The 230,686-nt window shown below is 38.6% G+C and carries 203 protein-coding genes and 2 pseudogenes (1 of these 205 only partly in view); 81 read left to right on the plus strand and 124 right to left on the minus strand.

Annotated features, from left to right (window positions below):
- Nucleotides 1–24 precede the first annotated feature (24 nt).
- The 6 genes from PYV58_RS17800 to PYV58_RS17825 all read left to right on the plus strand — a co-directional run bounded on the left by PYV58_RS17800 (nucleotide 25) and on the right by PYV58_RS17825 (nucleotide 4,555).
- Nucleotides 25–942, plus strand: coding sequence for an acyltransferase (locus PYV58_RS17800; RefSeq protein ID WP_004722754.1), 918 nt, complete (start codon nucleotides 25–27; stop codon nucleotides 940–942).
- An 87-nt stretch (nucleotides 943–1,029) separates the two neighbouring features.
- Nucleotides 1,030–2,031, plus strand: a complete 1,002-nt coding sequence (locus PYV58_RS17805; protein WP_227504210.1) for a preprotein translocase subunit SecA — start codon at nucleotides 1,030–1,032, stop codon at nucleotides 2,029–2,031.
- A gap of 140 nt (nucleotides 2,032–2,171) precedes the next feature.
- Nucleotides 2,172–2,891 (plus strand): septum site-determining protein MinC, encoded by a 720-nt coding sequence (gene minC, locus PYV58_RS17810; RefSeq protein WP_004819387.1) that lies wholly within the window; start codon nucleotides 2,172–2,174, stop codon nucleotides 2,889–2,891.
- Nucleotides 2,892–2,957: 66 nt separating this feature from the next.
- A complete protein-coding gene (minD, locus tag PYV58_RS17815) occupies nucleotides 2,958–3,770 on the plus strand; it encodes a septum site-determining protein MinD (RefSeq protein ID WP_004722761.1) in 813 nt (270 codons plus the stop codon).
- 2 nt (nucleotides 3,771–3,772) lie between these two features.
- Nucleotides 3,773–4,045 (plus strand): cell division topological specificity factor MinE, encoded by a 273-nt coding sequence (gene minE, locus PYV58_RS17820; protein ID WP_004722763.1) that lies wholly within the window; start codon nucleotides 3,773–3,775, stop codon nucleotides 4,043–4,045.
- A 222-nt stretch (nucleotides 4,046–4,267) separates the two neighbouring features.
- Nucleotides 4,268–4,555 carry a PA4642 family protein gene (locus PYV58_RS17825; protein WP_004722766.1) on the plus strand — a complete coding sequence of 96 codons (288 nt, stop codon included), beginning with the start codon at nucleotides 4,268–4,270 and terminating at the stop codon, nucleotides 4,553–4,555.
- Between the two features lie 357 nt (nucleotides 4,556–4,912).
- On the opposite strand, the gene PYV58_RS17830 is transcribed toward PYV58_RS17825, so the two are convergent.
- Nucleotides 4,913–6,517, minus strand: a complete 1,605-nt coding sequence (locus tag PYV58_RS17830) for an isocitrate lyase (RefSeq protein WP_004722767.1) — start codon at nucleotides 6,515–6,517, stop codon at nucleotides 4,913–4,915.
- Between the two features lie 625 nt (nucleotides 6,518–7,142).
- On the opposite strand from PYV58_RS17830, the gene PYV58_RS17835 reads away from it, so the two are divergent.
- From PYV58_RS17835 to PYV58_RS17845, 3 genes are all read left to right on the plus strand, one after another.
- Nucleotides 7,143–8,132 carry a LysR family transcriptional regulator gene (locus PYV58_RS17835; RefSeq protein WP_004722769.1) on the plus strand — a complete coding sequence of 330 codons (990 nt, stop codon included), beginning with the start codon at nucleotides 7,143–7,145 and terminating at the stop codon, nucleotides 8,130–8,132.
- A 128-nt stretch (nucleotides 8,133–8,260) separates the two neighbouring features.
- Nucleotides 8,261–9,589, plus strand: a complete 1,329-nt coding sequence (locus PYV58_RS17840) for a hemolysin family protein (RefSeq protein WP_034610998.1) — start codon at nucleotides 8,261–8,263, stop codon at nucleotides 9,587–9,589.
- Between the two features lie 396 nt (nucleotides 9,590–9,985).
- Nucleotides 9,986–11,326, plus strand: a complete 1,341-nt coding sequence (locus tag PYV58_RS17845; RefSeq protein WP_275059638.1) for a CitMHS family transporter — start codon at nucleotides 9,986–9,988, stop codon at nucleotides 11,324–11,326.
- 101 nt (nucleotides 11,327–11,427) lie between these two features.
- Here PYV58_RS17845 and PYV58_RS17850 read toward each other — a convergent pair whose 3' ends face one another.
- On the minus strand, nucleotides 11,428–11,928 hold the full coding sequence (locus PYV58_RS17850; protein ID WP_004819381.1) for a hypothetical protein: 501 nt from the start codon (nucleotides 11,926–11,928) through the stop codon (nucleotides 11,428–11,430).
- Between the two features lie 127 nt (nucleotides 11,929–12,055).
- On the opposite strand from PYV58_RS17850, the gene PYV58_RS17855 reads away from it, so the two are divergent.
- Nucleotides 12,056–12,331, plus strand: coding sequence for a hypothetical protein (locus PYV58_RS17855; protein ID WP_034611005.1), 276 nt, complete (start codon nucleotides 12,056–12,058; stop codon nucleotides 12,329–12,331).
- Nucleotides 12,332–12,438: 107 nt separating this feature from the next.
- Entirely contained in the window at nucleotides 12,439–13,449 is a 1,011-nt protein-coding gene (locus tag PYV58_RS17860; protein ID WP_034611008.1) for a zinc-binding alcohol dehydrogenase family protein, read from the plus strand.
- Between the two features lie 106 nt (nucleotides 13,450–13,555).
- On the opposite strand, the gene PYV58_RS17865 is transcribed toward PYV58_RS17860, so the two are convergent.
- Complete coding sequence (locus PYV58_RS17865) at nucleotides 13,556–14,548, minus strand: NAD(P)H-quinone oxidoreductase (RefSeq protein WP_034611011.1); 993 nt, start codon at nucleotides 14,546–14,548, stop codon at nucleotides 13,556–13,558.
- 436 nt (nucleotides 14,549–14,984) lie between these two features.
- Here PYV58_RS17865 and PYV58_RS17870 point away from each other — a divergent pair, with 436 nt between their 5' ends.
- Nucleotides 14,985–15,533 (plus strand): DUF2239 family protein, encoded by a 549-nt coding sequence (locus tag PYV58_RS17870; RefSeq protein WP_034611015.1) that lies wholly within the window; start codon nucleotides 14,985–14,987, stop codon nucleotides 15,531–15,533.
- A gap of 93 nt (nucleotides 15,534–15,626) precedes the next feature.
- Here PYV58_RS17870 and PYV58_RS17875 read toward each other — a convergent pair whose 3' ends face one another.
- From PYV58_RS17875 to cysD, 3 genes are all read right to left on the minus strand, one after another.
- A complete protein-coding gene (locus PYV58_RS17875; RefSeq protein WP_034611020.1) occupies nucleotides 15,627–15,809 on the minus strand; it encodes a hypothetical protein in 183 nt (60 codons plus the stop codon).
- A gap of 372 nt (nucleotides 15,810–16,181) precedes the next feature.
- Complete coding sequence (gene cysN, locus PYV58_RS17880; RefSeq protein ID WP_034611024.1) at nucleotides 16,182–17,795, minus strand: sulfate adenylyltransferase subunit CysN; 1,614 nt, start codon at nucleotides 17,793–17,795, stop codon at nucleotides 16,182–16,184.
- Between the two features lie 132 nt (nucleotides 17,796–17,927).
- The gene (gene cysD, locus PYV58_RS17885) at nucleotides 17,928–18,836 is read right to left on the minus strand and encodes a sulfate adenylyltransferase subunit CysD (RefSeq protein WP_171066897.1); all 909 of its coding nucleotides are present in this window, start codon (nucleotides 18,834–18,836) and stop codon (nucleotides 17,928–17,930) included.
- 147 nt (nucleotides 18,837–18,983) lie between these two features.
- Between cysD and PYV58_RS17890 the strand changes: the two genes are divergently transcribed.
- Nucleotides 18,984–19,430, plus strand: coding sequence for a GNAT family N-acetyltransferase (locus tag PYV58_RS17890; RefSeq protein WP_034611028.1), 447 nt, complete (start codon nucleotides 18,984–18,986; stop codon nucleotides 19,428–19,430).
- A 182-nt stretch (nucleotides 19,431–19,612) separates the two neighbouring features.
- On the opposite strand, the gene PYV58_RS17895 is transcribed toward PYV58_RS17890, so the two are convergent.
- From PYV58_RS17895 to PYV58_RS17920, 6 genes are all read right to left on the minus strand, one after another.
- Entirely contained in the window at nucleotides 19,613–21,085 is a 1,473-nt protein-coding gene (locus PYV58_RS17895; protein WP_275059639.1) for a capsule assembly Wzi family protein, read from the minus strand.
- A gap of 201 nt (nucleotides 21,086–21,286) precedes the next feature.
- Nucleotides 21,287–22,909 carry an inorganic phosphate transporter gene (locus PYV58_RS17900; RefSeq protein ID WP_034611035.1) on the minus strand — a complete coding sequence of 541 codons (1,623 nt, stop codon included), beginning with the start codon at nucleotides 22,907–22,909 and terminating at the stop codon, nucleotides 21,287–21,289.
- Nucleotides 22,910–23,237: 328 nt separating this feature from the next.
- Entirely contained in the window at nucleotides 23,238–23,498 is a 261-nt protein-coding gene (locus tag PYV58_RS17905) for a hypothetical protein (protein WP_034611039.1), read from the minus strand.
- Nucleotides 23,499–23,547: 49 nt separating this feature from the next.
- Nucleotides 23,548–25,329: a YadA-like family protein gene (locus PYV58_RS17910; protein ID WP_275059640.1), complete on the minus strand. Its 1,782-nt coding sequence runs from the start codon at nucleotides 25,327–25,329 to the stop codon at nucleotides 23,548–23,550.
- A 172-nt stretch (nucleotides 25,330–25,501) separates the two neighbouring features.
- Nucleotides 25,502–26,667 (minus strand): IS3-like element ISAba21 family transposase gene (locus PYV58_RS17915; protein ID WP_085947552.1). Its coding sequence is split into 2 segments (ribosomal slippage): nucleotides 25,502–26,409 and nucleotides 26,409–26,667, totalling 1,167 coding nucleotides; the frame shifts between segments, so codons are not numbered across the junction.
- A 53-nt stretch (nucleotides 26,668–26,720) separates the two neighbouring features.
- Nucleotides 26,721–28,271 carry an ESPR-type extended signal peptide-containing protein gene (locus tag PYV58_RS17920; protein WP_275059641.1) on the minus strand — a complete coding sequence of 517 codons (1,551 nt, stop codon included), beginning with the start codon at nucleotides 28,269–28,271 and terminating at the stop codon, nucleotides 26,721–26,723.
- Between the two features lie 259 nt (nucleotides 28,272–28,530).
- On the opposite strand from PYV58_RS17920, the gene metH reads away from it, so the two are divergent.
- Nucleotides 28,531–32,220 carry a methionine synthase gene (gene metH, locus PYV58_RS17925; RefSeq protein WP_034611049.1) on the plus strand — a complete coding sequence of 1,230 codons (3,690 nt, stop codon included), beginning with the start codon at nucleotides 28,531–28,533 and terminating at the stop codon, nucleotides 32,218–32,220.
- 191 nt (nucleotides 32,221–32,411) lie between these two features.
- Here metH and PYV58_RS17930 read toward each other — a convergent pair whose 3' ends face one another.
- From PYV58_RS17930 to PYV58_RS17950, 5 genes are all read right to left on the minus strand, one after another.
- Nucleotides 32,412–32,780 carry an endonuclease domain-containing protein gene (locus PYV58_RS17930; RefSeq protein ID WP_034611054.1) on the minus strand — a complete coding sequence of 123 codons (369 nt, stop codon included), beginning with the start codon at nucleotides 32,778–32,780 and terminating at the stop codon, nucleotides 32,412–32,414.
- Nucleotides 32,781–33,050: 270 nt separating this feature from the next.
- Nucleotides 33,051–33,344, minus strand: coding sequence for a cold shock domain-containing protein (locus PYV58_RS17935; protein WP_034611059.1), 294 nt, complete (start codon nucleotides 33,342–33,344; stop codon nucleotides 33,051–33,053).
- 143 nt (nucleotides 33,345–33,487) lie between these two features.
- On the minus strand, nucleotides 33,488–35,014 hold the full coding sequence (locus PYV58_RS17940; RefSeq protein WP_004819350.1) for a DHA2 family efflux MFS transporter permease subunit: 1,527 nt from the start codon (nucleotides 35,012–35,014) through the stop codon (nucleotides 33,488–33,490).
- Between the two features lie 6 nt (nucleotides 35,015–35,020).
- Nucleotides 35,021–36,178, minus strand: coding sequence for an HlyD family efflux transporter periplasmic adaptor subunit (locus PYV58_RS17945; protein ID WP_004819348.1), 1,158 nt, complete (start codon nucleotides 36,176–36,178; stop codon nucleotides 35,021–35,023).
- Nucleotides 36,179–36,504: 326 nt separating this feature from the next.
- On the minus strand, nucleotides 36,505–37,038 hold the full coding sequence (locus tag PYV58_RS17950; RefSeq protein ID WP_004722808.1) for a thioesterase family protein: 534 nt from the start codon (nucleotides 37,036–37,038) through the stop codon (nucleotides 36,505–36,507).
- Between the two features lie 99 nt (nucleotides 37,039–37,137).
- On the opposite strand from PYV58_RS17950, the gene hemB reads away from it, so the two are divergent.
- Complete coding sequence (hemB, locus tag PYV58_RS17955; RefSeq protein ID WP_016539219.1) at nucleotides 37,138–38,151, plus strand: porphobilinogen synthase; 1,014 nt, start codon at nucleotides 37,138–37,140, stop codon at nucleotides 38,149–38,151.
- 158 nt (nucleotides 38,152–38,309) lie between these two features.
- Entirely contained in the window at nucleotides 38,310–39,446 is a 1,137-nt protein-coding gene (thiO, locus tag PYV58_RS17960) for a glycine oxidase ThiO (protein ID WP_034611065.1), read from the plus strand.
- Between the two features lie 99 nt (nucleotides 39,447–39,545).
- Here the strand turns inward: thiO and PYV58_RS17965 are convergent, their stop codons facing one another.
- On the minus strand, nucleotides 39,546–40,307 hold the full coding sequence (locus PYV58_RS17965) for a ferredoxin--NADP reductase (protein ID WP_034611069.1): 762 nt from the start codon (nucleotides 40,305–40,307) through the stop codon (nucleotides 39,546–39,548).
- A gap of 82 nt (nucleotides 40,308–40,389) precedes the next feature.
- Here PYV58_RS17965 and gigC point away from each other — a divergent pair, with 82 nt between their 5' ends.
- On the plus strand, nucleotides 40,390–41,271 hold the full coding sequence (gene gigC / locus PYV58_RS17970) for a LysR family transcriptional regulator GigC (protein WP_004722815.1): 882 nt from the start codon (nucleotides 40,390–40,392) through the stop codon (nucleotides 41,269–41,271).
- Nucleotides 41,272–41,319: 48 nt separating this feature from the next.
- Here the strand turns inward: gigC and PYV58_RS17975 are convergent, their stop codons facing one another.
- From PYV58_RS17975 to PYV58_RS18050, 16 genes are all read right to left on the minus strand, one after another.
- Nucleotides 41,320–42,060: an excalibur calcium-binding domain-containing protein gene (locus PYV58_RS17975; protein WP_034611073.1), complete on the minus strand. Its 741-nt coding sequence runs from the start codon at nucleotides 42,058–42,060 to the stop codon at nucleotides 41,320–41,322.
- Between the two features lie 59 nt (nucleotides 42,061–42,119).
- The gene (locus PYV58_RS17980) at nucleotides 42,120–43,187 is read right to left on the minus strand and encodes a hypothetical protein (protein ID WP_034611077.1); all 1,068 of its coding nucleotides are present in this window, start codon (nucleotides 43,185–43,187) and stop codon (nucleotides 42,120–42,122) included.
- Between the two features lie 62 nt (nucleotides 43,188–43,249).
- On the minus strand, nucleotides 43,250–43,885 hold the full coding sequence (upp, locus tag PYV58_RS17985; RefSeq protein ID WP_004722821.1) for a uracil phosphoribosyltransferase: 636 nt from the start codon (nucleotides 43,883–43,885) through the stop codon (nucleotides 43,250–43,252).
- Between the two features lie 121 nt (nucleotides 43,886–44,006).
- Complete coding sequence (gene nuoN / locus PYV58_RS17990; protein WP_004819337.1) at nucleotides 44,007–45,563, minus strand: NADH-quinone oxidoreductase subunit NuoN; 1,557 nt, start codon at nucleotides 45,561–45,563, stop codon at nucleotides 44,007–44,009.
- A 2-nt stretch (nucleotides 45,564–45,565) separates the two neighbouring features.
- Nucleotides 45,566–47,170: an NADH-quinone oxidoreductase subunit M gene (nuoM, locus tag PYV58_RS17995; protein WP_171066895.1), complete on the minus strand. Its 1,605-nt coding sequence runs from the start codon at nucleotides 47,168–47,170 to the stop codon at nucleotides 45,566–45,568.
- Nucleotides 47,171–47,177: 7 nt separating this feature from the next.
- A complete protein-coding gene (nuoL, locus tag PYV58_RS18000) occupies nucleotides 47,178–49,067 on the minus strand; it encodes an NADH-quinone oxidoreductase subunit L (RefSeq protein WP_275059642.1) in 1,890 nt (629 codons plus the stop codon).
- Nucleotides 49,064–49,372, minus strand: coding sequence for an NADH-quinone oxidoreductase subunit NuoK (gene nuoK / locus PYV58_RS18005; RefSeq protein ID WP_004722831.1), 309 nt, complete (start codon nucleotides 49,370–49,372; stop codon nucleotides 49,064–49,066). Before nuoK ends, nuoL begins: the two co-directional genes overlap by 4 nt.
- Nucleotides 49,372–49,890, minus strand: a complete 519-nt coding sequence (nuoJ, locus tag PYV58_RS18010; RefSeq protein ID WP_171066894.1) for an NADH-quinone oxidoreductase subunit J — start codon at nucleotides 49,888–49,890, stop codon at nucleotides 49,372–49,374. Before nuoJ ends, nuoK begins: the two co-directional genes overlap by 1 nt.
- Nucleotides 49,890–50,432 carry an NADH-quinone oxidoreductase subunit NuoI gene (gene nuoI, locus PYV58_RS18015; RefSeq protein WP_004722835.1) on the minus strand — a complete coding sequence of 181 codons (543 nt, stop codon included), beginning with the start codon at nucleotides 50,430–50,432 and terminating at the stop codon, nucleotides 49,890–49,892. Before nuoI ends, nuoJ begins: the two co-directional genes overlap by 1 nt.
- A gap of 18 nt (nucleotides 50,433–50,450) precedes the next feature.
- Complete coding sequence (gene nuoH, locus PYV58_RS18020) at nucleotides 50,451–51,464, minus strand: NADH-quinone oxidoreductase subunit NuoH (RefSeq protein ID WP_034611083.1); 1,014 nt, start codon at nucleotides 51,462–51,464, stop codon at nucleotides 50,451–50,453.
- 2 nt (nucleotides 51,465–51,466) lie between these two features.
- Nucleotides 51,467–54,151, minus strand: coding sequence for an NADH-quinone oxidoreductase subunit NuoG (nuoG, locus tag PYV58_RS18025; RefSeq protein WP_034611086.1), 2,685 nt, complete (start codon nucleotides 54,149–54,151; stop codon nucleotides 51,467–51,469).
- Between the two features lie 11 nt (nucleotides 54,152–54,162).
- On the minus strand, nucleotides 54,163–55,494 hold the full coding sequence (gene nuoF, locus PYV58_RS18030) for an NADH-quinone oxidoreductase subunit NuoF (RefSeq protein ID WP_034611088.1): 1,332 nt from the start codon (nucleotides 55,492–55,494) through the stop codon (nucleotides 54,163–54,165).
- Nucleotides 55,491–56,000, minus strand: coding sequence for an NADH-quinone oxidoreductase subunit NuoE (gene nuoE / locus PYV58_RS18035; protein ID WP_004722839.1), 510 nt, complete (start codon nucleotides 55,998–56,000; stop codon nucleotides 55,491–55,493). Before nuoE ends, nuoF begins: the two co-directional genes overlap by 4 nt.
- A 14-nt stretch (nucleotides 56,001–56,014) precedes the next feature.
- On the minus strand, nucleotides 56,015–57,802 hold the full coding sequence (gene nuoC, locus PYV58_RS18040; protein ID WP_004722840.1) for an NADH-quinone oxidoreductase subunit C/D: 1,788 nt from the start codon (nucleotides 57,800–57,802) through the stop codon (nucleotides 56,015–56,017).
- A gap of 86 nt (nucleotides 57,803–57,888) precedes the next feature.
- Nucleotides 57,889–58,566, minus strand: a complete 678-nt coding sequence (locus PYV58_RS18045) for an NADH-quinone oxidoreductase subunit B (protein WP_004722842.1) — start codon at nucleotides 58,564–58,566, stop codon at nucleotides 57,889–57,891.
- A gap of 7 nt (nucleotides 58,567–58,573) precedes the next feature.
- On the minus strand, nucleotides 58,574–59,122 hold the full coding sequence (locus tag PYV58_RS18050) for an NADH-quinone oxidoreductase subunit A (RefSeq protein ID WP_034611093.1): 549 nt from the start codon (nucleotides 59,120–59,122) through the stop codon (nucleotides 58,574–58,576).
- 896 nt (nucleotides 59,123–60,018) lie between these two features.
- On the opposite strand from PYV58_RS18050, the gene PYV58_RS18055 reads away from it, so the two are divergent.
- A complete protein-coding gene (locus tag PYV58_RS18055; RefSeq protein ID WP_004722847.1) occupies nucleotides 60,019–60,369 on the plus strand; it encodes a hypothetical protein in 351 nt (116 codons plus the stop codon).
- A gap of 326 nt (nucleotides 60,370–60,695) precedes the next feature.
- Here the strand turns inward: PYV58_RS18055 and PYV58_RS18060 are convergent, their stop codons facing one another.
- The 4 genes from PYV58_RS18060 to bfmR all read right to left on the minus strand — a co-directional run bounded on the left by PYV58_RS18060 (nucleotide 60,696) and on the right by bfmR (nucleotide 64,163).
- A complete protein-coding gene (locus PYV58_RS18060; RefSeq protein WP_034611101.1) occupies nucleotides 60,696–61,025 on the minus strand; it encodes a hypothetical protein in 330 nt (109 codons plus the stop codon).
- A gap of 123 nt (nucleotides 61,026–61,148) precedes the next feature.
- Nucleotides 61,149–61,523, minus strand: coding sequence for a hypothetical protein (locus PYV58_RS18065; protein ID WP_034611104.1), 375 nt, complete (start codon nucleotides 61,521–61,523; stop codon nucleotides 61,149–61,151).
- A 233-nt stretch (nucleotides 61,524–61,756) separates the two neighbouring features.
- Nucleotides 61,757–63,385: a sensor histidine kinase BfmS gene (gene bfmS / locus PYV58_RS18070; RefSeq protein ID WP_004722852.1), complete on the minus strand. Its 1,629-nt coding sequence runs from the start codon at nucleotides 63,383–63,385 to the stop codon at nucleotides 61,757–61,759.
- 64 nt (nucleotides 63,386–63,449) lie between these two features.
- Complete coding sequence (bfmR, locus tag PYV58_RS18075; protein WP_004722855.1) at nucleotides 63,450–64,163, minus strand: response regulator transcription factor BfmR; 714 nt, start codon at nucleotides 64,161–64,163, stop codon at nucleotides 63,450–63,452.
- A gap of 555 nt (nucleotides 64,164–64,718) precedes the next feature.
- On the opposite strand from bfmR, the gene PYV58_RS18080 reads away from it, so the two are divergent.
- The 3 genes from PYV58_RS18080 (at nucleotide 64,719) to PYV58_RS18090 (ending at nucleotide 69,245) form a co-directional block, all read left to right on the plus strand.
- Nucleotides 64,719–67,589, plus strand: a complete 2,871-nt coding sequence (locus PYV58_RS18080; protein WP_081407422.1) for a ribonucleoside-diphosphate reductase subunit alpha — start codon at nucleotides 64,719–64,721, stop codon at nucleotides 67,587–67,589.
- A gap of 99 nt (nucleotides 67,590–67,688) precedes the next feature.
- Nucleotides 67,689–67,820, plus strand: a complete 132-nt coding sequence (locus tag PYV58_RS18085; RefSeq protein WP_004722859.1) for a preprotein translocase subunit YajC — start codon at nucleotides 67,689–67,691, stop codon at nucleotides 67,818–67,820.
- 141 nt (nucleotides 67,821–67,961) lie between these two features.
- The gene (locus PYV58_RS18090) at nucleotides 67,962–69,245 is read left to right on the plus strand and encodes a ribonucleotide-diphosphate reductase subunit beta (protein ID WP_004722861.1); all 1,284 of its coding nucleotides are present in this window, start codon (nucleotides 67,962–67,964) and stop codon (nucleotides 69,243–69,245) included.
- Nucleotides 69,246–69,328: 83 nt separating this feature from the next.
- Here the strand turns inward: PYV58_RS18090 and PYV58_RS18095 are convergent, their stop codons facing one another.
- The 7 genes from PYV58_RS18095 to PYV58_RS18125 form a co-directional block, all read right to left on the minus strand.
- Nucleotides 69,329–74,551: a calcium-binding protein gene (locus tag PYV58_RS18095; RefSeq protein WP_275059643.1), complete on the minus strand. Its 5,223-nt coding sequence runs from the start codon at nucleotides 74,549–74,551 to the stop codon at nucleotides 69,329–69,331.
- 50 nt (nucleotides 74,552–74,601) lie between these two features.
- Complete coding sequence (locus PYV58_RS18100; RefSeq protein WP_275059644.1) at nucleotides 74,602–75,264, minus strand: AHH domain-containing protein; 663 nt, start codon at nucleotides 75,262–75,264, stop codon at nucleotides 74,602–74,604.
- A gap of 36 nt (nucleotides 75,265–75,300) precedes the next feature.
- A complete protein-coding gene (locus PYV58_RS18105; RefSeq protein ID WP_034610138.1) occupies nucleotides 75,301–76,002 on the minus strand; it encodes a hypothetical protein in 702 nt (233 codons plus the stop codon).
- 211 nt (nucleotides 76,003–76,213) lie between these two features.
- Nucleotides 76,214–76,768, minus strand: coding sequence for a TetR/AcrR family transcriptional regulator (locus PYV58_RS18110; RefSeq protein WP_034610096.1), 555 nt, complete (start codon nucleotides 76,766–76,768; stop codon nucleotides 76,214–76,216).
- A 635-nt stretch (nucleotides 76,769–77,403) separates the two neighbouring features.
- The gene (locus PYV58_RS18115; RefSeq protein WP_034610094.1) at nucleotides 77,404–77,895 is read right to left on the minus strand and encodes a flavin reductase; all 492 of its coding nucleotides are present in this window, start codon (nucleotides 77,893–77,895) and stop codon (nucleotides 77,404–77,406) included.
- A 195-nt stretch (nucleotides 77,896–78,090) separates the two neighbouring features.
- The gene (locus tag PYV58_RS18120; protein ID WP_004819267.1) at nucleotides 78,091–79,119 is read right to left on the minus strand and encodes a methionine synthase; all 1,029 of its coding nucleotides are present in this window, start codon (nucleotides 79,117–79,119) and stop codon (nucleotides 78,091–78,093) included.
- A gap of 28 nt (nucleotides 79,120–79,147) precedes the next feature.
- Entirely contained in the window at nucleotides 79,148–80,125 is a 978-nt protein-coding gene (locus PYV58_RS18125; RefSeq protein WP_034610135.1) for a DUF1852 domain-containing protein, read from the minus strand.
- A 1,076-nt stretch (nucleotides 80,126–81,201) separates the two neighbouring features.
- Between PYV58_RS18125 and PYV58_RS18130 the strand changes: the two genes are divergently transcribed.
- From PYV58_RS18130 to rluB, 3 genes and pseudogenes are all read left to right on the plus strand, one after another.
- On the plus strand, nucleotides 81,202–81,993 hold the full coding sequence (locus PYV58_RS18130) for a ScpA family protein (RefSeq protein ID WP_004819259.1): 792 nt from the start codon (nucleotides 81,202–81,204) through the stop codon (nucleotides 81,991–81,993).
- A complete protein-coding gene (gene scpB, locus PYV58_RS18135) occupies nucleotides 81,990–82,580 on the plus strand; it encodes an SMC-Scp complex subunit ScpB (protein ID WP_004722881.1) in 591 nt (196 codons plus the stop codon). Before PYV58_RS18130 ends, scpB begins: the two co-directional genes overlap by 4 nt.
- Nucleotides 82,581–82,621: 41 nt before the next feature.
- A pseudogene (gene rluB, locus PYV58_RS18140) lies at nucleotides 82,622–83,467 on the plus strand (23S rRNA pseudouridine(2605) synthase RluB); the annotation flags it as partial.
- 1,200 nt (nucleotides 83,468–84,667) lie between these two features.
- On the opposite strand, the gene PYV58_RS18145 reads toward rluB, so the two are convergent.
- From PYV58_RS18145 to PYV58_RS18170, 6 genes are all read right to left on the minus strand, one after another.
- Nucleotides 84,668–86,404, minus strand: coding sequence for an ABC transporter ATP-binding protein (locus tag PYV58_RS18145; RefSeq protein WP_034610090.1), 1,737 nt, complete (start codon nucleotides 86,402–86,404; stop codon nucleotides 84,668–84,670).
- Between the two features lie 11 nt (nucleotides 86,405–86,415).
- Entirely contained in the window at nucleotides 86,416–87,555 is a 1,140-nt protein-coding gene (locus PYV58_RS18150; protein WP_034610088.1) for an ABC transporter permease, read from the minus strand.
- 8 nt (nucleotides 87,556–87,563) lie between these two features.
- Complete coding sequence (locus PYV58_RS18155; RefSeq protein ID WP_004722891.1) at nucleotides 87,564–88,502, minus strand: ABC transporter permease; 939 nt, start codon at nucleotides 88,500–88,502, stop codon at nucleotides 87,564–87,566.
- 14 nt (nucleotides 88,503–88,516) lie between these two features.
- Complete coding sequence (locus PYV58_RS18160; protein ID WP_034610087.1) at nucleotides 88,517–90,526, minus strand: M3 family metallopeptidase; 2,010 nt, start codon at nucleotides 90,524–90,526, stop codon at nucleotides 88,517–88,519.
- 67 nt (nucleotides 90,527–90,593) lie between these two features.
- On the minus strand, nucleotides 90,594–92,399 hold the full coding sequence (locus PYV58_RS18165) for an ABC transporter substrate-binding protein (RefSeq protein WP_034610130.1): 1,806 nt from the start codon (nucleotides 92,397–92,399) through the stop codon (nucleotides 90,594–90,596).
- A 22-nt stretch (nucleotides 92,400–92,421) separates the two neighbouring features.
- Entirely contained in the window at nucleotides 92,422–94,212 is a 1,791-nt protein-coding gene (locus PYV58_RS18170) for an ABC transporter substrate-binding protein (RefSeq protein ID WP_171077741.1), read from the minus strand.
- 723 nt (nucleotides 94,213–94,935) lie between these two features.
- On the opposite strand from PYV58_RS18170, the gene PYV58_RS18175 reads away from it, so the two are divergent.
- The 5 genes from PYV58_RS18175 (at nucleotide 94,936) to PYV58_RS18195 (ending at nucleotide 100,227) form a co-directional block, all read left to right on the plus strand.
- Nucleotides 94,936–97,611, plus strand: coding sequence for a TonB-dependent receptor (locus tag PYV58_RS18175; protein ID WP_205622313.1), 2,676 nt, complete (start codon nucleotides 94,936–94,938; stop codon nucleotides 97,609–97,611).
- 151 nt (nucleotides 97,612–97,762) lie between these two features.
- Nucleotides 97,763–98,458 carry an energy transducer TonB gene (locus PYV58_RS18180; RefSeq protein ID WP_034610081.1) on the plus strand — a complete coding sequence of 232 codons (696 nt, stop codon included), beginning with the start codon at nucleotides 97,763–97,765 and terminating at the stop codon, nucleotides 98,456–98,458.
- A 26-nt stretch (nucleotides 98,459–98,484) separates the two neighbouring features.
- Entirely contained in the window at nucleotides 98,485–99,351 is an 867-nt protein-coding gene (locus tag PYV58_RS18185; protein ID WP_034610079.1) for a MotA/TolQ/ExbB proton channel family protein, read from the plus strand.
- Nucleotides 99,352–99,365: 14 nt separating this feature from the next.
- Nucleotides 99,366–99,791 (plus strand): biopolymer transporter ExbD, encoded by a 426-nt coding sequence (locus PYV58_RS18190; RefSeq protein ID WP_034610077.1) that lies wholly within the window; start codon nucleotides 99,366–99,368, stop codon nucleotides 99,789–99,791.
- Nucleotides 99,792–99,810: 19 nt separating this feature from the next.
- The gene (locus tag PYV58_RS18195) at nucleotides 99,811–100,227 is read left to right on the plus strand and encodes a biopolymer transporter ExbD (RefSeq protein ID WP_034610075.1); all 417 of its coding nucleotides are present in this window, start codon (nucleotides 99,811–99,813) and stop codon (nucleotides 100,225–100,227) included.
- Nucleotides 100,228–100,412: 185 nt separating this feature from the next.
- Here the strand turns inward: PYV58_RS18195 and PYV58_RS18200 are convergent, their stop codons facing one another.
- Both PYV58_RS18200 and PYV58_RS18205 read right to left on the minus strand, forming a co-directional pair.
- The gene (locus PYV58_RS18200; protein ID WP_004722906.1) at nucleotides 100,413–101,915 is read right to left on the minus strand and encodes a CoA-acylating methylmalonate-semialdehyde dehydrogenase; all 1,503 of its coding nucleotides are present in this window, start codon (nucleotides 101,913–101,915) and stop codon (nucleotides 100,413–100,415) included.
- A 189-nt stretch (nucleotides 101,916–102,104) separates the two neighbouring features.
- Nucleotides 102,105–103,445 (minus strand): MFS transporter, encoded by a 1,341-nt coding sequence (locus PYV58_RS18205; RefSeq protein WP_034610073.1) that lies wholly within the window; start codon nucleotides 103,443–103,445, stop codon nucleotides 102,105–102,107.
- A 474-nt stretch (nucleotides 103,446–103,919) separates the two neighbouring features.
- Here PYV58_RS18205 and PYV58_RS18210 point away from each other — a divergent pair, with 474 nt between their 5' ends.
- Complete coding sequence (locus PYV58_RS18210; protein WP_004722910.1) at nucleotides 103,920–104,471, plus strand: LuxR C-terminal-related transcriptional regulator; 552 nt, start codon at nucleotides 103,920–103,922, stop codon at nucleotides 104,469–104,471.
- Between the two features lie 60 nt (nucleotides 104,472–104,531).
- Here PYV58_RS18210 and PYV58_RS18215 read toward each other — a convergent pair whose 3' ends face one another.
- The 4 genes from PYV58_RS18215 to PYV58_RS18230 all read right to left on the minus strand — a co-directional run bounded on the left by PYV58_RS18215 (nucleotide 104,532) and on the right by PYV58_RS18230 (nucleotide 106,552).
- A complete protein-coding gene (locus PYV58_RS18215) occupies nucleotides 104,532–104,876 on the minus strand; it encodes a zinc ribbon domain-containing protein YjdM (RefSeq protein ID WP_034610071.1) in 345 nt (114 codons plus the stop codon).
- A 112-nt stretch (nucleotides 104,877–104,988) separates the two neighbouring features.
- Nucleotides 104,989–105,342 carry a DUF488 family protein gene (locus PYV58_RS18220; protein ID WP_034610068.1) on the minus strand — a complete coding sequence of 118 codons (354 nt, stop codon included), beginning with the start codon at nucleotides 105,340–105,342 and terminating at the stop codon, nucleotides 104,989–104,991.
- A 246-nt stretch (nucleotides 105,343–105,588) separates the two neighbouring features.
- A complete protein-coding gene (locus PYV58_RS18225) occupies nucleotides 105,589–106,035 on the minus strand; it encodes an SRPBCC family protein (RefSeq protein ID WP_004722915.1) in 447 nt (148 codons plus the stop codon).
- Between the two features lie 148 nt (nucleotides 106,036–106,183).
- The gene (locus PYV58_RS18230; protein ID WP_004722917.1) at nucleotides 106,184–106,552 is read right to left on the minus strand and encodes a ribonuclease E inhibitor RraB; all 369 of its coding nucleotides are present in this window, start codon (nucleotides 106,550–106,552) and stop codon (nucleotides 106,184–106,186) included.
- 211 nt (nucleotides 106,553–106,763) lie between these two features.
- Here PYV58_RS18230 and PYV58_RS18235 point away from each other — a divergent pair, with 211 nt between their 5' ends.
- Both PYV58_RS18235 and PYV58_RS18240 read left to right on the plus strand, forming a co-directional pair.
- Entirely contained in the window at nucleotides 106,764–107,522 is a 759-nt protein-coding gene (locus PYV58_RS18235; RefSeq protein WP_227504202.1) for a ribosomal protein L7/L12, read from the plus strand.
- A 141-nt stretch (nucleotides 107,523–107,663) separates the two neighbouring features.
- A complete protein-coding gene (locus tag PYV58_RS18240; RefSeq protein ID WP_034610064.1) occupies nucleotides 107,664–108,245 on the plus strand; it encodes a hypothetical protein in 582 nt (193 codons plus the stop codon).
- Nucleotides 108,246–108,261: 16 nt separating this feature from the next.
- Here PYV58_RS18240 and PYV58_RS18245 read toward each other — a convergent pair whose 3' ends face one another.
- Nucleotides 108,262–109,272 (minus strand): metallophosphoesterase, encoded by a 1,011-nt coding sequence (locus PYV58_RS18245; protein WP_034610062.1) that lies wholly within the window; start codon nucleotides 109,270–109,272, stop codon nucleotides 108,262–108,264.
- Nucleotides 109,273–109,434: 162 nt separating this feature from the next.
- Between PYV58_RS18245 and PYV58_RS18250 the strand changes: the two genes are divergently transcribed.
- Nucleotides 109,435–111,063: a phospholipase D family protein gene (locus PYV58_RS18250; RefSeq protein ID WP_034610061.1), complete on the plus strand. Its 1,629-nt coding sequence runs from the start codon at nucleotides 109,435–109,437 to the stop codon at nucleotides 111,061–111,063.
- Between the two features lie 624 nt (nucleotides 111,064–111,687).
- Here PYV58_RS18250 and PYV58_RS18255 read toward each other — a convergent pair.
- Nucleotides 111,688–112,500 (minus strand): lysophospholipid acyltransferase family protein, encoded by an 813-nt coding sequence (locus PYV58_RS18255; RefSeq protein WP_034610060.1) that lies wholly within the window; start codon nucleotides 112,498–112,500, stop codon nucleotides 111,688–111,690.
- A 349-nt stretch (nucleotides 112,501–112,849) separates the two neighbouring features.
- Here PYV58_RS18255 and hflX point away from each other — a divergent pair, with 349 nt between their 5' ends.
- The 5 genes from hflX (at nucleotide 112,850) to PYV58_RS18280 (ending at nucleotide 116,311) form a co-directional block, all read left to right on the plus strand.
- Nucleotides 112,850–114,181 (plus strand): ribosome rescue GTPase HflX, encoded by a 1,332-nt coding sequence (hflX, locus tag PYV58_RS18260; protein ID WP_034610059.1) that lies wholly within the window; start codon nucleotides 112,850–112,852, stop codon nucleotides 114,179–114,181.
- 43 nt (nucleotides 114,182–114,224) lie between these two features.
- Nucleotides 114,225–114,596, plus strand: coding sequence for a hypothetical protein (locus PYV58_RS18265; protein ID WP_034610058.1), 372 nt, complete (start codon nucleotides 114,225–114,227; stop codon nucleotides 114,594–114,596).
- Nucleotides 114,597–114,605: 9 nt separating this feature from the next.
- The gene (locus tag PYV58_RS18270; RefSeq protein WP_004722933.1) at nucleotides 114,606–115,274 is read left to right on the plus strand and encodes an LrgB family protein; all 669 of its coding nucleotides are present in this window, start codon (nucleotides 114,606–114,608) and stop codon (nucleotides 115,272–115,274) included.
- A 94-nt stretch (nucleotides 115,275–115,368) separates the two neighbouring features.
- Nucleotides 115,369–115,812: a DUF2147 domain-containing protein gene (locus PYV58_RS18275; protein ID WP_004819221.1), complete on the plus strand. Its 444-nt coding sequence runs from the start codon at nucleotides 115,369–115,371 to the stop codon at nucleotides 115,810–115,812.
- Between the two features lie 52 nt (nucleotides 115,813–115,864).
- Nucleotides 115,865–116,311, plus strand: a complete 447-nt coding sequence (locus PYV58_RS18280; RefSeq protein WP_034610057.1) for a DUF2147 domain-containing protein — start codon at nucleotides 115,865–115,867, stop codon at nucleotides 116,309–116,311.
- Nucleotides 116,312–116,441: 130 nt separating this feature from the next.
- Here the strand turns inward: PYV58_RS18280 and PYV58_RS18285 are convergent, their stop codons facing one another.
- The 5 genes from PYV58_RS18285 to PYV58_RS18305 form a co-directional block, all read right to left on the minus strand.
- Nucleotides 116,442–117,290: a symmetrical bis(5'-nucleosyl)-tetraphosphatase gene (locus PYV58_RS18285; RefSeq protein WP_034610056.1), complete on the minus strand. Its 849-nt coding sequence runs from the start codon at nucleotides 117,288–117,290 to the stop codon at nucleotides 116,442–116,444.
- Complete coding sequence (rsmA, locus tag PYV58_RS18290) at nucleotides 117,291–118,103, minus strand: 16S rRNA (adenine(1518)-N(6)/adenine(1519)-N(6))-dimethyltransferase RsmA (protein ID WP_034610053.1); 813 nt, start codon at nucleotides 118,101–118,103, stop codon at nucleotides 117,291–117,293.
- A gap of 27 nt (nucleotides 118,104–118,130) precedes the next feature.
- The gene (locus tag PYV58_RS18295) at nucleotides 118,131–118,985 is read right to left on the minus strand and encodes a hypothetical protein (protein ID WP_034610050.1); all 855 of its coding nucleotides are present in this window, start codon (nucleotides 118,983–118,985) and stop codon (nucleotides 118,131–118,133) included.
- A gap of 49 nt (nucleotides 118,986–119,034) precedes the next feature.
- Entirely contained in the window at nucleotides 119,035–120,006 is a 972-nt protein-coding gene (pdxA, locus tag PYV58_RS18300) for a 4-hydroxythreonine-4-phosphate dehydrogenase PdxA (RefSeq protein WP_034610047.1), read from the minus strand.
- Nucleotides 120,007–120,429: 423 nt separating this feature from the next.
- Nucleotides 120,430–121,017: a hypothetical protein gene (locus tag PYV58_RS18305; protein WP_034610044.1), complete on the minus strand. Its 588-nt coding sequence runs from the start codon at nucleotides 121,015–121,017 to the stop codon at nucleotides 120,430–120,432.
- Nucleotides 121,018–121,268: 251 nt separating this feature from the next.
- Here PYV58_RS18305 and rplM point away from each other — a divergent pair, with 251 nt between their 5' ends.
- Complete coding sequence (gene rplM, locus PYV58_RS18310) at nucleotides 121,269–121,697, plus strand: 50S ribosomal protein L13 (RefSeq protein WP_004722943.1); 429 nt, start codon at nucleotides 121,269–121,271, stop codon at nucleotides 121,695–121,697.
- Nucleotides 121,698–121,709: 12 nt separating this feature from the next.
- On the plus strand, nucleotides 121,710–122,096 hold the full coding sequence (gene rpsI, locus PYV58_RS18315) for a 30S ribosomal protein S9 (RefSeq protein WP_004647927.1): 387 nt from the start codon (nucleotides 121,710–121,712) through the stop codon (nucleotides 122,094–122,096).
- Between the two features lie 177 nt (nucleotides 122,097–122,273).
- Here rpsI and PYV58_RS18320 read toward each other — a convergent pair.
- Nucleotides 122,274–122,582, minus strand: a pseudogene (locus PYV58_RS18320) (hypothetical protein); the annotation flags it as partial.
- Between the two features lie 170 nt (nucleotides 122,583–122,752).
- Here PYV58_RS18320 and PYV58_RS18325 point away from each other — a divergent pair.
- The 5 genes from PYV58_RS18325 (at nucleotide 122,753) to PYV58_RS18345 (ending at nucleotide 126,525) form a co-directional block, all read left to right on the plus strand.
- Nucleotides 122,753–123,406 (plus strand): glutathione S-transferase N-terminal domain-containing protein, encoded by a 654-nt coding sequence (locus PYV58_RS18325; protein WP_004722947.1) that lies wholly within the window; start codon nucleotides 122,753–122,755, stop codon nucleotides 123,404–123,406.
- Between the two features lie 26 nt (nucleotides 123,407–123,432).
- A complete protein-coding gene (locus PYV58_RS18330) occupies nucleotides 123,433–123,873 on the plus strand; it encodes a ClpXP protease specificity-enhancing factor (protein WP_004722950.1) in 441 nt (146 codons plus the stop codon).
- Between the two features lie 15 nt (nucleotides 123,874–123,888).
- The gene (locus tag PYV58_RS18335; protein WP_275059645.1) at nucleotides 123,889–124,548 is read left to right on the plus strand and encodes a hypothetical protein; all 660 of its coding nucleotides are present in this window, start codon (nucleotides 123,889–123,891) and stop codon (nucleotides 124,546–124,548) included.
- A gap of 457 nt (nucleotides 124,549–125,005) precedes the next feature.
- Nucleotides 125,006–125,977 (plus strand): hypothetical protein, encoded by a 972-nt coding sequence (locus PYV58_RS18340; protein ID WP_034610036.1) that lies wholly within the window; start codon nucleotides 125,006–125,008, stop codon nucleotides 125,975–125,977.
- 14 nt (nucleotides 125,978–125,991) lie between these two features.
- On the plus strand, nucleotides 125,992–126,525 hold the full coding sequence (locus tag PYV58_RS18345; RefSeq protein WP_004722957.1) for a hypothetical protein: 534 nt from the start codon (nucleotides 125,992–125,994) through the stop codon (nucleotides 126,523–126,525).
- A gap of 352 nt (nucleotides 126,526–126,877) precedes the next feature.
- Here the strand turns inward: PYV58_RS18345 and PYV58_RS18350 are convergent, their stop codons facing one another.
- From PYV58_RS18350 to acnD, 11 genes are all read right to left on the minus strand, one after another.
- Entirely contained in the window at nucleotides 126,878–127,003 is a 126-nt protein-coding gene (locus PYV58_RS18350) for a hypothetical protein (RefSeq protein WP_004819203.1), read from the minus strand.
- A gap of 743 nt (nucleotides 127,004–127,746) precedes the next feature.
- Nucleotides 127,747–128,463: a DUF1003 domain-containing protein gene (locus PYV58_RS18355; RefSeq protein WP_034610033.1), complete on the minus strand. Its 717-nt coding sequence runs from the start codon at nucleotides 128,461–128,463 to the stop codon at nucleotides 127,747–127,749.
- A gap of 602 nt (nucleotides 128,464–129,065) precedes the next feature.
- The gene (locus PYV58_RS18360) at nucleotides 129,066–129,533 is read right to left on the minus strand and encodes a hypothetical protein (protein ID WP_034610031.1); all 468 of its coding nucleotides are present in this window, start codon (nucleotides 129,531–129,533) and stop codon (nucleotides 129,066–129,068) included.
- Nucleotides 129,534–129,781: 248 nt separating this feature from the next.
- On the minus strand, nucleotides 129,782–130,231 hold the full coding sequence (locus tag PYV58_RS18365; RefSeq protein ID WP_004819197.1) for a hypothetical protein: 450 nt from the start codon (nucleotides 130,229–130,231) through the stop codon (nucleotides 129,782–129,784).
- Nucleotides 130,232–130,620: 389 nt separating this feature from the next.
- The gene (locus PYV58_RS18370) at nucleotides 130,621–130,824 is read right to left on the minus strand and encodes a hypothetical protein (protein ID WP_081407350.1); all 204 of its coding nucleotides are present in this window, start codon (nucleotides 130,822–130,824) and stop codon (nucleotides 130,621–130,623) included.
- A 290-nt stretch (nucleotides 130,825–131,114) separates the two neighbouring features.
- Nucleotides 131,115–131,690, minus strand: coding sequence for a DUF4126 domain-containing protein (locus PYV58_RS18375; protein ID WP_034610027.1), 576 nt, complete (start codon nucleotides 131,688–131,690; stop codon nucleotides 131,115–131,117).
- 126 nt (nucleotides 131,691–131,816) lie between these two features.
- On the minus strand, nucleotides 131,817–131,951 hold the full coding sequence (locus PYV58_RS18380; RefSeq protein ID WP_004722968.1) for a hypothetical protein: 135 nt from the start codon (nucleotides 131,949–131,951) through the stop codon (nucleotides 131,817–131,819).
- A gap of 170 nt (nucleotides 131,952–132,121) precedes the next feature.
- Complete coding sequence (locus PYV58_RS18385; RefSeq protein ID WP_171077740.1) at nucleotides 132,122–132,283, minus strand: hypothetical protein; 162 nt, start codon at nucleotides 132,281–132,283, stop codon at nucleotides 132,122–132,124.
- A gap of 65 nt (nucleotides 132,284–132,348) precedes the next feature.
- A complete protein-coding gene (locus PYV58_RS18390; RefSeq protein ID WP_034610025.1) occupies nucleotides 132,349–132,915 on the minus strand; it encodes an SLATT domain-containing protein in 567 nt (188 codons plus the stop codon).
- A complete protein-coding gene (locus PYV58_RS18395) occupies nucleotides 132,893–133,774 on the minus strand; it encodes a nucleotidyltransferase (protein WP_034610024.1) in 882 nt (293 codons plus the stop codon). The genes PYV58_RS18390 and PYV58_RS18395 overlap by 23 nt, the downstream gene beginning before the upstream one ends.
- Before the next feature lie 86 nt (nucleotides 133,775–133,860).
- Nucleotides 133,861–136,467 (minus strand): Fe/S-dependent 2-methylisocitrate dehydratase AcnD, encoded by a 2,607-nt coding sequence (gene acnD, locus PYV58_RS18400; protein ID WP_034610022.1) that lies wholly within the window; start codon nucleotides 136,465–136,467, stop codon nucleotides 133,861–133,863.
- A gap of 238 nt (nucleotides 136,468–136,705) precedes the next feature.
- On the opposite strand from acnD, the gene PYV58_RS18405 reads away from it, so the two are divergent.
- Nucleotides 136,706–137,428: an aminomethyltransferase gene (locus PYV58_RS18405; protein ID WP_034610020.1), complete on the plus strand. Its 723-nt coding sequence runs from the start codon at nucleotides 136,706–136,708 to the stop codon at nucleotides 137,426–137,428.
- A 249-nt stretch (nucleotides 137,429–137,677) separates the two neighbouring features.
- Here PYV58_RS18405 and PYV58_RS18410 read toward each other — a convergent pair whose 3' ends face one another.
- Nucleotides 137,678–138,862: a hypothetical protein gene (locus PYV58_RS18410; protein WP_004819183.1), complete on the minus strand. Its 1,185-nt coding sequence runs from the start codon at nucleotides 138,860–138,862 to the stop codon at nucleotides 137,678–137,680.
- Nucleotides 138,863–139,225: 363 nt separating this feature from the next.
- Nucleotides 139,226–139,471: a hypothetical protein gene (locus PYV58_RS18415; protein WP_034610017.1), complete on the minus strand. Its 246-nt coding sequence runs from the start codon at nucleotides 139,469–139,471 to the stop codon at nucleotides 139,226–139,228.
- A 175-nt stretch (nucleotides 139,472–139,646) separates the two neighbouring features.
- On the opposite strand from PYV58_RS18415, the gene PYV58_RS18420 reads away from it, so the two are divergent.
- The 5 genes from PYV58_RS18420 to PYV58_RS18440 all read left to right on the plus strand — a co-directional run bounded on the left by PYV58_RS18420 (nucleotide 139,647) and on the right by PYV58_RS18440 (nucleotide 143,916).
- Complete coding sequence (locus PYV58_RS18420) at nucleotides 139,647–139,904, plus strand: hypothetical protein (RefSeq protein WP_004722985.1); 258 nt, start codon at nucleotides 139,647–139,649, stop codon at nucleotides 139,902–139,904.
- A complete protein-coding gene (locus PYV58_RS18425; protein ID WP_004819178.1) occupies nucleotides 139,901–140,221 on the plus strand; it encodes a hypothetical protein in 321 nt (106 codons plus the stop codon). Before PYV58_RS18420 ends, PYV58_RS18425 begins: the two co-directional genes overlap by 4 nt.
- Before the next feature lie 110 nt (nucleotides 140,222–140,331).
- On the plus strand, nucleotides 140,332–142,071 hold the full coding sequence (locus tag PYV58_RS18430) for a DKNYY domain-containing protein (protein WP_034610014.1): 1,740 nt from the start codon (nucleotides 140,332–140,334) through the stop codon (nucleotides 142,069–142,071).
- A 102-nt stretch (nucleotides 142,072–142,173) separates the two neighbouring features.
- Entirely contained in the window at nucleotides 142,174–142,881 is a 708-nt protein-coding gene (locus tag PYV58_RS18435; protein WP_034610011.1) for a DsbC family protein, read from the plus strand.
- A 222-nt stretch (nucleotides 142,882–143,103) separates the two neighbouring features.
- Nucleotides 143,104–143,916, plus strand: a complete 813-nt coding sequence (locus tag PYV58_RS18440; RefSeq protein ID WP_034610009.1) for a tetratricopeptide repeat protein — start codon at nucleotides 143,104–143,106, stop codon at nucleotides 143,914–143,916.
- Nucleotides 143,917–143,955: 39 nt separating this feature from the next.
- Here PYV58_RS18440 and PYV58_RS18445 read toward each other — a convergent pair whose 3' ends face one another.
- The 4 genes from PYV58_RS18445 to PYV58_RS18460 all read right to left on the minus strand — a co-directional run bounded on the left by PYV58_RS18445 (nucleotide 143,956) and on the right by PYV58_RS18460 (nucleotide 149,636).
- Nucleotides 143,956–144,879, minus strand: coding sequence for an AEC family transporter (locus PYV58_RS18445; RefSeq protein WP_034610007.1), 924 nt, complete (start codon nucleotides 144,877–144,879; stop codon nucleotides 143,956–143,958).
- A 110-nt stretch (nucleotides 144,880–144,989) separates the two neighbouring features.
- Nucleotides 144,990–146,117, minus strand: a complete 1,128-nt coding sequence (locus PYV58_RS18450; protein ID WP_034610005.1) for an NADH:flavin oxidoreductase/NADH oxidase — start codon at nucleotides 146,115–146,117, stop codon at nucleotides 144,990–144,992.
- A gap of 19 nt (nucleotides 146,118–146,136) precedes the next feature.
- Entirely contained in the window at nucleotides 146,137–148,317 is a 2,181-nt protein-coding gene (locus PYV58_RS18455) for a TonB-dependent receptor (protein ID WP_034610003.1), read from the minus strand.
- A gap of 20 nt (nucleotides 148,318–148,337) precedes the next feature.
- Nucleotides 148,338–149,636, minus strand: a complete 1,299-nt coding sequence (locus tag PYV58_RS18460) for a carbohydrate porin (RefSeq protein WP_034610001.1) — start codon at nucleotides 149,634–149,636, stop codon at nucleotides 148,338–148,340.
- Nucleotides 149,637–150,025: 389 nt separating this feature from the next.
- On the opposite strand from PYV58_RS18460, the gene mutM reads away from it, so the two are divergent.
- A complete protein-coding gene (gene mutM / locus PYV58_RS18465) occupies nucleotides 150,026–150,877 on the plus strand; it encodes a bifunctional DNA-formamidopyrimidine glycosylase/DNA-(apurinic or apyrimidinic site) lyase (protein ID WP_004722995.1) in 852 nt (283 codons plus the stop codon).
- Complete coding sequence (locus PYV58_RS18470; protein ID WP_034609999.1) at nucleotides 150,874–151,158, plus strand: peptidylprolyl isomerase; 285 nt, start codon at nucleotides 150,874–150,876, stop codon at nucleotides 151,156–151,158. Before mutM ends, PYV58_RS18470 begins: the two co-directional genes overlap by 4 nt.
- A gap of 256 nt (nucleotides 151,159–151,414) precedes the next feature.
- Here the strand turns inward: PYV58_RS18470 and PYV58_RS18475 are convergent, their stop codons facing one another.
- The 3 genes from PYV58_RS18475 to typA form a co-directional block, all read right to left on the minus strand.
- Nucleotides 151,415–152,053 carry a hypothetical protein gene (locus tag PYV58_RS18475; RefSeq protein WP_004819158.1) on the minus strand — a complete coding sequence of 213 codons (639 nt, stop codon included), beginning with the start codon at nucleotides 152,051–152,053 and terminating at the stop codon, nucleotides 151,415–151,417.
- A 141-nt stretch (nucleotides 152,054–152,194) separates the two neighbouring features.
- Nucleotides 152,195–152,626 carry a large conductance mechanosensitive channel protein MscL gene (gene mscL, locus PYV58_RS18480; RefSeq protein WP_004723003.1) on the minus strand — a complete coding sequence of 144 codons (432 nt, stop codon included), beginning with the start codon at nucleotides 152,624–152,626 and terminating at the stop codon, nucleotides 152,195–152,197.
- Between the two features lie 192 nt (nucleotides 152,627–152,818).
- Complete coding sequence (typA, locus tag PYV58_RS18485) at nucleotides 152,819–154,654, minus strand: translational GTPase TypA (protein ID WP_004723004.1); 1,836 nt, start codon at nucleotides 154,652–154,654, stop codon at nucleotides 152,819–152,821.
- A gap of 174 nt (nucleotides 154,655–154,828) precedes the next feature.
- Between typA and PYV58_RS18490 the strand changes: the two genes are divergently transcribed.
- The 4 genes from PYV58_RS18490 to PYV58_RS18505 all read left to right on the plus strand — a co-directional run bounded on the left by PYV58_RS18490 (nucleotide 154,829) and on the right by PYV58_RS18505 (nucleotide 160,372).
- Nucleotides 154,829–156,202 (plus strand): uracil-xanthine permease family protein, encoded by a 1,374-nt coding sequence (locus tag PYV58_RS18490; protein ID WP_004819155.1) that lies wholly within the window; start codon nucleotides 154,829–154,831, stop codon nucleotides 156,200–156,202.
- A 69-nt stretch (nucleotides 156,203–156,271) separates the two neighbouring features.
- Nucleotides 156,272–157,303 carry a class I SAM-dependent methyltransferase gene (locus PYV58_RS18495; protein ID WP_004819153.1) on the plus strand — a complete coding sequence of 344 codons (1,032 nt, stop codon included), beginning with the start codon at nucleotides 156,272–156,274 and terminating at the stop codon, nucleotides 157,301–157,303.
- A gap of 2 nt (nucleotides 157,304–157,305) precedes the next feature.
- Nucleotides 157,306–158,769, plus strand: coding sequence for an amino acid permease (locus PYV58_RS18500; protein WP_004723010.1), 1,464 nt, complete (start codon nucleotides 157,306–157,308; stop codon nucleotides 158,767–158,769).
- Nucleotides 158,770–159,166: 397 nt separating this feature from the next.
- Nucleotides 159,167–160,372 carry an RtcB family protein gene (locus tag PYV58_RS18505; RefSeq protein ID WP_034609996.1) on the plus strand — a complete coding sequence of 402 codons (1,206 nt, stop codon included), beginning with the start codon at nucleotides 159,167–159,169 and terminating at the stop codon, nucleotides 160,370–160,372.
- Between the two features lie 75 nt (nucleotides 160,373–160,447).
- Here the strand turns inward: PYV58_RS18505 and PYV58_RS18510 are convergent, their stop codons facing one another.
- The 3 genes from PYV58_RS18510 to omp38 all read right to left on the minus strand — a co-directional run bounded on the left by PYV58_RS18510 (nucleotide 160,448) and on the right by omp38 (nucleotide 162,658).
- Nucleotides 160,448–160,978 (minus strand): cysteine peptidase family C39 domain-containing protein, encoded by a 531-nt coding sequence (locus PYV58_RS18510; RefSeq protein WP_034609993.1) that lies wholly within the window; start codon nucleotides 160,976–160,978, stop codon nucleotides 160,448–160,450.
- 75 nt (nucleotides 160,979–161,053) lie between these two features.
- Nucleotides 161,054–161,509, minus strand: a complete 456-nt coding sequence (locus PYV58_RS18515; protein WP_004819146.1) for an OmpA family protein — start codon at nucleotides 161,507–161,509, stop codon at nucleotides 161,054–161,056.
- 117 nt (nucleotides 161,510–161,626) lie between these two features.
- Nucleotides 161,627–162,658 (minus strand): outer membrane protein Omp38, encoded by a 1,032-nt coding sequence (gene omp38, locus PYV58_RS18520; RefSeq protein WP_034609990.1) that lies wholly within the window; start codon nucleotides 162,656–162,658, stop codon nucleotides 161,627–161,629.
- Nucleotides 162,659–163,142: 484 nt separating this feature from the next.
- On the opposite strand from omp38, the gene PYV58_RS18525 reads away from it, so the two are divergent.
- Both PYV58_RS18525 and PYV58_RS18530 read left to right on the plus strand, forming a co-directional pair.
- Nucleotides 163,143–163,565, plus strand: a complete 423-nt coding sequence (locus tag PYV58_RS18525) for a GspH/FimT family protein (RefSeq protein ID WP_227504201.1) — start codon at nucleotides 163,143–163,145, stop codon at nucleotides 163,563–163,565.
- 117 nt (nucleotides 163,566–163,682) lie between these two features.
- Complete coding sequence (locus tag PYV58_RS18530; RefSeq protein WP_034609984.1) at nucleotides 163,683–164,858, plus strand: thiolase family protein; 1,176 nt, start codon at nucleotides 163,683–163,685, stop codon at nucleotides 164,856–164,858.
- 101 nt (nucleotides 164,859–164,959) lie between these two features.
- On the opposite strand, the gene PYV58_RS18535 is transcribed toward PYV58_RS18530, so the two are convergent.
- The gene (locus tag PYV58_RS18535; RefSeq protein ID WP_034609982.1) at nucleotides 164,960–167,677 is read right to left on the minus strand and encodes a DUF2339 domain-containing protein; all 2,718 of its coding nucleotides are present in this window, start codon (nucleotides 167,675–167,677) and stop codon (nucleotides 164,960–164,962) included.
- 162 nt (nucleotides 167,678–167,839) lie between these two features.
- On the opposite strand from PYV58_RS18535, the gene polA reads away from it, so the two are divergent.
- The gene (polA, locus tag PYV58_RS18540; protein ID WP_034609980.1) at nucleotides 167,840–170,602 is read left to right on the plus strand and encodes a DNA polymerase I; all 2,763 of its coding nucleotides are present in this window, start codon (nucleotides 167,840–167,842) and stop codon (nucleotides 170,600–170,602) included.
- A 137-nt stretch (nucleotides 170,603–170,739) separates the two neighbouring features.
- Here the strand turns inward: polA and PYV58_RS18545 are convergent, their stop codons facing one another.
- From PYV58_RS18545 to ppx, 5 genes are all read right to left on the minus strand, one after another.
- Nucleotides 170,740–171,309 carry a YggT family protein gene (locus tag PYV58_RS18545; RefSeq protein WP_004723028.1) on the minus strand — a complete coding sequence of 190 codons (570 nt, stop codon included), beginning with the start codon at nucleotides 171,307–171,309 and terminating at the stop codon, nucleotides 170,740–170,742.
- Between the two features lie 26 nt (nucleotides 171,310–171,335).
- Entirely contained in the window at nucleotides 171,336–172,166 is an 831-nt protein-coding gene (proC, locus tag PYV58_RS18550; protein WP_004819135.1) for a pyrroline-5-carboxylate reductase, read from the minus strand.
- Nucleotides 172,163–173,542 (minus strand): tRNA lysidine(34) synthetase TilS, encoded by a 1,380-nt coding sequence (tilS, locus tag PYV58_RS18555; RefSeq protein ID WP_081407349.1) that lies wholly within the window; start codon nucleotides 173,540–173,542, stop codon nucleotides 172,163–172,165. Before tilS ends, proC begins: the two co-directional genes overlap by 4 nt.
- Entirely contained in the window at nucleotides 173,479–174,303 is an 825-nt protein-coding gene (locus tag PYV58_RS18560; RefSeq protein WP_004819131.1) for an acetyl-CoA carboxylase carboxyltransferase subunit alpha, read from the minus strand. Before PYV58_RS18560 ends, tilS begins: the two co-directional genes overlap by 64 nt.
- Nucleotides 174,304–174,405: 102 nt before the next feature.
- Nucleotides 174,406–175,926: an exopolyphosphatase gene (ppx, locus tag PYV58_RS18565; RefSeq protein WP_004819129.1), complete on the minus strand. Its 1,521-nt coding sequence runs from the start codon at nucleotides 175,924–175,926 to the stop codon at nucleotides 174,406–174,408.
- 292 nt (nucleotides 175,927–176,218) lie between these two features.
- Between ppx and trxA the strand changes: the two genes are divergently transcribed.
- From trxA to PYV58_RS18580, 3 genes are all read left to right on the plus strand, one after another.
- Nucleotides 176,219–176,545 (plus strand): thioredoxin, encoded by a 327-nt coding sequence (trxA, locus tag PYV58_RS18570; protein WP_004723035.1) that lies wholly within the window; start codon nucleotides 176,219–176,221, stop codon nucleotides 176,543–176,545.
- A 344-nt stretch (nucleotides 176,546–176,889) separates the two neighbouring features.
- The gene (rho, locus tag PYV58_RS18575; protein ID WP_004723038.1) at nucleotides 176,890–178,158 is read left to right on the plus strand and encodes a transcription termination factor Rho; all 1,269 of its coding nucleotides are present in this window, start codon (nucleotides 176,890–176,892) and stop codon (nucleotides 178,156–178,158) included.
- A gap of 380 nt (nucleotides 178,159–178,538) precedes the next feature.
- The gene (locus tag PYV58_RS18580) at nucleotides 178,539–178,799 is read left to right on the plus strand and encodes a hypothetical protein (protein ID WP_034609976.1); all 261 of its coding nucleotides are present in this window, start codon (nucleotides 178,539–178,541) and stop codon (nucleotides 178,797–178,799) included.
- Nucleotides 178,800–179,357: 558 nt separating this feature from the next.
- On the opposite strand, the gene PYV58_RS18585 is transcribed toward PYV58_RS18580, so the two are convergent.
- From PYV58_RS18585 to pheS, 3 genes are all read right to left on the minus strand, one after another.
- The gene (locus PYV58_RS18585) at nucleotides 179,358–179,654 is read right to left on the minus strand and encodes an integration host factor subunit alpha (RefSeq protein WP_004723042.1); all 297 of its coding nucleotides are present in this window, start codon (nucleotides 179,652–179,654) and stop codon (nucleotides 179,358–179,360) included.
- Nucleotides 179,651–182,032, minus strand: coding sequence for a phenylalanine--tRNA ligase subunit beta (pheT, locus tag PYV58_RS18590; RefSeq protein ID WP_034609974.1), 2,382 nt, complete (start codon nucleotides 182,030–182,032; stop codon nucleotides 179,651–179,653). Before pheT ends, PYV58_RS18585 begins: the two co-directional genes overlap by 4 nt.
- Before the next feature lie 130 nt (nucleotides 182,033–182,162).
- Nucleotides 182,163–183,143, minus strand: coding sequence for a phenylalanine--tRNA ligase subunit alpha (gene pheS, locus PYV58_RS18595; protein ID WP_004723046.1), 981 nt, complete (start codon nucleotides 183,141–183,143; stop codon nucleotides 182,163–182,165).
- A gap of 217 nt (nucleotides 183,144–183,360) precedes the next feature.
- Between pheS and PYV58_RS18600 the strand changes: the two genes are divergently transcribed.
- The gene (locus PYV58_RS18600) at nucleotides 183,361–184,389 is read left to right on the plus strand and encodes a hypothetical protein (RefSeq protein WP_034609972.1); all 1,029 of its coding nucleotides are present in this window, start codon (nucleotides 183,361–183,363) and stop codon (nucleotides 184,387–184,389) included.
- 44 nt (nucleotides 184,390–184,433) lie between these two features.
- Here the strand turns inward: PYV58_RS18600 and PYV58_RS18605 are convergent, their stop codons facing one another.
- The 7 genes from PYV58_RS18605 to rpmI form a co-directional block, all read right to left on the minus strand.
- Nucleotides 184,434–184,982: an NADAR family protein gene (locus PYV58_RS18605; RefSeq protein ID WP_034609971.1), complete on the minus strand. Its 549-nt coding sequence runs from the start codon at nucleotides 184,980–184,982 to the stop codon at nucleotides 184,434–184,436.
- Nucleotides 184,979–185,479 carry a GNAT family N-acetyltransferase gene (locus PYV58_RS18610; protein WP_034609970.1) on the minus strand — a complete coding sequence of 167 codons (501 nt, stop codon included), beginning with the start codon at nucleotides 185,477–185,479 and terminating at the stop codon, nucleotides 184,979–184,981. The genes PYV58_RS18605 and PYV58_RS18610 overlap by 4 nt, the downstream gene beginning before the upstream one ends.
- 288 nt (nucleotides 185,480–185,767) lie before the next feature.
- Complete coding sequence (locus tag PYV58_RS18615) at nucleotides 185,768–186,298, minus strand: adenylate kinase (RefSeq protein ID WP_034609968.1); 531 nt, start codon at nucleotides 186,296–186,298, stop codon at nucleotides 185,768–185,770.
- Nucleotides 186,299–186,395: 97 nt separating this feature from the next.
- A complete protein-coding gene (locus PYV58_RS18620; RefSeq protein ID WP_004723056.1) occupies nucleotides 186,396–186,593 on the minus strand; it encodes a hypothetical protein in 198 nt (65 codons plus the stop codon).
- A gap of 135 nt (nucleotides 186,594–186,728) precedes the next feature.
- Nucleotides 186,729–187,106, minus strand: a complete 378-nt coding sequence (locus tag PYV58_RS18625; protein WP_034609966.1) for a hypothetical protein — start codon at nucleotides 187,104–187,106, stop codon at nucleotides 186,729–186,731.
- 226 nt (nucleotides 187,107–187,332) lie between these two features.
- Nucleotides 187,333–187,692, minus strand: coding sequence for a 50S ribosomal protein L20 (rplT, locus tag PYV58_RS18630; RefSeq protein WP_004723060.1), 360 nt, complete (start codon nucleotides 187,690–187,692; stop codon nucleotides 187,333–187,335).
- Between the two features lie 11 nt (nucleotides 187,693–187,703).
- A complete protein-coding gene (gene rpmI, locus PYV58_RS18635; protein ID WP_002054552.1) occupies nucleotides 187,704–187,898 on the minus strand; it encodes a 50S ribosomal protein L35 in 195 nt (64 codons plus the stop codon).
- Nucleotides 187,899–188,122: 224 nt separating this feature from the next.
- Between rpmI and PYV58_RS18640 the strand changes: the two genes are divergently transcribed.
- On the plus strand, nucleotides 188,123–189,373 hold the full coding sequence (locus PYV58_RS18640) for an MFS transporter (protein WP_004819112.1): 1,251 nt from the start codon (nucleotides 188,123–188,125) through the stop codon (nucleotides 189,371–189,373).
- 137 nt (nucleotides 189,374–189,510) lie between these two features.
- The gene (locus PYV58_RS18645) at nucleotides 189,511–190,266 is read left to right on the plus strand and encodes an energy transducer TonB (protein WP_034609964.1); all 756 of its coding nucleotides are present in this window, start codon (nucleotides 189,511–189,513) and stop codon (nucleotides 190,264–190,266) included.
- A 57-nt stretch (nucleotides 190,267–190,323) separates the two neighbouring features.
- On the opposite strand, the gene PYV58_RS18650 is transcribed toward PYV58_RS18645, so the two are convergent.
- From PYV58_RS18650 to PYV58_RS18690, 9 genes are all read right to left on the minus strand, one after another.
- On the minus strand, nucleotides 190,324–190,749 hold the full coding sequence (locus tag PYV58_RS18650) for a YqaA family protein (protein WP_004819108.1): 426 nt from the start codon (nucleotides 190,747–190,749) through the stop codon (nucleotides 190,324–190,326).
- 121 nt (nucleotides 190,750–190,870) lie between these two features.
- Nucleotides 190,871–191,161, minus strand: coding sequence for a hypothetical protein (locus tag PYV58_RS18655; protein ID WP_034609961.1), 291 nt, complete (start codon nucleotides 191,159–191,161; stop codon nucleotides 190,871–190,873).
- Between the two features lie 89 nt (nucleotides 191,162–191,250).
- Nucleotides 191,251–191,868, minus strand: coding sequence for a glutathione S-transferase N-terminal domain-containing protein (locus PYV58_RS18660; RefSeq protein WP_004819104.1), 618 nt, complete (start codon nucleotides 191,866–191,868; stop codon nucleotides 191,251–191,253).
- A 180-nt stretch (nucleotides 191,869–192,048) separates the two neighbouring features.
- Nucleotides 192,049–192,381 (minus strand): hypothetical protein, encoded by a 333-nt coding sequence (locus PYV58_RS18665; RefSeq protein WP_034609960.1) that lies wholly within the window; start codon nucleotides 192,379–192,381, stop codon nucleotides 192,049–192,051.
- Nucleotides 192,382–192,469: 88 nt separating this feature from the next.
- Nucleotides 192,470–193,021: a translation initiation factor IF-3 gene (gene infC, locus PYV58_RS18670; protein ID WP_081401514.1), complete on the minus strand. Its 552-nt coding sequence runs from the start codon at nucleotides 193,019–193,021 to the stop codon at nucleotides 192,470–192,472.
- A gap of 5 nt (nucleotides 193,022–193,026) precedes the next feature.
- Entirely contained in the window at nucleotides 193,027–194,949 is a 1,923-nt protein-coding gene (thrS, locus tag PYV58_RS18675; RefSeq protein WP_004723075.1) for a threonine--tRNA ligase, read from the minus strand.
- Nucleotides 194,950–195,168: 219 nt separating this feature from the next.
- Nucleotides 195,169–196,329 carry an alanine racemase gene (locus PYV58_RS18680; RefSeq protein WP_034609959.1) on the minus strand — a complete coding sequence of 387 codons (1,161 nt, stop codon included), beginning with the start codon at nucleotides 196,327–196,329 and terminating at the stop codon, nucleotides 195,169–195,171.
- A 52-nt stretch (nucleotides 196,330–196,381) separates the two neighbouring features.
- Nucleotides 196,382–197,695 carry a D-arabinono-1,4-lactone oxidase gene (locus PYV58_RS18685; RefSeq protein ID WP_051670957.1) on the minus strand — a complete coding sequence of 438 codons (1,314 nt, stop codon included), beginning with the start codon at nucleotides 197,693–197,695 and terminating at the stop codon, nucleotides 196,382–196,384.
- A 12-nt stretch (nucleotides 197,696–197,707) separates the two neighbouring features.
- Nucleotides 197,708–199,462: a neutral/alkaline non-lysosomal ceramidase N-terminal domain-containing protein gene (locus tag PYV58_RS18690; protein ID WP_034609957.1), complete on the minus strand. Its 1,755-nt coding sequence runs from the start codon at nucleotides 199,460–199,462 to the stop codon at nucleotides 197,708–197,710.
- Between the two features lie 136 nt (nucleotides 199,463–199,598).
- Between PYV58_RS18690 and PYV58_RS18695 the strand changes: the two genes are divergently transcribed.
- The 5 genes from PYV58_RS18695 to PYV58_RS18715 all read left to right on the plus strand — a co-directional run bounded on the left by PYV58_RS18695 (nucleotide 199,599) and on the right by PYV58_RS18715 (nucleotide 207,562).
- The gene (locus PYV58_RS18695) at nucleotides 199,599–200,654 is read left to right on the plus strand and encodes an AraC family transcriptional regulator (protein WP_034610117.1); all 1,056 of its coding nucleotides are present in this window, start codon (nucleotides 199,599–199,601) and stop codon (nucleotides 200,652–200,654) included.
- Between the two features lie 235 nt (nucleotides 200,655–200,889).
- Complete coding sequence (locus tag PYV58_RS18700) at nucleotides 200,890–202,536, plus strand: acyl-CoA synthetase (RefSeq protein WP_275059646.1); 1,647 nt, start codon at nucleotides 200,890–200,892, stop codon at nucleotides 202,534–202,536.
- Between the two features lie 259 nt (nucleotides 202,537–202,795).
- Nucleotides 202,796–203,314, plus strand: a complete 519-nt coding sequence (locus PYV58_RS18705) for a hypothetical protein (RefSeq protein ID WP_034609956.1) — start codon at nucleotides 202,796–202,798, stop codon at nucleotides 203,312–203,314.
- A gap of 471 nt (nucleotides 203,315–203,785) precedes the next feature.
- Nucleotides 203,786–205,588 carry an acyl-CoA dehydrogenase C-terminal domain-containing protein gene (locus PYV58_RS18710; RefSeq protein WP_034610112.1) on the plus strand — a complete coding sequence of 601 codons (1,803 nt, stop codon included), beginning with the start codon at nucleotides 203,786–203,788 and terminating at the stop codon, nucleotides 205,586–205,588.
- A gap of 192 nt (nucleotides 205,589–205,780) precedes the next feature.
- Complete coding sequence (locus PYV58_RS18715; RefSeq protein WP_004723090.1) at nucleotides 205,781–207,562, plus strand: acyl-CoA dehydrogenase C-terminal domain-containing protein; 1,782 nt, start codon at nucleotides 205,781–205,783, stop codon at nucleotides 207,560–207,562.
- 220 nt (nucleotides 207,563–207,782) lie between these two features.
- Here the strand turns inward: PYV58_RS18715 and PYV58_RS18720 are convergent, their stop codons facing one another.
- The 3 genes from PYV58_RS18720 to PYV58_RS18730 form a co-directional block, all read right to left on the minus strand.
- On the minus strand, nucleotides 207,783–208,409 hold the full coding sequence (locus PYV58_RS18720) for an FMN-binding negative transcriptional regulator (protein WP_034609955.1): 627 nt from the start codon (nucleotides 208,407–208,409) through the stop codon (nucleotides 207,783–207,785).
- Nucleotides 208,410–208,419: 10 nt separating this feature from the next.
- Nucleotides 208,420–208,833: a hypothetical protein gene (locus PYV58_RS18725; RefSeq protein WP_034609953.1), complete on the minus strand. Its 414-nt coding sequence runs from the start codon at nucleotides 208,831–208,833 to the stop codon at nucleotides 208,420–208,422.
- A 566-nt stretch (nucleotides 208,834–209,399) separates the two neighbouring features.
- On the minus strand, nucleotides 209,400–209,993 hold the full coding sequence (locus PYV58_RS18730; protein WP_034609951.1) for a TetR/AcrR family transcriptional regulator: 594 nt from the start codon (nucleotides 209,991–209,993) through the stop codon (nucleotides 209,400–209,402).
- A gap of 84 nt (nucleotides 209,994–210,077) precedes the next feature.
- On the opposite strand from PYV58_RS18730, the gene PYV58_RS18735 reads away from it, so the two are divergent.
- Both PYV58_RS18735 and PYV58_RS18740 read left to right on the plus strand, forming a co-directional pair.
- Nucleotides 210,078–210,821: an HD domain-containing protein gene (locus PYV58_RS18735; RefSeq protein WP_034609949.1), complete on the plus strand. Its 744-nt coding sequence runs from the start codon at nucleotides 210,078–210,080 to the stop codon at nucleotides 210,819–210,821.
- A gap of 95 nt (nucleotides 210,822–210,916) precedes the next feature.
- On the plus strand, nucleotides 210,917–211,411 hold the full coding sequence (locus tag PYV58_RS18740; protein ID WP_004723097.1) for a phosphate-starvation-inducible PsiE family protein: 495 nt from the start codon (nucleotides 210,917–210,919) through the stop codon (nucleotides 211,409–211,411).
- A 153-nt stretch (nucleotides 211,412–211,564) separates the two neighbouring features.
- Here the strand turns inward: PYV58_RS18740 and PYV58_RS18745 are convergent, their stop codons facing one another.
- Nucleotides 211,565–212,062 carry an RcnB family protein gene (locus tag PYV58_RS18745; protein ID WP_034609948.1) on the minus strand — a complete coding sequence of 166 codons (498 nt, stop codon included), beginning with the start codon at nucleotides 212,060–212,062 and terminating at the stop codon, nucleotides 211,565–211,567.
- Between the two features lie 169 nt (nucleotides 212,063–212,231).
- On the opposite strand from PYV58_RS18745, the gene PYV58_RS18750 reads away from it, so the two are divergent.
- Nucleotides 212,232–212,684 carry a hypothetical protein gene (locus PYV58_RS18750; protein ID WP_004723101.1) on the plus strand — a complete coding sequence of 151 codons (453 nt, stop codon included), beginning with the start codon at nucleotides 212,232–212,234 and terminating at the stop codon, nucleotides 212,682–212,684.
- A gap of 135 nt (nucleotides 212,685–212,819) precedes the next feature.
- Here PYV58_RS18750 and PYV58_RS18755 read toward each other — a convergent pair whose 3' ends face one another.
- The 4 genes from PYV58_RS18755 to PYV58_RS18770 form a co-directional block, all read right to left on the minus strand.
- Nucleotides 212,820–214,214 (minus strand): tetratricopeptide repeat protein, encoded by a 1,395-nt coding sequence (locus PYV58_RS18755; RefSeq protein WP_034609946.1) that lies wholly within the window; start codon nucleotides 214,212–214,214, stop codon nucleotides 212,820–212,822.
- A gap of 91 nt (nucleotides 214,215–214,305) precedes the next feature.
- Nucleotides 214,306–215,769, minus strand: coding sequence for a phospholipase D family protein (locus PYV58_RS18760; RefSeq protein ID WP_034609943.1), 1,464 nt, complete (start codon nucleotides 215,767–215,769; stop codon nucleotides 214,306–214,308).
- 397 nt (nucleotides 215,770–216,166) lie between these two features.
- The gene (znuD, locus tag PYV58_RS18765) at nucleotides 216,167–218,260 is read right to left on the minus strand and encodes a zinc piracy TonB-dependent receptor ZnuD (protein ID WP_034609942.1); all 2,094 of its coding nucleotides are present in this window, start codon (nucleotides 218,258–218,260) and stop codon (nucleotides 216,167–216,169) included.
- A 113-nt stretch (nucleotides 218,261–218,373) separates the two neighbouring features.
- Nucleotides 218,374–219,633, minus strand: a complete 1,260-nt coding sequence (locus PYV58_RS18770; RefSeq protein WP_034609941.1) for an O-antigen ligase family protein — start codon at nucleotides 219,631–219,633, stop codon at nucleotides 218,374–218,376.
- A gap of 121 nt (nucleotides 219,634–219,754) precedes the next feature.
- On the opposite strand from PYV58_RS18770, the gene PYV58_RS18775 reads away from it, so the two are divergent.
- From PYV58_RS18775 to PYV58_RS18790, 4 genes are all read left to right on the plus strand, one after another.
- Nucleotides 219,755–220,519, plus strand: coding sequence for a DUF4184 family protein (locus PYV58_RS18775; protein WP_034609940.1), 765 nt, complete (start codon nucleotides 219,755–219,757; stop codon nucleotides 220,517–220,519).
- 190 nt (nucleotides 220,520–220,709) lie between these two features.
- Complete coding sequence (gene aspS / locus PYV58_RS18780) at nucleotides 220,710–222,494, plus strand: aspartate--tRNA ligase (RefSeq protein ID WP_034609939.1); 1,785 nt, start codon at nucleotides 220,710–220,712, stop codon at nucleotides 222,492–222,494.
- Nucleotides 222,495–222,632: 138 nt separating this feature from the next.
- Entirely contained in the window at nucleotides 222,633–222,851 is a 219-nt protein-coding gene (locus PYV58_RS18785) for a hypothetical protein (protein ID WP_004723114.1), read from the plus strand.
- A gap of 10 nt (nucleotides 222,852–222,861) precedes the next feature.
- Nucleotides 222,862–223,725: a lysophospholipid acyltransferase family protein gene (locus tag PYV58_RS18790; protein WP_034609938.1), complete on the plus strand. Its 864-nt coding sequence runs from the start codon at nucleotides 222,862–222,864 to the stop codon at nucleotides 223,723–223,725.
- A gap of 51 nt (nucleotides 223,726–223,776) precedes the next feature.
- Here PYV58_RS18790 and PYV58_RS18795 read toward each other — a convergent pair whose 3' ends face one another.
- On the minus strand, nucleotides 223,777–224,583 hold the full coding sequence (locus PYV58_RS18795; RefSeq protein WP_034609937.1) for a glycosyltransferase family 25 protein: 807 nt from the start codon (nucleotides 224,581–224,583) through the stop codon (nucleotides 223,777–223,779).
- A gap of 142 nt (nucleotides 224,584–224,725) precedes the next feature.
- On the opposite strand from PYV58_RS18795, the gene PYV58_RS18800 reads away from it, so the two are divergent.
- The 3 genes from PYV58_RS18800 to PYV58_RS18810 all read left to right on the plus strand — a co-directional run bounded on the left by PYV58_RS18800 (nucleotide 224,726) and on the right by PYV58_RS18810 (nucleotide 228,573).
- Nucleotides 224,726–225,631 carry a glycosyltransferase gene (locus tag PYV58_RS18800; protein ID WP_004819062.1) on the plus strand — a complete coding sequence of 302 codons (906 nt, stop codon included), beginning with the start codon at nucleotides 224,726–224,728 and terminating at the stop codon, nucleotides 225,629–225,631.
- 256 nt (nucleotides 225,632–225,887) lie between these two features.
- On the plus strand, nucleotides 225,888–226,598 hold the full coding sequence (locus PYV58_RS18805; RefSeq protein WP_227504199.1) for a lipopolysaccharide biosynthesis protein: 711 nt from the start codon (nucleotides 225,888–225,890) through the stop codon (nucleotides 226,596–226,598).
- A 37-nt stretch (nucleotides 226,599–226,635) separates the two neighbouring features.
- On the plus strand, nucleotides 226,636–228,573 hold the full coding sequence (locus PYV58_RS18810) for an acyltransferase family protein (RefSeq protein WP_034609935.1): 1,938 nt from the start codon (nucleotides 226,636–226,638) through the stop codon (nucleotides 228,571–228,573).
- A gap of 536 nt (nucleotides 228,574–229,109) precedes the next feature.
- On the opposite strand, the gene PYV58_RS18815 is transcribed toward PYV58_RS18810, so the two are convergent.
- The gene (locus PYV58_RS18815) at nucleotides 229,110–229,904 is read right to left on the minus strand and encodes a glycosyltransferase family 25 protein (protein ID WP_034609932.1); all 795 of its coding nucleotides are present in this window, start codon (nucleotides 229,902–229,904) and stop codon (nucleotides 229,110–229,112) included.
- A 93-nt stretch (nucleotides 229,905–229,997) separates the two neighbouring features.
- Nucleotides 229,998–230,686, minus strand: partial view of a glycosyltransferase family 25 protein gene (locus PYV58_RS18820; RefSeq protein ID WP_034609930.1) — the 3' portion only. 85 nt of this gene lie beyond the right edge of the window; only the last 689 of its 774 coding nucleotides appear in the window; the start codon falls outside the window, past its right edge — the gene reads right to left on this strand; the stop codon is at nucleotides 229,998–230,000.

Genomic DNA, 230,686 nt, shown 5'->3' on the forward strand with positions numbered 1-230,686 from the left:
ACAATAAATCATTAGGACTGTTCTATGTCATCTCAACAGCAGAAGCAACCTATTTTAAAAAAAATTACGAAAGGTTTAACCGTTGGCTCAGTGATTACTGGTAGTACTTTTTTTCACGGCCCGCCTGTTTTAGCTTTAGGCTTGACCAAATTATTTAAAAAGTCAAAAAAAGTGGATGAAACCAATATCAACATCACCAATAGTTGGTTAAGCGTCAATAATTGGCTGATTGATCATGTTCTTCCAGAAACACAATGGGACATTACCGTTGATGAAAACTTGGATTTAAATATGCAAGGTCGTTATTTGATGACCTGTAATCATCAAAGTTGGGTCGATACCACCGTAAACCAATATTTTGGTCTAACACGCATGCCACTCACCCGCTTTTTCACCAAATGGGAACTGATCTTTATACCGTTTGTCGGGCAAGCCTTTAAGATTCTGGGCTTTCCGATGATGAAACGCCATACAAAAGAGCAGATTGCAAAAAATCCTGAACTGAAAACACGTGATATGGAAGAAGCACGTAAAGCCTGTGAGCAGTTATTAAGCCAGCCTTTTACGCTACTCAACTATCTTGAAGGAACACGCTTTACCCCAGAAAAACATGCTCAACAACAATCACCTTTTACCAATTTACTTAAACCTAAGGCTGGTGGACTCGCACTCGCTTTAAGTATCTTAGGTGATAAGATTGATGCACTGGTGGATATGACCATTGTGTATCCAGATGGTGCACCTGGTTATGGCGAGTTTTGGTTAGGCGAAGTCCCTCGAATTGCAGTCAATATGCGTAAAATTGAGATTCCTGAATGGGTACTGGGCGGCAATTATGAAGATGATGCAGAATATCGCGAACGCTTTCAAAACTGGGTTGATGATTTATGGACTGAAAAAGATCAACTGATTAGCACCATAAAACAAAAATATAACCACTAACTTTCAATTGAAGAAAAACCACAGAATAGGATGGATATGACAGAGCAAGTTCCACCACTCGAAAATAGTACAGAAACGAAAAACGATATGTCACGAGGATGGTGGATCGCTTTTGGTTATGACATCTTTATGATGTTTATTATCATCTTTAACTTATTCTGTTTATGTGCCAATGCTTTTTTAATGAGTAATTTTGGTGATTGGCTTTTCAATGAAATTCATTTACTGCAAGTTTTACAGTATTACAAAACCGATCTGCACCCTTGGGTGATTAAAACCGAAAGCTGGTTTATTACCTTTTTGATTGTTGAATTGGGCATTCGCTGGCTCATCGCAATCATCAACAAACACCATGCGCGTTGGTTTTTCTTTCCATTTATTCACTGGTATGAAATTTTAGCAATTATTCCTTATTTACGTTTTTTACGTTTAATTCGGGTCGGTATTATTGCTTACCATTTTCATGAGTTAGGTTATAAGGTCATTCCCGACAACATTCTAAAACGTGTGCTGTTTTATTATCGGGTGGTAATGGAAGAATTGTCTGACCGCGTGGTTATTACAGTCATTGACGGAATCAAACATGAATTAGACACCAGCTCAAGTCATAAGAAAATCATTCATGATTTAATTGATCATCATAGAGATCGTTTTGCACAAACTTTAGCTGAAGTCTTACAAGAGTCTTTAGCCACTGAATTAAAAGCACAAAGTCATGTGATTAGCCATAATGTTGGACAGATTGTACGTCAAGCCATTGAAGACACTCCGCAATTGACTCAATTATTGCGCATGATCCCCATTGCAGGCAGTATGATTGAAAATCAGATTCAAAATATTGGGCAACAGTTAGGTGAGAATATTACCCAAGGATTGGTGGAACCTTTCACTGAAGGCAATTTATACAATCCAAACGCGACCTATCAACTAATTTCAACCAAATTAAGCCAGTTAAATATTGAAAATCAGAAGCTTGAAGAACTAGTTGAATCTGTAGTCTATGAAAGTTTAGAATCGTTAAGGAAACAAGTGAAAGTAAAACAATGGCAGCTTGAATTAGAAAAAAATGATCAAGTAAAAGATGAGTGATTCAAAGAATAAGCAATTCATTGAAAATATTTGTATCTTTGCTAGAGAAATCATTCAATATGTTCTAGCATTTGCCCTATTTCACAATTTTTGACGCTTAGATAGAAAAATTTAGGTCACACGCCTTTTAAGGAATAATTATGGCTGATATACGGATTACAGGCAGAATGGTTAATTTTACCCGATTAACCTTCGATACTAATGATCATGATGCCATCCGCCAGCAATTAACTTCAATGATGAGTGAAACCTCTTATCAAGGGGCTTTGGTCATTATTGATACCACAGTTGAACAAGAGCTTATTGCCCTGATTCAACTCATTATCAGTCTAGATTTACAGCCTATGGCTGTGATTGATGGTTTATTGGGTGATCAAGCACGTGCAATTCAATTCCCAGTCTTGCCTGCCGATCGTCCTTTGCAACGGATTAAACCGACGAAAGAACAAGTGGTTGAAACACCAGTAAAAGCACCCGCTGTAGCAACACCAAATGCAAGCGTAGATGCGCCTAAAACATTGAGTCATGTAACCTCATATCATGATGAAATTTTAAGAACTGGACAATGTCTGGTTCAAGATCATGGGGACATCATACTGAATGCTGGTATTAACAGTGGTTCGGAAGTGATTGCTTCAGGAAATATACATATCTATGGCAGTGTTCGTGGTAGAGTCATTGCAGGTGCAGGTGGTAACACCATTGCAAGAATTTTTTGTCATTCACTAGAAGCCGAATTGGTTTCTATTGCAGGAACATATTGTGTGGCAGATGACATTCCTCAAGATGTCATTAAAAAGGCTGTACATATTTACTTGAATGACCAGCAAGAGCTAGTGTTTGAAGCTTTGCAATTTTAAGGTATAAATTAACACCATATAAAACTCGTTTAATCGGGTAAAATGACCATAACAGGAGTGGATTCGGTGGCCAAAATTGTTGTCGTTACATCAGGCAAAGGTGGCGTAGGTAAAACTACGACGAGTGCATCTTTTGCAACAGGATTAGCCCTACGTGGTCATAAAACTGTTGTGATTGATTTCGATGTGGGTTTGCGTAATTTAGATTTGATCATGGGCTGTGAACGCCGCGTGGTGTATGATTTTGTTAATGTCATTAATAACGAAGCACGCTTACAACAAGCCTTGATTCGTGATAAAGATATTGAAAATCTTTATATTTTACCTGCATCACAAACCCGTGATAAAGATGCGTTGAGCGATGATGGTGTTGCTCGTGTAATCGATGAGCTTTCGCAAGAGTTCGATTATATTATTTGTGACTCACCTGCGGGGATTGAGCGTGGCGCGATTTTAGCCATGTATCATGCAGATGAAGCAATTATTGTAACAAACCCAGAAATCTCTTCTGTTCGAGATTCAGACCGTATTATTGGTATGCTCGACAGCAAGACGAAAAAAGTAGAAAACAACGAAGGGCGTGTTCGTAAGCATTTATGTATTACGCGTTTTAACCCTGAACGTGCCGATAAACAAGAAATGTTGACCATTGATGATATCTCAAAAGATATCTTACGTGTACCAACTTTAGGCGTCATTCCAGAGTGCCCTAGCGTACTTCAGGCATCGAATGAAGGTAAACCTGTCATTCTTTACCAAGAAGCATCTGCTGGGCAAGCATATGATGATTTAGTTGCGCGTTTCTTGGGTGAGGAACGTCCTTATCGACATATTACAGTGAAACCTAAGGGTTGGTTAGCACGGTTATTTGGAGCGTAGAAATGGCAGGATTTTGGAGTAAACTTTTTAGCAATGATGACAAACCATCTAGCGCCCAAACTGCTAAAGACCGCTTAAAAGTTATTGTTGCTTCTGAAAACGGTTTGGGCAAACGTTTAAGCCAAGACAAGATTGACCAAATGAAGAAAGAAATCATGCAAGTGGTTAATCGTTATGTCCGTGGTGTGGATGAACAGCATATTCAAATGCAAGTTCGTTCTGAAGCCAACATTGAAATGTTGGAAATGAATATCAATTTACCTGAAGAACGATAATTTCATTATTGATTAGTCAAGTGAATTGATTCAGGGCAAAATATAGGGCAGAGTCAAAAAGCATTGCTTTTACTCATGCAATATATTTTGCCCTTTTTATTTTAGATTTTTTTCAGCTAAATATTGTATTTATCCTTATTAAACAAAAGCTCAATAAGGTTTATATAATGCTGCAAATCAATCATTTGATTTAGAATTATTTTATTTTGAGGAGATGCTGTTATGGCACTTTCACAGCCAGCAACGTTCAATGAAGAATGGTCAGACGAGCGTGTATTTGCCTACTTAGATCAACTTCCTCCTGAAGGTACCAATACAGATTTTCATGTACTTTACCACGCATTTAAACATATGCGCCCATTTGACTATGAGCGTTTGTTGACCAAGTTTGTTGCTGATGGCCGAGACATCAATGCAACCAATCCTGAAGGTCAACGTATTCATGATGTGATCGCAGAATATCCGCGTCAAAAAGAAGGTTTCTTAGACGTATTGGCAAAGTTTGCTTAACGACTAAAATACGCGAATAACACGATACAACTCAATATTGTTAATCAGTAAATGCCTGATGAATTTCATTGGGCATTTTTATTTTATATAACCCTCTTTTTCTCAATGTATATCTCAAGGCTCTCTAACGTAGAGTCATCACTATTGAATACAATGGTTTAAATACTTATACACATCAACATGAATAAACTTTTCTAAAATCCGCTATGTGATTCAGTCTTTAACGATGTTTTAACATCATCCAATCTCGATTTAATTCAAACAACAATATGCTGTGTAAACTAAATCCTACAGTTAACTTATCAACTGCCATAAAAAAACCCAGCTTACGCTGGGTTCTTCGAATCAAGTCAGTGCTTAGTGAGCAGCGAATTGGTTCATTGTGTTTTTAGCATCATCATGCGCTTTAAGTGCATTGTCACCAGAGAAGATTTCTTTGTGATCATCACCGATGTCAGAACCCGCCATTGCTTGGTGTTTAACACAAGCGATACCACCACGGATTTCTTTACGTTGTACGCCAGCAACATAAGCCAACATACCTTCAGTACCGAAGTAACCTTGTGCAAGCTCATGAGTAGAAAGCGCAGCAGTATGGTAAGTCGGAAGTGTAATCAAGTGATGGAATACACCAGCTTCACGAGAAGCATCTGCTTGGAATGTACGGATTTTCGAGTCAGCATCAGCAGCCAATTCAGAAGCATCGTACTCAGCGCTCATTAATTTAGCACGGTCATAAGCAGAAACGTCTTTACCTTCAGCAACCCAACGATCGTAAGCTTGTTGACGGAAGTTTAAAGTCCAGTTGAATGATGGGCTGTTGTTATAAACAAGCTTCGCATTTGGAACTGTTTCACGTACACGGTTAACCATGTGTGCAATTTCTTCAACGTTTGGAGTCGCAGTTTCGATCCAAAGAAGATCTGCACCGTTTTGTAAGCTAGACACGCAGTCAAGTACAACACGGTCAATTTGAGTACCTTCACGGAACTGATATAAGCCAGAAGCTAAACGCTTAGGACGGTGTAATTTACCATCACGTTTAATCAAGATTTCATCTTCTTGAGCATCAGCAATATCAATTTCAGTTGTGTCTAAGTAGCTGATATATTGAGAAGCAATATCACCTGGCTCTTTAACCACTGGGATTTTTTGAGTCAAGTCAGCGCCTTCAGAGTCAGTACGTGCAACGATGATACCGTCATCAAGACCCATTTCTAAGAATGCATAACGTAATGCATGGATTTTAGAGATAAAGTCTTCATGTGGAACTGTTACTTTACCAGCTTGGTGACCACATTGTTTAGCATCAGATACTTGGTTTTCGATTTGTAGTGCACAAGCACCAGCTTCGATCATCTTACGTGCAAGTAAATAAGTCGCTTCTTCGTTACCGAAACCAGCATCGATGTCCGCAATAATTGGCACAACGTGAGTTTGGAAACCGTCGATTTGAGCAGTGATTTCAGCAGCTTTAGCAGTATCACCAGCTTCGTTTGCTTTTTTAAGTGCACGGAATAAATCGTTAAGTTCTTTCGCATCAGCTTGACGTAAGAATGTATAGATTTCAGCGATTAAAGCAGGTACAGAAGTTTTTTCGTGCATAGATTGGTCAGGAAGTGGACCGAATTCTGAACGAAGTGCAGCAACCATCCAACCAGAAAGGTAGATATAACGTTTGCTTGTAGTACCGAAATATTTTTTGTTCGCAATCATTTTTTGTTGTGCAATGAAACCATGCCAGCAACCTAAAGATTGAGTGTATTTACTAGAGTCAGCATCATATTCAGCCATATCACGACGCATGATCGCAGCTGTATATTTAGCGATATCTAAACCAGTTTTGAATTGGTTTTGCATTTGCATACGCGCAGCATCTTCTGGGCTAATATCGCGCCATGTGCTTCCGAATTTTGCTTTTAATTCACGGATTGCATCAATCGCTGTTTGGTATGTAGTCATGATATGTTCCTGTAATAATATTAGGATTTCATCAATCGAAGAGCTAAATCCACTCGGTATTTGTTTGTACAGATTTAGAACACTTCGTTGTTATGGTCTTAGCTTAGATTGACTCCTCAAATTAATCCAATATTCTGAGTTAATTTTCAGTATTTATTTAAAAAATATGTAGATCAAAGTCGTATTATAATTATATAAGAAATCTCTAAACCTTTAATTTATAAAATCTTATACAAAATCCACTCATCTATTTTTTGCTTAAATAGCAGACAATTTACTGATTTTATCGCTATTAGACTTAAGTCTGAGCTTGTAACAAAAAAACCAGAACTGGATTTTTTTGATATAAAAACACCCTAAATGATCAATAATCACACAAAGTATAATCGCCGAATTCATCCATTGAGAAACAATGCTGTTGCTCAAAAATCTGCTGGTCTTGAGGTATAATGAGGAGATTAGGATTTATTCAAGCATGCATCTCAATTTAAAACCAAGACAATAAATCTTGATCCTTCTATAACAATAAATCGCCTGCTGTTTTTTTATCTACTTTTTACACAAAAGCATTTCCTTATGGCATAATCCCCTGTGATTTCTAAATTTTATTTTCGGTATTTTTTTTATGAATCTGGAGCGGGTCGATCTCAACCTCTTAATTTACCTTGACGTTCTTTTACGTGAAAAAAATGTGACTCGTGCTGCTGAACAGCTTGGTGTTACCCAACCCGCAATGAGTAATATTTTACGTCGTCTTCGTAATTTATTTAATGACCCTCTTTTAATTCGTTCTTCTGAAGGTATGACACCAACAGAACGTGCTTTAGAATTACAACCCCGCATCCGTGACGCACTGTCTGATTTATCGATGATTTTGGAACCTCGTACTGAGTTCCGACCTTATACTTCAAACCGTGTATTCCGTATTATGACCTCTGATTATGCCGAAGCGACACTTGTTCCTCGTCTAGTCAAAGCATTGCGCTCAGAAGCACCGAATGTTGTACTCGACTTTTTAACACCAAGTGACGTGTCATATCGTGACATGGAACAAGGTAAAGTTGATTTAGCCATTAACCGTTTTAATGAAATCCCACAAAGCTTTCACCAAGTTTTAGTATGGCGTGACAGTTTCTCTTGCCTACTCAACAATAAACATCCCGCTTCGAGTAATTTAAATCTTAAAAGTTATTTAGATGCGCAACATATCTGGGTATCAAAAACAGGTATGGGGGTCGGTTTTGGTGTGAATCCTGAGAAACAAGCAGGATTGGGTTGGATTGATCAAGCTTTAGAGCGAATTGGTCAAAAGCGTAAAATTTCAGTCTTTACTCGTCATTATCAAATGCCAGCATTGTTGGCTTCAAATGTCGATTTGATTGCAACATTACCAACCCGTATCGCCCGTTTACAAGCCAAAAGCCAAAATTTACTCATTAAAGATCCGCCTTTTTATATTCCAGAATTTGAATTAAAAATGGCATGGTGCCCGTTACTTCATCATCATCCTGCACATCGTTGGTTACGCCAATTGATTCTTTATGTTGCACGTCAAATGATTGAAGAAGAAAATCGTGAATTTATGCAAAATAATTCGCATTTTTCTCAATATTAATAGGAATTTTCTTAAATTCTTATCATTTCAAGCTTATACTAATTCCAGATCGGTAGTGTGTTACTCACTACCACCCCCTTTTATGTGTTAAAAATATCTCATAATAATGATGATCCATAGGTGGATTCGTGAGCCTGTTCCAGAATATCCTAATCATCGCTGTCCTCATCGCAGGAGCTGGTTTTTTATCTTTAACTGAAATCGCCCTTGCAGGTGCGCGTAAAGTTAAACTCAAAATTCTTGCCGAATCTGGCGATGAGCGAGCACAAAAAGTCCTCGACTTACAGCAAAACTCTGCCGATTTCTTTGCCGCTTCCCAAATCGGTTTAAATGCTGTTGCTATTCTTGGCGGTATTTTAGGTGAAGGTGCCTTTCGCCCTTATTTTCTTGAATTTGTCTCGCGTTTCTATGTTGGAAATTGGACAGAAACCATTAGCTTTGTCCTCTCATTTACTTTAGTCACTTCACTATTTATTCTTTTTGCCGATTTAATGCCAAAACGTATGGCAATGATTGCACCGGAAAAAATTGCAGTTTCAGTCATTAATCCCATCCAAATCTTTATCGTGGTTTGTAAACCTTTAGCTTGGTTTATCAATGCGGTGGCTAATTTGTTGTTCCGCTTGTTTAAAGTCAATACAACACGTGAAGACAACATTACCTTTGATGATATTTCAGCGGTGATGGATGCAGGTGCTCAGGCAGGTGTTTTACAAAAGCAAGAACATCACTTTATTGAAAATGTATTTGAACTTGAAGAACGTAATGTTCCATCTAGTATGACCCCACGTGAAAACGTGGTGTTTTTTACGTTAAAAGAACCAGAAGAAAGTATCCGCCAAAAACTGGCTGAATACCCTTATTCAAAGTTCCTGGTTTGTAACGAAACCATTGACCAAGTGATTGGCTATGTAGATGCCAAAGATATTTTGGTACGTATTCTGAATAATCAAAAAATTAATCAGCTACACGAATCAACCATTCGTACAGTATTAACCATTCCTGACTCATTGACCCTTTCTGAACTTCTTGACCGCTTCCGCTCAAGCAAAGAAAAATTTGCGGTGGTATTTAATGAATATGCACTTGTGGTTGGTGTTATTACCCTGTCAGATATCATGATCACTGTGATGGGCGACTGGGTTACACCAATGGATGAAGAGCTACAAATCATTAAACGGGATAACAACTCATGGTTGATCGATGGGAGTACCCCAATTGAAGACATGAAGCATGCTTTAGCCATTGATGAGATGCCAGATGAAGAAAACTATGAAACACTGGCGGGTTTTATGATGTATCAGTTAAGAAAAATTCCCAAACCAGCTGACACAGTAATTTTTGGTGGTTATAAATTTGAAGTGGTCGATGTAGATCATTTTAAAATTGACCAGCTACTAGTCACTCGATTACTTGAAAAAGCAGAACCATCGAGCTCAGAAGATTCTTCACAGTAAGTTTCTTTAGCGTATTTAAAGCTTAGCAATCACCTTGCTAAGCTTTTTTTATGCAAAGTAGTGCTTCAATATTAAAACTTCCAGAGCGTCTTTGATTAGATTATGCGCTTTTGATTTATAAATTTTAAAAATATGAAAATTAACATGAACTCAATTCTTAAAAACCAAAAATCATAATATATTTAAAAATCAATATCTTACATTTTATAACCATTTTGGTGCAAAAATAATATTCATTTTTAAATATCTGTTTTGAATACTCTATTTATTTAAAAAATAGTACTGAATTCAGTATTTCTACAAGGATATTTTAATTTAATCAAATAACTATTAGCATGCTTCTGCTTAAAAAACTAAAAGACTTCTGTTAAAAAAGTCTCATTCAAGGATCGAACTATGCTAACCGTATTAGGTTTAGGCATGATTTTGTGCTTTATGTACTTAATCATGTCTAGACGAATGACTGCGCTTGCAGCACTCACACTTATTCCAATTTTATTTGCATTAATCGCTTACGGTCTTAGCTTCTATTTCGACAGCCTTGGGCATTTAGAAATCAAACAGCTCGGTGAAATGATGCTTGATGGTGTGAAAAAACTTGCACCAACAGGCGTAATGCTACTTTTTGCAATTCTCTATTTTGCCATCATGATTGACACGGGATTGTTTGATCCTTCTGTAAAGTTCATCTTAAAGCTGGTCAAAGGTGATCCCCTTAAAGTCGTTATTGGTACCATTACCCTGACACTCATCGTCTCTCTTGATGGTGATGGTTCAACCACCTACATGATTTGTGTGGCAGCAATGCTTCCGCTCTATAAAAAATTAGGTATGAGCCCGCTGATTATGGCGTGTTTAATGATGCTGGCAAGCGGGATCATGAACCTTACCCCTTGGGGTGGACCAACGGCACGTGCTGCAAGTGCGCTGCACGTAGAGGCGAGTGAAATCTTTGTGCCTATGGTTCAACCAATGTTGGTTGCTATTCTTTGGCTCTACTTTGTCGGTTTTATGTATGGCCGTATGGAACGTAAACGCTTAGGTATTATTGAACTTGATGTTAGTCATGGTGATGACATTCAAATTTCAACGAACCCAGAAGCAAATCGTGCACACTTAAGATGGTTCAACGGCTTATTAACTGTTGTACTGATGATCTGTTTGGTGAAAGGTGTGTTGCCTTTACCGATCTTATTTATGATCGCGCTTTGTATTGCATTGGTGGTGAACTATAAAGATGTCGATATGCAAAAATCTTTAGTTGCCCATCATGCAGGCAGTGCCCTAAACGTTGTGGGTATTATTTTTGCCGCAGGGATTTTTACTGGGATTCTTTCAGGGACAGGCATGGTTGATGCGATGTCGAAAGAATTGGTGGCGATTATTCCACAAAGTATGGGGCCTTTCTTAGCACCAATTACTGCTGTGATTAGTATGCCTTTGACCTTCTTTATGTCGAATGATGCTTTCTATTATGGGGTGTTACCGATCCTTTCAGAAGCAGCAAGCCATTATGGTATTACACCTGTAGAAATGGCACGTGCTTCAATTGTCGGCCAACCTGTGCACTTACTGTCACCATTGGTTCCTTCTACCTATTTGTTATGTGGATTGGCTGGTATCGAATTTGGACAGCATCAGAAGTTCACCATTAAATGGGCGATTTTGACCTGTTTGGTAATGCTGGTTGCAGCCATGCTGCTCGGTGTGTTCCCACTCTATTCAACACTCCACTAATAGACAAAAGCCGATATTTATATCGGCTTTTTTTTCATTTTAAATAGATTATTTTCATCATCATCTATTTAAAATAATGATTTATTTACAATCAAATCCAATTAAGGATGAATCAAGACATCGAGCAACGCTTGATAATGAATTGAAATGTCATCTTCTAAAATTTTATAGGCACTATCGAACTGCACCATTGGCCAGCCTTCTTTCCAGAAAGGAAAAATATTATGCAGGTCACGCGTCACGGTGGCATCTTCACGAATAATCGCTTGAGCAACTTGCGATAGCACTTGAGCAGTTTCTGCACCATCAATGGCTAAATAATCGATACCTTTAGCTTTTAAAATACGAACACGATCTTTCTTATAACGAATTTTCTTGGCTTGCGCTTCATTTAAATTTAAAGCCAAAGTCACTGCTTCAACAAGTTTGTCTTCAAAGCTTTGATGTAAAGCAACCAATGCCTGTTTATGTGCTTCTTGACGCCCTGCTTTTCCACCATCACGAATGATTTTTTGTGCTTCAACATTCAGTTCATCCGATTTCATCGACTGAAGAATGTCTAAAATTTCAATATCACTTAATGAAGCAGAAGAATCTGTCATGGGAGTCCTAAAACAAAAATAAATAGAAACTCTATTTTCGCACAATTTTAAAATTAAGTCAGAGATAATGTTACTCTACTGCGATGTATCTCGACCTGATCAAATAATAATAAAGGATGATATTTCAATGTCTGTTTTAGCCCTACTCGCTTGTACTAGTTTTTATTCCGCCTTGTATCTCATCTATTTTTATTTTGCTCAACAACCACGACCTCTGTTCCTTGTGCTGGCAGTGATTTTATTCGTATTTGCTTACCGAATTACCCCTGCGGCTGATCAAAAGGAACGACAAACTTTTAACCGCACCTTGAATCATGGAAATTGGCTAACCTTGCCGCTTTACACATGCTGGCAATTGTTTATCTTGCCTATACGCTTGTTACTGTCCAAATTTCTTGATTAAGACCATTCGATAAAATCTTATCAATAAGCATAAACTGACAATTTTTTGCTTTCTTAATTGAGATTTTTTTGCTATTGATTTGATATGCCAATAAAAAGTGAAACCTTATGAAAGCTGTTGCTTATAAAAAACCATTCGCAATTTCAGAAGCCAATGTTTTTTCCGAAATCGAAATCGAACAGCCAGTTGCAACAGGTCATGACTTACTGATTGAGGTCAAAGCCATTTCAATCAATCCAGTCGATATCAAAATGCGACAGCGTACTTCGCCAGACAATGATACTTGGAAAATTTTGGGGCATGATGCGGTTGGGATCGTGAAAGCAGTCGGAGAAAAAGTTCAAAATTTTAAAGTGGGTGATGAAGTTTTTTATGCGGGTTCAAACCAAAGACAAGGTTCTTATGCTGAATTCCAATTGGTCGATGAACGTATCGTTGGACTAAAACCTAAATCATTGAGTGATGCAGAAGCCGCAGCCTTACCATTAACGTCGCTCACCGCATATGAAATGTTATTTGACCGTTTAAAAATCCAAGACACCAAAGTTGAAAAACCTGTGATTTTAGTCATTGGCGCTGCAGGTGGTGTAGGATCTATTACGGTTCAATTGTTAAAAGTACTGACTGAATTTACTGTTATTGCCACAGCTTCCCGTCCTGAATCTAAAGCATGGCTGACTGAAATTGGCGCAGATTATATTGTGGATCATAGCCAACCATTAGAACAGCAAATCCTAGACTTGAATATTGGGCTACCTCATTATATTTTTTCAATTAATGGTACAGGGCGATATACACAAGCCATTGCCAATTTGATTGCACCCCAAGGTCATTTTGGTTTAATTGATGATCCTGAAAACTTTATCATTAACCCGTTTAAAGTTAAGTCTGTTTCTGTTCATTGGGAATCGATGTTTACCCGCTCTACATTCCAAACCAAAGACCTTAGCCGACAAGGTGATATTTTAAATAAAGTTTCAAAATTAGTTGATGACCAAAGAATCAAAACCACTTTGGGACAAAATCTCGGTCAAATCAATGTTGAGCATATAACCCAAGCTCATACATTGATTGAGTCAGGTAAAAGCATTGGTAAGATCGTATTAGCAGGCTTTTAATCGCTGGTTTTTAATGGCGACTTCAATCTGTATGAGTTAGATTGAAATCGCCCTACACATTTATAAACAAAGGCAAAAGTTTAAAGCTTTGTATAACAATGTGAGCTTAAATCACTTCCACCACAACTTTACCAATATGCTCACCAGTATCCATACATGCATGCGCAGCTTGGATCTGATCAAACTTAAATGTTTTATAAATCATGGGTAAACATTCACCTTTTGCCCACAGTGGAACGACTTGTTCCATCAAACCTTTGGCAATTTCAGCTTTTTCAGCAGTTGTACGCGCACGCATTGTTGAACCCGTAATAGTAAGGCGTTTCATCATAATCTGCCCTAATTTTACATCTTTGGCCTTTGCACCACCCAAAAATGCGATATAAACCAAACGACCATCTCTACGAAGTAGGTTTAGATTTTGATCTAGATAAGGCGCCCCAACCATATCAAGAATAATATCGACACCCTCATTTTGGGTCTTTTCATAAATGACTTGTTCAAAGTCTTGAGTCTTATAATTAATCGCATCGGTCAAATGGCGAATGGCTTGAATCTTCTCATCAGAACCTACAGTTGCAAAGCTTTTCAAACCGAATGATTGCGCTAACATTAACGCGGTTGTACCAATACCACTTGAGCCGCCATGTACCAATAGTGTTTCACCTGCTTTGGCATGCGCCATTTGGAAAACATTGGCCCATACAGTAAAGAAGGTTTCAGGTATTGCTGCAGCTTGAACAAAACTTACAGCTTCTGGAATATTAATAGTTTGAGATTCTGGCACGACACAATATTCTGCATAACCACCACCGTTGGTCAATCCACAAACCTTATCCCCCACTGTGAATAAAGTGACATTTTCACCTACTGCAATCACTTCTCCAGCAACTTCCAAACCGGGAACAGGTGTCACCCCTTTTGGCATAGGATATAAGCCTTGACGCTGTAAAATATCAGGCCGATTAATCCCAAATGCATGGACTTTAACCAAAACTTCATCTGCTTTGGGTTGAGGAATTTCTACCGTTTCATAAGCCAGTTTTTCTATACCACCGGGTTCTGTAATAATGACCTGTTGCATATTCTTTGTAGACATACTTTCTTTCCTATTCCATTCATTACTTTTCATGTTTTCTGTATTTGAACATAAACCAGTGCATGTGCAAATATTTCGCCACCAATGTCTACAAAATAGCGTGGGTATCCTTACAAAAATATAATTTTCAGTTATTTATACAAATGGCATCAAACGGATAAAGACAATAAGAACAAAGATCAAAAACAAACGATTTTGCTGATTTTACAGATAACCATGCGCTCGCTTATGGTTTAAAAATAGATTATCGCTTTTAACTCATTATATTTTTTGCAAGTAAGCATTTAATTCTTAAAGATTTACATGCTTTTTTATTGCCATTTTTAAACATCAAAAAACCATATTGATCATTTTTTGTTTGCTATTTTAATTTTACCCTGATAATATTCGAACACAAATTAGTTTTACCCAGATAAAAATATCTAAAGGTTTTAAAATGAATACTGAAAACACCTACACTGCCTTTATTGGCAATGACCGTTTAATCACTGATTCTTTGTTAAACGTGGCATTAACCATCAAGACTCAACAAAATACCTCCACACCTGTGTTGATTTTTAATGATCAAACCGGTCAAGCCATTGATATTAATACCATCGGATCTACAGCAGATATTCAACAACGTTATGCTGAACCTGAAGCGGTTAAGAAAGTTGGACGTCCTAAATTAGGGGTAATTTCTCGTGAAATCACTTTGCAGCAAAAACATTGGGATTGGTTAGATCAACAAAGCTCTAGTGCATCTGCTGTGATTCGAAAATTGATTGACCAAGAGTTAAATAACCCCAATTCAACAAGCAATAAAATGTTGGCAAAACAGGCAACTGATCGTTTTATGTCAGCAATGTCAGGCAATATGCCCAATTATGAGGAAGCCACTCGTGCTTTATATCAAGGTAATCAAGCGCTGTTTTTAGAATTGATTCACGACTATCCAAAAGATTTACGGGCGTATTTGACTTTAAAAACACAACATGCTTTTTAACTACAATATTCGCAACTATATAAAAATAAAATGCGCTAAGCCTTTGGGATTAGCGCATTTTTTATAATGATCGGCACACGATTGATCATTAAATTATTTTTGTTGTTCGGACTCATCACACGCTTGTTTTAAACGTTGCATTGCCATCGGATCCATAGGTGCCGTCATCATTGCATGATAGTTTCGGCATTCTTTGGTCGGTTCCTGTATTTTCGATTGGTTTGAGGCACAGGCTGTCAATACGCTTGCAATACCAATCAGGAAAAATGCTTTCATTACATGACCTACTATTAAATCTCAACTTGAATTAAAACTGAATTTTATTGCTTGTACTGTTGCAAGTCTGTTTTGATCACATTCCATCAATGTTAATTCTTCTTATTTTAAAGCTTTCACAACCGTACCGTTCATTGAAATTCTAAATAGATTCAGTCGAGCTCTGCAAAAAGTACTAGTTGACTCTTGCAGAGGATAAAAATTTTAAAATCCCTTTATTTATAATAAGATATATGCTCTAAGTATTAAACAATGCAAAATTAAAAATGCTTTAATCTATATGATGTTGATTAGTATTATCTTGTATATATTAAATTTTTTGCATCAAAAAAACCCACCTTATGGTGGGCTTCTCTCAATTAATCCAATCTGTTAAAGACGAACCAATTCCACAATTTTTTCAGCCAATTCTTCAACTGCTTCTTGAGCAAATGCTACATCAGCACCCTGTTCAACATCCGTCACCACCACAACACCAGTTTGACGAAGCAATGCAACTTGGTCGCTTGATAAACCTGCTTTTGCAATTGCAACAACACCTTGTTGAATCAACAAGCTTTCAAGAGATTGTGCATGTTTAAGTACTTGAGCTGATACAGCAACTACAGCAGGTTTTTGACCTAAACGTGCAGCACGAGCTTCAGCAGTGACAGGTTCATTGTGTGCAGTCCATTCAACCGCAGCTTCAACCATACCCGCACCAACAGTCACATTACTTAAACGGTCAATGAAGATAAAAGAACCCGTATAACGACTGTCATGATAACGGTCAAATACCACTGGTGCATCAAACTCAATCGTTACATCTGCAATTGCATTTAAATCAAGCTGCTCAACTTGCATTTTTTCCAATGTGTTGACATTGGTACGATAGTTGATCTTTGCAACCTTAGCAGGAATGGTTTGTGTACCAAACTTCACATTATAAAGTTTACCAAGCACTAAGGGCTGATCGTTCATCCATACCACAGAAGCACGAGCAGAACGTGAAATGAGCGGTTGCTCACCTGCTTTGACCAAGACATTACCACGCGAAATATCGATTTCATCATTTAAGGTTAGCGTTACAGCTTGACCTGCAATAGCATGTGCTAAGTTACCATCAAAAGTGACAATTTCTTTCACTGTTGACTTCTTACCAGACGGTAAAGCCACAATTTCATCACCAACTTTGATTTCACCTAAAGCAATCGTACCGCAGAAACCACGGAAATCGAGGTTAGGACGGTTCACATATTGCACAGGAAAACGAAATTCATGTTTGCTTACATCATGAGTAATTTCAACAGTTTCCAATGTTTCCATCAAGGTTTTACCTTGATACCACGGCGTATTTTCGGATTTATTTACAACGTTATCGCCATTCAATGCAGAAATTGGCGAGAAGATGATATTGGCAGGTTTACGCTCACCCAATTGATTAACAAAATTATTGTACTCAACTTGAATTTCATTGAAACGCGCTTCAGAGAATTCAACCAAGTCCATTTTGTTAATCGCAACTACGATATTGCGAATACCCAATAGGCTCGCAATAAAGGTATGACGACGAGTCTGTGTTTGTACGCCATAACGAGCATCAATTAAGATGATTGCAAGATCTGCGGTAGATGCGCCTGTGGCCATGTTACGGGTATATTGCTCATGCCCTGGGGTATCAGCAATGATAAACTTACGCTTTTCAGTAGAAAAATAACGATAAGCCACATCAATGGTAATACCTTGCTCACGTTCAGCTTGTAAACCATCGACAAGCAAGGCCAAATCAGGTGCATCACCTGTTGTACCCACTTTTTTCGAATCACGGGTTACTGCTTGTAATTGATCTTCATAAATCAATTTTGAATCGTAAAGTAAACGACCAATTAATGTTGATTTACCATCGTCCACATTACCGCAAGTCAAAAATCTTAACAGGTCTTTATTTTCGTGCTGTTTTAAATATGCCAAGATATCTTGGCTAATTAATTCTGATTGATGAGACATTGCTCAAAGCTCCACAATATTTTGAAATCGGTTGCTATATCTTTAAATCCTCCTAAGTCCTCCGTTTTCTTGCTGGAGTTCCCCCCTCTTTTTTATAAAGAGGGGTTAGGGGGAGATTCATATAAAAAATACTTAGAAATAGCCTTCTTGCTTTTTCTTTTCCATCGAACCTGCTTCATCATGGTCAATCATACGACCTTGACGTTCAGAGCTGGTGGCTAAAAGCATTTCTTGGATAATTTCAGGCAATGTTGTTGCCGTTGATTCAACTGCACCTGTCAACGGGTAACAGCCCAAAGTACGGAAACGTACCGATTTCATTTGTGGAACTTCACCTTCTTTTAAACGCATACGTTCATCATCCACCATGATCAACGTACCACTACGTTCAACAACTGGACGTTCAGCTGCTAAATACAAAGGTACCAAAGGAATACTTTCTTGGTAGATATATTGCCAAATGTCTAACTCAGTCCAGTTTGACAATGGGAATACACGGATACTCTCGCCTTTATTGACTTTACCGTTATAAAGATTCCAAAGCTCTGGACGTTGGTTTTTAGGATCCCAACGATGTTTAGCATCACGGAAAGAATAAACACGTTCTTTTGCACGTGACTTTTCTTCATCACGGCGTGCGCCACCAAATGCAGCATCAAACTGATATTTATCCAATGCCTGTTTTAAGCCTTGGGTTTTCATAATATCGGTATATTTTGAGCTACCATAATCAAATGGGTTTACGCCTGCATCTTTACCTTCTTTGTTTTGATGCACGATCAGATCAAAACCGTGTTCTTTTGCCATGTTGTCACGGAATTTAATCATGTCCTTAAACTTCCAGCCTGTGTCGACATGCAACAGTGGGAAAGGAAGTTTAGCAGGATAAAATGCTTTTAAAGCAAGATGCAGCATGACAGCTGAGTCTTTCCCGATTGAGTAAAGCATCACTGGATTTTCAAACTCAGCAGCAACTTCACGGATGATATGAATACTCTCAGCTTCAAGCTGTTTTAGATGAGTAAGTCTTTCCTCAGATATAGGCATTGACAGCACCAGCTCACAAAAACGTGTACTTATTACACATATTAAAATTTATATTCATTATAGTGATTTACACCTCAACCCTTTTGCTTGTTTTTTTATATTCATATATAAAAACATCATAAGCAACAACAAGAGATCAGTATGACCACACAAATTATTGCGCTAGAACAGATTGATTTTGAGCAATGGCTTCCACTTTGGCGCGGCTATTTAACATTTTATAAATCACAACTCAGTGATGAACAAATAAGATTATCTTGGAAGCGAATCACAAATCCTGAACAAACTGATATGTTTGGTTTTGCCATCAAAGTAAATGGTCAAGTGGTTGGCTTTGTACATTTGATTGCACATATGAGCATGTGGACAAATTTACCCTATTGTTATCTACAAGATTTATTTGTAGATGAAGCTTTTAGGAATCGAGGTTTAGCACGACAATTAATTGAGCATTGTTATCAGGTCTGCGCAACAAAGTTTGACCGTGTTTATTGGCTCACTCAAGAATCCAATATTAGCGCCCAACACCTTTATGATCGTATTGCGAGTAAAACAGGATTTATCCAATATACAAAAGCATTAGCATAAAAAAGCTCACCTTTTTCAAGTCAGCCTTTAAAAAAATTAAAGACCTGCATATCAAATAATTCAATCTAAAACTAAAAATCGCTTCTTTTGTAAAAATTTTAAAGAAGCGATTTTAGCTTAGTCCCAACTTATCAAACTGTATATGCTTAAAATTAGATATATACAGCCCGACAACTCAGGTCTTAATGGCCGAATAATGCTTTATCTAAAGGAATTTCAATTCCTACAGAAGCACCTGCATCATTGCCATGTACATCAGAATCACTCACCCAACCATTAATTTTTAATGGCATGGTCGGTTTAATATAATGTGTCCAAGTTAAATCTAATGCTTTAATTTTGTCTTTTTCTGGGAAGGCTAAGTTGATTTGCTTATCACCAAAGAGAGCAGCAGATTGGTTGACTTTGGCATAGATTGCACGACCAGATAAACGATTCATCACATCAAAGCGAATATCACCACCGACAGAAATCATTTCACCATCACCACCCATTGCATGCCCCAATGGGAAACCTTGTTGGTAATAACCATCTTTATAAACATGATGACTATAAGAAATACCTAATGGATCGCCATTTGTTTCTGTATTCGCCCATTCAACATAAAGCTGGTACGGCAAATTTTTAAAACTTGAGGAATAGTCAGCACCAGCTAAATACATTTTTTTAGAGGGTAGTAAACCCGCTTCATCTTCCCCAATATATTGCCCATAAAAACTCATAGGAACATTCAGCAAAGATTGAAGATTTAAACGTGCATCAAATCCAGCAAGCTGGTTGGATGGATTACCCACCCCCGTACAGGTACTATCTGCACACTCATTGTCTTTTCCAATAAAAGCATTCCAATAAGCTTTTGCACTTCCTGGTTGACCTTCTCCATCAATTTGGAAAGCACGTGATGCACCAATTTCTAAATAAGGTAAAGGTTGTGCAGTTAAGCGCAATCCCATTAAACGTGCATCAGGCACAGCCGTATAATCATTTAACTGCCCAGCAAATGCTTGATATTGCCAAGGACCAATCCAAGACAACCATTTAGATTCAAAAGCTTTTTGTTCAGCACGTTGTACAGTAAAACCATAAACTGGACGGCTGGCATCACCACGAATCAAACTACCATCATGTCCTGGCCCCCAATATGTTGGGATTTGACCCGCAATAAACCATTGATTCCACAACTTCCCAGCAATATATGAACCTTCCACATTGACATCTTGACCATTGTCAATGTGCGGATCTTTTTCACCATTCACACGAAGCTTTGCATCCCAGTTTTCACCGCCTGCATTAAATTCCAATGAACCCACATACTGTGCTTTTGCACTGTCCCCAAAAGCTTGAGGAATATTTTTTTGATCAGTTTCAGCAAACAAACCTAATTTTGCGGTTTGATTATCTGCTTTTAGTGCATTTTGAATTGAATCAATAACTTTTTGTTGTGTATTGTTTAAAACTTTTGCTTGAGATAAGGCACGTTGAATTTCATCCCCACTCATTGGCCAAGTCGATGTACTGATTTGAATCACACCTTGCTGATTTAACCAGTTCAAATCTGTGCGAAGATCTTCATTATTTAATACGATTCCCTGTGCAAATACAGGTAAAGACATTCCAAGTAATACAGCAGCACAAAGTGATTTTCTTAAATACATGCTCATTTTTCTCAAGTTTGATTTACAACCACACCTTAATTTTTTTATAAGTTTTTTTCAATGGTGAAATTGTGTTATTCATATTTTAAAATTCCATTATCCAAAAGAAAATGAGTGCACCAAAGTGCACTCATTTTCTTTTAAATTCAGATAATAACGATCATTCAGCTTTTAAAATAATCGCCATCACTAACTTTTAAATTAAAATACTTTTAAAAATAACCAGAATAAACAGCCCGATAAACAAATCGTTGCTGGTAAGGTAAAAATCCATGCAGAAAGAATCGTTTTGACTGTTGCAAAATTCAATCCAGTTTTATTGGCAACCATGGTTCCCGCAACCGCACTGTTGAGTACATGAGTCGTTGAAACGGGTAAACCAAAACCATCTGCAGCAGCGATTGTCGACATTGCCACAAGTTCAGCAGACATCCCTTGACCATAGGTCATATGATGTTTACCAATACGCTCACCCACAGTAACCACAATACGTTTCCATCCCACCATTGTTCCTAAACCCAGTGCCAATGCCACAGCAACTTTTACCCAGTTTGGGATATATTGGAGGAAAGAATCTAAGTTTTTGCGATATTCTTTTACCACTTTGCCCTGAGCTTCATCCATTTTTGGAAGTTGATCCGCTTTATCCAAGCGTTTAAAAGCCGTGGTGCTTAAGTACATATCATTGCGTAATGAAGATACTTCAGCTTCTGGGATATCTTTGAGATCACCAAATTTACCAACACGCTCGCCCAAATGATCAGTCAAACTGGCCAATGCAGGAACAACTTCTGGGTTCATTTCTTTGGTTTGGATAAATTTAGTGATGGTTACACGTGCTTGTTCATCTGGAATATCAGCATGTTGTGCATAAATTGCCGTCGCAGTTTGACCAGACAATTGTGAGAATGACTGTAAATGCTGTTGGTCTAAACCTCTATTCAACGAATAAGCCAGAGGCACAATACCAATCAAAATCAGCATGATTAAGCCCATACCTTTTTGCCCGTCATTTGAACCATGTGCAAAGCTTACACCGGTACAGGTGAAAATCAGAATTGCACGGATCAAAGGTGGTGGTGGCTTATTGCCTTCAGGGGGTTGGAACAACTCAAGTTGTTTTTTAAATATTTTTTTAACAATCAAAAATACAATTGCTGCAAATGCAAAACCAATCAAAGGAGAAAACAGTAATGCTTTACCCACTTTAAGCACTTGATCCATGTCTACACCACTTGCACCCGTTGAAGCGTGCAAAATGTAGTTCATGATGCCTACACCCAAAATTGAGCCAATCAAGGTGTGAGAGCTTGATGCCGGAATACCTAAGAACCACGTGCCTAAATTCCACAGAATCGCCGCAATCAGCATGGCAAAAACCATAGCAAAACCAGCGCCACTGCCTACATTCATGATCAATTCAACAGGAAGTAAGGCAATAATTCCATACGCAACTGCACCACTGGCAACCATTACCCCAAGGAAGTTACAAAAGCCTGCCCACATCACTGCTACAGGTGCAGGCAATGCATTGGTATAGATCACGGTTGCTACAGCATTGGCTGTATCATGAAAACCATTTACAAACTCAAAACCCAAAGCGATAAATAACGCTGTCGCTAAAAGGATCATTGAATAAAGGCTTAACGGTGGAACATGTGCTAAATCTGCACTAACTTGCACCCCAATATAAATCAAGGTAGCAATGATAATCGTCAGAAACACCGGCATAAAAAATTTCGGTGTTGGTACATGTACATTCGTCGATTTAGCAGCTTGAGACGATTGTGCAGAATCTGAGACGGGAGGTAAATTCGAATTCATGCAGAAAGTTAGCGAATATTAGAATGCGCTTATTGTTCAATTAAATTGTGACAATTATATGACAAATAGAGGTCATATGAAGTGAAATTTATAATTATTTCACTTCAGTATTTCGCTACACAAGCGACAAAATCAATATTTTTATTATTTATAATTAGTATCTTACACCAATAAAACCCATACAATTTTTACAAAATATTATATTTCAGACTGAAATAATATTTGTAATATTTCAGACCAATTTAAGCTATTCACCATTTGGCATTGCTATTTTTCATGAAATTTATGACAAATTGATGAAAAAACAAACATGCTGTTAAGTTTATTTTTAAATATTTTCCCATAACCCCCGTTTACTGTATCTAAGCAAGTTTAACGCCAACAATCTGCCTTTCGCTAAAGTACCCAACATCAGCAATAAATCATCTTTCATCGCATGTGGCAGTCCCATAAAGCGATCATCCGAACAAAGGTTTACACATTGTGAAAAGCTGACGCTAACACGCCAATCTATCGTGTACTTTTCAATGTCTAAGTTGCATAAAAAACTCAGCGTTTTGTAAACACTGAGTTTTTGACCTAAGACCATCCCGAAAGCTGATCCTGAATGTAAATTGAATACTTGTGTCTAATTAAAATTATTTCCACTGATAACCCATAGACACGGCACCACCAATATTACTACGACTGTCAGCAGAAGCACCCATTTTCCAGACGATTTTATTGCTGTCAGTAATGGCGCTCACCCCGATTGCCACAGCAGTTTCACCTCGGTAACCCGAAACACCCGCACTAACCATACTCATACCCGCTTCAGTAGGTTGTGGTAAGTTACCTACCGCCATCGCACCTGCGATACCTGCATAAGTATCGTTACGCAAGTCATCCATATTTTTATTGGTGTCATAGAAAGCTTGTTCCAGATTACTTACCCGAGTATCTATAGCGCCCAAGGCATCCCCTACATTATGGAAGGTTCCCCCTGCGACATTGTAGGTGGGTGCACCAATCGAACCATCTTTGTTCAGTGTTGAGCCGCCACCTAAGTGTTGCGCCACACTGCTATTAGTTTGGTGTAATTGTGAACCGTTAATGGCATCCGTAGAGCTTGAACTAATTTCACCATTTGCTAAACCACTGACTTTATTGGTTGTCCCATCAATCGTGACTTTACCCACATTGACCTTATTCGCTGTAACTTGCTGTGCTGTGACTTGATTCGCAGTAACAGAATTTAACTGAATATCCTCTGCTAAAGCCACTTGATAGTTATTTGAACCATCCGCATTAGTGCTACTGTTTACAACCGTGTTCTTACCTGCAGACACGCTGGTTTTAGCACTGGCAACCTGTCCATGTATTGAAGCAATCGCATCATGTACATTGTCTTTACCTGTATTTCCAATATTACTGGTTTTGATCGTTCCATCTGGATTAACTTTTGCATTTCCACCCAATGCATTTGCAACACTTTCAGCGGTGTCATGCAATTGACTACCATTAATGGCTTGATCAGAATCAGCACTCACCTTACCGTCAGCCAAACCACTGATGATATTGCTTTGTGAATCAGCTTTAATATTACCCACCGTGACCGAATCAAAACTTACATCATCTTTGGTTGCAACTTGATAATCGGTTGAGCCATCTGCCTTAGTGGTTTTCGTTACTTCAGTATTTTTACCTGCACTTACAGTTTCTGTAGAACCTTTAGCTTCATTGGATTTAGATATTGCAGCCTTTAATTGTGCAACATTGACCGCATCTGTATCTGCCGTACCCGCTGCTACACCAGTAATTTGACGAGTGATCCCCCTTGAGACATCTCCCACAGAAAATGCTGCTGCACTACTTCGCCATGTACTCCCAGTATTGCTAGAACCAAACCCTGTCAATGGATCAAAGCCTGCGATACCCGCCGCAGTATTAGCAACTGAGCCTTTACCAAGAGCAACACTACCTTCCAGCTCGGCACGTGTATCCGTTCCAATCGCAACTGCATCTTTACTCTTGGCCGATGAATTAAGGCCAAGCGCAGTAGCACCATCTCCTTTTGCACTCGCACCAACACCTACCGCTACAGCAAGCGCTCCACTTGCACCATCATTATTATAATTACCCGCTTTGTTACCAGCATCATTGATACTCACATAATGAGTCGTATCCCCTGCACCAGCATAAAGTTTTTCAACCGCTTGGTTTGTGGCATGTAATTGTGAACCATTAATAGCATCTGTACTGCTTGCACTAATTTCACCTGCAGCTACATTGATGATTTGTCTTTCACCACCGACTTTACCGACACTGACGACACCATTGGCTGTTGATCCTACACCAGCAAAGGCATAATCCTCGCCATTAATCGTCACTTTATCTATAACAGTTGCTACACGATCTGTGGATGCGTTACCTAAGACCACACTGTTGGCTTGGGTCGTTGTGACATTATTGCCGAGGACTTGAGTATTCTCTTGAGCAACTGTATTTTTATTGCCTAATACAGTCGTATTCTTGGCATTATTCAGTGTATTTTCGTTCCCGAGAACACTATGATATGTGCTGAATTAGCAGGAGACTTTCACTTGGGATATGCTAGGCAGCTAACCGATAAAAGTTCTCTGCTATTTGATTTGGCGTTTTAAAATCCAAACTCTTTTGAATTCTTCGCTGATTATAAAATAACACAATGTATTTTGTAATATCTGCTTTAGCTTCATCTCTGGTTTTATAGTTGCAATGATGCACTAATTCATTCTTGAGTATGCCCCAGAAACTTTCAATCGGTGCATTATCGTAACAGTCCCCACGTTTGCTCATTGAACCTTGAAAATCACATTTTTCCAGTATCTTTCGATATTCATGGCTGCAATATTGGCTGCCTCTGTCCGAATGAATAATTAAGCCTTTCGTTGGTTTTTGATTACGAATCGCCATAGTCAGTGCATTGCAAACAAGTTGTGCGGTCATACGCTCATTTAAGCTATAGCCAACCACTTGTTTCGTGTACAGGTCTTTTACTGCTGCCAAGTATAACCAACCTTCAGCAGTCCAAATGTATGTAATATCGCTTGACCATGCAAGATTGGGCTTAGTCATTGAAAACTGTTGCTCTAGTAAATTTGCGTAGATCGCTCGATTATGATCACTCTTCGTAGTTCTTTTGAAACGCTTATGACGCTTACAATACAGCTGGTTGAGCTTTTTTATTTGACGTACAGCATACGTACTGATTTTGATACCTTGCGCTTGTAAATGCTTAGTTAATCGAATATAGCCATAGCTTTGTTTAGTTTCCTCATGAGCTATTTTGACCAAAATTGTCTGTTGATTTCGCTGAACCAATCTTTTATTCATGCCTCGTTTTAGCCAATCATAAAATCGTGACACTGAAACGTGAAGTAATCTAGCCATAAAGCTAATCGGGAATAAATATCTTTGCTGTTTCATATAGGCGTACCTTACTGACTTTCTTTCGCAAAGTACGCTGCTGCCTTTTTTAGAAATTCACGTTCCATTTCAGCTGTTTTGAGCTGTTGTTTGAGCTTTTTATTTTCTTCGAGTAAGGCATTTAGATCAGGTGAATATTGTTTAGTGCCTGCTAAGGTGCCAGTCTTTGCTTTATTATTCCAATTTGAAAGAGTTTGCATTGAAATGCCAAGTTGTCTGGCTGTTTCCGATACATTGCCTTGATTGGCTTCAATCAATTTTATTGCTTCAACTTTAAATTCTGCGGTGTAAGTCTTCTGTTTCTTGCTCATGGTAAACTCCTGATGAGTGTCTATAGTTTACCAAGTTAAAACCTCCTGTTTTCTCAGCACACATCACTATTTTTCTCACCACCAGTAACCGTATTACCAAAACCCGCAGTCAGAGACTTCATACTGTCTATAATTTTATTAAATGCACCAACAGCTGAACTATATTCACTTGCACTTGAAATCTCGTTAGCGACACCCATACCTAGAGCACGACGACCTTGGATTGTATTATTGGCACCTAAAACTGTAGCTCGCTCTCCCTCAGCGATATTCCAAACACCAAATGCAGAAGACCATTGACCTTTAGTTTTATTTTCCGCACCGACTGCAATAGAACGATATCCCTCGGCATTGTTATAACTGCCTACTGCAACACCAGAGAAATCTTTTACAGTATTGTTAGCACCTAAAGCTATAGCTTCATTACCTGTAACATTGTTATTGTGCCCAATTGCAGTACTAGAACTTGCGCTATTACTTAGGGAATTATTATTACCAATCGCAATACTATTTGCAGCATCGCTGGTGACATTACCAATAGCAATTGCATTCTCACCAACCGCCTTAGCGCCAATGCCCACAGCTAAAGCATTTTTACCCGTCGCACCATCATTGTTGTAATTGTTAGCTTGAGTACCCTCATCATTAACACTAAAATAATGAGTTTCTGTGGCTGACTGAACCGCTTTCAGTTGTGCTACATTTACAGCATCAGTATCTGTTGTCCCAGCAGCGACATTTGTGATTTGACGTGTATTACCCACACTACCTACGCTGACTGCACCCAATGTAGATTGAGTTGCATTTATTGCATCTTTTTGTGACTGATTTGCACTGGTTGGCACATAACCTGCTACACCGGCTCCAGTATTTGCTACTGAATTTGCTCCAAGAGCAATGCCATTATCAACTTCAGCCACACTTCCTGCGCCTACTGCTGTAGAACCTTGAGCACTGGCTTTGGCTCTGGATCCCATAGCCGTGGCATAAGCTTTACCAATCGTATCTGGGTCAGTACCTGCTGAAGGTTGACTAAAAGAATCTGTACCTGCGAGTGCACTATAACCATAGGCTGTACTTTCCTGACCGACTGCCAATGCACCATTACCCATTGCTGTGGCTAATTTATTGGCATAAGTACCTTGCCCCAAAGTTGTACCGTCAGTATAGGCAATTGCTCGATTACCGAGTGCCATACTATTAAAAGCTGTAGCTACAGTATCAAAACCTAATGCTATACTTTGGTAACCTGCTTGCGCATTATTACCAATCGCAACACCTTGTAAACCCGTCACATCGGCATTATTTCCAATTGCTACACCTGAAGCTCCAATACTGCTTGAATCAGGTCCAATGACGACTGATCCACTCGCAACAGCTCCATCATTATTATAATTACCGCTTTGCGTACCACCATCATTGACACTCACATAATTGTCAGCCGCTGCGGTCATACCTGACATAGTCAATGCTGAAACTGCCAATAACGCACCTGCAACATTTGTTTTAGCAGAAGATCGTTTACCCCGTGTCTTAGATACCTCAGAAATCGCACACCAAGTGCCTAAAGATTCATTCCAAACGATTTTATAGACCTTATTCATAGTTTTATCTCACATTTATAATAAATTATGTGATTAAGTTAACACTTAAACTTGAAGTTTCAACATTTTTTTAGGCTTGTGCAAAAAAATCATGTATTACCCTAAATGCATGATTTTTTAAAATGAATTATTTGAATTTTTTTAAATTGTCTAGATCAAAAATCTGTCATCAGGAAGTGTGTCAAGATTGGTACCTTGAAAGTCTACATTCTGATAACATATCGGCTATTTTTAAAATCCGATTTTATTGAGAGTTTTAATGTCCACGCTTACCACGTTAAAAGAGCTTCTTGCCAAACGCATCCTAATTATTGATGGTGCAATGGGAACTATGATCCAACGCCATAAACTGGAAGAAGCTGATTACCGTGGTGAGCGCTTTGCTGACTGGGCATCTGATTTAAAAGGCAACAATGACCTTTTGGTGTTAACTCAGCCACAAATTATTCAAGGCATTCATGAAGCTTACCTAGATGCTGGTGCTGACATTATTGAAACCAATAGCTTTAACGGCACACGGGTTTCAATGTCTGACTATCACATGGAAGATTTAGTCCATGAGATTAACTTTGAAGCTGCCCGTCTTGCCAAAGCTGCTTGTGAAAAATACTCAACCCCTGACAAACCACGTTTTGTCGCTGGGGTATTGGGGCCAACATCACGTACCTGCTCTATCTCACCAAATGTGAATGATCCAGCATTTCGTAACATTACCTTTGATGAACTCAAAGAAAATTATATTGAAGCCACGCATGCTTTAATTGAAGGTGGCGCAGACATCCTTCTCATTGAAACGGTGTTTGATACCTTAAACTGTAAAGCAGCAATTTTTGCAGTAAAAGAAGTCTTTAAACAGCTTGGCCGTGAATTACCACTGATGATTTCCGGCACAATTACCGATGCCTCTGGTCGTACCTTAACAGGACAAACTGCAGAAGCATTCTGGAACTCTGTGCGTCACGGCGATTTATTGTCGATTGGATTTAACTGCGCCTTGGGTGCAGATGCCATGCGTCCACATGTCAAAACGGTATCAGATGTTGCCGATGTTTTTGTTTCAGCGCATCCAAACGCTGGCTTACCGAACGCATTTGGTGGCTATGATGAAACACCAGAAGAAACAGCAGCTTTCTTAAAAGAATTTGCTGAAAGTGGTTTGATCAATATCACTGGTGGCTGTTGTGGTACTACGCCTGACCATATTCGTGCTATTTATAATGCGGTTAAAGACATCCCACCACGCAAAATCCCTGACATCAAGCCTGCATGTCGCCTCAGTGGTTTAGAGCCATTTAATATTTATGACGACTCATTGTTCGTCAATGTCGGTGAACGTACCAATGTCACGGGTTCTAAAAAATTCCTCCGTTTAATCCGGGAAGAAAACTTTGCCGAAGCACTTGATGTTGCATTACAACAAGTGGTTTCAGGCGCACAAATCATCGACATCAATATGGATGAAGGAATGCTCGATTCGCAAAATGCGATGGTACATTTCCTAAATCTGGTTGCATCTGAGCCTGAAATTTCTAAAGTACCGATCATGATTGACTCCTCTAAATGGGAAATCATAGAAGCAGGGCTAAAATGTGTACAAGGTAAACCTGTTGTTAACTCGATTTCCTTAAAAGAAGGTTATGACGAGTTTGTCCATAAAGCACGTTTGTGTCGTCAATATGGTGCAGCTGTCATTGTGATGGCATTTGATGAAACCGGTCAGGCAGATACTGCCGCACGTAAACGTGAAATCTGTAAGCGTTCTTACGATGTGCTCGTGAATGAAATCGGTTTTCCTGCGGAAGACATTATTTTTGACCCGAACGTTTTTGCTGTTGCAACAGGGATTGAAGAACACAATAACTATGCTGTGGACTTTATTGAAGCAACAGGCTGGATTAAACAAAACTTACCACATGCCATGATTTCTGGTGGTGTGTCGAACGTATCGTTCTCTTTCCGTGGCAATGAACCTGTGCGTGAAGCCATTCACTCTGTATTCCTTTACTATGCCATCAAACAAGGCATGACCATGGGAATTGTCAATGCGGGTCAAATGGCCATCTATGATGATATTCCTAAAGAGCTGAAAGCCGCTGTTGAAGATGTCATTCTTAACCAAAATCAAGGTGACAGCGGTCAAGATGCAACAGAAAAATTGCTTGAAGTTGCTGAACAGTACCGTGGTCAAAGTGCCGCTCAAAAACAAGTTGAAAACCTTGAATGGCGTAATGAACCTGTTGAAAAGCGTCTTGAATATGCACTGGTCAAAGGGATTACCAGCTTTATCGATGAAGATACTGAAGAAGCCCGCTTAAAGTCCAAACGTCCACTTGATGTGATTGAAGGTCCATTGATGGATGGTATGAATGTGGTCGGTGACTTATTTGGTTCAGGTAAAATGTTCTTACCTCAAGTGGTCAAATCTGCACGCGTGATGAAGCAAGCCGTAGCATGGTTAAACCCATACATTGAAGCTGAGAAAACAGGCAGCCAATCCAAAGGTAAAGTGTTGATGGCGACTGTAAAAGGCGATGTACACGATATTGGTAAAAACATTGTCGGTGTTGTACTGGGGTGTAATGGTTATGACATTGTTGACCTTGGTGTCATGGTGTCTTGCGAGAAAATTTTACAAACTGCGATTGATGAAAAAGTCGATATTATCGGCTTATCAGGTTTGATTACCCCATCACTTGATGAAATGGTATTTGTTGCAAAAGAAATGCAACGCAAAGGTTTTAAAATCCCACTGTTGATTGGTGGCGCAACCACATCGAAAGCACATACCGCAGTAAAGATTGATCCGCAATACTCAAATGATGCAGTGATCTATGTTGCCGATGCTTCTCGTGCGGTGGGTGTTGCAACCACCCTACTGTCTCCTGAAATGAAACCTAAATTTGTCGATGAACATCGTGCTGAATACGAAAAAGTACGTGAGCGTATTGCCAATAAGCAACCGAAAGCAGCTAAATTGTCGTATACAGAATCCATTGAAAATGGTCTAAAAATTGACTTTGCCGCCAATCCACCAGTAAAACCAAACTTTATTGGTTTGCAAACCTTGACCCATTATCCACTTGATACATTGGTGGAATATTTTGACTGGACACCATTCTTTATTTCTTGGAGTTTGGCGGGTAAATTCCCAAAAATTTTACACGATGAGATTGTTGGTGAAGCTGCAACTGATTTATATAATCAAGCTCAGGCGATGTTAAAAGACATTATTGACAATAAACGTTTCGATGCGCGTGCCGTTTTTGGGATTTATCCTGCAAATCGTTCAGACGCAGACTCTGTTGAGGTCTTTAATGAAGATGGTCAATCTGTAACCCATACCTTCCAGCATATTCGTCAGCAATCAGATAAAGTCACAGGTAAACCGAATTTGTCTTTGGCTGATTTTGTTGCAACCAAAGCACAAGCCGAAGACTACTTGGGTGGTTTTACCGTTTCAATTTTTGGTGCGGAAGAAATGGCGCATGAGTATAAAGCCAAAGGGGATGATTACTCCGCCATTCTTGCTCAGTCATTGGGTGATCGTTTTGCTGAAGCATTTGCAGAACATTTACATGAACGTATTCGTAAAGAGTTCTGGGGGTATCAGGCAGATGAACAACTCTCTAATGAAGAATTAATTAAGGAGAAGTATGTCGGTATTCGTCCTGCACCGGGCTACCCAGCTTGCCCTGAGCATTCTGAAAAGGCGTCTTTGTTTGATTGGTTAGGCACCACAGATAAGATTGGTACGCAATTGACCAGCAGTTTTGCAATGTGGCCACCATCAAGTGTCAGTGGTTTCTACTATGCCAACCCACAGTCTGAATACTTTAACGTGGGTAAAATCGCGTTAGATCAACTAGAAGATTATGCAAAGCGGAAGAACTGGACCTTGGATGAAGCCAAACGTTGGTTAGCACCAAATTTGGATGATTCGATTGCTTAGATTTATTTAAATCTCCCCTAACCCCTCTTTGAAAAAGAGGGGAACTGCGCGTCTCGATTGAATTACGTGAAAGCTCGTCCCTGAACAAGTTTTAAAGTATTACTTTAAAACGAAGTGCAAGAAGGGAGGAATAGCTCGAATCGACGACCATCATCCAATTCATGGCAAGTCCCCCTTTATCAAAGGGGGATTTAGGGGGATTCTAAATGCTGACTCGCCACATCAAAAACCTTCGAAATTACACTATCAATTTCCAGCAAAATTTTTCCATTATCAAATCTTAAGATAACTAAGCCTTGCTGAGTCAATGCTTCATCACGAATACGATCAGCCTCTAAACCCTCATCTGTATAATGCTGCCCACCATCGCATTCAATCACCAAATTTATAGCAGGACAGTAAAAATCGACGATGTAATTTAAAATCGGTTTCTGACGATAAAACTGTAAACCTAAAATTTGCTTGCGTCGTAACTTTGACCAAAGCAACAATTCTGCATCCGTCATATTATTCCTAAGATCACGAGACAGTTGTTTTAAGTTTTTGTTGTAGGGTTGCATTGCTGTTTTTCTTTTAAATTTATTTAATCTTTTCCAATTGCCCGTTCTTACACTTCATTTTCAGCAAGCAATATTGCGAATCCAATACTATCTAAAATTTGCAACATTCACCTCTTAAAAAAGAGGGAAACTGCGATTGTAGCAGCGCAAAGGAATATTTTTATATTAAAAAACCAACTCCCTCATACAAAATCCCTTCAATTAAAGGGATTTATCTAAAAACTACGATCCAATAACCCAAAAATAAAATGGCCTAAATCTATACGCCTATTACTTTCTAAAATTAGACAACAAATTATTGGTAATCGACTTATTGTTTTCAACAATTCTGGTCTTTTTAGCCTTTGCTGATTGATCTTCAACACGCTCAATTCTGGTTGCTTTTAACTTTCCGTTATTTTCAACAACGATAAATTTAACTCTTTCATTTCGCTTTGGCTCACCCTCTGCAAGCGGGAAATCCGAAATATGAAAGAAAATATCTTGTTCAAGTCCACCAATAAAGCCGAAGCCTCTATCGGCATCGTATTGTTTAATTTTTCCTTGCTGGAATTCAGGCTTCATACATATTACTCATCGCGGTACACAATCGCTGTATTATACCCTGATCTTGATCAATAGATAAAATAGCAAAATTTGTCTTGATCTGTTGTCATTGCAGCGATAAAAAAGCCCACTTTTCAGCAGGCTTCTATACAACTTAAATTCTAATGTGCATGCCCTGCGCCGACATTCCCTTTCGGTTTTGGACATAACCAAATAATCAATCCTGCGAAAATAAAGATCATCGCAAAAATCAAAAACACATGATTAACCGAAAGCGTTAAAGCCTCTTTATCCACCAAGTTGGAAATGGTACCCAACGCCATTTCAGGACTAAAGCCACTGTTGACCAAGTTACGCTGAGTTTCCTCAACATGCATGGTCGACACGATTTCACTACGTGCTAGCTTAGTATGATCATCCCAAATGGTCACCGCAATAGATGCGCCAATTGCGCCTGCCATGGTTCGCATAAAGTTCATCAAACCCGCAGCAGAAGCCACTTCATCAGGGCGTACCACACCTAAAGCGATATTAGACAGTGGGATAAAGAAGAACGGTACCGCAAAACCTTGGATAATCTGTGGTAATGCTAGTGCCATAAAGTCAGCATCACTGGTCCAAAATGAACGCATTAATGTGACGCCACCCAAAATCATCAGCCCAAAACTGGACAAGGCTCTTGGGTCATATTTAGTCGCAAGTTTGGCAACCACAGGCGACATCATCAAGCTACCAAAGCCCATTGTCGCAGTCAGATAACCTGCCCAAGATGCGGTATAGCCCAAGTTAATCTGTAACCATTGTGGAATAAGTACAATACTGCCAAAGAATGCCGCAAAGGCAAAAGCCAATGAGATTGTAGCGATGGTAAAGCCACGGTATCGGAAAATTTGTATATTGACGATAGGATGTTTTTCATAATATTCCCAGATGAAAAAGGCGATAAATCCAACCACCAAAATCACTGCCAAAATACAAATAAAGCTGTTATTAAACCAATCCCGCTCATGCCCCAAATCGAGCATTAACTGTAATGCGCCAATCCAAACAATCAGCAGCGTTAGACCAATAGTATCAATCGGAAGTTTAGCAATTGGCGTTTCAGCAACTTTTAATAGACGCATCACCCCAACAGCACAGATCACACCCACTGGAATATTGATAAAGAAAATCCAATGCCATGACCAGTTATCACTGATCGTACCACCTAAAATAGGGCCTAGAATCGGTCCTACAACGGTCGTCATTGCCCACATCCCCATTGCTTGGGAATGCTTTTCGGGTGGGAAAATACGCATCAACAAAGTTTGACTGAGTGGCATGATTGGACCACCAAATAAACCCTGTCCGATACGACAGATCACTAACATTGCTAAGCTATTGGATAAGCCACAAAGAATTGAAAATGTGGTAAAGCCAATTAGACTGATGGTAAATACCCGAACGGCACCAAAACGTCCTGCAAGCCAACCGGTTAAAGGTACACAGATGGCTTCAGCAACGGCATAGGAGGTAATCACCCAAGTCCCTTGAGAACTTGATACTGCTAAACTTCCGGTAATATGGGGCACAGAAACATTGGCAATGGTCATATCCAGTACGACCATAAAATTGGCAAGTGCTAAAAAGAAGGCGGCAAGAAGTAAGCGCCCACCTTTAAGCTCACTTTGAAACGTTGCTGTATTCATAAGTGATTACTTCGCTGAAGAGGTATCAACCTCAGCATTCATGGATAAACCCACACGTAATGGATGCTCAGCCAACTCTTTAGGATCGAGTTTGATACGTACAGGTAGACGTTGAACCACTTTAATCCAATTACCTGTCGCATTTTGTGCAGGAATTAACGCAAATGCTGAACCAGTACCACCAGAAAAGCCGATTACCGTACCGTGATATTCCACTTTCTTGCCATAGAGGTCTGAAGTGAGGGTTGCCTTCTGACCAACTTTCACATTTTGCAACTGACTTTCTTTAAAGTTTGCATCCACATAAAGTTCAGCCAAAGGCACCACTTTCATCAAACTTGTCCCAGGTGCAATACGTTGCCCCACTTGAATACTACGACGGGCAATCACACCATCTAACGGCGCTTTAATTTCTGTACGTTGTAAATCTAAAAGTGCTTGATCAAGTTTAGCTTGAGCCACCAATACATCAGGGGTTGAACTTTGTGAGGTCCCCCGAATTAAAGCTTCATTGGCATCTAAATTACTTTGTGCAGCTTTACGCTTAGATTCTGTTTGCGCCAATGCTGCTTTTGCCACATCAACATTTGCTTTGGCATTGTTTAAAGCACTTTGTGCTTTGCTAAATTCTTCTTTAGAGATTGCACCTGTCGCGCTTAACTGCTGACGGCGTGCAAATTCTTGCTGTGCTTGTTGATATGCCACATCGGCTTGCGCCACTTGTGCTTTGGCACTGTTAATATCATCTGCACTGACTAAAATCTGTGAGGACAATGAACTGCTATTTGCCGAGCTTTGTGTATATTGACGCTTGGCTTTGGTCAACGCCGCTTCAGCTTCTGCAACAGCAATTTTTGCATCACGATTATCAATAATCGCAAGTACATCGCCTTTTTTCACTTGTTGAGTATCACTGACCAAAACCTCAGCAACTTGTCCGCTGACCATCGAAGTGATTTCAGCAGTTTCAGCACCGACATAGGCATTATCCGTTTCAACAATATTGCCAAAAATAAAAGCCCAAATTGCATATAGAATTGCAGCTACAACAACAATAATGGCAAAAATCTTCAGCATTTTTTTACGTTTTTGTTTGGCTTCCAAATCCGCTTGCGCTTGATTTTCATCATTTGGAGAGGCATTCGTCGTTTGCGCGTCAGTCATCGCATGTTCCTAGCTTACTTAGACTTGTCAAAACATCTTTGCATTTTGGAGATATAAACTGAAAAACTGCTTAATCATATCTATATGACGTTGCTTGATGGTTGAATAAGTCAACTTCTTAAAATTGTGGTGCCCAATTTTACAGGTAAAAATCATATTATGAGAATAAAAATATTACTCTATAGTTTATCTTTATAAAAGAGGGCAATCTTATTGATATTCATATTTTTTTGAAAAAAAATAAGCCAGCAAAATATGTATTTTACTGGCTTATATTGACACAATGAATACAAAAGTGTACTGATTAGTACACTTAGTCAGCTTGATCAATAGGCATAAGAAGCAATGGCTGTCGCAATCGCCTTACCTTCATTATTGAACATGGTCATACGCATGGTGCAACCTTTTCGCCCCATTCTCAAAGTTTCAGCTTTGGCAATAAAGTATTCACCGCGCCCAGGTGCAAGATAATCCACACGCATATCAACTGTCGCTAAACGAGAAACTTTCTTTAATGTGTCTGGCAACTGGTCTGGCTCTGCACGTTTATACAACTCCCCCATTGCTACAATTCCACCAATACTATCCAACAATGTCGCGGCCACACCACCATGTAAAATTTGAAATGCGACATTGCCAATCAAATACGGTTTCATTTCGATATAGCCTTCAATCTCATCATTAACAACACGCATTTGCATATTGTTATGTGAAAAATAAGGCGAACCATTAAACGCTTTAGTGAGTTGGTTAAGCACCACATTTAGATCTGCTTTCGCACCTAAATGTAAATTACCAGTCCACTTTTTTTGCGATTCGCTAGGCGCAGAATCAGTTTTAGAAGAATCACTCATCATCATTTCGAAACCAATATTGAGAAAAATTTTCAGCTTTTTCCCAAAAAATATATGAAAGGGCTACAATATATGCCTAGTTTAATACTGAACATCGAGATTGTTATGACTTATACGTTCAATCGTCCTGCTTTTCCAGCTACTCGTATGCGCCGTATCCGTAAAAACGATAAGCTTCGAGCAATGGTAAGAGAGACTCAACTCACAGCAGATCATCTCATTTATCCAGTATTTGTACTTCCGGGACAAAACCAAAGCCAAGATGTACCAAGTATGCCAAATGTTCAACGATTGTCAGCAGACTTATTGTTGAAAAAAGCAGAAACCCTATTAGAACTTGGTGTATCAAAACTTGCCTTATTCCCTGTTACACCACAACAAGACAAAAGTTTAACAGCTGAAGCTGCGTGGCATGAAGATGGTTTAGTTCAAAATACTTTACGTTTGTTAAAAAAAGAACTGCCTGAGATGGTACTCATCACGGATGGTGCATTAGATCCTTATACCACACATGGTCAGGACGGCATTATTGACGATACAGGTTATGTATTAAATGATGAAACGGTTCAATGCCTGATCAAACAAGCCTTAAGCCATGCTGAAGCAGGTGCAGATGTAATCGCGCCAAGTGACATGATGGACGGCCGTATTGGTGCAATCCGCCAAGCTTTAGAAAGTAACGATTTTATTTATACCAGCATCATGGCGTACTCTGCAAAATATGCGTCTAGTTTCTACGGTCCTTTCCGCGATGCAGTTGGCTCATCATCCAACCTAAAAGGTGGTAATAAGTATAACTACCAAATGGATGTCGGTAATCGTGCTGAAGCACTGCATGAAATCGCCCTTGATATTCAAGAAGGTGCGGATATGGTGATTGTCAAACCCGGTATGCCGTATTTGGATGTGGTACGTGAAGTTAAAGATACCTTTGGTGTCCCGACCTTTGTTTATCAAGTCAGTGGTGAATATGCCATGCTTGCAGCAGCCATCCAAAATGGCTGGTTATCTGAAAGCGTGATTATGGAATCCTTGATGTGCTTCCGTCGTGCAGGTGCAGATGGTATTTGGACCTATTATGCAGAAGATGCAGCACGTCAATTAAAAGAGATGAAGTAAATCATCCCTCCCTTACTGAACTCATGGTTCCTCACCTTTTTAAAAGGGAGGAGCCCATTACTGATTCAGTCGTGAATGGAAAGTCCCCTCTTTCAAAAGATAAGCAGTATTGCTTTTGCAGGTGGGGATTAAAAATCTAAATTGGTACAGAATACACAATGCATATCGCCATTATCGGTGCTGGAGTAAGTGGCTTACTCAGCGCGCTTGAGCTTGTTGAACAAGGCTGCACCATCACCCTGTTCGATCAACAACATGCAGGACATGCTGCTTCATGGGCGGGTGGCGGTATTCTGTCACCCATGTATCCGTGGAGATATCCCAATGAAGTCAATCATCTGGCACAACACGGCAAACAACTTTACCAACAATGGAATGAGAAACTACAACCTAAAACAGGGATAGACTTTCAAATCCATGACACAGGAATGTTAATTTTTGACGAAGCAGATTTTGAGCTTGGACTGAATTATAAAGACCAACATCAAGAACCGATGCAGCATTGTGAATACCTGCAAAGAGAGCAGCTTGAAAGCGTCAATCCCCATATTTCAGCACAGTTTCAACATGCAATTTATTTTCCACATCTAGCCAATGTTAGAAATCCGCGACTTCTTAAATCACTGATCAGCTATCTCAAACAACATCCTCAAGTTGAAGTGTATGAAAATACATGGATCGAAAAATTTAATATTCAAAATCAAAAAATTCAGTCTGTTGAAAGTGCCAATGGACAACGTTTTGTCGCAGACCAATTTGTGATTGCAACGGGTGCATGGTCAAATTGCTGGGCAGAACAATTACAGCTTTCGATCCCAGTAGAACCCGTTCAGGGGCAAATGATGTTATTTAAAACTCCGGAAAACTGGCTACCCACCATGTGTATGAACAATGTGATGTATTTGATCCCACGCCGAGATGGTCATATCGTATGCGGTTCAAGCATGGACCATATCGGATTTGATAAGCGTCCAAATGTACAAACACAGCAAAATATTTATAAAGCCTGTATCGAAATGGTGCCTGAATTGGCAAACTTCCCCATCGTTAAGCAATGGGCAGGATTACGTCCAAGCTCACCAACAGGCATTCCATATATTGGAAAAATGCCTGAACTGAATAATTTATGGGCAAATTTTGGACATTACCGTAATGGCTTATGTATGGGACCTGCTTCAGCACAGTTATTAAGACAATTGATGCTCAATCAAGATACACGTGTTGATGCAAAAGCTTATTCAACCGAGCGATTAACAGCATATACACCACTCACTCAGCGATCATCTTTAAGCTAAAAAGTGTTTGGTTCTGACATGAAAGAATTTAAGAGAAGACGCTTAGCCGCTTCCCTCATCTAAAATGATTGATAAAATTGCTGATGCCGACCAAGCGATTTACCAATAATTCTCTACAGCAATATTGCCTTCACCGCGACGATTCATCGTTAAACCACGGGCTTTTAATGCGGCTTTAGTGTCATCTACCATTTGTGGATTCCCACATAGCATGACATGGGTAGTATCAGCATTGAATTTTAAATCAGCGGCTTTTTCCAATTCACCATTTTCAATCAAAATCGGTAAGCGATCATGCAAGGCTGCATTGGGATCACGCGTAACAATCGGGATAAATTTAAAGCCTGTATGCCCCTCACCAAAAAGCTGGGCAATTTCTTGGATCCGATCAACATAAGCCAATTCAGATTCAGTTCTTACGCTATACACCAGATTAATTTTTTCGTACTTTGACCAAGTTTCAAAATCTTGTAGCATCGAAATAAAAGGTGCTAAACCTGTACCTGTTGCCAACAACCACAAATCTTTAGGCAGCGGCAATTGATAACGTGCTAAAGTTAAGAATCCATAGGGAATTTTTTCCAAATAAAGCGCATCACCAACTTGTAAATGCTGTAAATTGGAGGTAAATGCACCATCTGGAACAACGATTGAAAAAAATTCGAGTGTTTCATCAAATGGGGATGAAACCACGGAATATGCTCTTACCACCAAATCATCACCCACTTTTAAACCAATGCGAGCAAATTGCCCTGCGGTAAACTTAAAATGGGCAGGTCGAGTCATGGTGAAACTGAAAAGTGTATTGGTCCAACGCTGAACAGACAAAACCTTTTCTATGCTAAATTTTTCAATTGACATGATTTCTTCGTGGCATGAAACATAGTCCTCATGGTAGCATGACTATATAATCTATGAATATTAAAATGTTAAGGCTCTACTTATGCGAATGACTTTACGCCAGTTGGCGGTTTTTGTTGCTGTCGCTCAAGAAGGTACCGTGACCAAAGCAAGTGATGCGGTTCGGTTGACTCAAAGTGCGGCAAGTATGGCTTTGGCAGATTTAGAAGATGGACTGGGTGCTCCGCTTTTCGATCGTCTTGGTAAGCGTTTACAGCTTAATGATCTTGGTCGTTTCTTACTTCCTCAAGCTTTAGAAATCTTAGGTCGCTGTGAAGCCTTTGAACAAGCAGCCAAAGGTGAACTACAAAGTATTGATTTACGGATTGGTGCAACACTGACCATCAGTGATTATTTAATGCCCGACTTAATGGCAAACTTTTTACAAGTTCAACCTCAAGCGCATTTACAGCTCCAAGTTGGTAATACCCGCCAAATGATTGAAGCGGTCAACCAATTCCAACTCGATTTGGCGTTGATTGAAGGTTCATGCTTCTTACCACAACTTCAATGCATTCACTGGCGCGATGACGAACTCGCGGTATGTTGTTCACCTAATCATCCACTAGCAAATTTACATCGTGAATTAAAGCAGTCTGACTTCCAGCATGTTGAATGGATTTTACGTGAAGAAGGTTCTGGAACACGTGAAGTCTTTGACAATGCCATTCTAAAAGATCTTGAAGATGCCAATATCCGCTTAACCCTAGGTCATAATGAAGCGATTTTAAAAATCGTTGCCGGTGGTCTAGGAATGTCCTGTATTTCTAAATTGGCAATTCAGCCTTTGCTCGACAAAGGACAACTGGTGATTTTAAATACCCCATTCTGGCAACTTGCTCGCCCACTATATATGCTGGTACATCGTCAAAAGTACCAAGGACCGGGCTTAAGAGCCTTCCTAAAATTTTGTGAAAATGGTTAAAACCAAAGCTCCTCTTGGAGCTTTTTTATAATTATTCGATTAGCACAACTACTTACCAAATTGCCGTTCACATGGTCGACCATCATGATCCCCATCCATTTGTGTATTGGGGCAATTTTTAATAAAAAATACCGCCTCATCATAAGATGTCATTTGGCTGCAATGGGTACGACCATCGCATTGATAAGGTGATTTTGCCGTTGATGCTGTTGTCGATACAGTGGTGTTGCTTTGTACAGATTCTACTTCATTCTGTTTTTGCACTGAATGATGATGACTGTTTAAAGCATTTTGGGATTTTTCACTAAACTTTACCGGTTTAACATAACCAATCTCTTTGCGCTGTTGCTCAACGATTTGCTTCTGTTGTTGCTCTAACAATGCAAATTTAGCATGTTGTTCTTCCTGATAGGTTTGGTATTGATTCCATGTGGCAAAACTAAAATAAACGAAGCCAAAAACAATCACCAAAATCACCACAGACATAAAACCGAATTTCTGCCCTTCATTTTTGCCTCGTCTTAAAATATTTTTTTGCTTATCAATATTGATCTTTTTATTTTTTAAGTCATTACTCATCGCAACATCTAAACGAATCATTTGATGTGCTTTCAATGTTCCATGTGCATTGATGATTACATATTTTATGGTTTCCCCTTTTTTCGGTTGACCACCTTCTTTTGGAAAATCAGCGATGTAAAATATTACAGATTGCGCTGAATTATGATCCAATAAAAGTCCGTAACCTTTATCATGATGATATTCAATGATTTGCCCCAAATAAAACATATAACTTCTCTTTTAAAATAAGTATGAATCGCAAAATATATTCAACTCGTTTCAGATGTTTAGTGTGAATATGCCTTTCGTTTCTGCTGTTTAATCTTGTCCTTTTGTTCTTGTTGATATTGTTGAAGTCTCATTTCAGCCTCAACTTTGTACTGCTTATAACGATCCATTGCATACATCACAGAACTTACCGCAATGAATATCACCACCGCGACGATCACCACCCAAGGGTTCAACGTCTTGCGCTTTTCAGATCGAATTTTCTTTACAGCTTGTTTGCGTTTGGAATATAAAAATTTAACTTTCAACTTTTGAATTAAACGTTGAAATGCAGTTAAATCCATATGCTTTTCAAGCAACTGCCGATCAATTTGGCTGTTAAAATATAAATCATCCCCTTTAAAATTTTGACCATTTTCCATCACCTCTAAGGATCTAAGCAACACTGCGCTCTGATTGCCCTCAGCGATTTCAATATTTCGACCCACTCCCCCCACATCAACAACAGTATTAGCATCACTTTCTTCAATGGGTTTAATGTTATCAACTGTATGAGTTTGGTCTTGCAATTCAGTATTCTGGATAACTTTAGTGGAAAGGTCAACTTGTGTTTGCGCTACAGGTTCAATCTCTTTGGCTTGATTTAAATCTCCGTCCGATTCTTCAAGCACTGGGTCATTGATTGTTGTTTGAATGGGCTCGACAGTCGTGTCTTGCTGTTGTGCAACCAAGTCAATATCTGGAATAGCGTCAGGTAAAATGCCTTGTTCGGTGTGAATTTTGGTTTGAGGGTTTTGTAAGCCTTCATCAGCCAATCCCCTTCTCTTTTTCAGCGCTTTGCGAACATTTCTAATATGCTCATAGGCATTTTCTGAATAAAGATGTGGAACGGAGGGCTTGTTTTGATCATTCACATAATTTTTATGATCTAAACGCACGATAAATTTGGCGAATAAACCATCATCTTGCTCTAAAACGACACATTTAATCCGCTCACCAATTTGAGGAAGAAGCAACTGATTTGAAAAATCTTCTAATTTAAAAACAACTTGTTGATGATCATTTAATTCAATTAGACCTTGCCCTAAATCATTATCGAAAAAGGTAACAGTCCCTTTTCTGAACATTTTTTATTCTCTTATCATTAAAAAAGGAGGCCCCCTATAGCCTCCTTCGATGATACTAAATTTTAATCTTTTTGCACACTACCAAAAATTTTATCTCCAGCATCACCTAAACCTGGCACGATATAACCTTGTTCATTTAAACCTTGATCAATTGAAGCGGTGAAAATCGTCACATCAGGGTGTGCGGCTTCAACACGTTTAATCCCTTCAGGTGCAGCAACCAAAACCATAACACGGATATCTTTACAGCCACTTGCTTTCAACACGTCAATTGCAGCAACCAAAGATGAACCTGTCGCCAACATTGGGTCAATAATCATGGCTAAACGATTTTGTACATCTGGAACCAATTTTTTATAATAAGTACGTGCTTCCAAAGTTTCTTCATCACGTTCTAAGCCGAGAACTGAAACTTTAGCACTTGGGATAAGATTTAAAAAACCTTCTAACATGCCAATACCAGCACGTAAAATTGGCACTACAGTGATTTTTTTACCCGCAATTCTGTCTACTGTGACTTTACCATTCCAGCCATCAATCTCATGATCACACACAGGTAAATCTTTGGTTGCTTCATAAGTTAAAAGCATGGTTACTTCTTGAGCGAGTTCACGGAAATTCTTAGTACTAATGTCAGCACGGCGTAATAAACCTAATTTATGACGAATAAGTGGATGACGAATTTCTTGAATAGACACGGGAGGACACCTAAAAGGATAAAAGTAAATTTCCATTATTATAAATGTTTTTTATATCAGAGATAAGAAAAGCCCTCAATGAATGAGGGCTTTTTTTGTTAATAGCAGGATTTTATTGCGATTAGTGTTGTTGGCTCATCAAGAAATGTAAAGGAGATAAAATTTCTGATTTCAAAGCCAAGTTGATGATTGGATCTGGATAAACACCAATGATCAATACCAAAGCAGCAGCGCCGAGCACCATCAAACCACCCACTTTTTGTCCCCAATGATCAACCGCATCAATACGAGGATTATCTGGTGGAGTCATATACATCACGATCATCACACGTAAGTAGTAATACAAACCAATACCACTACCCACCACAACCATAGCAGCCAAGAACCAATGTTCTGTGGTTACAGCAGCAATCACCACCATAAACTTACCGATGAAACCAGCGGTTAATGGAATCCCTGCAAGAGAAAGCATCATCACTGTTAAGGTCGCAGTCAGTACTGGACGACGCCAGAATAAACCACGGTAATCCGCAAGCGACTCAGCTTCATCAACATTGTTATATGGGCTCGACATTAACGCGACAGCACCAAAAGCACCAATCGTAGTTAAGGTATAAGTCACCACATAGACACTAACACTGCCTAAACTTGCATAACCTAAACTAATCAATGCAATCAATAAATAACCGAAATGGGCGATCGATGAATAACCCAAAATTCGTTTTAAGTTGACTTGACGTAATGCAAGGAAGTTACCGACTAAAATCGAAAGTACAGCAATCACAGTTAATACAGTCACGATAGACGGTACAAGAATGAAACCTGAACTTAAAATAAAGCGTACTAATAAACCAATGGTTGCAACTTTAGCAACAGTTGCAAGATAGGTCGCGATTGGCGCAGGCGCGCCTTGATAAACATCTGGTGTCCATTTATGAAATGGCGCCAACGATAATTTAAACGCAATCGCAATCACGATTAATCCTGAACCCAACAAAATCATTGGTTGAGCAAGGAAACCTTTTAACTGTTCAATAAAGTCAGCCAAAGACGCAATTTGTTGCACTTGTGCTAACTGATTTCCATACAAACCAGGGAAGTCAGTAAATGACAATGTACCAGTATAAGCATAAACGTATGCCATACCCATCAACAAGATTGCTGAAGCGGTTGCAGAAAGTACCAAATACTTTACGCCTGCTTCTAGCGATTTTCCACGCTGATGCGTATATGCCAATAAGCCATACACAGGAATTGACAAAAGCTCTAAGCTAATAAAGAACGACGCATAATGAGAACTTGCCACCATTAACATTGCCCCTGTTACAGAGATCAACATCAAGATATAAAGCTCTTCACGATTATCTTTATAGGTTTCAATATAAGCGTGAGATAACGTACAGCATGCGAGTGCAGCAACTACTGCAATAAATTGATAAAACAATGTAAATGGATCAACCACAAACATGTTCATCACATTTGATGGTGCAAATGAACCACCAAACATCATGAATAAAATATCAATTGCAGCAAGGTTTAAACCCACCACCGATGCAGTCGCAATCAAATTATGATTACGCTTGATCGAGGTTAGGATCATTACTACAACAGCGGTTAAAGCAACAATAAAAACTGGTGCTAAAGGCATGAGACCCGAAAATGACATAGTGAAGTTCATGACTATTGGATCTCCACATTTTGTTGAGATACGACTTGTTGTGCCGCATCAACAACTTCTTGAACTGGAATATAGCTATTTGATAACCACGCCATACTTGAGTGAGAAATATCAAGGAAGCTTTGTGGATACACACCTAACCATAATAAGCCAAATGCACAGATCAATAGAATTACTGTTTCACGTACATTCAAGTCTTTTAATGGACTTTCATAATGCTTTTTCTGTTCTTCATTTGGCGTACCAAATAAAGCTTTGTGGATCAGGATCAGACCATAAAGACCAGCAAAGACCAAGCTAATCGCCGCAATGATGGTAAATGTTGGGAACTTAGCGAATGAACCCATCAAGATCAGGAATTCACCAATAAAGTTACCTAGACCTGGAATACCCACAAGCGCAGAGACAAAGAACATCAAGAAGAATGGTAAATACTGGAATTGACCACGAATACCACCCATCAAACGTAAGTCACGGGTATGTAAACGTTCATACACTTGACCACACATAATGAACAATGCAGCAGATGACAAGCCATGTGCCAACATCATGATCATTAAGCCTTGGAATGTCAGAATATTACCGGCATAAAGTGCAAGTAATACGAAACCCATATGCGAAATAGAAGTATAAGCAAGCAGGCGTTTCATATCTGTTTGCTGGAAAGCACACCAAGCGCCGTAGAAAATGCCAATCAAACCTAAAATAATCGCAATATCGGCAAATTGTGCAGATGCTGCTGGGAAGAATGGCAATACAAAGCGCAGTAAACCGTACGCAGCAGTTTTAATCAAGATACCCGCTAAGTCTACAGAACCTGCTGTAGGTGCTTGCGCATGCGCATCTGGTAACCAACCGTGTAATGGGAATACTGGAAGCTTGACCGCAAAACCAATAAAGAAACAGATCATCAATGCATAGGCAATATGTGGTGCCTGAGCATCTAAAGTGTTTGCAACAGCAAGTAAATAGTTATAGTCGAAGCTAATCGTACCTGACATCTGAGAACCGTAGACCACTAAGCCTAAGATCCCGATGAGCATGATCAAGCCAGCGACTTGGGTATAGATAAAGAACTTGGTTGCAGCATAAACACGTGATTTACCGTCTGCGCCTTTATGACCCCAAAGAGCGATCAAGAAGTAGATAGGGACTAGCATCATCTCCCAGAAGAAGAAGAACAAGAACATATCAATTGCAAGGAAAACCCCGATTACCCCACCCAAAGACCATAATAGGTTTAAGTGGAAGAAGCCGACATTCTTTTGAATTTCACCCCATGAACAGCCAACTGCAAGTACACCCAGTAATGCTGTCAAGCCCACCATCAGCAATGAAAGACCATCTACAGCCAAATGAATGTTAATACCGAGTGTTTTAATCCAAGGTAAATAAAATTCTGCTGCCCAAGTTGGAGTCTTCGCCCCCAACTCATAGCTAAAGCCACCTTGTTTCCACAAAATCAGTGTTAAGCCCAATGTAACGAGCATACCGACTAATGCGATATAACGTGGCAAATGTTTATCAAGTTTATCGACCAACCAACACGCGAAACCTGCAATAAAAGGTACAAGAATCAGTGCGGGTAAAATCCAATTGTTTGTGATTTCCATCTTATTTCCCCACTACCTGAATCACGATCAAGATCATCAGCAATACCACTACACCGAGTGACATACTTGATGCATATTCACGTAATGAACCTGTTTGACGGGTACTTGTAAATTTATTCCCACTATTTACGATTGCAGGTAATACCAGCCATAAACCATCAATTGGGTCACGACCTAAAATTTTCGCAATGAGTAAATAAGGTTGAACAAATACAAGGTTGTATAAAGAATCGAAACCAAATGCATTACGGCAGATATTTGCAAGTCCAGCACCAAATGAAGTGGCTGCAAAACCTTGCACCGCTTTATAAGCGAATGCAAATAACACCACGCCTACAGCTAAACCGACCAATGCGATACCGACTGCAAGGTGTTCTGCACCATGCATCCCTTCTTCAATCGCTTGAGAAACTTCAAATGCAGGGATATGTGCTGCATTTAAAATGTTCATCACTGGCGCTTTTAAGAAGTAAGCCAAACCTGTTGAAAGAACAGCCAAGATACCTAAAGGCGCCCAATACGTTGCACCTTTGATTTCGTGATAATGTGTTTTTTCTTCACCGAAGAATACAACCCAAATTAAATGGAATGTATAAATCGAAGTTAAGAATGCACCCGCAACACCAACCCAATACAATGAGTTATACAATGCGACAGATTGACCTTGCGCCCAAACAGCACCCAAGATTGCATCTTTTGAGAAGAAGCCGATCGTGATAAATGGGATTGCAGCAAGTGCACCACCACCAATCGCGAAGCAAGCAAATAAGAATTTGTTTTTGTAGAACAAACCACCCATTTTAAAGATGTTTTGTTCATGATGGTAAGCCAAGATCACCGCACCAGAAGACAAGAACAATAATGCCTTAAAGAATGCATGTGCAAGCATATGGAACAGACCTGCTTGATACGCTTCTGCACCCACAGCCATAAACATATAACCGAGCTGACTCATGGTAGAGTAAGCCAGAATACGTTTGATATCTGTTTGAACCAAAGCCGCAAAGCCAGCAACCAACAATGTTACAGCACCCGTAATCGAAATGAACTGCATCACTTCTGGTGTCATTTCAAACACAGAGAACATACGGCAACATAAGTAGATACCCGCGGTAACCATTGTTGCAGCATGAATCAATGCAGATACTGGTGTCGGACCAGCCATTGCATCTGCCAACCATGTTTGTAATGGGATTTGCGCAGATTTACCTGCTGCACCCAAGAACAACATCAATGATGTGATCAATGCCAAGTTATGATCAAGTGCGAGAACTTGTGAAGCATTGGCAACAATCGTGCCGATGTGTAAAGTACCAAATTGTTGGTAAAGCAAGAACAATGCGATCAGTAAGAATACATCACCAACACGCGTTACTGTAAATGCTTTAATTGCCGCAAAACCATTTGCAGGGTTTTGGTAGTAATAACCAATCAACAGGTAAGAACACAGACCTACGCCTTCCCAACCTAAGAATAACAACGCTAAGTTGTCACCCAATACCAGCACCAACATGCTGGCAACGAATAAGTTGAAGTATGAGAAGAAACGTGCGAAGTCTTCTTCACCACGCATGTACCAAGTTGCAAAGATGTGAATCAGGAAACCTACACCTGTCACCATGCCCATCATTAACAATGACAAGCCGTCAAGATGCAAACTTACACCCGGTGCAAAACCGCCTACATTGAACCAAGTCCATAAATGCTGTGCTTGCGCAACTGAACCCTGCTTAACAAAGTCCATGCCTGCAATCAATGCAAATAAAGCAGAAAGGCCAACAGAACCCGCACCAATAATTGCTGCTACATTTTCAGGAAGTTTATTACGTCCTGCCGCTAAAAGCACAAAGCCAATCAGCGGAAATAAAATCGTTAAATATAAATAACTCATCCGCGCATCTCACTAGCAGCATCTACATCCAGATGATGGAAGCGATGATAGAACTGGAGGACGATCGCTAGACCGATACAAGCCTCTGCCGCAGCAAGTGTGAGGATCAAAATAAACATAATTTGACCATCAGGTTGTGCCCATGCACTTCCTGCCACAACGAATGCCAATGCTGCTGCATTCATCATGATCTCAAGGCTCATTAACATAAATAATAGGTTGCGTCGCACCATTACACCGTAAAAACCCAGTGCAAAAAGGATAGTTGCGACGATCAAACCATGTTCTAAAGGAATGTTGCCCATTACTGTTTATCCTCTGCTGCACTCGGTTCACGTTTGCCTAAGTGGAATGCTGCAACCAATGCTGCAAGCAATAACATTGCGGCAACTTCAACCAATAATAAATAGTGGGTAAAGAGTGCTTGACCAATTGCTTTAGGTCCAATCACTTGAGTTCCAAGTACTGCACCATGTTGGGTATAGTCTGAACCTAATACCCAAACCAAACATAAGCCCACTAAGAAGCTCATGAGTGCTGGATAAGCCCAAGCATCTGAAGTCAACCATTTACGTTCTTGATCAACTGTATGTTGACCAAGGTTGAGCATCATGACCACGAATACGAACAACACCATGATCGCACCCGCATAAACAATCACTTCAAGCGCAGCTGCAAATGGTGCACCAATGATCAAGAAGATCCCTGCAACAGCAAGTAGAGAAACGATCAAACTTAATAAAGCATGTACTGGATTGGTGTTGGTCACAACACGAATCGTCGAAACAATGGCCACGAGAGCCATTAAATAAAATGGCCACATCATGGTAATAAGCTCCGTACATCTACAGGCGCACTTTCACGTTGCGCTTGACCTTTTTCTTTACCATCAATTGCCATACCACTTACACGGTAGAAATTGTAGTCTGGGTATTTACCTGGTCCTGAAATGAGTAAGTTTTCTTTCTCATAAACAAGATCCTGACGGACATATTCGCCTAACTCAAAATCTGGTGTTAACTGAATAGCAGTTGTTGGACATGCTTCTTCACACATACCGCAGAAAATGCAGCGTGAGAAGTTAATGCGGAAAAATTCTGGATACCAACGTCCATCATCTTTTTCAGCTTTCTGCAATGAAATACAACCAACAGGACATGCAACCGCACATAAGTTACACGCAACACAACGCTCTTCACCGTCTGGGTCACGTGTTAATACGATACGACCACGGTAGCGTGGAGGTACGATTTGTTCGGCTGGCACTTCTGGATATAAAATCGTATCGCGTTTGCGTGTGACATGGCTAAACACCATCCACAACGAACGAACAATTGATCCTACGCCAGCTAGAATTTTATACATTTTGTACTCCCTGCTGTCCTAGGCCTGATTCATCAGAATCACAGCACCAGTCACCAAAAGGTTGACCAATGCAAGTGGTAAACACACTTTCCAACCAAAATTCATAACTTGGTCATAACGTGGACGCATTAAAGAACCACGTGCCAAGACAAACATCATTACAAAGAATGCTGTTTTCGCAATGAACCAGAATGCATCTGGAATGAATGGAATATTTAAATTAAATGGTGCTAACCAACCGCCAAAGAATAAAGTCACGATCAGTGCAGAAATTAGAATGATGTTGACGTATTCAGCAACGAAGAACATCCCCCATTTCATACCACCATATTCGACATGGTAACCTTCTGCCAATTCTTGTTCAGCTTCTGGTTGGTCAAATGGATGACGATGCGTTACTGCAACACCCGCAACCACGAAGATCATGAAACCAATGAATTGCGGAATCACAAACCATACATCACGTTGTGCTTCTACGATGTCACGCAAGTTAAATGAACCTGCAATTGCCACCACACCCATCAATGAAATCCCTAAAAAGACTTCATAAGAAATGGTTTGTGCTGCTGAACGTAGACCACCCAATAACGCATATTTGTTGTTAGATGCCCAACCACCAAATAACACCGCATATACTGCAATACCTGCCATTGCCATAAAGAACAATAGACCGATACTCATGTCTGAAACACCTAAGTAAGGTGAAACAGGAATAACCATGAATGACAGTACTGCAGTCGCCATTGCCACTGCTGGTGCTAAACGGAAGGTTAACTTATCTACAAACTTTGGTGTCCAGTCTTCTTTGAACATGATTTTCAACATGTCGGCAACGATCTGGAACATCCCGCCAGGACCAACACGGTTTGGTCCATAACGGTCTTGCCATAAGCCCAGCAAACGACGTTCAATAAATGACATCAAAGCGGCCAGTAAAACCACAACCAACAAAATTACGATGGCTTGAATCACTGAATAAGCGATTGGCCAGTCTTGTGCCCATGTCGGTAGTGCGCGTAAAGATTCACTCATGATTACACTCCTACCGTTACAGATACAGGTTCAGCAAGTGAAACTGTTGGTGCTTGGCCGACTGGATAACCGATATAACCTGTTGGTAAATATTCAATCACATGCACAGGAAGACTAATCGTCGTTTCGCCTGCTTTAACTGTCAGTTGTTGACCATCTTGAACATTTAAACGTGCTGCATCTTGCTCGCCCACGGCAAAAGTCGCTTCTGGAATACGCGATTCCATCACCGGCGTTTTAATCGTAAATTCACCTGAAGCGAAAATATGATGCATTGGAACCAGACGGAAACTCTCTGGATTTGCCACAACCGCAGTTGGCGCCACATAGCTACGTGCAGGACGTTTTACTAAGCGATCAAATAAACGAACGCCTGAATCACCACCTTTAAGATGACCACCCACTTCATCTTGGTATTTGTTCCAAGCTTGTGGTGAGTTCCAACCCGGTGCCCATGCAAATGGAACCAATGACGATGCATTTTGCGGTCCAACATAACCTTCCATAGAGAATGTTAATGCGGAATCGACATCGACAGGTTGTTTCGGCTCATGTACGTTTAATGGTGCACGCATTGCAGTGCGACCTGAGTAACGACGCGGTTCACGGGCAATTTTCAAGCCATGAACACGGTAGCCCGCATCAGGTGCAACATCTTGAATCGCTTCAAGAACTGGAACATTTTTGACCACAGACTCAATTACGTCATCCAACAATGTCCACGAGATCGCTTTACCTTTCACACCCGTTTCAATGGCATGTAACCAGCGCCAAGATTCTTTGATGGCATATTCTGGTTTGTAATAGCTTGGGTCATAAACTTGATAGAAGCGCTGTGCACGACCTTCTTGGCTGACCACTGTCCCATCGCCTTCTGCAAAGCTTGCAGCAGACAAGACAACATCCGCCGCTTTTACGGTTTCAGTTTCAGAATGATCAAGCACAATCACGCTTTGCGCTTTGTCTAGAGCAGCCTGAACTTGTACAGCAGGTAAACGGCGGAACAAATCATTTTCAACGATAATGATTGACTCATAATCTTGAGCAAATGCTTGTTCTAAGCTTAAACCACCAAACAAAGCCATACCCATTGAGTTCACTTCTGGAACTGTCAATGTTAAGCCTGCATTTCCACCTAGGTTTTGTGCAACTTGTGCAGCAGCTTCCATGATGGCAGCATCTTGTAAGCTAGTACCCGAGATGATTAATGGTTTTTTCGCAGCTTTTAACGTATCCGCAATGGTTTGTGCAAATGCTTTAGCATCATCATCTAAACCAAGAATCGCATCACCGTTTACACCCGCAGCAATCGCAAAACCTAAACGTGCAATATCGTTTGGAGAAGCAACAACTTCACCCTCAGCAATATCAGCCAAACGTGTTTGTGTTGCAGCCAAGATATAGATTGGAGAATTTGCATCCTGACCAATACGTTTTACAGGTTCAGCTAACCAATCTTGGGTACGGCGGTCTGCAGCCATTTGTTTGGCTTTGTTTTTCGCAGCTTGGCGAACAGACAGTGCCATACGTGGTGCAGTTTGCGTTAAATCTTCACCCAAGATCAAGACTGCATCATAGCTTTCGATTTCGCGCATACTTGGGTTATAAACACCCTCAGCTTGCATAATCGATGCAGCAAGTTCAACCAAGTTCTGTTCTTTTTGAGAAAGACCTGTTGAATAATTTTCTTGGCCAACCAACTCACGCAACGCATAGTTTGATTCTAATGATGCACGTGGAGAACCAATACCCAACACTTTTTTGCCTTGAACATTTTCAATCACTGAATCCAGTGCCACATCAACAGAAACAGTTTTAACTTCTGCTGCAGCACGGAATTGCGGCTGACGTGGACGATCTTCACGGTTCACATAACCCGTACCAAAACGACCTTTATCGCAAAGGAAATATTGGTTAACGTCACCATTGAAACGGTTTTCTACACGACGTAATTCGCCATAACGCTCACCCGGAGAGATGTTACAACCAGAAGAACAGCCTTGGCATACGCTAGGCGCATACTGCATGTCCCACTTACGGTTATAACGTGCCGAATGGGTTTTATCGGTAAATACACCTGTTGGGCACACTTCAGTCAAGTTACCAGAGAACTCAGACTCTAAAGTGCCTGATTCTGGACGACCGAAGTAGACACGTGATGCATTGGCATAAACACCAAAGTCTGTACCACCGGCATAATCGTTGTAGTAACGAACACAACGGTAGCATGCGATACAACGGTTCATCTCATGTGCAATGAAAGAACCCAACTCTTGGTTGTGATGCGTACGTTTGGTAAAACGATAACGACGACGATCATGTTGCGTCATTACTGTCATATCTTGTAAATGACAGTGACCACCCTCTTCACAGACTGGACAGTCGTGTGGGTGATTGGTCATTAAGAATTCCACAATCGATTCACGGAAATCTTTTGCTTCTTTGTCTTCAATCGAAATAAAGGTATTGTCAGATGCAGGAGTCATACATGACATTACTAAGCGACCACGAGTATCTTCTGGATTCGCATATTGAGTAACAGCACATTGACGGCAAGAACCGACAGAACCTAAAGCTGGATGCCAACAAAAATATGGGATGTCGATGCCAAGACTCAAACATGCTTGTAGCAAGTTTTCCGAGCCATTGACTTCATACGATTTTCCATCGACATGAATTGTAGCCATAGTCGAATTCCTTAAACTTGTTCTACGTGGCTGGCTTGGGCTACAGGACGATCTGTCACTTTAGCTTCAAACTCGCTACGGAAATATTTGAGTGCACCCATCAATGGTTCCATCGCACCTGGTGCGTGAGCACAGAATGTTTTACCAATCCACAACTTGCGAGTCAGTTCTTGAAGATGTTGAATGTCTTCCATCTTCCCTTCACCTTTCTCAATTGCGACAAGTGCTTTGACCGCCCAAGGTAAACCATCACGGCATGGCGTACAGAATCCACATGATTCACGTGCAAAGAATTCTTCTAAGTTACGCGTTGCAGAAACCATACACTGGGTTTCATCAACGACCATTAACAAACATGTACCTAGACGAGAACCTGCTTTCATAATGCTTTCTGAATCCATTGGAAGATCAATGTGTTCAGCAGCCAAGAAGTCAGTCGATGCCCCACCCGGTAACCATGCTTTCAGTTTAAGACCATCGCGCATACCGCCAGCATAGTCTTCAATCACTTCACGTGCAGTCGTACCAAAAGGCAATTCCCAAAGACCAGGGAAAGTCACTTTACCTGATGCACCATAAATTTTAGTGCCTGGATCTTTAGATTTACCCGCAGACAAACCGATATACCACTCAGGCCCACGCAACATAATTGCTGGCAAGTTGTTATAGGTTTCTACGTTGTTTACGATGGTCGGACGGCCCCATGCACCTGCAACTTGCGGGAATGGCGGCTTAGTACGTGGATTTGCACGACGGCCTTCGAGTGAGTTAATCAATGCAGTTTCTTCACCACAGATATAACGCCCCGCACCGGTATGCACATGCAGGTCAAAGTTCCAACCTGTATCTAAGATGTTGTCACCCAAATAACCTTTAGCACGCACTTGTTCTAAAGCTTCATTTAAGTATTGTGCAGCTTCAATGTATTCACCGCGAATGAAGATATAACCCTGAGTCGCTTCGAGGGTATAACCTGCAATCAACATCCCTTCGATCAATTGATGTGGAAGTTTTTCCATCAACAAACGGTCTTTGAATGTTCCCGGTTCCATTTCATCGGCATTACAGATTAGGTAACGAGGACCACCATCATTGGGTGCCATCAATGACCATTTAATCCCTGCTGGGAAACCTGCACCACCACGACCTTTTACAGTCGCTGCTTTGATGACTTCAAGAACATCTTTAGGTGGCATAGAAAGCGCTTTTTTAAAGCCTGCATAGCCTTCTAAAGCTTCATAGTCATCAGCACTACGAACAAATTCCTGCTTACTCAAACGCCATGTTAATGGGTGAGTTTCAGGGTTTCCTTCGCCATAAATTGGTCTTGGTTCGGTATTCATACATACTTCTCCAATAACTGTTTCACAGAAGTCACTTCAACCAAACCGTGTGTATCTTCATCAATCATTAGGGTTGGACCTTTGTCACAGTTCCCTAAACAGCAGATCGGCAATAAAGTAAAACGACCATCAGCTGTCGTTTGACCAAATTGGATACCCAGTTCACGTTGGAAAGCTTCTGCTAAAGTTTCCGCACCCATCAAGAAACATGCAATCGAATCACATAATAAAATTACGTGACGACCTACAGGCTGACGGTATATACGGTTATAGAATGTTGCAACACCTTCTAAATCCGCAGTTGTAATTGTCAATAATTGAGCAATTGCATGTAACTGCGCGTCATCCACCCAACCATTACGGCGTTGTACACACTTTAAAGCATCCAAAGACGCTGCGCGTGGGTATGGGTAGTGACCCATGTGATGTTCAATTTCATGGATTTCTTCGCTGGTCAGAATTCCTTCAACATTCACACGTGGCTTTTTATCAGTCAAAATCATCATAATGCGTTTACCCCTTAGCGATCCACGTCAGCCATAACGACGTCAATTGTCGCTAAATAAATGATCAAGTCAGATACAAGACTGCCGTTAATCACGGAAGGAATTTGCTGCAAGTGGGTGAAAGTAGGCGTACGAATACGGGTACGGTAACTCATGGTTGACTTATCTGAAGTCAAGTAATAGTTAGACGCACCTTTCACTACTTCTGCCATTACAGAGGCTTCACCAGCTGGCATTACAGGACCCCATGACACGCTCAAGAAGTGCGTAATCAAAGTTTCAATATCTTGTAAAGTCTTATCTTTTGGTGGTGGAACTGCCAATGGATGATCCGCTTTATAAGGACCAGAAGGCATATTATCCAAACACTGTTTGACGATTTTTAACGACTCTTCGATTTCGCGATAGTGAACCATCACACGCGCGTAAGCATCGCCTTCATACTCTAACGGCACTTCAAAATCGTAATTTTCATAACCACTGTATGGACGATATTTACGAACATCAAAATCAATACCTGTCGCGCGTAAGCCTGTACCTGTTACACCCCAAGCCAATGCTGATTTAGCATCGTATTGCGCAACATTACGGGTACGGCCCACAAATACTGAGTTTTTCAATGCAGCAGTATGATATTCCTTCAAACGTTTTGGCATCCATTCGAGAATTTCACGAATCAGTTTTTGCCAGTTGTTTGGAAGGTCATGTGCTGTCCCGCCGATACGGAACCATGCTGGGTGCATACGGAAACCTGTGATCGCTTCAATTGCGTCATAGATTTTTTGACGATCCGCAAACATATAGAATACTGGTGTCATACCACCGGCATCCTGAATCGCAGTACCGATATACAACAAGTGGTTATTGATACGGAATAATTCAGACATCATGACACGGATACATTGCGCACGATCAGGAACGGTAATCCCTGCAAGTTGCTCCACACCCATGACATAAGGCATGTTTTGCGCACAACCACCTAAGTAGTCAACACGGTCTGTATATGGAATAAATGAATGCCAAGTTTGACGTTCAGCCATCTTTTCCACACCACGGTGGTGATAGCCAATATCAGGCACACAATCTTTCACTTCTTCGCCATCCAGCTGCAAAATTACACGGAATGCACCATGCGCAGATGGATGGTTAGGCCCTAAGTTCAAGAACATAAAGTCTTCATCCGCGTTACCGCGTGTTAGACCCCAATCTTCTGGAACGAAACGAAGATGTTCTTGTTCGAAATCTTGTTTAGCCTTGTCTTGCATGTACGGTGTATATTCAGTCGCACGTGCAGAATATTCTTTACGTAGTGGATGACCTTCCCAATAGGTTGGCAACAAGATACGACGAAGCATTGGATGCCCTTCGAAATTGATCCCAAACATATCGTAAGCTTCACGTTCGTACCAATTGGCATTTGGCCAAATATTGGTCGCTGTTGGAACGTTAATATCGTTCTCACTCAACGCCACTTTGATACGAATATCACTATTACGTTCTAATGAAAGTAAGTGATAGAACACTGTGAAATCAGATGCAGGTAAACCATCACGGTTGTTACGCAAACGTTCATCGACCGCAGATAAGTCAAACAGCATCACATAAGGACGTGGTACTGTACGCAAGTACATTAGAACTTCTTGTACACGTGCGCGCTCAACCCAGACCGTCGGAAAATCTTCAAACGTCGGTTGCACGTAAAAGTTCTCGCCAAATTTGGCTTTGAGATCTTCTACAATTGCAAATGCTGGGCGGGAATCAACTGGAGTCGATTCTGGCATAGCAATTTCAGTTTCAGCCATTGGCTTGGCTTCCTATTTAATACAAATTCTGTCAAATTCCCTGATGACCATATCCATCAGATATGTCAAATACTCATCAGAAAAAATTACTCAATTTCATCCATAGAGCGTAAGTTTTTCACTGCAATACGTTCAGCGTTCTTACGGTCGCGTTCTGGCATCATCTTTGGCTTATACACTGGCTGAAGATCATCACCGATTACCGCAGAGAGCGGACGACGTTCTAATTGAATTTGGTCTTGCAATAACATCAAGGCTTGAATCAATGCTTCTGGACGTGGTGGGCAACCTGGAACGTACACGTCAACAGGAATGATTTTATCCACACCTTGTACAACAGAATAGATGTCGTACATACCACCAGAGTTTGCACAAGCACCCATTGAAATCACCCATTTAGGTTCAAGCATTTGTTCATACAAACGTTGAATTACAGGTGCCATTTTAACAAAGCAAGTCCCTGCAACGATCATCAAATCTGCCTGACGTGGCGAAGCACGAATAACCTCGGCACCAAAGCGCGACAAGTCATGCACACCAGTTAACGTGGTTGCATATTCAACGTAGCAGCAAGATGTACCAAAGTTAAAAGGCCATATTGAGTTTTTACGGCCCCAGTTTACAGCTGTGTGTACCACATCCTCTAAGCGAGTCATGAACACATTTTTATTCACTTCTTCTTCAAGTGGATCTGTCACAATTTGACGATCTTGAAGCGGATATTGTTCAGCTTCTGGATTCGCACGGGTTAAAGTATATTTCATTCCCGAGTTACTCCTTGTTCAGAGACATGGTCGGTGTTTTATCTTTCACACGACCAGAAGATTGAGCTGGAATAGTTCCAGTAGGATCCATCACCAACTCTTCAATTGAATTGAAGCGAGTAATTTCTGCAAGGTCCATATTTGGTGAACCAATTTTAGGTTTAATCCCTGCGATTTTACGTTTATCTGAAGGTGACCAGTTCAATGCACCTGTAGATAATTCATAAATCAAACCAACGAGTAAAACTAAAATAAATACAGCTGCAGCTAAAAACCCAACCCAACCTACTTCACGTACAGATGTCGCCCATGCATATAAATAGAGGGCTTCCAAATCGAATACAACAAAGAAGATTGCAACAAGGTAGAACTTCGCAGACAAGCGGATACGTGCACCACCAGCACTAACCACACCTGATTCAAATTGCTCTTGCTTCGCACGTCCCCATGATTTACCCCCAAGGAGCAAAGGAACGGTGAGCATAAAGACACATAAAAATGTCACGCCGATCACGAAGGCAATGATTGCCCAATCGTATGGAGTAATGGCACTCATGCGGGGATAACTCCTGGCAGGCCTATTATTTAACAAAGAATGTATGTATTGGCCTTGCAAATACACCAAACACAAAATAAATCTGGTCAATTGTACCCGATTGATGTCATCTGTTGCTAGTTAATAGCTCTAAGTCTTTCGGATGATTTTTTAGACAAAAGCCATAATTTTTCCTGATTCACAGCGATACAGCGCTGACTTATCGTTTTATCAAATTTTTATCCCTATTCTTATTAGTTTTTCCGAAGTTTATTTTTTAATCATGAATTAAAAATGACAAATCAGTAGCTTAATCCGATTCAGTTCAAGTAAAAGCTTCGATTTATCCATGCTTTTCTGCGATTTAATTGGCTAATTTCTACAAATATAAGGATTTACCATCTAAAATATTTTGTTACATTCTATGTGATAAAATAGTCACATTAGATCAATCAAGTGATAAAAATTATCTTATTGTGATAATTTTTAAATATTACAAAGTTATTTATAATTTTTTATACTTTACTATTATCAAAACCAACTTATTTCAGTGAAATAACCCGCTTTAAACCATCCAGCGCCAAATGTTCAATGCCTACTTTTGACCTACCTTGTGCCCTCTTATGATTTTCTGATTTAAATTTTCGAAATAGTCAGCACTGTCAATGATGTCATTTTTCGCACATACAACAGCCAAGCTCACCTAAACTGGCTCAAGCTAAAGCCATTTGAAAGGTGAGTAACTTATCACCACTTAAATTAGTAAATTGTATATTTAACACCCAGTTGCAGTAAAAGGTGTTCGTTGTCGCAAACTTAGACGAATTGTCTACAGAGCCTATACACATTGAACTACTTTTATGTATATGCTATTCAATATGAACAACTTTAAATCAATAATTTAGGGGTAAAACAAGATGGAATTCAGCAGCAAGCCAAACTATTTTTTATTTGCACAATTACTGATTCGTCATATTGAAAATTACGTCAAAAAACACGCTGATGCACAAAATGCAATTTTTGATCTAAGAGATGTTTATGAGCTTTTCCGCCAAGATCTTGCCGCAACCACGACAAATCTAGAAGGGATTTTAAATATCGCGGATGAATATCGTATTGATACCATTCAAGGTGACCAAAAAATCATTAGCAGCTATAAAATTGACGCTGAACAAAATAGCTTATTGATTGACTTTAATCATGATGCATTACAAGCATTGCGAGACAGCAAGCCAATCATTGCGCCTGATGCGACGCTTCAACAATAAGACCCACACTGAGCAACACCCAGACATAAAAAAACCACCGAAAATTTTCGGTGGTTTTTTTATTTGAAACCAAGCCTTCAGTCCACAATAGCATTGTTCTTATTCATCTAGTATTCCACACTACACGAAGCCCAAGAGGATCGCTCTCCCATGGTGTCGTGCTCGAAGCTGATGACTTGAACCCAGTATCGCATGCTAGGTTGATGGCATGGATCAGTTCACTGGCGGCAGTATAGACCAACACTGCCAATGACCGTTGAAAACGAAGACGCAAAAATAAACCTTGATCATTCGTAGTGACTTCAAAATCTTCTGAAAAACTCGATTTATACAAGATCATTAATACCTGTGATAATTTCTGCAATTAAATCAATGCTGATGGTTAATACGATATCCCAAGATTCACAATCCTCCCCGATCAAAATATAAATCTCGCCATCATCACCTTTTTTCCAATGAACTGGGCTGTTGGCAGATTCTCCTGTCTTTATATAAGCAACGGAATCTGTTGTTATTTTTTTCAATTCTTCCACTTGGTCAATTGAAATATAAATATTAATTTCAATAAATTGGTTGGCAATTTTTATTATAAATGCAGGATGCCCATTTCCATTAAATGCATGATCAATAGTAATATCAAAATTAGCGTTCACCATTCAAATTTCCTTAATGGATATGATTAACATCAATGCTCAAGCTATTCAGTTTGGTCTGCGTAATTATGCTTAGAAAGGTCTGACAAAGAGTCCGTTTTGATGTTCCGATAGATATCGTTATTTTTACATAACGCGAATATCATACAAATGTAATAGTTTACTTGCATTTATTGGTGCACAAAAAACAGCATATAAATCTGATTCAGAATCATCAAACCATAATTGGACCTCAATTGTATTTTTATTAACACGATCTCCTTTGAGAGAAAAAACCTCTGTATCCTCCAATACATCGTCAGGGATTTGTGTCATTTGCACAAATCCACTTAAATGCGCAAATTCATTTACAGCAACTCTATATTCATTTGCCGTTGATGGATAGGCCAGTTTATTTTTTACCAATTCTTCATAGTCATCAGAAATCATAAGCGTCAATATTTTTATCATTGATTCTTTATATATTGGAAATTCTCTTAGAAAAATATTTTCATTTGTCATTTTCTGTTCCCAACTTTTCGCATTGCCGTGGATGGAGTAATTCCAATCTTCTGAAAATATAGATCAAAAGGCATCCAACATTTTTGAGTGAATTTTTGTATTGAACGTCCCTTCTCCCGTTGGGAGAAGGTTAGGATGAGGGTGGTTTTATCTTAAATAATGATTTTAAAGATGACTGATAAACCTAGTCAAATAGCGCTTAATTGATAATATTTAACAGCATGATTTAACAGTTAAGCTTTTTTCTTTTTAAAACGCTCTACAGGCCAAGACATGGTAAATCTTGCACCACCCAAATCTGAGCTTTGATCGACTTCAATCGTCCCGCCAAACCAATACGCAATACGACTAACAATTGAAAGTCCTAAACCATAACCACCCGAAGCACGGGTACGGCTATCATCTAAACGTGCAAATGCCTCAAATACACGTTTACGGTCTTCCTCTGGAATTCCAGGGCCATCATCTTCTACACAGACATAAGCCATATTGGTCTGGTGATTGACGCCACCACTAATATTGACCTGATGATCACAGTAACGTATTGCATTTCCTACTAAGTTTTGTACAACACGATGTAAATAACGACGTTCTGCATCGACAATGACATCAGATGAAAGTGGGTTGAGGTGGATAATCTTTTGGGTTTTTAATGCTTCAGTTTCTACCGCAACTTGCTTTAATACATCAATCAATACAATTTTTTCAAAATCTAATGAAGGTGTACCTTGCTCTAATTTCGCATAAGTCATGATTTCATCAATCAGCGTATTTAACGCTTCGATGTCTTTATCAATCATCTCAACTTGTTGCAAACGATATTCATGGTCATCTTCATCTGCCAGCATTTCCATACCAAAACGGATTCGCGCCACAGGTGTACGTAACTCATGTGATACCGCACGCATTAACTCACGCTGTGCTTCAATCAAACGCTGTATATGATCAGACATGCTGTTATAACTGGTTGCCAGACTGGCCATCTCGTCATAACCCTCAACAGGTACACGTTGCGACATATCCCCTGTTCTCATCACATCTAAAGCTTCATTCACCTGTTTCAACTTACGTTGCATCGGCACAATCAAGCCATACACACCCAAACAGAGTAAGAACATACTCAGCAATGTAATTCCTGCTGCCAATTTGACGGGCATCCAGTTAAACATTGGAACGGGGCCAAGCACCAGCACATCTGTAGGTGAGTTTGGTAAGGGTGAAACAATCGAAATGGTGGTACCACGTACAGTTGCACTGTCACGCCATAAAATCACACTTTGATCTGACCTTAAACGACCAATTTGCTCTGAATCGAGATTGAGCTGAGAAATCTTTTCTACACCAACATGATAAGAGAAATGTTGTTGAATTTTCTTAAGATATTCTTGTTCTTGACCGGGATAATAGACCAAATAATCCAGAATAAATACCGGAAGTGCCTTCATTTGGCGTTCGCCAATTTGATCGACTTTGATATATAAATAGTGTTTAGGGTCATTTCTGATCCCTATCACCAGATAGGCAATCCCTTGTTCCGCATCATAACGCACCACCGCTTTTTGACTTTCTATACGTTTTTCTTCAGTACGAGATAAGTCAACTTTGCGTGCTTCGAGATAATAAATGGGAAGTTCTAATAGATCAGATGCATCTGAAATCCAATCTAGGCGCTGCTGTTCAGTTTGCTGACGTGCCACACCTTCACTGATCACAAATGAAATTCCATCTGTGAGAGACTCACGATATTCCTGCGCACGTTGATAATTAATTATTTGGACAAGTAAATATCCAAACAAGGCAACCAACACAACAAGAATGACTAATCCTGCATAGATGCGCAAAAATATACTGTGTTTAGACACGCAAACTAACCTTCTTTATGCCTGTCCTGTGATGGACAAGCATCTTAGATGACTGACCCATCGTTTATAGACCAGTCTCTTTAACAAACAAATAACCTTTACTACGTACAGTTTTAATACGTTTCGGATTTTCAGGATCATCACCAATTTTTGGACGAATACGTGAAATACGTACATCAATCGAACGGTCTTGACCGTCATATTCAATACCACGGAGACGTTCAAAGATGTCTTCACGCGATAAGATACGGCCTGCATTCGATGCCAATAACCAGAGTAGATCATATTCAGCACTGGTGAAATCAACCAACTCACCATTAAGTGTCACTGAACGGCCGCCATTGTCGATCACAAGATCGTCAAATTCAATACGTTGTGCAACTTCATCTTCAGGCGCTTTGTCTGTACGACGTAATAATGCACGAATACGTGCAAGCAAGACACGCGGTTGAACAGGTTTAGCAACATAGTCGTCTGCACCCATTTCTAAACCAAGAACTTGGTCCATATCTTCAGTACGTGCAGTCAACATCAAAATCGGTTGATGATAATGTGGACGAACTTCACGACAAACGGTTAAACCATCTGCACCCGGCAACATCACATCCAACACAACCAAGTCTGGTTGTTCAGCAATGATGCGGCGAATCGCACGGTTACCATCTGGCTCTACCCCAACTTCCAATCCATTGCGAATTAAGTATTCCTGAGTTAAGCGAGCTAGGCGCTCGTCATCTTCAACAATCAGAATCTTTGGTAACTTTTCTTCTTGGCTCATCTATTTGCCCCTATATTTGATTTTGGAGTCTGCTACAAATCTCGCAGATTCAACACACTATGTTTTGCAATATACACACGTTTACAATGTAAACAAGACCTCATTCACCAAACTGATACATGAGCGTATCAATTTGTTATATTTTTATTAACTATTGAATTGTAGGCAGTTTTATAAAATCAATACACATCATTTTTAAATTTCTTCAAGACAATCAATAGCTGGACTAATTTTTATACAAAATATTTCATTGTTCATATTCTGTCTCATCAGTTTATCGTTTTTTGAGTTATCCACATACTTATCTATAAGCGCTCTGCGGAGTCTTTGCTATGCTATGTGCTTGTCTCATAAGGCATATAACAAAAATGACGCTTTGAGGTAAAAAGATGCAAATAAAAATTTACTTTTCAGGGATAAAATATTCTTGAAATGTCAATATTGATCTACCCTTAAAATTACCGTATCTTGTGTTCTAAATTAAATTAAACCACTAAGTATTGTGTTTAGTCCTCAAACATCGTGACAACAAATTTTGCAGTTTGTCCGATTCAAATGGTCCATAAACATAACAATGATGACAATGGAGCTACGCTGACAATGAACGCCATTACAACCCCTGGTCAACTACAAGTGATTAAACGCACTGGTGATGTTGCCGCTTTTGATGCAGATAAAATCTCTGTAGCAATTGGTAAAGCTTTTTTGGCTGTAGAAGGTCAACAAAGTGCAGATTCAAGCCGTATTCATGATCGCATCACTCAGCTCACAGAGATGGTGATGAATACTTTTAATCGTCGTTTACCTTCTGGCGGAACAATTCACATTGAAGAAATTCAAGACCAAGTTGAATTGGCGCTTATGCGTACAGGCGAACAAAAAGTTGCACGTGCATATGTGATCTATCGTGAACAACGTTCTGATGCACGTAAACAAACTGGTGCTCATCATCACCCAACCTTACAAATCACAGATGCGAACGGTCAGCTTCAGCCTCTAGATTTGGGCAAACTTCAAGCCACGATTGAAAAAGCAAGTGAAGGCTTAGAAGGCATCAATGTTCAAGCCATTGTCGATGAAACAGTTAAAAACTTATATAACGGTGTAAAACAGTCAGACATCTCAACCACGATGATGATGGCAACACGTACCCGTATCGAACAAGAACCAAACTATACCTATGTAACTGCACGTTTATTACGTGATGACTTGGTTGCGACAGGTTTAAAATTCTTAGGTTTAGCGACAGATACTATCGAAGGCGATGCACTCGAAACTTATTTAAATAAAGGTATCGAGCTTGAGCTTCTCTCTCCTGAGCTCTTAAACTTTGACCTTGCGAAATTGGCAGCAGCGATCAAACCAGAACGTTCAAACCAATTTACCTATTTAGGTTTACAGACTTTATTTGACCGTTACTTCATTCATTCAAATGATGTACGTTTCGAACTTCCGCAATTGTTCTTTATGCGTGTTTCAATGGGACTTGCATTAAACGAAGAACAACGTGAAGACCGTGCAATCGAATTCTATGACTTATTGTCTAGCTTCGATTATATGGCGTCTACACCGACACTGTTTAACTCAGGTACATTACGTCCACAATTGTCGAGCTGTTACTTAACCACCATTCAAGATGATCTTTATGACATCTATGGTGCGATGCGTGACAATGCCCTACTTTCTAAATGGGCAGGTGGTTTAGGCAATGACTGGACACCAGTACGCGCCTTGAACTCATATATCAAAGGCACCAACGGTAAGTCACAAGGTGTTGTACCTTTCCTTAAAGTTGCCAACGATACTGCGGTTGCAGTAAACCAAGGTGGTAAACGTAAAGGTGCAGTATGTGCATACCTAGAAACTTGGCACTTGGACATTGAAGAATTCCTAGAGCTTCGTAAAAACACTGGTGATGACCGTCGTCGTACCCATGACATGAACACGGCTAACTGGGTTCCAGATTTGTTTATGCAACGTGTGATTGAAGATGCTGAATGGACACTGTTCACGCCATCTGAAACGCCTGATTTGCATGATTTAACTGGCGGTGAATTTGCTGAACGCTATGCTTACTACGAAGGCATTGCAAAAGAAAACAACATGCTGCATAAGAAAATCCGTGCGAAAGACTTATGGCGCAAAATGTTATCAATGTTGTTTGAAACAGGTCATCCTTGGATCACATTCAAAGACGTATGTAACTTACGCTCACCACAACAACACGTGGGTGTAGTGCATTCATCTAACTTATGTACTGAAATCACTTTAAATACCAATAAAGATGAAATCGCAGTATGTAACTTAGGTTCAATCAACCTTGTACAACACGTTCAAGGTGGCGCATTAGATCGTGAAAAATTAGCACGTACAGTTAAAACTGCTGTTCGTATGCTCGACAACGTGATTGACATCAACTACTACGCAGTTGAACAAGCACGTAATTCAAATATGAAACACCGCCCTGTCGGTATGGGTATCATGGGCTTCCAAGATGCTTTATATGAATTGGGTATGGGTTATGGTTCTGATGCAGCAGTAGATTTTGCTGATGAATCAATGGAAGTGATTAGCTACTACGCGATTCAAACATCAAGCGACCTTGCTGTTGAACGTGGTGTGTATTCAACATTTAAAGGTTCATTGTGGGATCAAGGTATCTTACCAATCGACTCTTTAGATATCGTTGCAAAATCACGTCCAGAGCGTATGTTTGAAGTTGACCGTACTCAACGTTTGGACTGGGATACATTACGTACTAAAGTTCAAAAAGACGGTATGCGTAACTCAAATGTGATGGCGATTGCACCTACAGCAACCATTTCAAATATTTGTGGCGTTTCACAGTCTATCGAACCGACGTTCCAAAACCTTTATGTAAAATCTAACCTTTCTGGTGAATTTACAGTGATCAACCCGTACTTGGTACGTGCGTTAAAAGATCGTGGTCTTTGGGACTCTGTGATGGTTAACGACTTGAAACACTTCGAGGGTTCAGTACAAAAAATTGCACGTATCCCTGAAGAGTTAAAAGCAATTTTTGCGACAGCATTTGAAGTCGATACACGTTGGATCGTAGATGCTGCATCACGTCGTCAAAAATGGATCGACCAAGCACAGTCATTGAACCTTTATATCGCTGGTGCAAATGGTAAGAAACTAGACATCACTTATAAGATGGCTTGGTTACGTGGTCTTAAAACCACTTATTACCTCCGTGCATTAGGTGCAACCTCTGCGGAAAAATCAACCATTAACACGGGTGCTTTAAACGCAGTAAAAGCAACAACTGTTGCTGCACCAGTGGCTGCGGTTGCTCAAGAAACTAAACCCGAAGCGCCTGCTGAAGAAGATGGTTTCGCTCAAGCAGCACCAGTACCACAAGCATGTTCAATCGACAATCCAGATTGTGAAGCTTGTCAGTAAGTAATCCTCCCCAATCCTCAAGGGGAATAAAGTCCCCCCTTTAAAAAAAAGGGGGATTTAGGGGGATTCAAAAAATCTGAAATTATAAAAGGCGAAGAAATGTTCCATTTAAGTCATAACTATGAGTTAGGCGTAATCGTGCTGATCTTAGCCTTTTTAGTTTTTTACGTGCCTGCGGTCTATGCATTCTTTGCGATCCGTAAGCAGCAAAAGCGTAAGCAAAATAAGTAGTGTGGATATCTGTTCTTTCGAACAAGAACAAAACAACTATCGGCAAAACTTAATTTTGCTTGCACAGAATAAGCGTATAGTAGTGACATCTTCCATTGTGAGATGTCGAACATAGATATTAACAACGAAGAGAGAACAACGATGTCTATCCTAAGTTGGGACGATTTTGAAGATGATGAACAGAAACAAGCTGCACAAGCTCACCAGCCTGCGCCCGTCGAACAGAAAAAAACGACTGATTCGCAAGTGGTATCTGATACAAAGCAGTCATCGCAGAATGTGGCAACTACACAATCCGCTGGAACCTATACAGCAAGATCAACAAATCCAACCGATTCGTTGGCAAGAGCATCTCACGCCTTAGAAAAGTTAGACGTTGCACCTGGCTTAGAAGAGCTTGAAATGGGTGCACAACGTGTACAAGTTGATGATAAAGCCATGATCAACTGTCGCGCTGACTTAAACCAACTTGTACCGTTCAAATACGAGTGGGCTTGGCAAAAGTATCTAGACGGGTGTGCAAACCACTGGATGCCACAAGAAGTTAACATGAACCACGATATCGCACTTTGGAAGTCTGAAAATGGCTTAACCGAAGATGAGCGTACCATCGTGATGCGTTCATTAGGTTTCTTCTCTACTGCGGATTCTTTGGTTGCAAACAACTTGGTATTGGCAATTTACCGTCACATCACCAACCCTGAATGCCGTCAATACATCTTGCGTCAAGCATTTGAAGAAGCGATTCACACCCATGCTTACCAATACTGTATCGAATCTTTAGGTATGGATGAAGGCGAAGTCTTCAACATGTACCGTGAAGTTCCATCAGTTGCTCGTAAAGCGGCTTGGGGCTTGAAATATACTCAGTCTTTATGTGATCCAACCTTCCAAACAGGTACACCTGAAAACGATCAAATCTTACTGCGTAACTTGATTGCATTCTATTGCGTACTTGAAGGGATCTTCTTCTACTGTGGTTTCAGCCAGATCTTGTCTATGGGTCGTCGTAACAAGATGAATGGTGTTGCTGAGCAATTCCAATACATCTTACGTGATGAGTCTATGCACTTGAACTTTGGTATCGACATGATTAACCAAATCAAGATCGAAAATCCAAACTTGTGGACTGCTGAATTCCAAGAAGAAATCATTCAGATGATTCTTGAAGGTACTATGCTTGAAATCGAATATGCGCGTGACACAATGCCACGTGGTGTATTGGGTATGAACGCAGCGATGATGGAAGAGTATTTGAAATTCATCTGTAATCGTCGTTTGGCGCAGTTAGGTTTACCTGAACAGTTTGCTGGTGTAAATAACCCATTCCAGTGGATGTCTGAAATGATGGACTTGCGTAAAGAGAAGAACTTCTTTGAAACGCGTGTAACTGATTATCAAACTGGTGGTGCGTTGAGCTGGTAAGGTGTCCAACTGTCACAACACTTAAGTTGTGATTGATATGAAAACCGCCATTAATGGCGGTTTTTTTGCTTCCTAAAACTTCACTAAATTAAAAATGCATCCACTTTAATTAAGTCATCCAAACTATTCAAATTTGTTTGATTATTAAGGATTAATATTTTATTGCTTGAATAGTTAGTTTCACTACCATCTCGATCAAGACTTAATGTAATGGTTGAACCATTTTTTTCAAACAATAAATATTGATTTAAATTTTCCTTATTAACTTCACCAATTAATAAGTCCGATATGTCAATTTTATCACCTTGACTGGTATTAAAGTCAGACCAAGTATCAAAGCCATTTCCGCCTGTTCCATCACTTTCAAATCCTTGTAAGAGTTTAAATATCGCTGTGTCTGCACCTAAACCACCATAAAGCTTGTCATTACCAGCACCACCGTCTAGGTAATCAATACCACTATTACCATTTAAGGTGTCATTGCCAGCACCACCTAATGCATAACTCTTGCCTGTCCACACATTAATCGTGTCATCCCCTGATGTACCATGGAACGTCATACCATTATTGCGGAAATCCTGCATCGTGATCGTTTGATCTGCAAATACAAATTGTTCTATCTCATAGGTGCTGCTATTAAAGAAGTTCTTTATACGAACACTATCGCCTTCCGAATAGCCCCATAACAATAGATCATCACTGTCTTTTGTGAATTTAACATCTGTAAAGTTAACATCAGTGAACTTCAGAATGTCTTCACCTGCTAGGCCTGCACTATAATCTGAAACTGTATCTTGACCATGTCCTTTCGAGAAAATGTAGGTATCACCTTGATACCCTCCATCTAAATAGTCATTCCCCGTTCCACCAATTAAAGTGTCTGCACCTGAACCACCATAAAGCTTGTCATTACCAGCACCACCGTCTAGGTAATCAATACCACTATTACCATTTAAGGTATCGTTACCAGCACCACCTAATGCATAACTCTTGCCTGTCCACACATTAATCGTGTCATCCCCTGATGTACCATGGAACGTCATACCATTATTGCGGAAATCCTGCATCGTGATCGTTTGATCTGCAAATACAAATTGTTCTATCTCATAGGTGCTGCTATTAAAGAAGTTCTTTATACGAACACTATCGCCTTCCGAATAGCCCCATAACAATAGATCATCACTGTCTTTTGTGAATTTAACATCTGTAAAGTTAACATCAGTGAACTTCAGAATGTCTTCACCTGCTAGGCCTGCACTATAATCTGAAACTGTATCTTGACCATGTCCTTTCGAGAAAATGTAGGTATCACCTTGATACCCTCCATCTAAATAGTCATTCCCCGTTCCACCAATTAAAGTGTCTGCACCTGAACCACCATAAAGCTTGTCATTACCAGCACCACCGTCTAGGTAATCAATACCACTATTACCATTTAAGGTGTCGTTGCCAGCACCACCTAATGCATAACTCTTGCCTGTCCACACATTAATCGTGTCATCCCCTGATGTACCATGGAACGTCATACCATTATTGCGGAAATCCTGCATCGTGATCGTTTGATCTGCAAATACAAATTGTTCTATCTCATAGGTGCTGCTATTAAAGAAGTTCTTTATACGAACACTATCGCCTTCCGAATAGCCCCATAACAATAGATCATCACTGTCTTTTGTGAATTTAACATCTGTAAAGTTAACATCAGTGAACTTCAGAATGTCTTCACCTGCTAGGCCTGCACTATAATCTGAAACTGTATCTTGACCATGTCCTTTCGAGAAAATGTAGGTATCACCTTGATACCCTCCATCTAAATAGTCATTCCCCGTTCCACCAATTAAAGTGTCTGCACCTGAACCACCATAAAGCTTGTCATTACCAGCACCACCGTCTAGGTAATCAATACCACTATTACCATTTAAGGTGTCATTGCCAGCACCACCTAATGCATAACTCTTGCCTGTCCACACATTAATCATGTCATCCCCTGATGTACCATGGAACGTCATACCATTATTGCGGAAATCCTGCATCGTGATCGTTTGATCTGCAAATACAAATTGTTCTATCTCATAGGTGCTGCTATTAAAGAAGTTCTTTATACGAACACTATCGCCTTCCGAATAGCCCCATAACAATAGATCATCACTGTCTTTTGTGAATTTAACATCTGTAAAGTTAACATCAGTGAACTTCAGAATGTCTTCACCTGCTAGGCCTGCACTATAATCTGAAACTGTATCTTGACCATGTCCTTTCGAGAAAATGTAGGTATCACCTTGATACCCTCCATCTAAATAGTCATTCCCCGTTCCACCAATTAAAGTGTCTGCACCTGAACCACCATAAAGCTTGTCATTACCAGCACCACCGTCTAGGTAATCAATACCACTATTACCATTTAAGGTGTCATTGCCAGCACCACCTAATGCATAACTCTTGCCTGTCCACACATTAATCATGTCATCCCCTGATGTACCATGGAACGTCATACCATTATTGCGGAAATCCTGCATCGTGATCGTTTGATCTGCAAATACAAATTGTTCTATCTCATAGGTGCTGCTATTAAAGAAGTTCTTTATACGAACACTATCGCCTTCCGAATAGCCCCATAACAATAGATCATCACTGTCTTTTGTGAATTTAACATCTGTAAAGTTAACATCAGTGAACTTCAGAATGTCTTCACCTGCTAGGCCTGCACTATAATCTGAAACTGTATCTTGACCATGTCCTTTCGAGAAAATGTAGGTATCACCTTGATACCCTCCATCTAAATAGTCATTCCCCGTTCCACCAATTAAAGTATCTGCACCTGAACCACCATAAAGCTTGTCATTGCCTGAACCTCCAGACAGTGTATCAACCCCATCAGCACCATTTAGAGTGTCATCACCTGCACCACCTAATAGGATTTCTGACTTGGATGTTCCATTTAGAACATCTATACCATTAGTGCCACCAATATATACAAATGCTGTTGAATATTTAGTAAGGAAGGTATTGATTTCAACTAATGTACTTTCATCAAATTTTTCATAATTCTCAAAAATAAGTGATTGAAGACCATCGAATCCCCTCTTAGGAACATCACTGTAAACATTAGAAACATGATCAGTAAATTCAATTAATTCAATAAAAGTATTCTTAGTATCAGACGAAAACTTAGTTTCAAATGATTGTTCAACTTTTTTGAAATTCTGAATATATCCAATGTCACCGTTATCTTTTAGAATCCATTCTTTTTCTATTTGATCTGCATAATTCTGATAAATTGCAGTTTGCCCATACAAACCTTTATAAATAGAGAAAGTAATATCATCATAAATATTATTAATTGCTTTAGTTGTCTTGATAATATCGTCTTCACGGATATAAAAGAGCTTTTCTGTCTTAGTTCCCATGAAAGAGTCAATAACACCAACTTTAGATTTAGCCGCATTAAAAGCGGATTGAATTGCTGGATCAACTTTATCAAAACTAATCGTTGGCCCCCTGTTTCCACCAGCAATACCAACACCTTGCCCATTCGAGCTCACCATTGATTCCCATAACCCCTCTGTATACTCATGGTATGAAGGATCTGTTTTAGCCCACGCTTTTAATAATGCTGGTAAAAGTTCTTTTTGTGCTTCAGTTGTTTCCGCAGACTCATATTGTTTTACCAGTTGCTCCAGACTTGATGATTGAGCCATTGCTTCGTGAAGATCACGTACTCGACCATATCCTTTTAAATCTGGCAAATCTTGTATTTCTTTATTTACTTCAATTTTATTCGTGAATTCACTGTAAATTGAATCAAAACTGAAATTAACATCTCCCATAATATGAGTAGTGCCATCAATTTTTTCATAAGAACCTACTTGAGCTAAAATATTATTTCCAGCTAAAGCAGTATTTGTATCTTTATAATTTACATTTAATGATTTAATTCCTATCTCTTCTAGAGTAAATAGTTCATTCTCCTGACTTTTACCATCTTGATTTAGATCCCTCCAAACTTTTAGCTTACTGAAGTCTTCATCATTGGCATCTATTTTTCCGTTTTTGTCTGTATCTAAATCGGCTAATGCATCAAAACCATGTTTCGCTTTTTCGCCATTTTTAAGACTGGTATTATCACCAAAGACCTCTGTACCATCATTGATGATGCCATCTCCATTACGGTCAAATACTAGCAGTCCATCATGTGGGCTAACCCAACCAGTTGCTGTCTTAAGCCCATCGGCATCGTTATCAAAAAGGGCACCATTTAATTTATTGTGTGCAATAGTTTCAATACCATCGCCATCTAAGTCTAGAATAAGTGGATCATAATAGTAATGATGCCCTTCACGATTTAGACCAAACCAATCCTTTATGAAATCTGGAGTAACATCATCTACCCATTTTGAAATATTGTCTGGATCAAATAATTTATCCAACCCAAAAGGTAAATCAATACCATTTTCAGCAATATGATTATAAAGTTTATATAAAAGCTCCCCTACAGCTTTACCACCTTGATAAGCACCGTATAAAAGAATACCTACTAAAACCACCTCACCCAATACTGGGACACCAAGTAAGCCAGCTATAACAGGCACCAACTCTGCACCGGCAGCAAATATGACTGTTCCTATAACAGCTTGAGGTCCATATTCTTGTGCTTGTTCTTGGAATGGTTTCCAATTACCAGTTTCTAGACCAACAACTAATCCTTCAAATGTATTATTCAGAAAATCGGCGGCCATGACGCCAGCACCGACCTTTCCACCAATCAAGCTGTCACTTAAATATTTTCCTAAATTGTTCGCCATTTCAGGATTAAGTTTAATTTGCCCATTTTCTACTTGGAGCATATTATTTTTAATAATTTGTTGAGTATCTTGCCTTACTGTCTCTAAACTTCCATTTACGAGTTTTAGTGATTTATTTAGTGCATCTGCTACAACTTGAAGGTCTACATACCCACGTTGCGATCCAAGCTTTACATCTACAAGTATAGATTCTTTAGTTCCCTGAATTTTTGTAATTTCTGCATCAATAATGACTTTTTCAGCTTGTAACCTAGAAATTTCATTTTGAATATTTGATTTTTCAGCTTCAGAAAGTACATTATTTTTTAAAGCTTCTGTGAATTGATTTGTTTTTTGAATATTTTGTGTGAGATCAGCAGATGAATTCACCAACTTTTCATAAATACCAGAAGGTGGTTTGTCAGAAATACCATTTACATAAGCTTTAGCATGGGTATAATTTTCTATAATTATTTTTTTATTAGCATCACTAAGACTACGATCTCCATTAATTAATTTTTCCAAGTCATTTCTCATCGCTTCCGTTAAAGGAATTGAGTCGTAAGATTGGGTTTTTATGATTTCAATAGCTCAGCTATAGCTGTTTTGGTAAACTCTACATTTCCAGCACTTGTCTTACCTTCGTCATTAACTCTCACATTTTCATTTGCAACTTTTGCATATTTTATGTCATTTTCAGCAAATGTTTCTAATCGTGCTTCTGCCTGTTTAAAACGCTCTGAATCAGCATTTTTTAATTGCTCAACCGTTATGACATGTTGATCTAAATAATTATTGATACTTTGTTTAGCAATGTCTTTATTACCATTTAAGATAATTTCACCACTAACTAACCCCTCTCTTAGAGTTGCCTGTAAATCAATAATTGCTAGTTTTTTTTGATCGACCGTTAAATTACCATCAATAATAATTTCTTTAACCCATTGTTTAACAGCCTTATTATATTCAGGATGCTGAGTATAATGCTGTGATGCACCAATTGAAATATCAGATATAGGGTGTCCACTGTCTTGTAAAGCTTTAGCCATCTCTGCACGATCAGCATCAGAATATAAAGCAATTCGATTATTAAATGATTGTAAAGCAGTATTTTTATACTTATCATCTGAAATATTTGATGTGTCACTACCTAATAGTTTGTTCAGTTGATCTTTAAATTCACTATTAAAAAGTTCAACAGGTAAAATATGATGGACTTGGAAAGATGAAGTAGCCATGTTGATTGTTCCTATTTTTTATTTTCTAATTTGTTTTTATTTAAGATCACATAAAAATAATTGCCATGCATCACTCAATTGAGCTTCATCTAAAGCTTTTTTAAGTTCATCAGACATAAAAATTGAATTATCAAGTTCAGGATCTCTCCACAAATCAATATCACATTCAACAGCCTCCTTTTTTATGGCAATAGCACGATCCGCATAGTCCGCATGGTATAACTCAAAAAGTTGATAATCTTTATATCTAGCATTTCTATATTTTGTTAAGTCTTGTGTACTATATTCTGGATAGAAAAAGCTTCGCAATTCAGTAATATTGAAAAAATAATAAGTTTGATCATTTACCAATTCATTGAATTGAATATCAAAAAATGATAAGGGATAGAGTACGCTTTCTCCTAAGCGAAATTTCTTCAGCACATTAGCGCACTGTTCAGTGAGAATAATGAAACCTTCTTGTGTACGGAAAAAACTTGGTAGTTTGACTGTTTTACTAAAACCGTGAGCATATAAGATTGTAGGTGCATTAGCAGGTAATATTTTTTCAGCTAGATGATATTTTTTAGTAACTTCTATCCGAGCATCAAGTAATTTAGCTCTACGTTCTTTTTCTTCTAGTGAGTTTTCTTTAAGTTTATGAAACTCAACATAATCAAAAGTATCAGGAAAGGATAAACCAAATACTCGATAGTTTTCATCAAACATAATCGTTGTTGTCCATACGTTACTAGACATATTTTCCTCTTTTAAGTTTTTGTAAAGTTTGTTTTGTAATACTAGCATTAAGCGCATTTTTATAGGATGAAAATTCCAGTTCAACGACAAAATTTGTCGTACAAAAAACAGCCTTTCAGTTTCACTAACTTATTATCTTAAGTGCATACAGAGAATTTATTAATAAATAATGAAATGATTTTAAATATTATTTACACAAAATCTAAAATAGCTACCCCAACCCATCCAAAAAACACCCCACTAACCGTTCTCGATCATCCACACTGTTTTCACCCTGAAGCTGAACCATTGCCCCATCAATCACAAACAAGAACATATGTGCATCTTGTTTTGAAGCATTCACATTGCTGGTTAAAAGCAATTTATAAATTTCATCAATCAGCCAATGTCGATACTCAACTACGATTTGATAAGCATTGGGATAGCGCTTTTCAATTTCAAAAATAGCCTTAAACGGTAGATGATAAAACCCTTCCAAATTGGCATGTAAAAAGAAAATATGCTTAAGCTTTTCATAAACAGTAAAATCTTTCTTTTTATAAATCATCGTAAATACTTCTTCTTTCAGTGCATCTTTTTGAAAGGTTAAACTCATTTCAATCAAACACTCTTTAGAATAAAAGTATTTATAAAACGTGGCTTTTGGAATTCTGGCAGACTCAATAATACGGTTTACCCCAACATGATGAAAACCGTATAGGTTAAAGAGTCTTCGAGAGGTGTCGAGTACCCTTAAAGCTCGAAATGAAATATCTAAATTTGACATAATCTTCCCTACAAATATTTTTTTGTTTTAATGAGATAAAACCACACTCTATCTTGTTATAAGCAAAGAAGCATGCAACGGCTTCAAAAGGTAAGCAGAGTGGATCTCAAGTTTTATTGTTGATATTTTTTAGGTATAACCAGCCAATGCCTAAAAGCCCAAAGGCTGTTAAACCGCGCTAAACGCTAATCTGAAGGTGTACGAATAAAATACATGGCCAACTCCTGAACAATTCAAAATTCTGCCAATGTATAAAAATTATGGTGGCAGAACGAAAGAGGGTTAGCAGACTGAACCTAAGAATCAGCACGCCCTGAGGCGTCCCCCTCCCGTCCTACCGCAACAAAAGGGGGACGAACGAGTCTACATCAAAAAAACAAGTTTTTTCAATGCACTTAGGCAACGGTCTGCTAAAACCGACTGGCAATGTAGGCCAGCCAGCAAAGAATAATCGGAGATTTTTCGAGTGTCAATGTTGGATTTTCTGTAAAACATTAAAATTATTATTATTTTTCAATCAATTAAATAATTGATTATGATTGTATTAAACCAGCGTATTTGATCAATTCAACCGATCAGCACGCCTTATTATTTTTAGCTCTGGCATAAGGCGTAAACCCAAAAGCAAACTGGCTTTAAGCAACTTCAGTCTGCCCGACATGATGATAAGAACGATTAAAATAAACCAAGCTTTGATCATGTTCACTTTGCTGAATCGCCACGATACGACAAATAAAAATCGTATGTGTTCCAACTTCTTGAATTTGCTCAATCTCACAATCAAAATTCACCAAAGCATCATCTAAAACCGGTGCACCAGTTTCTAATTCCGTCCAAATGCCATGTTTAAATCGTTCTTCTGGGCTTAATTTAGACGAAAACGCTTTAGAAATATGCTGATGATGTGCACTTAAAACATTTACAGTTAAAATTTTATTTTCAACAAAATGCACATGAGAACTTGCCGCTTTATTCATACAAACCAATAAAGTCGGAGGTGAATCCGTCACACTACATACGGCAGACGCAGTAAATCCGTAACGACCAGACAAACCTGTCGTGGTAATGACACTGACTGCACTGGTCAACAAAGACATTGCATTTCTAAAGTCTGTTGCTTCAATCATTTCATTGTTCCTAAATTGAACCGTACTTTTTTAGATTTAGCATTACCCTGCTATTCCGTCATGTAGGCACTGCATCTGGGTGAGTTTCTCAGTAGAACTGATGTTCTCTAAATTGTGATCAGGGTTTCCCGTTGGGTCTTGGATATCCATTCACCCAAACAGGTCACCCTTTTTACACCACAATATCGTTGAATACTAGCGGCTAAGTTCTTTACGAACGATTTCTGCGCCAGCACTTAAGGCATTAAGTTTGCCTCTTGCAACTTCACGAGATAAAGGAGCCATACCACAGTTAGTCGATGGATAAAGCTTATCTGCATCTACAAACTGAAGTGCTTTTCGTAATGTGTTGGCAACTTCTTCTGCTGTCTCAATGGTGTTGGTTGCCACATCAATAGCACCAACCATTACTTTCTTACCACGGATCAATTCAATCAGATCCATTGGCACACGAGAGTTTTGGCATTCTAAAGACACGATATCAATTTTAGATTGTTGAAGTTTAGGGAACGCTTCTTCATATTGGCGCCATTCTGAACCTAAGGTCTTTTTCCAATCTGTATTGGCTTTGATGCCGTAGCCATAGCAAATATGCACAGCAGTTTCACATTTAAGCCCTTCAAGCGCTCTTTCTAAAGTCGCAACCCCCCAGTCGTTGACTTCATCAAAAAACACATTAAATGCAGGTTCATCAAATTGGATAATATCCACACCCGCTGCTTCTAACTCTTTGGCTTCTTCATTGAGGATTTTGGCAAATTCCCAAGCAAGTTTTTCACGGCTTTTATAATGCGCATCGTACAGCGTATCAATCATGGTCATTGGACCAGGCAACGCCCATTTAATCGGCTGATTGGTTTGTTGACGTAAAAACTTAGCATCATCAACAAAAACAGGCTTTTGACGAGACACCGCACCGACAACAGTTGGTACGCTTGCATCATAGCGATTACGAATGCGTACAGTCTCACGTTTCTCAAAATCAACACCATTGAGATGTTCAATAAACGTGGTGACAAAGTGTTGGCGCGTTTGTTCACCATCACTGACAATATCGATCCCAGCGTGTTGTTGCTCTTGCAATGACAAGCGTAAAGCATCTTGTTTGCCTTCAATTAATTGTTCATCTTGTAATTTCCAAGGTGACCAAAGTTTTTCAGGCTCGGCAAGCCAAGAAGGTTTTGGTAGGCTGCCAGCAGTTGAAGTCGGTAATAATATTTTCATAATCAATAATCTTGTCTATCTAGGTAAATTAAGCAACGTAATTTGCAGACCACTGCTCAAGGATATGTTTGTATGGCTTGATGAACTGCTCTTCAGTAAATTTCCCTTGCTTAATCGCCAACTGACCACGCTCTTCTCGGTCATACACAATACGAGTAAGTGAATAATCCTGATGTTTTAAACTTGGTTGGTAAGATTTACCTGCCACAGAATTCGCGTTGTAAATCTCAGGTCGGTAAATCTTCTGGAAAGTTTCCATGGTGCTGATAGTACCGATCAACTCAAGGTTAGTGTAATCACTCAGCAAATCACCACGGAAGTAAAATGCCAAAGGCGCAACACTATTTGGCGGCATAAAATAGCGAACCTGCAAACCCATTTTTCCAAAGTATTCATCTGTTAATGAATATTCATCTTGCAGATATTCAACACCCAATACTGGATGCACATTTGCAGTACGGTGATACACCTTGCTACTTGAAACACTAAGACAAATCACAGGTGACTTTTTAAAGTTTTCTTTATACGCATTTGAATTTACAAATGCGTTGAAAATCTTCCCATGAAGCTCACCATAGTTTTCTGGCAGGCTAAATTGATCTTTATTTTTATTATGTTCTAACAGCAATACGCTAAAATCATAATCACGCACATAAGAAGAAAAATTGTTGCCCACAATACCTTCGATACGTTGATTATTTTTGTGATCAACAATATTGGTTTTTAATATTTCAATCGTAGGGAAAGTCTCACCGTTGCCTTCGATATCAATATCAACTGAAATGATTTCTAGCTCAACAGAATAACGATCTGCTTCAGGATTATCCCAATGCGCTAAGGCATTAAAACGATTGTCAATCATCGTTAGGGTATTGCGCAAATTGTCATGGCGACTCTCACCTCTTGCTAAATTGGCAAAGTTGGTTGTGATACGCGTATTATTAGAGGGATGATAGTTTTCGTCGAAACTAATGCTCTTAATCGTAAATGTAAAATCTTTACTCATGATGATCTGATACCCTAATTTCTGAAATAAACCTGAATTTTTTTCATGCTCTTTCTGAACCATCCAATTTATCTTTGGATCTATCCAGCCAATAGTATTTCCCGTATTTTCTGACTTGTATCTGGTCACTCAATTCAGAATCAACGATAATCTTGTCTATCGTGAAGCGCTTGGTGTAATTTATACCGCAATCCGTACATGAATAAAAATGATATAATTTCACAAAAAAGTGAACCAAATTCATGTTTAGAGATGAGCAACATGAATAAATGGATTGTGAGGCTGGGATGTTTGATCAAAACTCAATAGATGAGTGACCAAAAATGCTGTTAAAAGTGTATATAAACAAATTGATGTGATTGCTAATGTGTTGTGTCGTATTGTGTTAGTTGCTATTTGGCTTTTTCTTGGCTTAGTGAATTAAGAAGAAATGAAGATCAAAAATATTATTTTGATTGATCATTTAACTTTTCTATTGTGAGGCTGTTGGGTAAAAGCCACCTATTCAAAGATTTTAATAACTTAAAATCCGCATATATTTGAAAACAAAATTATTTACTCATTCATCACTAATTTTTTTCATATTTATAGTCTTAAACGATTTCGCGGAGATGTTTATACGCCATCCAGTTATATCCAAAATCAACTAAATAACATTGTAATATTTTGGGCAAAATTATAATTTTAAGCATGCAATAATAGAGTCAGTATCATTTTGCAAAGAATGGATTGAAGGTAAAAAAATCTAACAATTCAAACCCACCCAACATACAAAGTTGATCCACTTCACATTATGCGATTAAAATATGGATAAATTTTTTCTTGAAAATATATAAAAATTTATAATAAAAATGAGTAGCTTAGTCGAACTCAATCATCACAAAACGAAATATTCCCTATTTATTTTCAGGTTTTTTTATGGTTTTTATAATTAAACAATGTATTCCTCTTAACTTTTCCATTAAAATAAGCCAAATATCTTTTTGTAATTCGTCACCACCCTCTCCTATTGTACCTATTGAGTGGTAACACGAATAAAACATGCCTTTGAAAATTCGCGTGGCTAATAAACTGTAATGACTCAAGCAACTCAGCATCCTATGGAATCCATTTCCAACATCCGTGTATTGGATGAATGGCAAGAAGAAATTCCAGAGGATTTATATATTCCTCCTGCTGCATTCGAAATTCTGCTTGAACATTTCGAAGGACCACTCGACTTTTTAATTTATCTGATTCAAAAAAATGGTTTCGATCTTTTACAGTTAGATATTGCCCCGATTGCAACACAATACTTGTCTTATATGGACGGTATGAAATCGTTAAATATCGAATTAACCGCTGACTATATGGTGATGGCAGCATTATTGGCAGATTTAAAATCTCGCTTGTTATTGCCAAAACCAAAAACTATTCATATTGAAAAAGATCCAAAACAGGAATTAATCGATCGCTTAGAAACCTATTTACGGATTAAAAAAGCAGCTGAACGTTTAGGGCAGATGCCTGTTTTAGACCGAGATACTTTTGCGACCCATGTTGCGATTGGTCATATTCCAAAAGTGTATGAAGGTTATGACGTTGAGATGCTAAAAGATGCCTTGTATTGCATTTTTAACCGCCCTGAACCCATAACCCATAAGATTGAACAAGAACCTGTATTACTTGAAGAACGCATTGCTTATATCGAATATATGATTGAATCTGGAGAAGTTCTCAGTTTCCAAGAATTACTCAAGCCAAACCAAGGTCGAATGGGCATGGTGGTTACATTTATGGCAATCTTGGAGCTGACCCGTCAGCAAAAAGTCCAAATTATTTCTTCTGGTGTTGAGGCCCCGCTTGCAATTCAAGGAGCAACGGCATGACCATTGATCAAAATAATGCCTTTAATGTTGATGAATTACATCACGAAGTTCTGATGCAACTTGAAGCGATTATCTTTGCAAGTGATGCCCCTGTATCGCTTGCTCGCTTAAAAGAAGCATTTCAAAATCAGTATTCTAAACAACAGTTGCAACAGTATTTACAGCAATTGTCTGTGTTACAACATGGTCGTTCAATCGAACTTGTCGAAACAGCTCAAGGTTATCGTTTTCAAGTGCGGGCAAAATACCGCAACGTGATTGCGCAAGTTTGGCCAGATCGACCAACTCGATTATCACCATCACTGTTAGAAACAGTTGCAGTGATCGCTTATCATCAGCCAGTAACCCGTGCTGATATTGAGCAAATACGAGGGGTTACAAATAATAGTCAAATACTCAGGACTTTGTTTGATTGGAACTGGATTAAAGAATCTGGTTACCGAGAACTCCCAGGTAGACCCGCGTTGTTAGTGACAACGCCACAATTTTTAAATGCTTTTGGTCTAGTGTCTTTAGATCAATTGCCTCCCCTACAGGATGCCAAGGAAGCTTTTATGATTTTGGATGCGCAAGCTGCCAAGTCTTAAATAGGTGCACTGTTGATGATTATTTCTAAGGTTATGCTGTCATGAGTGAAAAATTGCAAAAGGTACTCGCACGAGTGGGTTTGGGCTCTCGCCGTTATATGGAAGAGGTCATTGCCGCCGGTCGTGTAAGTGTCAATGGGCAGGTTGCTCAAGTGGGCGAACGTATTGAACCAGGTGATGAGCTTCGCATCGATGGTCGTAAAGTTCAGTTCCAAATTGAAGACGAAATTCGTCGTCGTGTATTGATTTACTACAAACCTGAAGGTGAAATCTGTTCTCGTAATGATCCAGAATCTCGCCCGACTGTGTTTGATCACTTACCTCCGATTTCCAATGACCGTTGGGTGATGGTGGGTCGTCTAGATATCAACTCAACAGGTTTATTACTTTTTACAAATGATGGTGAACTTGCCAATCGTTTAATGCATCCCTCAAATGAAATCGAACGTGAATATGCAGTTCGAGTCATGGGTGAAGTAACGCCTCAACTCAAAAACAACATGACAAATGGCGTTGTTTTAGATGATGGTCCAGCAAAATTTGAATCTTTCTCTGAAATTGGTGGTGAAGGGATCAATCGCTGGTACCAAGTCGTTGTAAAAGAAGGTCGTAACCGTGAGGTTCGCCGTATTTTTGAATCACAAGGTCTAAAAGTAAGTCGCTTGCTCCGTACTCGTTACGGTACTGTGATTTTGCCTCGTGAACTTCGTACAGGTCGTTGGATGGAACTTGATAAAACTGATATCGATAATTTAACCAAAGCTGTTGAACTGAAACCACGTCAAGGCACAGGTTTATTTGGTATGGCAAAACGTCGTACTGAACGTATGCAAGACAAACCTATGGCTGCGCGTCGCGGTGGGTTCCTGCGTCAACAACGTCGTGATAGCGAAGGTGAAGAAGCTCACAACCATCAAAATGATCGTCGTGACGCTCAGCCAAGTGCAAACCAATATGGTCAAAACCGCACTGAAAATCGTACTGACAATCGCAATGAACGCTCTGAAAACCGCTTTAATAAAGCACGTTCTGGTGGCAACAGCTACAACAATGAGCGTGCGGACAACCGTGGCAATAGTTTTAATAGCAACCGTTCTGAAAACCGTTATGGCAATCAACAAAACCGTAATCGTTCAGAAGGTCGTTATAATCCAAACGAGCGTCTAGATCGTTCAGATCGCCAAGAACGTAGTGAACAACCTGAAAAGAAAAAACCGTTTGTTGTGACAAAAGGTTTTAAAAAGTTCTAAGTTCTAAATAGACTTAAAGAGCAAAAGCCACTATTTTTAAATAGTGGCTTTTTTTCGTTTAAACTATGCGCTACATCATGCATTAAGGTTTAAATATATTCCTGTAGGCTATGCCTCAGCTTGTGTTGTAAACAAAACAGTGCAAAACCCTTTAAGTAATATGATCTTAATATGGTAATAACAAGATGAATAAAAAATACCTGATCCTCATTCCCTTATTTCTTATCTGGTTTATTGCGTCTATATCGATAGCATATCAAGGGTTGTTTTATTCAGAGTATCTGATCAACTTTCTTAGAAAGAAACCACAGGATTATGGTTACCCACTTTTTCAGGTTGTTATTTTATGCTCAATTTATGGCCTATGGATGTGGAGCTATGCCTATTTACTTTGCTCAGAAACAGCCATTCGCAGACCATTTCTTAGCTATACAGTCTGTTCAATCTTACCGATTGTTATTCCAGTCTATGGCGTAATAATACTGATTTACTCGCCACCTGATATAATCACTTTTATTCTAATCAGTTGTGCAACCAGCCTATTTCATTTTTTATTATTGCCTATTCTTATGCCTATCTATCGCAAGTATATTTATCCTAAACAAAACGCATCAGTTTAATCGTGTTATATATCAATAAAAATACTCCTTACGCTACTACAACTGTAGCTCTCCCACTTAGAAAAAAAGGGAGAGCTAGCTGAGACTAAATTAATTAACTTTAGTAAAACCCCCTCCTTTTTCAAAGGTGAGAAGTATCAACTTCGCAAAGAGGAAGATTTAAAACCCTTAACGGACTGACAGCAACTGAATCCAGCAGCTCTCACATAGCAAAAATCTAAATCACCTGTCTGGTTCCTTGTGGAATTGAACTCAGTAAGCGTTTGGTATAGTCATGTTGTGGTGATTGATATAACTCATCCGAATTGGCGATTTCAACAATATCACCGTGGTTCATCACCATAATTTGATCCGAAATATATTTCACCACAGACAAATCATGTGAGATAAAAATATAACTTAAGCCAAATTCATCTTGTAGATCTTGGAGTAAGTTCAGGACTTGTGCTTGAACCGATACATCAAGTGCCGAGACTGATTCATCACAGATTAAAATTTCAGGTTTTAAAGTTAAACAGCGTGCGATTGCAATACGTTGACGTTGCCCCCCAGAAAACTCATGCGGATAACGATCAAAGGCTTGCGCAGGTAAGCTTACTCTTTCCAGTAATTCTAAAGCCATCTTTTTACGTTCATTATCATTTGCACCAATTTTATGAACTTGCATCGGCTCCATCAAAATTTGCCCTACGGTAAAACGCGGATTAAGTGAGGCATAGGGATTCTGAAAGATAATCTGAATCTTACGTTGATACTGGGCAAACTCTTTTTCAGACATTGCCAAAATATCTTTACCTTGAAATAACGCTTGGCCGCCAGAAGCTTGTTGCAAACGCATCAACAATAAACCAATGGTGGTTTTACCTGAGCCAGACTCCCCAACGAGCCCCAAAGTCTTCCCTTTCGCCAGTTGGAAAGATGCCCCTTTGACTGCCTGAAATTCATCTTTGCCAAATAGCCCTTTACGGCTAAAAAATGATTTTTTTAAATCACGCACCTCTAGAATAATTTCTTCACCACCAACAAGGCCGCGCTTACGCTCCGCAAAATCCACCTTAGGCAAACTCACCGCCTCAGTCACTGGCACATCTTGGGCTTGCATAAAATCACTAATGACTGGTAAACGATATGGGCGATGCGAAAGTTGCGGACGGCATAATAATAATGCTTTGGTATAGGCATCTTGTGGCTGTTCTAAAACAGCTTTTGCTAAACCTTGTTCACGAATTTCACCATGACGCATCACAATCACTTCATCGGCAATTTCACTCACCAATGCCAAGTCATGGGTAATAAACAACATCGACATTTGACGGCGCTTACGTAAAGCCTCCAACAAATCCAATATTTGTTTTTGGATGGTGACATCTAATGCAGTGGTCGGTTCATCGGCAATCAGTAATTTGGGTTCACAGGCGATTGCCATGGCAATCATGACCCGTTGTTGTTGACCGCCAGACAGTTGACTGGGGTAAGCATCAATCTTGCTTTCAGGGGATGGAATCCCCACTTCAGTGAGTAATTCTAAAGTGCGTTGTCGTGCTTGTTTACGCCCCATATTTAAATGAATACGCATAATTTCAGCGATTTGATCACCCACTGTAAACACAGGATTAAGTGAAGACATCGGTTCCTGAAAAATCATAGCAATGTCTTTACCACACATTGCGCGCATTTGTTTACTGCTTAAACTGAGTAAGTCTTTGCCTTCAAAAATAATTTTACTGTTTTCAGCAATACGAGATTGGCCTTTAGGTAATAAACCCATGGTTGCCAATGAAGTTACTGATTTGCCACTGCCAGATTCCCCAACCAAGGCCACGGTGGTATTGGCAGGAATCTGAAATGAAATACCTTTTACGGTTTCAATAAATTGCTTATTTTCACCCTTAAAACTCACACTCAGATTTTCAACACTGAGTAGCACAGGAGGTGTCGCTTGTTGTTCTGACATCTTTAAGCTCCTTATTTTAGTTTAGGGTCTAATGCATCACGCAATGCATCTGTAAACATTGAAAATGCGGTCACAAGCACGGCCATCGCTACTGAGGCTGCCACCAATTGCCACCATTTACCTAAAATCAGCTCACTTTGCGCTTCATTCAACATACTGCCCCATGACACCACCCCCACAGGTACACCAAAGCCCAAGAAGCTTAAAATCACTTCAGACTTAATAAATGCAACCACCAAGATCGACATCTGAACCAAAGCAATATGGCTTACATTAGGGAAAATATGCACAAACATCCGTCGGGTATTACTGACACCAATCGCTTTGGCTGCCAGCACATACTCGCGTGAATTATGTTTCATATATTCAGCACGAATTAAACGAAATACCCCAGTCCAACCCGTTAATCCAAGAATTAAAACAATTGAAAGAATGCCCTTTTGTTGCAATACAGCGGCAATCGCCAATACCAACAATAGATAAGGTATCGAGGTAAAAATGTTATAAAACCAGTTTAGAACATCGTCGACCCAACCACCAAAGTAACCAGCAATTGCCCCTAAGAATGTGCCGATTACCACGGCCAGCAATGCCGAGATTAAGCCCACAATAATTGACGTTTCTGCGCCTTTAATGGTTTTGAGTACGACATCCTGTCCCCATTTATCTGCACCGAAAGGCAAGGTTTGTTTGAGTTCACTTTGCTGATCAAGTAAGTGCCCACCCAATTGCTGATCAATGGCTTTCATATCTTCTGCAAGCGGATCTTGAATACCGTAGTAGTCAATCGCGCCACCTGAAGCTTGTTCTGTTGCAATTTCAGTATTTAACTCCTTGATCACATCTTTTAAAGGATCAACAGGATTTTCAGGTAAGGCCTCTACAGTTGCAGCGTTCTTTGCAGAATCTTGCGTGTTTTGATCTGCCCCGATAAATGTAGGTGGTGCATAACTCACGGCTACTTCTTTATTCCAATTTGATGCAATCACACCCGTCATGGAGAGTACCAATATGATGAAATAACACAGCAACACCAATAGCGACAGCATAGCGATACGATCTGCTTTTAAACGTCGCATCGCCAATCGCCATAAACCGGGAGAAGTCTGTTGTTCTTGGGCGTCTACTTTTTTCGATAAAATTCCGAGCATCATCCCACCTACTTCAACTGTACGCGTGGATCAACCACTTTATAAATCAAATCGGCGATCAGGTTAAAAATCATGGTCGCAGCGGCAACATAGACCGTGATAGCTTTAATCACTGGAAAGTCGCTTCGTTCTACTGCAATAATGACTTCTCGCCCAATCCCCGGAATACCAAAAAATCGCTCAATTAAAAATGCCCCAATCAATAACGCTGGCAAGCTCGACATCACATCGGTAATAATCGGAATAGATGCATTACGCAGCACATGCACGCCTAAGATACGTCCCTCACCGACCCCTTTTGCCCGTGCAGTACGGACATAGTCCTGATTGACTTCATCTAAGACAAAGCTACGATATAGACGTAAAGTCGGTGCAATACTCACCACCAACATGATTAAGATTGGCAGCAGCGCGTATTGCAATAGGTTTTCACTGAGACTATCGCTCCAACCTTGTACAGGGAACCATCCCAGCTTATAGGCAAGACCGTACTGAAATACGATAATATAGACCAAAATACTGATCGACATCCCAATGGTACATAACAACATCACCATACGATCCGTCAATGAACCACGTACCGATGCAACAGCCAAAGCCAGAATGATTGAAATTACAGTTTGTAAAATTGTCAGAGGAATAATGATGGTCAGTGATGGACCTAAACGAGTCAGGATAATGTTTGAAACTGATTCCCCCGTACTCCAGCTATTGCCATAATCAAAAGTCAGGATTTGCTTAATAAAAATCCACAATTGAACGTAATATGGTTGATCTACCCCAAGTTGCTGACGAATATTTTCAATCTGTTCAGGGTTTGCCATTTTTCCAGCAAGGATATAAGCAGGATCTCCACCCACCCAGTTAAATAGAAAGAAAATCAGCAACACGACTCCCAACATGGTCGGAATCATTTGCCATATACGGCGCGTGATATATGCCAGCATAGTTCTAATTCCTTTTAATCACGTTGACCGGTAATTTCTTGAAAGAATGCCTTGTTATCCGGTTCTCTGCCCAAGAAATCAACCACCAGCTGCTCTGCTTTTTTTTGTCCACCTTGTGACAAAATCGCTTTACGATAACGTGCTCCAACCTCTGGATTATTTAAGTTATCGCCAAAAGCAGAAAGCATGTCTAAGGCCATCACTTCTGACCACATATAGCCATAATAACCAACTTGGTATCCGCCCATAATATGACCAAATTGTCCTGGGAATTCTGTGGTTGGTACATACCCTAAGGCGGTTTGGTTTTCGAGTTTTTTCCATACGTCTAAAGGCTGAGTTTTTAAAGCATCTGCGGTATGCAGTGCCATATCATATTGTGCATATAAGGTTTGACGAGAATAGAACAAACCACGACCATAATTTTTAACGGCTTTTAATTTACCAATCAATTCATCATCGACACGTGGACAGGCTGGTTTGCAATAATCGGCTAAGGTCGACAGCGTTTCTTTACGGCGTGCCCATTCTTCATACATCTGTGACGGTGCTTCAACAAAATCTCGCTCGACTGAGGTACCAGATTGCGAGGCATAACGGGTGTTTGACAAAATTCCATGTAAGGCATGTCCAAACTCATGCACAAAAGTTTCCAGTTCATCACTGTTTAAACCTTTACGGTTAAAGTTGGTGACTAAGGCTGAGATCGGTTTACGCTGGGTCAGGGTACTGCCACCCTTAACCCCCCACACCGCTGCATGACCATACTTTCCTTCACGTGGAAATTTATCGATATATAAACCACCTAAAAGCTGACCTGTTTTCCGATCTGTGACATCGTAATATTCAACTTCATCTTGCCAGACATCAACCTTGGCAGGCTTAAATTCAATCCCGTATAGATTTGATGAAATTGCAAATAACCAATCTTGTGATGCTTGGGTCGGGAAATATTCACGCATTTTTTCTTGGTCAATTTTGTATTTTTCTTGGCGTAATTTTTCGCTCCAATAGCCCTCACTCCAACGGTTAATTTCCGCTTTTTCCACTGGGATATTTAAGGTCTTGGCTTTAAATTCACGCAGTGTTTGCACTTCTTTTTTCTCTAATGGCGCAACCGTACTATGTACCTCATTGAGGAATTTATTGACCGTTTCAGGATTCTTAGCCATACGATTTTTCAATGCCCAATCGGCATAACTGGCTTTACCAAATAATTGTGCAAGTTCATGCCGTAAATCAATCGCTTGTTTAAGTAACACTAAATTCTTTTCAGTACCACGGCGGGTATAAGCAATTTGATAACGTTTACGTGCATCATCACTGTCTGCCAATTCCATAAAAGGACGGTATTCTGGGTAGTCAAAACCCAACAGGTAATTGCCTTTTTCATTTTTCTTTAGATTGGCAATATAGCTTTCTGGTAAGCCCTTTAGCTCGGCTGGGGTAAATTCTAATTTTTCAGGATTGTCTCGAATGTTGCGGGCATATTCTTGTTGAATCTTGGTCAATTCATCTAAAATCACTTTTAAACGCGCTTGTTTTTCTGCGGGAAGTTGTACCCCTGTATCTTCAAAACCATCTAAAATATCTTGGCGATATTTACGGTCAATCTCATCACTGGCTTTGGTTTTTTTAATTTGTTGATAAAGTTTCCCGTCTTGGTACACTTCAGTTTGGAACTGACTGATTTTAACTTCGCAATCTTCTGCGGCTTTACGTAAATCTGCGCTTGGGTCAACATTACTGGCTAAATTAATTGGCCCATAAAAATCTTCAAACTCTGCAAAAATTTGATCCCACTTTGCCAATACTGCTCCAGCAGGCGCATTATTTTTGAGTTTAACTTTGGCAAATTCAGCCAACTTGGTTTTAACGTCTGCAATTTTTGCATCACATTGGGCCGGGATATCTTTCGCCTGAAACTTGGGTAAAGTACTGCGTTCAGTTTCTGCAAAGGCCCATTGCCCCATACCCATTGACAACATACAGAGTGTGGTTAATTTAAATCGCTTCATTTTCATTTTCTCCAATCTTTCATTTATTCATTTTCAAATTTCAATCTGTTTATTTTTAAGCTTTTGATAGAGGTTATTTTTTCATATCAAAATACATCCATTCCGATGGAATAATCGGATGCTTTTTAAAGCCGATGACACGCGGTTGCGCCAAAGCATTGCGATAACGCGTCGATGCCATTTGTACCGGCATATACACTTCTAATATTCGCGCCATCTTATGATATAAAGCATCACGCTCAGGACCCGGTTTCAATTTTTGGGTTTGTTCATATAAGCGATCATATTCAGGAATTTTCATACATGCACTATTGGTTGCATGGATATTCTTTCCATAAAACAGCTGCATAAAGTTATCTGCATCGGGATAGTCGGCAATCCAAGCTGATCCCTTAAACATGGTTTTACATTGTTTTTCAGCTTTTAAACCTTCCGCAAAAGGTAAGGATTTAGTGGTCATTTTGACCTTGATATTGTCTAAAGTCTTTTTCCAAAATTCAGCACTTTGCTGACTACGTGTACTATTTCCATAAACAGTTAATTCGATCAGCAAGGGTTTGCCATTCGGCAAGGTACGCCAGCCATCGGCAGCAACCTTATAATGATAACGATCTAACAGTAAATTGGCCGCTTTGACGGAATAAGGAATACTGGTTTTATAGTTTGGATCATGCCCAATCACCCCATAAGGAATGGGGTATTGTAAGCGTTGTGCATCACCCTTCATCAAAATCTTAATTTGATTATCAGGTGAAAAGGCCATTGCCATGGCACGGCGTAAAGCAATTTTTTCTTTACTCAAACCACCAACAACAGGGTTTTGCATATTCCAGTAATAATAATCAATTGAAGGATCGGCAATACGGGAAAGTTGAATACCTTTTTTGGCAAGTTCGGGTTTAAGCTGACCGTCTTGGATGGCTTGAACACTGAGATCACCATCCAACACAAATAAATCAGTTTCATCTTTACTAAATGATAACCAGCGTGATTGTGATTCTTCCATCACTTGAATATCGACCACACCGATTTGCGGCATTTTTTTGCCTTTCATCGCATCTACAATTTTTTGATCTTCTGGCGTGGATGCTTTGAAATCCCAAACATAACCACGATAATCTGGATTGGCTTTCAGGATAATCCGTGAGCCAGGTGTCCATTTTGCCAAGACATAGGGACCTGTTCCGACAGGATGGGCCATGGCAAAGCCAGACCGATCTCGATAGTGTTCAATCACTTCTCGTGCCACTGCACCAGCTGGTTGATGTGCCAACAACATTGGGAAGTTTTGATCAACTTGTTTTAGTTTAATCACCAAGGTATAACGATCTGTGGCCTGAAGCCCCGCAACAGGTAGATCATAATTAAACTTGCCTGTTTTTTTAGCTTGCTCAAGCACTTTGTCCATGCCTAGAATTTTGTCATCAAACAACCAACTATTGGGCGAATGCAAGCTAGGGTCTAACAACCGTTTATAAGAATAAACATAGTCTTGCGCGGTTAATTCACGGGCTTTGCCTTTAAATACAGGATCTTCGGCAAAATAAATTCCTTTTTGAATTTTAAAAGTATAGGTTAAACCATCAGCACTGACTTCAGGCAGGCTCACTGCGGTACGGGGTACTAATTTGGCCGGTGTTGCTAAATAATCGTAGGTATATAAGCCTTCAAATATTGAATTATGCACATGCGCAGAATAAAGATCTTGGGTGCCTGCTGGATCAAAACCCGTTTCTGCAACGGGGAAAACATAACGTAAAACTTTATTTGGATCCGCTGGGCTTTTGGCAAATACATTCAGCGCGCCTGTCAGGAGCATACCGCCCAAGAATGCACTGACCCCAATCTGCTTTAACTTTTGCTTTAAATCATCCTTCATCATTTTATTCAACTTCATCTGGTTATTTTTTAACTGGCTGAACATCAAGGTATTGCCAAACGGTATTGATCATTGGATGTGCTTTATAGCCTTGAACTTGTGGTTGCAACAGCCAATTGCGAATACGGGTACTATGAATAATCCAAGGGTTATCTGCCTCTATCTGCCGACTGATTTTTTCATACAACGGCGTTCGTTGTTGTGGCGGTAAAGTTAACGCTTGCTGATACAGTGCATCATAAGCTTTGGATTGATAGCAACTTAAATTTCCTTTGCCTGAGTTCGGACCATAAAGCAACTGAGCAAAATTTTCTCCTTCAGGAAAATCAGCAATCCATGCCCCACCCCAAATCATATGTTTACATTGCATGGCTTCTTTTAAATTATCGGCAAAATTACTGACCTTAAACTCAACACGCACCCCAATAGCATCTAAGTTTTTCTTCCATAACTCAGAATGAATGACTGAGCTTGAGCTATTTTCAGTATTATATTTCAGGGTAAATGGCTGCCCGTTGGGTAAAGTTCGATAACCATCTTTGCCTTTCTTATAACCAAATCGATCCAGTAATTTATTGGCCAATAACGGGTTATAGGCAACACTACTTCTATATTGAGCATTGTGCCCTTGCACCCCATCTGGCACCAACATTTCAGCTCTAACCGCTTGACCTTTATAAAGTTGCTTAATCGCTTCCTGTTGGTTATATGCCAAGGTAATGGCACGGCGTAGCGCTATTTTGTCTAGACTATACCCCCCCACAATCGGATCCTTCATATTGAACATGGTATAGGTGATTTCAGGGTCTTTATTGGGAAAATGTTGAATGCCCTGTTGTTTAAGTTCTGGTTTTAATTGTGTGCCGTTTAAAGCCTGTGGAACCGCATTTGAGGTTAATTTGTCAAAATCCAATTGGCCTGATTTAAATGCCAACCACCTTGACTGTTCTTCCTCAATAATACTCACGACAACCTTACCGACTTGGGGCATTTTTTTACCCGACATCTCTTTGACAAGTTGGTTATCCCATGCCGTACCTGTCGATTTATAATTCCAAATAAAGCCACGATAATCAGGGTTTGCCACCAGCTCAATTTTACTGCGCGGTACGTATTTACTCAGTTGATAAGCACCTGTACCTACAGGATGCTGCCCGATACGATCACCATAAAACTCAACAACTTCACGCGCTGTTCCGCTAAAAGTGACATAAGCCAAAATATAAGGAAAATTATAATCTGCACGGGTTAAGGTAAATTGTAGGGTGTATTTGTCTAAAGCTTTAAGCCCTGAAATAGGCGCATCATAATTAAACTTGCCTGTCTTTTTCGCATTGGCAACCACTTGCTCTAAGCCTTGGATTTTGCCATCAATAAAAGAATAGGTAGGCGAATGATTTTTCGGATCACTCACACGTTGAATCGAATAAATATAATCTTGGGCAGTCAGCTCACGTCGTTTGCCTTTGAACGCCGGATCATCGGTAAAATAAATGCCGGGTTGTATTTTAAAAGTATAGACCTTGCCCTCTTGTTCTATTTTTGGCAATGCTTGTGCCGTATTGGGTACCAGTACCACGGGACGAGCCAGATAATCATATTTGAGTAAGGGTTCAAATATCGCCTCTGCAATATTTCCACTGTAGAAATTATAGGTTTTCACCATATCAAAACCATCATCTGGTGCTTCAAAAGCCAAATTCAGGATTTTATTCGGTTGTGCCGGCGTTTTCGCAATCGCCATTTCCCCACAACCCATTGCACCGACCAACAACGCAAATTGTAAAAGCTTGGATTCCAAATTCACACCTATGTATTTTTATTCATCAAATTATTTAAACAGAATACTGGCAGCACCATCATCCTGTCGATTGCTGCTTTGGTGCTGAACCAGAACGTTAAATTAACAATAGTGAAAAATTGAACGATATAACAGTATTAAATACAAAGCGAATATCATGCCACTACACTTACCCCTTCTAAATTTTGTTTATTTTTACCGTAATAAAATCACATTTATTCAATGATTATCTGTGACTGACATCCTATCGTCATCTTCAGCGCCAATCTAAATATTAAATTCAGATATCATTTATCAGAACTACTCATAATGCACAATTTAAGTACACACACGTTCCAAAATTGATCACTTATTTTATCAAACACTATAAATATTCATTTAATCTTTTGATTTAAAATAATTAATAGCAAAAATAAAGCCATAATTAATAGTTATACCACTCATTAAATATAGTTAAACTCTTTAATTAACAACCAAATATAAAGAAAAACTAAAGTCTATTGAGTATTTTTTAATCACATCTTCATATTGTATTAACATTAATCAGGGCGACTTCCAAACTTATTTTTCTACTATCAAGTCACGGATGAATAAGGAGATTAAACACTAGTCACGTAAATTCTTATCATTTTTTTGTATATTTTTAAAACATATAATTAGATAGTTGGCACTTGAATTGCTAGAAAGCAATGCAGCAATATCGCTAAGTACAAAAAAAAATGGATGTCTGAAAATATGAAAGTAAACAAAAATGTTTGCACTTTGGGATCGCCAACGATGGGGAAAACGTTACTAAAATTAAGTACGCTTAGTCTAAGTATGATGTGCCTATCGCTAGCGCATGCAGCAGAAACTGAAGAAACAACACAGCCAATAAAAGTAGCCAAAGTCACCGTTACAGGGTCTTCAATTAAAGGGGTTGCAGCTCAAAGTGCTTCCCCCATTACGATTATTAAAGGTGAAGATCTAGCCAAACAAGGGGTAACCACTGTCGAAGAAGCACTGACCAAAGTCAGTTCCAACCAAGCTGGTTTTTCTACCTCTCAAAATGTGGGTGCAAGTAATACCGAGGGTTCATCAGCCAATTTACGTGGATTAGGCACAGATAAAACTTTGGTCTTATTGAATGGTCGTCGTCTGGCTTATAGCCCGTTTAGTACATCAACCACCAACCTCAATATTATTCCAATGGCAATGGTTGAACGTATCGAAGTTCTCCGTGACGGTGCATCTGCGGTTTATGGCGCCGATGCAATTGGTGGTGTCATCAATTTTATAACTAAAAAATCTTTTGAAGGTCTCAACATCAGTGTGGGGGCAACTCAACCCGAAGCCAGTGGTGGTGATAAACAAGATATTTCCATCTTTGGGGGTTATGGCAATCTGGATGAACAGGGCTTTAATGTTTATGGTGTAGTCGATTATCGTAGAACCAACAATATCATGGCAAAAGACCGCAAGATCAGTCGCCGTGGTGGTGTAATTCCTGAGCTCGGCCTAGATGCCAGCTCAGCAAATGCCTTCCCAGCAAATATTTTTGATCCCAAAAACAATATTTTGGCAAATCCATATGGCAATACAAATTGTAATAACACACCAAATGTCGCTGCCGATGGTGGGTTATGTTATCTCAATACCCAAGCACTGATTGGGATTACCCCAGAAGTTGAAACAATTTCAGCACTTGGCCGCGGAACCTTTAAACTTTCAGATAAATTTAATCTGATTGGAGAATATATCTTCTCGCGTAACGAAGTTACCACTTCGATTGCGCCTGATGTATATAGCCGTTCAGTCACCTTACCCTCGACAAGTCAATACTATCCTGGCAAAGGCATTGTTCCTGCAGTGACTGGACTCAGCGATGGAGATTTACAACTCTATCTGCGTTCACAAGGTGGTAACCGTTCAGGCAAAACAACCAATGACTCACATCGTGCATTTGCAGGAATTGAGGGTGAAGCTTATGGTTGGGATATCAATGCAGGTTTAACCTATGCAAAAAGTGAAGCAACCGATAGCTTTAATGCGGGTTACCTCAATCAAAGTAAAGTTCAAGCTGCTTTAAATGACGGTTCACTCAATCCATTTGGCCCTTCCGCTGATGCTAATATTTGGAAATCTTTTGAAGTCAATGGAGATACCAATAAAGCCAGCTTAGACTCAACCTCTTTTGATGTCACTGTATCTCGTCCAATCTATACACTACCCGCGGGTGAGGTTGGATTTGCCTTAGGTGGTAGTTTTACCAAACAAAATTGGGATCAAAAAATTAATGCTGAGATCGTCAGACAAGTACCTGGTAGCGGTATAGACCCAGATAAACCTGTGAGTAAGGGTGATCGAGATATCTCTGCGGTATTCACTGAATTACATATCCCGATTTTAGCCAATTTAGAAGCGCAGCTTGCAGCACGTTATGATGACTATAGTGATTTTGGCGATACCTTCAATCCAAAAGTTGCTTTACGTTGGGAACCGTTAAAGCAATTAATGTTCCGTACCTCATACAGCACAGGTTTCCGTGCACCTAGCTTATATGACATCAACTCACCTCAAAGCCAGACCTTTACAGGTTCAAAATACAATGACCCTGTGCTCTGCCCCGGTGGTGCTGCAACTTCACCTCAATACCAAACTGAATGTAATGTTCAATTTAAACGTATGCAAGGTGGAAATCCCGACTTAAAAGCTGAAGAGTCAACATCTTATACTGCTGGACTTGTGTTTGAGCCAATCAAAAATCTGGTATTTACAGCAGATTACTACAACATCAAAGTAGACAATCTGATTGATACGATTACCGATTCAATTATTTTTGCTGACCCAAGTAAATATTCAAGTTTATTTGTCCGAGATGCAGATGGACGAATCAAATATGTGAGTACCACTTTGATCAATATGGGTGGGATTAAAACTCAAGGGGTTGATTTAAGTTTGAACTATCTTACGCCTGTGACTAAAACAGGGCGTTTTGGTTTTGGTATTGATGGGACCTATGTCATTAAATATGACAAACAAGAAGAGAAAGGCGGTGAATGGATCAGTCGTGCAGGTAGCTATTATAACCAACAAGTCTATTCCCGCTGGAAACATGTTGCCAATGTCAATTGGAGTTACGACAACTGGAAAATGATCTTTGAACAACAGTTTAGTCGTGGTTATAAAGACTCAAATTCTATTGGTGAAGCCAAATATGATAACCATCGAGTTAGCGACTACATCCTGTATAACATTGCGGGCACTTATAGTGGATTCAAGAACTTAGAACTCACTGGTGGGATCAAAAATATCTTTGACCAAGATCCGCCTGCGTCCAATGTGACTGATAACTTCCAATACGGTTATGACTCTAGTTATGCAGACCCAACTGGTCGCGCATATTACGTCAGAGCAACTTATAAATTCTAATTGGGCATTTCGCAAACATTGTCTAGGCCTAATCAAGTCATGGTGTTTGCGAAATTGATTCATTCACTTAGCCAAACAAAAGAATTGAACAGAATTTTTTTATCGTCTCTCTTTTACTATTTATTGTTTGTCTCTCATTTCAGGAGTAGCAATGGGCAAGAATTTTTCAGAATTAGAAAATAATTCTTCCAAACGCCTGATCGGGATTGGAGCAGTCATCTTACTGCATCTAATCATTCTCTATGGCTTGATTACGGGCTTATCCAAAACAGTTGAAAAACCAGCGGATGAACCTGTTGAATTACTGATTATTCAGGACAAAAAACCTGAACCAGAAAAACCAAAACCCATTGAAAAGCCACCAGAACTGCCAAAGTTGGTGGAGAAAGTGTTGAAAACACCAGAGCCAAAGCCGACTGAAAAATCAATGGAAAAACCTACAGCAACACCAAAGCAGACGGCTAAACCTACACCAACGCCAAAAACCTCAGAAAGTCCTGAGCCGACACCGACGCCAAAGCCAGAAACGACAGCAAAAACTGAACCTGCAAAACCCAAACCAGCAGGTGAAACTCGCGGTGTATCGAGTGGAGAAGCGGGTTGTAAAGAACCCGGGTACACGCGTGAAGCCTTACAAAATGAAGAGCAAGGTGAAGTTCTTATTTCGGTATTTGTGGGTAGTGATGGAAAAGTTAAAGAGGCCAAAGTTAAAAAATCGAGTGGGAGTAAAAGCTTAGATAAAGCAGCTGCGAAAGCTTATAGCTTATGTACGTTTAAACCTGCGTTAAAGAATGGTGAACCTCAAGATTCTTGGTATGACATACCTTATGAATTTGTATTGCAGTAATCAATTAAATAAAAATTTGGAGATAAATGATGAATAAAACGCTGAAATCTGTACGACTATTTGCTTCTGTTGGAATTTTAACTGCAAGCACCCTGCTGCCTGTATCTAGTGTATTTGCAGAAGAAACCACTGCAACGCCTGCGACTGTAACGACAACCAATACAGCAACCAGTGAAATGCATACACCACCACCTAAACCTGCAACAACACAAACTGTTCACAACCCTTACGGTTTAGAAGCACTATGGCGCGAAGGTGATATTGTGGCTAAATCAACCTTATTTATCTTGGTCCTGATGTCGATTGGAACGTGGTACATCATGGTGACCAAGTTTATTCAGCAGGCAAAAATTAAGCGTCAAGGTAAAGAAGTTGAAGCCAAATTTTGGGATGCTGCATCAATTGACGGCGCTGCGGGAACACTAGGCGAAGCAAGTGCTTATCGTTTTATTGCTGAAAAAGGCATTAACTCAACCAAAAAACATGGCGGAAACCTACTTGAGCGTATCGACTTTAATACTTGGGTCACAATGTCGATTCAACGTGCAATTGATAAAATTCAAAGTCATTTAAGTGGTGGTTTAGCATTTCTTGCAACCGTCGGTTCTACCGCACCATTCGTTGGTTTGTTTGGTACAGTTTGGGGAATCTATCATGCACTTACTGCAATTGGTATTTCGGGTCAGGCCTCTATTGATAAAGTTGCTGGACCAGTCGGTGAAGCACTGATCATGACCGCAATCGGTCTTGCTGTAGCCGTGCCTGCGGTACTTGGTTATAACTGGCTCACCCGCCGTAATAAAGCAGTATTGGATAATGTACGTACTTTTGGTTCTGACTTACATACTGTTCTACTCAGTGGCGAGATCAAAAACAGTAGTGATGCGAAATAAATGAGGTATCTATTATGAGCATGACAGTCAATTCAGGCAGTGACGAAGATGATGTAATTTCTGCGATTAACACCACACCTTTGGTGGATATTATGCTGGTTCTGCTGATTATATTTTTAATCACCGTCCCCGTTGCCATTCACACGGTTCCAGTCAAGTTGCCTGAGGAAAAAAATACACCGTATGTCACCAAGCCGATTAATGTACAAATCGCGGTCAATAAAGCGGGGGATATTTTTTGGAACGAAAAGTATATCGCAGATAAAAATACACTGATCAATCGTTTACAGGCTGAGGCAGCAAAACGCCCACAGCCAGAGGTACATATTCGTGGTGATCAAGTGACAAAATTTGAAGCGATTGATGAAGTCATTAGTGCTACTAAGCAAGCAGGTATCGGCAAAATCGCGTTTGTCACGACACCTGTTGCCGCACCATAATCGAAAAAAGGAACAGTTTATGGGTATGAATGTAGGTGCCAATAAAGACGATGATGATGTAATGTTAGATGTCAATATGACACCACTTATTGATGTGATGTTGGTGTTGTTGATTATGTTTATTATCACCATTCCAATTCCAAATAATGCGATCAATATTGACTTGCCCAATGGCGCACCACCACCGACCGATGAGAAGCCACCTGAGCCAGTCACCTTACGTATTGACCCTCAAGGTAAAATCTTTTGGAATGATCAAGCTGTTGAAAATAAACAAGCGCTAGAAGTTTTATTTGCGGGTGTTGCACAGAAATCAGATCAAGATCCGATTAAAGTGCAACCCGATAAACTGACTGAATATAAGGATGTGGCAATGGTGATGGCAGCCGCACAACGATTAAATGTTAAAAAAATCGGAATTGCAGCAAGCCAATAATATTTAATGGATGAACAAAGCTGCACAGTGCAATCGACTTGCAGCTTTGAGTTCTTGATCTATGCAATGTTTCGGGACGGTTTATTCATAGCGCAACATTATAAAGAACACAACACTCAATATCTAACTTTCACTCACGTCAAAACCAGCCAATATCTGCTGGCTGATCATCGACATGGAATCAATTAGGTGATTTTAAATGCCAAAGAAATGGCTTGATCTTGTTGTTCAGGATCAGGCCATTTTTGTGAAACAGATTTTAACTTGGTATAGAAACGAGCGGCATCTGGACCATATAAATGCGACTCACCAAATTTTGAACGTCGCAAACCACCAAAGTTAAAATAACTCACTGGGAGTGGTACAGGCACATTAACACCAATCATGCCCGACTCAACCTCCATAAAGAAGCGGTGTGCTGACTTTCCATCACGGGTAAAAATCACCGAACCATTGCCATATTCATGGCTATTGGTCACAGCAATTGCCTCATCTAAACTATTGACGCGTAAAATTCCTCGCGCTGGACCAAAAACTTCTTGTTGATAAAAATCCATATCCATAGAGAGATAATCAAATAAAGTCGGACCAATATAATAGCCGTTGGCATACTCTGGATGTTTAAAATCACGACCATCCACCACCAACTCAGCACCATCTGCAATACATTGATCAATTGCCTTTAAAACAGATTGTTGCGATTGCGCACTAATCACCGCACCAAAATCTGCAGTCGGATCATTGTATGCGCCAACTTTCAATGCTTTGATTTTTTCTACGATACGTTGGCGTAAGTGATCTGCCGTTTCAGCACCTACGGGAATCAGCAGTGATACCGCCATACAACGCTGGCTGGCTGAACCAAACCCCGCTGAAACAAAGGCATTTGCAGCTGCTTCAAGATCGGCATCAGGCATCACCACCATGTGATTTTTCCCGCCAGTAAATGCTGCAACACGTTTGTTATGTGAGGTGCCTTTTTGGTAAACATATTCACCAATCTGGGTAGAGCCCACAAAGCTCACAGCCGCGATTTCAGGATGTTCAAGTAATGCATCGACTGCTGTTTTATCCCCCTGTACAACATTAAATACATCGTCTGGGAGACCGGCTTCTTTCCATAACTCTGCAAAAAATAATGCAGCCGAAGGCACTTTTTCAGACGGTTTCCAAACTATTGAATTCCCCACAGAAACAGCCATGGCCATCATGACAGCAGGAATCATGATGGGAAAATTAAACGGGGTAATGCAACCCACCACACCCACAGGAACCCGTACAGAAAACACATCGATGTCGCCTGCAACATTACGTGCATATTCACCCTTTGTAATCTGCGGTGCATTACAGGCAAATTCAATTCCTTCAATCGCACGGCCAATTTCACCGATTGCATCGGCAATGGTTTTGCCATGTTCACGACCAATGATTTCTGCCAATTCAGCTGTTTTGGCAATCATTAATTCACGTAATTTAAACAGAACTTGCAAGCGTGTAGCATGTGAAGCTTTTGCCCATTTTTTTGCATTTGCTGATGTCGCAGCTTTTACCGCAGTATCAATCACGGTTGCATCGCCATAAGCACAACGCGCAATTTCTTCACCTGTAGAGGGATTAAATACTGGGCCTGAATGTTGAGTTTCTGTGATATGACGGCCTGAAATATAATGTCCGATCAAAGTATTCATCCTGATTTTCCTTCACGTTGCGACTGAAACTAAATTTAAAATGCTACTGAAGTCGGTCTTTCCATGACCGCTTTGGCGAGAAAACCCCATATTCCCAAGACCGATAAAGGAAATATTCATATTCATTCCTGAAAATTAAGCGTGGTAAATTGAATGATTGATTGCAATGCTTTGAATCACTGCTTTGCATTAAACAGACAATTTGCTTTTCACTGATTTACGCTGTCTCGCGGGGCTAAGATCATCACGCTTCATAAAGAAGCTACAGAAGATTGCGAAAATCGCCATACTCATGATGTAGGTAATAATCAAATGAGGACTACCATTACCAATACTTAGGAGTTTGGTGGCGATCAATGGTGCGAGTCCACCGCCTAATACACCTGCGAATTGAACTGAAATCGAGATGCCACTGTAGCGAATTTCGGCAGGAAACTGTCGAGCAAATAACTGAGACTGTGGCGCATACATGATTGGAAACACCACGCCGATTGCTAAAACAATTGCGGTCCATACCAAGACTGGGTCCTTGGTATCCAACATGCTAAAGAACGGATAGCAATACAATGCAAGGACCACTAGACCAAACATAAACATATTCCGCTGCCCAACTTTGTCGGATAGATGTCCACATAATGGCGTCATCACCATGATTAAGCCTGCACCACAAATCGTTGCAAACAAAATGTCTTGGCGAGGAATACCCAACTTGGTTGTGGTGTAGGCTAAGGCAAAAGTAGAGGCAATATAGAACCATGCATTTTCAGCAGCACGGGCAAAGATAATCGTGAGTAATTCGCGCGGATGATTTTTAAAGACCTGCATTGCTGGAACTTTAACTTCTTGTGCTTGTTGTTTTACTTTTTCAAAATCTGGTGACTCAGGCACTTTGACACGGATATACCAACCCACACCTAATAATAAAATGCTGGCAAGGAAAGGCAGACGCCAGCCCCAACTAAATAGACTTGCTTCGGGTAAAAGTGAAACCAAACCTAATGCGATCGAGGCCAACATTAAACCACCACCAGCACTTGCTTGAGGCAAACTTCCCCAAAAGCCTTTACCGCCTTCAGGAGCATGCTCCACAGCCATCAACACGGCACCACCCCACTCGCCGCCCATTGCCATACCTTGAACAAAACGCAAAATTACCAGAAAAAAAGTCGCCCAATATCCAATACTTTCATAGGTTGGCAATAGACCAATTAAAACGGTAGGAATCCCCATCATAATCAATGTGGTTAGCAGCATGGTTTTTCGACCAATTTTGTCCCCAAAATGACCAAAAATAATGCCTCCCAACGGACGTCCAATAAAGCCAACGGCGTATGTGGCAAATGCAGCCAAGACACCGGTTAATGGATCAAGATTGGGGAAAAACAGTTTATTGAAAATTAATGCTGCGGCTGCACCGTAAATAAAAAAGTCGTACCACTCGATTGTCGTTCCAACCATGCTGGAGATACCCGCCAGACGGTGTGAAGACTTTTTCGGTTGTTGAGGACCTGATCCTTGTATATGCTCCATCGCTACCTCGCCCAATTCTTAGTATTGTCATCCATTCATCACCTTAGAGATAATCCATCCTGATTATATTTATTAAGGTGATCTAATTCTTTTTACACAAATAACTTAAAATAAGAAGCTAAGATTAATATTGATTTATCCTGATAAAAAATTCTAAATAACCTGAGTGCTTCTCATCATCAATGTGAATCAATTGCTTTTTTCAGTCAACACCCTTAATTACTTAAGTAGTTTTTAAAATAAAATAAATAAATTAAATACAATAACTTATAAAAAAACCTACCAATATAGACTAAAGTTAAATATAAAAAATGTGATCCATTACAAACTATTCAAAACACTAAATTTATATGCATAACAACACAAAAATAATCTATTTAGTTTTCATCATATTATAAAAAATCAACGGTCGAATACTTGTTATTTCTCGCTATCGCGTTATATTCATTATTATACTAAGTAAGGATGCTTATTATGAACTATAATAAAATCGCATTTGATTTTAGCCCTGCACCGATTGTTGTATTAAGTTATCGACACATGATGGAAATGAATGCTGCATTTGCCAATCTATTTGGCTATGAGCGTGGCGAATTAATTGAGCAATCTATAGTCAAAATTTTTCCTAGCCTTGAGGATTATGAAAAGGTCGGGAATGATGCATTGCAAAGCTTATTGTTAAAAAAAAGCCATTATTATTCTGATCAGCGCTTTATGCAGCACAAAAATGGCGAAATCTTTTGGACACATACCCATGGGCAAACCTTAACACCTGAAGACCCCTTTAAATTGATGGTCTGGCATTTTGAACGTAAAGATCAGGTGTTGTCTTCTAAGCAAAAATTGACCAAACGTGAATCAGAAATTACCCAATTGATTGTCAATGGATTTACCTGTAAAGAAATTGCACGAAAATTAGAGCTGTCGCATCGGACCATAGAAGTGCATAAAGCAAATTTAATGAAAAAGTTGGGCGTTCGCTCCAAAGCAGAACTGACCTCAAAAATTATTATTCGAGAAAAATGATATAGACAAAAAAAATGATCACAGTTGAATTGCTGTGATCATTGATGAACCTCAAAAAAATTAAGCTTTTTTCACAAATTCTGACTTTAACTTCATGGGACCAATACCATCAATTTTACAATCAATATCATGCCCATCATTACTGTCTACCAGTAAACGAATACTTTTGACTTTGGTTCCTACCTTAACCACTGCAGAAGAACCTTTAATTTTTAAGTCTTTAATCACTGTCACTGAATCGCCATCTGCCAAGATATTGCCAACAGCATCTTTAATCGTCACGCTGTCATCTGCTGTTACTTGCTCGCCATCTTTCCATTCATAACTACATTCTGGGCAAATCAATAAATCGCTATCTTGATAGGTATATTCTGAATTACATTTTGGACAATGTGGCAAAGACATAATAAGCTCAACTTCGGTTCAAATCACAATCATAGCATTTTAAGATTTTTCATCAACTTAAAAACCATAATAAATATAAGGAATAATTTAAAATCAACCGTGATCATTAAAACTAGGCTTTATGATTTAACACATCCAGCAAAACACTGACATGATTTCGCCCTTGATTTTTGGCCGCCGTTAATAAGGTTATAGGACCTTGTGCTATAAGTTTCCGCAGCTCTTCTAATTGTACTGTAACCTGTGATAATTCAACGCGATAACGTTGTTGAAACTCATCCCAACGGTTTTCGCTATCCTCGTGATACCATTTTCTGAGTTCATTGGACGGGGTAATTTCTTTCGGCCATAAGTCAATCTTAGCATCATCTTTTTTAACACCACGTGGCCACAAGCGATCAACCAGAATTCGTTGACCATCTGTTTCTGAAACCGCATCATAAATTCGTTTGCTATAAATCGTCATTGTTATTCCGAACCGAAGTTATTCTAAAATTATTCCAAATGATGAGAAATATAGTTGTGCAAAGTGACAATGGGGTCATAAAAACATCTTGTCCCCATCACAGCTTAGCCTGCAAACAAAGGCGAGGCTTGGTGCTTACTCAGGCAATCAATGATTGAATTGTATTGCCTGTTTAATGGATGTTAGATGAATGATATAAATACCAAAGAGATCTATAGCGATAGTTTATAGGTCACTCACGCGAGTTTATTGATCTGGAATTGTTGGATTGACCAAGAGACCAAGTAATTGCAAAGACTCTTGCCATCCCAAATAACAAGCCTCAACAGGAATCACTTTCGGGATACCTGACTGGGTAATATTGACTTCCGTTCCAACAAGCACACCTTTTATTTCAATAATTACTTCAATTTCGCCAGCGAGCTCAGGATTATCAAATCGATCAAAATATCGTATGCGTTGGTTGGGAATCAGCTCCGCATAAGTTCCACCAAATGAATGGATTGTACCTGTAGAGAAATTGGTAAATGACATTCGATAAGAACCACCAACCGTAGCATCCATTTGATGAAGTTTTGCTGTAAAACCATGCGGAGGCATCCACTTTACAATTGCATCTGGGTCTAAGAAAGCTTTATAGACTCGCTCTGGTGGTGCACTAAAAACGCGATGCAACTTTACCGTATTACTCATACTCATATCCTTGACTATTATTGTTGTTGAAAAGCAAGTTTAGCGCTGTACAAAGCTTTCATTTGTATGGTTTGAGTAGTCTGAAACTTAAAAAAAAGCATATCAACAAGGATATGCTTTTAAAACAATATGCGTCATCTAAAGACCGTTATTCTTCATCGTCTTCATCATCAAATATATAGGTTGTACATCCCCAACCATCATATTCACCTTCAAACTGCTCAGCAATTTTACTAAACCATTGCTCTAAATCAACAACATCTTCGTAGTCTGGAATCAGATGAACATAAACTGTAATCACCCATTCATTGGGTTGCACTTCTTCATCCAAATACAGTGAAATTTTTTGCTCTTCGTGTAAAAGATAGATTGCACATTTTTCAGCGAGTTCTTGTGTTTTAAAATACACAGAAAACTCGATTTCATGTACCTCTTCTAAATCATCACCATCTTCGTGCATTTGCCAAAGTAGATTACCGTTATCATCTTCTGGGAATTTTTCAAAATCACGAGTCATGGCCAAGCCCTCTTTTAAGGTTATAAATATTATGACTTTTACAATAGCAAAGTTTTATGACAGTTTTAAAATATTGCTTATTCGCACACAAATTACTACTTTTATTTGGCATCAATTTGTAATAAAAATTGAATTAATTCTATGATTAATAAAAATTCATATCTATTGTTGATCTATATTCATTGATGATTAAACCAATAATGAAAGGTGCATGATGCCAAACTTTAACCCACAACAACGACAAGAAATTCTGTTACTGATTCAACAAGGTCGTAAAGTTGAAGCAGTTAAATGGGTCAAAGACCATTCAGATTTAGGCTTGAAAGAAGCCAAGGATTATGTAGAAAATCTGACAGAAAACGCATACAACTTCGCATTTGCAGATACAGCTCAAAGTGATAGTTCCCGTGATATACACTTGCAAATTCCTCAACAAGACATTCTTGCCCTGATCCAACAAAATCGTAAAATTGAAGCGATTAAACTGGTCATGGAACATTCAAACCTTGGGCTAAAAGATGCCAAAGACTTTGTAGAACAGCTCACTGAAAATCCTAATTTGGCAATCAATCAGTTTCAGTTCGATGATGATTTTTATGACAGTCAGCATCCTCGCTATAAAGCAATTCAGTCGAATTTTGAAACTGGTGAAATCTATGTGTTATATCAAGATCATCAAAAAGTGTTGATTGATGAACATCATCCTGACTGGGATGAAATTATGCGTCATTTTTCGCAAGGTGAAACATATGATTCGGCTGCTGCCTACATTGCTGCAATGAAAGCCAAAGCACATGATAGTGCTGTCAATTCGACACATAATGTTCAGTCAATTCCCCGCCCATCCAGCGTGACAACGCAACCTGTCGGTATTGAAGATCAAACCAAGAAAAAAGGCTTACCTATTGTTATGCTTGTTGTGATTGCGATTGTTGCTGTGATTGCCTATCAATTTTTTATCAAGCAATGAGATGCAACACCGCGATAAAATTTAAGATGGCAATAAGATTGAATATGCAATGCAAGATGACGAATAAAGTTTAAAACAGTTAAAAGAAAGCCATTCAACTAAACGCTATTGTTCTCATCATTTAAATTATTCGAGGTGCATATGTACCAATTGAATCAAACACAATTACAAGCATTGCTTGATCTGCTTGAACACCATCAAACAGAACAAGCAGAACAATTCCTTATTGCACAACTTCAACTAGATCCAACCGCAGCAAAAAATTTAGTCCGCATCCTATACGAATCATCAGATGCGCTTCAGGCTTTTAAAGCAAACCCTCAAATTTTATCGGGCGAAATGCCGAATATAAAAAATGAAAGCAAATCTTTTGAATTCAACTTTTCATCTAGTACGGTGAAAATGACCAATCAGGATGGTAAGACCATTGAAATCAATGATCAACATCCCGACTGGCAAGAGATCAAAAAACAATTCCAAATCGATTTGACTCAACCAGATGCTTTATCCAAATTTGCCGAAAACTTTATGCAAGGAGAGACGCAAAATACCTCATCACAAGCAAAGTCTTCATCTTATGATTCAACAAGCCCTACTCACGCTTCGGTTCAAACCTCAGGGGTGGAAGACTTGAGTCATCAGAATAAGTCCAGCAGCATGCTGTTATTGATTGGGTTTCTTGTTTTGATTGGGATTGCAGCCTTTTACTATTTTAAAACATGATTGATCAGTATGAAATTTAACTCAGCTCAATAATATCAATGGTTGGTGGTACTCTAAACCGAAAAGGCACACCTACCATACCAGTACCGACACTGACAAATACATCGGCATTTTCATGCTGATACAAGCCTCGTTTATGACCGAGAATAGAAACTTTTTTCATTACATAACTGGTCAACCACGGCAATTCAACTTGCCCACCATGAGTATGTCCAGACAGCATCAACGGACGTGTAGGCAACTGTGGCACCATATCTACCGTATCGGGGTTATGTGACAAAATTAACCACGGTTTGTCTTGAGGTAAATCGGGCATATAACGCATATCCGCCTTGCCTGCCCATAAGTCCCCGACACCGATTAAGCGAAAATCATCAAATTCAACAATTTTACCTTCAATATCCATGACGTTATTGGCCTCTAAGGCACTGGCCAATAAGGCTTGAATCGGTGGTCCTGGATACTGCTCATCATGATTACCATTTACTGAATAAACCGGAGCTTCGATCTGTTTTAAAATCGCCAGTTCTTCAACCAATTTATTTTCAGGTTCATAGGTCCAATCCCCTGCAACCACGACAAAATCGGGTTGAGCCAAATTAATTTTTTTGACAATTGTTTTAAGCTGACGCTCATGTCCAGAAAACAGACCAATGTGTAAATCTGCAAGCAACGCAACTTTAATCGGTTGAGTAAAGGTTTTCTCCTGCCCCAACGAATATTGTATATGCTGAACATGAACTCGATGTGGTTCAATAAATCGTGCATAAATCAACAACGCACTGAGTAAGAAAATAAAAATACTTTCATGTAATGAGAATTTTCCGATATATCCTGCATAAATGCTAAAAAATAACAACGGAATTAATAAATAAGACAGGTAGAATGCCAGTAAATGGACGAAGGACTTAAAAGGATGGATCGTTTCAGTTCTAGATTGACTTAACCAGGCTTGGCTTACTCCCCATACCGCAAGCACAATGAAGCAGAGATAAAAAATTGATGTAACAGTTAGGGTTGGAAACATATTCAATCTCGCAAGTCGCGTGTACTTGTCATCTCTTTATTTATCTTTTGAAAAGGCTACATTGGCATTTCATAAATGGATTGCATTTCGGCAAACATCGACGAATTGTCAATATATCCTCAGGCAATTATACTCTAGCTCTGAGAAATCTTAGAAAATATTATGCAAAGAACGATCAATCGTAATACCCAATTACAGCAAAAAGCTCACAATCACCATGCTTCAAAATATTGGGTGATGATCGGTTCTTGCCTATTACTCAGCCTTTCTGCCTGCTCAACCCTACCTCGACAAGAAAATATTAAACCCGAATATGCCTACGATATAGAAACCAAAGACACCCCTTTGGCGCAAATTATTTCTCCATTAAAAGCGCAAAACCCTGAGTTAACCGGTTATCACGTTCTTTATGATCCGCTGGAAGCAATCGCAGCACGCATCAATTTGATTGAAAAAGCACAAAAAACGTTAGATTTGCAATATTACATTTGGGACAATGACAAAATTGGCTCATTGGCTTTATACAAAATTATTGAAGCCGCAGATCGCGGTGTTAAAGTTCGTTTACTGATTGATGATAATAATGCCAAACAAATGGAAGGGGTTTATCTCGCCTTAGATCAACACCCAAACATTGAAGTAAAACTATTTAACCCTTACCGTTTTAGAAGTATTCGCCCCATCGACATGGTGCTGGATTTAAAACGTATCAATCGTCGCATGCATAACAAAACCTTTACTGCTGACAATCAAATTTCATTAATTGGCGGACGTAATATGAGTAATCAATATTATAACGTTAGTGACAATTACCAATTTTCAGATGTAGATGTGATGTTGGTGGGGCAAGCGGTAGATGATATTACCCACTCCTTTGATGAATACTGGAATCATAGCTACGCTTATCCGGTGAGAAATATTGTCAATCACAGTACCTACACCTTACGTTATGACAGTCTAAAAGAACAATTGACCCACCATTACCAAGAAATTACCGTTCAAAATTATTTGAATTTAAGTAATCGCACCCATGCTTTTGATCAATGGCTCAATCATAATATTCAACTGGATTGGGTCAAAGCAGAAGTGGTCAAAGATGCCCCAGATAAAATTCAGGCCAAGGCCAAAAAAGAACAACATCTCAACTTCCAAATGGTGAAACGCTTAGATATCCCGACTCAAAATGTCGACCTGATTTCTGCTTATTTTGTTCCGCAAAAAAAAGGCGCAAAGAAACTGGTTGAGTTGGCAGATGAGGGCGTTAAAGTACGTGTCCTGACCAACTCATTTAAAGCCAATGATGTCGCGTTGGTACATGCATTTTATGCAAAATATCGAGATAATTTATTAAAAAATGGGGTCGAGCTTTATGAGTTTCTGCCTGCCGTTTCTGAAGAGAATCTCTATGCCAATTCAGAAGAAATCTCAAAGAAAGCCAAAGTTAGCTTAAAAGGCTTAAGCCGTTCTAGCTTGCATGCCAAACTGATGGCTGTAGATAATAAACAAGTGTTTATTGGCTCATTTAATTTCGACCCACGTTCAGCTAACTTAAATACTGAGATTGGGGTCATTATCAACAGTCCACCGTTGGCGATTGCCGTACATAAAACTATGGATGATAATTTAAAAAAATATGCTTATAAGCTGGTTTTAGATTCACAGAATAAAATCAATTGGCTCAAAGAAACGCCTCAAGGCATTGTCACTTTAAGAAAAGAGCCAAAAATGAAGTGGTGGCAAAAAGCAGGAATTAAGGTGATTTCTTGGTTACCGATTGAGGGCTTTATGTAATCCTGAATAGTTTCACATATATGGTATAAGCACTGAATAAGCAAAGTAAGACCATTCATGAAAATTTGCATAATACATGGTGTTTTCACTGCCTTATATTTTGAGAAAAGTTTAGATCGATTTGCGTAGGCGATGCTCTACTTTTCTCGGGCAATGCCAAAACTTGCGCTGCAAACAAAGCCGTGCTTTGTTTTTGCTCATGTTGGTCAAAGGGGATATCCTTATCGCCCTTGACCAACGGCGGCATCCATGCCGCCAAACGCGATAGCGATGTCAGGTAAAATCGGCTGATGGAAAAAGCAAAAACCATTTTATTTATGTCAAGTTAATAATATTGATCGGTATAATATCTAAAAAACGTTGAGCATGAGTGAGGCAATATCGTTGAGAAAAAATAATGCCTTCACTGTATTTTTGAATCTGGAATCAGGCGTCCTAACTTTTTCTTTTTCGAACAATCCTCGTTATGACTATGCTCCAGTGACAAATATTCTGCCTGCTGAGTAAAGATCATGATCATCTATTCTGATAAAAAATAAAGACGTTTTATAAACCTACACACTCTCGCAGACAGCTTCCCTTGGCCTATTCAAAACAGTCAGAGACATCATTTTGAATAGATCGTTAATCTGTTAGGACTTCTTTCTGTAGATCTTCCAAACCTTTTTGCATCATCACTTGCACTTGTTGCGTCAGGCTTTCAACCGTATGCCCTTCTGTTGCAATCGCAGGAAAGGTTTTGAGATGCGCCACAACCTTTGGCATTTCCAGCACAGCTTGGACATGTTCGACAAATGTGGTTTCGCCAATAAAAGGCACTACGGTATCTAATTGCCCATGTTGATTTACATAGCAAATCACACATACTTGTACGGGTTTCTTGGCTTCGATTGCCGCACCTAAGATCCGACCATGTACTTTTTTGACTTTTGAACCATCAGTGGTGGTTGCTTCAGGGAAAAACAACACTGGAATATCTTTAGTTAAGAACTCAGCGATTTGCTCTCGGATACGCACCGAATCCCCTGAACCACGTTTAATAAATAAGGTTCCACCACCTTTAGCCAAATTGCCAAAAACTGGCCATTTTTCAATTTCAGCTTTCGCTAAAAAGAATACCCGTGCCCCTGAACCTAAAACAGCGATATCCAACCATGAAATATGATTACTCACCCACAATGCTGGTTCACGCGGAATATCGCCATGTACACGCACGTCGACATTAAATACTTCACTTAAACGGCGACAAAAATACTGAACATAACGGGTATTTTTAGGATTATTCGGATCTTTATAGAGTTGATGGCGGTAAACCAGATAAAAGCCTTCTGCAACAGCAGATGTTCCTGATACCAGTTTTTTACTGTACAAAAAGACTTTAGATAAAGCACTTAATTTCGATGATTTTGACTTTTTGATTGCTTGTTGTTGAGTCATAGATATTCACTAAACAAAATGTATGTCATATTAAACTGACACTATTGTATACATATCTAAATCAACTTGCATTCATCATTAAAGACAACAACATTGATTTACTGTGCGAAATGAATAGCCAAATCAGCTCAACGCTAAATTGTGGCAAAAATTACGCGCCATCAAGCAGCTATGGATTTTTACTAAATTTTAACTCCCCCGTTAACATAACAGGAAAATCCAAATTAAGATTTCACAATAAATTCATATATTTATAATTTTATTGCAATACTTTGCATACAGCTTAGGATTTAACACAGAATATCCTTTAGAATGATTTTTCTAGTCTAATGTCTGAGTTTTACAATCTGTGGAATACTTTGATCAAAATCAAGGTGGTGAAAAAACCATTTTAGTCAGTGTGAATGTTCAAATCTTAGAAGATCTTGATGCAGAAGAATTTCGATTACTGGCTAAATCTGCGGGCGCGGATATATTAGAGCATTTAAGCGTACAACGGATTAAACCCGATCCTAAATTCTTTATTGGTTCAGGTAAAGCAGAAGAAATTGCTGCACAAGTTGAGGCAGATGAAGTGGAGTTGGTTATTTTCGACCAAGCACTGTCACCCGCTCAGGAACGTAATTTAGAACGTATTTTAAAATGTCGTGTGATTGACCGTACGGGTTTGATTCTGGATATTTTTGCGCAGCGTGCCCGTACCCATGAAGGTAAGCTGCAAGTTGAATTGGCTCAGTTAGATCATCTTTCTTCACGTTTAGTCCGCAGCCGTAGCAATTTGGACAGTCAAAAAGGCGGTATTGGTCTACGTGGACCTGGTGAAACCTTACTTGAAACAGATCGACGTCTATTACGCATCCGTATGGAACAGCTCAAAGATCGTCTGGAAAAAGTCCGAAAAACACGTATTCAAGGCCGTGCTGCTCGCCAAAAAGCCAATATTCCAACTGTGTCTTTGGTCGGTTATACCAATGCAGGCAAATCAACACTTTTTAATATTTTGGCAAATAGTGATGTTTATGCAGCAGATCAATTATTTGCCACACTCGATCCAACCTTACGCCGTTTAGATTGGGATGGTATTGGTACGCTTGTTCTTGCAGACACTGTTGGTTTTGTGCGCAATCTCGCTCATTCTTTAGTCGAATCCTTTAAGGCAACTTTGGAAGAAACTTTAGAAGCCACTTTACTGTTACATATCATCGATTCGAGTAGTCCAGATGTTATGGAACAGATTGATGCCGTAGAAACGGTGTTAAATGAAATTGGCGCAGATGTTCCAATATTAAGAGTCTATAACAAGATCGATCAAAGCGGAGAAGAAGCCAAAATCGTTTATGCCAAACCGCACCAACCTGAGCGTGTTTATGTTTCAGCCCATACACAACAAGGCTTAGACTTGTTACGTAAAGCGGTACATGAATGTTTGATGGGCCAAATTCAACGTTTTGAACTACAATTAAAACCCGCTTATGGCAAGTTAAAAAATCAACTTTACGATCTTAATGTCATCGAATCTGAACATTATGATGATGAAGGCAACTTACAATTGGTGGTTGCCATGGCACCACAAAAACTGGAACAGCTCATCAATCAGGCACATTTACCGCTCGTTGAAATCCTTGGCAATAAGGCAGAACAATTTAAAAGGCCGTTAGAAGAGTTTGAAATAAAGCGCTAAATCGGTTAAAACGTGAAAGATCAATTTTTATAAATAAACACACATGGATCAGTTAAAAGGTATCGATTGGCAAGCATGGATCTTCACAATAGGACTTATCATCTTCTTTCGTGAAGCTTCTGTGTTGGTGATGTCACAATTTAATCATCCTGAATTGGGCAATTTAACAGGTCTACTCAGCCTACTGTTTGTGTTGGTTTTATGGCGTAGATTCAAAAAAATCCCTGCCCGTCTGGTCGATACCAATAATAAATTAATGAGAGAAAGTGGCTTTGCTTTCCTACCGATATGTGCGGGTTCTTTAATCATGCTGGTCAGTATGGGAAAAGAGATCCCCTTATTTCTGGTTGTGATGTTTGTCAGCACACTGATTCCACTCTGGATTTATGCAAAAATGGCGAAGAAGTGGCTATAGGAGGCTGATATGTTAAGTGTACTCACTGGGTTTTTAATCACGCTAATTGCCTATTTGGCAGCGAAACCAATTAATAAACGCTTTCCTCAAATTCCGCTTCTGGTCATTGGCATGTTTTTTGTGATTGGAATTTTAATGATCTTTAAAATTCCTTATGAAAAATACAATACAGATATGAATGGTCTATTTAGCCACCTACTCGGTTATGTCACTGTGGCATTGGCTATTCCATTAGCCGCAATGCGTTATGATGATTTACCACTGAAATCTGTTGTAGGGATCTTGGTGTTTGCCAGTATCAGCGCTGTTGCATTACCCATGAGTTTGGCTTATTTACTGCATATGTCAGAACCGACCATCATGGCCTTTGCCACACGTGCTGTGACTACGCCAATTGCAATCAATATTGCAACTTTATTGCACTCACCAGTCACATTGGTGATTTTGATCGTCATTTTATCAGGCGTGATTGGGGCCGCATTTTCATCGATTATTTTACGCAATATTAATGATGAACGCGCGTCTGGCTTGGCTTTAGGACTGGCTGCACATGCCATCGGAACGGCCCAAGCTTGGCAACGTGGCGCGGTTGCAGGTCGTTATGCAGCCTTTGGAATGGCAGTAAATGCGGTGTTCACAGCTATCTGGTTGCCAACATTTATACTTTTTATAAAATAAATGTGATTTAGTTTACTTTTCACATGATTGCCTAGAGTAATTATTCAGCTTAAGATGAACTATTCTTTCCCCCATTTTGATAAGGAATCAATAAATGAGGTTTAATAAGTTCATCTTAGGGACATTATTTTCTGTTTTAAGCTGTAGCAGTATGGCAAAAGATATCACTGGTACTTGGAAAAATATCGATGATAAAACTGGCTCATCTAAAGCTGTGCTTGAAATACGCAAAGAAGCCAATGGCACATATACCGGTAAAATCATCAAAATTACCCCACGTCCTGGTTATACTCCAAAAGAAACCTGTATAGACTGTCCAGCACCTTATACCAATAAGCCCATTTTAGGTATGGATGTTCTTAAAAATCTCAAACAAACCAGTGAAGAAGATTATGTTGGTGGAAAAATTATTGACCCACTTACAGGTAAAATTTATTCCATGAAAGCCAAACTCAACTCAAACGGTAATCGCTTAATGTTAAGAGGTTATGTGGGAGTGTCTGCACTTGGTCGTAGTCAAACTTGGATTCGTGAATAAGTTTTTATTCACTGATCACAACATTTAAACTTAAAAGAAAATAGGTATGCTTATGAAAAAAGGAATTTTCAGTTGTATGCTACTGGGAATGATCAGCTGGACACATGCAGCTGACATCACTGGCACATGGCGCACTGTTGATGATAAAACAGGTTATGTTCGTGCACATATTCAAATCGAGAAACTAAAAGATGATACTTATGTCGGTAAAATCATTAAAGATTTTCCTGCACCCGGCGAAACTGCTTTAACACAATGTCGCAATTGCCCCGCACCCTTTACCAATAAACCCATTATTGGCTTAACTATTTTACAAAAGTTAAAAGCTGATCCAAACAACCCAAACAGCTATATTGGTGGTGAAGTTCTGGATCCTCGCGGAGGAAAAATTTATCATGGCAAAGCCCGCTTAAATGCAAGTGGAAACCGCCTGACCTTACGTGGCTATCTTGGTATTTCGTTGATTGGTCGAAGTCAGACATGGATTCGACAAGAATAATTTGCTTTTTAATTGATAGATAAATTCGCCATTTAAAAGATTAAAATCATTGAAAATGGCGCATTGACACTATGCTTGAATCTCGTGATATTGCCCAAAATAAAAGCCACATGTTGTGGCTTTATTCATATCAAAAAACAGGATTATCAACACTAAAAAGTTTTTGATCTTCTAGTCGATAAGCCAGCAGTTGATGCCCCCAAACACAGCCACCATCGACATTTTGGATTTGCGCATTGATGCGCTCACCTTGCAACGCTGCCCAATGTCCAAAAACGATCTGATGAGTTTTTGCTGTCTGCGATTCAAATTTAAACCATGGCTGAAAACCTGCTGGCATCGGCTCATCTAAAGCATCTTTAAAACTAAACTCTAAACGACCTTGTGCATCAGTCAGGCGCATCCGGGTTAGATAATTGGTAATACAGCGTAAGCGAGCATGACCTTGTAAATCATCAACCCATAAATCTGGCTCAGTGCCATACATCTCTTTTAGAAATGAATCGAGCACAGCAAAGTCATCATGCGCTAAGACTGCTTCTACTTCTTTGGCCAACGCGGCAGTCTTTTCCGCATTCCAAATATTCGGGATACCTGCATGGGTCAAAATCGTCTTTTCATTGGGAAATAAACACAAAGGCTGTTTACGCAACCAATCAATCAACTCATCACTTTCTAAAGCATGAATAACATCATCAATATGGTCTTTTTCTTTGAGTTTTTTGATCCCACGTGCAACCGCCAACAGATTTAAATCATGATTGCCAAGGACTGTCGCAGCATTGCCTTGTTCGCATAATTTTTTGATAAAGCGTAATGCACCCACTGAATTTTCACCACGCGCGATTAAATCGCCCGCAAACCAAATAAAATCTTGATCAGCATCGAACTGGATTTCTTTGAGTAGTGCTTTCAGTGCTTCAAAACACCCTTGTACATCACCAATCACATAATTATATCTGACTTTTTCCAGCGCCATTTAAGCCACCATTTGGTCAGATAATGCAACAAACTGAGCCAATGTTAAGGTTTCTGGGCGTGCCATTGGATCTACACCAGCATTTTCAAAACCATCTTCAAGCAACATACCTTTTAAGCTATTACGTAATGTTTTTCGGCGTTGGGTAAACACATGCGATACCAAACGAGCCAAGGCTTTTTCACTTTTAGCAACAATTGGTTTAGTCGCATAAGGTTCTAAACGGAATACCGCAGATGTTACTTTTGGTGGTGGATTGAATGATCCCGGTGGTACTTCAAACAAAAAAGTAGGTTTACAAAAGTATTGAATCATCACCGACAAACGCCCATATTCTTTGGTGTTTGGAGATGCGGTAATACGATCTACCACTTCTTTTTGCAGCATAAAATGCATGTCTTTGACTTTGTCACCAAATTCCAAGAGATGGAAAAGCAAAGGCGTTGAAATATTATAAGGTAGGTTTCCGACCACACGTAAAGGACGACCTTCCTGAAATAATTCAGTAAAATCATATTTTAACGCATCAGTTTCAATGATGGTGAGGCGTTCAGGATGTGGTACTCGACCTGGCAAGCCTGCTGCCAAGTCACGATCCAGTTCTAGCACAGTCAAAGCGTCACATTCACCATTTAAAGGTGAAGTTAAAGCGGCTAAACCCGGTCCAATTTCAACAATATTTTCCCCTGATCTTGGGGCAACAGAACGAACAATTTTGGCAATCACACGTTGGTCATGTAAGAAGTTTTGTCCAAAACGCTTACGCGTATGATGCCCTTCATCTTTAGGGTTTAGGGCATTAATTTGATACATAAAATTCTCCACATTGATTGATGACCACTATTGCGTATTCGACTCTAACTTGCTTAGGCTATTAAAGATTTCATCAGATTTAGTTAAATTTTCCCTTGTTGCTTGATATATAGCAACTAAGGTTTCTCGTTTTTTAAGCAGGTCAAGTGCCTCATGATGATCTAAGATCTTCGCATAATCTTCTTGAATTGATTGTAAGCTCTGACGCATCTCTGCATCTTTAACACGTTCAATACCTAATTCGGCATTACCTTTAAGCTGTGCTTGAAGATAAGTATTAAATGTATCAAGGTCAGACCAAAAATCTTCGATATTATAGACAACGTTTTCATCACCTTCAGATATTTTCTTCATTGAACGTGCAAAACGATCAGCAATAGAAGCTTGATTTTTCGAGATGATGGCTTGGGCTGAGGGATAATTTGCTCGAATCATTTGATCCGTTAACAGATTGTATTCAGCTTGAATATCAAGAATAGTGTCTTGAATGATGATATTGAGGTCTTGTATGGCAATTATACTACTTTTATGCTTTACCAAAAGATCAATATTAGCATTGATTGCTTCTCCGTCTTTAAGCATTTTATCCATGCCACTATGATTCGCATATTTTTTATGCACCATTGCCAATGCTTGATTAAATTTTTCTTGGCTGTTCTTTAAATTATCTACAGTGAGTGAACCAGCATATTGCACAACATCTTGTGACTGTCTTGGAATTTGCAGTGATAAAACCCGTAAATCACATACACTGTGATCCATTGCAAGGTTCGAGCAAGCAGATAGCATAGAGGCGATCAATACAGCCGCTATGCTATTTTTTATGCAACGCTTCATGAATTGTGGTTTTATATGGTTGTTCTTATGCTTAATGATTGACATTACTCATTTTCCATTTGTTTGAAATTTAGATAATTATTATTCAATAAAGTTAATTCGAGCGAGCGAGATCAAGCGCTAAATCAACAGCGACATGCAAACTTGAACTTTTTGCAAGGCCTGTACCAGCAAGGGAGAGCGCAGTGCCATGATCAACTGAGGTCCGAATAAAAGGTAAACCCAAAGTAATATTAATGGCTTCGCCAAATCCCTGCGATTTTAACACAGGTAAACCCTGATCATGATACATCGCCAAAACAGCATCAGTACCTTTTAAATGATCCACAGTAAATAAAGTATCAGCAGGCATACTTAAACTCATGTCTATGCCTTGCGTTCGATAACTTTCAAGCACTGGATTGATCGTATCAATTTCTTCATGACCTAAGTAGCCACCCTCTCCAGCATGCGGGTTTAAGCCACACACCAAAATACGCGGATGATTAATTTTAAATTTTGTTTTTAAATCATGAATAAGAATATCAATCACCTGATGGAGACGCTGTTTGGTAATGGCATCTGCAACGTCACGCAGCGGTAAATGCGTGGTCACTAAAGCGACTCTTAAGGTTTTTGTTGCAAGCATCATGACCACACGTTCCACACCAGCAAACTCTTGGTAATATTCCGTATGACCGCTGAAGTGGATCCCTGCGTCATTGATAATTGACTTTTGTACTGGCGCTGTAGCAACACCAACACTGAGTCCTTGCATGGCATAGTATGCAGTTCGGCGTAATTGTTCGATCACATATGCAGAGTTTTGCGAGTTTAACGTCCCTAAAACAACATCCACGGCTAAAGGAACATGTTCCACATAGAGCTGACCTTGAGCCAAACACTCCCTCTGCCCTTGATACTCAATAAGCTGAACGCTTTTGTTTAAAATTTTGGCACGATCCCTCAACATATTGATATCAGCCAATACAACAACTGGACGATCATCAATACGATCTGCCAAATCTAAACAAATATCTGGGCCAATGCCAGCAGGCTCACCACTGGTTATATATAAAGGAAGCATCTAGAACTCTTTTAACAGACCTTGCATAGATAGTATACATCGGTTCTAAATTATCATTTCCAATTCAAGTTCATTTTTATATCGAATATAACGGAAACATGTAAAAAATAAACCAAAAACAATTTCTCAAGAAAACTATGCGACTCAATTGTAAAATTTTTTTGTATTTCAGTTTTAGAAAGCTGAAATTTATAATGAAAAATATATCTAAAAATACATTACTTATGCTGTAAATCAGCAATAAATTAGCACGATTACAACTTAAGCTTAAAGTCTAAAAGAAATATCCTTTCCAAGACTATACCACCCTACATATTTTCATCATTCTCATCTAAGTCAAAAGTTATCTATTCGATGACGATTCTTTTAGCAATTTATTCTATAAAAATTAACGGATTGAATATCACATCTTAAACAGAATGCTTAAAGCTGACTTTTAGACGCTGGCCGAGTTTCTGGTTGAGCTTGCTCTTGATCAATCTCAGAGAAATCAAGCATCGATTCAACCTCTTTCCCACACTTGGCTGGGTCAATATGTTGATCAAAGATTATTCTAACCCGTTGGTCAGGTTCAACTTTTCCATAGACTGTATATTCGCCACTTCGGCTTTTATCGTCATCATCCTTCCATTGCACAACCGCATCGACTTCTTCACCAATAGGGATGTGTTGCGTTTGAATAAGCAGTCCAACCGCTTGGCAAGGATATGCGGATTGAATTTCCTCACTAAAATCGACCGTCATCCATTTGGCATCCAGAATCGTCTCCAGTTCTTCTCGCTGTTGTTTTCTTGCTGCTTTTTCTTCCTTGGTGTTTCCGATTTGTTTTATTTTTTCATTTCCCAATGTTTTTTCATTTCCCAATGTTTTTTCATTTTCTAGTATGTTCTTTGCATTCATTTGATTGAACTGGGCTTGCTGATCCAGAAAATCCGCTTGAGCAAAACTAAGGTTTAAGTTGCCTACGCCGAATAGCAGTAGAACGAATTTTATTGAATTTATTATTTTCATTTTTGCCTGACTTATTTTCTTTATATCAGTTTAATTATTCATGAATCCTGTCACAATTCCAATATAAATCAGAAAACCTTACAACATTTTATCCAAACTAAGCTTTGCTTTTGGGTGCGTTTATCCATATAATGATGCGCTTGAAATTCAATATTTCAATTGCGACTCTAACTCTTTTCAGATAGAATTCGCACTCCTTTTTGTTTGGACAGATTCCATAGTCCAAACCAACTATAATAGGTAGTGGTTTAATGAAAACTCTCAGCGCTAAGCCAGCTGAAGTTCAACACGACTGGTATGTTGTTGATGCTTCTGGCAAAACTTTAGGTCGCCTTGCGACTGAAATCGCTCGTCGTTTACGCGGTAAACACAAAACTTCTTATACGCCTCACGTTGACACTGGTGACTACATCGTTGTGATCAATGCTGAACAAGTACAAGTGACTGGTAAAAAATCACTTGATAAGAAATACTATCGCCACACTGGTTTCCCTGGTGGTATTCGTGAAACTAATTTCGAAAAATTAGTTGCTCACAAACCAGAAGAAATCTTCGAACGTGCTGTAAAAGGCATGTTGCCAAAAGGTCCTCTTGGTTACGCGATGATCAAGAAAATGAAAGTGTACGCTGGTACTGAGCATCCTCATACTGCTCAACAGCCACAAGTTTTGGACATCTAAGGGATACAGCACATGGCTACTAACTATGGTACAGGTCGCCGTAAGACCGCAACTGCACGTGTTTTCCTATCAGCTGGTACTGGTAAACTCGTAATCAACAACCGCACTCTTGAACAGTATTTCGGTCGTGAAACTGCTCGTATGGTTGTTCGTCAACCACTTGAGCTTTTAGAAGTTACTGAAAAATTTGACCTTTACATCACTGTTGCTGGTGGTGGTATCGGTGGTCAAGCAGGCGCTATCCGTCACGGTATTACTCGTGCATTGATCGCTTCTGACGAGACTTTAAAACCTGCTCTTCGTCAAGCTGGTTTCGTTACTCGTGATGCTCGTGAAGTTGAACGTAAGAAACTTGGTTTACGTAAAGCTCGTAAACGTCCTCAATTCTCTAAACGTTAATTCGTTTACCGAATCGGACAAAAAACCTCGGCATTTGCCGAGGTTTTTTTATGGGGTAACTATTCGAAGTTACTTTGTTTTATCTCGTTTAGAACAGTCCATGACAGCGTCAGAAATCCCATCGGCAGCTTTTGATTCTGTAATCGTACAGCCATTTTCCTGATAAGTTCGAGTTTCCTTAGAGAACTTATGATCTTTCGGAATCGGTGCATTACACGGCTTATTGGTCTTTACATTGACCATTTTCACGGGTCCATCGTTATAGATCGTCACCTTACAACCCTTTACAACGTATTCTTGCTCGATCCCTCCATACATTTCATCTTCAGAAGCCGCAGATGCGACATCACAAGCCTCATCTGCACGACATAAGGCCTCTGCTCCAGCCACTTCCGCTCCAGCGGCTTCGGTTGCTTCAGCGGCAGCCTCTTGTACTTGCGCATCTACAGATTGCTTCTTTGCATATGTATTTGAAATGCCCATCATCAACAGCAATACCAACGCCAATTTACTGTGCTTATTTATTAAATTCATAGGTTTATCCTTGTTTTCTATCTATTTGATAGCAATACTCACCATAAGCTTATTAAAGTTAAGATGATTTTATTGTCTATTTTTAGTATTCTACTCTATTCACTTCACTTAGTTTTTGGAATATGCCTGTCGAAAATGCACCTCAACAAGGGATTACGTTGTATAGCCACGAGGATGACTTTCGTTCACATTGGATTAGATTTCTTCTTGCAGAAAAACAAATTAAACACACCTTAATCATTGTCGAAGAAGATGATGAAGATTTAGCCAGTTTAAATCCATATAATCAACTGCCTATGCTGATTGAAAATGATTTAAAGCTGTTTAATACCAGTATTATTTCTGAATACTTAGATGACCGTTATCGACAAAACAAACTCTATGCGGATGCCCCAGCACCACGTGCAGAACAAAGACAGTATATTTGGCGCTTTGAACAAGATTGGCTGAAACTTGCAGATATTATGCTACGCCACCCAGATACACTTAATGAAGCTGCAAAAAAGAATGCACAAAAACAATTAAAAGATACTTTGGTATCCCTTACCCCACTTTTTCAACATTATCCTTATTTTATGTCTGAAAACTTTACAATTTTAGATTGCATGTTAGCGCCAATTTTCATACGGTTAAAACATATGGGAATTGAATTACCGAAACAGCAATCTCGTCCAATTTTATTATATTGCCAACGGATTTTTAGCCGCCCAGCTTTTTTAAAGTCGATGACTTTTAAAGAGAAAAACAGATATAGTGAATTTCTGGCAAAATTCTAGATCGCAAATCAATAGAGTATTTTTTAATGTCTGAACAAGAATTGAACTTAACCCCAACTCGACCATACCTTGCACGCGCAATATATGAATGGATTTGCGACAACAATTTAACGCCATACTTACTTGTTGACGCAACCAAACCCTATACCGATGTACCACAACAATTTGTACAAGATGGACAAATTGTATTGAACATCGCGCCACATTCTGTGCATATGTTAAATATGACCAATGAGGCAATTACCTTCTCTGCTCGTTTTAGCGGTGCATCTAAAGATATCTATGTGCCTATAAATGCGGTATTAGGCTTGTATGCACGCGAAAATGGACAAGGATTATTCTTTGATCCAGATGAATATGCCAATGTGCAAATAGATGAAGATGTTTTAGAATCAAATACTAGTGAAGAAGTAGAAACTAAAACTGAGGCACCAAAGAAAAAACCAAGTTTAAGAATTTTAGAATAGAACAAGGAGAACTGAATGGCTTTTGATCTCGTACAATACTTTGCTGAGCAGATAAAGATTCAAAAGCCTCAGCTATTATCTCAATTAGAGCCTGCTCAACGTATAGCACATATTGAAGAACTCAATGCTTTAACCTTGGGTAAACTCATTACGCTATGGCGTAAAGATGATGATGCGTTGTATCAAGAAATTCTTTCGCCAGATCAGTTGTACAGCCAAGAAATTTCTCGACACCTCACCACCTCTACTCAGAATAAATCCAGTTTAGATAAATCTATACTTGAACCAGCAACAACGGAAATTCTTGAACTACAGCTTGCTGAATTAAAGCAACTTGAAACAGCGGGAAGTTTAGGTAAGCGAGGTCTTCGAGAATTGGTGATTGGGCAAATTGAGCATCTATCAGGTCAGGCGAAAGATTGGGTTTGGTCAACAAACGAACTAACCGAACTGATTGGCTCTCAACCTATACCCGAAGAAGAGATATCATTAGATGAAACGATGAAGGAGTTTAATCAAATGGTCAATGTTCAAAAAGCAGATCTTCATACAGATCATCAAGACGTCGTAGTAACCGAAACGGCAAACCCAACTTGGGCTAAAATTGCAGAACCTGTGGTGGCACTTGTGGTTTTGTATATTCTTTTTGAAGCAGCAACGAAGCTTTTTGCTTAATTTAGTTTGATAATTAAAAATTATAAAAAGCGATCGAAATGATCGCTTTTTTTCATGTAAAAAATATTTAAGTAATTTTAATCATTTCACGTGATTAAAATCACAGTAATAATATTATAAATGATAAAATATGCACAATCATAATAAATATTCAAATCACTATTAAGTTAAGCTTTTATAGACAAAAATAACTAAGCAATTTATTTAACTTTGAGATAGATTTCTTATAATAACTAATGTTAATTTAAAGCTATGAAACTCTCTAAACTTTAAGAAAAATTAACAGTTTACACAGGAGGATAATAATGTAAGAAATATACTGATTAAATGCCAAGCAATTAAACATTAAAAAAATGATTTTACTGGAAAAAGAACAAATCTAGCGTTAACTTAAACTAACTACGACCGTTAAAAAACAGTTTACACTTTAATTTTTTAATATTAGATAAGTGATATTATGAACAATCAATGTATCAATATCGCAATTTCAGGCTTAGGTTTAACCACCTCTGACGATCTTAAAATAAGACTTAGAAAAATTTTACCAACCAATATTGGTATAAATTGGACAAGTGTTTCAGATCAAAATATAAATTGTATTTTGATCAATGAGCAGTTTTTTGAAAATAATAATATCCAGAATATTATCCAAAATAAAAATATTCCTTATTTAAAAATTTCAAAACATAGTGAGCATAAAGAAAGTGCAGAAGATAATTTACTCTGCATCCCGATTTATGACGAATTCACATTGAAAAACTGGGTCAATATCAAATTACTGCATAAGACCGAAACAGAACAGTTGGAACTTAGCCAAGTTCCCGATGATGAAGCTGAGGATCAACTTGAAATCAAAGAAATTGATTTTTTTTCAGCGCTTTTCCATCACGACAGTCGCAAAGTCATTTTAAATGATCATCTCGGCACGATTGCGATTATCGACCATCATGCACATTTGGCATGGCTAGAAGCCACCCGTGAAGAATACCAAACAGATCGCTCGATACACTACACTGCGGCAGTCACTGCGGACTTTATAAAAGTTTCTCGTAAACGACAATTCAACTTAGAAAATTGGTTATTTAACCTAATTTGGAAAAATCCCAATTTAATTACCGTACCTGCAGCTGATAAATATTATCGCCTCAAATTTTGGGTTCAACCCAATGAGTTGGATAAGAAATTACTGTTACAACTAAGTGCATGCTTTATTTCTGGAGCTGAGATCCAACATGTCTCAGACAAACTCAACATTCCAGTCGCAACCGTGCAGCACTTTGTTGCTGCGAATCTAGCCATCCATAATGCTGAACTGATTTCAGCAAAAGAAAGTCTATTTGATAAAACACCAAGTAATACTGAGCAAACGGAAGAAAAAGGGATTTTAAAAAGCTTTTTTAACAAATTAAAAAGTCGATTTAAATTTTAAGGGATAAATACACGATGATTATTCAGAAATATAAAATTGTTTTTGCAGGTTCAATGGGGGCAGGTAAAACTGAAGCAATTAAATCATTATCAGAAGTACCTGTATTAGCAACAGAAGCATTTAACACCGATGATCGTAGCCATAAAAAACTAAACACAACCGTGGGAATCGATTATGGCGAAGTAACGCTAGATGATGGCAGTAAAGTTGGGCTGTATGGCACACCAGGACAAGGTCGCTTTGACTTTATGTGGGGTGTGATATGCAAAGGCGCGATTGGTACGATTCTGTTGATTGATCATAGCTTAGCAACCCCCTTAGATGAACTCGAATATTACCTCAATATTTTTAAACAATATGGTGAAAACATTGTGATTGGAGTCACCCATATTGATGATGATATGAATAAGCCAACGCACCAATACCGTCAATGGTTGATGGAACGTAATTTAAATTTACCTGTGTTTTTTATTGATGCACGCAAGAAAGCCGATGTGTTATTGCTCTTAGAAACCTTGATCACCACATTAGAAGTAAAATATTTATAGACTATTGATATGTATTCGCTTACTGGAAGCGTATTCGGATACTCAAAAGTCACTATATTTAAACCAGTTAATTATTCATATAAGTGATATCTATCAAGTCATTGATCAGAAATTAAGCTTATGTTTTGTATGAACTTTTAGAAAATTTTGGTTAACAATTGATTTTTTTATATAATTTATTTAATTAATTAAAAATATTAATTAATTAAAATTATATTCTTGTGTATGCGTTTTTTGACAGGTTAACTATATTTAAAGCCGTTATTTAAGCAATGGGGAAATAAAACCGAATCCACTTGATAGCATAAAGGAATAAAATCTTTAGCTTTATTACTGTTTGTAAGGCTACTGTTTATAAGATTGCATGAATTGTTGTTTGTGACTTACCTTGTGCTTTAGACTGATACATCAATAAATCTGCCTGATGTGTTGCATCATCGACATTGTCAGGTAATTCATTGTAAATACGGATTCCCATATTAAAATCGATACCGAATTTTTGCTTTAAGCCACTAAATAAGAAACTATTTCTAAGTCGTTTTGCGTAGCCCTCAGCTTGAATTGCAGAACCTAAAACAACAACACTTCAAAAATCCAATTAAATCGATGTTTTAATTAATTTTAATAATCGAATTTAGACGTCAATGAGTCACTTATAGTTAAAATATGCAATAAAGTAAAGTTTTGAATATGATGATTTTTAGCTTCTTATAGGTAATTTGTTAATTGCTTTGTCGGTAAGTTAATCAGATCAAATAAATGGAATTGTACAGTATAGTTTTTATGGAATTTTTCAGGATGAGCGGGAAAACAACTCTGGTTTACTTCAACTATTAAAACTTTGTAAGTTTTAATCCTATTGCCTATAAACTTTTGATTTATAGCGTCCTAAGCCGAATCGAGACCTTGTGGGTAAGTACTACACTCACGTTGTACGTAACTGGTAGCAATCTACTCTTTTCGATCCCTTACATCCTTGAGATAAATATTAACGAAATCGGCTCGGGATTATTTTCCTAAGATTAAGATTTTCTCGTGAAATTTAGAATTATTTCCCGCAATCAAACACAATCTCAGGATTTTTTATCTTTTATATTTCTAAAATGAGTTTTTATTGCAAACTAATTTAAAAAATCGAGAATATATTTCTGTTCTTATCAACAAAGATGCAACCCCCAAAGAGCCGTAACGCTCAAAAGCTTTTTCTGTATTTTTAATCTTTCACTCGTCTTTTTTTATTTCTCTTTTATTCATTTCCGATAATAAATCCAATTGAATTTCCTGAATTTTTGCCAGTTTATCCCACTGATGAATGAGTAAATGATCTATTTTTTCATGCAAATGATGGATTTCTAATTCAGCTTTCAAATTGACTTGATAATCATTTTGGGAGCGTAAGCGATCTTTGGCTTCTTGACGGTTTTGGCTCATCATAATAATTGGTGCTTGTACTGCAGCAAGACAAGATAAAATAAGATTTAATAGAATAAAAGGATAAGGATCAGCAGGTTGTTTTACGATCACAACTGTGTTTAATAAAATCCAAACAACTAAAAAAAGCATAAAACAAATTAAAAACGTCCAACTTCCGCCAAAAGTCGCAATTTTATCTGCGAGCCTTTCCCCAATGGTCCATTTTTTTTCGAGTTGTGTTTCAGTATTTTTTGTTATTAATTCATGCTGTTGCATACTATTAAGCACTTCATACTCTAGGTTTGACACCTCCCCCTGCTCCGATTGAAGCAAAGATTGTACATACTGCATACGATATTTGGTTAAATCTGCTTTACAAATATAATCCTGCGCAGACCAATTGGGAAAATCTCGTGCAATTTCTTCAGTAATAACCTTACGTATAGCCCCGAGCGGAACAACATTCGCATGTGAAAAAGTTTGATTACATATCAAGCAAATATGATTTTCATTTTTATCATTCATTGCACTACTCTTTATCATTGTTTGGTTTCAATATCTGTCATTATTTGAATAAAGTATAGAACTTATTTTAATGTGATGCTGTGATGAAATCATTTTGCTTTGATGTATTTTTCTGATGTTTTGAATACTTTTGAATAGGCTTAATTGATGAGTCTTATTTGAGATTTTCACATTATTTTTATCGAATTTTTCAGGATGAGTGGGAAAACAATTCTGGTTTACTTCAACTATTAAAACTTGGTAAGTTTTAATCCTATTGCCTACAAACTTATGGTTTATAGCGTCCTAAGCCGAATCGAGACCTTGTGGGTAAGTACTGCACTCACGTTGTACGCAACTGGCAGCAATCTACTCTTTTCGATCCCTTACATCCTTGAGATAAATATTAGCCAAATCGACTCGGGATTATTTTCCTAAGATAGATTAATTTTTTTATTTTTTAGGAAAATTTTCCTTTAAAAGTTACTTAATAAAGAAAATTTTTCAACAAAGCTTATTCAATGATTTTTTATTGCATAAATTCTAAAAAAAATGCAAATTTAATTTATAAATTTGCATTTTAGTCATTCTATTTAAATGATCACACGCTTTAATCTACTAACTTAAGACGCATCTTTTAGCGAGGTTGTTTTACTATCACGCAAAATATCTTCCAAGCCTTGGGTATCCTGATTTAAAAATGCGGTTAAACTCGCTTTTACCTGTTCAAGCGTACTGTGTTTGATTGCAAATACTTCTTTATTTTTCCGTGTCATCAAGCCAAATAATTCACGTTGTTGAAAAATCAATTTGATATTGCTTTCTATCTTAAATTCAAAATCCTCACTTTTTGCATAAGCATTTAATGTAATTTTTAAAAATGCTTCTGACACTGAGTTCAACACTGTAAAAATAGTGTTTCGACCATCCAATTGTAATTGCAAAACGCGTTGACGGCGCCAACTGATACTTTCAAATTTCGCCAATATCTCAGCAACGTCTAAATCGCTCTCTTGCTCCATCTCACGCTCATCGGTGTGATTAGGATACTGAATTTGAATTTCAAACTTGTTCATTATTTTATAACGCATACCCTTAAAATCTATTTGTAGTGTAACAACACTCTTTAAAATTAATAGCGACCCCAATCAAAAAATTATAAATTAATCCTTGATTTTAAATTACAAATTGTAAAATTTATCACTATATTTAATTTTTATATGCACTAGGTGTATTTTATCTTTTGGTCAAACAATCAAACCCGTTTATTCTTTTTTTACAGATCAATAAGGAAGCTCAAGCTTCCTTACTTTTTATAAAAGATGTCGATCTCTAGTCATTATGCCAAACGATGCTCTTGCAGCATTTTTTTATGCATCAATTGTCGATATTGTTCTGTCATCTCTTCGATTTGCCCATTTAGGAATAAGCTGAGCTGATCTGAAACTTGCGCTTGGTTTAAGTTTTTATACACCACATCATATTTCTTTTTGCGCGTTAAAAATCCCAAAAATTCTTTACTTTCAACAACCAGTTGGATATTGCTATCGATCTGAAAAACAGGGTCTGCTTTACTCGAGTGTGTATTTAACTGGATATGTAAATAAAGTTCTGTCTCCGTGTCCTGTACAGCAAAGGAAATATCAGAATTTTCAACTTGTCCCTGTGTCAGGAATAAACGGCGCCAATTGATCGCATAAAATTTTGCACGAATTTGCTCAATGTCCTCTGCCTCAAATGATACGATATCTTGTGCAGGCAAATTGATCTCGACCTCGAACTTTCTCATTGTTCTCACCTATCCATGTGATGTTTATATTATGAGCTATTAATAGCATTTATATCTTTGTTTTAAAACAAATATTTATGTTAAATCATTAAAATTTATTACTTTTTATCAAACACTCATCACAAAAATCAGATTATTTATTGATGAAGTTTTTATTAATTTTTCTATTTTTATATCAACCAGTAAAAAGTATCAGCATCTTTCAATTCTCAAGTTATTTAAAAAAATGAGTCAGCATAAGCTTTCGTCGTGACTTCAAACAATTGACGTTTAAAATATACATTTCAATTGAATAGATATACGTTCTATCCCTTTTAATATTATGCTGTTCCACCACATAAAGATGGAACAGCAGGTAAAATTGGTGCTGGTTAAAGGCTATGAGCTTCTTAACAACAGCAAACACATCCCTTAATTTTTTCACGAGGCCAATTCATCTTTGCTCGTTTAATTGCCAACTCACTTGTCGCAAAAAAACCCAGTAGATTTTGATTTTCCGCCTTAGGTAAATGCTCACAAGCTTTGCTTGCATTGTGTACTTCATATACACCATTGGCTTGCGCATTTACATTGATAATAAATTTGTCCATCATAAAAGTTTCCCCCAATACTCTTAAAAAGACCTTGAGATTAAATCCATAAAAACGATGTTTTTATTAATCCCATAATAAAAGTATGCCTTTATGATACAAAAATCAATCTCTCTTTTATTGATTTATTGTTGGGGAAATTTGTCTTTGTATTCGATTTAAAGTGAATCAAATTTTATGTCAAAAAACAGCGAACACTTAATCCAATTTAATAACTCAACCCAATTGAATTGAGTCATCATCCTCTTTGGATCTTGATAAACAGTTGCTTCAAAAGTGCTTTAACACACTAACTACAATGGATGAACAACGCTTTCTTGCTTTTTCTTTCTTAACCAGCGAACCGCTACCACCATCAAGATAATACCAACAACCACCACCAATACAGGAACGATAAGCGATAATACCGATACCACGATTGCCCCAATCCACTCACCTGTAGACACCAAAGGATTGGCTATTCCGCCTGTCGTTGCAGTAGATACACCACGAACCGCAACCGTTCCCATTTGTACAGCTGTTGCTGTACCACCACCAACGATAATCGCAGCCGCCCAACTAGCAAACTGTGACATTTCACCTGTACTGACCGCCATGGTGGTCAATGTTCCAGCCACCATCGCTGCTGGCGTGGTAATAGTATCTAAAGCATTGTCGACCCAAGGAATATAGTACGCGCCAATTTCACAAATAGTCGCGACAGCTAAACCAATACATACCGATGGTATCGCTAACCACTCAAAACCTTTCATTGGCTCAAACCATCCCATCAGTGATGCAACACTCATCACCAATAACGGTACAAATACACGAAAACCGCAGGCGGCACTTAAACCAATGCCAATACATAAACTCAGGATTGTTTCCATAATGAATTATCTGCCTTTTTCTCGTTATCTTTTGAACTATTATTAAATTAACAAAAAGCCCTATCACTGGATAGGGCTTTTGCTTAAAACAGGGAGTATCTGTTTTATCTGTGCGGCTTAGCAATCTTATTTTTTAAATTGATTGCCAAGGCATTTGGTACACTGGGGTAAACGATCTGTACCAATTTCTAAGTAAGTGCGATGTCCGCATTGGACACAAAAATAGAAGCCTGTTCCGGGTTTTTCGCCAGCAGTAACCATTTTTGTTCTCCATAGGTTTTAGAAATGGTGAATAAAGTATAGCCATATTTTGATGTATGTCTACTGTCTATTTCTAAAAATGATGGTGTCATTTTTGCAAGAAATGATTTCAAAAGAGAAATTTATGGTTTTTGAGAGCTACTGCTTAATCATTAAATAGCACAAACCATTTAAAGATCTTCTCTTTCTTGAGGTGGCTCATCTGTTCTTTCTTCCTCATAAAAATCATCAGGCATTTCAGAAAGTAGTTTAAACAGCTTTTCTATATTGATAGTTTCATCATAGACAGTATTTTCTTCAATTTTAGGAAGTATTTCTTTTTCTTTAAGCATTTTAAACTCCTAATTTGGTTTAATTTTAGTTATATCCTTTTCAAATTTAACACAACTAAGTTATATCATTTATTACTTTTCCTTAAAGATTTCGGAAGTAAAATATCAATTTCAGAATCAGAAAAAGTTAACTCTTCACATTCCTTTAGAGCTTTTGTCGCTTTACTATACGCTTTACTAAATGTCCTCGGTGTTCCTTTATAAATTTCAAACAATTCTTTTTGATATAAATCACGTCTTTCAATAATTTGTTCAATTGAAATAGTATTAGACTGAATATCCGTTAACAATGATAAATAATTTTCGCGAATGTTCCATATTTGAATTGCAGAATCAATATGTTTTTGAGCTAATGCTCCCAAATCATAATTTTTAACAAAAGTATTCAATAGCGTAAGAAGAAAAGATAATATCGCAGCGACAATAGCCAACCAAGAACTATCTCCAAATACAGAAGCAAATATTCCAGTTGTAACTAATCCTGAAATAACTATTTGAGTTATCTTTAAAAAATTTTGTCTAAAACTTAGTATATCTGCACATTTTTCATGTGTTTTATGTGTCCAAACTGTTCTGCCAAAGCACTCACGAATTTGTTCTTCAATTATACTACGCTGGGAACTTGTTTCCATAAATTTCACGCCATGTTTGATTAGCTGTATAAGGCATTTTTTTATCCTCATATTCCAAAGCTTTTAATGCAAGATCATAACATTTAGAAGCTTTATGCTCAAAATTACCACTTCGCCATACATACTGCTTACTTCCAGGTGCAAGCCAATAATATTGTTCTGGGTTCTGATCTTTTAAATATTTAAAAAAATCTCTAGTCATCCAATCATAAAATGAATATGAATGATTACTGTAAGACCATTGCTCCATAAATTTATAAACTAAAGTATCAAGTAATATTCCGCTGATCGGCACATTCCATTGATCTTTCCATGCTCTCGCCATTCGGCATAATCTTTTTAAGTTTTTATTGGAATTAACATTCAATTGATTCAAAGCATTTTTCTCTTCACGTGGCTTTGTTACTTTCCAACTCCCCCCATTATTTGTATCAGGGTATGTATAATTCACACCATCGCTATTTAAAAAAGCAGGAACTATTTCAAAACAAATGCCATCTGTAAAATTTAATTTTACTACTTGCCCATCTCCTCTAACATACGTAGTAGAGTAAGTTTTTTTTATAGAGTCTTTTACAGCTTGGATTAATGCCGATTGACCATTTCCTATATAATTACTATATCTAGCATACATTTCGAAAGGGAGTTCAACGATCAAATCAATATCACTTGTATGAATATCAGTCCCCCTTCCGTAAGATCCTACATATAAACTATGTCGAATCCCTGATTCTATGCCCCAAAAATCTAAATTAATCCTTTTAGTAATCTGTTCGACTCTATATTTGATATTAGATACAGTAGTCTCACTCATTCTCAAATTATTACAAAATGATATAAATTTATCGCTAATACTCATTGTTACACCCCGATTAAATAAGCCCCATAAATAATTTGGGGCTTATTTAATTTTTTTCAATAAATATCAAAAATAAGTTTTAACTTCTACGCCACTTGCCCTTCCAAGAAATCCTGTGCAAAGCGTTGTAATACCCCACCCGCTTCATACACATGCACTTCTTCTTCAGTATCCAAACGACAAGTTACAGGAACTTCAATCACTTCACTCTTACCATCAACTGTGGCACGCTCAATCACCAAAGTTAAGTCTGTACGTGGTGCAATATTACCAATCACACTATACAGCTCAGTACCATCAAGCTTTAAGGTTTTACGGTCGGTGCCCGCTTTAAACTCAAGTGGTAACACGCCCATACCAACAAGGTTAGTACGGTGGATACGTTCAAAGCCTTCAGCCACAATCGCTTCAACCCCAGCAAGACGAACACCTTTCGCAGCCCAGTCACGGCTAGAGCCTTGACCATAATCCTTACCAGCAATGATGATCAGTGGTTGCTTACGATTCATATAAATCTCAATCGCTTCCCACATACGCATCACTTCGCCTTCTGGCTCAACACGCGCTTTAGAACCTTGTTTGATGGTGCCGTCTGAACGAACCACCATTTCATTAAACAGTTTTGGGTTGGCAAAAGTTGCACGTTGCGCAGTTAAATGGTCACCACGATGCGTTGCATACGAGTTAAAGTCTTCTTCAGGTACGCCCATTTTATGCAGATATTCACCCGCTGCCGAATCCATCATAATTGCATTCGATGGTGACAAATGATCCGTGGTAATGTTGTCAGGTAAGATCGCAAGTGGACGCATATTTGACAATGTACGTGGTGCAGCCAAAGCCCCTTCCCAATACGGCGGACGGCGAATATAAGTACTTTGCGGACGCCAATCGTATAATGGGCTTTCTGATTTTTCCGTCACACCCAAATCAAACATCGGGATATACACTTTACGGAACTGCTCAGGTTTCACAGATTGTTTAACCAGCGCATCAATTTCAGCATCCGATGGCCAAACATCTTTTAGGTAAACTGGATTACCGTCTTTGTCATTACCCAATGAATCCGTTTCAATATCAAAACGAATTGTGCCCGCAATTGCATAAGCCACTACCAAAGGCGGTGAAGCCAAGAATGCTTGTTTTGCATAAGGATGGATACGACCATCAAAGTTACGGTTACCTGAAAGTACCGCAGTGGCATACAAATCACGGTCAATAATTTCTTGCTGAATCTTTGGATCTAAAGCACCAGACATACCGTTACACGTCGTACATGCATAAGCCACGATACCAAAACCAAGCTTTTCTAAATCCTCAAGTACGCCAGCTTCTTCAAGATAAAGTGCAGCAGCTTTAGAGCCTGGTGCAAATGATGATTTCACCCAAGGTTTACGTACTAAGCCCAATTCATTTGCTTTACGTGCCAACAAACCCGCGGCAACTGTATTACGAGGGTTAGAGGTATTGGTACAAGAGGTAATCGCAGCAATAATGATTGCACCATCAGGCATTAAACCATCAGTACGGTTTTCAACTACGCCTGCAATGCCTTTCTCTTTTAAATCTGCTGTTGATACACGTGCATGTGGGTTTGATGGACCTGCAATATTACGTGTTACCGTTGAAAGATCGAAACGAAGTACGCGAGGATATTCTGCTTGTTGCATATCCGATGCCCAAAGACCAATTTCTTTGGCATAACTTTCCACCAATTTGATTTGGTCTGATTCACGACCAGTCAAGGTTAAATAATCAATGGTGTTCTGGTCGATATAGAACATTGCCGCAGTTGCGCCATATTCTGGAGTCATATTGGAAATCGTTGCACGATCTCCTACAGACATACTGTCCGCACCTTCACCAAAAAATTCTAAATATGCACCCACTACACGTTCTTTACGCAAGAATTCTGTAAGTGCTAAAACGATATCTGTTGCCGTGATACCAGCTTTACGCTGTCCCACCAATTCCACACCGATAATGTCTGGAAGACGCATCCAAGATGCACGACCCAGCATGACATTTTCAGCTTCCAAACCACCAACACCGATAGAAATTACACCCAACGCATCTGTATGTGGCGTATGTGAATCGGTACCGACACAAGTATCTGGAAATGCGATACCTTCACGGTTTTGAATCACTGGAGACATTTTCTCCAAGTTGATTTGGTGCATGATGCCATTCCCTGCTGGGATCACATCGACATTTTCAAACGCTGTTTTGGTCCATTCAATAAAGTGAAAACGGTCTTCATTACGACGGTCTTCTACAGCACGGTTTTTTTCAAATGCATCTGGATCAAAGCCACCGTATTCCACCGCCAATGAGTGGTCAACGATCAACTGTGTTGGTACAACAGGATTAACTTTAGCAGGGTCACCGCCTTGATCTGCAATCGCATCACGTAAACCTGCAAGGTCGACTAATGCCGTCTGTCCAAGGATGTCGTGACATACCACACGTGCTGGATACCAAGGGAAATCATGGTCTTGTTTACGATTAATCAGTTCTTTTAAAGACTGTTCGAGAATGGCTGGATCACAACGGCGTACCAGCTGTTCAGCCAATACTTTTGAAGTGTATGGAAGTTTTGCATATGCGCCTTGCTGGATATCTTCTACGGCTTGACGCACATCGAAGTATTCGAGCTGGGTACCTTGCAGTGGTTTGCGATAGTTGTTATTCATTAGTTTTGTGCCTCTTGCATCATTTTGTACTGCGTGTCTAATGATTGGCATAGTACACTGTCGAAAACCCATTTCCCAAATCGTTTATATTTCATAAGCTTAGATATAAAAATAGGGGTTTTGGAAATATTTAGTAACATCTTCATTAAAATATTTGCACTAAAACTGCTTTTTTTTGAAAAATAGCGGAAAATAAGATTAATTCTTTAGTATTAGATTTAAGATAAGCGAGCAATTCATGAGCGATCTAGCTTTCTCCTCATTTACCTTGATTGGTGTTGATGCAATCAAATTTCTACAAGGTCAAGTGACTGTAAACGTTGAAGCTTTGGCTGAAAATATCACCCAATACACTGCGATTTGTGATCTTAAAGGTCGTATCCATTTTGGCTTATGGCTTAAAAAAATTAATCCTGAACATTTAGAGATTGTTACGACTCAAGATCAAGCCGAAGAATTTGCCAAACATATTAAAAAATACGGCGCTTTTTCTAAAATGAAGCTTGAAGAAACTGGACGAGTTTTTCCAACATTGAATGGCTCAACGACTGATTTTTCAACGACAGAAACCGATATTTCAGTATGGCAAATCGCTGCAATTCAAACTGGTCAGGCTTATATAAATCAAGCAATTGAACATGTATTTCAACCACAAGAATTACGCTTACACCAACGTGAAGGAATCAATTATGACAAAGGCTGTTACCTTGGTCAGGAAGTAATTGCACGCCTCTGGTTTAAGGCAAAACCAAAAGCATGGTTACATGTCATTCAAGGTACAGGTCCAGCCCCTGCTCAAGCTGAACAATTGAATAAAGGTGTTCAAGTAGTAAACAGTGCAACATTTGAAAATGGTTATATTGCGCTTGTGGTTGCCCGTCCTGATGCCTTAGAAGAGTTAGATGTGACTGTTTTAGCATTACCTGAAAGCTTAAGTGGTGATGTGGCGAGACCGCAGTAATTTCTCAAAGTTGATTACAATAATAAACCTACAACTTCGTAGGTTTATTTAGAGAATAAAATGATTGATATAATCACAACAACTTTAACAATAGTAATAGGTTAGCTTCATTTTCATAGATGAATACTTTGCTAATCTAGTACGGCTTCCAAAGATTTATCGACAATTTATATTTTTACTTTCATCTGAATTTTGTATCCCAGCCATGTTCTTTTTACTAACTCCTAAATTTTTAGAAAAGTTGAAAATTTAGGAAGATGCTTTTTGCCGAACATAATAAATCACACCACTCTTGTCATCAGAAAAGTAAAATGAATTTTCATCTACTCGATAAATATCACAAGGGCGCCCATAGACATTTTTGCCCACTAAAAAACCGTCCATAAATGTCTGTAGTTTTTGCCCTTTACGCATAATCACAATTTTATAGCCATGACCAATCGTGGCATCGGTAGAACCATGTAAAGCAACTAAAAAAGAATTTTTGATGGTATCATCTGTATTGGGATGATCAAAATAGTCAAAACCAAGTGCAGATGAATGCGCAGGGAAATAGGCATAAGGAGGCAATACATTTTTGCAACCTGACGGACGTTTAAATTTTGGATCTGCCAAAATTTTACCATTCGACGAATAACATGAAGCCCAGCCATAATCTGCATCACGTTTGAGTGCATAAAAAGTTTCATCAGGCTTATTTTTACCCAAATGATCCACACCTTGATTGGTGGCAAATAAAAAATTACCAACCCATTTCAAACCGACTGCATTGCGTAAACCTGTAGCGAAAATCTTTTGTTGCGAACCATCGGGATTCATTTCTAATACTGTTGCCCGAACTTTTTCTTTCTCGGTACAAGCATTGCAGCTTGAGCCGACAGAAACATAAATTTTCCCGTTCCCACCCACAGCAATTGTTCGCGTTAGATGCCAACCACCATATTTATAACTTAAACCGTAGTCAGGAAAAGTCACTAAAACTTCGGCTTTATCGGTTGGTTTAATTTCACCTTTGGTAAATTTTCGTCGGGTCAGTTGATTAGTTTCCGCTAAATACAACCAATCTTGTCCTGAAGAGTCTGTATAAAATTGAACTGAATTAGGATTCTTCAACCCCGTCATATAAGGAATAATTTTGCCAAATTTTCCCGTTTCAGGGTTCCATTCATCCAAAATATAAACGATGCCTTTTTTATTATCGGTCAAATCGTGCATATCTGTTACAAACATTCTGCCATCAGGAGCTTTGCTAAAAAAACGAACTCGCTTTAAGCCCTCAGCCGCTGGAATAATTTCGTAATTTGCTGGAAGATTTAAAGAAAAGCGCTTCCCATTTTTTAAGTTAACCTGATGAGGCACAAGATTTGGCTGTTGAGCTAAAATCCCCATTGAACAAACTAAACTTATGAATAAGATTGACAGTACTTTCATCATAGATACGTCTCGATTAATCTTAGCAAAAACAGCCTTCTTTTTTATATTATATAACTTGAAGCACGAGTATATAGTCAAATAATTTTGCTAGAAAAATACAAAGACCATCCAAATACAAACCATTATTTTATATTGTTTTTAGCCAAGCGCCGAAAGTATTGTTGCAGTGGATTAATGCATTCACTCTCGTTTTATGGCACACAGCGCATCAAAAAACAGAACTAAGAAAATAAACAATGACAACATCAAAAATTATTACTTTAGAAAGCCCTAACCACCATCAATACATCGGTAGAGGGCTCATCCAAGCGCTTAAAGCATTTTTATAGCCCAATTGAACAGTTCACTAATTTTCAAGGAGTATCAAAACCCATGAAATAATTTATTCATGTCTTTACACAAATAATCTTTAAAGTGAAATGCCCGTGCATGTTTTGCATCAAACTTGGCCGTTTGACCATCTTTTTCAAAAATATAAACACGGTCATCCTTACTGACAAGAAACTCACCACCCAGTTTGATCAACAAGGCATCTATCTTATCTTCATCTGCAATACCGTCATCTTGGCTGACTTTGTCATAATTACGTCTAATGCCTTTAATAAACATCGTCTACTCACACGTTCTATTTAGCCAGAATTATACCCTTTTCATTGCCTTTAAAATGGCCCTAAATAAACATTATCAAAATCATTCGGCTTGTTTACCCAGATAAATACTTATAAAATAGCCCAATCATGTGTTATCGCGGCTGCTGAACCCGATCAACTCATGAGCTTTATCTATGGACATTACACAACAATATTTTGAAAATGAAATAAACCGCAATCGCGCTTGGAGACGTAAGGTAAATTATTTACACCGTGGTCGAGATTGCAGACATACTTCAAGCCTTTGGAAACCAGAAAAAGACTGGAAATTACTTTGGAACAGATCGTTAAAAAGATCTCGCTCGAAACAATTAAGAATTGAATATCCACGTATTTCTTCTGCCAAAAGACGAAAACAAGCACAATATGATTTTTGGAAGACTGCTGATTGAACAGCCTTTTTATTTGTAGTCGTAACCAATGGCGTAGCCCGACTGCCGAGCGTGTCTTTGCAGTGGGTTATGGCATTTCCACACGTTCCGCTGGCACAAGTAAACACGCCAAACATCGTATTTCTGCCAAAGATATTGCATGGGCAGATATGATTTTTGTCATGGAGCAAAAACATAAACAAAATATCAAAGAGAAATTCCCCAACCAGTTACAACATAAAAAAGTCATGGTATTGGATATTCCAGACGATTATCACTATATGGATGAAGAGTTAATCGAAATTTTAACAGAGGCTATGCAACCCTATTTGCCTTAAATGATAAAGACCTTACCATCAATCAGCATGACCAATTCATCACTAAAATGATGACAAAACAACCTTAAATTGCCATAACTCAACCCGATCAATATTTAACAATAAAATAAATGATGCAGAATCCACTAAAAGTATTTTCTATCCTTAAAACCTTTACGCTTATCTTGGTGATATGCGCGCTTCTATTCAGCTTTAGTTTTATATTTAGATTTTCTGACTCAAATTCAGATGAGATTCCTTTTACTGCGACTACAGAAAAACTTGGGATATTTCAAAAATATAACAACCAAATCTATGCCGCTGTACCCAGCAATGGTGATTATTTGATCCCAGAAGCAGATGTTCAAAGTTTTTATTTACCCAATGATGATTACCAATACCGACAACTAGGTGCAGATAAACTCCATGTCTATTGTGGCAATATCATTCTAAAAGGTGTGCAACCTCAACAGGTGAAAACTATTGGGGATGGTTATTTTACTGCTGGAAAAGACACTTGGTATTGCTCCCCCTCCACCGAACGAAATAAGGATTTAAGTGCGCTTCGAGAAGTGTGGCAAATCATGCAACAAAATTTTGCCCTAGGCTCAAAACCACAAAGCTATCTCTACCCCTATTTTAAACTTGAATCAGGCAATCTGCCTTATCGTGTTAATTCCGAAAATGATACGGCAAGTAATGGGACATTCAACTATTTTCAAGGGAAATTGCTTTCTGGAGCCAATCCAGACCAACTCAAACTTGTCTTAGGCGAACGTAACTATGCCTATCGAGTGGATGGTAAAAACGTCTATTACAACAACACTTTGCTCGATTTAAAAGACAATGGAAAACTTTATAGTATTGAAATAGACGGTTTAAATAACCAATATTATTTACTCAATCCTGTCGATGGTATGGTCTATGTCAACGAGTTTGCCTTTGATCCCCAATACGCGCCTTATCATCTATTAAGCGAATATGGCGATCATATTAACCATGCTTTGTTTTATAACGACACGGGGATTTATTATTTTGATCTGAATAAGAAAAAAATGCGTCGCGCAGGTGATAGTCCATTTTTAGGCAAAGCATTTAAAGAAATCGCACCGCTGATTTTTTCTGATGGCTCACAACTACTCTATCTACAAGCCAGTGAATATCGCAGCAATAAAGGATCAGCCTCTTCCAAATCTACCCATATTCTAAAATTAGCTGAACCACTTCATTCCACATGGCAAAAACTTGGGGATGTAAATTATAACGATGGCACTGTATGGAAAAATGGCAATGCGTTTTACTATTTTGATCAGTTAGGAAATAGCCAACTGGTTAAGGCCACGATTTATCATATTCGCGACCCACAAACGATTCAAAATTTACTGAGAACTCAACCACGCACTGACGATATTCGACAATGGATTGATGAGCAAAAAATGGTTGAAGCCAAACATGTAGAATTACTCGAAGTAGAGACAACAAACCGCTCAGACAAATATTGGGGCTTGTTTATTCCAATCATGTTTGTAGCATTTTTGAGTATGCTGATGTGGATCTTTAAACGGTTTAATTTAAATTTTGCCCCATTTTATATACGCAATCATAAACTGATCGTCAGTAATTTGATGATGACCTCTTACCCTTTAGATCAGGTCACATGCGTTGAATTTAGTACCCGTATGACAACAGCAAATGGAGCTTATAATGGGCACTTTCAAATTTTACAGCGCAATGGAAAACGCAGTAGAATCTTTAATTTTAGTACGCAATTACGTTTACGGAGTGACTCACAAGTAGAATTAAATCAATATATCCAACAACTCAGAAATGAGTTAACACGCCATGGTATCCAGAATACAATACGAAATTAAACGTGGTACCAACTAAATATCGCATTGGCAATTACATGATCTCAATATATTTTTGATCATTATTGAGTGCACAATATCCACATTATTATTTTGAGCTTTAACATGAAAATCTGGTTATCTCTTCTGACTTTGGGTCTTTTTACCTTTTCTTCTGCACATGCAGATATTCAAACTTTGCAGCAAAACTTAAAAACCAAATATCCTGAGATTCAGGTAAAATCGGTACAAAACTCACCAATTAAAGATGTTTATGAAGTCTATATGGGTGGGCGTATTGTCTATACCAATGAAGAAGCAAAATATTTCTTTGTAGGCAATTTAATTGATCTTAAAGAACAAAAGAATCTGACTGAAGAACGTATGCAAGCCCTAAAAAGTATTGATGTAAAATCATTACCGTTGAAACAAGCCATTAAGCATATCAAAGGTAAAGGTGAACGTGTAATCTACGTATTTAGTGATCCTGACTGTCCATATTGCCAACATCTTGAAAAAGAATTAAAAAATATCGACAACTTAACCGTTTACTTATTTTTATACCCAATTACTCGTTTACATCCAAATGCTGAAAGTATTTCACAGCAAATCTGGTGCTCTAAAAACCAGTACCAAGCGTGGGAAGACTATTTAATTGACAAGAAACAACCGACTTCAAACAAGTCATGTACGAACCCAATTGAGAAAAACATTGCTTTAGCAAAATCACTTGAAGTCGATGGTACACCGACATTCTTCTTACAAGATGGCACCCGTATTTCAGGCGCACGTGAGGCAGGCGAAATTGAATTACTCCTCAAAGCAGTAAAATAACAGCCCACAGCCTAGAGAATAAAAAATTTCTCTAGGCTTTAATGTTGTTAAAATATCCTTAATTCTTTCTTATTTATAAATAAATTAAAATTTAAATACACTAACTTATACAATAGGCATGTTTACATTTATAATTTTCAAATTATGATAAAAACGTCCTCAACAATGTTCTCACACCATAAATGGAATTATGTTGAAATTAAAACAAGGTATATCGTCAAAATGAAAAAAATTCTATTCGCTACACTACTCAGCTTTTCATGTATTTCTGCATTTGCAGCAGATACAACTAAAAGTAACGTTGACCCTGCATTTGTCAAAGCACAAGAGCTGATTCAAGCAAAAAACTACCCTGCGGCGTATCAAGAACTTGAACGTCTTGCAAAAGCAGGTAATGCTCAAGCGCTATATAACTTAGGCTATTTAACCCAAACGGGACAAGGCACAACCAAAGACGATAAGAAAGCTTTGAAATATTATCAAGATGCTTCAGCAAAAGGCTACCCTGTTGCAAGTTACGTCTTGGCGCAAAGCTATGCGGTAGGTCAATTGGGCTTAGCAAAAGATGAAAAGAAAGTTCGGGAATACTTAGAAAAGTCCTCTGCTCAAGGATTTGATGATGCTACAGTGGAACTTGCGGTTTTATTATTTGCTGAAGGCAAACCCGCATCTGACAAGCTTGGCTTACAAAAACTTGACCCTTTAGTGAAAAAGGATTTTGCACCTGCGATTCATGCAAAAGCGCTGTATGACATCACCGATGGTTTAAAGAAGAAGAATGCAGCAGCAGTTAATCAAGGTTTAAAATCAATCCAAGATTTAGCTAAAAAAGGATATATCCCAGCATTAATGGCTGTCGGAAATATGCTGACCAATGGTAATATCATTGATCAAAATCTGCCAGAAGCACAAAAGATTTTCTCAGAACTGGCTAAAAATAATGTGCCTAAGGCAAAAGAGTCTTTGGATGTTGTAAACAAACTGATTGCTGAAAAAGGCAAAACACCTGCTCCCGCACCACCAGCAAAAAAATAGGCAACGCTTAAAAAAATACTCTCGCAAGAGAGTATTTTTTTACCACCAAATACCAATCAAAACACTCACCACAATAAAACTCAGTAACGTACTAATCATCAATGGTGTCAGTGCTTTTTCATTTAAACCATAGACTTGCCCAAAAATTCCAAATATAGAAGGCATAGGCAAAGCCGCAATCAAGGTACCTGCATAAATCATCTTTTGATCCAAATCTGTTAAATGAGTCAAACCTAAATAGACCAATATCGGCATACAGATATTTTTAGAAACCACCAAATAAATGGTTTGCAGATTAAGTGATTGAATCGTAATTCCAACCATCCCACCACCAATAATAAATAACGCTAAAGGTGAAGCAGTCTGACCTAACAAGGCAAATACTTGGTCTAATACATGTGGAATTTGAATTTCGAAGATCGCACAGCTCATGCCAATCATCACTGACAAGAACAATGGATTTTTAAATAAAGTTAAAAATGTTGTTTTTAAAATGGAGGCTAAATTGGCTTGTCTTTGCCGCCCTATTTCTGCCAAGGTTAACATCAGTGGCACAAGAAATACGCTTTCAATGATCACAATCAGTGAAATATAAATCATAGCTTCACTCCCCATCAGCAAAGTCAAAATTGCTGCACCCAATAACCCCGTATTGGACATTGACGCGCCAAGCGAAAACACAGAAGCATGGGTGAAATGGTTGTTAAAAAGCTTTTGCCCTAAAATAAAGGCCAAAATAAATAGACTAAAAGTAACCCCTGCATAAACAAAGAAATAAGCAGGATACCAAATCTCATGTAAATCTTTTGCAGCCAGTGCATGAAGTAATAAAGCAGGTAATGCAATTTTGATTACAAAAGCACCAATTGCAGTAATTTGCTCTTTAGAGATCAATTGGATTTTGACAGATATAAAACCCAAAAATAACAGGAAAAATACTGGAAAAATTACCGAAAAAATCATTCAAGCCGTTCCTTTTCCAGATCATACAAATAAAGATATATCCTAGAATATATCTTTATTCAGTTTAAATACGTTTAAAGAATAATGAGTGAATCAAAACTGTTATGCCATCAATATGCTGAGAACAAATCTTTGATTCCGTGCGGCTGACAACGTAAATATTGTGGTGCAATCGAGATTTTTGCACCCAATTTTGCTGCGGCATGCCAAGGCCAGCGTGGGTCATATAAAATCGCTCTTGCCAATGCAATTGCATCTGCTTCGCCTTGTTGAAGGATCTGTTCAGCTTGTTCAGCTTCGGTAATTAAGCCCACCGCAATGACAGGAATATTCACCTGTTTTTTAATCGCATTTGCAAAAGGCACTTGGTAATTTGCACCCACTTTAATATCTTGTTGAATATGTAATCCCGCAGAGGATACATGGATATAAGCAGCACCAAGTTGCGCTAAAGCTTTTGATAAGCCAATGCTTGATTCAACATTCCAGCTATTTTCTGCATCCATCCAGTCGGTTGCAGAAATACGTACACCTACTGGATAGTCAGTTGGTACAACTGCTCGAATGGCTTGAAAAACTTCTAATGTAAAACGAATACGATTTTCAAAACTTCCGCCATATTCATCAGTTCGGTGATTAGACAATGGCGACATAAATTGATGCAGTAAATACCCATGCGCTGCATGAATTTCAATCAGTGAAAAACCAGCGTCTACTGCACGAATCGCCGCTTGCGCAAAGTCCTGAATAATTGTTTTAATTTCGTCAATGGTTAATTCATGCGGGGCAATATCATTCGGGCTGAAAGCAATATCACTGGCTGATACAGTTTGCCATCCATGTGCATGATCTGGCGCAATCTGACCTTTCCCCTGCTTCACCAACCAAGGCTTTTCAGTCGAAGCTTTACGGCCTGCATGCGCAAGCTGAATAGCAAAAGGTGTTGGAGCAATGCTTTTTACCTTATTGAGTAAAGCTTTGATTTGATCTCGTTGTGTATCATTCCAAAGTCCCACATCGGCATAACTGATCCGCCCTTCGGCTTGAACCGCTGTTGCTTCAATAATACATAAGCTCGCGCCTGACAAAGCGTAACTTGCCCATTGCTGTTCATGCCAATAGGTCACTTCACCCTGATCTGTTGCCGAATATTGACACATTGGCGCAATAATAATTTTATTGCTGAGGGAGAGTGAACCAAATTGAATAGATTCAAATAACTTTGGTTGAGCAGACATAAATTATTTTCCCAATGAATTAGAACTGTTTGGTGACACTGAGTCCTGCACTCCAGTTAATACCATCAGCAGGTTCAAAGAATCGACTATTACCATCATTCACAATGACTGAACCGACATAATTTTTATCGAATAAATTATCGACTCGAGCAAAACTACGTACTTTCCAATCGTTGTTTTTCCAGATATAACCGACATTCATACTGGTTACTGTATAACTTGGTGCAGTATCTGTATTGAGATCGTCTACATAGATTTTATCCATATATCGAACATCGACACCTGCATTAAAGCCCTGCTCAGGCAACCAGCCGAAAGATACAAAGGCTTGGTTTTTTGCAATTCCGGGAATGTAATTGCCACTTTGGATAACTTTTTTAGGATCTGTGTTGGGAATGTCTGCATCAAATGTTGCATCAAGGAAACTATAACTGGCTTGAGCCGTTAAATTTTTCCACAACTTTTTATTCCAAGACAGCTCTACCCCTTGGCGTAGTGTTTTATCTGCATTTTGATAGGTTGCACGTCCATTGAGTGTTCCCGCAGAAACGATGTCATCTTGAGTATTACTTTGGAAAACTGCGGCGGTAAAATTACCTAGACGATTTTGTGCTTTTAAACCAAGTTCATAATTATCACTGGTTGAAGGTTTAAGCGCAAAGTTAATCCCTGCCGTTCCTTCTGTTGGATAGGCCATTTCGGTAAAGGTTGGTGTTTCAAAGCCTTTGGCATAACTGATATAAGTACTAAGGTCTGGAGTAACTTCCCAAGTAACGGCAGCTGATGGGAGCAGTTTTTGATAATCGGTTTGACCACTGTCATCGCCATTCAAACCAATGATGTAGTGATCTTTCGACTCATAATGAACATTGCTATAACGCAATCCTGTATCTAGACGTACAGTCGGCAAAAATTGCCAAGCTGCCTGTAAATATGGATCTAAATTCCATAAAGTATTTCGTTCATCACGGCGTAAGTTGCCTTTTACCCCATATTCGCCCTTGGCATTAAAATTCTCATACCCTTGACGATCTTCATTCATCGCATCATAAGCCAAACCTGCACTGATCCGTGTATTCGGTAATAAGTCTTTGCCAGTCCAACGTAAATCAGCACCATAAAAATCTCGTTCGAAATCAATCACCCCACCTGCATGTCTGGGATTTAACTGAACGGTATTTGGTTTACAAATAGTATTTGTTGAATCTGTAAAAGCACATTTTGGAATAGACTGGTATTGGGTCACTTCACGATGACCAATATAAGCCATACTATAAAGCTCTTGTTGATCATTCAGGGGCTTAGTCCAATTAATACCTGTCTGTGTTTGGTTAATATCTTTACGAACATCATAGATATTTTTACTGTCATTGACCTGTTTAGGATTTTGCTTCCATTGCTCACGAGTCAAACCTTGTGGATCATCAGCGGAAATATCTACATGATTGATCAGCCAATTGATCTTAGAACCATCATCTAAGTCCCACGTGAGTTTAGCATTGCTCAACACTTTTCTTGCGGCACTGTGGTCCCGATAACCATCGGTATCAAAATAAGAAGAACTGATCACATAGCTCGGTTCATTGGCTTTATCTGCACCACCTTGTAAGGTGATGTCAGCGCGGCCTTTATTATTACTGCCACCTGAATATCCTAACTCTACCGAATCACGCCCTGTTCCTTCTTTGGTCGTGGTGAGAATAGTCCCTCCAGAGGAGTTTCCATACAGTGATGAAAAGGGCCCACCAAGCACTTCAATATGATCTAAGCTCGTTAAATCAATATTTGAAGTTTGACCTTGTCCGTCTGGCATCGTCGCAGGAATCCCATCGACATAAAGACGAATCCCACGGACCCCAAAAGTTGAGCGTGCGCCAAATCCGCGCATAGACAGTTGTAAGTCTTGGGCATAATTCTCACGATTATTGAGCTGTAAACCCGGAATTCCTTTGAGTGTTTCAGTGAGGTTTACCCCAATATTATTTTGATTCTGTTGTTGATCGATTCTATATACCGATGCTGGGGTGTTTAATATGCTGGTATCAGAGCGTGTTGCTTCAATTTTAATGGTTGGAAGTTGCTGGGTAGAATTTTGCTGAATGGAATCTTGAGATTCCACTTCAGCATATAAGCTCTGTGTGATACATACCGTTAAGCAAAGTAGTGTTGTATTAATTTTTAGATGTTTCACTCTTTGCATAAAGGTGTCCTCGGGTGGTATTAAAAAATAATTTTAGACCCCAAGCCAACGACAAACGCATTGTCCACCTGATTGGTTGCACCAGGATGTACCACATACTGCACTAAAGGACGAAGCATGAACCATTTGGCAGGGTAATATGAGTAATTCAACTCAACATTATACTCTGCATCTTCATTCAACTGTCTTAAATTTGTTCCTAAACGAGCACCATTCACATAATTAGTATACCGATCGTTCAAATGTACCCGATTTACCGCTAAACCAAGAATATCGTTTGGCTGACCATCAAACAGACCATAGTATTTTAGACCAAGTTGCTGTGAATCATTTACGGCTGTCGTCGTACGATCATGAATGGTGAAGTTACCAAAACTGTGTAAACCACGTTTCCCCTCTCCAGTTGAAGTCAATTGCTGCTCAAACGCAATCCAACCGCCATATGTACGATCTTCAGCCTTAGTTCCTGCTTTATAGCCCACATCGTACTGATTTTTAGCCTCATCAGCAGTATTGTAAAGCGTACCAATACGATAACTGCCTGGTAAATTATTCACACCCTGCTTAGGTGACCACACTACTTCAGAAAGAATATTGACACCATCGGCATGCTTTGTATCCAAATTCCAGCCTTGTCGCTCTAAAGCATTATCAGGGTTGTATTCAAACACCCCCACTTGTGCAAATAGTTCAGGATTGATGTGATATTTTAAGCGTGCGCCCCATTGTGAGACGGGTGTGTTATACCAAAGCTTACCTTGCCATTTCCCCATCTGTGCTGCACAAAAGGCATTGCCTTGGAAATCACAAGCCATGGTATTGAATTCAGTACCTAAACCCATACGACCTAAACGCAGACTTAGTCCTTGATCCTTAAAATTCTTTTCTATATATAATTCGCTGAGACGGCTCCCCGAATTACCACGTCCCCAATTGGCTTGCGAGTTTGCCCATTGTGGTGCATCTGGTGCTTGAATACCTCTGAGTGAAGTACTTTCACCTTGACGTGCTGTAACTAAAGCACGAATAGTCACATCATTCCAACCCGCCAGTTTCCCCATATCTAAGGTTGTACCCAGTCCGAATTGTGTCGCAAATGTTGGCGCTTGATGTGCATCATAACCACCATCAGCGAGATATGAACTGTCCATGGCAATGGTGCCATCAAATTTGATTCCCTTTTCTGCAAGTTCAGTCCGACTCCCATTCCAATCACCCGTCATGGTTGAGCCGTGTAAATTAAACGCATCTTCAGCTGATGCAAAAGACATCATGCTACATGCAGAGATTGCCAATAAAGGATAAGCAATTTTTTTCATGGGAAAGCCTAATCAGGAACAAAACGAATAAAGATAAACCAGTCAACTCTCAATCACTTTAACCGTCTAAATTTAATAGAAAGTTCCAGCTTTAAAATGACTATTTTTCCTGAAATATCGAGATAAAAAGAATTATTTCAGTAAACAATTCACTAGAAATTTACACATTTTTTTACATATAACTATCAGATATTTTTTATCAATTGGAAAACTTTATTTTATTAATAAACTTTATTTTAGATAACAATCACTTAGAAATAATAGTTCAATCTTATTTATCGATCATATCCATAATTTTAACCTAAAGTCGTAGGCTCAACACAACCGCCCTTTAACGCAATGCAATTCTTGCATACAATATTCAGTCCTCACACCAATGTGACAAGTGCATGCCTGAATTACCTGAAGTTGAAACAACAAAAACCAGTTTACTCCCCCTGATCGACCAGAAAGTTCTTCATGTTCAAGTGCGTGAGTCACGGTTACGCTGGCCTATTCCCGAAGATATTCAACAACTTCAAGGTCAAAAACTCGTTCGCTTAACGCGTCGTTCAAAATACATTTTGGCAGAGTTTGAAACCCATAGCATGTTATGGCATTTAGGTATGTCAGGTAGTTTTAGAATCTGTGATGAACATGAAGCACTTAGAAAGCATGACCATCTAATCATTCAGTTTGAAGACACACAGCTGCGCTATCATGACCCTCGACGTTTTGGTTGTATCATTTGGCTGAATGAGGAAAGCCAAACAAAATTGATTGATACTTTAGGACCTGAACCATTGAGTGATGAATTTCATGCCGAATATTTAGCAGAAAAGTTTAAAAATAAAAATGTCGGCACAAAAGTTGCAATCATGGATAATCATATTGTTGTGGGTGTAGGCAATATTTATGCAACCGAAAGCTTATTTAATTTAGGGATTCACCCTGCACAGCCTGCTTCGAGTTTGACGAAAGCGCAAATTCAAAAATTGGTCATCGAAATTAAACGAATTTTAAAGCAAGCGATTGATTTGGGTGGTTCAACCTTAAGAGATTATAGCAATGCCATGGGTGAGAATGGCTACTTTCAGCAGACCTTATTGGCTTATGGTCGTGCGGGTGAGATGTGTATTAACTGTGAAACCACTTTAGAAAATTTAAAGTTAGGACAAAGAGCCAGTGTGTTTTGCCCACAATGCCAGCCATTAAAGATCGCGAAGAGCATCCCACAAAAACCACGAGGAAAAAGTAAATGAAAACTGCAATCGTTCGACATATTCTCGTCAAAGATAAGGACTTGGCTGAACAACTTAAGAAGAAGATCCATGATGGCGCTGATTTTGCCAAAGTGGCCAAACAGCATTCCACATGTAATTCAGCAAAACGTGGTGGTGAACTGGGTGAAGTAAAAAAAGGACAGCTTGTTCCTGTGATTGATAAACTGGTATTTACCGCTGCTGAACATGTACTTCATGGTCCAGTAAAAAGCCAATTCGGCTTTCACTTGGTTGAAATTAAATTTCGCATGGATTTTTAGTTTAAAGATTTACATTCTTTTGGAGACATTGAGAGAATGTTCCACTATTTATCAGCAATGTTCAAATTAGAGTCACAACAACCACCATCACTGAAGCTAAATTAAAATACTTTTGCTTTTAGATCATTCAGGCATACAAGGTGTATCTATCACGTAGCACAATGACAAGGATGTTAATGTTTGCTTTAAAACTTATTGCTTATTAAAGACAACAAAACAATAAAAATCTGAGCTGTTCTCTTTAATTCAAACCCTTCTATATTTTTGAATCAATTTGCTCAGATTTAAATTCATGGATAAACTTCGCATAATCATCAATATATGATCTAAATGCTTCTTCCCGAGTGGTAAAGTAAAATATTTCATTACCATTTCTAACGATGGTTTCAGGAGATTTACCATTACAGTAACCCCCAGCTGAATAGACAGCAGACTTAAGCATTTGAAAACTTTGCTCAGCAAGCTGTTCATCCTTAAAAGCAAAAACCAGCAAAACAAAATCTGGGCGATATTGTTTTTCATCACCTAACTTAACTTTACTGATTGCCTTATAAGAGCGGATGCCCTCACCTTTTACTTGAATCACCCTATTCAGAGAACAATCATTTTCGGACCAAGAGCTACCACTGTCTTTTTCTATAAACTCAAAATTGGCTTTTAATAAACGTGTTTGTAGTGCTAACAGTAATGTTTCATTTTCATCTACCGAGTCAGTTTCTATAGTGACGTAGCGGGTATCTTCATTTGGCATTTCATTAAAAGTTAAACCACTAGCAGGTCGGCTTTGGTCCGCTTGCGTAGATGTTTGAGTATCAGCGGATTGCTGCTCTTTTGGATGCTCTGAACATGCATACAAACTGATAAGTATTGCCATAATCCCTATGTTTTTTTTCATCAGCCCCATCTCTATTTTCTTGCTTGCATAAAAAACGGTACTTGATCGTACCGTTTCATTCAACTCTTTTACAATGATTTAATAGCTTTATCAGGCTCTAGACATATTAAAATACTGTAATTTGAATCAATTTAATGAAGATTAAGCTTCAGGGCGTTTCTTTAATTCATCACGAATTTCACGCAGTAATGCAATATCTTCTGGTGTAGCAGCTGGAGCTTCTTCAGCAGGTTTACGGATTTTATTGAGGAATTTAACCAACAAGAAAACCACCCACATTAAGATCAGGAAGTTCAATACAATTGTGATGAAATTACCATAAGTTAGTACGTTAATCCCAGCTTTGGTCAATTCATCCAATGATGAAAGGTTATTTGGGTTATCGCCAAGTACGACAAATTTTTGAGTAAAATCAACACCACCACCCGTAATCACTGTGATTAAAGGCATAATCACGTCTTTAACTAATGAGTCGATAATTTTATTGAAAGCACCACCAATGATGACACCAATTGCCAAATCCATCATATTGCCTTTAATGGCAAATTCTCTGAACTCTGAAAGAATACTCATACTTTAACTCCACGCCGATTTTGCGTATTTTTTATGTGACGAAGTATACATTATGTTTCAACATATATTTCCGCCTAATTTACTCGCTTTTTATTAAAAACCAATATCCTTTTACATTTATATAAAAAAACCGCAATTTATTAAAAAATTGCGGTTTTTTTCTAGAAATTAAATTATTTCCAGTTTGAACGCTTAGCCACGTGAAGCACGTTTACGTTCATTTTCAGTTAAGAATTTTTTACGAATACGAACTGATTTAGGTGTTACTTCAACTAATTCGTCATCTTCAATAAATTCTAATGCTTGTTCAAGCGTGAATTTGATTGCAGGTGTTAACGTTAACGCTTCATCTGTACCAGATGCACGCATGTTAGTTAACTGTTTCGCTTTGGTTGGGTTCACAGTCATGTCGTCTGAACGAGAGTTCATACCTACGATCATACCTTCATAAACTTCTAACTGTGGTTCAGCAAATAGACGACCACGGTCTTGTAAAGTGAACAATGCAAACGCTAAGCAAGTACCGTTAACCATAGAGATCAACACACCGTTTTGACGTTTCGCAACTGCACCTTGTTTAGCTGTACCGTAATGCGAGAAGCTTGAAGTCATGATACCAGTACCAGAGGTAATGGTTAAGAATTCAGAACGGAAGCCAATCAAACCACGTGATGGAACAGTTGCTTCAATACGGATACGGCCTTTACCGTCAACTTCCATATTGGTCAACTCACCTTTACGGTTACCCATTTGTTCCATAACAGAACCCTGATGTTGTTCTTCAACATCAAAAGTAACGTTTTCGTATGGTTCTTGAGTTTCGCCATCAACTTCTTTCATGATCACTTGCGGACGAGAAACACCCATCTCGAAGCCTTCACGACGCATTGTTTCAATCAATACTGAAAGGTGAAGTTCACCACGACCAGAAACTTTGAAACGGTCTGGACTGTCAGTATCTTCAACACGTAAAGCAACGTTATGGATCAATTCGCGATCTAAACGCTCACGGATATTACGAGAAGTTACAAACTTACCTTCTTTACCAGCAAACGGTGAGTTGTTTACTTGGAATGTCATCGAAACTGTAGGTTCATCTACAGACAATGCAGGTAATGCTTCAACATTTTTAGGATCACAGATTGTGTCAGAAATGTTCAATGCATCTAAACCAGTGATACATACGATATCACCCGCTTGAGCAGAATCTACATCTACACGCTCTAAACCATGGTAACCCATAATTTTTAAGATACGACCGTTACGTGTCTTGCCATCTTTATCGATCACAGTCACTGGTGTATTGGTTTTTACTGAACCACGTTGAATACGGCCAACACCAATTACACCCACGAAACTATTATAGTCAAGTGATGAAATTTGCATTTGGAATGGACCATCAATATCAACTGCTGGTGGTTCAACGATATCTACGATTGTTTCGAACAACGGCGTCATATCTTCTGCTAATTCTTCAGGAGAAGGACCAGCAACACCACGTAAGCCAGAAGCATATACGATTGGGAAGTCTAACTGTTCATCACTACCGCCTAAGTTATCGAACAAATCAAATACTTGATCGATTACCCAGTCTGGACGAGCACTTGGCTTATCTACTTTGTTTATGATAACAATTGGCTTCAAACCACGAGCAAACGCTTTTTGTGTTACAAAGCGAGTTTGTGGCATTGGGCCTTCTTGTGAATCGACAAGAAGAAGTACGCAGTCAACCATAGACATTACACGTTCAACTTCACCACCAAAGTCAGCATGTCCTGGGGTGTCGACGATGTTGATGCGGTATTCAGTATTTGTACGCTTGTCTAACCATTTGATTGCAGTGTTTTTTGCAAGAATGGTAATACCGCGTTCAGACTCAAGCGCATTCGAATCCATAACACGCTCAATCTCACCCGCGCGGTCACCGAGTGCACCTGATTGTTGTAAAAGTTTGTCGACAAGAGTCGTTTTACCATGGTCGACGTGCGCGATGATGGCAATATTACGGAGAGTTTTAATATCAGACATGTAAATTCGATACGCTTTAAATTTGAGGGCAAATTATACAGAAAAATCTTAACTTTTAGTAGTGACAGTTTATTGACAGTTACAAGTTTTTTTCACAACAGCAGGCTTTTTATTTTGTAATAGTGTGTAAAGCGATTAGAATAGCGCCATCTTGCCACTTCCAATTGCTGTGCCATGTCCAATTCTAACCCCTCTCCCAATCAGAAACAGGCTCAAATTGATCTTGTTTATGGTCTAGATGATCGCCCAAAACCACTCATCGCTTTTTTTGCGGCTTTGCAACATTTACTTGCGATTATTGTTCCAATTGTAACACCCGGTTTACTAATTTGTTTAGCTTTAGGTGTTTCTCCTCAAGATACCAATATGATTCTTTCCATGTCATTGGTGATTTCTGGGGTGGCAACATTCTTACAATGTAAAAAAATTGGACCCTTTGGTGCAGGCCTCCTGATTGTCCAAGGCACAAGCTTTAACTTTATAGGTCCAATGATTGGGATTGGTTCTGCCATGGTTGCTGCGGGCACACCAGTAGAAGCGGTTATGGCATCTATTTTTGGTGTGGTCATTGCTGGCTCATTTATTGAAATGGGTGTTTCGCGTATTTTACCTTGGGTAAAAAAACTGATCACGCCCTTGGTTACAGGGATTGTGGTGCTGTTGATTGGTTTAACCTTAATTAAAGAAGGTTTAATCAGCATGGGCGGCGGCTACCAAGCTATGGAAAGTCATACATTTGCCAGTGCCGACAATCTCATCATGTCATGTACAGTGTTGGCAATTATCGTCCTTCTCAATCGCTTCAAAGTGGTTTGGGTGAAAAGTTCTGCAATTCTGATTGCTTTAGTGATTGGCTATATTCTTGCGGGTTTTATGGGCTATTTGGATTTTTCTGGTTTAAAAGATGCTCCATTGATTCAAATTCCGACACCAATGCATTTTGGAATTAGCTTCTCATGGAGCTTATTTATTCCTATGGCGTTTATTTATCTTGTCACATCTTTAGAAGCAATCGGCGATGTTACTGCAACCTCTAAAATTTCAAATCAGCCTGTAGATGGCCCAGTGTGGATGGAACGAATTAAAGGTGGTGTATTGGTCAATGGTGCCAACTCTTTCCTTGCAGGGATCTTCAACACATTCCCAAGTTCTGTCTTTGCACAAAATAACGGTGTAATTCAGTTGACGGGTGTTGCAAGTCGTTTTGTTGGGATTTGGATTGCAATCCTGCTCATCATTCTGGGATTATTCCCTGCTGTTGCGGGTATCATTCAGGCGGTACCGCAAGCGGTACTGGGTGGTGCGGTTATGGTAATGTTTGGTGCAGTTGCTGCTTCAGGCATTAACATTTTATCGGGAATTCAACTAGACCGTCGTGCATTATTGATTATTGCAATCTCTTTGGGTCTCGGCCTAGGGGTTGCACAAGTTCCTCAAATTTTGGAACATTTGCCAGAATTACCGCGTAATATTTTTAGTTCTGGTGTCGCAACTGGGGGGCTAGCTGCATTAATTTTGAATTTAGTTTTACCCGAAACTAAAAAATAATAAATCTATTCTTTATAATGCCCAGCTTAGACTGGGCATTGCGCTAATTTTTATTGATGGATGGTGAATATGGAGCCAAAAAGCGAAGTTGTCATTCGACAGCATGACTACCTTTCTGGACGCGTGCTATTTGTAAATGCAGCAACGGATGATCTACTTTCAAATTTAGCTCATAACATCGAAGCAAGCATTTGGACTTGGAATTACAATGAGTTTCAATATTTTCAGAATCAGCAGGCAAAGGTACATTTTGGTACTGACCTGCCAGAAGCTGAATTTGATCAAGCTGTTGTTTTTGTTCCAAAATCAAAAGAGCTACTCAACTATATCTTGCACAATTTAGTCAGTCGTTTAGCTGTTGGCGCTTCGATTTTCTTGGTTGGAGAGAAAAAAGGTGGTGTAGAACGTGCTGCAAAACAACTCCAGCCTTATGGTCAAGCCATCAAGCTTGATAGCGCACGTCATTGTCAAATGTGGCAACTCACCACAGGTAAAACCGTGACAGCAAAGCCATTAGCAGAATGGGCGCAAGTCTATAATGTTCCAACACCTGCCGGAGAACTTAGCATTTGTGCACTTCCTGGTGTGTTTAGCCAAAATCGTCTAGATATTGGAACTGCAGTGCTTTTACCTTATCTCAAACAAGTGACGTCTGGAAAGATTGCGGACTTTGGTTGTGGTGCAGGTGTCATCAGTGCTTATCTGAGTAAACTTAATCCGAAAAATCGTATTTTTGCTTTAGATGTCGATGCTTTTGCTTTAGCATCAACGCAAATGACTTTTGAAAAAAATAATTTACCTTTAGAACAACTTGAAATAAAAGCAGTCACAGGGATTGAAGATGCGCCATTGTTCTTACACGCCATTGTGAGTAACCCTCCATTTCACCAAGGTATTCAAACAGATTACAATGCCAGTGAAACGTTATGTAAAACTGCGAGACGACATTTAAAATCAGGTGGTGAATTATGGATTGTGGCAAACCGCTTCCTAAATTACCCATTACTCATTGAGCAGAGTTTTAGTCAGTGTACGACTAAAGCAGATCAACAAGGCTTTAAAGTGCTGTTCGCCAACACTCAAAAAAGTAGTAAGGAATAACGATGAGCGAAACAGATCATCCTCAACTCCAGCGTAAGCTTGGAGCACGACATTTAAACATGATCGCCATTGGCGGTTCTATTGGTACAGGGTTATTCCTTGCTTCTGGTCAAACGATTGCCACTGCTGGACCTGGTGGTGCATTACTTGCTTATGTCCTGATTGGTATCATGATTTATTTCTTGATGACCAGTTTAGGTGAACTTGCAACCCACAATCCAACATCAGGTGCATTCTTTACCTATGGTAATAAGTATGTAGAAGAAGGTTTTGGTTTCGCACTCGGTTGGAACTACTGGTATAACTGGGCCATTACCGTTGCATTTGAATTGGTTGCCGTTCAATTCATCATGAAGTTTTGGTTTCCAGACATCCCTGGCTTTTGGTGGAGTGCGCTATTCCTTGCGATTATCTTCTGTATCAATGCCTTAACTGTAAAAGGCTTTGGTGAAAGTGAATTTTTATTTTCACTGGTTAAAGTGATTGCCATCATCTTCTTTATTGTCATTGGCTTATTCATGATTGGTAAAATCATGTTAGATCCAACAGATTCAATTACCAAGAATTGGACCGTTGGTGAAGCGCCATTTGTTGGTGGCTTTCAAGCCTTAGTCGGTGTGGCCATGATCGCTGGATTCTCGTTCCAAGGGACAGAGATGGTCGGTGTTGCAGCAGGTGAATCTAAAGATCCGAAAAAAACCATTCCAATCGCTATTAAACAAATCTTTTGGCGTATTCTTTTATTTTATATCTTGTGTATCTTTATCATTGGTACATTGGTTGCGTATACAGATCCAAACCTTGCACTTGCTGCGGAAGGTGATGGAAACATTACCCTGTCACCATTTACCCTGTTATATGAAAAAGCAGGTTTAGCATTTGCAGCAGGCTTAATGAATGCGGTGATTTTGACTGCAATTATGTCTGCAGGTAACTCAGGTATGTATTCATCAACACGTATGTTGTTTGATATGGCACGTGAAGGTAAAGCGCCACGAGTTTTCTCTAAACTCGATCTTCGCGGTGTACCTATGAATGCACTGTATGCAACAACGGCAATTGCGGCACTGTGTTTCTTAACCACCTTTATTGGTGAAAGTGTCGTGTTTACGTGGCTGTTAAACATGTCAGGTATGTGCGGTTTTATTGTCTGGTTAGGTATCGCAATCTCACATTATCGCTTCCGTAAAGGTTATTTGGCTCAAGGCTATAAACTTGAAGATCTTGCGTATCGTGCAAAATTCTTCCCTTTTGGTCCATGGTTTGCATTTATTCTTTGTGCCATCATTATACTTGGCCAAAATGCAGAAGCTGTGCTTGATGGAAAATGGATGAGTGTGTTGTCTACTTATATTAGTATTCCGCTGTTCCTTGTTATCTGGCTTGGCTATAAATGGAAACACAAATCTAAATTGATCGCTTATGATCAGATGGATGTACAACCCATTCAAGTCGAAAAAGAGTAAATCACTTGATGTAAATAAAGCAGCTTTTTAGCTGCTTTATTGTTTTTTTTATAACAGCAATTCAACGTGAATTAAAAATTAATTGGCTATGTTTGATTGACAAAGTTTTTTTTCTTTATAGAATAACGCCCATTGGATCATTTCCAATCAGAATTTTCACCTTTGATTTTAAATCAAAAAGTAGAGGAGTACGACATGCATCAACTTGAGAAAACTTTAAATTAAGATTAAGCAGTCGTCTACTCACGGGCACTGAATTAATCAAAGTGTCCGAATGTCAGTCAAACCTAGCATTCGCTAGGTTTTTTATTGTCTTTAAAATTTGAATCGATCATTACTTTGACAATAGTGTTGTAACCGCCTTCGGACAATAAAAAAATTTGCTTCGAGAAAAAAAATGAGCATACAAATGATTTTAAACGCCAAAGCAGAATATGGCGTTCCTGTAAAAATTTATACAAAAGATGTGGATGAAGAAAGCCTAACCCAACTGCGAAAAATGGCACAATTGCAATTTATTCATTCACATATCGCAGTCATGCCAGATGTACATTTGGGTAAAGGCGCAACCGTGGGAAGTGTTATTCCCACTAAGAATGCCATCATTCCTGCTGCAGTTGGCGTGGATATTGGTTGTGGTATGAATGCATTAAGACTTAGTCTAAAAGCATCTCAGCTGCCCGATAATTTAAGCACTTTACGCAATGCTATTGAAAGAAAAGTGCCTGTCGGCTTTGAAATGCACAAACAAATCAAAGCTAAGGCTTCAACACTTTCCCCCTTAGATAAAAAGCTCCAGCGTATTACAGACAAACACCCTGCTTTAAAACGCATGTTACGCAGTTTTGATGTTACATGGCAAAAGCAACTCGGGACTTTAGGTGGTGGTAATCACTTTATTGAACTGTGTATTGATGAAAATGATGATATCTGGGTCATGCTGCATTCAGGTAGTCGTGGCTTAGGTAATGTGATTGGCACTTACTTTATCGAACGTGCCAAGAAAGAAGCGCAACATCGTTTTGGTCACGTGCCTGATAAAGACTTAAGCTACTTTGCAGAAGGTTCGACAAATTTTGATGATTATGTAGAAGCTGTAGAATGGGCACAAGAATATGCTTTTGAAAACCGACGTGAAATGATGCGTTTAATTTTAGAAGCGATTCGCCCTTTATTACCAAGTTTTCAAATGACCAAAGAAGCGATTAACTGTCATCATAATTATGTACAGAAAGAACTTCACTTTGGTGAAGACGTCTTTGTTACACGTAAAGGTGCAATTCGTGCAGGGCTCGATGAATACGGGATTATCCCCGGTTCAATGGGCGCGCAATCTTTTATCGTTAAAGGCAAAGGTAATCCAGATTCGTTTTGTTCATGCTCACATGGCGCAGGACGTAAAATGAGTCGCTCTAAAGCCAAACACTTGTTTAATCAGCAAGATTTGATTGCACAAACAGTAGGCGTTGAGTGCCGTAAAGATAAAGGTGTGGTTGATGAGATTCCAAGTGCCTACAAGGATATTCATCAAGTTATGGCCAATCAAAATGATTTGATTGATGTGGTTCATACACTAAAACAAGTATTGTGTATTAAAGGCTAAAGCTAAAATAACCCTCAATTTTTATCATGAATCTCAGTAAATTTCGATTTACTGAGATTCACATTTTTAATTAAATTAACAATAACGCACAGCTGGAATATTGGGATAAATCACAATTGCTTGCTGACAAATTCCTTCAGCTAACCGTTGTTGTTCAAAGACAGCTTTCGGCATGGCATCAAAATTATCATAGAAACAAATTTCCTGATCATTTATCGAATAAACCAACGAATGATTTCCAACGCCTTCTAAAGTGTCATAAAAAACAATGATATTACACCCTTGTTCAATATAGGCTTGAATTTCTTGATAGCTTAGCGCTGGACTAATCTGCAACCCTAACTTCTTCGCGTCTTGATAACGGACGATTTCTTTTTCATGAATATTCGAGTCTTCATCTGTATAAAAAGACAGATCAAAACCTAATTTTTTTAACCCAACAGCTAAGCCAATCGTAAAAGTGCCATCCTCTGCATCGTGATGACAAAGTTTAACTAGCTGTTGAATATCTAACTGAATTGAGTAATTTTGCAATAACATCCAAACAGCAAAAATTCCGCAATTTGATTCGAGGTCTAATAAGGCTTTAGGCAGTTGCACACTCATTCAATTTTCAAACTTGTAGAAATCACAATCAACAATTATAACGCTATAAGATCAAATTGAGAGGCTTTATCGAAATTACTTAATTTTTAAAGTCACCGTTACTCGCCTATTTTTCACTCTACCTTCAGCTGTTTTATTATCAGCAATTGGCTTGGTTGGTCCTAAACCGAGCGTAATCAATTGCTCTGGATTGACCTGATATTCGTTTAAGAGAAAATCTTTGACAATATTTGCGCGTGTTAAAGAAACTTTATTATTTGCAGCCAAAGAACCAGTACTGTCTGTATGACCTTCAATGTAAAGAACAAAATTTTTATTGTCTTTCAATAATTGTGAGGCAACAGATAAAGCAGGTTTATACTCAGCTTCAATGTCTGTCGATTTCGGTTGAAAATATATGGACAGCCCATTTTTCAATGACTTCACTTCGTTTGGATATTGTTTTTGGATTGAAACACGATTTGAATCTATTGGTGTCGACGTACAGGCATTTAATGCCATGAGTACCAGTCCTAAAATGATATATTTCATCGTTAACCTGTAATTATTAAATTCTGATTCAATTTTATTTAGATATTCTAGAATTATAAGGACTTTAAATAAAAAAGCGACTCAATTGAGTCGCTTTTTTATTCACTAAATAAAGGATTATTTAGTTACAGTACGGCTACCAGTGATTGTCGCGAATACACGACGGTTCATAGCACGACCTTCTTTAGTTTTGTTGTCAGCAATCGGTTGATCCCAAGCGAAACCTTGAGTAGACAAACGAGATGCATCGATGTTGTACTCGCTTACAAGCGCTGATTTAACAGAGTTAGCACGAGCTAAAGATAAACGTTCGTTTAACTTACGTGGACCAGTGTTATCTGTATGACCTTCAATACGAGCAGTCGCATTCGGGAATGTAGTTAACGCATCAGCAACTTTAGCAACTTCTGGCTTGTATTGATCTTTGATGTTTGATTTGTTTGTATCAAAGAACACACGAAGTTCCATGTTCAAATCTTCAGTAAGAACTTGTGGAGCTGGTTCAACTGGAGTTGGAGCAACTGGAACCACTGGAGCAACTTCTACTACAGGAGCAGCAGGCTTCAAGTGACCACCAAGAACTACGTTAAGACCTGCAAGAGCAGTATAGTTCCAGAATTTTTCGTCAAAGTTATAAGTACCACGAGCTTCAGTACGAAGAGATAAAGCATCGTTTAAGCGCCAGAAAGCACCAACACCAGCATTACCTAAAGTACCTTCTTCGTTGTTATGGTAAGACATGTCATCAAGTTTATACTTGTAATGACCAGCACCTAACAATACATACGGTTTGATTTTGCTGTCATAGTTTTTAGTGATCAAATCAGAAGTAGCATAAAAGTTACCGTTGATTTGAGTTTGCTTGTATTCAGAACCAGCTACGCCAGTACCGTCAAGATCACCTTTAACTTGGTTATATTCAGCTTCAAAACCTAACCATGGAGTAAGTTCTACACCAAGTGCAGCACCAACGAATAAATCGTCTTGTAATTCAGGGCCGTTAGTTAACTCGCCTTTATTACCACCATTGTTGTGTTGAGTGTCTTGGAAAGTGTAACCAAGTAGTAAAGGTGTAACAGTTACACCAGCATTAGCAGCAGCGAATGGAGCGGCAACAAGCATAGCAAGTGCGATACGACTCAATTTCATGGATATCCTCCAGAGATAACAATTGTTGTTCAAGCTTAGCCTAAAATTTATTGGCTATCCTGAGATAAATTTTAATACCCCAGTATTATTTTTAAGCTACTCACGTTGAATCATACAAACACTTGAGGCTTTTTCCAAGTGCTTGATAACTTTAATCAAGTAAATTATTGACAAAATTACTTACAATTTCCGTTGTAATTCGGTAACTTTTTACTCAATTTTTTTGCGTGGATCGCTTATCTTTTTGCTACGTGCATTTTAGCAGTAAAAGAAACTGATAGTAATAAATATTTTACTACGTTAACATTTCAATTAAATTTAATAGAAAAATCATTATTTTTCAAATAAAAAACAAGACTTAACAGAAGACCCAAAGATGTATTTTTATTGTAAAGCGCGAGGTCTTACCTTGTTCGAGCTTATTACCACTATTTGTATCCTTACAATTATCTGCTTAATCTGTTTGCCCCATTATCATAATTGGATGCAAAAACAAGAGATTAGAATCATTTCCACACATATTCAACAGCATGTTTCTTATGCAAGAAGTCAAGCTTTAGTTCGACATACCACTGTAGTGATTTGCTCATCTGAAGATTTAATTCGATGTGAAAAAGATAAATGGAACAAAGGATTACTTATTTTTACAGACAAAAATAAAAACAAGCAGATTGATGAGGATGACCACATACTCCTCAAAACTGAAAATAAAATTAAATATGGTAAGCTGACGTGGGTCGGAAGTGCCAGCAGTAGAGATGTATTGACTTTACAAGGTGATACAGGTTTACCCAGAGGTTCACCTGGAAGTTTCTATTATTGTAGCCAATATGATGCAGAAAATCATAAGCGCTACAAAATCGGACGAATGGGTGCAATAAATTTAGGGCCACCACCTGAATGTTAAAAACTGTTCTCTACGGTCAGCATATATTCAATCGCGAGACTTTATTCTTATACTATTTTTTATATACTGCTTAGGTTTTGGATATATTCACAGAATAATCATTTGGAGATTAAAACAATGACTGACATCGTAATTGTGAATGGTGCACGTACAGCTATGGGTGGTTTTCAAGGAAGCCTGACCAGTTTGACTGCGCCAGAACTAGGTGCTGCGACGATTAAAGAAGCCATTGCCCGTGCTGGCTTACAACCAAATGATGTACAAGAAGTCATTATGGGATGTGTTTTACCTGCGGGTTTAAAACAAGGCCCAGCACGCCAAGCGATGCGCAAAGCTGGTTTACCTGATTCAACTGGTGCTGTAACCATTAACAAATTGTGTGGTTCAGGCATGAAAGCAGTTATGCAGGCTGCGGATGCAATCAAAGCAGGTTCAGCAGATGTGATTGTTGCTGGCGGTATGGAATCGATGACCAACGCACCTTATCTTTTGCCAAAAGCACGTAGCGGATATCGCATGGGCCATGGCGAAGTAAAAGACCATATGTTCTTTGATGGCCTAGAAGATGCTGAAACAGGTCGTTTAATGGGGTCTTTTGCCCAAGATATGGCAAATAGTAAAGGCTATACCCGTCAACAGATGGATGATTTTGCGATTCGTTCTTTACAACGCGCACAAAAAGCCATTACTGAAGGTTGGTTTAAAGACGAAATCGTTTCTGTCACAGTTTCAAGCCGTAAAGGCGATGTTGTTATCGATCAAGATGAACAACCATTTAATGCCAATATCAACAAAATCCCTAGCTTACGCCCTGCGTTTGCCAAAGATGGAACGATCACTGCAGCCAATGCCAGTTCAATTTCAGATGGTGCATCTGCACTGGTTTTAACCTCTGCGGATCATGCTCGTGCAAAAGGTCTTCAACCTTTAGCAAAAATTGTTGCCTATGCTTCAAACTCACAACATCCCTCTGAATTTACCATCGCTCCAGTAGGTGCAATCCAAAAGGTACTGAATAAAACCGGTTGGGATGTTCAAGATGTTGACTTATGGGAAATCAATGAAGCATTTGCTATGGTTACTATGTGCCCTATCGATGAATTTAAATTGGACGCTGAAAAAGTCAATATTCATGGTGGTGCATGTGCCCTTGGCCATCCTGTTGGTTCTACAGGCTCACGCATCATCCTGACCTTGATTCATGCTTTAAAACGTACTGGTGGGAAAAAAGGTATTGCTGCCCTTTGTATTGGTGGTGGTGAGGCAACTGCTGTAGCGATTGAAATTCTTTAAGCATTTCAATCCTTGAATTAAAAAAGAGGCGTCTACGAGTTGGTAGACGCCTCTTTTATTTTACTTTCACCTGAATAACTTAAATATCGCTCAATTCATAATTAAGGATTTAAATTTTTCTGCTCTGGAATCGGGGCAATATAAGCAATAATCAGCATCACAAAACCCGCGCCCAAGAAAGAAATCACACGCGTTAACGTTCCAATATGAGATAAATCAAACAGTACCAATTTTAAGGTGACAATCACCAAAATGCTTCCCCCTAAAATCCATAAAGGACGTAATAACTTACGGCTAGCAAAGCTCATCGCAATAAAGGCTAAGCTCACCCAAAGTAAGGTTAGGCTCAGTTGCGCAGTGGCATCTTGCCAAAGACTCAATTGGTTATAAGGTGTAGCAAAATACACATGTAAGGCTCTTAGAACGATATAGCTACTCAGCCATAACAAACTTAAAACACACAGCACTGCAAGTATTCCATGGTCGATTCCCGGCTTTAAACCGTGTTTAAATTGAAGATTCAGCATCCAGAAAAAACCAATTAACATGGCGATACTAACCAAATCAAAGGGATTTAAGATTGGTAATAAATATCCTTGAAATGCTTGTTGTGAAAATAGCTGAGAACAAATCATCCAAATTAACATCAGTAACAAACTGCTTCGCGTTTGCCAAAACATCGTCCATTCTGAGTTTTTCTGAAAGAAGCACCATCCACAAAACACTAAAGGTAAAATTACCACGCTGATATAAGGCATCGTTGCAATTAAACTAAGACTGCTTAGACTTAAACTGATTAAAACACCTAAACTGAGCCATTCACTTTCAAACTGTAGCCCTTTTGCAGGTCTTAACCAGACTGCCGCTAGCACTAAACCTGAAACTGCGATACCCCATCGTTCAATATCACTGGTCCATAGCAACATGCCATTTTTACTAATATCCAATAATAAAATGAGTGTAAATACATAGACGGGAATTACCCCAATCCATTTTGCAATCAACCATGTTGATCTGGCCTTTAGCCATAACATCAACTCATTCATCAACAGATAAGCAATAACCACAATCAATACAGTGTATATATATCGATTTTCTCCCTCTAAGTGATCAAGCAATAATGCAAGAATCATCGTGGTTGCAGAAATCATCAGCAGGCTTAAAAACAAGGTCGTTATTGAACTGATCTGTTTGCGAAAATCATCATGGCTATTTGCCAATAACACCACGGCGATATAACTTAAACTTAAGCACCAATACATCGTGGTTGGAAAATCAGGCAATTCAAACAAGTAATAAAGGCTTGAACAGCCTGCAACAATCAACAAGGCAATCGCCATATAACGACTGATCACCGATTGTCGATATAAAGCAAAACCAAAAATACAGAGGCCTTCAACAGCCCAACCCACCACACTCCACTGACCATGCAGAAGAATCGGTGGAATTAAAGCAATAAAAATCAATGCCAAACTAAAATAACTTTGAGAAATCAGTTGAATAGATTGGTTACGTTTTGAAAGCTGATAAATCCCAGCAAACACCACAGCAAAACCAAGGCTAAAACCAGCAAGGATCAGTTCTTGGTGAAAATACATTAAATATAAAAACAAATAGCCAATAATCGGTGCGCCAAAAATCAATGCAACATCTAAACTGGGTTTCAGTTTAAATTGCTCAAGATCCTGTTTGGCGATCAATTGACTGAATCGAAAACCAAGCCAAATGAATACTGTGAGATGTGCAAGAATAAGTATCGTGAGTGATTGTTTTTCTTGACTATAGCCATGATAGAACGCATAACCACCACCAATGATTACAGTCACTAAAAAACCGATCTGATTTAAATATTTCCAAGGTCTTAAGGTACTGAGTATAGCAATCGCAATGTTAATCACTAAATAATAAGCCATCAGTTCTGCTACCGTTGCATTTCGCACAGGCAACGTAAATGGTGCAATATAAGCAATAAGCACTGCCATCAATGCCAATTCCACGCTTTGCTGCTTTAAACTTAAACTCAGTGTCAGTGCCATAATTACAGCAAAACACAAACTTGCTAGATAAAGACTCGGAATCACCTGATTGTAGTAGGCAAAGAATAAGGTTAAAAATAATCCTGCCAGCCCCAAGCCCTCTATTGCTAAGGCAAAACTACGATTTTTATTTTGTAGCAACACACCCAACGCTGTGATTGCACCACTAGACAAGGCAACGATTGAAAGTTTGACCGCTAAACTTAATTGCCAATGCTCTGTCGCAAAACGCAGCAATAACACAATACCAATCACCAAAACCAAGATTGCAACTTTCAAAACAGGATTGCCTTGAAAAATCCATTGACGAATTTGCCCCATTAAGTTTAGAGACGAATCTTGTGGCGTGCCGATGTTTTGTTGTATAGATGATGGATGGTTTAAATCTGGAGATTGTTGTTCTGACAAATTCAAGTGTTGAATTTGCAATTGAACTTGGCTCAAATAGCGCTCTAAACGGCGTAACCAGCGTAAGAAAAAGAAAATCCAAGCAGTTAGACCTAAACCCACCATCCAACTCAAATGCAGTGTTAAACCTACAACAGCAATAATCGAAGAGACATATAATGGCACTTTCGAGGTGCTTTGCAGTGGAACCCGTGTCTGTTGCGCGATCTGTTGCAATGGATCTTGAATCGCATCCACATACTGCATCACACTCATGACAAATGCCAAACCACAGATGTAGGTCAATATCCGTGCATCCAAAAACCATGCACTGACTGCGATAATGATCAGCATCATTAACCAAATGATGCGAATTTCACTCTGCCCTTTGAGCATATTTCATCTTTCTCGATCCTGAGTAACTCGATGATACAACAGCCTTGCCTGATGATTACGTGAATTCATCAGATATTCAGTAACACAAGGATGACTGTTGCATCTTCGCAAGCGCAAAAAATCACGTACAATAAAGCGGTTATTTGAATTAGGAAAATATCAATGCCACCATTTGTATTGGTCGATGGGTCATACTTTTTATTTCGTGCTTTTCATGCACTCCCACCTTTAACCACATCAACTGGATTACAGACCAATGCGATTCGCGGGGCAATTTCTGCAATTCAAAAACTGATGCGTCGTGTGCAACCAACACATATGGCGGTTATTTTTGACACACCTGAACCCACTTTCCGCCATGTACTGTCACCGATATATAAAGGTGACCGCCCAAGCATGCCAGAAGAATTATCACAACAAATCCCTTATTTGCATGCCTTGATTCGTGCTTTAGGTATTCCATTACATACACTTCCGGGTGCTGAAGCGGATGACATCATTGGAACCTTGGCAAAACGTGCTGAAAAAGCCGGTCATCAAGTTTTAATTTCTACGGGTGATAAAGACATGGCGCAGTTGGTCACGGATAAAGTGACCCTTGAAGACAGTTTTAAAGACAAACCGATGGATGTCGATGGTGTAATCGAAAAATTTGGCGTCCGTCCAGATCAAATTATTGATTATTTAACCTTGATGGGTGATGCCTCTGATGGTATTCGTGGTGTACCTGGTGTTGGTGCAAAAACGGCCGCTAAGCTGTTAAATGAATATGGTACGATTGCTGGCATTTTAGAAAATGTTGACAATATCAAAGGTAAAGTTGGACAAAGTTTAAAAGACAATGTTGAAGGGATTGCACTTGATCATCAATTGGCAAGTATAGTTATCGATCTCGATTTAAGCTTGAGCTATGATGATTTAAAGCTGTGTGAACCTGATGTTGAAGCATTACGCAACTTGTATACTGAACTTGAATTCCGTAATCAATTACAATCGCTAGATCATCCAAACAATCCCAATAGCCCAGCCTATAAACAAACAACACAAAGTATTGGCAAAACTGAGCAGCCTGTTGAAAATGAAATTACAGATCAAGCAACAAGTTCGAGTGTTGATGACCGCCTTGGTGAAGCCACTTATCATACTGTTTTAAGTCAAGAAGCATGGGATAAGCTCTTCCAGCGCTTAAGCACAGAAAAACGTTTTGCAATTGACACTGAAACCACAAGTTTAGATTACCGTATCGCTGAAATGGTCGGTTTTTCAGTGGCTTTTGATGCCAATGATGCTTATTACATCCCATTGGCACATGATTATGAAGGTGCACCTGAGCAACTCAATCGCGATGCGATTATTCAGCAAATCAAACCGATTCTTGAAGATCCAAGTGTTGAAAAAATTGGACATCATTTAAAATATGATGCACATATTTTTGAAAATCACGGTATCCATTTACAAGGCTGGTATTTTGATACCATGTTAGCCTCTTATGTCTTGAATGCAGTGACAACACGCCATGGTATGGATGATGTTGCGCGCGTTTACCTGAGCCATTTAACCACGACTTTTGAACAAGTTGCTGGTAAAGGTGCAAAACAAAAGACCTTTAATCAAATCGAGATTGAAACCGCTGGACATTATGCCGCAGAAGATGCGCATGTCACCTACCGTCTTTATGAAGTTTTAGAACGTAAGCTGAAAGAAATCCCTGAACTGATCAATATCTTACATCACATTGAAATGCCAGTAGCCAGTGTTTTGGCGACCATGGAAGAAAATGGGATTGAACTTGATCTAAGCTTCTTGGATCAGCTCAGTGTGGACTTTGCCAATACCATTCAAAATCTTGAAAATCAAATTATCGAAATCGCTGGCGAATCTTTTAATGTCGGTTCACCCAAACAAGTCGGTGAAGTTTTATTTGAAAAATTAGGTTTAAAAGGTGGCAAAAAAACTGCAACGGGACAATACAGTACCTCTGAAGCGGTTTTAGAAAAAATCGATCATCCAATTACTGAACTGATCATTGAGTATCGTGGTTTAACCAAGCTTAGAAGTACCTATACCGAAGCCTTAGTCAAACAAGCCAATCCCGATACCCATCGCGTACATACCAGTTACCATCAAGCCTTAACAGCAACGGGACGCTTGTCTTCAACCGATCCAAATCTACAGAACATTCCGATACGTGAAGAAATTGGTCGTCAGATTCGTAAAGCCTTTATTGCACCTCAAGGGCGTGTACTTTTGGCAGCCGATTATTCACAAATTGAATTACGTTTAATGGCGCATTTCTCACAAGATGATGCTTTGGTTGATGCCTTTCAAAATGGGCAAGATGTACACCGCCGTACAGCATCTGAGGTCTTGGGTGTCGCGCTGGAAAATGTGACCTCTGATCAACGCCGCCAAGCCAAAGCCGTTAACTTTGGTTTATTGTACGGTATGTCTGAGTTTGGTTTGATTCGTCAACTGGGCTTTACTCGTGAAGAATCGCAAAACTATATTAAGCAATACTTCCACCGTTATCCGGGTATTTATGAGTATATGCAACGTACCCGCCAAGTGGCATTGGAACAAGGTTTTGTAGAAACCATTACAGGTCGTCGTTTATATACACCAGATATTGACGCTCGAAATATGATGGTGCGTAAAGGTGCGGAGCGTGCTGCGATTAATGCCCCACTCCAAGGCTCTGCGGCTGAAATCATTAAAATGGCGATGATTGAAGTCAATAAAATTTTACCTCAAGACCAGGCCAAACTTTTACTTCAAGTACACGATGAATTGGTGTTTGAAGTTGATGAAGCTATTGCAGATCAGTTGGCTGCACAGATTAAAGATGTAATGCAAAAAGTCGTTACCTTATCGGTACCTTTAGTTGTTGAAGTCGGTCAAGGTAAGAATTGGGGTGAAGCACATTAAGCCTTTGAAACGTTCCCTAACTTTCTAGAACAGGGTTAGGGAGCGATCATCTTTTGTTGAAAACATACTCAATGTTATATTTTTAACATGCACAAAAAAAGGACTCTATTGAGTCCTTTACTATTTAAACCGGTGAATTAAAGACCTGTTAGCAATGCAATCGCAGCATAATCCATAACTTTTTCAGCAATGATCAATGCCAAAATCGCTAAAATTGGAGAAAGATCAATCATTCCCATATTTGGCATGATACGACGGAACGGCGCCAATAAAGGTTCAGCAAGCTCTTGAATGACTTCAATATAAGGTGATCTCGACTGAGTAAACATCACCACCCAACTGAGAATAATGGTCGCAAAAATTAAATAGCGACAAAAACGAATCAGGTCTTGGATCATGGTCACAAAAGTTAGAATGATCAAATGTACAGGACTATTGGGTATTGCACCTTGCAAGTACATCATTCCAAAAATTTTAAGCAGATATAATACCACCAGCAAAACTAATGCAGCTGTATTTACTCGCCCTTTGGCCAAAGGCGGAAAAATTCGCCCAAACATATCCACAATTTTTGTCGCTTTAACTGTCGACATCACCACTGGATTGTATGGACTCACCATGGCCAATTGCATTAAAAAACGAAAGAATACGAGCAAAATCGCTACGTTAATAATAATGCCAAAAATTTGCGCAGAATTTGCACCCATACTGGAACGTTCCTAAAAATCAATAATTATTTAATGCTGTCACTTAATTCTTGAGCCAGTTCCTGACTACGCTTCTGCGCAGCAGCTAAAGCTGTCTGAATATTTTGAGAAATTTGAGCACGATCAAATACTTCTAAAGCAGCTTGTGTAGTGCCGTTTGGAGAAGTCACATTTTTACGCAATTCTGAAGGTGCATTTGAGCTGGTAATTGCCATTTGTGCTGCACCTAGTGCTGTCTGTAAAGTTAAAGCAGTCGCAACCTTTTCATCTAAACCCATATTTTTTCCAGCACGAATCATGCTTTCCATCATATAGAAGAAATATGCAGGACCTGAACCAGAAACAGCAGTCACAGCATCAATCTGTGCTTCAGAACTCACCCAAAGCGTTAAACCTGTCGCAGCAAGTACTTGTGTTGCCAATTCGCGGTCTTTAGCACTGACCTCTGGTTTCGCAAACATACCATGTGCACCAGTTTGAACCAAAGCAGGGGTATTCGGCATAACACGAACAACACGCTCACTGCCGGTTAAGTCTGAAATCGTTTTAATTTCAGCACCAGCAACGATCGAAATCAATAATTTATCTTCGAGTAAACCTTTTAATGGTTTAAGTACCCCACCCAAAACTTGAGGTTTTACAGCAAAAACAACAATATCGGCATTTTTAATTGCTGCGATATTATCATCAGTCACATGAACATCTTTTTCTTGTAGCAATTGTCGAATGTTTTCAAAGGGATCAGAAACTGTAATACGTGTTGCAGGTAATCCACGACTCAACAAGCCACCGATTAGGGCTTGTGCCATATTCCCACCACCAATGAAAGTAATATTACAATTTAACGCTGCACTCATGAATCACGCTCGACCTTAGTTTTTAACTCAGAGATTAAATTTGGTTGCCAGCCACCCACTTCACAATATTCAGATTGCGCCAACCAAAAACCATTTGGTGTAAACACCCCAAGCATAACATTATCTACACTTAATATTTGAATTGTATGACGCATCCACGGAAAAATATGTGCTTCTTGAATGGCTTTTTTCAAAGGCCAAGCACCGACTCTGCCATAAAGATGAATTTTTTCACCCCCCAAACGCGGCTTTAATGTTAGCTTATGATTGAATAATGCAAAAGCCAGGCCCATTTTAGAGCTTTCGATCTGAAACACACCAGATGTGAATTGTAGTTGTTGATGAAGCTGAAATTGAACTTCCTGTTCTTGAGGCAATTGTTTAGATTTTGATGCTAAATATTGGTTTTGTTCAATTCGATACAACTGATTTTGATAACGTAAATAATAAAAATGATTCCAATGTAAAGCAGCTTGCGCATCTGTTTTAGACTCAATTACTTCATCTTGTAGCCTTTGCACCATATCCAAGGCTGGGCGATATATCCCCTCACCTTTCATCCATACCGATAAAAGTTGCCGCTGTCTAGCAGGGGAAAGAGAGGCCAACTTGGCTAAATCCAATTGTGCAGGATGACCACAAAAGCTTAAATCCTGCTGTACCACCTCATTGAGAATTTCATCAGCATCTTGCATTAAATAGCTGGTACGTGCCAATGCTTGCTGCATTTTAGGATAACGACTTTGCAAAATATGCCAAAGTTCATGTCTACACCATGCACGGTCATAATGTATATCTAAATTGGAAGGATCATCCACATAATCAATTTGCAGTTGCTCAACCCATTGGCAAATCTGCTCACGGGAAGTATCAAGTAAAGGTCGCCAAATCAGCAATTGATCGCGCTGATCGATGGATTGCATCGCAGATAGACCTGTAACCCCAGCACCTGACAACAAACGCAACATTAACGTTTCAGCCTGATCTTGCTGATGATGTGCAAGAACCAGTACCTCATTTTCATCGATATGCTGTAAATAGGCTTGATAACGTGCTTGACGTGCTTGATTCTCAAGATTGCCTTGAGCGACTTGAACCGACTGACGAATATAAGGAATATTCAGCGCTGTGCATTGTTGAGCAACAAAATCAGCCCACACATCACTGACTTTTTGCAGTTGATGATTGACATAAATTGCACGAATTTGCTTGGGAAAAAGTTGTGCCATCAGATGTAGCAACAGCATGGAATCCATACCACCACTACATCCGATTAAGAAACGGGTATTTTCAGGAAATTGAGAATACTGTTTTAAGAAGCAAGACCTAAATTGTCGCTGCCAAACTTCATTAAACGTTGATAACGTGCTTCGCATCGTTCTTCCGCAGTCATTGGCTGTAATTCATCAAGCGCTTGTTTTAACACATCCTTGAGTTTTTCCATAACCTCAAAAGGATGTAAATGAGCACCCTCACCTTCATCAACCACATATTCAACAATACCAATTTCTTTGAGCTTGTCAGCAGTTAATGCAAGTGCTTCACTGGCTTGTTCTGCTTTATCTGCAGTTTTCCAGAGAATAGAAGCACAACCTTCAGGTGAAATCACAGAGTAAATACTGTGTGACAGCATAATAACGCGATCTGCAACACCGATGCCCAAAGCACCACCAGAACCACCTTCACCTAAAACTGTTGCAATGACTGGCACTTTAAGGCTTGAAAGTTGCGCCAAGCTGGTTGCAATTGCTTCTGCTTGACCACGCTCTTCAGCACCAATACCCGGGTATGCTCCCATGGTATCAACAAAGGTAAACACAGGAAGATTAAAGCGTTCCGCCATATCAAGTAAGCGTTGCGACTTTCTGTATCCTTCAGGATTACACATCCCAAAGTTATGCTGTAATTTTTCACGCGTGCTACGACCACGGTGTTGACCCACAACCATTACAGGTTGACCGTTAAAACGGGCCAATCCACCCACCATTGCACCATCATCACCGTATAAACGATCACCATGCAAGGTATCAAATTCAGTAAAGATTTCGCCTACGTAATCCAAAAATTGCGGACGCTCAGGGTGACGTGCAATTTGAACCGTTTTCCAAGCTTGAGATTGAGCAGCTTTATTTTTCATAAGTCGAGTATTATCCCTAATTCACCGATGGATTACGCATCGGAAGTTTAGGTTTAAGTGATATAAAATGATTGATCACTCTATCATCACCAAACCTTTAAGTTAATCGATAAACTGTTCCGACTGAATATTCAATTCAATGTCCCAATGCTTAAATTGCACTTGCTCGTCATGCAAATCTGCAACCAGCAATGGCCATTGTTTGGCATCACCAGAAACGCTGAGTTGCCATTGTTGCTCATTCTCTACCGTCAATTCAATGGCAGGAAGCATCTCATCGCTACGACTATGATTCAGTAAAACTGCAAGACGAAGCAACAAACACAAGTACACAAGCTTGTTGCCGCCCACTTTTAACACGTCTAGTTTGGCATCTACGCGTAATTTACGACGGTGATGAGCGACCAAATGTGACAAATGGTTTTGATCAATTTGCGAAAAACCGGGGATGTCTGAATGTTGTAATAAGTAAGCACTGTGCTTTTGATAACCACTATGGCTAATGGCTAAACCGATCTCATGTAAATAAGCAGCTCGACGCAACAGATCGCTATCATCACTGTTTAAGTTGAGTGTATTGGCCACAGCATTAAACAAATGTTGTGCTGTTTCAACCACGCGCTCTGCCTGTTTTGCATCTGCGCCATAGCGTCCCATCATCGCCTGTACACTACGATCGCGAATATCTTCATGTTGGAAACGGCCGAGCAAGTCATACATTACACCTTCACGTAATGCCCCATCTGAATACACCAATTTATCAATATTCAAGACTTCGAACACAGCATAAAGGATCGCTAAACCCGCAGGTAATACTGCTCTGCGATCTTCTTTTAAACCATCAAATTCCATATCTGAAATATTTTTAAATTTCAGCAATTTGTCTTTTAATTTTTCTAAACCTTCACGAGTCAGATTCTCTTGCTCATCACTCCAGCCCATATTGACCGCAATTTGGCGACATGCTTTGATGGTTCCACTAGAACCGACCACAGTATCCCAGCCCGCAGCTTTATAGGTATTTGCAATCGAAGATAATTCTTTACGCGCAGCAACCACAGCTTTATCAAAAGCTTTGTTGTTAATATCACCATCAGCAAAATAGGCTTTAGTAAAGGCCACACAGCCCATTTGTAAAGATTCGGTATGAATCGGCTCGAACTCTTCACCAATAATCAGTTCAGTAGATCCACCACCAATATCAATCACCAGACGACGACCACTATTGGCCATGGTATGGGAAACACCCAAGTAAATGAGTCGGGCTTCTTCTCGTCCCGCAATAATTTCAATCGGCTTTGGCAAGATCTCCGCTGCTTTTTGAATAAATTCATGTCCATTTTTCGCTTGACGCAGCGCATTTGTCGCGACAATTCTGAGTCGAGTCGGCTGTACTGAACTTAAACGCCCAACAAAACGCGCTAAGCAAGCCAAGCCCCGTTGCTGTGCAGCTTCAGTTAAGTTTTTATTTTCATCTAATCCAGCCGCAAGCTGAACCTTTTCTGACATAGAAGCAACTTTCTTAACTTCACCATGATCCACACGAGCAATTGCCAAATGGAAACTATTTGACCCCATATCAATCGCAGCAAGTAATTCTTCATCAATCAAAAAATCAGACATTATTTATACAAACTCATACTGAATTGCTGCTTAGATTAATTCACATACACGCTTTTTAAAAGCCATTTATTTAGACAATTTGATGAGTCATTATTTTTTCAGCATATATGACAATTATGTGACAGTTTCACTGCTTTTTCTAAAGATCCGATTGTAAATATCGTGAGCATCAATTGGACAAACTCACAAATTAGAATGAAAATTTAAGTATCCCCCTACATTGTTAAAGATGACTATGTAATACTTATATCCATAGATAGATTCATCTTTAAAATATTTTGGAGCAAAATCCATGTCTGGCAATATCGTAAATACCACTGATGACAACTTTGATGCAGATGTACTTCAATCTGATATCCCTGTAATCGTAGATTTCTGGGCAGGCTGGTGTGCACCGTGTAAAGCGATTGCACCAGTCCTTGAAGTACTTTCAACTGAATTTGAAGGTAAAGTTAAAATCGTTAAAGTTGATGTAACTGCGTGTGAAGCAACTGCGGTCAACTACAACATTCGTAACATTCCAGCATTATTGATGTTTAAAAATGGTGAAGTTGTTGCTCAACAAATTGGTGCAGTGCCAAAATCTAAATTAACGGCATTCATTGAAGAAAATATTTAATTTGCTGAATTTATACATTATTTGTATAAATCTAGGAAAATGAGAAATACGCTTGATTTTCTAGCGTATTTTTTTTCGACTATAATTTGACAAACTTGTTGATCTAACTTATATTCCATGCTCAAGGAACATTAGGATTCTCTTCCTGTTTCTTAAAGGACAACACATAAGATCGCCGTTCGGCAACAGAAATTGTTTTACATATTTCTCCTCGAAAGAACTACATAGATTCTGAGTTTGTTTTTGTGTCTATACAATTTCAACTCACCTATTACACTGCTGGCGACTTTTGCTTCTTTTCTCTTTATCTGTGTTCCACACATCCTTATTCAATCTGACCATTTATGAATTTAACTGAACTCAAGAAAAAACCGATCGGCGAACTCATTAAAATTGCTGAGTTTATGGGCCTTGAAGGAATGGCTCGTAACCGTAAGCAAGACATCATTTTTGCCATCCTCAAACGCCATGCAATGAATGGCGAAGAAATTTTTGGTGATGGTGTTCTTGAAATTTTGTCTGATGGTTTCGGCTTTTTACGCTCCGCTGCAGGTTCTTATCTTGCAGGTCCGGATGATATCTATGTTAGTCCTTCACAAATTCGTCGTTTTAATCTACGAACTGGTGATACGATTACAGGTACGATTCGCCCACCTAAAGAAGGTGAACGTTACTTTGCATTATTAAAAGTTAATCAAATTAACTATGACACCCCTGAAAACTCACGCAATAAAATTTTATTTGAAAACCTCACACCGCTTTTCCCAACTGAGCAATTGGTTATGGAACTGGGTAACGGTTCTTCTGAAGATTTGACAGCGCGTGTTGTGGACTTGGTTGCACCCATCGGTAAAGGTCAACGTTCAATTATCGTAGCACCGCCAAAAGCGGGTAAAACGATGTTATTACAGAACATTGCCCAATCTATTGTACGTAACAATCCTGAATGTTTCTTGATTGTTCTTCTGATCGACGAGCGTCCTGAAGAAGTGACAGAAATGGAACGTACTGTGCGTGGTGAAGTTGTTGCTTCAACCTTTGATGAATCTCCAGCTCGCCATGTACAAGTTGCTGAAATGGTGATTGAAAAAGCCAAACGTCTGGTAGAGCACAAAAAAGATGTTGTGATCTTACTTGACTCCATCACGCGTTTAGCCCGTGCTTATAACACTGTTGTTCCTTCATCTGGTAAGGTACTTACCGGTGGTGTTGATGCCCATGCCTTAGAACGTCCTAAACGTTTCTTTGGTGCTGCACGTAATATTGAAGAAGGCGGTTCTCTTACCATTATTTCGACTGCATTGATTGAAACAGGCAGTAAAATGGATGAAGTGATCTACGAAGAATTCAAAGGTACAGGTAACCAAGAAATCATCCTTGATCGCCGTATTGCTGAAAAACGCGTCTTCCCAGCAATGAATATCAAAAAGTCAGGTACGCGTCGTGAAGAGCGTCTCATGAGCGAAGAAAACCTACGTAAAGTATGGATTCTTCGTAAACTTCTTCATCCTATGGATGAGTTAGTGGCGATGGAATTCTTGTTGGATCGCATGAAAGAAACCAAAACCAATGATGATTTCTTTGATCAAATGAAGCGCAAAGCTGCCAACTAATTCCATAAATACTTAAAAAGGCTACTCTAAGAGTAGCCTTTTTATTTGGTTGACATTATTTACATAAATATACAATCATCGAGTTTCAACGTTACACGATATTGCAAATATTTGAATATAAAAATTATTCATCAAGATTTTTTATATTTATTAATAACTTATTTATCAATAAACCAATCTAAAAACGCAACTTGATTGTAAAATACTGTTAAAAAACCATCATTTTTTCATCAATTTGGTCAGTTTTTTTAAGATAAACAGTAGCAATTCAAAATGCGCAGTGATAGCATATTCGCATACCAGTTAGACTGCTCATGCAAAAAGCAAAAAACAGGCTAACTTGGGTTTTTTGTCTCTATTAAATTTATGAGAGTGATGCCATGTTATTCAAAAAAATCGCTATTGCTGCTGCAGTTGCTACTACTTTAGCTTTCGTTGGTTGTGCTAAAAAAACTGAAGAAGCTGCTGCTGATGCAAACGCTGCTGCTTCTCAAGCTGTAGAAGCTGCTTCTGAAGCTACTGCTGCTGTTGACGCTGCTGCTGCATCTGCTACTGATGCTGCTGCTGACGCTACTGCTGCTGCATCTGATGCTACTGCTGCTGCTGCAGACGCTTCTGCTGCTGCTTCAGCTGCTCAATAATAATCGCTTAGATTATTATCAAGAAAAGAGAACCTTTTAGGTTCTCTTTTTTTTTGCTTTGTTTTTTACTTTAAAGTTTAAATAATCATAAACAAGCTGTATCACCCTTCGCTACTGAACCCGTAAATCCAATAAGTACAAAACTATACCACTCTATTTTACTTTGCTTATCAACCGTTAAAATTGCAAGCGTATTGGATCATCTTAACCAATACTAGAATAGGTTTACTTATTTGCATTTTTATAAAGATGCTAAGAATTTTCTTAAAATAAATTTATCCCGCATAAGGGTCTCACTTTTACCCAACAATTACACTATCTCTCACTACTCTGTTTTTTAACCAAACCTCACGCACATAAACCCATTTGATCTTTGGGTATTGGGATAAAAAAGCGATATTCCAGTCTTATCACTGTGATTACAGCAAAAATTAGTTAATCGAATCCAAATGATGTTTATTTCTGGCAATAAAAAACCCCAAGCAGATTACTCAGGGTTTTTATCTTACAAAACTTTTAGATTACAGAGCTTTCATCTTACGACACACAAATTGCCGATTAATCTTCTTGTTCTGTACCCACACGTTGTCTAAATTTTTGACCTGCACGGAATGTTACAACTCGACGTGCTGAGATTGGAATCTCTTCTCCAGTTTTAGGATTTCGACCTGGACGTTGACGTTTGTCACGTAGTTCAAAATTTCCGAAACCTGAAAGTTTGACTTGTTCGCCTGCAATTAATGCTTGGCTAATCTCGTCAAAGAACAACTCGACCATTTGTTTTGCTTCACGACGGTTTAAACTCGTAAGCTCACTTAAATGATCAGCCATTTCTGCTTTTGTTAATGCTGTCATGAGGCCCTCAATGTCGCTTGATAAGTGTCTTCTAACACTTGAATAATATGATCCATACCGGATTTAATCTCAGCATCTTCGAGTGTACGTGATGGATGTTGCCATAACAATGCAAATGCTAAAGAGCGCTTACCTTGTTCAACACCTTGCCCTGTATACACATCAAATAACCAAGTAGAGTCTAAAAGCTCTCCACCCGTTTTTTCGATAAGTTGCTGAATTTCACTAACATTAATCTTATCACTAATTACAAGCGCAATATCACGTCTAACCGATGGAAATCGTGATAATTCTGTAAAATTAGATACATAAGTTTGCAAAACAGCCGATTGGTCGAGCTCTGCGATCCAAGTTGTGCTCAAATCCAGTGCATTTTCCAAAGATGGATGTAGACGACCTAAATAACCTACTGATTTCCCATCCACGAGAATTTCCGCAGATTGACCTGGATGTAACCATTCACGATCAGAACGAACATATTCAACTTGAACACGTCCAGCTGCTAAAATTTCTTCGACCTCGCCTTTGAGATCAAAGAAATCCATAACTTGAGCTTTTCCATGCCAAGATTCAATTTGTTTTGATCCTACAGCAATCATAGCCAAAGTTGGAATCTGTTTCAAATCTTCTATACTTTTCGCGTTTTGATAATCAAAACGTAGCCCTAGCTCAAAGAAGCGCACACGACTTTGTTGACGATTGATATTGTACTGAACACACGGAATTAAGCTTGAAAGTAAAGTTGAACGCATGACCGCCAAATCACTTGAAATCGGATTTGCAAGCGCCAATGGATTTACTTGTGAATTCAATTGTTTTTCAAGTTTTAAATCTGCAAAACTAAAACTAATCGCCTCTTGATAACCCAGTGTTACTAAAGTTTGACGTAACTGAGTCAGTTCAAATTGATCCTGATGTTTAGCAAGTTTTACATCAATCACTGGCAGACTAATTTGAATATTGTCATAACCATGTATACGCGCAACTTCTTCAATTAAATCTTGATAAATTGCCATATCGTAACGATGTGAAGGTGGTACAACAGTCCATTTACCTTCAGCTGTTACAGTCACAGCACAACCTAAACGTTGCAACGCATCTGTAATAAATGCAGTAGGAACTTGATAACCTAGCAATTGATCCACTTGCGCTTGATTCAACTCAATTGCTTCGCGTTTAGGCAACAATTCAGTTTTTTCAGATACGGTAATTGGACCGAAATCACCACCTGCAAGAGTTTGAATCAATTGTGAAGCGCGTTGCATTGCGATCATAGGCAATTCAAAGTCCACACCACGTTCATAACGTTGTGACGCATCTGTATGCAAACCATAACGACGTGCGCGCCCTGCGATATGTAATGGTGCAAAGAATGCAGATTCAAGGAAAATCTCTGTGGTTTCATCTGTTACAGATGAGGACAAACCACCCATGATGCCTGCGATCGCCAATGCTTTTACATCATCTGCAATCACCATAACATCTTCGGTCAATTCAATTTCTTGTTCATTTAACAAAACAAGCTTTTCATTTGCACTTGCCTGACGCACATGCACTGAACCTTGAACCTGACCACCATCAAACGCATGTAACGGTTGACCAAGTTCCATAAGCACATAGTTGGTAATATCAACAAGAATACTGTGTTGACGAATACCTGAACGTGCTAGAGCTTGCTCCATCCATGCAGGCGTAGCTGCTTTGGTATTTACATTTTTAATTACACGACCTAAGTAACGAGGGCAACCATCCGTTGTCACAACAACTTGCTTCTGATCAGCAATCGTAGCCGCAACCTCTTGAATTTCAGGTGCTGTTACAGGCAATTGGTTAATTACCCCAATTTCACGTGCCACTCCACGAATACTAAAACAGTCACCACGGTTTGGCGTGATGCTGATATCAATCACATGATCATCAAGATTTAAATATTCTCGAATATTTGTGCCTACAGGCGCATCAGTAGGAAGCTCTAACAGACCGTCAATTTTATCTTCAAGGTCAATTTCTGAAGCGCCGCAGAGCATCCCTTGTGATTCAACACCACGAAGTTTGCCTTTTTTAATTTTAAAATCGCCTGGAAGCACTGCACCAATGGTTGCAACTGGCACTTTCATTCCAGCACGTACATTTGGTGCACCACATACGATTTGCAAAGGTTCACCCGAACCAATATTCACTGTGGTGACACGTAAACGATCTGCATCAGGATGCTGTACAACAGTTAAAACTTCACCAATCACCACACCTGTAAATGGTTTAGCTGCGGGAACCAGTTCATCAACCTCAAGTCCCAACATGGTCAGTTGATCAGACAAAGTATCGCTATCAATTGCAGGGTTGACCCATGTGCGAAGCCAATTTTCGCTAATTTTCATTTCTAAAACCTATATTCAATATCTATGAATTCCTCTCTGACTCCCCTTTAAAAAGAGGCAGAACCCTTCGTCTCATTATCTTGGACATCCCCTCTCCTTTTTGGAGAGGTCAGGGAGAGGTATAAATTTGTTAAGCAAATTGGCGTAAAAAACGCACATCGTTTTGGTAGAACATACGCAAATCATTGATGCCATAACGCAACATTGCGAAACGCTCTACACCGAGACCAAATGCAAAGCCTTTATATTTTTCAGGATCAATACCCGCAGCTTGTAGAACATTTGGATGTACCATACCGCAACCCAAAACCTCTAGCCAACGACCACGCTCATCCATAATATCCACCTCAGCACTTGGCTCAGTGAATGGGAAATAAGACGGACGGAAGCGTACTTTTAAATCTTTCTCAAAAAATTCATTTAGCAGATTAATCAACAAACCTTTTAATTCTGCGAAGCTGGTATTTTCAGCAACGTATAAACCTTCGATTTGATGGAACATTGGAGAATGGGTTTGATCTGAGTCACAACGATAAACACGCCCTGGACAAACGATACGAATCGGTGGTTGCGAGTTTTCCATTGTGCGTACTTGTACACCAGAGGTATGGGTACGTAGTAAATGATTTGCATCAAAATAAAACGTATCATGCATCGCACGTGCAGGATGATGTCCTGGAATATTCAATGCTTCAAAGTTGTGATAATCATCTTCAACTTCTGGCCCTGTCGCAACAGTAAAACCCGCTTTGGTAAAGAATTGGCAAATACGTTCTTGAACCTGAGTAACGGGATGAATACTTCCTACAGCTTGCCCACGTCCTGGCAAAGTAATATCAATTGTTTCACTTGCTAGCTTTAATTCTAATTCAGCTTTCTGTAATTCAGTTTGGCGTTCAGTCAATGCTGCACTGATCGCTTCACGTACTGCATGAATTGCAGCGCCCTGAACTTTACGCTCTTCAGGGTCCATTTTGCCAAGTGCCTTAGATTGTTCCGCAAGCTGGCTTTTTTTCCCTGTAAATTGCACTCGTACTTGGTCGAGTGTAGTCAGGTCTTGAGCTGCTGCAATCGCAGCGAGCGCTTCAGTGGTCAGGGCTTCCAGTGACATAGTAACTCTCAAAGCAATATTTTAGAAAAATAATATAACTCTATATTCTAACAGTTTTTATGCAGTTGAATGAAGTTTCCGCTTTACAAAAAATACGATTAGTCACAACTTATTCTAAATAATTTGTATATTTCCCTGTTTGATTCCTGTTGAAATGCTAGAACTTTGATTTATAAAAAGTATAAAATGGATTTAATGTCGCTGAGATCTATAAAAAATGGCACTCGATCAAATCTGGAAACGTCAACTTACACTCGTCACTTATGGCAATGAGTATCTCACTCAAGGGATCAGTTTTTCTCGTTGGGTCAATCATGCCATTTTTAATCAGCATGCTTTTGGCTTCCGTGATTTAACCAAACAGCACCTATTGGCACAGCATTTTCAGATTTGGCTTGAAGGGCTAAAAAAACAAGGCGTGTATCGACTCAGCTTACATAGCGCGAGCATTTTAAATGATGAACAAAATCCAAATGCCAATGTTGAACTGTTAGCCATCCCCCACTTTATTGTTAGCCATGATCAACAAAAGAAAACTGCATGGATTTTTGGTAAAGAATTGGCAGAATGGTATAGCGCAGACAATGATTATGAAGCGCCTGAGCAACAACGCCCCAATTTACGTACCGAGATTTTTTGGCGCTATGATCTCAATGCAAAATTGATTAAACGGATTGAACAAGATTTAGTTCAACCGAATTGGGATGATATTCAAGTTTATACAGACAATGAATTGTTCGATACTCAATATGCCAAAGGTTTTCCAGAACCTGTAAATAAAGATTTACCTTATTATGGATTAGATGAAACGCTATACACGAACGAGGATTCAAGCCTTAAACTTGCGCTGTTACCCACTGACTATCAAGCTGATTACGCACATGAAACCTTCTGTCGTATCGATGCATTAGAAAGCTTTATTTCTACAAAATTAAAGCATCCCTATGATGAAAATGAGCAAATCATGAGCCCTGAAGAACAAATGAATTTGCGCCATTTCCTCCAAAAAGTTGAAGATTTAAAATCAAAATTTATTGTTAAAGTTGCAAATCATTATAAATCTGCACGCTTAACGCCTAAACAAATTGCTTCACCCTTTGACGCGCATGAAAATATCAAAACCGAGCAGCGTCAAGCGTTTAACAGCAAGACAAATCCTGAGCATAAACCCGGTAAAACAGGTGTTTTTGCATTAATTATTGTGACCATTTTAATCTGCCTTGCGGCTTATTATTTTGGACTATAATGTCTTATCTATTTGATAAAATGAATCTTAAAAAGAAAGCAACATTAAAGTTGCTTTCTCACTTCCATTAAGGCAAAACCCAAAAGATTTAAACCTTGCCATGCGTTTGGATTTGTCGCATTAACATGATCTGCTGCAAGTCCAATCCCCCAAATTTGATCTACAGGCGAGGCTTCAACGATGATCTGATCTGAGGTACTCAGTAGAAACGTTTTAAGATCATTGTCTTGAGAAAACTTGGCCAAATTACCTTGAACCACAATTTCATAACGATGAGCAATCCAAATCTCATCTTGATAATTTTTGACCAAACGACCTAATGCTTTTATTTTCTTAGGATCATCTGTTTGTAAAATTTTCTGAAAAATATCCTCGTCATTAAATAGTTTGGCTTTCTGCGCCATCATATACTGTTCTGTACTTTGATAATTGACACCATCAATTTCAAATTTTGCAGGAAACCATTGACTTAAACAGCTCTTGTCTATTTTTCCAGAAGTCTTTTGACTATGCCCCCAAAAACACAAATAACTATACTTTTGCCCGTTCTTTACTTGTTCTTGTAAAGTTGTTAAAAATTGAGAATCACTCATTTTATTGTCCTATGATTAATATCCCACTGATACGATACTTCTGTTATGCCATCACCATAATCAGAAAGAATCTCTTCTCCAAGTACATTTCCCCCTAATTTCTCATAGAAATGACGGCTTGGATTTTTATTGATCACGCCCAAGCGAATAAATTGATAATGTTTAGCATGAGCATATTGATAAAAGCGCTCAAACATCTCACGACCAACACCTTGTTTTTGAATTTTCTTTAATAAATAAAAAGCTTTAATTTCAGCAACATTATACGAAGTATTTAAATAACCACTTAAAAAACCAACAATTTGACCATCTTGTTCATACACCAATACATGATAATCCTGATGTGAAAAAATCTGTTGCCAAAGCTGTACTCGTTCTTCAATATTTTCGCGCTCTATAATTTCTTGCTTAATCATACCTGTATAGGTTTCATTCCAACTTTGCACATGTACTTCAGCAATCTGCTGAGCATCACCTAAAACAGCTAATCGAATCATATCATCCTCATTTAATTAGGACTCACCTCGAAAGCAAACTTTATACCCTTCAAAAATTAGGTAAAAAACTTTTTATATTGCTTAATCTTACATGTTTGTATCTTTCGCGCGATATCATGGATATCAGCAACGGGGGAAAGTACTGCACACCCCCCATCCAATCCAAGATTTTTATCACGCTGTATGCCAAGTACAAACATAGCTGTCTGTAGCGCGGCTTAATATTCAATCAATACAAGGTATAACAGGATAAGTTAACTTTTAAGGAGTTTTGTAAATTATAACGCGTCAAATAGATGCTAAAAATTGATCAGCAGCTTTTCGCGATTTTAAATGGATAAATCGAATATGTGAATATTGAGGATCATTCATCATCGTTATATATTGCTGACGATTTTTTTGATGCGTTTTAATCATCCACCAAATAATCGAATCACGACTAAACATCTTACTAAAACTTTCACGATTATTTGAACTCTTCCAAAGTCTGTGTCTAAAAATAGCACAACGAACAGCTCGTTGTATGGATTGGTAAAGATTGATATAAAAAGGGATATCTAACCAAATTACGGTATCGATATCTCGCCATTTGATCTGCGTAGTTCGCGTATAATTACCGTCTATGATGAAACCAGATTTAGCTTGATCTAATTTGGCCTGAATTTTCTGAAAAAATGCAGTATCGGTAGACTCTTGCCAATCATCCAGCCAAAATAAATCATCCAATTCAATGTAGGTGAGTTTTAATTTTTGAGCCAATCTTATTGAAAATGTTGTTTTTCCTGACGCAGAAGTCCCCACGACATTGATGCGGTTCATAAATCTAAGAACTCTCTAAAAATAAAAAGTAGCTAAATAAGCTACTTTAGATCACGTAACAACCCAATCATGATTCAATCATTTTAGCTGACGTATATCAAAATACGGGTCGTATGCTGAGTATTACTTTATGTTCATTTGCATGCTGATTAATATAGTGCTCAACTGCTGTTACTTCACCTTTAACTTCCGCATCTGCACCATACATCACTTTTAAAACTTCCCCAACTCTGGGTAGTAGTTGCAACTCAACTTCAATTGCGCCTTGTTGTAAACCTTCAATCTCAACACGCATACCCACTCCATCATTTTCTATTATTCGTTGTTCTACTCTATGCGAGCTATTTCTAAAACAATAATGTTTTCACGTTGATATTGTGTAATGTGTATGCAAAGTTATTTGAATGTTTAAATCATTCGGATGGCCTGCTCAATCAGCATAATCCAAATCGTCCTCATCAATATTGATAAAATTTGCTGGTGGTGTAATTTCAAACCTGACGGCTTTAATCGTGAGATGATCGAGTAATTTTGCTTTTGCCACACGATGCATACCATCCATCACTCTGCCATCAGCAGATAGAATAATTGGATAACTTAGATCTGCCTGTTGTATCAGTTGAAAATGTTCAATCATTTGCTGTGTTGTTGGATGTGTATCTGGAAACCAATACGCTTCATTGAGTTCTTGTATATCGGATAATAGAACCTCATCGATTGGAAAATCTCGGCTTAGTTCAACCAGATGATGCACATCCCAAATAAAAGTGTCTTTACCAACTTGGCGAAAGTGATATTGTTTACGCATAAGACTAGATTCTATAGTTTGGTCAATTCAATGCCATAACAAAATAGTTAGAGCATCCGTAATAACAAATTATACATCAATACAAATTTTACTGATTATCGCTGTATTCGAACAATCAAACTCAATGAAAACTCATCCTAAAAAGTTCCGGAAAGGGTTTGAAAATAAATTTTTAGGCATAAAAAAGACCGCTATAAAAGCGGTCTTTTTTAATCATCGAAGATGATTAAGCAGCTAATGCGCCTTTAGCTTTTTCAGCTAAAGCAGCAAATGCAACTGAGTCATGCATAGCGATGTCAGCAAGTACGCGACGGTCGATGATCACTTGAGCTTTTTTCAAGCCATCGATCATACGGCTGTACGACAAACCATTTTGACGAGCACCAGCATTGATACGCGCAATCCATAGAGCACGGAATTGACGTTTCTTTTGACGACGGTCACGGTAAGCGTATTGACCTGCTTTAATTACTGCTTGGAACGCTACACGATAAACACGTGAACGCGCGCCATAGTAACCTTTAGCACGAGCAAGAATTTTTTTATGACGGCGATGAGCCTGTACACCACGTTTTACACGAGCCATTTATAATCTCCTTAGATGTATGGGCACATACGACGAACTGAATTCATGTCACTTACGTGAACCATGACACAACCGCGCAATTGACGAATACGTTTAGCAGATTTTTTGGTCAAAATGTGGCGTTTGAACGCTTGTTTACGCTTGAAACCGTTAGCAGTCGCTTTGAAACGCTTAGCTGCACCACGGCGAGTTTTTAACTTAGCCATAACAACCTCTTTAAACACCTGTTCGGTACGTTCGCACCATTGCGACAACGACCTGCAGGTAAGGGAGGCAGTATTCTAAATCATCTCTGTACAAAACAAAAGCAAAACATCCAACAATTTCACAATTCCCCAATGTAATTTTCGATGTAAATTTCACCTAGTTTTATAAGAAAAATCAGGATGAAATCTTTATAATCATCACATCATGATAAAACTGGACAGTTATGACCCCTGCACAGGATGCTTTTGCTGCGCTTCGCTATCGAGATTTCTCAATTGTTACCATCAATCAATTTTGTTTAACGCTCGCAATTTTAATTCAAGAAATTATTGTTGCCTATTCACTCTATCAAATTACCAAAGACCCGCTCACCTTGGGTCTGATTGGACTAGCAGAAGCAATCCCGTTTATTGCACTGTCGCTTTGGGGCGGCTATTTTGCAGACAAGTTGAATAAACAAACCATTATGAAAGTTTGCTTATTTTTCTCCTTCCCTTTGCCATTGGTGCTTTGGTGGTTATTTCACAGTTATGATCATGGGCAAATTGGTGTGACTACACTGTCTTGGGGGATTTATGCAGTTATTTTTGGTTTGGGTACTATCCGAGGTTTCTATAATCCATCAGCAACCTCATTAAAACCATTTTTAATTCCTCGTGAACTGTATGCCAATGGTGCGACATGGACTACGATTGGATGGCAAAGTGGTGTCATTATTGGCCCAATGCTGGGTGGTTTTATGCTGGCAGGAATCGGTCGTGAAAACAGCTTACTCTCGGTAGCGGTACTTTTATTTATTTGCTTCTGTCTGATTAACTTATTAAAGAAGCGTACTTTTCCTACCATGGAACAAGACAATCTTTGGGACAGTTTAAGTGAAGGCTTTCGCTTTATTTGGAAAACCAAAATTGTACTGTGGGCCATATCTTTAGATTTGGTTTCAGTGCTGTTTGGTGGTGTGATTGCCCTACTGCCAATTTTTGCAGAAGATATTCTAAAAGTTGGACCTGAAGGTTTAGGTTATTTACGTGCGGCCCCCTCTATTGGTGCGTTAATAACCATGATCGCTTTAACAAAATTTCCACCTACACATCATGCTTGGCGAAATATGCTGATTGCTGTTGCTGGTTTTGGGGTGTTTACCATTATCTTTGCATTCTCAAGCAACGTCTGGCTCTCTTTGTTTGCTTTGGCTATGACTGGTGCTTGTGACAGTATCTCAGTGGTTGTACGCCAAACCATTTTGCAAGTTTACCCACCTGAAAATATGCGTGGCCGTGTCGCTGCGGTGAATGGGATGTTTGTTTCATCGAGTAATGAATTGGGCGCATTTGAATCTGGGCTGGCTGCAAAATATCTAGGAACGATCACAGCCACTGTATTTGGTGGATGTATGACCTTAGCCGTTGTCGCAATAAGTTGGGTAAAAACCTCGGATTTATTCAAAGTAGACATTACCAAAGGTCAAGAATAATGCCTTTTACAGAATAAAAAACAGTAAAAAAATGCACCTTCGGGTGCATTTTCTATTGCGAGAATACAAAATTCGATAAATACTTTGCGCAATTAAACTACTCTCATGCGTATTAAACCGCATGGATTGCCAAACCTATGAATAAAGCTCTTTTTACCACTTGTTTATTGTGCCTTTCAACCTATAGCTATAGTGCGGATAAACTTCCAACAATAAAGGTCAAAGGGGAGCAATCTGAACAAAATGATCCTCAACATTTGACTACACGTATACAATGGGTCAAATTTCCTCAAATTCACTATCAAATCACTGAATTAAAAGATCAAGATCGTTCAGCAATCATTCGAGTAAAAGCCAATAATACTGGTGAAGTCACAGAGGCCGATATCCAAGAGAGTACAGGCATCCGTGCATTGGATCAGAAACTTGTAGATGCTGTGGAAAATGCAAAAGTAAAACCCTATTCAAAAAATGGAAAAGCCATTGCTTTAGTCGGTTATCAAACATTTACCTTAACACTAGAGAATGCAACGGATCATGTTCAGCGCGCTAAGCAATGTACATATAGCTTTAATTCAAAAAATTGGAACAAACAACAACTCGATAAGTCGGTTGCCTTTGTTTATTTAAAACAACCACAACTTGCACTGGATCAATCGCTATTAAAAAATAAAGATCGCACAGTAAAGTTTAAATTTAAAGCCAATAAGCAAGGTGAAATTACCCAAGTTAAGTTAACTCAACGTTCTGGTATTAATGCACTTGATCAACAAGTACTTACAGCCGTAGAGCATGCATCAATCAATGTAAAACGTTCTTACCGTACTTTATGGATCTATAAACAATCCAGCTTCAATGATGAGATTCAATTTAAAATCAATGAATGTAAATAAACTCATCAAGATGCGTCTTTTAAGGTTAAAGATAGTTTAGTGTCTTTAACCTTTTTATTAAAATAATCCGATATACACCAAATAGATAAAAGCATACCGACCACCTTTTGCAATAGTCACGATCAAAAGAAAACGCCAAAAGTTCTCTTTCATTAGCCCTGCAATAAGTGTGATTGGATCTCCAATAATTGGGGTCCAGCTTAATAACAAAGACCAAAAGCCATACTTTTGATATATTTTTTCCGCTTTAAGCATATTTTTTTCAGAAACAGGAAACCATTTCTTATCTTTAAACTGCTCGATTTTGAGTCCCAAATACCAATTCACGCATGAACCTAAAACATTGCCAATCGTTGCAACAGCAAGCAGTAAATACGCAGAATGTTGTGTTTGTACTAGTAGCCCAACCAATACAGCTTCTGACTGTAAAGGTAATAGCGTCGCTGCACCAAATGCGGAAAGAAATAAGAGGAGATAAGCCATATCACATATGCAAATTTTGTTTGGATTTGAGTTTATTACGCATGATAGACATAAGTGCACGGACATAAGAACAATCAGAGCTACAATCCATCACTCCACTTACTTTCTATAGCTCACAACATCATGATGATAAGTTCAACACTTTTTTGGTTTTACGATATTGAAAATGCGCCCAAATGATCGCCAATAACATAAAGATAATCCGAGACCATTGATAACGTTGCGCAATCGGGTCGATCACACTTCTAATCTGTGCTGATGCTTGACTATTTAATTGCTCTAAAATATTTTGAATATGCACAATTTCCGCAATATAGAGCATTAAACAACCGGCAATACCAACAATAATACTCCAGTAGATTTTTGGATTTGCTTCTAATATTTTCGTAAAGTTCAAAAAGAAATCTTTCATAACTAAAGCCTACCAACCATCCAAAAATCGATCATTTAAAAAATAAAAAACCACGTAACGTGGTTTCTCATCTTAACATAAAATACATTTTACACTTTGATTGATAGCGCTCTTTGTATCGCTGGACGTGCAGTTAAACGCTCAATATATTCTTTAACATAAGGATAATCATCTAGCGCTATTTGCTGCCACTCATAGCGTAATACCCACGGTAAAATGGCCATATCTGCAATCGAATATTCACCAGCCACATATTTTTGTCCAATGAGCTGCTTATTCAAAACACCATACAAACGTTGAGTTTCCGTAACATAACGATCAATTGCATAAGGAATCTTTTCTTTGGCAAATTTACCAAAATGATGGTTTTGCCCTAACATCGGCCCTAGCCCGCCCATTTGCCACATTAACCACTGTTCAACTTCAACACGATCTTGCTCATCGCTTGGATAATACAGTCCTGTTTTACGGCCAAGATATTGCAAGATTGCGCCTGATTCAAATACTGAAATCGGCTCACCATTTGGACCATCTTGATCGACAATCGCGGGGATTTTGTTGTTCGGTGAGATACGAAGAAAATCAGGCTGGAACTGGTCATTCTCTAAGATGTTGATGGGAAAAATCTGATAATCCAAACCCATTTCTTCAAGTGCAATGGTAATTTTATGACCATTGGGAGTACCCCAATAATAGAGATCAATCATATTTCATCCTTCTTCGTTTTCACGTATTTTCTGAATTTTATTGCGTTAATCGTTTACTTTTATAACATGAATTGGCTTGATTCAGTATGCTATAAAAAGAGATTATTCTAATAATCTATTCTAAAATTATGTTATTGCATTTTATTAAATACAGTACGTTCTCATATTATGATACTAATTTCAAATATCTACCTCAGCAATTGCATCTAAATATGCTTTGGCTTTTTCACCTACAAATTTACGACCTGCATTGTTTCCCAATATCCATTCATCTGGACTAAATAATTCAAATAAACCAACTTTCACTAAAGTAGGGATCGCGAGGATCAGTTCTTGTTCAATCTCTCCTCTTAAACCTGAGTTATACAGATTGATATTATGCAACATGGTTGCCACTGTGCCCGTTTGTACAGCACTACCATCCTTTAATTTAACCACAGGCAACACCTCACCTGCTTGAATAATTTTTTGGTTAATACTCGATAGCGCATTTGAATTTTGAGTAGATGACATATCAACTCCGCTCGATTCAGATTAATTCACCTGCATTTTAACGTAAAAAAGCACTGCTTAATGCAGTGCTTTTTTAACAGATGAATAATTACTTTTTCTTTTTAGGTCCAAGTAACATACCCATTTGACGGCCTTCCATTTTTGGTGCTTGTTCAACAATACCAAACTCTGCTACGTCTGCTTCAATTTTTTGCAATTGTGCAAGACCCAACTGTTGGTGAGCCATTTCACGACCACGGAAACGTAGAGTAATTTTGACTTTGTTGCCTTCTTCAAGAAACTTCAGAATAGCACGCAACTTAACATTGTAATCACCAACGTCTGTACCAGGGCGCAACTTAATTTCTTTCACTTGAACTTGATGCTGTTTCTTTTTCGCATCTTTTTGCTTTTGCTTCAAGTCAAATAAATGTTTGTTGAAATCCATGATTTTACAAACAGGTGGCTCTGCATTCGCCACGATCTCAACAAGATCAAGATCAACTTCTTCAGCAGCACGCAAAGCTTCAGCAAGTGAAACGATGCCTTTTTGCTCTCCATCTGCAGCAACGAGACGCACATCTTTCGCTTTGATCTCATCATTTAATGCAGGACGATTACTTTTAGCACCTTGTTGTTGGTTACGGTCAGGCTGTTTAATCTTTCTTACTCCACAATATACCGGCCGCGTTCGGCTACGGCTGCTTTCACTAGGTCAATAAATGCGTCTATTGACATAGTACCTAAATTTTTTCCAGAGCGAGTACGAACATTCACAGTCCCTTCCTCTACTTCTCGATCTCCAAGTACCAATAGGTATGGAATACGCTCTAGTGTACGCTCACGAATCTTAAAGCCGATTTTCTCATTTCTCAAGTCTGAAATTGCTCGAATTCCATTTTCTTTGAGTTTTGCGACGACTTGCTCACAAGCTTCCGCTTGAGAATCCGTAATATTCATGACACATGTTTGGATTGGAGCCAACCATGGTGGCATAAAGCCTGCGTAGTGTTCAATTAGTATACCAATAAAACGTTCAAAACTGCCAAGAATTGCACGATGTAACATCACAGGATGGTCACGATCGTTATCTTCTGTTACATATGAAGCGTCTAAACGTAACGGTAAGTTAAAATCACACTGGATTGTACCGCACTGCCAGATACGTCCTAAACAGTCTTTTAATGAAAATTCAATCTTCGGACCGTAGAAAGCACCTTCACCAGGTTGTTCTTCCCATTTAAGATTTGCAGCATCTAAAGCATCGGCTAAAGATTTTTCTGCAACATCCCAAAGTTCATCAGCACCCACACGCTTTTCAGGACGTGTAGACAATTTCATTTGAACTTCTTCAAAGCCAAAATCTTTATAAACATCTAAAGTCAGTTTAATAAAGTCTGCAACTTCTTTACCAATTTGTTCAGTTGTACAGAAAATATGTGCATCATCTTGAGTAAAGCCACGTACACGCATAATCCCGTGTAACGAACCTGATGGCTCATTACGATGGCATGAACCAAACTCTGCCAAACGAATTGGAAGATCACGGTAAGATTTTAAACCTTGGTTAAACACTTGAACGTGACATGGGCAGTTCATTGGTTTTACTGCATAGTTACGACTTTCTGAATGGGTCGTAAACATATTTTCTGCATAGTTGGCAGCATGACCCGATTTTTCCCACAAAGTGAAGTCTACAATTTGTGGTGTTTTAATCTCTTGGTAGCCATTGTCCTGTTGAACTTTACGCATGTATTGTTCAAGCACTTGGTAGATCGTCCAACCATTGGCATGCCAAAACACCATACCTGGTGCTTCTTCTTGCATATGGAACAAGTCTAAAGCTTTACCAATTTTACGATGGTCACGCTTTTCAGCTTCTTCAATACGCTTGATATATGCTGCTAATTCTTTTTTGTCTGCCCAAGCAGTACCATAAATACGCTGTAATTGTTCATTCTTAGCATCACCGCGCCAGTAAGCGCCAGAGATTTTAGTCAATTTGAATGACTTTAAAAATTTAGTATTTGGTACGTGTGGACCACGACACATATCTAAATAATCTTGATGATAGTACAAGCCCATTTGAGTTTCTTCAGGCATGTCAGCAATCAAACGTAACTTATAATCTTCACCACGTGCAGTGAACTCAGCAATCACATCATCACGAGGTGTCATTTTTTTAATGACATCATAATCTTGATCGATGAGCTTTTTCATACGCGCTTCGATTGCAGCCATATCATCTAAAGTAAATGGACGAGGCATCCAGATGTCATAGTAGAAACCTTCTTCAATGACAGGGCCAATCACCATTTTTGCTTCAGGGAAGAGTTGTTTTACCGCATGACCCACCAAGTGTGCACAAGAGTGACGAATAATTTCTACACCGTCTTGATCTTTTGGAGTGATGATTTGTAAGGTTGAGTCTTCGGTAATTAAATCACTTGCATCGACTAAGCGACCATTTACTTTCCCAGCAACTGTATTTTTAGCCAGTCCAGGTCCAATACTTTGAGCAACTTCCATAACGGAAACAGCTTGATCAAAACTTTTTTGATCGCCATTTGGCAATGTGATAATAGGCATATTTAAAAATCCTTAAGGAGTGATGCCCCGTACAATGGAGCATGTCACCGCGAGATTATGATCGAGGAAGATCCTCAAGATAAAATCGGTGGAACAAAATAAAAGTGTGTCGAATTTTACACCTTTGTTGAATATTTATAAACCTTTGTCTTAAAATTATTCTTTATTCTGATTTAAATTGTACTTTTGATTATCCATCAACTTCCTCTTTTTGGCGCATTACTCTCTAAAGGTTTCCCACGCTTCAAAATCTCGATTTTTATAACAATATAATTTATGAAATTGAGGAATAATCGCTTCGCTTTGTGTGGGTCTTAAAAATACAAAATCATCAACAGCTATTTCAGTGTTTTTAGGCACATTAACCATTTCCTGATTGGTACTCCGTCCATAAAGTGCATGCGGATGAATCCCTCGCGGATAAACATAATGTGCCATCCAATATCCACCATAAACAAATAAGGCTTTAGAGCTATGTGGTAATTTATCTAAAACTTCTAATCCAGGTAACTGGGTAAATGGCAGCACTTTTAAAACAGGGGTTGAAATCCATAGCGCAGCTTGTAAAACACTTAACCCATCACTGTCAAAGTCACTTGGTTTAAGCAACATAGAGCCAAAAGAAAGATCATTACACACACTTTGCTCCACGTGGAGGTAAAATGTAGGGCTACCACCACCATTAAAACAAAGATCAGCTCGCCATAAATGTGGAAATTGCTGTTGAATAATATTTTTATAATTTTGATAAATGTCTTGTGATTCTCGATACGCAACATCAATCTTTTTAATCACTGAAGGCAGCTTCGTCACATGGGCATCATAGCCCATCAAGCCCGCAAGTACTAAATGCTCAGGATTTTGCTCAATCAATCTTAATATTTCGATGAGTGCAAAATCGGAACGAACACCACCGCGATGCAAACCCACATCAATTTCAATATTGATTTTAAGCGTTAAGCTAAACTGTTTTGCGACCTCAAGATACTGTAATAAACGTGCTTTAGAATCAATTAACCATTGTATATCGGCTTGTCTGCAATTTTGATTCATCGCATAAAAATGCTGAACTATACTCACAGGCATCGGTTTCCCAAACAACACATCTACATCCGAAAAGTTCTCAAGGATTGGCAAAAGCTGTGGCATATGAAACACCATAAACCGTTGAGTCGAAAGCTTTAGACTAATGGTTTTTAATAATGCTAAGCATGCCAAAGACTTTACCACGATACGTGGTTGCAAATGGCTTCCATATTTAAGCTTTTTGGCAACGTACTGTAGATTTTGTTCAAGCGCCTGATCATCAACAATTAACCGAGGTAATGCACCATTTGACTGTTTTAAATCACGATTTAATTGCTCAAAAAAGTTGTTCATAGTCTACCTTTATGGTCTATTTTAGTTTTACCCATTCACTTAATTTTATCCATTATTCAGATAAGAATAGCTTTTCTAAATAAGGATTTAAAAACTTTCTGCTTGGATCAAGTCGTTCTCGCAACTGCATAAACTCATCCCACTTAGGGTATAAGGTTTTAAGTTGTGTTGCTGTCATACTATGCATTTTTCCCCAATGTGGTCGCCCTTGATAATGTTGCAAAATCGACTCAACTTCATCAAATAATTGTCTAGGTGCTTGCTTATAATATTGGTGTACTGAGATAGAAATAGAGTCCCGCTGATAAAACGGACTCAACCAAATATCATCACCTTTGACAAATCGAAACTCCACAGGGAAAAAGGTTTGTGCTTTTGAGTTTTTTAGCGCAGCTAGAACAGCTTGCAAACATTCCACACCCAATTCAACTGGAACCTGATATTCCATTTCATTAAATTTCGTTTCACGCGGTGTCGGGAAAATCTTGCCTGACCAATCAACAAATGTGCTTGGCTTAATAAAAACGCCTAAGAGCTTTTGTAGTTTTGGGTTCAATGCCGGAAAAGATTTGGTTAACTCGCAACATAAGGTTAATAACGTATCTTCAGATGGCCATGATTCAGTGCGCGGTTGAACCTCATCCTCAGTAATATCTAAAGTTTTTAAAATCAATTTATCTGCATGAGAAAATGCAAAACACTCAATATGCCGATGTTGTGCTTTCCATTGGTCAATATTTTGAATAAAGTCTTTGACCGCACACAGTCTAACTTGCTCTTTAAGTTTATAGCGTGGTTTATTCTGCATAGTGATTTTAGTCAAAACCCCTAAGCTCCCTAAAGACACTCGTCCTGCTGCAAAAATATCTGGATTTTCATGGCGATTACAATGAAGAATTTCTCCTGATGCTGTGAGTAATTCAAATGCTTGTACATAACCTGAAATACAATGTAAGCCCACACCTGTACCATGTGTTCCCGTTGAAACAGCACCAGCTAAACTTTGCTGGTCAATATCACCCTGTTGCATTAAAGACTGCTGCATCGGTTCTAAATATTGCCCTAAATTAAATAATCGTGTTCCAGCCCAAATACTGGCTTGGGCAAATTCAGTATTGACTTGATCCACACCAGAAAGACCATCCAAAGACAGCAATGTTGCATCGGTACTCACCAAAGGTGTAAATGAATGCCCTGCGCCCACCACTCGAATCTTTGCTTGGGTTTGGACAATGTGTTTTAACTCATCAAGACTGTCAGGCTTTAAAATCTGCTCAGGGTGAGACTGTTGATAGCCAGACCAATTGTTCCATTTTTGCTGATTTAATTTATGCTTGTTCGGTGCTTGATTAATCAATTGATTCATAATGCTCATCCTTTAGCGTACAGCAGTTTTTAAATTGCCGTGATTTGTTCTTTTTTCTATTTCGTGTGGTGGAATCGCTGCGGGGCGTGTGATTTGGTCATATTCTCGTTGAGATTTATCTAGACTCAACTGCGTTGCCAATTGCTGAAATTTGTACTGAATTGCCGCATGTGTCCATTGACCGTATAAGGTATGTGCACCTTCATAAGCTTGTTGCTGGTATTCTTCATTGGTGGTGATATAGCCCATATAATCATTGCAATAAGACACCAAACCAACCTTTGAAATACCACGATGCTTTGAGAACTGTTTTGCCACAGTCTGAATCACACGTTGTCCTGCTGTTGTGGTAATTTCTCCGGGGCAACAAATCAAAGCCAATTGACCAATTTGGATAATCTGTAGCGGAACAACACTTGGAACTAATGGGCTGTCTTGAATGGCACCTGCTTTAACTTGGCGATTCATTTCTGCAATTAAAGGGTCAAAAATACTTGGTGAAAAATCTAAACTTTTACCCAGCAACTGATTATCCGGACTTTCTAAAACAATCTCTTTCGGGAATTGTGAGTCATAGAGCGCTTTATATTTGCTGTACCGCAGGGAATTCGAGTTTGCTAAACGTTGATTACATACTCGCTTAGCGAGTAATGACATTACTTTAAGAATTGCTGTAGGTGTTCCTTTACCATCTATAGGCGTTCCCCCGAAGAAACCGACACCATGACAAGCGGCACTGGTTTTAGCGCCTTGTATCCCCTCACTAAATTCACTTGGCACATCGACTTGACTCAGATCTACATAGGATAAAACAGCATCGACATTGCCTTGGAGTAAACATGCTTCCATCGCATTGTTGATATTTTTTTCAAGTGGTGTAGTCAGTGCTTTAATCGCAATTTCACTTTGATAACGCCCATTTTGCTCAGCATATTGATATTCTTTTTCGCCCTTAATTTTATTGCGAATCGCATCTTGTTTGGGGCCATGAAAATGTGGCGATACATCCCCTGCTGTTGCTTGTGCAAAAATGGCAACAGGGTTTGGAATACCTTGTGTTAATAGATAATGTTCACTTAACGCAGCAGCATAGCCTTTATTGTCACCATCATGGGCTTTGAGTTGGCTACTCAAACAGGTTGCATGTACTCCAAATAATGAAATAAAGGAACATAATTGATCATCACGATAAAAACCGATTAATTGCATTTCACGGTTTAAGGCGAGATGGGTTTCTGCTTCGGTTCTTTGAATCACATCGGGGTTACGATTATATGCCTGCAATGATCGATTCCATGCCACTGGAATATCATGAGGAAATTGGCAACTTTGATAACGAAGTTCAGTTTCTTTTTCAGTGTCTAAGGCATTGGAAATACTGAGCATGACCGCCTTTACTACCGCTTCGACATGCTCTGGAACAAAACCTGGGGTCGGCATATTGTATAAAGCTTCATAAGCACAACCGCCTGGGCCAGAATGAGTATGGGTTGCCATCAAGACCAAATGCTGTTCATTAAATTGCTCAGCTAGTTGTTGTTTTAAGCGTTCAACAACAACACTGCGGATCGCATAAGTAATACAACCAAAATCCAGACAACAAAAAATAATGGGCTGTTCTAAAGCTAAACGACGGATAGTGAATGTACGAGCAAACAACGCTGTACGTTTTTGATAAGCACGATGCGACCACATACCATAACCAAACATGGCATAACCTTGCGGCTGAATGTCTATTTCTTGTTTATCCCAACCCACCATAAACATATGCGGTCATCCTTTATCTTTTTTATGTCAGCGAATTTATATCAGCGAATACCAGAAGTAGATTGAATCTTAATCAAAAATATGCGATACCAACTAGGGTAAAAGCAACAATAATATGGGGGGCGAAGCGGACTTTATGAGCTTGCAGCAAAAGGAAATTGCCAATTCTCAATTTTATATTCCACCAATGATACTGACGAGTTTGATTCATTATGCAGAACAACATCACTGGCAATATGACAATTGGTTCACAGCACAGAATTTAGACTTGGAACAAATTCGCCAAGGGCATGGTTTTGTTGGCTTTTCAGAACTCTGTGAGGTTATTCATCTCGCAGTTAAAGATACCCAGCAACAAAATTTAGGCTTATTGCTGGGCAGCAGTGAAGGTCAGATTTCAATTGGTATTTTGGGCTTTGCCATGCAAGCCTGTAAAACAGTAGCTGAAGCATTGGAGACCGCACTGCACTATCATCCCATTTCAGGCAGTGTCTTAGATTTAACCGTCAATCTTGTTGATGATTATTGTGAAATTGAACTTTCTGAGCGAAGTAACTGTGGTGAGCTAAAAGCATTTTTCTGTGATGAAGTTTTTGCCAGTATTATTACCTGTGTCAATATGATGCTTGACGAGAGCTATGAGTTGGTGAGTCTGGAACTGAGCTATGATCATTCAACATATATCAATGATTATCAAAGAATTTTTAATTGCCCAATTTATTTTAAAACGGCTAAAAATATCATCCGATTTAACAAAACACTCTTGTCGAGAAGTCTTAAAAACTATAGCCCTGTCAATTATCAAAGTGCAATTCTGATTTGTGATCAAGCTTTAAAACAATTTGATCAAATGAATCAACACAGTTTGGCAAAGGTATTAGCACATTTGATTGAAAGCTATCTACCTGAACGCTTTGATATGCAACAAGCAGCACAATATTTTCATTTTAGCGAACGCCATTTACGGCGTTTACTACTCAATGAGGGGCTAAATTTTCAGTTATTAAAGCAACAAGTGTTAGAAAAAAAAGCCAAACAATGGATTGAAGAAAATCAATCGATGAGTGAAATCAGTTTCAACCTTGGTTTTAGTGAGTTAAGGGAATTTCGTCGTGCGTTTAAAAAATGGACTGGATCTTCGCCAACGGAATACAAAAAAGCGAAACTGCTGAGTTCAGTTATTCATATTTGAATAACGGGATTTTAAATAAGATTCTGAATAAAATCAGGATTAACATTACATTAATCTTCCAAAATATTAATTTAATTCAATAAATTAAATATTCCAAAAAATATTTAAATAAGGGTAAAGATGTCTAACGATGCATATTTAGCTGGAGTACTCGACTAAAGCCTAAATGAATTCTGACAGGCTTATGCATATCTTTTAAACACGGAAATTAGAACAAATATAGATGGAGCTAAACATGGTCAGTGCCTATGATCAATTACCACGAACCCCTGCAAACTTTGTAGCATTATCACCTTTACGTTACCTAGAGCGTGCAGCCTACATTTATCCAAATCAAGATGCGATTGTACATGGTGCTCGTCATATCTCTTGGCGTGACACCTATACACGTTGTCGTCAATTTGCCCATCAATTACAAAATCTTGGGATTCAAAAAAACGATACTGTTTCAGTTCTTTTACCCAATATCCCTGCGATGGTCGAAGCGCATTTTGCAGTCCCTATGGTTGGTGCTGTTTTAAATACCCTGAATACTCGTTTAGATGCCAAAACCATTGCGTTTATGTTAGAGCATGCTGAAACCAAAGTTCTTTTGGTTGACCCTGAATTTGCGGCTTTGGCTAAAGAAGCGGTAGCGCTTATTGCTCAACAGATCTATATCATTGATGTTGCAGATGAAGAGTACGAAAACAATGCTGTTACAGCGCATATTGGTCAAATTGAATATGAGGATTGGCTAAAAGGCGGTGATGCAGATTTTGAATGGCATTTACCTCAGGATGAATGGGATGCGATTAGTCTAAATTATACCTCTGGCACTACAGGCAATCCGAAAGGTGTGGTTTATCACCATCGTGGTGCTTATATCAATGCAGCCAGTAATATCATTGCCTGTGGTATGACACCACGTTGTAAATATTTATGGACACTTCCACTATTCCATTGTAATGGTTGGTGTTTTGCTTGGACTGTTGCAGCCAACGGCGGTACCAATATCTGCTTACGTAAAATTGATCCTGAGTTAGTTTATCAACTCATTGATCAATACAAAGTTGACTATTTCTGTGGTGCACCGATTGTCTTGTCGATGTTGATCAACACTCCAAAAGAACAACAAATTAAATTTAAACATCATGTAGAAGTGATGGTGGCTGGTGCTGCACCACCTGCGGCAATTATTGAAGGAATGCATCATATTGGTATTCAAGTCAATCATGTCTACGGTCTCACTGAAACTTATGGCCCCTCTGCATTATGTGCATCTCAAGCAGGTTGGAGTGACCTGTCTATTCAAGAGCAAGCACAATTACACTCGCGTCAAGGTGTACCTTATCCATTACAAGATGGTATGCGTGTGTTGGATGCTGAAACAATGCAACCTGTGCCTAATGACGGCAAGACTATGGGAGAAATTATGTTCCGTGGCAACATTGTTATGAAAGGCTATTTAAAAAATACCAAAGCCACAGAAGAAGCCTTTAAAGGTGGTTGGTTTCATACGGGTGATTTAGCGGTCTGCCAGCCTGATGGTTATGCAAAAATTATGGACCGCTCAAAAGACATCATTATTTCAGGTGGTGAAAATATCTCATCTTTAGAAGTTGAAGAGGTTCTTTATACTCACCCCGCAATTATGACTGCGGCAGTGGTTGCGCAACCTGATCCGCGTTGGCAAGAAGTTCCTTGTGCCTTTATTGAACTTAAACAAGGTGCTGAAATCACACCAGAAGAGGTGATTGAATTCTGCAAACAGCATTTGGCACGCTTTAAAGTCCCTAAAAATGTGGTGATTTGTGAGATTCCAAAAACATCGACAGGTAAATTGCAAAAATTTATCTTACGCGACTGGGCAAAAGAGCGCTCAGTGGGTGAGTTTAATTAGCCTACCCGTTTAAATTATCCAATTTACCTTCCTCTTCTCAGTAAAAATAAACGACTGTTTTTATTTAAAAGGTCATACTGGCGAGTAAGGTAAATTGATGAAAGAGTGAGATAAACTGTTGAAAGATAACGGTAAATCTATGAAAATAGGCTTAAAACTTTCATTTCTCATTTCTCGACTTCATTTTAGAAATTATGCTTTTCTTGTCGCTTATTGATAGCACCATTAAAACTTTTTGATCATTTAAACATAGCAAACGATGAATAGACTTCGTACAGAAATAGAACCCGATTTTGAAACAGCACAACAACATTACCCGCTCGTACTCAAATTGATTGCCAACTACACCGACTATTGCGATGAGTTTGGTGATGAAGACTCGCTTGAATATCAAAAACTCAGTGAAAAGCTCACAGAAATTACCAGCAAAGACATCTCTCAATATGATCTTTGGGAGTGGTGGGAAGCCGAAGGCATCGAAAACCTAACCTTTGATATTTGCCTACCTGAGCCTAAAATCATCCACAATATTTCAAAACAAGAACTTACTGAAATCGTCCAGCGGATTAAAAGCTCAGATTTCCATACGCAACATGCAAATGAATTCATCAATGCTTTTTACCTCCGCACCATTTTCTCTGGAGGCTATTTCTACAATTTTTTAAAACTCAATTTTAAAGCATTTAAGCATCAATTGTTTCAACGCAATAAAGATCAAGCAGGACGATACTTTGAATATTCGGTAGAAGACATTGTGGATCGGCTTTGGGGCGAGTGATTGCCATAAAAATATCACCATTAACAAAACATGCAGTGCATTTATTGGTTTAAATCATTTAGAGTCATATTGCATTTAAATACTAAAAACATTCTCAATAACTGTAGTTTTAACCACACATTCAATCACGTCTCATTCAAAATCAAGTCTGCACTTCAATCTTTTCGCTACATTTTAAAAATATAAATGGCATTTCCGTCATATTTTGACTGCCATTTTATTGGACACAAGTTTTTACGATTTTGACTATTTGTATCCTTATTTTTCAATGAAAAGTGTTTACACTCAATGCACTTACAGCTTTCAAGCCTTTTTTCTTTGACTTTACAGTCACAGAGAAATAACCATGAAATACTTGTACGTCACTATAAGATGTTGCACGATGTAGCGGAACAAATATGTGTCATAGAAGACACACGTCGTATTTATGAAGATTATAAATCTGGTTTAACCAGTATTGAGGAAACCGATATGCCACAATACAAAGCACCCTTACGTGATATGCACTTCGTTTTGCATGAATTATTAAATGCTGAAGAACATTACGCGAAACTCCCTGCATTCCAAGAAACCGTAAGCCGTGAATTGATTGATCAATATTTAGAAGCTGGCGCGGATTTCTGTGAAAATGAATTATCTCCACTTAACCAAATCGGTGACAGTGAAGGCTGTAAATGGAATGATGGTGTAGTCACTACACCTACAGGCTTTAAAGCAGCCTATGACAAATATGTAGAATTAGGCTTCCCTTCTCTTTCAGTTCCAGAAGAACATGGCGGTCAAGGTTTACCTGGTTCTTTAGCAACAGCTATTTCCGAAATGGTAGGTGCAGCAAACTGGGCATGGGGTATGTACCCTGGTCTTTCACATGGTGCGGTTCGTACAATCGAGCATCATGGTTCTGCTGAGCAAAAAGCAACATATTTACCTAAACTTGTTTCAGGTGAATGGACTGGTACTATGTGCTTAACAGAATCTCATGCAGGTTCTGACTTAGGCATTATCCGTTCTAAAGCTGAGCCACAAGCAGATGGTAGCTATGCGATCTCTGGCGAGAAAATCTTTATCTCTGCTGGTGAACACGATATGGCGGAGAACATCGTTCACATCGTTTTGGCACGTTTACCAGGTGCTCCTAAAGGCACTAAAGGTATCTCGTTATTCATCGTACCTAAGTTCAATGTAAATGCAGATGGCTCTATTGCAGACCGTAATGCAGTTCGTTGTGGTTCAATCGAACACAAAATGGGTATCCACGGTAACGCAACTTGTGTGATCAATTTTGATAACGCAAAAGGTTTCTTGATTGGGCCTGAAAACCGTGGTTTACATGCAATGTTTACCTTCATGAACACTGCGCGTATTGGTACTGCTGTTCAAGGTTTAACAGCGTCTGAATCATCTTTCCAAGGTGCACTTGCATATGCGAAAGATCGTTTGGCAATGCGTTCACTTTCTGGTCCTAAAGCACCAGAGAAAGAAGCTGATCCAATCATTGTTCACCCAGCTGTACGTAACATGTTGATGACACAAAAAGCCTTTGCTGAAGGTGGTCGTGCATTGGTTTACTTCTTATCTCAATATGCAGATATCGTAGAGCAAGGTGTTACTGAAGAAGATCGTAAATTTGCCGACAATATCTTGTCATTATTAACACCGATTGCAAAAGCATTCTTAACTGAAACAGGTTCTGAATCAGCGAAGCATGGTGTACAAGTATTTGGTGGTCACGGCTTTATTTCTGAACACGGTATGGAGCAAATTGTACGTGATACGCGTATCTCTTGCTTATACGAAGGTACAACTGAAATCCAAGCACTTGATTTGTTAGGCCGTAAAGTATTGGGTACGCAAGGTGCGATGTTGAAAGACTTCACCAAGATCATCCATAAATTTGCAGAAGCAAACAAAGACAATGCTGACCTGAAAGAATTTGTTGAACCACTTGCTGCTCTTAACAAAGAGTGGGGTGATTTAACCATGCAAATCGGTATGAAAGCTATGCAAAATCCAGATGAAGTAGGCGCAGCTGCGGTTGACTACCTATACTTCTCTGGTTATGTAACCCTTGCATTCTTATGGGCTCGTATGGCGCTTGTTGCTCAACAAAAACTTGCTGAAGGCTCTACTGAAACTGGCTTCTATAACGCAAAAATTAAGACTGCTCGTTTCTACTTCAAGAAAATCTTACCACGCGTTCGTTCCCATGTTGACGTGATCGCGGGTGGCTTAGATCCATTGATGTCATTAGATGCTGAAGACTTTGCATTCTAAGTAGAATGCCGAGCTAGGTATTTAGAAAACTGTACTCAAGAGTGCAGAAATAGAGAAAGGACGGTCATAGCTTTGGCAGTCCTTTTTCTTTATAAATAGAGCGTTATTTACTTAGACCATCTAACAACATACATGCTTGTTGGTTAAACTGATCTAAGTCTACAGATTCAAACAATAAACAGGTGAACGAACATGCCAATTTATAATGCGCCACTTGCAGATATGAAATTCATTCTGAATGACGTTTTCAATGCAGAGCAATTCTGGCAAGCCAACGAAAAGCTTGCACATGTTGATGCGGCAACGGCTGAAGCAATTTTAGAAGAAATGGCTAAATTTGCACAAAATGTTACGCTTCCTTTAAACCGTACAGGTGATGAAGAAGGCGCTCATTATGAAAATGGCAAAGTCACGACACCTGCTGGTTTTAAAGAAGCATTCCAACAATACGCTGAAGGCGGTTGGATTGGCCTAGGTGCTGAAGAGGAATGGGGCGGTCAAGCAATGCCAAAAATGCTGACTGTACTTGCAGATGAAATGTTATTTGCTACCAACCCGTCATTCATGCTCTACCCGCTTCTCTCTGTTGGTGCGGGTATGGCGTTAAACAGCTATGCATCTCAAGAACAGAAAGAAACCTATTTACCTAAAATCTATTCAGGTGAATGGTCTGGTACGATGTGTTTAACTGAACCTCATGCAGGTACAGATTTAGGGATCATCAAAACTAAAGCTGAACCTAATCAAGATGGTACGTATAACATTACTGGTACTAAAATCTTTATTACTGGTGGTGACCACGATCTTGCTGACAACATCATTCACCTTGTTTTAGCAAAAACACCTGATGCGCCTGCGGGTTCACGTGGGATCTCACTCTTTATCGTGCCTAAATTCCTCGTCAATGCTGATGGCTCATTGGGCGAACGTAATACAGCTGGTCCTGGTTCAATTGAACACAAAATGGGGATCAAAGCGTCTGCAACATGTGTCATGAACTTTGATGCAGCCAAAGGTTTCCTTGTTGGTAAAGAAAATGAAGGGCTTGCAGCCATGTTCGTGATGATGAATTACGAACGTTTGTCTATGGGTATTCAAGGCCTAGGCGCTTCTGAATATGCATACCAAAATGCAGCACAGTATGCGACTGATCGCGTACAAGGCCGTAGTGCGACAGGTGTTAAATCTCCAAACAAACCTGCTGACAGCATCCTTGTACATGGTGATGTGCGTCGTATGTTACTCAATGCACGTGCCAACAATGAAGCTTCTCGCGCATTTGCTGTTTACGTAGGTCAACAACTCGACATTACGAAATTTTCAACCGATCCTGAAGCTGTAGCGAAGGCAAATAATCGTGTTGCATTATTAACGCCAATTGCCAAAGCCTATTTAACAGATACTGCGTTTAATGCTGCAATCGATGCACAAATGGTGTTTGGTGGCCATGGCTATATTCGTGAATGGGGTATGGAACAGTGTGTTCGTGACTTACGTATCGCGCAAATCTATGAAGGTACCAACGGCGTTCAGTCACAAGATTTAATTGGTCGTAAAACAATTAAATGTAATGGTGAATTCATTGCTGAATATATTGAAGAGATCCGTGATTTTGCCAATGGTCTAGATACCGACTTAAACTTCATTAAAGATGCGACTTTAGATATTGCAACTGAAGTAGATATGATTACGCAGCATATTTTAGAACGTGCAAAAGAAAATGCTGATTTCGCAAATGCTGCGGCAGTAGAGTATCTGCATGTTGTTGGCTTATTAAGCTTCTCTTATATGTTTGCTCGTATTGCCAATGCTGCAAAAAATAAGCAAGGTCAATTCTATCAAGACAAACTTGCATTGACTCATTACTTCATCCAACGCCTCTTGCCTGATTTAAATGCACGTGTTGCTAAAATCAAAGCAGGTGCAGAAGTTATTATGAATTTCAGCGAAGATTATTTTACGAATCAGGCTTAATTTCATCATCAACTGAAAATAAGACATTAAAACGCCCGATGATTCGGGCGTTTTTTATTTACAACTGATGTTATTTTTAAGACGTCTGCTGATCTATATCTCTTGGACGTCATAAAGCAGCTATGTTTGCTTTTCTATGCATCTTAAAATCAATGATGGTAATTATATCGTGCGGCTATAAAAGTTGATCACAATATAAATCAAGTAGCATCGTAGAGTATTACCTTGGATAAAACTTCCGAATCGATTCAGCCATCTCTGGAGATTGGTTTTGCAAAGCATTTGCTGCACTTGTGGCATCCACAGCGCTGCGATTTTGACTGACTTTAAATTTTCCTACAATTGAATCTATTTCGATTTCAATCGCCACAATTTTTTCTAATTGCTCTTCGATATAATCGTTGGGCGCATCTCCCATTTTCCAAGGTAGCGCCTGTGGTGCTTCATGTTGTCGAGTCAATCGCGCCAAAATACCCCGCAAATATTTTTCATCATCTATTTTTCGAATTGTTCCCTTCACATGCACAACACGATAGTTCCATGTCGGTACTTCCCGATGATGCTCAAATTTTCCTGGATACCAATTCGGTGAAATATAACTTTGTTCAGCATGGAAAATCACATAAGCCGATTGAACCTCTTCTAACAAGTTAAATAAAGGATTGGCTTTGGCGATATGTCCACGTAATAATCCAGAGTTGCCAGCTGACCGATCCAATTCAAAAGGAATATGATTCGCTTCAATTTCACCATCATAGATAACCATCAAACTTCCCAATGGATTCTTTTCAATTAAATCGAAAAGTTCAGGGAGATTCTCTTGTTTAAAATGAGTAGGAAGATACATGTTTTATTTCCTAATACTCTTTCGAGCCATCTGGGCTGGTTTTAAAGATTTCAGGTAATTCAGCATTTTCAGTAAAAGCTTCACCTTTGAAAATATTAACCACTTCAATGTTGCCTATAATTTGCTGATTAAACTCGTCTAATCGCTCAGCGGGAATCCATAACTCCTGACAAAAGTCATCACCAACCGTATGTATTTCAAACTGAGCCAGATACTCATCACTCAGTTCAAAACGAGTGACATAACCAATATAACCACTTGCTTGATCTTTGGTATTCCAATCTAAAGCAATTTTTTCAGCATATTTCTGATTTAAAACAGGATAGAAAATAGGTTGCCAATACAATCTTGGTGGGAAATTTTTAAAGTCACCCTTTTCAATCAATTGATATTCAAAAAGCCCAATTGGTCGGTACAAATACATTGTTATTCCTTTCATTGTATTGAAAATAATCTATCTATAGCCTAATCAAAGGAAATGATCAATTTCTTAATTAAATCGTTGTGATTTATTCACTATAAATATTTCACTTTTTTTTCATGTGCATGAAATTTGCATAGTGTTTAATTATAAATAGCGCACGCATATGCCAGTATTGGATTTATTGTTATTGCTCTATTTAGAATTAGGGGCGATAGAGGCTTCTCTATTTTTAGACCAATAAGATGTCTGTGAATATCCTAAATAGATCCTTCAGTTATTCGTGATAACCATACTGAAGAAATCATTGTCCTGTGCAAAAGAGCATAACTAAAAAACGATGAACTTAGACCCATTACTTCATCCAACATCTCTTGCCTGCTTTAAATGCCTCTATTGCTAAAATCAAAACCGATAAGAAGTAATTATGAATTGCAGCTAAAATTAGCTTACCAATCAAGCTTAATCTCATCATCAGCTGAAATAAAACCTCTAAACACCCGATCATTTAGCGTTTGCATATTCAACTCATCTTTAAAAAAATGTGCGAATTCAATTTTTTTATAAGATTATTGAATAACCATTTGTTTTAATACATTAATTGATTGCTCAGCACATGCTAATAATTGTGCCTTACTCACCCCATCCCTTGCCTGTATAGCAATTCCTTGTAATAAAGTCGCGTAATACTCACCCCAGTCATCTGCCTGAATGTCGGGTGGTATTTCCCCCTGTTGCTGTGAATGTATAAATCTGGCTTTTATTTTTTGATGTTTAGCTTGGCGAAGCTCTTTTAACCAAATTACTCTTTTTATATCACGCTCTGAGCATTCCATTGAACAGACCTGTATCAAACATCCCCGACCATTTTCTTGCGTAAAAATATCAATAGCTTGATTAAACATGGATTCAACTGATGAAAGTAAACTTTGTTGTTTTAAAGATTGTTCAATGAAGCCTCCCTCATGTTGGTCATAATAGGTTATGACTTCCCGAAACAATTGTTCTTTTGACCCAAATGCAGCATAAATACTTGCTGCTGATGAATTAAGTCCGCTCATAAGATCGGCCATAGAAGAGCATTCGTATCCATTTTTCCAGAATATATCTTTCGCCAAACGAATTGCTCTTTCTTTATCAAAGACTTTTGGACGCCCTGCCATTTTTAATATCCTATCAAATTGATATTTACTCTTAGAGATTTTAATTTTAGAATGATCATTCTAAAATAAATTAAGAGAAGAATAATGAATTCTATAGGCAAATATCAATGGGCAAAAAAATCAAATGGTTTGTTAACTCAATGGGAAAAAATTCAAATCATAAATATGATTGTTAAATCAGAATTATCTTTAGTATTTGAAAAGCTCAAATTTAAACAATCTGACCTGCTAAAGACCAATCAATTGTTGATTCCTAACAGCCAATTAATTTCAAAAATATTTAAAGATGTTGAACAATTGTACTCACCAGCTTTATTACAACATTGCATTCGGACCTATCATTGGGGACATTTACTCGCTTCTACTGATCAGGTGCATATCGATCTCGAAATACTCTACTTGGCTTCCTTACTTCATGATCTTGGATTAACTTCCCCACATATACATCATGCACAATGTGGTTGCTTTGCGGTTTATGGCGCTGAACAAGCTGATTTATTACTTGATAAAGCTGAAGCGAGTCAGGTTGTAAAAGATATTATTTTTGAAGCAATTGCAGCTCATCTCAACCCGATGGTATTAACTAAAGATTTTAGTGATATCGCAACGTATATTAATCAAGGTGCTTTTTTAGATGTAACGGGTAAACGATTATTTAAAATATCTCCAATTCATCAAAAAGAAATTCTTGCAAAGCATCCAAGAGATCACTTTCTAACAGAAATTATGGAAACAATGCAAAACGTTCACCATTCTGATAGTCGAGCTGGGTTCATGCAATCCGCCTTTATAAGGATGGTTAAGTCTAACCCATTGAATAAGTATTAATCTAAGCAAGTGAAAAGAATAGCCTTGTTCTCTTTCATGTGCATGAAATTTGCATAGTGTTTAATCGTAAATAACACAGGCAAATGGAGGATGTTATGAATAAAGATCCACGTATAGAAAAAATAGAAAACCTCCTCGATAAATTGGGCAATATTGCAGTAGAAGCATTTCATTATATTGCGCTGTTTATCATTGGCTGTATGATCGCTTGGTCAGCGGTACATACAATTATTGAAATCTTAACTGTAAAACAATACGCCAGTATTGACGATATTTTATTGTTATTCATCTATTTGGAATTAGGTGCGATGGTGGGGATCTATTTTAAGACCAACCACATGCCTGTACGTTTCTTAATTTATATCGCAATCACCGCACTCACGCGGTTACTAATTTCAGATATACAGCATGACCATAAAGCAGATATGGATTTAGTGATTATCACAGGATCTGTTTTAATTTTAGCTATTGCAATTTTGATCGTGAGATATGCGTCTTGGACATATCCTTCTGTCATTCGCGATAAGCATACTGAAAAATCATTACCCCATGGTAAAACACCACGACCAGAAGATGATGAACTGGCTTAGTCTTTTGTCTTGATTCATGCGCTTGCCCTTCTCCCTAAACAAAATCAAAGCAATACTGTATCGAAGCGTAAGACAAAGTGGAGAAGGGACTTTATTAATGTGTTGAAAATTTGATGCATTACTATTGCTCATGATGACATTTTTAAATCACGTTCAGCGATCATTGGGCACTTGTAAATAACGACCATTCTGGAAAATCCAATGCATACCAACCTGCGGATCAGGTAAACCATAACGGCGCCAATCACTAATCAACGTGTATTGCGAACTTTCTATATGACCACCCTCCCCATTTACATAACCATAACTGCTACCCGAATACTCCGTCCGGGTTGGAAACTGGTGATTATAAATAATCGTCACACCATTTTGTGGTGGGTAACTTGGGTGTGGGCCATTTGGATGCGGGTAGGGCCTATTCGGATAACTTGGGTACGTTGGATAGGGATGCTGGTATTGAGGTCGAACAGGAATCTCCTGTGACATTTGGCGGCCATATTGATCTGTATATTTATAGGTCGTTGTTGGATATTTCTTTTGAGGGCGCTCAACACTGCGATAATTCGCCCAATCTTTAGCGTCTGCCCATGTCATTGTTGAAGTTGCTGAAAGCATCAACATCAAGACACTTAAACTGAGTCTCTGTTTCATTTCAACCTCCAAACTTGAACGTATACACAACAGCTTAATATATCATTCAAGATAAATAATGGATGAATTACAGTCAAAATTTAATCTTCTTTATTGTTTATACATCAACTTGGGTAAATTCTGACATCAATCTGATAAAATATAATTTTAATCTGATGAGTGCTGTATTGTGGCTGAACTGAGCTTTGACCGTTTACATCAATTTTTTTGCAAAATCCCAAGTGTGCAAGAAGCATTTATTGATAGCTATGGTTCAGATGGCAAACAAGCATGGTGGTTTAAATTTCAAATCAATATTGACCATCCTTTAGCGTGGCAAACTGTACAAGAGCTTGGTCACGTTCTAAATTATATTTCTAAAAATGAACGTCTTCCGACTCAGTTTTTACCCGTTTCTCCTCCTCCGTATATGAATGGTGAAGCGAAACAATTTTTAGCTTGGGTGATTCAATGTAACCATGCAGATTTTTCGCCCGATGTGGTGTGTGACTGGTTAGAGGCACGTTTACCAAAACCCGTAGATGATGAAAGTAAATGGAAAATCAAAACTGATTTACATGAGTTAGATCATATTTCAAATAAAGATTTGGATGAGTTAGTTCCACCAAATCCAAAAAACTAAATAGAAAGCGACAGCTAAGAACTCATTTCAATTCGTTAACCGCCCCCTTCGCAGCTACAAGCATAGCTTACTTACTTGGAAGGGGGAGGTTTTAAAAATGCTTAACTGATCAACACTAAGGTTGAAGAACTGAGTTTATCTTTTTCGGTTCTTAGATTCAGTTTCAGTACGTTCAGCATCATTATTGACGCTTTCAATCAAGCCACCTAAATTATTGTTGAACTGGGCTCGCATTTGAATATATGTTTTTAGATTTCTCGCTTTGATCGGATCTTTAGTTGTGCCCTTGCCTGTTTGATACGCTTCTAGGGCTTTACTTTGCGTATCTTCTTCAGATGATCCATTTTCATAAGCTAAAACAGCCCAACGATAATCTTCTGGTTCATCTTCGATGCGTGCCAAATTATCCATTGCATTGACAGATCCTAGTTGAGCAGCTTGTTTAAAATATTTTTGCGCAAGTGCTTCATCATAGCCTTCATTTTCTTCGTTATAGTACCAAACACCGAGATAATTTATTGCATCAGGATCGTTTTGTGCTGCAGCTTTTTTTAAATAAATTAGACCTTTATTAATATCTATTTGTTTTTCATCACCTGACCATAAATAGTCAGATCCAAGTTCTGTTAATGCCACATGATTATTTAATTGCGCAGCTTTTAGATACAAATTCTGTTTATCTTTATCAGCATCTTTTTTTAATGCAAGCATCAAATACGCATCACTCGCACCTTGAGATGCTTGTTTTTGATAATGCGTTAAAACCTCATTTTCGAGCTGTTTAATATCCTTTTCTGACAAGTATGAGTCAGCAGCATAATCTTCAAGTAATTTTATTTTTGCTCCAATATCACCTTGATTCGAACGTTGCTGAAGCATTTGAAAATGAGCTAAATCACTATCTTTATGATCTTTTTCATAAGCAGCTTTCGTCTTGGCACCCAGTTTTTTTAGAATGTTTTCTGGACAATTCTGGATACTAGATCCCGCCCACAATAAATCCCCTTGCTGTACTGCTTTATATAACCATTGACACTGTTCATCACTATAATTCTCGGTCCCTTGGTCTAATGCAAGTACGAATGTACGTATAGCTTCAACATCACCATGTTCAGCAAGTTTTAAAATTTGTGGACGAATTTTTGTTAGTTTTTGTCTGATATCATTAGAAATACCAAAACCTTCAGCGATACTCGCTTCTAAATCCAATGATAAATATGCGTCAAAATTACCACGTTGAGCCGCTTCCAAACGCAGCTGTTTATATAAATGACTATTTTCAGGTAAAAAACGATAATCTGCTGAATTAGAATAATATTTTGAAAGTAAAAAATAAGCCTCTGCATCACCTTGATCTGCAGCTTGTTTGAATAATTGAATGGCTTTGTCAATATTAATTAAGACCGTTGGGCTACCTGTTTGCAATGTTTTTGCTTGAGTGACCAAAGCATTCTCTGCAAAACTTAATGGTGAAATAAACAGACTCAGTGTAAATAATGATTTTAAAAATGATGTTTGTAATGTTTTCATTTAAAGCTCAGCTTTGTTATTAAAAAATCTACCAAGCTTTAAATTATGTACCGAAATCTATTTATTTCGATACATATTTTTTTTGAATAAATCAAAACGTTGACAAACCACTCCATTCCATAAAACGGTAAACCCCGTATTTAAGTTTTGATTCATCAGCGTATTTGCTGTAATCCACACTCATTTGACGACCATTTAAGTTTGACCAAGCCGTATTAAAATACTGTTCAGCATCGATAAAGACTTGTTGTTGTGGATTGCCCACTACGCGTAAATCAGTTTCCAAATTATAATTTTTTAAATTACGTGAGGTAAAATTGGCTGAACCTAAAATCATTTCCGCAGATTGCGCATTATGCTTTACGATCATCTTACTATGGCACTGCTCGCCTTGGGTATTACACCAACGCACATCAATTCCTGCATCATTTAACTCTGAAGCCACTTGACGGTTTGGGATACCATTTTTTTGACGACCAAATGCATCTTTATTCGGATCAAGCAAAATACGTAATTTCACTCCACGTTGCTTGGCAGCGACTAAACCTTGAACAATTTGGCGCTCTGACAAATAGAACATGGCTAAATCAATTTGATCATTGGCTTTTGCTGACGCCAACATATTTAAGACTTCATCATAAATTGCTTTTTCAGTGAGTACTTGAACCTGAGGATTATTTGGATTTTCAGGTAGTTTGCCAAATGCAACAAAAGGCGTATCACCTCCCGACATATGCGCGACGGTTTGTTCAGTATTTAAAATATCTGTCGCAGTTGCACCGTCAACCATTAATGCGATATTGGAGTGACGTGAGCTACCATCATGAGGATTGGCAGATGTGACGATGGTTTTCCAACCTTCCGCGGTATCGACCACGATGGTTTTACGATGATTGGCTTTAAAATTAAATAAATTTAAATAACTGCGGACTGTAATTTTTTCTTCGCCAAATGGATTATTCAGCCAGCCTTTATTTGGGTTATTGCCAATATCCTGACAGCATAAATACCATATCCCAGACCAAGTAGGATTAGATGCACGGAGTGGTGTTAAATTCGTTTCAATCACATCAATGCCGCCTAAACGTAATTGACGATATTGTTCAGGCTGAATTCCACCATAAACAGAATTGATTGGATCGGTAATAAACTTAATTTCTAAGCTTGGGTTTACAATTTTTTCATTAATCAAGGCTTGGGTTAATTGCTTGGTTAATTCTCGTTGCTGAACTTTAGAATCGCCGACTTCACTGTTAAATAGAAACATATCAATCACAATGGTGGTCTTGGCTTGCTTAATCAGCTGTAACACCTGATCAAAGATATGTTGATCAAGTTGCTGCTTCCCTTGCGCATCAATATAGGTTTCATCGGCAATAAATTTTACATTGGCGTGACGCAATGGTCCGGTAAAATTCAGCCCTTTAGGAAGCGGTTTATAAACATGATAAATCGCAGAGGAGAGATATCCTAAGGCCAATATGCCGATAATAATGCCGAAATAGCGACGTTTTGACCAATTCAGTTTGTTTTGAATTTTATTGAAGATACGCATAAGAAAAGACCTAGACCAATTTAGGGTCTGTCAACATTTCATATATAACTTGCGTTGTCGGCTAAAATTGAGCAAACGAGGCATGAAATGAAGAGAATAGTGAGACTATTTTCAAGTTTCATAACGATGTTTGAGATAATTTTAACCACAACCCTGAGCAAAAAACAAAGCACTGCTTTGTTTGCAGCGCAAGGCGCAGCAGAGACGACTAGAGTGTTTTTTGATGCTACATCGTTATGATCTACTCATTTAGATCACTAAATTTCATAGCTCATGCCTTGTATCCTCTAAAAAAACACTCGTTGTCGCAAATACAGATGAAGTATTGGCAGACCCTTAGAGCCTAGGTCGAATTCCTTTATTTTTCAATAACGATTTGGTGAATGATTGCAAATAATTAGAACTTATAGTCCATACCTATGACAAAGTTACGTCCAATTTGTGGAATATTCGATAAGAAAGAAGTGTGTTCATAAATCTTCTCGTCCAACAGGTTGTTGGCTTTAAAGAATACTTTCGCTTCTTGTTTGTTGGCCAAAGGATATTGATAAGCAACGCCTAGGTTCACCATGTTATAACCTTTGGTTTCTTGTTCATAAGACGCAAATTTATCTTGATTAAACACATGTGAGTATTCTGCTGAACCAGACCAACGCTCATCAAACTCAGCATTTACACGAGCGCCTAAACGACCAGCAGGAACACGCGGTGCATTTTCATCTTCAATTTTACCACGGACATAGTCGCCAAACAGACTGGTTTTATACACATCATTCCACTGATAAGCGACTTCACCTTCTGTCCCATAGAACTTGGCTTTATCTTGACTATATTTGATCAAACGGAAGTTTTCGTATTGATCCAAAGTTTTGGCATAAATGTAGTTATCAAACCAATTTTGATAGACATGTACATGATAGCTCAACTTGTCATTGTCATAATGAAGACCTAATTCCACATTATTTGACTTCTCTTTATTTAAGTCTTGATTCCCTAATTCATAAGTGTTGGTCGCATAATGCTTTCCATCAGCATAAAGTTCTTGTGCTAAAGGCAATCGCTCTTGATGAGAACCCGTTAAAGAGAGCGTGTAATTTGGTGCAAATGCCCAATTCACAGCACCAGAATATGAAAATGCATTGCCATCAAAGTCTTTTTGAGCTGAATCGACATCCACTGTTTGATGATCAAAACGAGTCCCTAATTCCACATGAAAATCACCAAATTGGCGATGCTCTAAGCCAAATACACTATATTTTTGGGTTTTATTTGGTGCAAGAACCGCTTCTTCACCTGTGATATCTAATTTTTGCTGGCTGGCTTGAACACCCCACACACCTTCCCAAGCAGCAATCGGATTGTGTAACAACTCAACACGACCTTCATAACCTTTGCTCTTGAAGGTTGTCATTGCTGTACTGCCTTCAATTTCATCATGTTGATAGTCGGTATAACTTGCTTGTGCACGAAGTTTTTTAAAGCCTGCAAAAGGTTCATTGAGCTCAGAACGGAAATCATAACGTTCTGTTTTCATATCAATCCATGGCCCTGCTTCAGCATGATCATGGTCTTCTTCACCATGATCATGACCAGAATGATCATCATCATCGTGCCCACCACAATGCAGTGATAAACCATGTAAATGGCATGACTCATATTCATGGCTATGCCCAGGTAAACCGTATTGATCTTGGCGATTGCTATAAGAGACACCTGCAAAACCACGTTCACCGATCCAAGATAAGCCCACATTTACATTTTCAGACTCTGAAAATGTATTGCCAACTCGACGCTCTTTCGTACTATGTGCATGATCACCATGCTCTTCTGTTACGATATAGTTCGGGGTAATGTAATCATTGGCGTCACGTTTTAAGCCTTCTACACGTAATGCAACATTTGAACCTAATCCAACAGTCACTCCAGCATGTGCCATTTTTTCGTCGTTGCCCGTGTTATAACGCAGACCAACATTGCCTTCATAACCATTTTCAGGCATCGCTGTCGGAATCTTGCTGTCAACCACATTGACTAAGCCACCCACAGACCCAGCCCCATATAATAATGTTGATGGTCCTCGAATGACTTCAATTTTTTGTGCCAACTGCGGATCTACAGTGACGGCATGGTCGGGTGACAAACTTGAAACATCCATTGTCTCTGTTGCATTCTGAGTCACTTTAACCCGTGCCCCCTCTTGCCCACGAATTACAGGGCGACTAGAACCCGCCCCAAAGGTATTGGAATAGACCCCTAATTCATCTTTGAGTGCTTCACCTAAAGTCGTGCCCGCCTGTTGTAGTTTTTCACGTGAAACAGTTTCATCTGCAACGCCAAAATCTTGACTTGAACGGACCAAGGGATGTCCAACAACGGTAATGGTTTCTAATTGTTGTGGATTTTTTTCAGTATTGGTTTGATCTTCAGCCCAAATAGAAGTTGAAATAACTGCAGAAATGGAAAGTGTTAGGGCACTTTTGGTAAAGGACATGCGATTGCTCTCAAAGCTCAATATTTTTGAATTATGTTATATTATAACATTTCAATATTTTTGCAATAAAAAAAGGAAATCAAAACTGATTTCCTTTGCATTTAAAATTAAATTTATTTTGTTTTCATAAGCTTATTAATCAAAATAAAGCTCATAAGAGAAGCAGTCACCCAATAGAACACATAGGTCGTATTTTGAAAAAATAAATAATATTCCGTAAGACCGCTACACATATAATAGATTACGAACACTGTACCAGTGATTGCTAAGTTTTGAATTAGCAAATTTTTAGCAAAGATATGCTTTATAAAAAAAACCAAAGCAGTCAAAAATGTCATCAATAAACCAATAAATCCAATCAAACCATTTGCTGCTAATTCATGGAAGTAGATGCTATGCATGTGCTGAAAACAATGTGGTAAATCGCCTCGTTTATATAAACGGCAATTTTCAGCTTCTATTTCATACATCCCGATTCCTGTGAAAGGTGAGGTTTTAAACATTTCCACTGAATTATTCCAAAGGAATAATCTAATTCCCGAACTATTTTGATAATTATTATTACGAATATTGAGTGAATCAGATTGAAAGTTTTCAACTCTTTTTAGCAGTGGGGAATTTGGAATAATCATATTTATGCCAATAAAACAAACAACCAAACCCAGCATCAAAATGATTTTTTTTAATTGAGTTTTGGTATAGAAAAGAACTAAAAAGCCCAATACAAATAACAACCCCAACCATGCTCCTCTAGTGCCATGAAGGATTAAAAGAAACATACAGAGTAAGCTGGTCACTAAATATAAATAAGATTGTTTACCTTTTAAATAAAATGAATAACATAGCAAAAGTATTGTGAGCGAAATAAAGCCGATATCATAACTAATCACTGGATTAAAGAAAATACTAAACAGGCCGCGATCAAACTGTAACATTACCCCCCAATACAATAAGTAAGGGGTCAACAAAAACAATATAAAAAACAATATTCGATAAAAACACTCGGCATTAAAATTACTTTTATAATAAATTGTCGGTAAAAAAATGAATGGAATAAACCAAATATACTGGTTAATAATATGCTTATACGTACTCAATAGATTATGCGGAACTGAATCAAGTCGAAAAAGTGACTGATTTAATACAGTAGTACTTATAAAGCCAATACAACAAAATGCAATCAGATAAAAATTTGTTTTTATAACTTCCCCTTTAATCCAAAAATAGGTAAAAAGTAAAATTAAAACAATTGAAATATTCCAATGCCGAAAATTATCATTAAAAATATAATGCGCAAATACAATAACAAAAAGGATAGATATTAAAAAAATAAATTTATTATTTTTTATCATCAAAGAATAACTTTCAAACATTGACACTTTAGATCTACTCAATTTTTTGTAATATTCTACTTTGAAATTACATTTAATTCATTGATGTAAACAACAAATTAACGAATAATTTCCTAATATAAGTTTTAATAACCTATTTTCAATGCCCTTTACACTTTCACATGCTGTTTTAGCGCCACCTTTGTCCAAACTTTCAGGAAATCGTTTGCCGATTGCAGCACTCACGATTGGCACAATGACACCAGATTTGTATAGAGTATTGGTTAAAACTGAAATTTATTTAAATCATCAGTTTAAAGGAATTATCTATCCAGATTTATTGGTGGGATTACTGTTCTGCTTACTTTGGTATAGCTTATATCGCCCATTATTATTTAAGTTTTTAGGCATTCAAAAACCATTAAACATTGCTTCTTTTTCAACTTTTTTTCAATTTCTAATTTGGATGGTATTGGCGATTATTTTAGGTACAGCAACCCATATTATTTGGGATGGTTTAACCCATTTAGATTTTCGAACTTTCGCTTTTAAAGAATTTTTAGCGCAACCCGTCAGTATATTTGATCGTATTTATCCAATGCATAAAGTCCTACAAATCGGCTGCTCTGCTGCGGCTTTACCGTTTTTAATGTGGATGGGTTTGCATTACTTTTTTAAATATAGAGCCCGTCAAATACGCAATCTTAAAGTAAATTTTTTCTGTATAAGCTTATTTGTAAGCTCATTTTTTAGTGGTTGCTTATATTATGTGTATATTGCCAAAAGTACAGGCTTCGTTCCACAAGACACTGATCTATATGTGCTGATTGGTTTGTTTATGAAATTTTTTACCCAAGGCTCAATCCTTTGTTTCACTTTAGGTTGCCTATTGTTTCATTATTTGAATTATAAAAAATATTTTGAATGATGCTCTATTTGCCGTTTCATTCACTGAAACTTTATCAAAATCAGCTTAAATTTATTCGGCAACATGCTAGTTTTTGCCCCAAGTCCTTGTGACTCACCGCTCAAAGAGGCATAATCTCACATTACATTTTTAGGCGATGCGCTGTTTACGTACTCGCTTCCTTAACCCATATAGTTGGATTTTTAACGCTATGATGCGAACTCATTATTGCGGTTCTTTAACCGAAGCTCAAATTGACCAGACTGTAACGCTTTGCGGCTGGGTACATCGTCGCCGTGACCACGGTGGGGTGATTTTCCTTGATATGCGTGATCGTGATGGTCTCGTTCAAGTCGTCATCGATCCAGATACCCCAGAAGCATTTGCAACTGCGGATAAAGCACGTTCAGAATATGTATTAAAAATTGTAGGACGTGTACGTCGTCGCTATGAAGGCACCGAAAATGCCAATATGGTGAGTGGTCAAATCGAAGTTTTAGGTAAAGAAATCGAAGTTCTTGCTGCATCTGAAACTCCACCATTCCCATTGAATGATGAAAATGCCAATATTTCTGAAGAAATCCGTCTGAAATATCGTTTCCTCGATATTCGTCGTCCAGAAATGATTGATCGCTTACGTTTCCGTTCTAAAGTAACCACGTTAATTCGTAACTACTTAGATGAACATGGCTTCTTGGATGTTGAAACACCAATCTTGACACGTGCAACACCTGAAGGCGCGCGTGACTATTTAGTACCTAGCCGTGTTTCAAATGGTAGCTTTTATGCACTTCCGCAATCACCACAACTATTTAAACAATTGTTGATGGTTGGTGGTGTAGACCGTTATTACCAAATCGCAAAATGTTTCCGTGATGAAGATTTACGTGCAGATCGTCAACCAGAATTTACTCAAATCGACATCGAAACATCGTTCTTAAACGATGACGATATTATGGATTTGATGGAAGGCATGACCATTAAGATGTTCAATGAACTTCTTGGCGTAAAATTCGACAAATTCCAACGTATGACTTATGCAGATGCTATGCGTGATTATGCATCTGACAAACCAGACTTACGTATCCCTTTGAAACTTGTAGACGTTGCTGACATGATGCAGGACGTTGAGTTCAAAGTATTTGCCGGCCCAGCAAAAGATCCTAAAGGCCGTATTGTTGCACTTCGTGTACCAGGAGCAGGTTCACTGCCACGTAGCCAAATTGATGAATACACTAAATTCGTTGGAATTTATGGCGCGAAAGGCTTGGCTTATATTAAAGTCAATGAACTTGAAAAAGGTATCGAAGGTCTTCAATCACCTATCGTTAAATTCATCGAACCAATCGTGCTTGATTTGTTAAAGCGTGTTGGTGCTGAAAATGGCGACATCGTATTCTTTGGTGCTGATAAAGCCAAAGTTGTAAATGATGCAATGGGTGCTTTACGTATCAAGATCGGTCACGACATGAACATGTCAACAACCGAGTGGGCGCCACTTTGGGTTGTTGATTTCCCAATGTTTGAAGAAACTGATGATGGTAAATGGACCTCTGTTCACCACCCATTCACACTTCCAAAATCAAGTGTTGAAGAAGTGAAAAGCAATCCAGGTGCAGCACTTTCTGTTGCTTACGATATGGTATTGAATGGTACTGAAATCGGTGGTGGTTCATTGCGTATCTATACTTTAGAAATGCAAAAAGCCATTTTTGAAGCTTTAGGTATTGGCGAAGAAGAAGCTGAAGAAAAATTCAGTTTCTTATTAAATGCTTTAAAATTCGGTGCGCCTCCTCATGGTGGTTTAGCATTCGGTTTAGACCGTTTAGTGATGTTGATGACAGGCTCATCATCTATCCGTGACGTGATTGCTTTCCCGAAAACTAAAACGGCTGAGTGTCCATTAACTCAAGCACCTGCGCCAGTTGAACCAAATCAATTGCGTGACTTAGGTATTCGTTTACGCGAAAAACCAAAAGCTGAAGAAGCTAAATAATTTTTAGCTGTTTGATCGAAAACCCTGCGCTATGCAGGGTTTTCTGTTTTGCGTATGTATTTTATTTCGATAGGTTCTAATTGAGATAAGTTCTCATAAATGGCATACTATCGCTGTTAACTTTTGAGGTGAAAACCTATGGCTATGCGACCTAATGTACTTCGTCATACAATTATTATCATTGTATTTTCAGTGGTTCAATGGGGATTTATGCGTTATATCCTAAGCCATCAGTTGTTTAATTTAGATACTTATCAACGTATTTTATATTTCAGCATGAGCAGTTTTATTGCTGGTTTCTTTATTATTTCAGCACTGATTTACTTGGTGTTGAAAGGCAATGCTGACCGCGACTAATATTCATTAAATGTATAAGCTACTTAAAACTTTCTCTCGATTACCTCTAGGTATGATACAAAGTATTGCTAGAGGTGTCGGGAATTTATTGTTTATGAGTAATTCTTCAGCAAAACGCACCACTGAATTGAATTTAACTGCGGCATATCCTGAGCTTGATGAACAACAACGTAATCAACTGATTAAGGCCAGTTTAAAAAGTCAATGTATGACTTATGCAGAGTCAATTAAAATTTGGGGATCTTCTCCAGAGTTTGCCTTAGCACAAATTAAACAGGTCTATAATGCTGAGATTTTTCTCAATGCATTAAAGAATCCCAATGGTAGTATTGGTGTGGTCCCTCATTTTGGGGCGTGGGAACTCATGAATGCGTGGATCAATCAACATACTCATCCCGTTATCATGTATAAGCCGAGTCGAAATAAAGACTTAGATCGGTTTATGCTAGAGTCTCGCCAACGCTTAAATGCAACATTAGTACCCACTGATGATACTGGTGTACGTGCGTTATTTAAACATTTAAAACAAGGTGGATTTACCGCTATCCTTCCTGACCATATTCCCAAAGAGTCTGGCGGTATTTATTCTGAGTTTTATGGGCAAAAAGCATTTTCTTCAACTTTGCTTTCAAAGCTTGCTGCAAAAACCCAATGTTCAGTTGTGGGTTTAACCTGTGTTCGTCGCCCTGATTTCTCAGGTTTTGATATACATTTTACGGCACTATCTCAAGATATTAATTCTAAAGATTTACAGCTTTCTGTCGATACCTTGAACAAAGAAATGGAGCGAATGATTAACATCGCTCCTGAACAGTATTTATGGGGTTATAAACGATTTAGGAAGTTAGAGGGTGGTAGGAATTTGTATAAATAAGCAAATTCTTACCACTAATCAATACTCAAAATCATATTTAAATATTAAATTTTAACGGAATTTTATTTTCACAACCCGAATACCCTGTCTAAACTTTGTCAGCGTAATCAACATTTTTTGAATTTTTCTAAAAATTCGTGAACATTCTTTTTTCAATTTAGCACTGAATTTCAAGTTTTCTTTTTTTAGAGACTTACCTTTTCTGAGGTTTCTCACGTCCTCTAAGGCACTAGGAAATTGTGTATTACCTCTCCTCAAGATCATATCTTGAATACATAATGCCGGGCTAAGTTGGTACACTTCAAGCTCAGGGCACTCTCTAAATAAAAAGTGATCGACTGGAATCAATACTTTTGATTCAACGATAAAACTGAGTAATTTTTTTGCTACATCTAGGGATAAGATATAACCACCACACCCCATATGCGCCTCGCGTAATAACAATAGCTTACGAGCGTTGGGAGCTGAAAGGTTTTGTTGTTTTAACGCCACATCAATTTTTTTATAAAAGACTTCCAACTTGATCACTGAGCATTCTTTTGGAATCCATGCATCATCCAATAAAAAATCTTTTGCATGCTCACCTAAATAAATATCATCTTCAAAAATTACAATATAATCAAGTTGCTCATCTATGGCCTTTTTCCACAACAGCATGTGACTGAGTAAGCAACTCACTTCATTTTGATGTAAATTTGTTGTATACCCGACCATACCAAGTTGAGATGTCGCGATATCTATATTCGCAGGTGTAATCGCATCAAAAAATTCAAAATCTACTTCTTGTTTTGCAAATTCAGCATCGATATGCTTACGGCGCTCTTGAGCCGCTGATAAACTAATAACAAAATTTTTCATAAAAACTCTTACAACAATTACTTATAAATTTAATTTTGAGATCGACTCCACGATAAAGATTAATGTTCATTTAATTTAATCGCATTTAGCGATATACTATATGGCACCACTCTAATAAATGTGATTTTAGGGGCTATAAATAATGATTACTGAAAACATTAAAATTTTTGTAGGTTGCGATCCCAATAACTGTGACCTTGAACAACTTATGGTATTAGAACACAGTGTTCGTAAACATACACAGCATAATGTTGAAATTATTTGGATGCAACTTAGTCATGACATAAATAGTCCATGGTACAGCAATCAAGACACAGGTAAAGGATGGTCTACAGAAAAGTGGGCAACACCTTTTTCAGGTTTCCGCTGGGCAATACCTGAGTTATGTGACTTTAAAGGCCGTGCGATTTATATGGATGCAGATGTAATCGTGCTCTGTGATATTGCAGAACTTTGGTCACACCCGATGAATAATGATGCAATTGTTATTGCGAAAGGTGGGAAAAGTTCAGCACGTTTATGTACTTGCGTATGGGATTGTGAAAAAGCTAAACAATATCTCCCACCACTTGATGAGATCCGTAACAATCCGGAAAGTCATAAGAATTTAATGCGTCTTATCAAAGAAAAGCCTCAGTTAGTTGAACCTTACCAAGATTCTTACAACAATATTGATGGTGAAGATTTAGCGATCGAACAAATTAAAGTATTACATTATTCAGACATGGGAACTCAATTTAGTCATAAGTATGCAATTCCACGTCTTGCTGAAATGAATCAAAAGCATTGGTTTGATGGCAAAATTATGCCTCATCCTCGTCAAGATTTAGTTGAATTATTTGATCAATACTATGCAGAAGCACTGGAGCTGGGATATAGGCCTGAAAATTATTTAATTGAACCTTTTGGAACTTTTTCAAAAGCAAGTCAAATTAATTACCACGGTAATAAAGTGACTCGTCCAGATCAAGAAACCAATTGGTTGAACAAGCAAATACGTAAAATTAAAGCTAAATTTAAAAAATCTACATTCACTTTAGATGGATAAATTGTCGAATAGACAATTTTCCATCTTCACTCATTTTCTCATTACGACGCTATATGAACTATAAAGTACCACAATCGATTCAATTGCTGTTTTCAAATTTTATTTTAAGAAATATAAATTAATTTATAAACATAGCCACCCTAAAACATACCGACATAATCGCAGATACTGGCCTTATTATTCTGTAAAAAGAAATAAATTTGGTGGAATTGATCAGATTTATTTTCGCAAGAAACTTGTTGTCGATAATTCAGTCATGCCAACAAGTGCTTGTAAAAAAAGCATGTTGATTGCAACAGGACCCTCTATTCAGAAATATCCAGCAGACGTATTTCAAAAGCAAGATATTGATTATATAGGTGTTAATGGATCAATTTCATTAGATCACGTTCAATTTAAATATTATGTCATTATCGATCATAATTTTACTCAAAACCGTTTTGATTTAGTGCTCAAAGTACTTCAGAGCCAATGTACTTTTTTCACCACACCCCGCTGTCTTGATATAATTTTCAGAAAAATTCATCCTGATCAAATTAAATGCCAAATTAAAGTCATTGAAACGATTACAGAAGGTAAAGTTGAACGATTTTTAGGGCCACGTATTACCATCAACCCTCACCAAAACTATTTTTACTTAGAAGGAAATAAAGGATTTTCTCAGCATATCCATGATGCCATTTTTGACTATTTCACAGTGCCATATGTTGCTTTACAGATTATTTATGCCCTATCTTATCAAGAAATTTATTTGGCCGGTTTAGACATGAATAACTTTAATCAGCCACGTTTTTATGAAAAGAGTACCAACAAACAACCGACAATGCTCAATCAATACTTAACTGAAATATTTCCAGCATTTGACGCTGCCTCGCACTTTTTAAACAAGCAGAATATTAAAGTTTACAATCTTTCACTTAAGAGTGCGATAGAGTCGTTCGAGAAATTAGATCCAAAGCTTTTATAAAACTTGGATTCACCTTAGCTCCTAATTCGTTTTCAATATGCAAACCAAAAATTTTCGTGATGATATCAATGGGCTCCGCGCCTATGCCGTAATACTTGTCGTTCTGTTCCATTTCGGGGTTTCAGGATTTTCTGCTGGTTTTTTAGGCGTCGATGTTTTCTTTGTTATTTCTGGTTATCTAATGACCAAAATTATTATTGAGAACCTTGAAAGAAACAGTTTCTCTTTTATAAACTTTTATTTAGCGCGAATCACACGGATTTTTCCTGCACTTTTTTTTGTCGTATTGGCTATGACGGTTTGTGGATGGCTTTTTTTCATCCCAGAAGATTTTAAGCTATTTGCTAAAGATGCAAAATATAGTCTAAGTTTTTTATCCAATGACTTATATTATCGTCAAGCAGGTGATTATTTTGCTGTAAGCTCACATGATAAAGCCTTACTGCATACTTGGTCTTTATCAGTAGAATGGCAATTTTATATATTATTTCCTATTCTTGTTTATTTATATTTTAAAATTATTCAAAATAAAAAATTCTTAGGGATATTTTTAATCTTATTATGTATTTCATCTTTAAGCTTTTCGATTTATATCTCATCTAAAGACTCCATCTATGCTTTTTTTAAGCTCAGCTCTCGTGCTTGGGAATTGCTTGCTGGTGGCTTGGCTTATTATTATTTTAGAACGTATACACCAACCCAACCGATAAAGTATTTTTTTGAAATTGTTGGTTTCTCATGCATTGTGCTCAGTTTAGTTCTGTTTGGTCAAGATACGATATGGCCAAGTTATAACGCATTAGTTCCTGTAGTTGGAACGATGTTGATTCTTATTGCCAATCAGCAAAATTCAATTTTCACAAAATTTAAATTAATTCAAAATATAGGCAGTGCCTCTTACTCTATTTATTTGTGGCATTGGCCTGTTGCCTTTTTACTGGGATATTTTTTCTTTGAAAAAAACTTCGTCAATATTAGTCTAGCGATTCTAATCTCTTTTATCTTAGGTTGGTTAAGCTATAAATATATTGAGAGCTCAAGAAAATATTTAGTCAATATCAAGATATATTACTGCTATTCACTATTCTTTATTCTTCTTATTTCTGCATCTATGCTCTATTCATACATCAACAAGGATGGTGTAAAAAGTCGCGCAGATTCTCTATATTTAAAACACAATGAAAAACTTGAAATGCCAAAAGTTTCCAATGGCTGGTGTTTTTATAATATTAAAGACGATCACAGTCTTAAGGTGGGTCAAAAAGGTCTTGAATGTCATATTGGATCGAAGCAAGCTGATGCTCAACCCGTGCTTTTATTTGGCGATTCTTTTGCAGGGCATAATATTCCCTTTTGGCATTATCTTGGTAAAGAACTCAACTTAAATATCCATGCTATTACTACAAATTGGTGTTATCCGAGTATAGATAAACAATTTACAGGGGACAAAAACTCAACAGCCTACCAGCAATGCATGCTGAACCGAGACTACTTAAAAAACAATATAAATCAATACAATGTATTAATATTTGCAGGTCGCTGGTCCGATATTGTACAACAGCATCAAGAACAGAGCTTTGAGAATTTGCTAAAGCTCGCCAATCAATCTCATAAGAAAGTTATTGTGATGTCCGAGCCTTATGCCTTTGATGCAAACATTAGCCTTTTATACAAAAGATCATTGTGGTTACATCGAAATTTCAATCTCAATAATTATTTTGATAATGTTAAAGCGAAACAGCAAAGAATTGCACTACAGCACATCACAGACATGACTCAGCGCTATCCAAATACGTTATTGCTCACTCAAGCTGATTTATTTAAACCAAATCATATGGCAAAAGAAAGTATTCCCTATTCTTTGGATGGTCGCCACTTATCTGTTTTTGGTTCATTATCATCTGAAGAGTACTTTACTCAACAGGCTAAATATAAAGTACTGAAACAGTTTTTATCTTCTACAGACGAACCATAGCTTTTATGCCAACTCTGTTATGCGTCCTAATAAGCTTTGATTTTGTAAATAAGATCAAAGCTTATTTTTGATCTTGATTTAATTAACTTCTGATTTAAAAATAAATCCTGAACTAAAATATTGTTTCAAAACCTGAAATCAAGTATTTTCAGTCGATCTCTTGATCATTTTTCAAAAGAGTCTGGCCGTATTTATCCTGTTATAAAAAATTTAGAACGTTAGAGGATGGGCCTCATTTGTATAAATAGTCTAAAATTAAACCAATACACAATGCTAATGACGCAAACTATTTATTTTTGCAATCATCAGTGCAACTTGCACTCCAAAATATGCTTTAAATCCTGAATTTTACTTATGCCTAGATTATAGTCTGGTAAAGATGCTGCATCTTATATCCTGTCTTGTTCTAAAGAAATGCTAAAACTGGCGAATACAGAGCGTTATTATAAAAATATCCAAGACGCTATCTCTTTTCCTCAACAGTTCTAGACAAATTCAAGTGGCCGATGATTTTGATGCAGCAATGAAAATTAAATTCATTTAAATTTTATAGATCGATATGCCGATAATTTGAAAATTTGATGAAACAATCGTAAAACTTCTCTTTGAATTTTACTGAGTATAGTCATTGCTTCTTTCTGCCGATGTTGTTCAATCCTGTCAGATTCGTGGCGAATAGCACGCTCATTCTCTAAATGACTCGGAAAATTGTCATATTTCTTATGTAAATAAAAATCCTGAACACAAATTGCTGGCACCATTTGATAAGCCTTATACTTTGCATATTTCACATGACAACCAAATAATATGTGATCAACTGGAACTAACTCAGGCATATTACGAATAGATGCCAGAAAATATTCTGCAGCTTCTCTTGATAAGATATAACCAGCTCCACCGAGATGCTTCGCTTTAAGTTGATACAATGCCCTATCATTGATTAAAGCTGTTGGAAAAAATGAGAGATCCACTTTTTTATCAAAGGCTTCTAATTTTATAAGATGTATATTTTTAGGAATCCATGAAAAATCATCAATAAATTTTTGTAGGTTTTCTCCAAAATGCACATCATCTTCAAAAATTGCCATATATTCCAAGTCTTGTTCGACAATTTTTTTCCATAGCAATACATGACTTAAAAGACAAGCGATCTCACCTTGTGTTAAGACGCCTGTGCGAGTTAATTCAATCCCTACACTTTTCGCATTTTCTATGGTTGTTGCAGGGGTAACCGCATCAAAAAAACTAAATGGTACAGAATGCTTTTTAAACTCTGAATAAATATGCTGTCTTCTATCAAGAGCCGAATCTAAACTAATAACAAAATTCACTGAAAAACCATCTCGATGAGTGCAAAAATAATGATACAACAATTAAGCGATTATAAAACCATCATACTATTCAATTTATTGATTTTAAATAAATTAATCTTTATGGCTTCTAATAAATTCGAGTTTGGTTTTAAACGGGAGGTCAGCAAGTTGAATAAAGACCCGACTGACTTCTCGCAAAACTTTTTGCAGTCCTGTCGGTTTAGATACAACTTGATCTCGCCATTGAAGGCTTGTCGTAAATTTTTGATCATTGGGGTTCAGTATACAGTCTTGAATACATATTGCAGGTGTTAATTGATAAACACCTAGTTTTTGTTCCGAAATATACTTTTTAAAAATCATTTGATCGACATGGTCAAAAACGCCTTGTTTTTTTAAGTATTCAACAAGCTCAATCGCACCTTTGTAAGATAAAATATAACCTGCAGCACCAAAATGAGCCTTTCTCAACCTTCTTAAAAAAAAGTTTTTAGTGTTAAAAACCTTAGTTTTATTTAAATCTAAAAATACTTTACTATAAACTTTTTCAATTTTCACAATATCATGACTTAACCAATTTGAGTCTTTTAAAAACAATTCAGCATCTTGGCTGAGATGAATATCATCTTCAAAAATTGCGATTGCTGGGATTTTTTCGTCGATTGCTTTTTGCCAAAGTGAAACATGACTCAATAAACACGCCAATTCATTTTGACTTAAATCACTTTGACAAAGTGTCAAATTAATTTTTTCTGCTTGGGTTACAATTGAATCAGGCTCAATCGCATCGAAAAAAGAAA

Origin of the sequence: Acinetobacter sp. TAC-1 (genome assembly GCF_029025845.1) — a bacterium.
GTDB lineage: Bacteria > Pseudomonadota > Gammaproteobacteria > Pseudomonadales > Moraxellaceae > Acinetobacter > Acinetobacter guillouiae.

Bases quoted from the DNA above. Each gene is read 5' to 3' on its own strand.
- PYV58_RS18545 (WP_004723028.1), bottom strand. From the start codon at position 171,309: ATGGGTGCAAATTCTGCGCAAATTTTTGGCATTATTATTAACGTAGCG.
- PYV58_RS17945 (WP_004819348.1), bottom strand. From the start codon at position 36,178: ATGACTGACGCGCAAACGACGAATGCCTCTCCAAATGATGAAAATCAA.
- PYV58_RS18230 (WP_004722917.1), bottom strand. From the start codon at position 106,552: ATGACTCGTGATTTTGAAAAATTCCCAGAAGATGATAACGGTAATCTA.
- nuoN (WP_004819337.1), bottom strand. From the start codon at position 45,563: ATGAACTTCACTATGTCATTTTCGGGTCTCATGCCTTTAGCACCAGTT.
- PYV58_RS18450 (WP_034610005.1), bottom strand. From the start codon at position 146,117: ATGTCTGCTCAACCAAAGTTATTTGAATCTATTCAATTTGGTTCACTC.
- pheT (WP_034609974.1), bottom strand. From the start codon at position 182,032: ATGAAAATTAGCGAAAATTGGCTTCGCACATGGGTCAACCCTGCAATT.
- PYV58_RS18060 (WP_034611101.1), bottom strand. From the start codon at position 61,025: ATGGTGAACGCTAATTTTGATATTACTATTGATCATGCATTTAATGGA.
- PYV58_RS17850 (WP_004819381.1), bottom strand. From the start codon at position 11,928: ATGACAGATTCTTCTGCTTCATTAAGTGATATTGAAATTTTAGACATT.
- PYV58_RS17845 (WP_275059638.1), top strand. From the start codon at position 9,986: ATGCTAACCGTATTAGGTTTAGGCATGATTTTGTGCTTTATGTACTTA.
- PYV58_RS18415 (WP_034610017.1), bottom strand. From the start codon at position 139,471: ATGTTTATTAAAGGCATTAGACGTAATTATGACAAAGTCAGCCAAGAT.
- minC (WP_004819387.1), top strand. From the start codon at position 2,172: ATGGCTGATATACGGATTACAGGCAGAATGGTTAATTTTACCCGATTA.
- PYV58_RS18705 (WP_034609956.1), top strand. From the start codon at position 202,796: ATGAATAGACTTCGTACAGAAATAGAACCCGATTTTGAAACAGCACAA.
- PYV58_RS18155 (WP_004722891.1), bottom strand. From the start codon at position 88,502: ATGCTGGCATATATCACGCGCCGTATATGGCAAATGATTCCGACCATG.
- PYV58_RS18055 (WP_004722847.1), top strand. From the start codon at position 60,019: ATGGAATTCAGCAGCAAGCCAAACTATTTTTTATTTGCACAATTACTG.
- PYV58_RS18800 (WP_004819062.1), top strand. From the start codon at position 224,726: ATGATTACTGAAAACATTAAAATTTTTGTAGGTTGCGATCCCAATAAC.
- PYV58_RS17900 (WP_034611035.1), bottom strand. From the start codon at position 22,909: ATGAATTCGAATTTACCTCCCGTCTCAGATTCTGCACAATCGTCTCAA.
- nuoH (WP_034611083.1), bottom strand. From the start codon at position 51,464: ATGAGTGAATCTTTACGCGCACTACCGACATGGGCACAAGACTGGCCA.
- PYV58_RS18245 (WP_034610062.1), bottom strand. From the start codon at position 109,272: ATGTTTCCAACCCTAACTGTTACATCAATTTTTTATCTCTGCTTCATT.
- znuD (WP_034609942.1), bottom strand. From the start codon at position 218,260: ATGTCCTTTACCAAAAGTGCCCTAACACTTTCCATTTCTGCAGTTATT.
- PYV58_RS18185 (WP_034610079.1), top strand. From the start codon at position 98,485: ATGATGAATAAAACGCTGAAATCTGTACGACTATTTGCTTCTGTTGGA.
- PYV58_RS17805 (WP_227504210.1), top strand. From the start codon at position 1,030: ATGTCACGAGGATGGTGGATCGCTTTTGGTTATGACATCTTTATGATG.
- metH (WP_034611049.1), top strand. From the start codon at position 28,531: ATGTCCACGCTTACCACGTTAAAAGAGCTTCTTGCCAAACGCATCCTA.
- PYV58_RS18805 (WP_227504199.1), top strand. From the start codon at position 225,888: ATGCCAACAAGTGCTTGTAAAAAAAGCATGTTGATTGCAACAGGACCC.
- scpB (WP_004722881.1), top strand. From the start codon at position 81,990: ATGACCATTGATCAAAATAATGCCTTTAATGTTGATGAATTACATCAC.
- PYV58_RS18700 (WP_275059646.1), top strand. From the start codon at position 200,890: ATGGTCAGTGCCTATGATCAATTACCACGAACCCCTGCAAACTTTGTA.
- PYV58_RS18285 (WP_034610056.1), bottom strand. From the start codon at position 117,290: ATGGCGCTGGAAAAAGTCAGATATAATTATGTGATTGGTGATGTACAA.
- PYV58_RS18270 (WP_004722933.1), top strand. From the start codon at position 114,606: ATGTTAAGTGTACTCACTGGGTTTTTAATCACGCTAATTGCCTATTTG.
- PYV58_RS18145 (WP_034610090.1), bottom strand. From the start codon at position 86,404: ATGTCAGAACAACAAGCGACACCTCCTGTGCTACTCAGTGTTGAAAAT.
- nuoF (WP_034611088.1), bottom strand. From the start codon at position 55,494: ATGAATACCGAACCAAGACCAATTTATGGCGAAGGAAACCCTGAAACT.
- PYV58_RS18330 (WP_004722950.1), top strand. From the start codon at position 123,433: ATGTCTGAACAAGAATTGAACTTAACCCCAACTCGACCATACCTTGCA.
- PYV58_RS18325 (WP_004722947.1), top strand. From the start codon at position 122,753: ATGCCTGTCGAAAATGCACCTCAACAAGGGATTACGTTGTATAGCCAC.
- aspS (WP_034609939.1), top strand. From the start codon at position 220,710: ATGATGCGAACTCATTATTGCGGTTCTTTAACCGAAGCTCAAATTGAC.
- PYV58_RS18120 (WP_004819267.1), bottom strand. From the start codon at position 79,119: ATGAAAATATTATTACCGACTTCAACTGCTGGCAGCCTACCAAAACCT.
- omp38 (WP_034609990.1), bottom strand. From the start codon at position 162,658: ATGAAATTGAGTCGTATCGCACTTGCTATGCTTGTTGCCGCTCCATTC.
- PYV58_RS17835 (WP_004722769.1), top strand. From the start codon at position 7,143: ATGAATCTGGAGCGGGTCGATCTCAACCTCTTAATTTACCTTGACGTT.
- acnD (WP_034610022.1), bottom strand. From the start codon at position 136,467: ATGAATAACAACTATCGCAAACCACTGCAAGGTACCCAGCTCGAATAC.
- PYV58_RS18130 (WP_004819259.1), top strand. From the start codon at position 81,202: ATGACTCAAGCAACTCAGCATCCTATGGAATCCATTTCCAACATCCGT.
- PYV58_RS18665 (WP_034609960.1), bottom strand. From the start codon at position 192,381: ATGTCATCTACTCAAAATTCAAATGCGCTATCGAGTATTAACCAAAAA.
- PYV58_RS18740 (WP_004723097.1), top strand. From the start codon at position 210,917: ATGAATAAAGATCCACGTATAGAAAAAATAGAAAACCTCCTCGATAAA.
- minE (WP_004722763.1), top strand. From the start codon at position 3,773: ATGGCAGGATTTTGGAGTAAACTTTTTAGCAATGATGACAAACCATCT.
- rpmI (WP_002054552.1), bottom strand. From the start codon at position 187,898: ATGGCTAAGTTAAAAACTCGCCGTGGTGCAGCTAAGCGTTTCAAAGCG.
- thrS (WP_004723075.1), bottom strand. From the start codon at position 194,949: ATGCCTATTATCACATTGCCAAATGGCGATCAAAAAAGTTTTGATCAA.
- PYV58_RS18370 (WP_081407350.1), bottom strand. From the start codon at position 130,824: ATGATGGACAAATTTATTATCAATGTAAATGCGCAAGCCAATGGTGTA.
- cysN (WP_034611024.1), bottom strand. From the start codon at position 17,795: ATGTCTCATCAATCAGAATTAATTAGCCAAGATATCTTGGCATATTTA.
- PYV58_RS18235 (WP_227504202.1), top strand. From the start codon at position 106,764: ATGATGCCAAACTTTAACCCACAACAACGACAAGAAATTCTGTTACTG.
- PYV58_RS18305 (WP_034610044.1), bottom strand. From the start codon at position 121,017: ATGAAAATAATAAATTCAATAAAATTCGTTCTACTGCTATTCGGCGTA.
- PYV58_RS17935 (WP_034611059.1), bottom strand. From the start codon at position 33,344: ATGAAGCCTGAATTCCAGCAAGGAAAAATTAAACAATACGATGCCGAT.
- PYV58_RS18435 (WP_034610011.1), top strand. From the start codon at position 142,174: ATGAAAATCTGGTTATCTCTTCTGACTTTGGGTCTTTTTACCTTTTCT.
- PYV58_RS18470 (WP_034609999.1), top strand. From the start codon at position 150,874: ATGAAAACTGCAATCGTTCGACATATTCTCGTCAAAGATAAGGACTTG.
- polA (WP_034609980.1), top strand. From the start codon at position 167,840: ATGCCACCATTTGTATTGGTCGATGGGTCATACTTTTTATTTCGTGCT.
- PYV58_RS17875 (WP_034611020.1), bottom strand. From the start codon at position 15,809: ATGAAAGCATTTTTCCTGATTGGTATTGCAAGCGTATTGACAGCCTGT.
- PYV58_RS18340 (WP_034610036.1), top strand. From the start codon at position 125,006: ATGAACAATCAATGTATCAATATCGCAATTTCAGGCTTAGGTTTAACC.
- PYV58_RS18685 (WP_051670957.1), bottom strand. From the start codon at position 197,695: ATGAATCAATTGATTAATCAAGCACCGAACAAGCATAAATTAAATCAG.
- rho (WP_004723038.1), top strand. From the start codon at position 176,890: ATGAATTTAACTGAACTCAAGAAAAAACCGATCGGCGAACTCATTAAA.
- typA (WP_004723004.1), bottom strand. From the start codon at position 154,654: ATGTCTGATATTAAAACTCTCCGTAATATTGCCATCATCGCGCACGTC.
- nuoI (WP_004722835.1), bottom strand. From the start codon at position 50,432: ATGTATAAAATTCTAGCTGGCGTAGGATCAATTGTTCGTTCGTTGTGG.
- PYV58_RS18380 (WP_004722968.1), bottom strand. From the start codon at position 131,951: ATGGTTACTGCTGGCGAAAAACCCGGAACAGGCTTCTATTTTTGTGTC.
- nuoG (WP_034611086.1), bottom strand. From the start codon at position 54,151: ATGGCTACAATTCATGTCGATGGAAAATCGTATGAAGTCAATGGCTCG.
- PYV58_RS17975 (WP_034611073.1), bottom strand. From the start codon at position 42,060: ATGTTTTATTTGGGGCAAATCATTGAATATCATCATGATAAAGGTTAC.
- PYV58_RS18240 (WP_034610064.1), top strand. From the start codon at position 107,664: ATGTACCAATTGAATCAAACACAATTACAAGCATTGCTTGATCTGCTT.
- tilS (WP_081407349.1), bottom strand. From the start codon at position 173,542: ATGCGAAGCACGTTATCAACGTTTAATGAAGTTTGGCAGCGACAATTT.
- PYV58_RS18810 (WP_034609935.1), top strand. From the start codon at position 226,636: ATGCAAACCAAAAATTTTCGTGATGATATCAATGGGCTCCGCGCCTAT.
- PYV58_RS17830 (WP_004722767.1), bottom strand. From the start codon at position 6,517: ATGACTACATACCAAACAGCGATTGATGCAATCCGTGAATTAAAAGCA.
- PYV58_RS17865 (WP_034611011.1), bottom strand. From the start codon at position 14,548: ATGTCTACAAAGAATATGCAACAGGTCATTATTACAGAACCCGGTGGT.
- PYV58_RS18275 (WP_004819221.1), top strand. From the start codon at position 115,369: ATGAGGTTTAATAAGTTCATCTTAGGGACATTATTTTCTGTTTTAAGC.
- PYV58_RS18530 (WP_034609984.1), top strand. From the start codon at position 163,683: ATGACTGACATCGTAATTGTGAATGGTGCACGTACAGCTATGGGTGGT.
- PYV58_RS18730 (WP_034609951.1), bottom strand. From the start codon at position 209,993: ATGGCAGGGCGTCCAAAAGTCTTTGATAAAGAAAGAGCAATTCGTTTG.
- hemB (WP_016539219.1), top strand. From the start codon at position 37,138: ATGACTTATACGTTCAATCGTCCTGCTTTTCCAGCTACTCGTATGCGC.
- PYV58_RS18210 (WP_004722910.1), top strand. From the start codon at position 103,920: ATGAACTATAATAAAATCGCATTTGATTTTAGCCCTGCACCGATTGTT.
- PYV58_RS18250 (WP_034610061.1), top strand. From the start codon at position 109,435: ATGCAAAGAACGATCAATCGTAATACCCAATTACAGCAAAAAGCTCAC.
- PYV58_RS18205 (WP_034610073.1), bottom strand. From the start codon at position 103,445: ATGGAGCATATACAAGGATCAGGTCCTCAACAACCGAAAAAGTCTTCA.
- PYV58_RS18560 (WP_004819131.1), bottom strand. From the start codon at position 174,303: ATGAAAAATAAAGCTGCTCAATCTCAAGCTTGGAAAACGGTTCAAATT.
- PYV58_RS18080 (WP_081407422.1), top strand. From the start codon at position 64,719: ATGGTCCATAAACATAACAATGATGACAATGGAGCTACGCTGACAATG.
- rpsI (WP_004647927.1), top strand. From the start codon at position 121,710: ATGGCTACTAACTATGGTACAGGTCGCCGTAAGACCGCAACTGCACGT.
- PYV58_RS17855 (WP_034611005.1), top strand. From the start codon at position 12,056: ATGTCTGTTTTAGCCCTACTCGCTTGTACTAGTTTTTATTCCGCCTTG.
- PYV58_RS18580 (WP_034609976.1), top strand. From the start codon at position 178,539: ATGTTATTCAAAAAAATCGCTATTGCTGCTGCAGTTGCTACTACTTTA.
- PYV58_RS18395 (WP_034610024.1), bottom strand. From the start codon at position 133,774: ATGAGTATTAGCGATAAATTTATATCATTTTGTAATAATTTGAGAATG.
- proC (WP_004819135.1), bottom strand. From the start codon at position 172,166: ATGAGTGCAGCGTTAAATTGTAATATTACTTTCATTGGTGGTGGGAAT.
- PYV58_RS18150 (WP_034610088.1), bottom strand. From the start codon at position 87,555: ATGCTCGGAATTTTATCGAAAAAAGTAGACGCCCAAGAACAACAGACT.
- PYV58_RS18335 (WP_275059645.1), top strand. From the start codon at position 123,889: ATGGCTTTTGATCTCGTACAATACTTTGCTGAGCAGATAAAGATTCAA.
- PYV58_RS18770 (WP_034609941.1), bottom strand. From the start codon at position 219,633: ATGTTTGAAAGTTATTCTTTGATGATAAAAAATAATAAATTTATTTTT.
- PYV58_RS18165 (WP_034610130.1), bottom strand. From the start codon at position 92,399: ATGAAGGATGATTTAAAGCAAAAGTTAAAGCAGATTGGGGTCAGTGCA.
- PYV58_RS17905 (WP_034611039.1), bottom strand. From the start codon at position 23,498: ATGGTCTTAGGTCAAAAACTCAGTGTTTACAAAACGCTGAGTTTTTTA.
- PYV58_RS17825 (WP_004722766.1), top strand. From the start codon at position 4,268: ATGGCACTTTCACAGCCAGCAACGTTCAATGAAGAATGGTCAGACGAG.
- PYV58_RS18525 (WP_227504201.1), top strand. From the start codon at position 163,143: ATGCAAAAACAAGAGATTAGAATCATTTCCACACATATTCAACAGCAT.
- PYV58_RS18605 (WP_034609971.1), bottom strand. From the start codon at position 184,982: ATGAGTGATTCTCAATTTTTAACAACTTTACAAGAACAAGTAAAGAAC.
- PYV58_RS18390 (WP_034610025.1), bottom strand. From the start codon at position 132,915: ATGGAAACAAGTTCCCAGCGTAGTATAATTGAAGAACAAATTCGTGAG.
- PYV58_RS18115 (WP_034610094.1), bottom strand. From the start codon at position 77,895: ATGATTGAAGCAACAGACTTTAGAAATGCAATGTCTTTGTTGACCAGT.
- PYV58_RS18500 (WP_004723010.1), top strand. From the start codon at position 157,306: ATGAGCGAAACAGATCATCCTCAACTCCAGCGTAAGCTTGGAGCACGA.
- PYV58_RS18385 (WP_171077740.1), bottom strand. From the start codon at position 132,283: ATGCTTAAAGAAAAAGAAATACTTCCTAAAATTGAAGAAAATACTGTC.
- PYV58_RS18195 (WP_034610075.1), top strand. From the start codon at position 99,811: ATGGGTATGAATGTAGGTGCCAATAAAGACGATGATGATGTAATGTTA.
- PYV58_RS18790 (WP_034609938.1), top strand. From the start codon at position 222,862: ATGTATAAGCTACTTAAAACTTTCTCTCGATTACCTCTAGGTATGATA.
- PYV58_RS18690 (WP_034609957.1), bottom strand. From the start codon at position 199,462: ATGTTTATGGTGGGTTGGGATAAACAAGAAATAGACATTCAGCCGCAA.
- PYV58_RS18495 (WP_004819153.1), top strand. From the start codon at position 156,272: ATGGAGCCAAAAAGCGAAGTTGTCATTCGACAGCATGACTACCTTTCT.
- PYV58_RS18105 (WP_034610138.1), bottom strand. From the start codon at position 76,002: ATGTCTAGTAACGTATGGACAACAACGATTATGTTTGATGAAAACTAT.
- PYV58_RS17980 (WP_034611077.1), bottom strand. From the start codon at position 43,187: ATGTTCAGAAAAGGGACTGTTACCTTTTTCGATAATGATTTAGGGCAA.
- PYV58_RS18640 (WP_004819112.1), top strand. From the start codon at position 188,123: ATGACCCCTGCACAGGATGCTTTTGCTGCGCTTCGCTATCGAGATTTC.
- PYV58_RS18535 (WP_034609982.1), bottom strand. From the start codon at position 167,677: ATGCTCAAAGGGCAGAGTGAAATTCGCATCATTTGGTTAATGATGCTG.
- PYV58_RS18440 (WP_034610009.1), top strand. From the start codon at position 143,104: ATGAAAAAAATTCTATTCGCTACACTACTCAGCTTTTCATGTATTTCT.
- rsmA (WP_034610053.1), bottom strand. From the start codon at position 118,103: ATGTATCAAATTAATGCCCTAAACCCTAAAGATGAAGGGCATCATACG.
- PYV58_RS18100 (WP_275059644.1), bottom strand. From the start codon at position 75,264: ATGGCTACTTCATCTTTCCAAGTCCATCATATTTTACCTGTTGAACTT.
- PYV58_RS18355 (WP_034610033.1), bottom strand. From the start codon at position 128,463: ATGAATGATAAAAATGAAAATCATATTTGCTTGATATGTAATCAAACT.
- PYV58_RS18050 (WP_034611093.1), bottom strand. From the start codon at position 59,122: ATGAGTGCCATTACTCCATACGATTGGGCAATCATTGCCTTCGTGATC.
- PYV58_RS18175 (WP_205622313.1), top strand. From the start codon at position 94,936: ATGAAAGTAAACAAAAATGTTTGCACTTTGGGATCGCCAACGATGGGG.
- PYV58_RS17860 (WP_034611008.1), top strand. From the start codon at position 12,439: ATGAAAGCTGTTGCTTATAAAAAACCATTCGCAATTTCAGAAGCCAAT.
- PYV58_RS18585 (WP_004723042.1), bottom strand. From the start codon at position 179,654: ATGACAGCATTAACAAAAGCAGAAATGGCTGATCATTTAAGTGAGCTT.
- PYV58_RS18760 (WP_034609943.1), bottom strand. From the start codon at position 215,769: ATGCGTATCTTCAATAAAATTCAAAACAAACTGAATTGGTCAAAACGT.
- PYV58_RS18360 (WP_034610031.1), bottom strand. From the start codon at position 129,533: ATGCGTTATAAAATAATGAACAAGTTTGAAATTCAAATTCAGTATCCT.
- PYV58_RS18510 (WP_034609993.1), bottom strand. From the start codon at position 160,978: ATGAGTGTGCAACTGCCTAAAGCCTTATTAGACCTCGAATCAAATTGC.
- trxA (WP_004723035.1), top strand. From the start codon at position 176,219: ATGTCTGGCAATATCGTAAATACCACTGATGACAACTTTGATGCAGAT.
- PYV58_RS18775 (WP_034609940.1), top strand. From the start codon at position 219,755: ATGCCCTTTACACTTTCACATGCTGTTTTAGCGCCACCTTTGTCCAAA.
- pheS (WP_004723046.1), bottom strand. From the start codon at position 183,143: ATGTCACTGGAAGCCCTGACCACTGAAGCGCTCGCTGCGATTGCAGCA.
- PYV58_RS18225 (WP_004722915.1), bottom strand. From the start codon at position 106,035: ATGAGTAATACGGTAAAGTTGCATCGCGTTTTTAGTGCACCACCAGAG.
- PYV58_RS18045 (WP_004722842.1), bottom strand. From the start codon at position 58,566: ATGAAATATACTTTAACCCGTGCGAATCCAGAAGCTGAACAATATCCG.
- PYV58_RS18620 (WP_004723056.1), bottom strand. From the start codon at position 186,593: ATGCGTGTTGAGATTGAAGGTTTACAACAAGGCGCAATTGAAGTTGAG.
- PYV58_RS18745 (WP_034609948.1), bottom strand. From the start codon at position 212,062: ATGAAACAGAGACTCAGTTTAAGTGTCTTGATGTTGATGCTTTCAGCA.
- PYV58_RS18655 (WP_034609961.1), bottom strand. From the start codon at position 191,161: ATGAAAGATTTCTTTTTGAACTTTACGAAAATATTAGAAGCAAATCCA.
- PYV58_RS18795 (WP_034609937.1), bottom strand. From the start codon at position 224,583: ATGAAAAATTTTGTTATTAGTTTATCAGCGGCTCAAGAGCGCCGTAAG.
- PYV58_RS18755 (WP_034609946.1), bottom strand. From the start codon at position 214,214: ATGAAAACATTACAAACATCATTTTTAAAATCATTATTTACACTGAGT.
- PYV58_RS17940 (WP_004819350.1), bottom strand. From the start codon at position 35,014: ATGAATACAGCAACGTTTCAAAGTGAGCTTAAAGGTGGGCGCTTACTT.
- rplM (WP_004722943.1), top strand. From the start codon at position 121,269: ATGAAAACTCTCAGCGCTAAGCCAGCTGAAGTTCAACACGACTGGTAT.
- PYV58_RS18125 (WP_034610135.1), bottom strand. From the start codon at position 80,125: ATGAGTAAAGATTTTACATTTACGATTAAGAGCATTAGTTTCGACGAA.
- PYV58_RS17965 (WP_034611069.1), bottom strand. From the start codon at position 40,307: ATGTCAATTGAAAAATTTAGCATAGAAAAGGTTTTGTCTGTTCAGCGT.
- PYV58_RS18475 (WP_004819158.1), bottom strand. From the start codon at position 152,053: ATGAAAAAAAACATAGGGATTATGGCAATACTTATCAGTTTGTATGCA.
- mscL (WP_004723003.1), bottom strand. From the start codon at position 152,626: ATGAGTATTCTTTCAGAGTTCAGAGAATTTGCCATTAAAGGCAATATG.
- mutM (WP_004722995.1), top strand. From the start codon at position 150,026: ATGCCTGAATTACCTGAAGTTGAAACAACAAAAACCAGTTTACTCCCC.
- PYV58_RS18215 (WP_034610071.1), bottom strand. From the start codon at position 104,876: ATGTCTTTGCCACATTGTCCAAAATGTAATTCAGAATATACCTATCAA.
- PYV58_RS18720 (WP_034609955.1), bottom strand. From the start codon at position 208,409: ATGTATCTTCCTACTCATTTTAAACAAGAGAATCTCCCTGAACTTTTC.
- PYV58_RS18375 (WP_034610027.1), bottom strand. From the start codon at position 131,690: ATGGAAACAATCCTGAGTTTATGTATTGGCATTGGTTTAAGTGCCGCC.
- PYV58_RS18350 (WP_004819203.1), bottom strand. From the start codon at position 127,003: ATGGGAATCCGTATTTACAATGAATTACCTGACAATGTCGATGATGCA.
- PYV58_RS18490 (WP_004819155.1), top strand. From the start codon at position 154,829: ATGTCCAATTCTAACCCCTCTCCCAATCAGAAACAGGCTCAAATTGAT.
- PYV58_RS18725 (WP_034609953.1), bottom strand. From the start codon at position 208,833: ATGTATTTGTACCGACCAATTGGGCTTTTTGAATATCAATTGATTGAA.
- PYV58_RS18650 (WP_004819108.1), bottom strand. From the start codon at position 190,749: ATGGCTTATCTCCTCTTATTTCTTTCCGCATTTGGTGCAGCGACGCTA.
- PYV58_RS18180 (WP_034610081.1), top strand. From the start codon at position 97,763: ATGGGCAAGAATTTTTCAGAATTAGAAAATAATTCTTCCAAACGCCTG.
- PYV58_RS18680 (WP_034609959.1), bottom strand. From the start codon at position 196,329: ATGAACAACTTTTTTGAGCAATTAAATCGTGATTTAAAACAGTCAAAT.
- PYV58_RS18735 (WP_034609949.1), top strand. From the start codon at position 210,078: ATGAATTCTATAGGCAAATATCAATGGGCAAAAAAATCAAATGGTTTG.
- PYV58_RS18265 (WP_034610058.1), top strand. From the start codon at position 114,225: ATGGATCAGTTAAAAGGTATCGATTGGCAAGCATGGATCTTCACAATA.
- PYV58_RS18110 (WP_034610096.1), bottom strand. From the start codon at position 76,768: ATGTCAAATTTAGATATTTCATTTCGAGCTTTAAGGGTACTCGACACC.
- PYV58_RS17930 (WP_034611054.1), bottom strand. From the start codon at position 32,780: ATGCAACCCTACAACAAAAACTTAAAACAACTGTCTCGTGATCTTAGG.
- PYV58_RS18600 (WP_034609972.1), top strand. From the start codon at position 183,361: ATGGCACTCGATCAAATCTGGAAACGTCAACTTACACTCGTCACTTAT.
- PYV58_RS18610 (WP_034609970.1), bottom strand. From the start codon at position 185,479: ATGATTCGATTAGCTGTTTTAGGTGATGCTCAGCAGATTGCTGAAGTA.
- PYV58_RS18505 (WP_034609996.1), top strand. From the start codon at position 159,167: ATGAGCATACAAATGATTTTAAACGCCAAAGCAGAATATGGCGTTCCT.
- PYV58_RS18255 (WP_034610060.1), bottom strand. From the start codon at position 112,500: ATGACTCAACAACAAGCAATCAAAAAGTCAAAATCATCGAAATTAAGT.
- PYV58_RS18420 (WP_004722985.1), top strand. From the start codon at position 139,647: ATGGACATTACACAACAATATTTTGAAAATGAAATAAACCGCAATCGC.
- rplT (WP_004723060.1), bottom strand. From the start codon at position 187,692: ATGGCTCGTGTAAAACGTGGTGTACAGGCTCATCGCCGTCATAAAAAA.
- PYV58_RS18625 (WP_034609966.1), bottom strand. From the start codon at position 187,106: ATGCGTAAACAATATCACTTTCGCCAAGTTGGTAAAGACACTTTTATT.
- PYV58_RS18430 (WP_034610014.1), top strand. From the start codon at position 140,332: ATGATGCAGAATCCACTAAAAGTATTTTCTATCCTTAAAACCTTTACG.
- gigC (WP_004722815.1), top strand. From the start codon at position 40,390: ATGCGAATGACTTTACGCCAGTTGGCGGTTTTTGTTGCTGTCGCTCAA.
- PYV58_RS18645 (WP_034609964.1), top strand. From the start codon at position 189,511: ATGAATAAAGCTCTTTTTACCACTTGTTTATTGTGCCTTTCAACCTAT.
- PYV58_RS18065 (WP_034611104.1), bottom strand. From the start codon at position 61,523: ATGACAAATGAAAATATTTTTCTAAGAGAATTTCCAATATATAAAGAA.
- pdxA (WP_034610047.1), bottom strand. From the start codon at position 120,006: ATGCTTCCTTTATATATAACCAGTGGTGAGCCTGCTGGCATTGGCCCA.
- PYV58_RS17920 (WP_275059641.1), bottom strand. From the start codon at position 28,271: ATGAATAAGGTCTATAAAATCGTTTGGAATGAATCTTTAGGCACTTGG.
- PYV58_RS18190 (WP_034610077.1), top strand. From the start codon at position 99,366: ATGAGCATGACAGTCAATTCAGGCAGTGACGAAGATGATGTAATTTCT.
- PYV58_RS17950 (WP_004722808.1), bottom strand. From the start codon at position 37,038: ATGATGATGAGTGATTCTTCTAAAACTGATTCTGCGCCTAGCGAATCG.
- PYV58_RS18200 (WP_004722906.1), bottom strand. From the start codon at position 101,915: ATGAATACTTTGATCGGACATTATATTTCAGGCCGTCATATCACAGAA.
- thiO (WP_034611065.1), top strand. From the start codon at position 38,310: ATGCATATCGCCATTATCGGTGCTGGAGTAAGTGGCTTACTCAGCGCG.
- PYV58_RS17800 (WP_004722754.1), top strand. From the start codon at position 25: ATGTCATCTCAACAGCAGAAGCAACCTATTTTAAAAAAAATTACGAAA.
- PYV58_RS18295 (WP_034610050.1), bottom strand. From the start codon at position 118,985: ATGTCAATCATTAAGCATAAGAACAACCATATAAAACCACAATTCATG.
- PYV58_RS17895 (WP_275059639.1), bottom strand. From the start codon at position 21,085: ATGTATTTAAGAAAATCACTTTGTGCTGCTGTATTACTTGGAATGTCT.
- PYV58_RS17890 (WP_034611028.1), top strand. From the start codon at position 18,984: ATGACCACACAAATTATTGCGCTAGAACAGATTGATTTTGAGCAATGG.
- nuoL (WP_275059642.1), bottom strand. From the start codon at position 49,067: ATGAGTTATTTATATTTAACGATTTTATTTCCGCTGATTGGCTTTGTG.
- PYV58_RS18365 (WP_004819197.1), bottom strand. From the start codon at position 130,231: ATGAGAAAGTTCGAGGTCGAGATCAATTTGCCTGCACAAGATATCGTA.
- PYV58_RS18660 (WP_004819104.1), bottom strand. From the start codon at position 191,868: ATGATTGATCTCTATTATTGGGGTACTCCCAATGGTCATAAAATTACC.
- PYV58_RS18220 (WP_034610068.1), bottom strand. From the start codon at position 105,342: ATGACGATTTATAGCAAACGAATTTATGATGCGGTTTCAGAAACAGAT.
- nuoJ (WP_171066894.1), bottom strand. From the start codon at position 49,890: ATGTGGCCATTTTATTTAATGGCTCTCGTGGCCATTGTTTCGACGATT.
- PYV58_RS18710 (WP_034610112.1), top strand. From the start codon at position 203,786: ATGCCACAATACAAAGCACCCTTACGTGATATGCACTTCGTTTTGCAT.
- PYV58_RS18455 (WP_034610003.1), bottom strand. From the start codon at position 148,317: ATGCAAAGAGTGAAACATCTAAAAATTAATACAACACTACTTTGCTTA.
- ppx (WP_004819129.1), bottom strand. From the start codon at position 175,926: ATGTCTGATTTTTTGATTGATGAAGAATTACTTGCTGCGATTGATATG.
- PYV58_RS18515 (WP_004819146.1), bottom strand. From the start codon at position 161,509: ATGAAATATATCATTTTAGGACTGGTACTCATGGCATTAAATGCCTGT.
- nuoE (WP_004722839.1), bottom strand. From the start codon at position 56,000: ATGATGATTTTGACTGATAAAAAGCCACGTGTGAATGTTGAAGGAATT.
- bfmR (WP_004722855.1), bottom strand. From the start codon at position 64,163: ATGAGCCAAGAAGAAAAGTTACCAAAGATTCTGATTGTTGAAGATGAC.
- PYV58_RS18460 (WP_034610001.1), bottom strand. From the start codon at position 149,636: ATGAAAAAAATTGCTTATCCTTTATTGGCAATCTCTGCATGTAGCATG.
- PYV58_RS18280 (WP_034610057.1), top strand. From the start codon at position 115,865: ATGAAAAAAGGAATTTTCAGTTGTATGCTACTGGGAATGATCAGCTGG.
- PYV58_RS18445 (WP_034610007.1), bottom strand. From the start codon at position 144,879: ATGATTTTTTCGGTAATTTTTCCAGTATTTTTCCTGTTATTTTTGGGT.
- PYV58_RS18085 (WP_004722859.1), top strand. From the start codon at position 67,689: ATGTTCCATTTAAGTCATAACTATGAGTTAGGCGTAATCGTGCTGATC.
- PYV58_RS18785 (WP_004723114.1), top strand. From the start codon at position 222,633: ATGGCTATGCGACCTAATGTACTTCGTCATACAATTATTATCATTGTA.
- PYV58_RS18715 (WP_004723090.1), top strand. From the start codon at position 205,781: ATGCCAATTTATAATGCGCCACTTGCAGATATGAAATTCATTCTGAAT.
- PYV58_RS18615 (WP_034609968.1), bottom strand. From the start codon at position 186,298: ATGAACCGCATCAATGTCGTGGGGACTTCTGCGTCAGGAAAAACAACA.
- PYV58_RS18090 (WP_004722861.1), top strand. From the start codon at position 67,962: ATGTCTATCCTAAGTTGGGACGATTTTGAAGATGATGAACAGAAACAA.
- nuoK (WP_004722831.1), bottom strand. From the start codon at position 49,372: ATGGGCAACATTCCTTTAGAACATGGTTTGATCGTCGCAACTATCCTT.
- PYV58_RS18695 (WP_034610117.1), top strand. From the start codon at position 199,599: ATGAGCTTGCAGCAAAAGGAAATTGCCAATTCTCAATTTTATATTCCA.
- PYV58_RS18345 (WP_004722957.1), top strand. From the start codon at position 125,992: ATGATTATTCAGAAATATAAAATTGTTTTTGCAGGTTCAATGGGGGCA.
- PYV58_RS18410 (WP_004819183.1), bottom strand. From the start codon at position 138,862: ATGATGAAAGTACTGTCAATCTTATTCATAAGTTTAGTTTGTTCAATG.
- PYV58_RS17870 (WP_034611015.1), top strand. From the start codon at position 14,985: ATGAATACTGAAAACACCTACACTGCCTTTATTGGCAATGACCGTTTA.
- PYV58_RS18405 (WP_034610020.1), top strand. From the start codon at position 136,706: ATGAGCGATCTAGCTTTCTCCTCATTTACCTTGATTGGTGTTGATGCA.
- nuoC (WP_004722840.1), bottom strand. From the start codon at position 57,802: ATGGCTGAAACTGAAATTGCTATGCCAGAATCGACTCCAGTTGATTCC.
- PYV58_RS18160 (WP_034610087.1), bottom strand. From the start codon at position 90,526: ATGAAAATGAAGCGATTTAAATTAACCACACTCTGTATGTTGTCAATG.